The 230,686-nt window shown below is 41.4% G+C and carries 186 protein-coding genes, 1 pseudogene and 1 riboswitch (2 of these 188 cut by a window edge); of the genes and pseudogenes, 25 read left to right on the forward strand and 162 right to left on the reverse strand.

Annotated elements, in window-relative coordinates:
* The 8 genes from RZO55_RS24080 to RZO55_RS24115 form a co-directional block, all read right to left on the reverse strand.
* A protein-coding gene (locus tag RZO55_RS24080) for a hypothetical protein (RefSeq protein WP_318066791.1) crosses the window boundary here: on the reverse strand, positions 1–345 show its 5' portion. The gene continues 357 nt to the left of window position 1, outside the view; 345 of the gene's 702 nt are visible here — the first part of the coding sequence; the start codon lies at positions 343–345; its stop codon lies off the left edge, out of view.
* A 363-nt stretch (positions 346–708) separates the two neighbouring features.
* Positions 709–852: a hypothetical protein gene (locus tag RZO55_RS24085; RefSeq protein WP_318066792.1), complete on the reverse strand. Its 144-nt coding sequence runs from the start codon at positions 850–852 to the stop codon at positions 709–711.
* 38 nt (positions 853–890) lie between these two features.
* The gene (locus tag RZO55_RS24090; protein ID WP_318066793.1) at positions 891–1,229 is read right to left on the reverse strand and encodes a hypothetical protein; all 339 of its coding nucleotides are present in this window, start codon (positions 1,227–1,229) and stop codon (positions 891–893) included.
* Positions 1,219–1,785, reverse strand: a complete 567-nt coding sequence (locus RZO55_RS24095; protein ID WP_318067104.1) for a glycosyl hydrolase 115 family protein — start codon at positions 1,783–1,785, stop codon at positions 1,219–1,221. The genes RZO55_RS24090 and RZO55_RS24095 overlap by 11 nt, the downstream gene beginning before the upstream one ends.
* Positions 1,786–1,894: 109 nt before the next feature.
* Complete coding sequence (locus RZO55_RS24100; protein ID WP_318066794.1) at positions 1,895–2,947, reverse strand: Gfo/Idh/MocA family protein; 1,053 nt, start codon at positions 2,945–2,947, stop codon at positions 1,895–1,897.
* Positions 2,948–2,968: 21 nt separating this feature from the next.
* Positions 2,969–3,934: a sugar phosphate isomerase/epimerase family protein gene (locus RZO55_RS24105; protein WP_318066795.1), complete on the reverse strand. Its 966-nt coding sequence runs from the start codon at positions 3,932–3,934 to the stop codon at positions 2,969–2,971.
* Between the two features lie 21 nt (positions 3,935–3,955).
* Positions 3,956–4,702, reverse strand: coding sequence for a sugar phosphate isomerase/epimerase family protein (locus RZO55_RS24110; protein WP_318066796.1), 747 nt, complete (start codon positions 4,700–4,702; stop codon positions 3,956–3,958).
* A gap of 19 nt (positions 4,703–4,721) precedes the next feature.
* The gene (locus RZO55_RS24115) at positions 4,722–5,795 is read right to left on the reverse strand and encodes a Gfo/Idh/MocA family protein (RefSeq protein WP_318066797.1); all 1,074 of its coding nucleotides are present in this window, start codon (positions 5,793–5,795) and stop codon (positions 4,722–4,724) included.
* Positions 5,796–5,951: 156 nt separating this feature from the next.
* On the opposite strand from RZO55_RS24115, the gene RZO55_RS24120 reads away from it, so the two are divergent.
* Positions 5,952–6,833, forward strand: coding sequence for a helix-turn-helix domain-containing protein (locus RZO55_RS24120; RefSeq protein ID WP_318066798.1), 882 nt, complete (start codon positions 5,952–5,954; stop codon positions 6,831–6,833).
* Between the two features lie 97 nt (positions 6,834–6,930).
* Here RZO55_RS24120 and RZO55_RS24125 read toward each other — a convergent pair whose 3' ends face one another.
* The 12 genes from RZO55_RS24125 to RZO55_RS24180 form a co-directional block, all read right to left on the reverse strand.
* Complete coding sequence (locus RZO55_RS24125; protein ID WP_318066799.1) at positions 6,931–8,496, reverse strand: nitrite/sulfite reductase; 1,566 nt, start codon at positions 8,494–8,496, stop codon at positions 6,931–6,933.
* 116 nt (positions 8,497–8,612) lie between these two features.
* Positions 8,613–8,915 (reverse strand): hypothetical protein, encoded by a 303-nt coding sequence (locus tag RZO55_RS24130; RefSeq protein ID WP_336624361.1) that lies wholly within the window; start codon positions 8,913–8,915, stop codon positions 8,613–8,615.
* 59 nt (positions 8,916–8,974) lie between these two features.
* Complete coding sequence (locus RZO55_RS24135) at positions 8,975–9,865, reverse strand: hypothetical protein (RefSeq protein ID WP_318066800.1); 891 nt, start codon at positions 9,863–9,865, stop codon at positions 8,975–8,977.
* Between the two features lie 27 nt (positions 9,866–9,892).
* Entirely contained in the window at positions 9,893–10,438 is a 546-nt protein-coding gene (locus tag RZO55_RS24140) for a GNAT family N-acetyltransferase (RefSeq protein ID WP_318066801.1), read from the reverse strand.
* A 115-nt stretch (positions 10,439–10,553) separates the two neighbouring features.
* Positions 10,554–11,309, reverse strand: coding sequence for a class I SAM-dependent methyltransferase (locus RZO55_RS24145; RefSeq protein WP_318066802.1), 756 nt, complete (start codon positions 11,307–11,309; stop codon positions 10,554–10,556).
* A gap of 36 nt (positions 11,310–11,345) precedes the next feature.
* Positions 11,346–11,840 carry a hypothetical protein gene (locus RZO55_RS24150; protein WP_318066803.1) on the reverse strand — a complete coding sequence of 165 codons (495 nt, stop codon included), beginning with the start codon at positions 11,838–11,840 and terminating at the stop codon, positions 11,346–11,348.
* Positions 11,841–11,854: 14 nt separating this feature from the next.
* Entirely contained in the window at positions 11,855–12,343 is a 489-nt protein-coding gene (locus RZO55_RS24155) for a hypothetical protein (protein ID WP_318066804.1), read from the reverse strand.
* Between the two features lie 41 nt (positions 12,344–12,384).
* Positions 12,385–12,993, reverse strand: a complete 609-nt coding sequence (locus tag RZO55_RS24160) for a CatA-like O-acetyltransferase (RefSeq protein WP_318067106.1) — start codon at positions 12,991–12,993, stop codon at positions 12,385–12,387.
* Positions 12,990–14,168, reverse strand: a complete 1,179-nt coding sequence (locus RZO55_RS24165) for an HAD family hydrolase (RefSeq protein WP_318066805.1) — start codon at positions 14,166–14,168, stop codon at positions 12,990–12,992. The genes RZO55_RS24160 and RZO55_RS24165 overlap by 4 nt, the downstream gene beginning before the upstream one ends.
* Positions 14,169–14,728: 560 nt before the next feature.
* Positions 14,729–15,034 carry a DUF3784 domain-containing protein gene (locus tag RZO55_RS24170; protein ID WP_318066806.1) on the reverse strand — a complete coding sequence of 102 codons (306 nt, stop codon included), beginning with the start codon at positions 15,032–15,034 and terminating at the stop codon, positions 14,729–14,731.
* Positions 15,035–15,411: 377 nt separating this feature from the next.
* The gene (locus tag RZO55_RS24175; protein WP_318067107.1) at positions 15,412–15,888 is read right to left on the reverse strand and encodes a GNAT family N-acetyltransferase; all 477 of its coding nucleotides are present in this window, start codon (positions 15,886–15,888) and stop codon (positions 15,412–15,414) included.
* A 186-nt stretch (positions 15,889–16,074) separates the two neighbouring features.
* Positions 16,075–17,412 (reverse strand): hypothetical protein, encoded by a 1,338-nt coding sequence (locus tag RZO55_RS24180; RefSeq protein WP_318066807.1) that lies wholly within the window; start codon positions 17,410–17,412, stop codon positions 16,075–16,077.
* 288 nt (positions 17,413–17,700) lie between these two features.
* Between RZO55_RS24180 and RZO55_RS24185 the strand changes: the two genes are divergently transcribed.
* Genes RZO55_RS24185 through RZO55_RS24195 form a run of 3 tightly spaced genes read left to right on the forward strand, consistent with a single transcriptional unit; the run spans position 17,701 to position 22,027 of the window.
* Positions 17,701–18,294 carry a TetR/AcrR family transcriptional regulator gene (locus tag RZO55_RS24185; protein WP_318066808.1) on the forward strand — a complete coding sequence of 198 codons (594 nt, stop codon included), beginning with the start codon at positions 17,701–17,703 and terminating at the stop codon, positions 18,292–18,294.
* A gap of 15 nt (positions 18,295–18,309) precedes the next feature.
* Complete coding sequence (locus RZO55_RS24190) at positions 18,310–20,883, forward strand: PEP/pyruvate-binding domain-containing protein (RefSeq protein ID WP_318066810.1); 2,574 nt, start codon at positions 18,310–18,312, stop codon at positions 20,881–20,883.
* Positions 20,873–22,027, forward strand: coding sequence for an MFS transporter (locus RZO55_RS24195; protein WP_318066811.1), 1,155 nt, complete (start codon positions 20,873–20,875; stop codon positions 22,025–22,027). Before RZO55_RS24190 ends, RZO55_RS24195 begins: the two co-directional genes overlap by 11 nt.
* Before the next feature lie 79 nt (positions 22,028–22,106).
* Here RZO55_RS24195 and RZO55_RS24200 read toward each other — a convergent pair whose 3' ends face one another.
* The 28 genes from RZO55_RS24200 to accD all read right to left on the reverse strand — a co-directional run bounded on the left by RZO55_RS24200 (position 22,107) and on the right by accD (position 98,285).
* On the reverse strand, positions 22,107–23,273 hold the full coding sequence (locus RZO55_RS24200; RefSeq protein ID WP_318066812.1) for an SDR family oxidoreductase: 1,167 nt from the start codon (positions 23,271–23,273) through the stop codon (positions 22,107–22,109).
* 41 nt (positions 23,274–23,314) lie between these two features.
* Complete coding sequence (locus RZO55_RS24205; RefSeq protein WP_318066813.1) at positions 23,315–24,283, reverse strand: 3-oxoacyl-[acyl-carrier-protein] synthase III C-terminal domain-containing protein; 969 nt, start codon at positions 24,281–24,283, stop codon at positions 23,315–23,317.
* 16 nt (positions 24,284–24,299) lie between these two features.
* On the reverse strand, positions 24,300–25,295 hold the full coding sequence (locus tag RZO55_RS24210; RefSeq protein WP_318066814.1) for a 3-oxoacyl-ACP synthase III family protein: 996 nt from the start codon (positions 25,293–25,295) through the stop codon (positions 24,300–24,302).
* A 12-nt stretch (positions 25,296–25,307) separates the two neighbouring features.
* On the reverse strand, positions 25,308–26,279 hold the full coding sequence (locus RZO55_RS24215; protein ID WP_318066815.1) for a radical SAM protein: 972 nt from the start codon (positions 26,277–26,279) through the stop codon (positions 25,308–25,310).
* Positions 26,272–26,583 carry an acyl carrier protein gene (locus RZO55_RS24220; RefSeq protein WP_318066816.1) on the reverse strand — a complete coding sequence of 104 codons (312 nt, stop codon included), beginning with the start codon at positions 26,581–26,583 and terminating at the stop codon, positions 26,272–26,274. Before RZO55_RS24220 ends, RZO55_RS24215 begins: the two co-directional genes overlap by 8 nt.
* Before the next feature lie 44 nt (positions 26,584–26,627).
* A complete protein-coding gene (locus tag RZO55_RS24225; protein WP_318066817.1) occupies positions 26,628–27,599 on the reverse strand; it encodes a radical SAM protein in 972 nt (323 codons plus the stop codon).
* Complete coding sequence (locus tag RZO55_RS24230; RefSeq protein ID WP_318066818.1) at positions 27,592–27,903, reverse strand: acyl carrier protein; 312 nt, start codon at positions 27,901–27,903, stop codon at positions 27,592–27,594. Before RZO55_RS24230 ends, RZO55_RS24225 begins: the two co-directional genes overlap by 8 nt.
* Positions 27,904–27,916: 13 nt before the next feature.
* A complete protein-coding gene (locus RZO55_RS24235; RefSeq protein WP_318066819.1) occupies positions 27,917–37,909 on the reverse strand; it encodes an SDR family NAD(P)-dependent oxidoreductase in 9,993 nt (3,330 codons plus the stop codon).
* A gap of 33 nt (positions 37,910–37,942) precedes the next feature.
* Entirely contained in the window at positions 37,943–50,092 is a 12,150-nt protein-coding gene (locus tag RZO55_RS24240) for an SDR family NAD(P)-dependent oxidoreductase (protein ID WP_318066820.1), read from the reverse strand.
* Positions 50,085–60,086, reverse strand: coding sequence for an SDR family NAD(P)-dependent oxidoreductase (locus tag RZO55_RS24245; protein WP_318066821.1), 10,002 nt, complete (start codon positions 60,084–60,086; stop codon positions 50,085–50,087). Before RZO55_RS24245 ends, RZO55_RS24240 begins: the two co-directional genes overlap by 8 nt.
* A 13-nt stretch (positions 60,087–60,099) precedes the next feature.
* A complete protein-coding gene (locus RZO55_RS24250) occupies positions 60,100–79,665 on the reverse strand; it encodes an SDR family NAD(P)-dependent oxidoreductase (protein WP_318066822.1) in 19,566 nt (6,521 codons plus the stop codon).
* Positions 79,666–79,703: 38 nt separating this feature from the next.
* Positions 79,704–81,428: an AMP-binding protein gene (locus RZO55_RS24255; RefSeq protein WP_318066823.1), complete on the reverse strand. Its 1,725-nt coding sequence runs from the start codon at positions 81,426–81,428 to the stop codon at positions 79,704–79,706.
* A gap of 1 nt (position 81,429) precedes the next feature.
* Entirely contained in the window at positions 81,430–82,191 is a 762-nt protein-coding gene (locus tag RZO55_RS24260) for an enoyl-CoA hydratase-related protein (RefSeq protein WP_318066824.1), read from the reverse strand.
* 20 nt (positions 82,192–82,211) lie between these two features.
* Positions 82,212–83,444 (reverse strand): hydroxymethylglutaryl-CoA synthase family protein, encoded by a 1,233-nt coding sequence (locus RZO55_RS24265; protein WP_318066825.1) that lies wholly within the window; start codon positions 83,442–83,444, stop codon positions 82,212–82,214.
* 51 nt (positions 83,445–83,495) lie between these two features.
* Positions 83,496–84,098, reverse strand: coding sequence for a hypothetical protein (locus RZO55_RS24270; RefSeq protein ID WP_318066826.1), 603 nt, complete (start codon positions 84,096–84,098; stop codon positions 83,496–83,498).
* A 23-nt stretch (positions 84,099–84,121) separates the two neighbouring features.
* A complete protein-coding gene (locus RZO55_RS24275) occupies positions 84,122–85,903 on the reverse strand; it encodes a carbamoyltransferase family protein (RefSeq protein WP_318066827.1) in 1,782 nt (593 codons plus the stop codon).
* Between the two features lie 27 nt (positions 85,904–85,930).
* Positions 85,931–87,394, reverse strand: coding sequence for a radical SAM protein (locus tag RZO55_RS24280; protein ID WP_318066828.1), 1,464 nt, complete (start codon positions 87,392–87,394; stop codon positions 85,931–85,933).
* A gap of 175 nt (positions 87,395–87,569) precedes the next feature.
* Positions 87,570–88,331 (reverse strand): polyketide synthase, encoded by a 762-nt coding sequence (locus RZO55_RS24285; RefSeq protein ID WP_318066829.1) that lies wholly within the window; start codon positions 88,329–88,331, stop codon positions 87,570–87,572.
* Positions 88,324–89,610, reverse strand: a complete 1,287-nt coding sequence (locus RZO55_RS24290) for a beta-ketoacyl synthase N-terminal-like domain-containing protein (RefSeq protein ID WP_318066830.1) — start codon at positions 89,608–89,610, stop codon at positions 88,324–88,326. The genes RZO55_RS24285 and RZO55_RS24290 overlap by 8 nt, the downstream gene beginning before the upstream one ends.
* Positions 89,611–89,652: 42 nt before the next feature.
* Positions 89,653–91,905, reverse strand: a complete 2,253-nt coding sequence (gene fabD / locus RZO55_RS24295) for an ACP S-malonyltransferase (protein ID WP_318066831.1) — start codon at positions 91,903–91,905, stop codon at positions 89,653–89,655.
* Positions 91,906–91,935: 30 nt separating this feature from the next.
* Entirely contained in the window at positions 91,936–92,184 is a 249-nt protein-coding gene (locus RZO55_RS24300; protein ID WP_065547230.1) for a phosphopantetheine-binding protein, read from the reverse strand.
* A gap of 76 nt (positions 92,185–92,260) precedes the next feature.
* Entirely contained in the window at positions 92,261–93,205 is a 945-nt protein-coding gene (locus tag RZO55_RS24305; RefSeq protein ID WP_318066832.1) for an acyltransferase domain-containing protein, read from the reverse strand.
* Between the two features lie 171 nt (positions 93,206–93,376).
* The gene (gene loaP, locus RZO55_RS24310) at positions 93,377–93,901 is read right to left on the reverse strand and encodes an antiterminator LoaP (RefSeq protein ID WP_318066834.1); all 525 of its coding nucleotides are present in this window, start codon (positions 93,899–93,901) and stop codon (positions 93,377–93,379) included.
* 52 nt (positions 93,902–93,953) lie between these two features.
* Positions 93,954–94,637 carry a 4'-phosphopantetheinyl transferase family protein gene (locus RZO55_RS24315; protein ID WP_318066835.1) on the reverse strand — a complete coding sequence of 228 codons (684 nt, stop codon included), beginning with the start codon at positions 94,635–94,637 and terminating at the stop codon, positions 93,954–93,956.
* Positions 94,638–94,665: 28 nt separating this feature from the next.
* On the reverse strand, positions 94,666–96,027 hold the full coding sequence (locus RZO55_RS24320) for an acetyl-CoA carboxylase biotin carboxylase subunit (RefSeq protein WP_318066836.1): 1,362 nt from the start codon (positions 96,025–96,027) through the stop codon (positions 94,666–94,668).
* The gene (locus tag RZO55_RS24325) at positions 96,020–96,526 is read right to left on the reverse strand and encodes an acetyl-CoA carboxylase biotin carboxyl carrier protein (protein WP_318066837.1); all 507 of its coding nucleotides are present in this window, start codon (positions 96,524–96,526) and stop codon (positions 96,020–96,022) included. The genes RZO55_RS24320 and RZO55_RS24325 overlap by 8 nt, the downstream gene beginning before the upstream one ends.
* Before the next feature lie 16 nt (positions 96,527–96,542).
* Positions 96,543–97,370, reverse strand: a complete 828-nt coding sequence (gene accA / locus RZO55_RS24330; protein ID WP_439100084.1) for an acetyl-CoA carboxylase carboxyl transferase subunit alpha — start codon at positions 97,368–97,370, stop codon at positions 96,543–96,545.
* Between the two features lie 18 nt (positions 97,371–97,388).
* Entirely contained in the window at positions 97,389–98,285 is an 897-nt protein-coding gene (accD, locus tag RZO55_RS24335; RefSeq protein ID WP_318067109.1) for an acetyl-CoA carboxylase, carboxyltransferase subunit beta, read from the reverse strand.
* Between the two features lie 277 nt (positions 98,286–98,562).
* Here accD and RZO55_RS24340 point away from each other — a divergent pair, with 277 nt between their 5' ends.
* From RZO55_RS24340 to RZO55_RS25995, 5 genes are all read left to right on the forward strand, one after another.
* On the forward strand, positions 98,563–98,901 hold the full coding sequence (locus RZO55_RS24340) for a helix-turn-helix domain-containing protein (protein WP_318066838.1): 339 nt from the start codon (positions 98,563–98,565) through the stop codon (positions 98,899–98,901).
* Positions 98,902–98,934: 33 nt separating this feature from the next.
* Complete coding sequence (locus RZO55_RS24345; protein ID WP_318066839.1) at positions 98,935–99,678, forward strand: LytR/AlgR family response regulator transcription factor; 744 nt, start codon at positions 98,935–98,937, stop codon at positions 99,676–99,678.
* Entirely contained in the window at positions 99,675–100,991 is a 1,317-nt protein-coding gene (locus RZO55_RS24350; RefSeq protein ID WP_318066840.1) for a sensor histidine kinase, read from the forward strand. Before RZO55_RS24345 ends, RZO55_RS24350 begins: the two co-directional genes overlap by 4 nt.
* Before the next feature lie 126 nt (positions 100,992–101,117).
* Positions 101,118–101,717, forward strand: a complete 600-nt coding sequence (locus RZO55_RS24355; protein ID WP_318066841.1) for an accessory gene regulator B family protein — start codon at positions 101,118–101,120, stop codon at positions 101,715–101,717.
* A gap of 4 nt (positions 101,718–101,721) precedes the next feature.
* A complete protein-coding gene (locus RZO55_RS25995; protein WP_369293263.1) occupies positions 101,722–101,841 on the forward strand; it encodes a cyclic lactone autoinducer peptide in 120 nt (39 codons plus the stop codon).
* A 326-nt stretch (positions 101,842–102,167) separates the two neighbouring features.
* On the opposite strand, the gene RZO55_RS24360 is transcribed toward RZO55_RS25995, so the two are convergent.
* The 11 genes from RZO55_RS24360 to RZO55_RS24410 all read right to left on the reverse strand — a co-directional run bounded on the left by RZO55_RS24360 (position 102,168) and on the right by RZO55_RS24410 (position 109,626).
* Positions 102,168–102,473 (reverse strand): YciI family protein, encoded by a 306-nt coding sequence (locus RZO55_RS24360; RefSeq protein WP_318066842.1) that lies wholly within the window; start codon positions 102,471–102,473, stop codon positions 102,168–102,170.
* Between the two features lie 35 nt (positions 102,474–102,508).
* Positions 102,509–103,651: an MFS transporter gene (locus RZO55_RS24365; RefSeq protein ID WP_318066843.1), complete on the reverse strand. Its 1,143-nt coding sequence runs from the start codon at positions 103,649–103,651 to the stop codon at positions 102,509–102,511.
* Positions 103,638–104,093: a MarR family winged helix-turn-helix transcriptional regulator gene (locus RZO55_RS24370; RefSeq protein WP_318066844.1), complete on the reverse strand. Its 456-nt coding sequence runs from the start codon at positions 104,091–104,093 to the stop codon at positions 103,638–103,640. The genes RZO55_RS24365 and RZO55_RS24370 overlap by 14 nt, the downstream gene beginning before the upstream one ends.
* A gap of 239 nt (positions 104,094–104,332) precedes the next feature.
* On the reverse strand, positions 104,333–104,980 hold the full coding sequence (locus tag RZO55_RS24375; protein ID WP_318066845.1) for a GNAT family N-acetyltransferase: 648 nt from the start codon (positions 104,978–104,980) through the stop codon (positions 104,333–104,335).
* Positions 104,970–105,308, reverse strand: coding sequence for a flavodoxin family protein (locus RZO55_RS24380; protein WP_318067110.1), 339 nt, complete (start codon positions 105,306–105,308; stop codon positions 104,970–104,972). The genes RZO55_RS24375 and RZO55_RS24380 overlap by 11 nt, the downstream gene beginning before the upstream one ends.
* A gap of 215 nt (positions 105,309–105,523) precedes the next feature.
* Positions 105,524–106,375, reverse strand: a complete 852-nt coding sequence (locus RZO55_RS24385; protein ID WP_318066846.1) for a CPBP family intramembrane glutamic endopeptidase — start codon at positions 106,373–106,375, stop codon at positions 105,524–105,526.
* The gene (locus RZO55_RS24390; RefSeq protein ID WP_318066847.1) at positions 106,362–107,300 is read right to left on the reverse strand and encodes a damage-control phosphatase ARMT1 family protein; all 939 of its coding nucleotides are present in this window, start codon (positions 107,298–107,300) and stop codon (positions 106,362–106,364) included. The genes RZO55_RS24385 and RZO55_RS24390 overlap by 14 nt, the downstream gene beginning before the upstream one ends.
* A gap of 4 nt (positions 107,301–107,304) precedes the next feature.
* Entirely contained in the window at positions 107,305–107,841 is a 537-nt protein-coding gene (locus RZO55_RS24395; protein ID WP_318066848.1) for a GNAT family N-acetyltransferase, read from the reverse strand.
* A gap of 124 nt (positions 107,842–107,965) precedes the next feature.
* Positions 107,966–108,382, reverse strand: coding sequence for a VOC family protein (locus RZO55_RS24400; protein ID WP_318066849.1), 417 nt, complete (start codon positions 108,380–108,382; stop codon positions 107,966–107,968).
* Positions 108,383–108,419: 37 nt separating this feature from the next.
* Positions 108,420–109,250 carry an aminoglycoside phosphotransferase family protein gene (locus tag RZO55_RS24405; RefSeq protein WP_318066850.1) on the reverse strand — a complete coding sequence of 277 codons (831 nt, stop codon included), beginning with the start codon at positions 109,248–109,250 and terminating at the stop codon, positions 108,420–108,422.
* A 94-nt stretch (positions 109,251–109,344) separates the two neighbouring features.
* On the reverse strand, positions 109,345–109,626 hold the full coding sequence (locus RZO55_RS24410; RefSeq protein ID WP_318066851.1) for a hypothetical protein: 282 nt from the start codon (positions 109,624–109,626) through the stop codon (positions 109,345–109,347).
* Positions 109,627–109,805: 179 nt separating this feature from the next.
* Here RZO55_RS24410 and RZO55_RS24415 point away from each other — a divergent pair, with 179 nt between their 5' ends.
* Complete coding sequence (locus RZO55_RS24415; RefSeq protein WP_318066852.1) at positions 109,806–110,825, forward strand: ComEC/Rec2 family competence protein; 1,020 nt, start codon at positions 109,806–109,808, stop codon at positions 110,823–110,825.
* Positions 110,826–110,875: 50 nt separating this feature from the next.
* Here RZO55_RS24415 and RZO55_RS24420 read toward each other — a convergent pair whose 3' ends face one another.
* The 13 genes and pseudogenes from RZO55_RS24420 to RZO55_RS24480 all read right to left on the reverse strand — a co-directional run bounded on the left by RZO55_RS24420 (position 110,876) and on the right by RZO55_RS24480 (position 121,028).
* Positions 110,876–111,376 carry a GNAT family N-acetyltransferase gene (locus RZO55_RS24420; protein WP_318066853.1) on the reverse strand — a complete coding sequence of 167 codons (501 nt, stop codon included), beginning with the start codon at positions 111,374–111,376 and terminating at the stop codon, positions 110,876–110,878.
* 43 nt (positions 111,377–111,419) lie between these two features.
* Positions 111,420–112,094: an HAD family hydrolase gene (locus RZO55_RS24425; protein ID WP_318066854.1), complete on the reverse strand. Its 675-nt coding sequence runs from the start codon at positions 112,092–112,094 to the stop codon at positions 111,420–111,422.
* Between the two features lie 83 nt (positions 112,095–112,177).
* Positions 112,178–112,699: an adenylate kinase gene (locus RZO55_RS24430; RefSeq protein WP_318066855.1), complete on the reverse strand. Its 522-nt coding sequence runs from the start codon at positions 112,697–112,699 to the stop codon at positions 112,178–112,180.
* A gap of 15 nt (positions 112,700–112,714) precedes the next feature.
* The gene (locus tag RZO55_RS24435; protein WP_318066856.1) at positions 112,715–113,494 is read right to left on the reverse strand and encodes a sugar phosphate isomerase/epimerase family protein; all 780 of its coding nucleotides are present in this window, start codon (positions 113,492–113,494) and stop codon (positions 112,715–112,717) included.
* Positions 113,495–113,544: 50 nt separating this feature from the next.
* Entirely contained in the window at positions 113,545–114,243 is a 699-nt protein-coding gene (locus tag RZO55_RS24440) for a DUF1963 domain-containing protein (protein WP_318066857.1), read from the reverse strand.
* Positions 114,244–114,319: 76 nt separating this feature from the next.
* Positions 114,320–114,472 (reverse strand): hypothetical protein, encoded by a 153-nt coding sequence (locus RZO55_RS24445; RefSeq protein ID WP_318066858.1) that lies wholly within the window; start codon positions 114,470–114,472, stop codon positions 114,320–114,322.
* A gap of 92 nt (positions 114,473–114,564) precedes the next feature.
* On the reverse strand, positions 114,565–115,122 hold the full coding sequence (locus RZO55_RS24450; protein ID WP_318066859.1) for a YcxB family protein: 558 nt from the start codon (positions 115,120–115,122) through the stop codon (positions 114,565–114,567).
* Positions 115,123–115,242: 120 nt separating this feature from the next.
* Positions 115,243–115,989 (reverse strand): annotated as a pseudogene (locus RZO55_RS24455) (Y-family DNA polymerase); the annotation flags it as partial.
* A gap of 318 nt (positions 115,990–116,307) precedes the next feature.
* Positions 116,308–117,459 (reverse strand): IS91 family transposase, encoded by a 1,152-nt coding sequence (locus RZO55_RS24460; protein WP_318066860.1) that lies wholly within the window; start codon positions 117,457–117,459, stop codon positions 116,308–116,310.
* Entirely contained in the window at positions 117,452–118,303 is an 852-nt protein-coding gene (locus RZO55_RS24465; protein ID WP_318066861.1) for a tyrosine-type recombinase/integrase, read from the reverse strand. Before RZO55_RS24465 ends, RZO55_RS24460 begins: the two co-directional genes overlap by 8 nt.
* Positions 118,304–118,667: 364 nt before the next feature.
* Positions 118,668–119,465 carry a cytochrome c oxidase assembly factor Coa1 family protein gene (locus RZO55_RS24470; RefSeq protein WP_318066862.1) on the reverse strand — a complete coding sequence of 266 codons (798 nt, stop codon included), beginning with the start codon at positions 119,463–119,465 and terminating at the stop codon, positions 118,668–118,670.
* 119 nt (positions 119,466–119,584) lie between these two features.
* The gene (locus tag RZO55_RS24475) at positions 119,585–120,172 is read right to left on the reverse strand and encodes an AAA family ATPase (RefSeq protein WP_318066863.1); all 588 of its coding nucleotides are present in this window, start codon (positions 120,170–120,172) and stop codon (positions 119,585–119,587) included.
* Between the two features lie 136 nt (positions 120,173–120,308).
* Positions 120,309–121,028, reverse strand: a complete 720-nt coding sequence (locus RZO55_RS24480) for an alpha/beta fold hydrolase (RefSeq protein ID WP_318066864.1) — start codon at positions 121,026–121,028, stop codon at positions 120,309–120,311.
* 582 nt (positions 121,029–121,610) lie between these two features.
* Between RZO55_RS24480 and RZO55_RS24485 the strand changes: the two genes are divergently transcribed.
* On the forward strand, positions 121,611–122,324 hold the full coding sequence (locus RZO55_RS24485) for a hypothetical protein (protein WP_318066865.1): 714 nt from the start codon (positions 121,611–121,613) through the stop codon (positions 122,322–122,324).
* Here the strand turns inward: RZO55_RS24485 and RZO55_RS24490 are convergent.
* Together RZO55_RS24490 and RZO55_RS24495 are read right to left on the reverse strand one after the other, a co-directional pair.
* Positions 122,299–123,390, reverse strand: coding sequence for a hypothetical protein (locus RZO55_RS24490; RefSeq protein ID WP_318066866.1), 1,092 nt, complete (start codon positions 123,388–123,390; stop codon positions 122,299–122,301). The two genes, RZO55_RS24485 and RZO55_RS24490, sit on opposite strands and share 26 nt — an antisense overlap.
* A gap of 121 nt (positions 123,391–123,511) precedes the next feature.
* A complete protein-coding gene (locus RZO55_RS24495) occupies positions 123,512–123,775 on the reverse strand; it encodes a CD3324 family protein (RefSeq protein ID WP_318066867.1) in 264 nt (87 codons plus the stop codon).
* Between the two features lie 347 nt (positions 123,776–124,122).
* Here RZO55_RS24495 and RZO55_RS24500 point away from each other — a divergent pair, with 347 nt between their 5' ends.
* A complete protein-coding gene (locus RZO55_RS24500; RefSeq protein WP_318066868.1) occupies positions 124,123–124,821 on the forward strand; it encodes a GntR family transcriptional regulator in 699 nt (232 codons plus the stop codon).
* Positions 124,822–124,888: 67 nt separating this feature from the next.
* On the opposite strand, the gene RZO55_RS24505 is transcribed toward RZO55_RS24500, so the two are convergent.
* The 26 genes from RZO55_RS24505 to RZO55_RS24630 form a co-directional block, all read right to left on the reverse strand.
* Positions 124,889–127,534 (reverse strand): NYN domain-containing protein, encoded by a 2,646-nt coding sequence (locus tag RZO55_RS24505; RefSeq protein ID WP_318067111.1) that lies wholly within the window; start codon positions 127,532–127,534, stop codon positions 124,889–124,891.
* Between the two features lie 100 nt (positions 127,535–127,634).
* Positions 127,635–128,060 carry an N-acetyltransferase gene (locus tag RZO55_RS24510; protein WP_318066869.1) on the reverse strand — a complete coding sequence of 142 codons (426 nt, stop codon included), beginning with the start codon at positions 128,058–128,060 and terminating at the stop codon, positions 127,635–127,637.
* A gap of 97 nt (positions 128,061–128,157) precedes the next feature.
* Positions 128,158–128,781: a DUF4397 domain-containing protein gene (locus RZO55_RS24515; RefSeq protein WP_318066870.1), complete on the reverse strand. Its 624-nt coding sequence runs from the start codon at positions 128,779–128,781 to the stop codon at positions 128,158–128,160.
* Between the two features lie 74 nt (positions 128,782–128,855).
* Entirely contained in the window at positions 128,856–129,794 is a 939-nt protein-coding gene (locus tag RZO55_RS24520; protein ID WP_318066871.1) for a sensor domain-containing diguanylate cyclase, read from the reverse strand.
* A complete protein-coding gene (locus RZO55_RS24525) occupies positions 129,787–130,419 on the reverse strand; it encodes a chemotaxis protein CheC (RefSeq protein ID WP_318066872.1) in 633 nt (210 codons plus the stop codon). Before RZO55_RS24525 ends, RZO55_RS24520 begins: the two co-directional genes overlap by 8 nt.
* Positions 130,406–130,786, reverse strand: a complete 381-nt coding sequence (locus RZO55_RS24530; protein WP_318066873.1) for a response regulator transcription factor — start codon at positions 130,784–130,786, stop codon at positions 130,406–130,408. The genes RZO55_RS24525 and RZO55_RS24530 overlap by 14 nt, the downstream gene beginning before the upstream one ends.
* Before the next feature lie 245 nt (positions 130,787–131,031).
* Positions 131,032–131,862 (reverse strand): undecaprenyl-diphosphate phosphatase, encoded by an 831-nt coding sequence (locus tag RZO55_RS24535; RefSeq protein WP_318066874.1) that lies wholly within the window; start codon positions 131,860–131,862, stop codon positions 131,032–131,034.
* 143 nt (positions 131,863–132,005) lie between these two features.
* Positions 132,006–133,967: a methyl-accepting chemotaxis protein gene (locus tag RZO55_RS24540; RefSeq protein WP_318066875.1), complete on the reverse strand. Its 1,962-nt coding sequence runs from the start codon at positions 133,965–133,967 to the stop codon at positions 132,006–132,008.
* Between the two features lie 98 nt (positions 133,968–134,065).
* The gene (thiD, locus tag RZO55_RS24545) at positions 134,066–134,866 is read right to left on the reverse strand and encodes a bifunctional hydroxymethylpyrimidine kinase/phosphomethylpyrimidine kinase (RefSeq protein ID WP_318066876.1); all 801 of its coding nucleotides are present in this window, start codon (positions 134,864–134,866) and stop codon (positions 134,066–134,068) included.
* Entirely contained in the window at positions 134,863–135,501 is a 639-nt protein-coding gene (thiE, locus tag RZO55_RS24550) for a thiamine phosphate synthase (RefSeq protein ID WP_318066877.1), read from the reverse strand. The genes thiD and thiE overlap by 4 nt, the downstream gene beginning before the upstream one ends.
* Positions 135,482–136,312, reverse strand: a complete 831-nt coding sequence (thiM, locus tag RZO55_RS24555; RefSeq protein ID WP_318066878.1) for a hydroxyethylthiazole kinase — start codon at positions 136,310–136,312, stop codon at positions 135,482–135,484. The genes thiE and thiM overlap by 20 nt, the downstream gene beginning before the upstream one ends.
* A 66-nt stretch (positions 136,313–136,378) precedes the next feature.
* A riboswitch (TPP riboswitch) is annotated at positions 136,379–136,485 on the reverse strand.
* Between the two features lie 42 nt (positions 136,486–136,527).
* The gene (locus RZO55_RS24560; RefSeq protein WP_318066879.1) at positions 136,528–139,017 is read right to left on the reverse strand and encodes an HD domain-containing phosphohydrolase; all 2,490 of its coding nucleotides are present in this window, start codon (positions 139,015–139,017) and stop codon (positions 136,528–136,530) included.
* A gap of 177 nt (positions 139,018–139,194) precedes the next feature.
* Complete coding sequence (locus tag RZO55_RS24565) at positions 139,195–140,364, reverse strand: aldo/keto reductase (protein WP_318066880.1); 1,170 nt, start codon at positions 140,362–140,364, stop codon at positions 139,195–139,197.
* Positions 140,365–140,439: 75 nt separating this feature from the next.
* The gene (locus tag RZO55_RS24570; RefSeq protein ID WP_318066881.1) at positions 140,440–140,877 is read right to left on the reverse strand and encodes an RbsD/FucU family protein; all 438 of its coding nucleotides are present in this window, start codon (positions 140,875–140,877) and stop codon (positions 140,440–140,442) included.
* Between the two features lie 54 nt (positions 140,878–140,931).
* Complete coding sequence (locus tag RZO55_RS24575) at positions 140,932–142,059, reverse strand: substrate-binding domain-containing protein (protein WP_318066882.1); 1,128 nt, start codon at positions 142,057–142,059, stop codon at positions 140,932–140,934.
* Between the two features lie 53 nt (positions 142,060–142,112).
* Positions 142,113–143,099 (reverse strand): ABC transporter permease, encoded by a 987-nt coding sequence (locus RZO55_RS24580; protein ID WP_318066883.1) that lies wholly within the window; start codon positions 143,097–143,099, stop codon positions 142,113–142,115.
* On the reverse strand, positions 143,080–144,591 hold the full coding sequence (locus tag RZO55_RS24585; protein ID WP_439100086.1) for a sugar ABC transporter ATP-binding protein: 1,512 nt from the start codon (positions 144,589–144,591) through the stop codon (positions 143,080–143,082). Before RZO55_RS24585 ends, RZO55_RS24580 begins: the two co-directional genes overlap by 20 nt.
* A 135-nt stretch (positions 144,592–144,726) precedes the next feature.
* Positions 144,727–145,701 carry a substrate-binding domain-containing protein gene (locus RZO55_RS24590; protein ID WP_318066886.1) on the reverse strand — a complete coding sequence of 325 codons (975 nt, stop codon included), beginning with the start codon at positions 145,699–145,701 and terminating at the stop codon, positions 144,727–144,729.
* Complete coding sequence (locus tag RZO55_RS24595; RefSeq protein ID WP_318066887.1) at positions 145,688–147,454, reverse strand: sensor histidine kinase; 1,767 nt, start codon at positions 147,452–147,454, stop codon at positions 145,688–145,690. The genes RZO55_RS24590 and RZO55_RS24595 overlap by 14 nt, the downstream gene beginning before the upstream one ends.
* A complete protein-coding gene (locus tag RZO55_RS24600) occupies positions 147,444–149,036 on the reverse strand; it encodes a response regulator transcription factor (protein WP_318066888.1) in 1,593 nt (530 codons plus the stop codon). The genes RZO55_RS24595 and RZO55_RS24600 overlap by 11 nt, the downstream gene beginning before the upstream one ends.
* Positions 149,037–149,172: 136 nt before the next feature.
* The gene (locus tag RZO55_RS24605) at positions 149,173–150,180 is read right to left on the reverse strand and encodes an aldo/keto reductase (protein ID WP_318066889.1); all 1,008 of its coding nucleotides are present in this window, start codon (positions 150,178–150,180) and stop codon (positions 149,173–149,175) included.
* 20 nt (positions 150,181–150,200) lie between these two features.
* A complete protein-coding gene (locus tag RZO55_RS24610) occupies positions 150,201–151,082 on the reverse strand; it encodes an aldose 1-epimerase family protein (RefSeq protein ID WP_318066890.1) in 882 nt (293 codons plus the stop codon).
* Between the two features lie 2 nt (positions 151,083–151,084).
* Complete coding sequence (pfkB, locus tag RZO55_RS24615) at positions 151,085–152,020, reverse strand: 1-phosphofructokinase (RefSeq protein ID WP_318066891.1); 936 nt, start codon at positions 152,018–152,020, stop codon at positions 151,085–151,087.
* Positions 152,021–152,029: 9 nt separating this feature from the next.
* The gene (locus RZO55_RS24620; protein WP_318066892.1) at positions 152,030–153,076 is read right to left on the reverse strand and encodes a galactitol-1-phosphate 5-dehydrogenase; all 1,047 of its coding nucleotides are present in this window, start codon (positions 153,074–153,076) and stop codon (positions 152,030–152,032) included.
* Entirely contained in the window at positions 153,073–154,599 is a 1,527-nt protein-coding gene (locus RZO55_RS24625; RefSeq protein ID WP_318066893.1) for a xylulokinase, read from the reverse strand. The genes RZO55_RS24620 and RZO55_RS24625 overlap by 4 nt, the downstream gene beginning before the upstream one ends.
* 18 nt (positions 154,600–154,617) lie before the next feature.
* Positions 154,618–155,469 carry a class II fructose-bisphosphate aldolase gene (locus RZO55_RS24630; protein WP_318066894.1) on the reverse strand — a complete coding sequence of 284 codons (852 nt, stop codon included), beginning with the start codon at positions 155,467–155,469 and terminating at the stop codon, positions 154,618–154,620.
* 191 nt (positions 155,470–155,660) lie between these two features.
* On the opposite strand from RZO55_RS24630, the gene RZO55_RS24635 reads away from it, so the two are divergent.
* Positions 155,661–156,533 (forward strand): AraC family transcriptional regulator, encoded by an 873-nt coding sequence (locus tag RZO55_RS24635; protein ID WP_318066895.1) that lies wholly within the window; start codon positions 155,661–155,663, stop codon positions 156,531–156,533.
* A gap of 168 nt (positions 156,534–156,701) precedes the next feature.
* Positions 156,702–158,168, forward strand: coding sequence for an ISLre2 family transposase (locus RZO55_RS24640; protein WP_318066896.1), 1,467 nt, complete (start codon positions 156,702–156,704; stop codon positions 158,166–158,168).
* Positions 158,169–158,769: 601 nt separating this feature from the next.
* Here RZO55_RS24640 and RZO55_RS24645 read toward each other — a convergent pair.
* The 3 genes from RZO55_RS24645 to RZO55_RS24655 form a co-directional block, all read right to left on the reverse strand.
* The gene (locus tag RZO55_RS24645) at positions 158,770–159,597 is read right to left on the reverse strand and encodes an alpha/beta hydrolase (RefSeq protein WP_318066897.1); all 828 of its coding nucleotides are present in this window, start codon (positions 159,595–159,597) and stop codon (positions 158,770–158,772) included.
* A 64-nt stretch (positions 159,598–159,661) separates the two neighbouring features.
* Positions 159,662–161,125 carry a sensor histidine kinase gene (locus RZO55_RS24650; protein WP_318066898.1) on the reverse strand — a complete coding sequence of 488 codons (1,464 nt, stop codon included), beginning with the start codon at positions 161,123–161,125 and terminating at the stop codon, positions 159,662–159,664.
* A complete protein-coding gene (locus tag RZO55_RS24655; protein ID WP_318066899.1) occupies positions 161,122–161,808 on the reverse strand; it encodes a response regulator transcription factor in 687 nt (228 codons plus the stop codon). The genes RZO55_RS24650 and RZO55_RS24655 overlap by 4 nt, the downstream gene beginning before the upstream one ends.
* Positions 161,809–161,984: 176 nt before the next feature.
* On the opposite strand from RZO55_RS24655, the gene RZO55_RS24660 reads away from it, so the two are divergent.
* Positions 161,985–162,425 carry a hypothetical protein gene (locus RZO55_RS24660; protein WP_318066900.1) on the forward strand — a complete coding sequence of 147 codons (441 nt, stop codon included), beginning with the start codon at positions 161,985–161,987 and terminating at the stop codon, positions 162,423–162,425.
* A gap of 73 nt (positions 162,426–162,498) precedes the next feature.
* Here the strand turns inward: RZO55_RS24660 and RZO55_RS24665 are convergent, their stop codons facing one another.
* The 7 genes from RZO55_RS24665 to RZO55_RS24695 all read right to left on the reverse strand — a co-directional run bounded on the left by RZO55_RS24665 (position 162,499) and on the right by RZO55_RS24695 (position 172,254).
* Positions 162,499–164,418, reverse strand: coding sequence for a glycoside hydrolase family 127 protein (locus RZO55_RS24665; protein WP_318066901.1), 1,920 nt, complete (start codon positions 164,416–164,418; stop codon positions 162,499–162,501).
* Between the two features lie 78 nt (positions 164,419–164,496).
* Complete coding sequence (locus RZO55_RS24670; protein WP_318066903.1) at positions 164,497–165,795, reverse strand: sugar ABC transporter substrate-binding protein; 1,299 nt, start codon at positions 165,793–165,795, stop codon at positions 164,497–164,499.
* Between the two features lie 96 nt (positions 165,796–165,891).
* The gene (locus RZO55_RS24675; RefSeq protein ID WP_318066904.1) at positions 165,892–167,673 is read right to left on the reverse strand and encodes a cache domain-containing sensor histidine kinase; all 1,782 of its coding nucleotides are present in this window, start codon (positions 167,671–167,673) and stop codon (positions 165,892–165,894) included.
* A gap of 25 nt (positions 167,674–167,698) precedes the next feature.
* Complete coding sequence (locus tag RZO55_RS24680) at positions 167,699–168,544, reverse strand: carbohydrate ABC transporter permease (protein ID WP_318066905.1); 846 nt, start codon at positions 168,542–168,544, stop codon at positions 167,699–167,701.
* Positions 168,544–169,434, reverse strand: coding sequence for a carbohydrate ABC transporter permease (locus RZO55_RS24685; protein WP_318067112.1), 891 nt, complete (start codon positions 169,432–169,434; stop codon positions 168,544–168,546). Before RZO55_RS24685 ends, RZO55_RS24680 begins: the two co-directional genes overlap by 1 nt.
* A gap of 120 nt (positions 169,435–169,554) precedes the next feature.
* Positions 169,555–171,078, reverse strand: a complete 1,524-nt coding sequence (locus RZO55_RS24690) for a response regulator (RefSeq protein WP_318066906.1) — start codon at positions 171,076–171,078, stop codon at positions 169,555–169,557.
* 81 nt (positions 171,079–171,159) lie between these two features.
* Positions 171,160–172,254: a DUF2974 domain-containing protein gene (locus tag RZO55_RS24695; RefSeq protein ID WP_318066907.1), complete on the reverse strand. Its 1,095-nt coding sequence runs from the start codon at positions 172,252–172,254 to the stop codon at positions 171,160–171,162.
* Between the two features lie 167 nt (positions 172,255–172,421).
* Between RZO55_RS24695 and RZO55_RS24700 the strand changes: the two genes are divergently transcribed.
* Both RZO55_RS24700 and RZO55_RS24705 read left to right on the forward strand, forming a co-directional pair.
* Entirely contained in the window at positions 172,422–172,763 is a 342-nt protein-coding gene (locus RZO55_RS24700) for a GIY-YIG nuclease family protein (RefSeq protein WP_318066908.1), read from the forward strand.
* A 2-nt stretch (positions 172,764–172,765) separates the two neighbouring features.
* Entirely contained in the window at positions 172,766–173,038 is a 273-nt protein-coding gene (locus RZO55_RS24705; RefSeq protein ID WP_318066909.1) for a DUF2087 domain-containing protein, read from the forward strand.
* Positions 173,039–173,055: 17 nt separating this feature from the next.
* Here the strand turns inward: RZO55_RS24705 and RZO55_RS24710 are convergent, their stop codons facing one another.
* From RZO55_RS24710 to RZO55_RS24725, 4 genes are all read right to left on the reverse strand, one after another.
* Complete coding sequence (locus RZO55_RS24710) at positions 173,056–174,030, reverse strand: SGNH/GDSL hydrolase family protein (protein WP_318066910.1); 975 nt, start codon at positions 174,028–174,030, stop codon at positions 173,056–173,058.
* Positions 174,031–174,112: 82 nt separating this feature from the next.
* Entirely contained in the window at positions 174,113–174,430 is a 318-nt protein-coding gene (locus RZO55_RS24715; RefSeq protein ID WP_318066911.1) for a hypothetical protein, read from the reverse strand.
* A 167-nt stretch (positions 174,431–174,597) separates the two neighbouring features.
* Positions 174,598–175,935 carry a HAMP domain-containing sensor histidine kinase gene (locus RZO55_RS24720; RefSeq protein WP_318066912.1) on the reverse strand — a complete coding sequence of 446 codons (1,338 nt, stop codon included), beginning with the start codon at positions 175,933–175,935 and terminating at the stop codon, positions 174,598–174,600.
* On the reverse strand, positions 175,928–176,629 hold the full coding sequence (locus tag RZO55_RS24725; RefSeq protein WP_318066913.1) for a response regulator transcription factor: 702 nt from the start codon (positions 176,627–176,629) through the stop codon (positions 175,928–175,930). Before RZO55_RS24725 ends, RZO55_RS24720 begins: the two co-directional genes overlap by 8 nt.
* Before the next feature lie 191 nt (positions 176,630–176,820).
* Between RZO55_RS24725 and RZO55_RS24730 the strand changes: the two genes are divergently transcribed.
* From RZO55_RS24730 to RZO55_RS24740, 3 genes are read left to right on the forward strand one after another with little or no spacing between them, the layout of a single operon-like run.
* The gene (locus tag RZO55_RS24730) at positions 176,821–177,408 is read left to right on the forward strand and encodes a TVP38/TMEM64 family protein (RefSeq protein WP_318066914.1); all 588 of its coding nucleotides are present in this window, start codon (positions 176,821–176,823) and stop codon (positions 177,406–177,408) included.
* Positions 177,409–177,429: 21 nt separating this feature from the next.
* The gene (locus RZO55_RS24735; protein ID WP_318066915.1) at positions 177,430–177,582 is read left to right on the forward strand and encodes a hypothetical protein; all 153 of its coding nucleotides are present in this window, start codon (positions 177,430–177,432) and stop codon (positions 177,580–177,582) included.
* On the forward strand, positions 177,549–177,998 hold the full coding sequence (locus RZO55_RS24740; RefSeq protein WP_318067113.1) for a phosphatidylserine decarboxylase: 450 nt from the start codon (positions 177,549–177,551) through the stop codon (positions 177,996–177,998). Before RZO55_RS24735 ends, RZO55_RS24740 begins: the two co-directional genes overlap by 34 nt.
* 39 nt (positions 177,999–178,037) lie before the next feature.
* Here the strand turns inward: RZO55_RS24740 and RZO55_RS24745 are convergent, their stop codons facing one another.
* The 25 genes from RZO55_RS24745 to RZO55_RS24865 form a co-directional block, all read right to left on the reverse strand.
* Positions 178,038–178,718 (reverse strand): hypothetical protein, encoded by a 681-nt coding sequence (locus RZO55_RS24745; RefSeq protein ID WP_318066916.1) that lies wholly within the window; start codon positions 178,716–178,718, stop codon positions 178,038–178,040.
* A gap of 161 nt (positions 178,719–178,879) precedes the next feature.
* Complete coding sequence (locus RZO55_RS24750; RefSeq protein ID WP_318066917.1) at positions 178,880–180,265, reverse strand: family 43 glycosylhydrolase; 1,386 nt, start codon at positions 180,263–180,265, stop codon at positions 178,880–178,882.
* Positions 180,266–180,298: 33 nt separating this feature from the next.
* Complete coding sequence (locus tag RZO55_RS24755) at positions 180,299–181,810, reverse strand: carboxylesterase/lipase family protein (protein ID WP_318066918.1); 1,512 nt, start codon at positions 181,808–181,810, stop codon at positions 180,299–180,301.
* Between the two features lie 20 nt (positions 181,811–181,830).
* Positions 181,831–183,528, reverse strand: a complete 1,698-nt coding sequence (locus RZO55_RS24760; RefSeq protein ID WP_318066919.1) for a right-handed parallel beta-helix repeat-containing protein — start codon at positions 183,526–183,528, stop codon at positions 181,831–181,833.
* Positions 183,525–183,716, reverse strand: coding sequence for a hypothetical protein (locus RZO55_RS24765; protein ID WP_318066920.1), 192 nt, complete (start codon positions 183,714–183,716; stop codon positions 183,525–183,527). The genes RZO55_RS24760 and RZO55_RS24765 overlap by 4 nt, the downstream gene beginning before the upstream one ends.
* 23 nt (positions 183,717–183,739) lie before the next feature.
* Entirely contained in the window at positions 183,740–185,488 is a 1,749-nt protein-coding gene (locus tag RZO55_RS24770; protein ID WP_318066921.1) for a type 2 periplasmic-binding domain-containing protein, read from the reverse strand.
* A gap of 30 nt (positions 185,489–185,518) precedes the next feature.
* The gene (locus tag RZO55_RS24775; protein WP_336624363.1) at positions 185,519–186,463 is read right to left on the reverse strand and encodes a carbohydrate ABC transporter permease; all 945 of its coding nucleotides are present in this window, start codon (positions 186,461–186,463) and stop codon (positions 185,519–185,521) included.
* Positions 186,463–187,377, reverse strand: coding sequence for an ABC transporter permease subunit (locus RZO55_RS24780; protein ID WP_336624364.1), 915 nt, complete (start codon positions 187,375–187,377; stop codon positions 186,463–186,465). Before RZO55_RS24780 ends, RZO55_RS24775 begins: the two co-directional genes overlap by 1 nt.
* Before the next feature lie 325 nt (positions 187,378–187,702).
* The gene (locus tag RZO55_RS24785; RefSeq protein WP_318066923.1) at positions 187,703–188,749 is read right to left on the reverse strand and encodes a LacI family DNA-binding transcriptional regulator; all 1,047 of its coding nucleotides are present in this window, start codon (positions 188,747–188,749) and stop codon (positions 187,703–187,705) included.
* Positions 188,750–188,794: 45 nt separating this feature from the next.
* A complete protein-coding gene (locus tag RZO55_RS24790; protein WP_318066924.1) occupies positions 188,795–189,292 on the reverse strand; it encodes a YehS family protein in 498 nt (165 codons plus the stop codon).
* A gap of 53 nt (positions 189,293–189,345) precedes the next feature.
* Positions 189,346–190,821, reverse strand: a complete 1,476-nt coding sequence (locus tag RZO55_RS24795) for a DEAD/DEAH box helicase (protein ID WP_318066925.1) — start codon at positions 190,819–190,821, stop codon at positions 189,346–189,348.
* Between the two features lie 141 nt (positions 190,822–190,962).
* Positions 190,963–192,699, reverse strand: coding sequence for an RICIN domain-containing protein (locus tag RZO55_RS24800; RefSeq protein ID WP_318066926.1), 1,737 nt, complete (start codon positions 192,697–192,699; stop codon positions 190,963–190,965).
* Positions 192,700–192,784: 85 nt separating this feature from the next.
* Positions 192,785–193,189: a metal-dependent transcriptional regulator gene (locus RZO55_RS24805; protein ID WP_318066927.1), complete on the reverse strand. Its 405-nt coding sequence runs from the start codon at positions 193,187–193,189 to the stop codon at positions 192,785–192,787.
* Positions 193,190–193,523: 334 nt separating this feature from the next.
* Positions 193,524–193,997, reverse strand: coding sequence for a MarR family winged helix-turn-helix transcriptional regulator (locus tag RZO55_RS24810; RefSeq protein WP_318066928.1), 474 nt, complete (start codon positions 193,995–193,997; stop codon positions 193,524–193,526).
* 72 nt (positions 193,998–194,069) lie between these two features.
* Positions 194,070–194,216, reverse strand: a complete 147-nt coding sequence (locus RZO55_RS24815; RefSeq protein ID WP_318066929.1) for a hypothetical protein — start codon at positions 194,214–194,216, stop codon at positions 194,070–194,072.
* Between the two features lie 196 nt (positions 194,217–194,412).
* Positions 194,413–195,336, reverse strand: coding sequence for a Nal1-like putative serine protease (locus RZO55_RS24820; protein ID WP_318066930.1), 924 nt, complete (start codon positions 195,334–195,336; stop codon positions 194,413–194,415).
* Entirely contained in the window at positions 195,333–196,961 is a 1,629-nt protein-coding gene (locus RZO55_RS24825) for a Hint domain-containing protein (protein WP_318066932.1), read from the reverse strand. The genes RZO55_RS24820 and RZO55_RS24825 overlap by 4 nt, the downstream gene beginning before the upstream one ends.
* A 149-nt stretch (positions 196,962–197,110) precedes the next feature.
* Positions 197,111–199,732 (reverse strand): winged helix-turn-helix domain-containing protein, encoded by a 2,622-nt coding sequence (locus tag RZO55_RS24830; RefSeq protein ID WP_318066933.1) that lies wholly within the window; start codon positions 199,730–199,732, stop codon positions 197,111–197,113.
* A 76-nt stretch (positions 199,733–199,808) separates the two neighbouring features.
* The gene (locus RZO55_RS24835; protein ID WP_318066934.1) at positions 199,809–200,789 is read right to left on the reverse strand and encodes an ABC transporter permease; all 981 of its coding nucleotides are present in this window, start codon (positions 200,787–200,789) and stop codon (positions 199,809–199,811) included.
* A complete protein-coding gene (locus RZO55_RS24840) occupies positions 200,786–201,526 on the reverse strand; it encodes an ABC transporter permease (protein ID WP_318066935.1) in 741 nt (246 codons plus the stop codon). Before RZO55_RS24840 ends, RZO55_RS24835 begins: the two co-directional genes overlap by 4 nt.
* A 16-nt stretch (positions 201,527–201,542) precedes the next feature.
* Positions 201,543–202,481 carry an ABC transporter ATP-binding protein gene (locus tag RZO55_RS24845; RefSeq protein WP_318066936.1) on the reverse strand — a complete coding sequence of 313 codons (939 nt, stop codon included), beginning with the start codon at positions 202,479–202,481 and terminating at the stop codon, positions 201,543–201,545.
* Between the two features lie 149 nt (positions 202,482–202,630).
* Positions 202,631–202,906, reverse strand: coding sequence for a hypothetical protein (locus tag RZO55_RS24850; RefSeq protein WP_318066937.1), 276 nt, complete (start codon positions 202,904–202,906; stop codon positions 202,631–202,633).
* A 27-nt stretch (positions 202,907–202,933) separates the two neighbouring features.
* Complete coding sequence (locus tag RZO55_RS24855) at positions 202,934–203,227, reverse strand: phosphotriesterase family protein (RefSeq protein WP_318066938.1); 294 nt, start codon at positions 203,225–203,227, stop codon at positions 202,934–202,936.
* Between the two features lie 23 nt (positions 203,228–203,250).
* Positions 203,251–204,213 (reverse strand): alpha/beta hydrolase, encoded by a 963-nt coding sequence (locus RZO55_RS24860; protein WP_318066939.1) that lies wholly within the window; start codon positions 204,211–204,213, stop codon positions 203,251–203,253.
* The gene (locus RZO55_RS24865) at positions 204,197–204,673 is read right to left on the reverse strand and encodes a helix-turn-helix transcriptional regulator (protein WP_318066940.1); all 477 of its coding nucleotides are present in this window, start codon (positions 204,671–204,673) and stop codon (positions 204,197–204,199) included. The genes RZO55_RS24860 and RZO55_RS24865 overlap by 17 nt, the downstream gene beginning before the upstream one ends.
* A gap of 196 nt (positions 204,674–204,869) precedes the next feature.
* On the opposite strand from RZO55_RS24865, the gene RZO55_RS24870 reads away from it, so the two are divergent.
* Both RZO55_RS24870 and RZO55_RS24875 read left to right on the forward strand, forming a co-directional pair.
* On the forward strand, positions 204,870–206,609 hold the full coding sequence (locus RZO55_RS24870; RefSeq protein ID WP_318066941.1) for an ABC-F family ATP-binding cassette domain-containing protein: 1,740 nt from the start codon (positions 204,870–204,872) through the stop codon (positions 206,607–206,609).
* Positions 206,610–206,730: 121 nt separating this feature from the next.
* Positions 206,731–207,426: a flavodoxin family protein gene (locus RZO55_RS24875; RefSeq protein ID WP_318066942.1), complete on the forward strand. Its 696-nt coding sequence runs from the start codon at positions 206,731–206,733 to the stop codon at positions 207,424–207,426.
* Positions 207,427–207,801: 375 nt separating this feature from the next.
* Here the strand turns inward: RZO55_RS24875 and RZO55_RS24880 are convergent, their stop codons facing one another.
* The 17 genes from RZO55_RS24880 to RZO55_RS24960 all read right to left on the reverse strand — a co-directional run bounded on the left by RZO55_RS24880 (position 207,802) and on the right by RZO55_RS24960 (position 221,841).
* Positions 207,802–208,254 carry a YaiI/YqxD family protein gene (locus tag RZO55_RS24880; protein WP_318066943.1) on the reverse strand — a complete coding sequence of 151 codons (453 nt, stop codon included), beginning with the start codon at positions 208,252–208,254 and terminating at the stop codon, positions 207,802–207,804.
* A 266-nt stretch (positions 208,255–208,520) separates the two neighbouring features.
* Positions 208,521–209,414 (reverse strand): phosphotransferase, encoded by an 894-nt coding sequence (locus tag RZO55_RS24885; RefSeq protein WP_318066944.1) that lies wholly within the window; start codon positions 209,412–209,414, stop codon positions 208,521–208,523.
* Between the two features lie 19 nt (positions 209,415–209,433).
* Positions 209,434–210,078, reverse strand: coding sequence for a hypothetical protein (locus RZO55_RS24890; protein ID WP_318066945.1), 645 nt, complete (start codon positions 210,076–210,078; stop codon positions 209,434–209,436).
* 45 nt (positions 210,079–210,123) lie between these two features.
* Complete coding sequence (locus tag RZO55_RS24895; protein WP_318066946.1) at positions 210,124–210,627, reverse strand: hypothetical protein; 504 nt, start codon at positions 210,625–210,627, stop codon at positions 210,124–210,126.
* Between the two features lie 171 nt (positions 210,628–210,798).
* Positions 210,799–212,106, reverse strand: a complete 1,308-nt coding sequence (locus tag RZO55_RS24900; RefSeq protein WP_318066947.1) for an alkaline phosphatase family protein — start codon at positions 212,104–212,106, stop codon at positions 210,799–210,801.
* A gap of 8 nt (positions 212,107–212,114) precedes the next feature.
* A complete protein-coding gene (locus tag RZO55_RS24905; RefSeq protein WP_318066948.1) occupies positions 212,115–213,344 on the reverse strand; it encodes an MFS transporter in 1,230 nt (409 codons plus the stop codon).
* A 12-nt stretch (positions 213,345–213,356) separates the two neighbouring features.
* Positions 213,357–213,557 carry a YwbE family protein gene (locus tag RZO55_RS24910; protein WP_318066949.1) on the reverse strand — a complete coding sequence of 67 codons (201 nt, stop codon included), beginning with the start codon at positions 213,555–213,557 and terminating at the stop codon, positions 213,357–213,359.
* A gap of 42 nt (positions 213,558–213,599) precedes the next feature.
* Positions 213,600–215,027, reverse strand: a complete 1,428-nt coding sequence (locus tag RZO55_RS24915) for a serine hydrolase domain-containing protein (RefSeq protein ID WP_318066950.1) — start codon at positions 215,025–215,027, stop codon at positions 213,600–213,602.
* Positions 215,028–215,111: 84 nt separating this feature from the next.
* Complete coding sequence (locus RZO55_RS24920; RefSeq protein WP_318066951.1) at positions 215,112–215,603, reverse strand: flavodoxin domain-containing protein; 492 nt, start codon at positions 215,601–215,603, stop codon at positions 215,112–215,114.
* A 40-nt stretch (positions 215,604–215,643) separates the two neighbouring features.
* Entirely contained in the window at positions 215,644–216,252 is a 609-nt protein-coding gene (locus RZO55_RS24925) for a TetR/AcrR family transcriptional regulator (protein ID WP_318066952.1), read from the reverse strand.
* A gap of 45 nt (positions 216,253–216,297) precedes the next feature.
* Entirely contained in the window at positions 216,298–217,068 is a 771-nt protein-coding gene (locus tag RZO55_RS24930) for a flavodoxin family protein (protein WP_318066953.1), read from the reverse strand.
* A 143-nt stretch (positions 217,069–217,211) separates the two neighbouring features.
* Positions 217,212–217,613, reverse strand: a complete 402-nt coding sequence (locus tag RZO55_RS24935; protein WP_318066954.1) for an iron chaperone — start codon at positions 217,611–217,613, stop codon at positions 217,212–217,214.
* Positions 217,614–217,651: 38 nt separating this feature from the next.
* On the reverse strand, positions 217,652–218,422 hold the full coding sequence (gene ygiD / locus RZO55_RS24940; RefSeq protein WP_318066955.1) for a 4,5-DOPA-extradiol-dioxygenase: 771 nt from the start codon (positions 218,420–218,422) through the stop codon (positions 217,652–217,654).
* A gap of 164 nt (positions 218,423–218,586) precedes the next feature.
* Positions 218,587–219,144 (reverse strand): bifunctional transcriptional activator/DNA repair enzyme AdaA, encoded by a 558-nt coding sequence (locus tag RZO55_RS24945; protein ID WP_318066956.1) that lies wholly within the window; start codon positions 219,142–219,144, stop codon positions 218,587–218,589.
* Positions 219,145–219,148: 4 nt separating this feature from the next.
* Entirely contained in the window at positions 219,149–219,781 is a 633-nt protein-coding gene (locus tag RZO55_RS24950) for a DNA-3-methyladenine glycosylase family protein (RefSeq protein ID WP_318066957.1), read from the reverse strand.
* Complete coding sequence (locus tag RZO55_RS24955; protein ID WP_318066958.1) at positions 219,762–220,238, reverse strand: methylated-DNA--[protein]-cysteine S-methyltransferase; 477 nt, start codon at positions 220,236–220,238, stop codon at positions 219,762–219,764. The genes RZO55_RS24950 and RZO55_RS24955 overlap by 20 nt, the downstream gene beginning before the upstream one ends.
* Positions 220,239–220,434: 196 nt before the next feature.
* Positions 220,435–221,841: a hypothetical protein gene (locus RZO55_RS24960; protein WP_318066959.1), complete on the reverse strand. Its 1,407-nt coding sequence runs from the start codon at positions 221,839–221,841 to the stop codon at positions 220,435–220,437.
* Between the two features lie 235 nt (positions 221,842–222,076).
* Here RZO55_RS24960 and RZO55_RS24965 point away from each other — a divergent pair, with 235 nt between their 5' ends.
* Entirely contained in the window at positions 222,077–222,676 is a 600-nt protein-coding gene (locus RZO55_RS24965; protein WP_318066960.1) for a DUF421 domain-containing protein, read from the forward strand.
* On the opposite strand, the gene RZO55_RS24970 is transcribed toward RZO55_RS24965, so the two are convergent.
* The 3 genes from RZO55_RS24970 to RZO55_RS24980 are packed head-to-tail and all read right to left on the reverse strand — an operon-like array spanning position 222,673 to position 225,198.
* Positions 222,673–223,257 carry a dihydrofolate reductase family protein gene (locus tag RZO55_RS24970; protein WP_318066961.1) on the reverse strand — a complete coding sequence of 195 codons (585 nt, stop codon included), beginning with the start codon at positions 223,255–223,257 and terminating at the stop codon, positions 222,673–222,675. The two genes, RZO55_RS24965 and RZO55_RS24970, sit on opposite strands and share 4 nt — an antisense overlap.
* A 1-nt stretch (position 223,258) precedes the next feature.
* Positions 223,259–224,140 carry a PhzF family phenazine biosynthesis protein gene (locus tag RZO55_RS24975; protein ID WP_318066962.1) on the reverse strand — a complete coding sequence of 294 codons (882 nt, stop codon included), beginning with the start codon at positions 224,138–224,140 and terminating at the stop codon, positions 223,259–223,261.
* Between the two features lie 11 nt (positions 224,141–224,151).
* Positions 224,152–225,198 (reverse strand): ornithine cyclodeaminase family protein, encoded by a 1,047-nt coding sequence (locus RZO55_RS24980; RefSeq protein WP_318066963.1) that lies wholly within the window; start codon positions 225,196–225,198, stop codon positions 224,152–224,154.
* A 144-nt stretch (positions 225,199–225,342) separates the two neighbouring features.
* Between RZO55_RS24980 and RZO55_RS24985 the strand changes: the two genes are divergently transcribed.
* Positions 225,343–226,788, forward strand: coding sequence for an aminotransferase-like domain-containing protein (locus RZO55_RS24985; RefSeq protein ID WP_318066964.1), 1,446 nt, complete (start codon positions 225,343–225,345; stop codon positions 226,786–226,788).
* 187 nt (positions 226,789–226,975) lie between these two features.
* Positions 226,976–228,052 (forward strand): alpha-amylase family glycosyl hydrolase, encoded by a 1,077-nt coding sequence (locus RZO55_RS24990; RefSeq protein ID WP_318066965.1) that lies wholly within the window; start codon positions 226,976–226,978, stop codon positions 228,050–228,052.
* Between the two features lie 37 nt (positions 228,053–228,089).
* Here RZO55_RS24990 and RZO55_RS24995 read toward each other — a convergent pair whose 3' ends face one another.
* The 3 genes from RZO55_RS24995 to RZO55_RS25005 all read right to left on the reverse strand — a co-directional run.
* A complete protein-coding gene (locus tag RZO55_RS24995; RefSeq protein ID WP_318066966.1) occupies positions 228,090–228,545 on the reverse strand; it encodes a hypothetical protein in 456 nt (151 codons plus the stop codon).
* 80 nt (positions 228,546–228,625) lie between these two features.
* Positions 228,626–230,425 carry an ABC transporter ATP-binding protein gene (locus RZO55_RS25000; protein ID WP_318066967.1) on the reverse strand — a complete coding sequence of 600 codons (1,800 nt, stop codon included), beginning with the start codon at positions 230,423–230,425 and terminating at the stop codon, positions 228,626–228,628.
* A protein-coding gene (locus RZO55_RS25005) for an ABC transporter ATP-binding protein (protein ID WP_318066968.1) crosses the window boundary here: on the reverse strand, positions 230,422–230,686 show its final stretch. It continues 1,517 nt past the right edge of the window; the window shows 265 of its 1,782 coding nt (coding positions 1,518–1,782); its start codon lies off the right edge, out of view — the gene reads right to left on this strand; it ends in the stop codon at positions 230,422–230,424. Before RZO55_RS25005 ends, RZO55_RS25000 begins: the two co-directional genes overlap by 4 nt.

Consider the following 230,686-nt stretch of genomic DNA (forward strand, 5'->3'; position numbering starts at 1 on the left):
GCGTGGAGCAGATAGATATGTTTTTACAATTGCCTCATTATATCCTGATGGGATGGTTACATAATTAGATGAAGGTACTCCCGCCCCCCTTGTCGTTCTAGCGTAAAATGCAGATGCATCGACAAGACCATTTTCATTTACTTGATCCTTTCTTATTGGAACCCCTTCCATGTAACAAACAATTGTATCATTGGGAGCATTATAGAACTTTTCTGTTAAGTTAGAATTTTCATTAATTTGTGTAGTTTGTTCCGGAGCCGCTTCCGCAGCGAAAGCACTAATCGTTAAATTTCCAATCATACAAACACTCAAAGTTAAAACAGCAATTATTTTACTAATCTTCATAAAGTACCTCCTCGTTCTAAATTGGTTAAGATGATTTGTTATAATACCAGGTATATAAAGCATATGTATACCCATACTTTCAATTGCTAGTTAATCAAAACCTAGTTATACCAATGGACTCAACTCCTCTCAGATAATTTTAGTTATAAACCTCCCTATATTAAATAAACGTTTTAACTCTATAATTAGTAACACTTTTTCCATATTTTAATTTTTTAGCCTCTTTAACTAAGTTTATACCCACATAAACCTCCCTATGATATCCAAAAGCTACCAACAGCTTACCCAAATCCTTTATAATTGCATGATCAGTATTCACTGGGAGTTAACCAAATGTAGATGGTGCTTTGGTTATTACCAGATTCATATGCCGCCATAACCGCCATAATCTGATGACTGATAACTTGATTCCTTGTACGGATATGCCTCCACAAAGTCAAATCTCTCCTGAGCCGCATCCTTACAGACACGTTCCAACATCCGCGTGGCTATCCCCTGTGTTCTCATGTCAGGGGCAATTACAAAACAGAATATGTATTTTATCTTTATGTCCGAATTGAGTTCCTCCAGCGGAACGTATGACATAAATCTCTGCCATCTGACGCATTCAGACAATCTGATTTCGTATTGGCGTTACACCATCCAACGATTTTATCATCACTATAAGCAAGATAACCCTGAATGTTATTGCCTTTCACATATTGATAGGCATATTTTCTTCTATTCTCTGCGATTGAAAAATCTTTGCCCGCATAGTCATCATTACACCAACACGCACAATAGCACTTATTATCACCCACATTATCATCGTGGGGTGTAATATCAAAAAAATGTATATAATCTTCTGCAAAGTCTGATGTCAGCCTGCGTATCTCAATAGCCATTCAATTCCCCCTGCCTTTCTTTCATTGCAGCATACAATTCTTCATCTGTCATATGGTTTTCTTCATTTAATAATAGAAGAATTTTTCTGTCCTTCTCTGGATAAATAATCAGCCGCTGCCACTGATAGAAATAAGGTCCGTCTCCCACATTTCTCACATAACCCATGAACTGCCTTAAAAGATAAGCTGTCGGAGTATCGTAGAAAGGATCCTGTTCCCAGAAGGGAGTATCTCCCTGTCCACGAAAGCCCAGATTCCAGATAATCCGTTCCTTTTTCTGCCTTTCAATCCCCTCTTTCCAGAGATGACGAAACAGATCCGGATGCTCTTTAAAAGAGGGATTTTTATCTGGATAGGCTCGCAGGAACATTTCTGCACCCAGAGGCTCTGCATGATGGTGGGTAATCCAAAGCCCCATGGCTGATGCTAAAGATGCATATCGTTTCGAATTGGAATCTGTACCCGGGATTACAACATTGCTTCCACAGCGAAGGAGTGCTTCAAATGCCATTTCCCAGGGATATTCTTTATTCTTCCCTCCATCCCAGTGGCTGATAGTAAATACATTGTTAACCGTTTAAATTTTTTCTTACACATAACAGGACTGGCAGAAACAATCTTTTCTTCTGCCAGCCACTCCATTTAACGCTTATCTATTAAGTTTCCTATAAGTACACTACACAGTTCTGCTCTGCCGAACGGAAAACAGCCTCCATGATATGCATGACTTCCATAACCTCTTCCAGTTGAATAAGCGGCTTTGCCCCTTCATGAATGCAGGCATTCACATTGCGGTAAAAATCCCGGATATCGGAATGTACTTCCGGCAGCGGATATTTCTTCACTGTTTCATCCGTGCGGGGAGCCATGGTTTTTGTCAAACCTGCTGCCGTTACGACCGGTACCGCATCACGTTTTTCCCAATCCGAGACCATAACAATTTCGCCGTTTAGCTTCCAGTCATGGATAACGGCGGTACCGTTTTCTCCCTGGATGTACCATCGGGGCATGGAAATAAAATTACTGGTGCCTACTTCCACTAAAAAAGTCAGCTGGTCATCAAATTGAAATAATGCGCGGAAGCCATCATCTACCGCTTCGTTGGTAACATTCGTCAACTGTGCAAAAACACTGAGGGGTTTGCGGCCGCCAAGCATCCTATTCATCTGATCCAGAAGATGCACACCCCAGTCCAATACCATGCCGCCGCCATGCTCTTTCTGGTTTCGCCAGTCTCCCGGTATTCCGCGGGAGCCATGTACGCGGCTCTCAATATTAAAAATCCTGCCCAGCGACTGCCGGTCATACAGCTGTTTTATGATCAGATAATCCTCATCCCAGCGGCGGTTTTGATGTACCGTGAACAATACCCCCATCTTTCTTGAATAATCAGTCATCTGTGCCAGTTCTTCCCTGTTTAGTGCCACAGGTTTTTCACAGACTACATGCTTTCCCGCACTCATGACCGCGAGTGCAACAGGTAAATGGGTATCATTTGGAGTCGCAATGGTTACTGCTTCCACTGTTATGTCATTCAGCAATTCCTGCTGCGACTCATAGACATGTATTCCGTCCGCAGCCGCAGCTTCCCTGCGGACAGGATCAATGTCCCAGATACCGCACAGACTGGTTTCAGTTATTTCGTTAAGCATACGGGCATGCCAGCTTCCCATGCCGCCGTATCCAATCAAGGCAATATGTAGTTTTTTCTTTTCCATAATCGAATGTTCTCCTGACTTTTAGTTCCACCACGCCTTTGCAGGACGGTCGTGAATAATGATGTCCTTTAAGAAGTCAATGGCTTTTTCAAGTCCCTCCTCAACGGACATGAAAGCATCTTCATGTTCAATACTGATGGCCCCGTCATAACCGATCAGCCGCAAAGCAGAGATGATCTCCTTCCATTCATCCGCATCATGGCCCCAGCCAACGGAGCGGAATGACCAGCTGCGTTCTGATAAATCACCATAGTTTCCTGTATCCAGTACACCATTGACCTGTGTATTAGCCGTATCAATTTTAGTATCCTTTGCATGAAAATGGTAGATTGCGCCCTTGAGTGCCTTAATGGCCTCAGCCGGGCGAATTCCCTGCCAGAACAGGTGGCTGGGATCTAAGTTGGCACCGATTGCATCACCAACTGCTCTTCTTAACCGCAGCAATGTAGCAGTATTGTATACACAAAAGCCGGGATGCAGCTCCAATGCGATCTTTTTGACACCGTAATTGGCGGCCTCAGAGGCAGCTCCCTGCCAGAAAGGAATCAATACCTCATTCCATTGATAATCCAGGACATGCTGATAATCCGTCGGCCAGGAACACGTCACCCAGTTAGGATATTTTGCACCTTCATAGTCACCGGGACACCCTGAAAAACTCACCACTGTATCGACTCCCAGTTTCTCTGCCAGGCGCAGGGTCCGGGTATAATCTTCGGCAGCCAGTGCACGGATATCTGCATTGGGATGTACATGGTTGGAATGGCAGCTCAAAGCACTGATTTCCAAATTATATTTTTTCAGCATATCCTTATAAGCCGACAATCTGCTCTCACTTGAAAGCAATTCCTCTGGATTGGAATGTTTACTGCCCGGTGAGCCGCCGGTGCCAATCTCCACTGTCTGCACCCCCAGACTGCTCAGATAACGGAATGCCTCCTCTGCACTCCGGTCATATAACGGAACTGTTAATACTCCTAATTTCATACGAATTCTCCTTTCAGAAATCTACAGATTCATAATGTGTTTATAACCTTTTTCTATGCTTTGGTACGGAGATACAGCAAAATCCTCCTGCTCCAAAATACAGTGCTGTACTCCGATTTCCAATCCTTTGCATATAATCGCATTGAAATCCAGAACACCTTCGTCCAGATCCACACACTTCCTGCTTTCAAAATCCGTCATTTGCTTTAAGTGCAGCAGCCGGATACGCTTCCGCTGTTTTTCCATGTATTCCAGCACATCTACACCTGCATAAGCTGCCCAATATACATCTAATTCCAATACCACATCCTGCGGATCAGTCAATTGCATCAGTAGATCCAGAAGAAATGTACCGTCTTCCGTTTTTACAAATTCATGGGCATGGTTATGATAACCAAACGTAAAACCTGCACTGCGCACAGCCTTAGCAATCGGTGCAAGCTGTTCTGCCAGAATTTCCACATCATGGATCGTTTTAAGGGGATGATAGGGCACAATGATCGTTTTTGTCCCGATCTCCCGGTTATAGCTCAGCTCCTCATCCAAATCATTGATCAGCCGTTCCAGCGGTACATGACTGCTAATGGACTTTAAACCGTTTTCTTCCAGCAAACTGCGCATCTGGCTGGCACTCAGATCTCCATAACCCGCAAATTCCACACCGGTATAGCCAATCTCAGCAACCCTTTTTAAAACACCAGGAAAATCTACTATGGTCAGTTCACGCAATGAATAAAGCTGAATACTGAACTCCTCAATCAGACTCATAGGATACCTCCTCTTAATTTTATAATATAATCTGCCGTCCTTCTCTGGCAGATTGATAAACAGCATCTAAAATCTGTGTAACTACTGCAGCCTGCTCCGGCATTACCACCAGCTCTCCCTTACCAAGAATCGCATCAAAAAAAGTTTGTTGTTCCTTCACCTCAGGAGTTATTACATTACCCTCATAAAAAGCAGCTCCTCCTGCTTCCAGGTTTGGCTTCAGCTCATATAAACGGTCATTTTTGGTACCGTTGATTGTCAGCCCATTGAGCATATCCGCACCTGCTTTGGTACCGCACAGAACGGTTTTGGCCTCATGGACATCCAGTGAGTTAAGTGCCCAGCTTGCTTCCAGGGTAATTGTGGCTCCATCCTCCATAATGACAAACCCAAAAGCACTGTCTTCCACTGTGAAATTGTCAGGTTCCCATGGTCCCCATGCATTGGCAGGCTGTCTCTCACCATTGAGTTTATGATATATGGTACCTACCACACTTTTGGGCTTATAATTGTTCATCATCCATAATGTCAGGTCAAGTGCATGGGTGCCAATGTCGATCAGCGGTCCGCCTCCCTGCTCATATTCGTTTAAAAATACACCCCATGTCGGAACTGCCCGACGGCGGATGGCTTTCGCTTTCGCATAATATATTTCACCAAGTTCCCCGTTGGCGCATTCCTGTTTGAGGTAAATGCTGTCGGCGCGATAACGGTTCTGATAACCAATGTTCAGCAGTTTACCAGTTTTCCTGGCTGCTTCTACCATTTCCATTGCCTGGTTATAATTGATAGCCATGGGTTTTTCACACATGACATGCCTGCCGGCATTCAGTGCTGCTACCGTAATTTCACAATGGGAACGGTTGGGCGTACAAACATAAACTGCATCCAGATCCAGCTTGATCAGTTCCCTGTAATCCGTAAATACCTTAGCATCTTTTGTGCCATATTTTTTTGCAGCTTCACAGGCACGTTCTTCAACAATGTCGCAGAAAGCCACAACTTCAGCTCTGCCTTCCTGCTTAACAGACGGCAGGTGCTTACCGTTTGCAATGCCCCCACACCCTATAATTCCTAGCTTTAATGATTCCATATACCCCTTCCTTTCATTGCTCAATGTTGATTAATCCGTTACTTGTAATTTTTTACAATTAGATTATAATATAATAAAACAGTATTAGCTTGCCGTAAAAAGCATAATTTGTGCCAAAATTGGCTGCATTTCTTTTATACAAAAAGGAGACTTCCAATGATTGATTCAAAATATAATTATGAAATATCCCGGGATAGTCAGGCTAACTCTTCTGCCTGGTATTCCATCAATAACAACTGCACTCCCCATTTTCACAGTGCATTGGAACTGGTATATATACGCAGCGGCACCATGGAAGCAATACTAAACGGGAAATCTTACTGTATTCAGACCAGGGAACTGCTGTTGGTACCAAGCTACACCGTGCACCGTTATTTAACCCCTGAATACTCAGATACCATAGTGATGACGATCCCCCTTTCCTATATACCTGTCTTTCAAAAGAAACTGAAGGGAAAGACCTTTTCCTTATGTCATATATCCAACAAAATTCTGACCCAGGAGGTGGCCCGCTGCATGCGGTGCTGCTGTGACCTGCAGCGAAAAACACCAGAATCCATGGCTGCCAGAGGGTATATTCATGTAATTCTGGCTTTGCTGACAGAAAACATTCCGATGGAAAATACACATACAAAGGATGACGATGCTTTGGTACGCAATGTTCTCACTTATCTTCACAATAATTACAAAAATACATTGACCCTGAAAACCATTGCGGAGGAATTTGGCTACAGTACCAGCCGGTTTTCTCACATATTCAACAAACATGTAGGATGCAGTATCAGTGAATATATTAACTCACTCCGCTGCCGGCATGTGGCAGGTATCTTGTTAGACAGTGAGGAATCCACGATTACAGAGGCGGCCATGAGCGCCGGATTTAACAGCATGCGCACGTTCTACCGAGCCTTTATGTGCATATTTGGCGTCAGTCCCAGCAAATATACTGATGTATATAAAGAAAACGATACACTGAAACATTGCCAGCAGGAATGTCTTCCATGGAATAACAACAAATGTCCAGGATTACTTAAGTAAACTTGCTTTAAACAAAGAAAATCAGGATTGATGACATGTTTTCTGCCTTCAATCCTGACTTTTTTAGTTCCAGCTCTTCAAACTGCCGGAAGCTCATTTATGGAATCAGATATGGTTTCACCAAATCCTCAAACTCTTCCCGGTATCCCTTTAAATAATCCATAAAATACATTCCTTTGGTATTTAATGCCTGTGAAAGCTTCATCACAAAATTCGGAATATCCTCCTTTTTTACTGCACCCATGCATTTCCCCAAATGAGTGTTATCGCTCCCTGCCGCTCCCCCTATATGAAGTTCAAAGGCATCTGCCGGAGCATCTGAGATACGTTTTTTACAGCCATCAAAGCCAATTTCACTTATCTGGTGCCTGGAACAGGAATTAAAGCATCCTGATATGGAGACTCCCGGCAGATATTCCGTCTTTATCCTGTTTTCCATCAATACCCTGTTTATTTCTTTTAATAAAGTCTGGCTCTCTAAAACTCCTATCTGGCAGGTTGGAACTCCCACACAGCTGACACTCATGCCAATTCTGGTTACCTGATTGATCTCTTCCATTAATGCAAGGAGCTTTTCTCCTTCTTCTCTGGACAGATTGCGGATATACATGCTTTCCGTCATACTGAGACGAATGTCCTGCTGTTTATCCACCAGAAATGTAATTATTTCTTCAAGGGCTTTTACAGGCAGCTGTCCGCATTGGGGATGAATGACTGCGGTATAGAATCCCTCTTGTTTTTGAGCGATCAGATTACCGCTGTCTGTATGGATATAAGAAGACTGCATCTTATCTGCAGATTCATATATCCCGTCTGCAGCCACATTTATATTCAGTTCCATGGATTCTGTCACCTGGGCGAGATGCTTTTTGTAACACTCCATAAATGCTTCTTCTCCCATCCTTTTGGGAATGTACCTCATTCTCGCTTTTGCCTTATTCTGATAATCCCCTTCCGCCACAAATATTCTGGTAACAGCTTCCACATGGTACAGGACCTGGTCAGGAAGGATCAGTTCATCATACGGTAAAGCTACTGCCGGATTATTACCTAATCCGCCTGCAAGAAACATTTTAAAAAAAGGTTTCCCCTGATCCATGACTGACATAAATCCCAGATCATTAATGGTACAGTTTGCAGTATCCGCTTCATTGTTAGAAAATGCTATTTTCAGTTTATGGGGCAGATGGTATTCCCTGATCCGTTCCATGACATACCGGTTCACCTGCATCGCATAGGGCGTAGGATCAAAGGCTTCTGTTTTATCCACACCAGACAGGGGGGAGAGGGCGACATTACGGGGATAATTGCCGCCGCCTCCTCTGCTATACAAACCATGGTCAATTGCAGTTTCCATGATATCACAGACAGAATCAATATCCAGATCATGAAGCTGAATAGCCTGCCTGGTGGTAAGATGAATTCGTTGTAAACCATATTGCACGGCAAATTTATGGATCAATTTCAAATGGGCAAATGATACGATACCACAGGGTATCCTTAAGCGAATCATAAAAGCTTCGCCGCCTCTTTGTGCATAAACTCCCATACCTCCGGATTTTCCCTTAAATTCAGCGGTCGTAATTTCCTTATTTACAAACTTATGGCCGGCTTCTCTGAATTCCGCGATTTCCTCTTTTAGTATTTTATTATATTCATTCACTGTTTTTTCTCCTATTTAACCTATATGATTTAATAACTTTATTTTACCATAAAATATAGAAAGAATAAAATAAAATTATTTATCAGGGTGTTTCAATAGGCTCAGTGATTATTTTTTCAGCAATTTTCTCCCAGTTTACGTGCCTCCACAAGTGCGGGATTACCTAAAATATCACCTTTTTCAGCCACACCATGAACTGTGATCATTCCTCCGTCTCTAAGGGAGAAATAGCTCAGTACCGCATGATACATGGTAGTCAGAGAGTCAAAAACGGTGGGTAGGTATCGATTTAATCCTTTGTTTCTATACTCAGGCAGAGTCATAACAGTGCTGATTTGTACATATCTCTTTCGTTGATCTTGCCAGCTTATATCATTAATACACACTCCAACACTTGAAACAGCTGTATCTTCGTACATAATAATATATGGTTTATAACGGTTATCCATATAACCGGATTGATACCACTTTTCATACTTTAACTTATAAATTTCTTTTGCAAGCTATCTGATTTATCGGTTACTGTCCTTACCTCACAAGTAACTCCGATTAACGTGGATAACTTATCCAATTCATAAGGAGGTATGAATAACTCATAATTCTCATCCTGCCATGTAATGCAAAGGGCATAATAAGGTTTAAAAAATAGTAATCCTATACCATTTTTTCTGATTTTATATTTTTTATAGATCCCTTTATTATAAGGAATTTCCTTTAACCATTCAGGAACAAAGATTAATTTATTTATTTTTTTAAACCCGGTAATGGAAGCAAGCGGTATAGACCATTCATTACCAAGATCTGCCATATGTAAAACAGCGTCTTTAACATTAACATAAACATTAGAATTTATTATATAATGAAAATCTGATACATCAATGCCTTTTCTTTTTTTATTCTTATAATATATGAATATAACTTCCATTATTTCTGCATCTTCCGGTATATGAAGTAATTCTTTTGCATAGTTTTGAATATTTTGAATATAGTTCCTATCGTAATCATTTTTGTCGCTATGTTGACTTTTTCTTCTTTTTTCTACTAAAAATAAAATTAACCAAACAGTAAAAAAAATTGCTGAGATAAAAAACAACTCAGGAGCATCAGCATATTTTTCTTTAAGAGATCCGTCAGATGAATCCAAGATAAGACACTCAAGCATCAATAAAGTTGTTAAGAAGGAAAGTAATTTAATAACTCTCAGCCAGAATGGCAGAGATGTTTGTTTTAAATAGTTTTTATATAGACTATCACATTTTTCAAAAGCTTCTGCCAATACAGGGACTGAAGAATTAGAAATGAATATCTCACCATCCAACCTGGTGTTATTTTTGTCATCTGTTATGTTTATTCCAAAAATATATTTCATTAGAGCATGTTTTTTCCCTTCATATTCCTAAACCCTTATATTCATAGCACTAAACTGCGATCTGGTAATGGAATATACACTTGTCTTTATATTTTTCTCGTCTGAATATTCCCCACGCAATGACATCTCCATTTTCTCGGCAACTTTTCTTGATGGGATATTCATCGCCTTTTGATATGAAAAAACCTCTTCAGAATCAGTATTCTCAAAAACATACCTCAAACAGGCTTTAGCTGCCTGTGAAGCATACCCTTTATTCCAAAACTTCTTATCAATATGATAGCCTATTTCAGGAAACAAATTGCCATCACCATAGATATTTTGCATGGTAATACCACAATCTCCAATGAACTCATTTGATTCTTTTAAAATAACAGCCCACAATCCAAAGCCATATTTGCCATAGTTGTCAATATTCCAGTTGATCCAGCTCTTTGTCTTATCCTTATCAAACGCCCTTGGGTAGTATTGCATTGTTTCCTGATCCGATAATATCTGATGCCATGCCCCATAATCATCCATTGTCAGCTCTCTTAATGCAAGCTGTTCTGTTTCTATTATATAATTTGTCATTGTTTCTTCCTTTTACAACTTCAAAATAATCAGTTTAAAAAACGGCCTTTATATAAAATTCCACGGATATGAGATACCTTTATTACCCACAAAGGAAATAGCAGGTTTCCATATTTTAAGTTTTCCTGGCTACTAGTGTAAATTCTCCTGGGACATTTTCATTTTTCCAGGCTGGATGTTCATCAAATTGTGTCAGACTGAATCCATTAAATATAACTGCATTGATTATTTCACTAATCGTGTATTTTCTATAACTGCATAAAGGCATCTGTTTACGAATATCGTCACTAAAAAATCTTGCATGGGCCATTTCACCTTCAAACACATCCGTTGAGAAATAACTCATTGTTGGCTGCTCAATCTCTAACATATCCGATATCTTTTGAAATGGATGAAAATCACTACAAATTAACCTGCCATTGGGTTTGAGAAGTTGACACATTACTCTCATGAATTGATCAATTTCATGAAAGTAGTGAAGGATTCCTCCCTCCATTAATACCACATCAAAAAACTTCTCGTATTTATTCATGTCTATTTCCAAAACATCACCAACTACAAAATCAATTTTTACGTTTGCAGCATCCGCTACCTCAAGTGCGTATTTTTTATTGTCTTCTGATATATCAAAAATAGTAACTTCTGAACCAAGAATTGCAAGAGGTATTACTTTCTTACCACATGAGCCAAATATATTAGCCACCTTTATGTCTCTATAAGTCTCAAAGTAATTCGCATATCGTTTCAGCATTCCGATTGGATCTTCCAAATCTTTCTTTGCCCTGTCTTTTGGTTCTCCCGAATTATTTATCCAAAAGTCATATGCATTATATTCCCATGCTCTTTTATTTTGTTGACAATAATCTTCCATATAATCCTTTCGCACCTTTAAATTAAATCAGCTTGCTCATACTGCGTATTTCATAAAATATGTGTGCTGTTCGTCTATAAGCCTTTTAATTTCATCAATATCATCTGTCGTAACATCAGGTATATCCAACACAAACGCGCCACACGCAGCTTTCATTTCGCCATTGGGGAACGTGTATCTATAAACAAATTTATCACCTTTACAGAAGGCACAATCACCGCACTTTGCCAAACGATTGTTGCTCGATAAAATCCTGTCGCGTACAACTTGGCCAAATTTATCCGAGTAATTGGTACAAGATGAAAAACGCAGTCCAAAAAAAGCATTTCCGCTACCCTCTCGAACACCAAACCGAGCTATGACCCTGTTATGGGAAAGGTTCGAAAAGGATAGTATATATCCCTTTGTCTGCTTCCTCATCGGGGTGTAACCCAGTTCAACCAACATGTTAATTATCGGCTGATAGACCAGTTTCTGTTCCCCGCTTATCATCAAGTAAAACGCGTCGATATGTTTTTCCCATGCTTTCATGCAGATGTCTCCCTTCAACATGTGATATATTTACTTTTTAGTCTGATTGGAATAAATGTTTCCATCTGAGCCCAACCTTGAGCTTTAATAATTTCAGCAGGCGTTATGATATGTCCCATGGCATAATGATTTGGGCGAATATCTAATTCAAAAAACTCTGAGCTATCAATATATACCAGCGCTTCTTTGTACAGCTTTCCGTTGGTTTCCTCATCTCCATCTTTGTAAGCATAAGTTAAATAGTAACCGCCATCAAAATGAATCACTTCATTTCCACCGTCATCCATGTCTTCACTCAACGCCCATATCCATACCATTCCTTTCTGTTGTTCATCATAATAAAGAAAATCCCTTGGTAAAAAATTGTCTCTGTCCGATACCTGGATAGCAGAAAAATACTTGTCAAATTTGCCTAATACGCCTTCGGAAGAAAAATCAAAATACTTATCTATTCCGGATGATGCTGCCTTAAATGGGGGTAAAGAGATTATTCTAAATTCCAATTATAATACCTCCTGCCATTAATAATGTTTGATGTTCAAAATCAGAAGTTTGAGTCGTATAACCCGTTCAAATAATTTTGTAACGAATCCACCAGTTTTCCAATATGTATTCCATCTACAAAAGAGTGATGAACCTGAACTGTAAACGGAAATATTTTCTTCCCATCTCTGTCAAAATATTTTCCCCAATCAAACAAAGGAGTTGCATTATCTTTTTTACCGGAGTTTGTATGTGAAATATGAGTATACGATACCCATGGCATTGGTGAAAACTGAAATACATCATTCCCAAGCGGTCCGGTGAAATAGTCCTTTTGATTTTCAGCTTTCCGGGCTGCTGCCGAATTATATTGTTCCAGTGTATCCTGCATCTCAACATTAATAACTTTAAACAACTCAGTGTCTTTATCCAGATAGGTAAAAGCAGTGTTAATCCTGTCATAGAGCACAATCCGATCATCGAGGAAGCGATAGCGGAATTCCTCAATGTTATTTGCACATTTTGAAACGATAAAGATAAGGGAAAAAGTAAAGGGAAATTTTTCTGCCCGGACTTTTGCCAGGAAATTTGTAATATCCAATTCAAAGGTAACACAATAAGATGGTTCTATACTGTTTCTGAATATTTGGCAGTGAACAGATACGTTCAGTCATATTTTTCAATTTCGTCCTTTACTCTTTTTGCATATTCCGAAAGTTTTCGGATATCCTTAAGCACATTTTGATAAAAAAGTTTTACATCCAAATCGCCCAATAAGCAAAATACCTGACTATTCTCAACAGCAATTTTACATAGCAGCTCTTTTTCGTCTGATGACCAATTTTCAAAGATATTAAGTTCTTTTATTATGGAATGTGTCGTTGCAAAATTCCCACTGCCTTCCAATGCAATTAATAAATCAGTTTTTTTACGGCCTTCTTCACTGTTTTGTTTCTCAGCTTCGAATTTTTCTTTTTTACATTGGTAGAAAATTTCTTCCAAAGCCTCATTGGCAGCCGTTCGGTTAATAATTGATTTCACCAAATTATCCAATTCCGTTCCTTCTGAATAATCAGCCGGTACATAGTATTTTATCCTGCCATCGTGCATCATTTTATAAACTTTAGATTTATCATTTGTTGCAGCATTATATACACCAATTGAATGTCCGCCATATGAATTCACAAGTTTCATACAAGGAATATCTGTATCGCTGTCTCCGATATATACCATATTGCGAAATGGTACACGCATTTCTTCGGGAGCGAACGAATCATTAACCCCCTGATCGTTGATGTCCAGAACTCCTTTTTCTATCCGGAACAAGAATTGCGTCTTATTTGTATAGTTTACGACCTGTGCCGGCCATTTTGCAACACCGGTTCTGGGATCGTAGTAAAAGGAACTTGCGTATATTTTTTTGAAAGCGCCCTTCCTGGCGACAGATGTTCCTTCGATCATCTCTTTGAGTCCGGAAGAAATTATGTAATGTTCCACAATAACGCCCTGGAAAGTCCCATATTCACATATTCTTTCAAACCAGTCTCCCACACCAGGGAACAAATTAACCTTTGCACCATAGTCTTCTAATGTCTTTTTGTTGAAGATTAAGTTTCCCTCTGCCTCCTGAACCATTTTATACATATACGCCAGATTCTGATCCATCTCGTTGTTTTCTGCCAATTCATTGGATTCAGTCCAAAAGTCTCCCACGTCATAGCCTACTGATTGAATATAGCCTTGCGCCTGCATATCATTCGGCGATAAAGTTTTGTCAAAATCGTAGCAGATGGCCAGTACAGGTTTCTTTTCTTTGCTTTCCCGTTTAAACTCTTTTTTGCTCATAATTAATACCTCACTTAAGGAGTTTTAATTGCTAAACTATATTCTAAATAATCCGCTTGCCACCAAACGCATGATTACCTTGTTTAAATTTCTTTTCATAAAATCCGGGGAATTGTCCATACGATATCTGCTCCTTTCATTTTCTATTTACCTGTACCTGATATAAATAATATGCATTGGGCAAATACTTACAGTGCTGTACCAAGAAATCCTTCTAGTCTTTTTTTATGAGCATATATATTTTTTTCACTATTCCACAAAATAACTGCTTATAACAAATTTAACACCATGCATTCATTTGAATCTATAAAACCTTGTTTTTTATATAATTCTCTACCTAAATCAGTAGCGTCTAAACTTATTTCCGTAACTATTCTGCTAAGTTATTTACTGCTTTTAACATCTCCAGTCTGCTTTGCATAAGTAATTCTATATCATCGTCTGTCGCTTTAATATATGAAATCATTCATGTCATCCCCCGGTAAGTTTAATTTGCAATGTATAATATAAATTAACTTCGCTGCTGCCTCCGTAAAATAAGGATTCAGCGATATAATTTTTCAACCTTCCAATTGATACCTTTTTATTACTAAAAGAACAAACAAAATAATCCATACTATCCATGCAAATGTACACCCTGCTCCACCTTTATAAAAATCAATTACTGCACCTATTATGAATGGAACCCCCATTATCATCATTCGTATTCCATAGTTTTTGCACATATTCACTTCTTCATCATGAGTTTTTCTATCTTTTTCCGACCTCATATTATATCCTGTTAGAAACATTGATGCTTTTCCATTAGATATGTAGAAACCCCAGCCCATTAGGAACATAATAATTGCCGTACTAATATCAACCAAAATCAAAAAAATAGTCATCGTCATATTTCTCACCACTAAAGTTATAAACTTTTATCAGCATCTGATTGCTTTCTCTTGCTTATGATACTTACCATTGAAACATTTTTAATAATTAAATTCAATCACGCCATTCAACAATATCATCTAACCTTTTTCTGGGTCTCGCAAGAGGATCTTCATCTGCATATCCTATTGCCATTGCAGCAAAAAGCTCTCCTTCAACATGTAACCAATCGCTTAATTCCCTATATGCAAAATATGTATCGCAAATCCATAACAAGGATCCCTGACTGTAAAATTTCCTCTATCATGTGTCTGGAGACATCTACTTTTTTATAATTCCGTATACTACGTCTGTTTATGATGGCTGATAACATTTATCGTTCCCTCCTCAGATAAACCATATCAACCAGTTGATTTCCATCTTCAAATATTGGATGATCGTAGTTATCTACAAAAAAGTTTATTATTCGGTGTGATTCTGTAAAACCACATTTTTTATAAAAAGTAAGTGAAGAGGGAACATCTCCTGTCCCAACAAACATAGTGTTGCAATCAGTGTAAGCGGAAAACAGAAACTCTATCAGGCTTTTTCCATAGCCTTTTCGTTGACAATCAGGCGAAACAGCAATGTTTTTAAGTTCATACACACCATTGCCTTCTTTTGTAATCACACATTCAGCTTTTATACCATTATCATCCAAAACAAACATTTCACCTCGCTCAAGATACTGATCTACCATATTTTCCTGCTCGTCGGCCAACAATAGCAAGTCTATAAATTCCTTTTTGTTGTCTGTAATTTTTATTATATTTCTATTATCAGAATAGACTCTACCATTTGCTTTTGTCATCTTTGATAATTCTGGATAATCTCCTGCCATTTTATATTCCTCCTCAATTTCTACTTCATTTTTTTATAAGCATGACACTTCTTTATCAAACTATGTATGTCGTTTGTATGTAATATCGTTAAGCGCATATTTTTCCCCACAATGTTCTCATCATATTGGAATATGACTCTCTGTTTTATTAACTAATTATGAGAGGGTTTCCATTATCTCCTTAACTCTCTCATAAATACCCAAAGCTTTCGTCTTTGTTGAAATATCTGTACAATTATTTTTTATATATAGACAGTAGTCTATTTTATCGTAAATCATATTTATTTTACTAAACTCGACTAAATCATACCGAAAGTTAATATCTTCTTCATTCTTTAAGTATTCTAAATGTTCCTCAAGTATTTTAAAATATCTGTAGCAAAGGGGTGTTATTAAATCGATTTCTTCCAATTGAAACGCCGGATAATCAGTTCTGAAAATTTTTCCCTCCCAATAATACTCTAAGGCACAAGTTGAGATGTTTTTAAAATATTTTAACAATTCTTGTTTTATATATTTTATTGTAGTTGCAGTGCCTGTATTATCATCTAACAATAAAATTTTTGTACTTTCTGGATATTGAGCACTTAATAAACGCACCTGGTCCGGCAAGGACAATTTACAATAGTGAGTATTATCATATTTTGAAAACCTAACATATTCATACCCTGCCAAACCAGAACACCGCTTCATACGACTGGTATATTTTTGCATAGATATAAAAAATGGCGGTATTAGTGCAGCCCCTTGTAAAGGTGAAATGATAATATCGTGCTCCCCAATATAATCACACAATGCAAAATAAGTAATAAACATAATAAGAATATGATCCATCTCCGAATATTCACGGACATGTGAAATATTAAGTTCCTTCATATCCGATAATATCCTATCAACTAAGCCAAAAGATAACGGTGGAAATTGTTTTAATTCTTCATCAAAAATAATTTGAGTTAAATAATCAGTCAAATCTATCAGGTATTCTTTAAGCGCTTTATAATAATTAAAATCCAAAGACGTATAAGAGAATATGACACCAATTAATTTTGCTATACAGGACAACATATATTCCGTGAGTGAAAATATAATATATCTCTTATTATCATATGATAATTCTGATTTTAAGATTATCGGTGCATCTAGAGCTATATTTTTCACCAGGTCTGCTGTTTCAATTAAATCCGTCGAATAATAAGCAGAATTTCTGTTACAGTAAAACGGTTTTTTCAGACTGAAATACCTCTCTAAAATCGGAAGATATTGGTTGTATTCTTCTTCAAACCTATCTGTCTCAATGTATACCTCCCCCGCAAAACCGAACTCATATGTGGTTAATATAGTTTGATTTAAGAACGGCTTAATCATTTCATATAAATTATTCAAACTAACACCTCTCAAGTTAATACTTTTTATAACCATTTGTGCATGATGTTTATTCTCCTGCACTACCTCATATAATCCCGTATAATTTATTTTATTATAATCACGTTGCATTAGAGTCAGCTCACGCCATCCCAATAAGTGTAAAGATTAAGTACTTATATATTCATCAATGTTAAATTATCATCTCCATCAGTATAACACATCTGCCACAGGATTCCCACACAGAAACCGTTTGGTTAAAGAAAAAAATAAACATGTCCCTGACTGTGAATTCCTTATTTATAGGGGATTATCGTCACACCGAAGCTAATTTCAGAATATACTTCTATTGACAACCGACCGATGGTCGCTTATAATCAAATCAAGAATCGAACACCGGTCGCTACAGGAGGTGCCATTATGCCAAAAGGGTTTACACTAACACCAGAGCAACAAACGGAACGCCGCCTTGACATCATGATAGCAGCGCTGAATCTCTTTCAGGTCAAGGGTATCGAGAAAACGTCAATGAGAGAAATTGCTGATCTGGCAGGATTGGGGAAATCAAGTCTTTATGATTTCTTTCAGTCAAAAGATGAAATTATCGTATATGCGATTGAGTCTCAGGTTAATAATGCAATCACAACGGTACAAAAGATTATCAATACAGATCTTCCTCCGGAGCAATCCCTAATGGAAATTATGAAGATTAATCTTGCTTATTCAAAAGAATATAACATCTTATTTATGTGGCTGGCGACAAAAGCTTATTTTCTGGATGAGGAATACGAGGAGCGGATTAAAAAAATACGGCATACTTATCAGGATATTGTACAGTCGGTGATTGAACAGGGGATTAAGGATGGATTATTTCGGGTGACAGATGCGCAACTGGCATCACGGCTGCTGATTAATTCAATGCTTTCTATCACATATACATCCCGTCCATCTCATAGTATGGAAGATATGCTCAATGAAGCAGTTAATATCTTTTTACACGGAATCACTCTTTAAAAGGAGGTATATGATATGACTTATATTTTATCAATGAAGCATCAACAGGCAACACTTGAAACCGTAGGCGGCAAGGGTATGTCCCTGTCGAAGATGCTGACAGCCGGATTACCGGTTCCGGATGGCTTTCATGTTACTACTGAGGCCTACCGGCTCTTTGTTAATACAAATGAAATCCAGCCACAGATTATCGACGCATTAGATGGACTTGACCCGGGTAATACGGCAAAGCTGGAGGCAGCATCCCTGCAGATCAGCAGCATATTTACAAAAGGTGAAATAACTGACGAACTAAAAAAGGAAATTACCGCCGCCTATCAAAAGCTGGGCAATGTACCGGTTGCCGTCCGGTCATCGGCTACTGCCGAAGATTTACCCGGCGCTTCCTTTGCCGGACAGCAGGATACTTATTTAAATATTCAGGGCGAAAGTGAAGTTCTTAATGCCGTTAAGCGTTGCTGGGCCTCTTTATGGACGGCCCGTGCGATTTCCTATCGTTTGATCAACCATATTGATCAGTCTACGGTAGCACTTGCCGTCACCGTTCAAAAACTGATTTTTTCTGATGCTGCAGGAGTTTTATTTACTGTCAATCCAGTAAACGGAGATCGGGATGAGATGCTCATTAATGCCGCCTGGGGACTTGGCGAAGCGGTAGTATCAAGCCTGGTCACCCCTGATACCATTGTTATTTCCAAGACTTCAGAGAAAATCTCCTCATATGAGACCGCCGACAAACAACTTATGACAATCCGTACCGCAAAAGGGACAGAGGAGGTGCCAGTTTCCGATCCGATGCGTCAGAAACCGGCTCTCACCGATAATCAGGTCGAGGTGTTGACAAAACTTGGAAAAACAATCGAACAATACTATCAGATGCCAATGGATGTGGAATGGGCTTTGGAAAAGAATCAGATGTATATCGTTCAGGCCCGTCCCATCACAGTTCTGCCTCCCCAGTGGAAACCTCTCGAAAAAGGAGTAATCTATACCAAAGGCAGTCTGGCGGAACATCTGCCCAGTCCCGTTACTCCTTTATTTGCAACTCTGGGAATGGATCTGATTAATCAGGCGACACATATTCTATGGAACCATATGTTTGAAGATGGCGTTCAAAAGTTGTGGCCCGAACATGGCGCATATACCACGATTAATGGATATACCTATATGTCCTGCAGATTTAAGCCATTTCTTCTGATTACAAAATCTTTTTCACCAAAATCCATTCGCCGTACCTATCAAAAGAGTGTAGAAAGATCTAATATAGCACAAAAGGAATTCGCTGCAGTTGTTACGGAATGGGAAAGCAAATCTATGGAATCAATGAGCGCAGAACAACTTCTCAATGGAGTCCGAACCGTATTTGGAACGGCCTGTACCTACTTTACAAAAATTCAGCTCTGCCTGCCTGCGGCACTTACAAGTGAGACCCTGTTAACAAAATTATTTAAAGGTACTGCCGCCAAAGCTGGCGTACCGGATATTTCAGTACTTTTACTGGGAATGGACACAATTGCTTTGCAGTCAGAGAAATCGTTATATAAAATTGGCAAGTGGGTCTCCCAATACCCGGATTTGAGCAACTATCTCAGAATTACTTCGGCTGCTGATATCAGCAGGCAGTTCACATCCGCGGTCCCGCCTCCAATGATCTCCGATGAACTGTGGACGCAATGGAAAAAACAAATTCAGCTTCATTTTGTAAATTATGGCCGTACCGCCTATGAATTTGATTTTTCCAATCCCACACCTCAGGAAGTTCTTACTCCGACCTTCGAATCAATTAAATCCTTCACAACCGGTCAGGGAGAAAGTCCGTTAACGCGTCAGGCTGAGTCTAAAAAAAGACGGATTGAGGCTGCAAAAGCAATATCCAATCAGCTTAACGGTCCCAGAAGAAAGCTGTTCTTAAAACTGCTTGGTTGGGCACAGAAAACTGCACCTATGAGAGAGGACGTTATTTTCTCAATGGGAATGGGGCATCCGGTGATTCGCTTAATGCTGAATGAGGTTGCACAGCGGCTTATTAAAAAAGGAGCGCTTTCACAGCCTGATGAAATATACTGGCTCAAAGAGACGGAATTGTCAGATCTGGTTAATCGGCTTGACCGGGGGGAGACACTTCAGGATATGACCGGAACAATTCCCGGATGCCGTGAAGAATGGAAAAAGAACCAGAGTTATACTTCTCCACCAGAGATCCCGGAAAAGAAAAAGAAAAATGCTCACAGTAACCCGGAAAAACCAGAAATAATTAATGGCAATACGGTTCTTTACGGAATCGGCACCAGTTTCGGGACAGTGACGGCTCCGGCCTGCGTTCTGTACGGTCCGGCCGATTTTGAGAAGTTCAATACCGGAGATATTTTGATTGCAGTAACTACCACTCCCGCATGGACGCCGTTATTTGCTTCAGCCAGTGCTGTTGTAACCGATATTGGAGGTCCACTTAGCCACTCCAGTATTGTCGCCCGGGAGTATGGCATACCGGCGGTTATGGCAACTCACTCCGCAACCAGGAAGATTCAGACCGGACAAATCATTACCGTAGATGGTAAAACAGGGACGGTGATGATTCATGAAAAATAAATCCATCCTCATCCTTTATCTGGTATGCTTTGTCGTATCGCTTGGCTATAGCCTGGTTCTGCCAGTCATGCCTTACTATATGGAAAGTTTTGGTGCCGGTGGCAGGGAGCTGGGATGGCTGACAGCCATTTACGCGCTGATGCAGACAATCTGCGCCCCGTTCTGGGGCGCTCTATCAGATCGAATCGGCAGAAAGCCGGTTTTAAGCATCGGTATGCTGGGATACGCAGTCAGTTTGTTTTTATTTGGTTTAGCCTCTTCAATCGAAACACTTTTTATCGCCCGTGGGCTGTCTGGAATTCTTTCCTCCGCATCAGCAGCATCAGCGATGGCATATGTGGGAGATTCTGTTTCAAATGAAGAACGGAGCAGGAATATGGGTCAGCTGGGTGCGGCAATGAGTGTCGGAGCCGTGATTGGGCCGGTTCTTGGGGGTACTCTGGCGAATTATACAATTACTCTGCCTTTTTTTACCGGTGCAGCTATTTCTTTCGTTGCTTTTATTTTAATCCTTACAATTCTTCCCGAATCTTTGACCCGTTCAAATACTACCAGAAGCATAAAATTCTCCTTTATGCCGAATACACTCCTCGGACCTGCAAAAACAATATTGATACTAATCTTTCTATCACGTTTGTGCCAAACTGGTTTCCAAGGTATCATTGGCTTATATTTGGTTGATAAATTCAGATTGAGCACACAGCAAATCGGATTTGTCTGGATGGTACTGGCTGTCTCCTTAGTTTTATCACAGGGAATTTTAACCGGTTTTCTGGCAAAAATATTTAAAGACAGTAAACTGATCTTAATCGGGTTGACAGGGGGTGGCGTATTCATCCTTGCAATGATGCTGTCGACAGGATTTTTCAGTACAATTTTTATTTTAGTCATGTTGGCCGTTTCAATCGCACTAACCGTGCCAACGCTAAATGCCAGTCTTTCCACAAAAGCGGAAAAAAACAAAGGAACGATCATGGGAATAGGAACTACCGTCGGAAATCTGAGTAAAGTAGTCGGTCCGCTGCTTTTTGGATATTTATATGAAGTTAATATAGAGTTGCCTTATGCAATCGGTGGATCTATCTTTTTCTTAGCTGCTGTAATATGTTTTTTATCAATTAGAAAAGGGGCTGAAATACACTGATTTAAGTATCATACCTTTGGACAAAAAAAAGGGCTGATCACACTTTTAAATCTCCAGTGTGGCAGCCCCTTTTATTGTTTTAAATTAAATGGTTCCGGTCAATATATTGCTTAAATGAGTGGACCAGAATTTGCAGGCTAAAGTCAATCTCATGCGGTGATACTAATGCGGAACGGAAATTTTTATTGTCAAATGATGAGGATTTAAGCGGCTTTGGGTGCAGCAACATCATTTTCAGCGGGATCATACTGCGATCCTGCCGATTACTCAAATAATCAATTGCATGCTTTTGCCACTGAGAAATTTCTAAATAGTTCAATTCATAGCCTTCTTTCCGAAACGCTTCGAAAATATCCCTCCAGGTTATTTTTTGCAGACCAGTTGTCGCATAGTAGTGACATCCATCAGTTTTTTCCTGTAGCGAAATGGAAACAATCGACCGTGCTAAACAGTCGACCGGAATTATTGGAAATTCCGTGTCAATATCAGGAGCAAATCCCATTTGAAGGCAGATTTTTAAAATATACCAGAAAAAATCTTTTTGCCTCACATAGCCGGTATCAGAACTTCCGCAAACGTACGGGAGGCGGTATAATTCTACTGCAAACCCTCTGTCTCCGGCGGCCTGCAATAATTTATCAGCCACCCATTTTGTCTTTCCATAACCGTTAACTTTATCAATTTTGTTCGCTGTATAATCTTCAGGAATGACCATGTCCGGGTCCGTTTCCGACAGGTAGAAAACATTTATGACCGAAGAATAAATCAACCGTTTCTTTTTCTGAGAGGATGCAAGCTTCAACAATTCTATGACTGGAGCCACATTATGTGGATACAATACGTGATAGGGCAAAAGAAAGTTAACATAAGTTCCAATGTGATAGATATAGTCCACACTTTCTTCTAACATCCTCCAGCAGTCTTCTGACAACCCCAACCTCTCTTTACAGAGATCGCCGGTCAGAGGGGTGATTCTGCTGCAATAGCATTCACTCCACAAGTGAAACTTTTTCATTTGATTTTTTACTCTCTCCCAAGCAATAATTTCATCTTTAGCCCGAACAAGTACCATTATATCCGCTTTGGTACGGTCCAGCAATTCCTTCAGAAGATAACAGCCGATAAACCCTGTTACTCCAGTTACAAATATTTTATCTGGCGGATTACGATAATCTGATAAATTTTGCGGCATCACTATCTGTGGGTCAAGTACACAGTCGTTATACCATGGTTTTGATGTTTGCATAATGTTTTTACCTCCTTTATAAGGGTGAAAGGGTTAGCTATTTAATATTGAAGCAATATCCCGCCAACGCAAAAACCATCTCCGGTGCCGGCCAGCAGCACATAATCACCGCGGTGAATTTTTGCATCGGTGACTGCATCGTAAAGTGCCATTGGAAAAGAGGCCGCCCCACACAAACCGGATGAGGTTATAGTGTTGATCACCGTAGTGCGGCTGAGCAGAGAGTCTTTGCTGTTGGGAAGGTATTGTAAAATTGCTGCCCCAAGCTGTTCTTTGGAAAAATTTTCTAATAGCTGTTCGATCACCTGACTGGTATAATCAGTGCTGCATTCACGGTATCTTTTAAGATCCATCTGGATTGCAATATCTTTTGCATTTTTTACCTTATTCTGAATTCCAGTGAAACCAAGTTTAGAACTAATTGAAAATTCGCTGTCAAAAAAAGTTTTTTGCACCATTTTTAATACATGGCTCTGGTCGTTCTCTTTACAGGCTGATAAAACTATTGCTCCCGCTCCATCACCCAACAGACAATAAGCTTCAGAATTAGAGGGATCCACCATTGATGAAAGAATTTCCGAGCAGCAAATTAAAATATTGCGGTAACGCCCAGCAGCAATTAATCCAACTGACACGAACAACGCTGAAATAAAGCTTTGAAATCCTGACTGAATAGTCAGGCTGGGAATACCGGTATGTTCGTATCCCAACTCTTTTTGCAGCAGCGGTCCCCCATCAGGTACTTTTTTTTCAAAACCAGACGAGGCATTAATGATCAAATCTAAGTCCAGCTCAGTGAGCCCTGCCTGGGCAATCGCCTCATTGGCAGCAGCTCCGGCCATTTCTGACTGCGTCAACTTGTCCGCCCATCTTCTGGACCTTACCCCAATCTCCCGCTCACACCAGCCGGCCGCCAGTCCTGCCTCCGTTTCCACTGTATTGTTATTTACGATCTGTTCAGGCAAATATTTGCCCAGCCCGGTGATTTTTACTGAATAAGAATCTGCCATGTTCAGCTCCCTCCTTCTAATATTTTAACAGAACACCATAGATCGACAATCCCGCTCCCATACCGTGCAGCAGCACTAAGTCTCCTCTTTTTATCAGATTGTTTTCCACTGCATGATATAAGGCCATAATATGACCAGCGGCACCGATATTGCCGTATTGGTCAATGACAGTAAAAACTTTACGGGATGGAAACATCAGTTTCATCATATCCGAAGCGATCCTGGTGGACTGGTTGGGGATAATCATCTGCAGACATTTTTTATCAACCGGAAATAATCGGGAAACGAAATTCTTATTATATTTCATTCCTTCCTGCTGCATCGTCTGAGAATCAAATTCAAAGGTTAAATCATCAAATAAGATATCTTTACTAAAAAGTGTTTCGTGTTCTTTCATCCCTTTGAATCCTTTAATCCCATGAGCGCCGCTGTAAGTTTCCATTCTGGCTCCATACAAACATGAGTCTTCCTGTGGTTTCGCGGCACCGAGTATCAGCGCCGCAGCGCCATCTCCCAATGCCGCACTTTCCTGAATATTTTTTTCGTTAAAACCAGGAGAGGAAATCAGACTGGCGACAATCAGGATCTGCTTCGCAACTCCGGAGGCAATCAGCGCCCCTCCCAGATCCAGTGCCGCCAGAGCACTTAAACAGCCGCAGTTGACGCTGATGCAGCCAATTTGGGGGTCAGTCAGGTTCAGTTTATCTTTAATCTGAATGCTTTGATCAGGCAGAATTCGGTCAAAGGTGTTAGACGCATTTAAAATCAGATCAATTTCACCGGGATCAATGTCCGCCTTTTGAAATGCTTCCGCAGATGCCTGTGCACATAACTCTGCGGCAGATTCTTTGGTAACCCAGTATCTGCCTGAGATACCCAGTTTGCGGCTGCACCACCCGGCTTCTAATTTATATTTACGTTCCAGCTCATCGCTGGTAACGAGTTTTTTTGGAACACTGTGCCCAATTCCCTTGATTTTTATAGCAATCGGGTATCTTCCCGCAGCCTCCATATTGTATCCTCCCTATTTTAAATGTTCTGTCTCCAACACATAGCCGGGATTTTCCTTCATCATCTTTTCTCTCATCTGCCGGTTAAACGGATGACAGATCCATTCAAAATCAGTTTGTTTCAGGCGTACGTCTTTACAGCCGCAGCAAGCCATTTTTATTCCCACTTCTTTGCATAACTGCTCAACTCTGGTCAGTCTTTCCAATTTATCATCAAATGGAAGTGAAAATAATTGCTGGCCGGAGATGGTTGGCGTTACTTCTGACAATGCCTCGGCACAAGGACGTAAAAACTCATTTTTCATCCATGCCTGCTTCACTGTGCCTGTTACCAGAACATAACCGGCAATCACTTCCGTTGCTCCCAGCCGCAGCGCATCACCTGCTACTTTTTTAATGTTCTCCGGCTGGTCATCAATATTGGGAAGCATGGGATCAATGCGCACATTTAAATTTCCCAGACCTTTTATGGAAGCAAGTTTCTTAACATTGTTCATCCGTTCTTCGTAGCTGGCTGCATAAGGTTCCACAATTGAATTTCTATACTGGTCAGCACTTGTCACGTCCACCTGAACATGTATGTATTCCGGCTTTTTGGCAAATACCTCCAAAATCCCGTCCGTAAATATTCCTTTTGATACAAAAAGAATATTCACATTATGTTCCAGAAGCCTGTTCACAACAGTAATGGTCGAATTAATAATATCCTCATTTCCCAACGGATCTGATGAATAACTTAAATAAACACAGGGAGGAAAATCCTCCCGTTCCAGAAAGCGGTCCAGTTTCAGCAATACCGTTTCTTCCTTATAATCAGGATTTTGCAGCTGGTATGCTTTCATTTCCAGAGGCGAGAAGATGCAGTAAAGACAATGATGAGGGCAGCCTAAGGACATATCCATGACATAATTTTTACATGCATTCGGTTCGTAGCGGATATCCGCCTGTAAATCTTTTGTTATTCCCCAGTTAATTTTATTATCCATTTTGTACCTCCATATGATTCAGAAAATATTTTTTTATCAGCTTACAAATGGTTCCCACAGTCATTCCGGCGTTATTTTCATCTTCAAAAATGTCTGAGATAAAGCTTTCCATATCTAAGTCAGCCGATTCACTTAAAAAAGTCTGCTGAATTTTCAGCATGGTATCCATGATATCAATGGAATCAAACGCAAAGTCATGAATCAGAGAACTATCGGGAGTAACTTCTCCCAGCACTTTTTGAGGATTTACCTCTTTTAAAATTGTTTCGGTTTTTTCAAAAACCATTTGATCTGTCCACTTCATTAATGAAACCTCCTTTTATCATTTAGCAGCACTCATTGTATCTTTTATTTTAAATGTTCTGTCTCCAACACATAGCCGGGATTTTCCTTCATCATCTTTTCTCTCATCTGCCGGTTAAACGGATGACAGATCCATTCAAAATCAGTTTGTTTCAGGCGCACGTCTTTACAGCCGCAGCAAGCCATTTTTATTCCCACTTCTTTGCATAACTGCTCAACTCTGGTCAGTCTTTCCAATTTATCATCAAATGGAAGTGAAAATAATTGCTGGCCGGAGATGGTTGGCGTTACTTCTGACAATGCCTCGGCACAAGGACGTAAAAACTCATTTTTCATCCATGCCTGCTTCACTGTGCCTGTTACCAGAACATAACCGGCAATCACTTCCGTTGCTCCCAGCCGCAGCGCATCACCTGCTACTTTTTTAATGTTCTCCGGCTGGTCATCAATATTGGGAAGCATGGGATCAATGCGCACATTTAAATTTCCAAGACCTTTTATGGAAGCAAGTTTCTTAACATTATTCATCCGTTCCTCATAGCTGGCTGCATAAGGTTCCACAATTGAATTTCTATACTGGTCAGCACTTGTCACGTCCACCTGAACATGTATGTACTCCGGCTTTTTGGCAAATGCCTCCAGAATCCCGTCCGTAAATATTCCTTTTGATACAAAAAGAATATTCACATTATGTTCCAAAAGCCTGTTCACAACAGTAATGGTCGATTTAATAATATCCTCATTTCCCAACGGATCTGACGAATAGCTCAAATAAACACAGGGAGGAAAATCCTCCCGTTCCAGAAAGCGGTCCAGTTTCAGCAATACCGTTTCTTCCTTATAATCAGGATTTTGCAGCTGGTATGCTTTCATTTCCAGAGGCGAGAAGATGCAGTAAAGACAATGATGAGGGCAGCCTAAGGACATATCCATGACATAATTTTTACATGCATTCGGTTCGTAGCGGATATCCGCCTGTAAATCTTTTGTTATTCCCCAGTTAATTTTATTATCCATTTTGTACCTCCATATGATTCAGAAAATATTTTTTTATCAGCTTACAAATAGTTCCTACAGTCATTCCGGCGTTATTTTCATCTTCAAAAATGTCTGAGATAAAGCTTTCCATATCTAAGTTTGCCGATTCACTTAAAAAAGTCTGCTGAATTTTCAGCATGGTATCCATGATATCGATGGAATCAAACGCAAAGTCATGAATCAGAGAACTATCGGGAGTAACTTCTCCCAGCACTTTTTGAGGATTAACCTCTTTTAAAATTGTTTCAGTTTTTTCAAAAACCATTTGATCTGTCCACTTCATTTTGAATCCTCCTTTAATCATTTAACATATTGCAAAAAATGCCTGCATTATCCTGAACTAATTTTTTAATGAATGCTGAGAATGAAGAACTGGCGGTTACGTCTTCGGGAACTGCCTGGATATTATATTTTAAAGCAATCCGCTGCACCAATGTGCGGACAGCCTCAGAATTATAGCCATTTTGATCGGTCATTGGCAAATCACTGGCCATCTGAAGAATTGTTTCTTCTGCTTTATGATAAATCTGCATCAGATCTGCACCCTGTACGGATTCCCCGCCGGCCAGTGGTTTTAAATGTCTCTCTAAACTCCGGCAAATGGTATTAATACTGACCATATCCTCGTCAAAAAACATCTCCGTAGAAGTATTAATTCCGAACTCCCGGTTGACTGTTTCAATAAACCCGATCATGCTAATCGAAGTGAATCCATAATTCAGCAATTCTTCATTGGGATCAATTTCATCCTGGCTGATTTTTAACAGACTGGAGATAATTCGGGTAACATCCTCAGCATTAACACATTTTTCTTCTATTTGAACCGGTTTCCGTGTTTCTGCATTCAAGTGATTTTCTTCCATGGGCTGCTTGATACAGAAATTAATCAGCCGAACTAATATATTGCCATCATCATCAATCATATTAATATTAAAATGGCGCATTGGTTTATCCAGATCGTTGGTTTTGCTTAGAGATGCATGGACATAGCAGTGTGCGGCTAATGGTTTCAGTATTTCCAGCCGCTCCAGTGAAAAAGTCAGATAAGGGCGGCCGATGGAATCCCTGTCAGAATTCACCTGCAGACCGGTAATCGTCTGCAGTGCAGCATCCATAAGCGCCGGATGCAGATCAAACGCCTTCAGCTCATAACCGTTCAAGGGCAGGGAAAGCTCTGACAACGCTTCCGTATCGTTATAATACATATGCTTCATCGCCTGCATACTGGGGCCTACAAAAAATTGTCTTCTCCGGAAGCTCTCATAGCATTCCAATCCGCTTGTCTGATTGATGCAGCGTTTTTTGATTGCGGCAATATCCTGAATTACAGCAGTTGCAGATACCGGTTCTTTCGAAATACTTCCCTTCATGTTTAAAATTCTTGCTTCATCCTGGCTGACAGTGTACAGACGGAATAAACTGGTTTTATCACCATCTGAAAATTCTATTTCCAAACGGATCAAACTGCCGTCCGGTTGAATTGGCGCAAGCCAGTAGACATCGGTTATGACAGCAACAGAAAGCTTTAACATTTCCTGTGCAGCTGCCCGTATCATTTCAAGGTAGGCAACTCCCGGAAGGATGGGTTTATCATAGACAACATTATCTTCAAAAAAGAATTCCCGGCCAGTCAGATTCACTCTGCAGCAGCAGTCATTTAGTTTCTGAAAACCGGAATGCAGAAGATTATCCATATGGGAACCGGAGTTATTTGGTTTTTCCGGTACAGCTGGCTGTTCATACCAGTACCGGTCTTTCTTAAAAGCATAGGTGATAACAGGAATTACCTGATAATCACGCGCTCCATAAAGTTCTTCCCAGTTGAGTTCTGCTCCTGCTCCATAAAATTCTGCCAATGCCTGCAATAACTCGCGATATTCACTGGAATCGGTCTCAAGCTGGTGGATACGCTGAAAAATATACTGGATCGTCTGTTTCGATAAATGTTTCGGGATGCTGTCAGCCTTTTTCGTAAAAATCAGCTCTGAAACCGGCTTACGACCAGACAGATACCCCCCTATCAATTCGGTCAAATCCTCTTCCCCCGATGCCAGAACAGCAAACCGGTAATCGAAAACGGTGCGTCTGGTATTCAGGGTATAAGCCAGGTCACCAATCCAGAACTTACCCTTATTGTGATTCAGCCAGCTGTATAGCTTTTGAATCTGCCCAGTTAATGACTCAGGCGATTTTGCCGAAAGTGTAATGGCATAAAGCGGTAAAGTTTTCTGGCAGTCCGATGCCGTCCGTACCGGAGCTTCTTCTAATACAAGGTGGGCATTGGTTCCACTGAAGCCAAAGGAGCTTACTGCTGCCCGCCTTAATCCAGTTCCTTCGCGTGTCCATGGGGTCAGTGTGTGATTTACAATAAATGGACTATCATCCAATTGAATATGTTCATTTAATTTGTTGAAATGGAGCGACGGCGGAAGCAGATTATTTTTTAGTGATAATAATACTTTTATGATTCCAGCCACACCGGAGGCTGCAGATGTATGTCCAATATTGGATTTTACTGATCCAATCCGGCAGAAGGATTTTTTATCAGTAAATGTACGGAAAGAGTCAATCAATGCTTCTACTTCTATCGGATCACCCAGTTTGGTACCGGTGCCATGACACTCCACATAGGAGATTGTTTCCGGATTAATTCCCGATTTCAGATATACTTCCTTCTCCAGTGCGGTCTGAGCCTGAGCACTTGGAGCAGTAATACCATTTGTCTTTCCATCCTGATTGATTCCGGTCCCTTTGATTACACCATAGATGTGGTCCTGATCCGCAAGTGCTTTGTCCAGACGTTTCAATACCAGAACTCCTGCACCTTCTCCCGGAACAAAGCCATCCGCCTGATCATCAAACGTTCTGCACCTCCCTGTGCCGGACAGCATACCACTTTTTGACATTCCCAGATAAGATTCCTGGGTCATATAAAGAGCCACGCCTCCGGCCAGCATCAGATCCACTTCATTGTTTTGCAGCGCCTTGCAGGCCAGGTCAACAGCTACTAAAGAGGATGAACAGGCAGTGTTTATTGAAACAGCCGGTCCTTTCAGATTTAAGAAATATGCAATTCTTGCCGCAAGCATCGACGAGTCATTAAAAATACTGCCTGGATAATCCCTGCTGTTCATGACTCCTGCATAAACACCGCATTTCATTGCATTTAACCTGGATGCCGGATATCCGGCATCTTCTAATGCGTGCCAGGCTTCCTGTAAGAAAATCCTGTGATGAGGATCTAACAACTGTGCATCTGCGGGGGATAAGTTAAAAAACAGCGGATCAAATTTATCGTAATCACGAATGAATCCACCCCATTTACTAATTGATTTTCCAGGCTGATTAAGATTGGGATCGTAATAAGCCGCGATATCCCAGCGTTCTTTCGGGATTTCTGTGATACAATCCTTTCCAGCAATTAAATTTTCCCAGAACTCATCCATATCATCCGCTTCCGGATAACGCATCCCGATACCAATAACAGCTATATCAGTAAATCCAGGCTGTTCGATATGTGTCACCGGTTCTGGTTCAATCCTCATGGCTGTCCCTGATTTCATCAGTGATACAGACTCAGATTCCCGCTCTGGATGCGGCATTTCCTTTTTCCTCATTATACTGTCTGAAGTCTGTTCCTGAAGATAGGCGGCCAGATCCTGAAGAGATGGATAATTATATAAACTGGAGGCTCTTAAGCCAATCTGATAGCGGTCTTTTAAAAGCTTTACAAATTCCACTCCCAAAATAGAATCCAGTCCCTGTTCCATAAAAGGCTTAACCGGATCAATGTCTGACGATTCCCGGTATAACACGTCAGCCAGCATTTGTTTAAGTTCATTGATCATATCCGTACTCGGCCTTTGATTCGTTTGTCTCTCTTGAATCGGGACCGGAAGGTTGTCCGCCCCGCTTATTTCTGTTATGACAGGCTTATCAGTAGGTTTAAGTAATACATGGCTGTTTCGATGATCATCATCAAAACAATACCTTTGTTTTGTAAAAGAGTATCCAGGCGCATGCATTCTGCCCGGACAGCCGTAGGGATAAAGTGCCGGTATGTCCGGTGCTTCTCCTGCCAGATAATTCCTGGCATGCTCCACAAGGCTGCTTCCATCGGTTTTTGTCTGCAGTATTTCCGTCTGCCGGTCGGTCCACGTATCCATACTGCCATCAAGAAACTGTTCTAATTTTTGCAGCAGTTCCGCTGGATCTGCTGCGATGACCGCTAACCGTTCCTGCATATGCTCACGTCCGGCTGCCAGCGTATATGACAGCCGGGCAAGCCGTAAAACCGGTTGATCCGGGGAACGGATATAACAGGCGAGAGCCGCAGCAGATTCCCGCAGCTGTGGTCTGGTCCGGGAAGACAGCAAAATTAACTGCGGCTTCCGGTTTTCCCCCTGCTCCTGTTTTATTTCATATTCCTCAATAACCGCATGGGCATTCGCCCCGCCGTACCCAAAAGAGCTGATCCCGGCCCGCCGCGGAATCTCATTCCCCTGCTCATCGATTAACCTTACCCATGGAATTGTTTTATTAACAATATAAAAAGGGCTGTCCTCCAGATCAATAAATGGATTCAGCCTTTTCATATGCAGAGATGCAGGAAGCTTGTTATTTTTAATGCTTAATATTATTTTCAGCAAACCGGCAATACCAGATGCTGCCTCCAAATGACCGATATTTGTTTTTACTGACCCCACCCCGCAACAGGGTTGGCCGTTGAATTCTTTTCCGCTTTCCTGGTAAAGTTTTTGAAATGCTTTTTTCAGGCCTTTTATTTCCACCGGATCACCTAAATTGGTGCCGGTTCCATGTGCTTCTATGTAAGTAACTGTAGCAGGATCTACACCTGATTTTATGATTGAATCAAAAATAAGGTCTGCCTGGGCATTGGTATTTGGTGAAGTCAGAGATTTTGCTCTGCCGCCGTGATTTACTGAGGTAGACCGGATAACGCCATATATATCATCTTTATCAGCCTGGGCTTTGGACAGTGATTTTAAGTATACTGCTCCGGCCCCCTCCCCCCTGACATAGCCGTCTGCATCTGCATCAAAAGTTTTACACTTTCCATCCTTGCAAAGCATTCCGGAAGCATCAAAGATGTTAAACAGAGTGGCCGTTAAGATCACATTAATACCACCGACAATGGCGGTATCACAAAGCCCTGCATGGATAGCTTCCACAGCGTGATGCAGAGCTACCAGGGAACTGGAACAGGCAGTGTCAATGGATTCACTGGGACCATGAAAATCATATAAAAACGAAATCCGGTTGGCAAAAATAGAGGTCAGGGTACCCATGGAAGAGGAGGCATCCATTTGAAACTGGTTTCTCATCATTAAATCAAAATAATCACTGCCGGATACTGCGATAAACACTCCGGTTTTTGTCCCTGCCAGCTGTTTCGGATTGTAGCCTGCATCTTCAATGACTTTCCAGGTCATTTCCAGCATAATTCGCTGTTGGGGATCCATATAGTTTGCTTCACGCGGAGAAATATTAAAAAATTCAGCGTCAAATGTATCGATCGTTTTCATAAATCCGCCATATCCGGCTGCTTTAAGATCAGGCATTGACTTCCTTCGGTCCTGGGGTATTTCTGTAATCAGATCTTTTCCCTTCTCCAGATTGTTCCAGAATTCTTCAACAGAATCCGATTGCGGCATGGTTCCGGCAATACCGATAATCGCAATGTCGTCCCTGGTGCCGCTGACCTTCTGGTCAGTTTCAGCAACAGGGACATTGAGCGATTGATTTTGCTGGCTGGGAGGGCTTTGATATACCGCCTCTTTCATCCGAAGTTTATAATATTCCTGAATTGGTTCACTGTATTCTTTTAACAAATATTGCTGCAGTGCCCGAATCGTGGGCTGCTCAAGTTCAAAAAAAGCAAGAGGAGTCAGCTTTATCGATAATTGCTGATTTAATTCGTTACAAAAAGCAGTAATTGCGATGGAATCAAAGCCACATTCTTCAATATCGTCATCGGGGCTCATATCGCCTTCTGTACCTTTTATCAGTTTTCCCGCAATCTTCATCAGATCTTCTAATAAAACACCTTCATGACTCCCATTTTTCTGTGCCATCTGCATATCATCTACCTCTTCTTGAGAAATAAAACTGCCTTCATCGTTTTCCTCACATATGTTCAGAATCTGCTCAATTTTTTCGATCCGCCCATATGTCAGGATCACCCTTTTCTGTTCTGATCTATTTACTGAATATTCAAACGCTACCAACGCTTTCTGAACCGGTATCGGTATCATTCCGTAAAGATTTTCGGTTAATTTTACCGACTCATCGTCGGCCTGCATTCCGCCTTCTTCCCACATCGGCCAGTTGACAGAAATGATTTTCAGTTGTTTCTCTGCCACAGCCAGCTCAGTAAAACTGTCCATAAACGCATTGCCATAGGCATAGTCACATTGCCCGGCATTGCCGAAAACTGCAGCAATGGAAGAAAACATCATAAAAAGCTCCGCTTCCGTTTTTAGCAATTCCTGATATAAGACCAACGTTCCAAGTATCTTTGGTCTTACTATCTGCTGGATCTGAGGAGTTTGTTTCTTATAAAAATAATCATCATTAATGATTCCGGCACAGTGGAAAAGGCCGTCAATCTTTTTAAACTGCTGCAATGTACCGGAAATCAGCTGAGACACATCCTCCTGACTGCAGACGTCTCCGGATAAGTAAATCCCCTCCCCGCCCAGTGCTCTGATCTTCTCCAACTGCCGGTCGGCTCGATCGGAACTTGTTGATCGTCCAAATAAGACCAGTTTGCAGCCATAGCGGGAAGCCAGATGTTCGGATAAAATTTCTCCAATTCCTCCTGTACCGCCGGTGATAATATAGACACCGTTTTTCCTGATTTTTCTATGCTCATTTTTAGGCGGACCCGCTCTTCTTAATGACAGTATCTTCCTGATATCCTGTTGATATTTAACAGCAAAGCCATCATGCTGTGTCAATTCCGTTGTAACCTGATTGATCCGGTCCTGCCAGTTGCCTTCCAGGATAACCGTCTTAAGTATAATTTTTCTGTTTTCCTGAAATAATGCCGCCCCTAATCCCCGCAGTGCATCAAATAATGGATTTCCAGCCTGTTTTGCCAGAGCCAGGACTGTAACAGAACTCTCCCACTTCATCCCTGACAGCATTCTTATTAAATCAAAAAACGGATAAATATAGCAGTCCAGCTGTTTGTCTGTGCTGACCGGATCCAGTCGGTATTTTTCTTCCGTAAAACCATACAGGACGGCCTCCAACCGCCAGCCTGCTGCACTTTGCCGGTTCAAAAAGTCTTTCCAGAATGATTCCTGATTCTGTTCAGGTAAATTTATAACAATGTCCGACAACTGTGCATTCTCTTTTGTGTACCGGAACACACAGCTTTGGCCTGTCCCCCCCACGTCAGCAGCCAGCCACCGGGACAGTGTGTCTGTAGGTATCCCTCCTGGTACTGCTGCCGGTGCTGAGAGCCAGATTGAATCCAGATACATATTTTCAGCCGGTTTCTGATCAGTCTTAAGATGCTTTGGTAAGCCTGTTTGTTTTAGTTCTTTTACAATAAAGTTGTTTAAGACAACCAGTATTTTTCCGGTCAGGTCGGTAATGGTCATTCTATATTTGTTTAATTTCGCTGCGCCTTTATTTTGATCCGACAGCAGCTGTGCGTATACATAACATTCTTTGACAAGGGGATGGTAAATCTCCACATCTTCCAGAATAAATGGAACATTTGAATGATTTTCTGCATTGTCAGCGAACCCCAGAGCGGTTTGAAATGCTCCATCAATCAAAGTTGGATGCAGCTTTAAACGGCCTAAGTCATCGGGTACGCAATCAGGTAACTTTAAGCGGGACAATACTTCCCGGCTGTTTATATATAGCTCCTGAATGGGCTGAAACCCTTTGCCATATTTAAAGTTATATTTACTCGTTATCTGATAACATTCCGTTCCGGTTAACTTATGCTGGCTTCTGGCGATAATATCGTGAATGCTTATCTGTTCTTTGCCGGTAATCAGAGGTGTCTTATGAGAACCATAGAGCCACCCCTGGGAATAAACTGCCAAAGGATTGGCAGAATCACTTTCAATTCGATATTTAAAACCATCATCTTCCTGTTCCACAGCGATTGACAGAAACAGTTCCGACTCCGCAACAATTGGCTGCTGCCACACGATATTACTGATTCTGCATACGTCAAAATCCAGCTGCTCCCCTGCTGCTCTCGCCATTTCAATCTGAGCTGCACCAGGCAGAATATGTAAATCATCCACCACGTGATCCGTTACAAAAAATTCCTTTCCGGTTAACGATACAATTAAATGAGAAGTGCCTTCCTTTGATAAACGCCGGTAAGACATTTCACAAATGCTTTTATCTTTCACGCTGGCAGGTGCAGCGCTGTGCCAGTATGATTTCCGGCTAAAGGGATACGGCGGCAATGAAATGGTATTGGCATCCTGCTGGAACACAAGCCCCCACTCCCCTGATTCACCGTTGACATAATGGGTCCCAATTCTTTCAAGAAGCTCCCTGCGATCCACGTTCTGCTCAGATTGCGAAGAAAACTGGCGTAACAGCTCTGCAAGGCTTTCATCAGTGGCTTTCAGTCTCTGATCTCCCGGACTGCCCGCCTCAATAAATAATGAAAGTTCTGTCTGCAGTTCTGCAATCGTGGATGCAGTACAATACCACCGGTATTTAAAATGGCTTCTCCGCACACATAAAGTATAAGATAAGTCCTGTATGCGGCACTCCGGCCTTTTTTCCAGCCATCGGATTAAATCAGCTGCTTTGTTCTTCAGGGCTGTTTTCGTTTTACCAGATAAAAAAATCAGCTGGTCCCGGACAGCTTCCTGCCTGTCCCCGCTTCGGCAGGGATACTCCTCAATAATCATATGACAATTGGTTCCGCTGAATCCAAAGGAACTGACAGCGGCCCTGCGAATTCCTGATTCCACATTCCAGTCTTTAGCCTCCGTTAAAATATAAAAAGGACTCTGCGCCAAATCGATATTTGAGTTGATGGTATGGTAGTTTATCAGAGGCGGCAGTTTTTTATGAGTCAGTGCACAAAGGACTTTGATAACGGATGCAATTCCGGCAGCCGGCATCGAATGCCCGATGTTGGGCTTAATGCTGCCAATCGCACAAAAGTTTTTCCTGTCCGTCCATTGCTGGAAAGCCTCTGTCAGAGCCTGCAGCTCAATGGGATCACCAAGCCTTGTTCCGGTTCCATGACTTTCTACATAAGTGATGGACTGTGGGCTGATATTCGCTTTCTGATACGTTTTTATTTCCAGTTCTTTCTGGGACAGAGCATTGGGAGCGGTGATTCCGTTCGTCTTTCCATCCTGATTTAGTTCAATAGCTTTTATTACGCCATAGATCTGATCCCGGTCAGAAACAGCCCTGTCCAGTCTTTTTAAAACAATCACACCTGCTGCTTCGCCGATTACCGTACCGTCGGCAGCATTGTCAAAGGCTCGGCAGGTTCCTGTAGGCGAAAACATGCCCAGGCTGTTCAGACCTTCAAACATTGCCTTGGTGGATAATACCTGGACACCGCCGGCAAGTGCAATTTCACAACTATTATTCAGAAGGCCTGAATAAGCCATATAAATTGCGCTGAGTGCCGAAGAACATGCAGTATCAACAGCAATTGCCGGTCCTTTTAAATTGAGATAATACGCCATCCGGGATGCCAGGATGGAATTACTTATTCCGGTCGGCAGATAGGGATTCAATGTACCGTCATAATTTTTGAAATAGTCCCCCTCCTGACAGCCCACAAAGATCCCGCAGCCCGCTCCGTCCAGCCTGCTTTCTGTGTATCCTGCATCTTCCAGAGCTTTCCAGGCCTCCTCCATAAATAACCGCTGCCGTGGATCCATCATTTCTGCTTCTTTCTCCGAGATGGAAAAAAACTCAGCATCAAAAGCTGATATATCCGATAAAAACCCGCCCCGCCCGCTGTTTATTTCTTCACTTCCGTTCAGACGCCATCTCCGGGCCGGAACCTGGTCTATAAAGCTATGTCCGGCCTGTAAATGTTCCCATAACTCATCTGCATTATCAGATCCGGGAAAAATGCCTGAAATTCCAATTACTGCAATGTCATTTTCTGTTGACTGCCCTGGACAGATATCAAAACTACTTTCGGGGATACCAGAATGTTTTAACTGTTTAATCCTGCTTAGTCCTTCTTCCGGAGTAATCTCCCTGTTTTTTATTTGTTCGAGAATTACTTTTTTCTGATCTAGTTCCATTTATATAATTTCTCCCCTCTCCGGATCGTTTTTTCAGCCGTCCCAGCCGTCCAGCGTTGAAAGAGCCTGCTCCACATCGATGTCACCTGACCTGAGTCCGTCAAAAAGGCTTAACATCTGTGAATCGCTTTGGTTATTTAACTGTACGGAAGATTGTTTTGCCATACTCTCATTCAGATAATTTGTTAATAACCGGACAGTTGGATAATTAAACAGATCCGTATTTCGCAGTGTGGCGGCGAGCGTTGAATTAAGCTTATGGACAATCTCAATGGCCAGGACTGAATCCACTCCCATATCATCAAAAGTATCCGATGAACACACTTCATCTTTGGTCAGCTTAAGAACATCACAAAGACAGGTGATGACCTGTTCTTCGATCAGTCTGGCATCAGGTACCGGAACAACCGGTGGCACAGCCGAGGATTCTTCGGCATTTTTATTTGGGACAGTGCCGCCAGTTACAACTATTTGCTGTCTCTCCGATTTTAAAATTCTTTCCAGCCCCATCATTCCCTCATCAACACCAATGGGTTTAATTCTGGCTGTCCGGAATAATAAGCTGAGCTTTTCATCTGCCGCCATCCCGGTTCCATCCCAATTGCCCCAGTTAATGACTTTTACCGGATAAGCTGCCAATTGCCCCAGATATTCTCCACAAGCATCCTGGAAGGTATTTGCCGCAGTGTAGGCGGCCCGTCCCGCTCTTCCGGTAAAAGAAGCTGCTGATGAAAAGAGCAATAAAAAGTCTGGTCTGCACGCTTGTAAGGCTTTGCCAAAATGAATCGATCCCTGCAACTTGGGTTTTAAAACATCAATCAGTTCCTGATCTGTTAATCCGGCAATAATTCTATCGTGCAGTACAGCTGCGGAGTGAATGGCACCATGAATTACACCGTATTTTGCAATCGTCTGGTTTACCGCCTGATCCATATCCTGCTGGGATGACGCATCTGCCTGCAGATAACTAACCGTGCCGCCTTTTTGTGAAATGTTTCTCAGTTTTTCTTCAATTGCCGGAGATACAGCCCTTCTTCCCAGAAGTACGAGTTTAGCATGGTAATGCCCGGCCAGATACATGGCAAGCTGATAACCGATCCCACCTGTGCCTCCTAAAATCAGATATACACCCTGTTCACGAAAACCGACCGGCTCCGCCTCAGTCAGCTGCAATGCAGCAACATTTCGTTCATACAGACAGCCATCTCTGACTGCTGCCGGATTCGGCCATCTTCCCACAGAAGTGGCTACTGCTTTTAATAAAACGGGCACATCCTGTTGTTCAAATCTCCAGGACTGAAATAATGACAGATCATAATACCTGATATCTGCCTGCGGATATTCCCGCCCGGCAACACCTGCAAAGCCAAAGACTGCTGCCGAACCAGGGTAACAGATATCCTGGCGGTTAACAATCCATGTACCGGCTGTCACAATGATCAATTTTACCGGTCTGTATATAACTTTCAGTCCATCCAGCATACCAACCAGATGCTTAAACAATAAAACTTCCTTTTCGGCAATACCGGACAGTGCTTCGGCATCATCGGTCTGTTGTGGTTTCTGCAGATTTCCGATCAGATAAATTTCTTTGGCAGATTTTATGTAAGGTTCTGCGCCAGCACTATTTACAGAGCTGAGACCGGCTGCATCTATTATTTTTTTACACCGCCCTCCCAACTTTCTTTGAAGCATTTCTGCCGCTTCTCTGGAATTTCCTGAAAAGATAATGATGGCTTCGGCTGATTGATCAGTACATACTTCCTGATCAGAAAAATCCACCGTATGCCACTCTGGTGATCCGTAATTTAAGGACCGGGCATCCGAATGGTCAGAGGGGCAGGCAGTAATCCAATAGTGGTCTTTTTCAAATGGATAGGTCGGCACCGGAACCCGCTCCGGATGCTGATCGCCATAAATCGTCTGGAAGGGAATGTTCATTCCGGTGCACCATATTTGTGCAATCTTGTCGTAATTTTTACTATTCCATTCTAATTTGAGCTCCTCCTCCGATACATTTATTACTTTCTCTCCTTCTTTTACTTCCCCATATAAAAAGCAGTCGGTCCAGGCTGCTTCATGATCTGTGAATCGTTTCAGGCTGTCAGCCAGCTGATCGATATTGCTGAAAATAATCGCCAGCCGATGGTTCAAATGCACTCTTTCAGCCGCAAATGTATAACAAATACCTGACAAAAACCGGGTATCACTGCTGCCATAACGCTTTATATAACTGCACAATATGTTGCTGTAGCGCTTCAGGGTTCTTAGATTTTTCGCTGAAAGCAGCATCAGATATTTATCTTGTGAGACCGCTTGTGCACACTCGTTCTCCTGGTACTCTTCTAAAATGACATGGGCATTGGTACCTCCCATCCCAAAGGAACTGATCCCTGCTCTGCGCGGAGTCTCACTGGTTTCCCACCGGCTGCTCTCCCGGGCAATGTAGAAAGGGCTGCCATCCAGGTTAATATACGGATTCAGCTGCTTAAATCCGGCGTTTCCGGGAATCACCTGATGCTTCATTGCCAGCACGACTTTCAGCAGACCGGCAATACCGGATGCAGCTTCCAGATGTCCGATATTCGTCTTTACAGACCCTAGTCCGCAGCTTTTTCTGGTGTGGTTTTCCTGTCCCCATTGTCGCTGCAGCTGATCAAACGCTTTCTTTAGAGCATTAATCTCAACCGGATCCCCTAATTTGGTTCCGGTACCGTGGCACTCAATATAGGAGATGGTTTCAGGATTGATCCCGGCTTTCTGATACGTTTCTGTAAGCAGCCTGATCTGCCCCTGTGGATTAGGCGCGGTAAGAGAGGATGAATGGCCGCCATGATTGACTCCGGTTTCCCGAATGATGGCATATATATGATCACCGTCCCGGCGTGCATCGGATAACTTCTTTAAAAGAACAGCCCCGGCCCCTTCGCCCCTGACGATACCATCAGCATCACAGTCAAATGTCCGGCACTTACCTGTTTTACTCAACACCCCTACTTTACCAAAACCGATCTGTGAAACCGGACTCAGGATTACATTGACTCCGCCTGCCACTGCCATCTCACATTCACCGCAGCGGATCGCCCGTACCGCATTATGGACTGCCACCAGGGAACTGGAGCAAGAGGTATTGATTGCTTCACAGGGTCCTTGAAAATCAAACAGATAAGAGATTCTGTTTGCTGTCATCGCATGTGATAAACCAGTCGCCGCCTGGGCTTTGATTCCGTCTTGGGACTGACTCACCAGCTGGCTGTAATCCGAGCCTGCGATGCCAAGGTATAAACCGGTTTTAAGATCTTTAAACCGATTCGGGTGATAGCCTGCATTTTCCAACAGCGACCAGACAACTTCCAGCATGATTCTTTGCTGCGGATCCATAAGCTCTGCTTCCCGCCTGGATATATTAAAAAATTTTGCATCAAAGGTATCTACATCATTTAAAAACGCCCCCCATTTACAATCTGTTTTCCCATCTTCATCCAGCGGATTCCCATAATACTCCTGCCAATCCCAGCGGTCTTTTGGAATTTCAGTAACCAGACTGTTTCCGGCCTGTAAATTATTCCAGAACTCTTCTAAGTCATCCGATCCCGGCATTCTCCCACTGATCCCGATAATTGCGATGCTCTGATTGCCCGGATCATCTGGTATCGTCTTAACCTCATTGACAGTCCTGACCGGTATATCATCTGCTATGCCTCCCATTGGGCAAAAGTAATCTTTTAACAGTTCTGACAGAGAATGGACCGTAAGCTCATCTGCCTCAAAAAACAACGCCGGCGTAATCTCTAAACCATACTTTCTGTTGATTAAATTTGCCAGCACGGTAAGGTTGATCGAGTCATATCCATATTCCCGTAAGTCTTTGTGTAAATCTACAACACCCGGAGAAATCTGCAGATGCTCTTCAATTACTGCAAGCAGTTTCTTATCAATCTGCCCGATATCTGCCTCTGCTTCTTCCGGACGGGGGGTGGTATGGTGTTGTTTTACCTCAGCTGCGCCTCCGGCAAATACCGCAACGTTTGTTTTACCGCTTTTTATGATGGTCTCCAGGGCCGAAATACCAGCTGCGCTTTCCAAAGGAATTGTTTTCGTTTGCTCAAGTAAACAGGAAAGCCGCTCATCTAATCTCATTCCGCCCTCTTTCCAAAGCGGCCAGTTAATTGAAATAGTTGTTAAAACGTGGCTCTGCCACTCCTGATCCCGGGATAACAGAGACAAATATTCATCCATAAAACGGTTTGCGTAAGCGTAATCACATTGACCCGCATTTCCGGTTACTGCCGCTATTGCAGAAAAACCAATAAATAAGTCTAATGGCTGATGTTTCAAAGCATTGACTAAATGAATGGTTCCCCTTATTTTGGGATTGATGATGGTACTGACTGAATCAATTTCTTTTTTAATAATATAACCATCATCAATAATCCCTGCTGCATGAATGACCCCATCAGGATTTCCATAATCGGCTTTTATCCGATCCAATAATTTGGAAACCTGTTCCTGGCTGTTTAAATCACAAGTTAAAAATACAGTATTTTTCTGCTGCTGGTCAAACGCGCGTATTTTTTGCCGCCTGGACTGATCAGGCTCTGTTCTTCCGCACAGAATAACAAAAGCATCATAGCTGCGTACCAGATATTCTGCAAAAATCAACCCCAGTCCGCCGCTACCGCCGGTAATCAGATAAATACCGTGCTCTTTAAAACCCTGGCGGATTGCCGGTACTGACCGGACAGGATTAAAATCTGCCGGCACTCTTTCACTGCGGCAGGAACTGTCATATCGGATTTCTGCTGTTCCGCCGCTTTGAAGTTCATCTAAAAGTACCGCTGTACCTGGATAATTTAAGCCTTCACTGCTCTGTTCGATTGTTTTAATCTGAATACCGGGAAGCTCTTTGATAACAGATTTTGCAAACGCCCCTGCTGCTCTGCACAACGCCTGAGTAACCGATTGTGATGTCTGATATAAAAACAGAATATTTGCCGGTTGGCGGAGCCTGGCAAGCGTCTTTACAAGAGTAAACAACGGATAAAACAAATCCCCCGGCTGGATTTCACAGTCTGTTTTGAAATAATCCGGCGGACATCGGTAGATGATATAAAATTTATCTGCCCGATCGGTTAGTTCATCTACCGTATTAACCTCTGCCAATCCGTTCCGCAACAAAGCAATTTCCGGGTAATCCCGGCTAATCTGCAACTCCAGACCGGTATCATCATCAAACAACATAATCTGGCTGATCTCATGATTATCAGATACAGAGGATAATGGCAGCGGCCGTTCGATCCATTGATAATACCTCAGCCCGCGACTGTCATTCAACGTGTCCGCTGACACCGGACTTTCATGGGGGGGACCATCTTTTCTACCGGTGGCCCGCACGGAAAGATTTTTAAGCTGCAGCAAAATGACACCGTCTTTATCCAGCAGCATTATGTCAAATTTCATTAGTTCCTTATCGTTTTTCGTTATTTTATTTTTTATTACATAACCGTAAACGGCCCGGTTATAATCCCCATAGCTGATTACTTTTTCAATCACATAAGGCAGATAATTGCATTGCTGCGCTTCTTTCGCTTCCAGACCGATTCCCAGTGTGGTTTGCAGCAAGCCGTCAACCAGTACTGGATGAAGTTTAAATTCAGGGTCCAAAGGAAAAATCTCTTCGTTGAACCGGGAAAGTGCTTCGTCCTGATCATAGCAAATTTCATTCAGGGAACAGAACGTCCCGCTGTATTCCACTCCAATAGTCTGATAAAGGTGATAGATCTGATCTCTCTTTAAGTTTTTTCCGCATTTATTGATCACTTCTGAAACGTTGACCGGAACCATCTTTTGCTGTCCGGCTGGTGATGCCTCTTCAATCAGATAGCCTTGTGAATGAATCTGCGGGTTGCCGTTATCATTGTTGGCATTAATCTGAAATAGAATGCGGGTTTGTTGTCTGCACAGCTTAATCTGTATGGTCACTGGTGCTTTACCCACGATTAGAGGCGCTGCAAAAACAATATTCTGAATACTCAGATGTTCAGAACTGCTGAATCGTTCTCCTGCCCGGATTGCCAGCTCCAAAAAGGCAACTGCCGGAAATACTTTATTCCCATCAATTACATGTTCTCTTAAATAAAATTCGCTGCCATCGACAACGAGCTGATAAATCTGTTCTGTTTCATCCGCCGTAACCATTGATTTCTTCATATGGCAGTTGATCGCGCCGCTGCCCCGCCCGGCGTTTTTTCTGTCCGCCCAGCACCGCTGCGGGTCGAATGGATAAGCAGGCAGTTCTACCGTTCTGGTGCGGTGCTGCCGGAAAAAATTATTCAGATCCAGATCACCGCCAGCCGTATAATGACGAGCCAGCCGGTCAAATATCTTCCTGACCGGTTCATCCTCAGACGACTCGTTCAATTGGGTAATCAGTTGACTGATCTCCGTTCGTATACCGGTGCTGTCTACGTTCTGAACTGCATTACTCCCGAAATAACATGGCCATTCCTCAGGACGACCGCTGCTGACAGCCTCCAGGCACTGTACCAAAGACGCGGTGGTATCAACGACAGCTGCAAAGCGGAAATTGTAATGACTCCGCCCTTCTGACAAGGTATAACTGATATCCGCTAACGACAGTCCTGGATTACTTAACAAATACTGTTTTAAATCCGAAATCCTGGCTGCCAGAGCAGATTTACTTTTCGCAGACAGCATTATCAGGCAATAAGGCAGTGAATATATATTTTTATCGGGCTCAGGAGGTTCCTCCAGGATGATATGGCAGTTGGTTCCGCTTAATCCAAACCCGCTGACAGCCGCTCTTCGTTTGTCAGTAAGGACAGGCTCCCATCCGGTTAACCGGGTATTTACATAGAACGGACTGTTTTCAAAATCAATATGTTCATTTGGGGTGTAATAATTGAGAGAAGGCACAAGCTGCCGATGGCGCATTGACAGCAGCACTTTGATAACTGCACTGATTCCGGCAGCAGCAGCACCATGACCAATGTTTGTTTTGACTGAGCCAATACCACAAAACTGTTTCCTGCTGGTGTACTGTCCAAAAGCCTGAGAAAGCGCATGAACCTCAATCGGGTCTCCCAGTTTGGTCCCTGTTCCATGTGCTTCCACATAAGAGATGGTATCAGGATTAATCCCGGTCTGTCTGTAAAGCTCCAGTTCCAGCTCCCGCTGTGATGCTGCACTTGGCGCAGTAATTCCATTTGTCATACCGTCCTGGTTCACACAGCTTCCTTTAATAATGCCCAGAATGTTATCCCTGTCTTCCACCGCCCTGCCAAGTCTTTTTAAAACCACCGCTCCGGCTCCTTCTCCGGGCACATAACCATCTGCCTGGTTGTCAAAAGTCCGGCATTTGCCGGTCGGCGATAACGCACCCGACTTGCTGGTCAGCAAGAATCTTTTAGGCCCGATCTGAAGCATGACACCACCGGCCAGCGCAAGGTCGATTTCCTGATTCAACAGTGCTTTGCAAGCCAGATGGATTGCCACATGAGAGGAGGAACATGCCGTATCAATCGCCATGGCCGGTCCCCTCAGATTCAAAAAATAAGAAATCCGTGATGCAAGGATCGCGTTGGAACTGCCCAGCATTGCATGTCCCAGATCATCATCATAATCAGTACCTTCAAGCAGTTTTCCGTATTCATTATAATTTACGACACCAACATAAACTCCGCACTTACTGCCGTCCAGCCTTTCCCTGGCATAACCGGCATCTTCCAGCGCCCTGTAACACTCCTCCAGGAATATCCGCTGTTGTGGATCAATAACCTGTGCTTCTGTTGGTGATATCCGGAAAAATAACGGATCAAATTTGTCGATGCCGCTGATAAAACCGCCCCAGCGGCAATTTGTTTTGCCGTTTTTTTGTGGATCCTCATCGTAAAATTCACGGATATCCCAGCGGTCTTTGGGAATTTCACAGATACCATCGCCTCCCGCTTTCAGCATCGACCAGAACTGATCAGTATTTTCGGCACCAGGAAAACGGCCGGACATCCCGATCACAGCGATATCGTCATCCCCGATGTCTGCAGCCATAACGTTTTGAACAGGCACGGTGCCATTGCACTGTACCAGATAATATGACAGTTTATTGACGGTAGGATATTCATAAATCAAATCCGCTTTATATTGGGTATTTAATTTACCACTTATTTTTTTTGCCAGTTCTACCGAAGCGATGGAATCCAGGCCGTACTCATTCATGGGGATTTCCGGATCAATTTCGTCAACAGACAGATGCAGGATTTCGGATATCAGCTCTTTAATCATTCCCGTCATTCCAGGCACCTCCATACTAACTTCCGCCGGTCTGATTTTTCCGGCTGGAATTGCTGCAGTCCCGTAAGAGTTACCGGATTCCGGATCATGGTGGAGACGCAGCCGGATCCTTTCCGGCTCTTTATCCTGACACTGTTCTTCTGCTTTTTCCGGTATGACCTGATGTTCTTTTAACGGAAGCCAGAATTCCTTTTTTTCAAACGGGTAGACAGGAAGAGAAATTTTAAATGGACGATGTGCGTCATACAGGGCATACCAGTCCACTGCGTCCGCCTCCAGCCAATGGAGTGCCAGTTCTTCTGCTTTAGAATCTTCCGGAACCGAGCCGCCCTTAATCGGCTTATGATATTGCTGACTACCGGACAGCACCTGCTCCAGAAGCGCCGGCAATTCCATTATCTCCCGGACAATAAATACCGCACGAACCGGCATTGGTTCCCGCCCGGTCTGGAATGTATAAGCAAGATCATTTAAATTGACCGGAGCTGCAGAGGCAGTATTTAAAAAATCTTTTAATGCTTTCAGATAACACTTTAAGCTATCTTCACTCTTTGCCGAAACAGGAATTGCCTGGGCAGGAAGAGCAAACTCCGGCTCCCTGTTTTTCTTATATTCCCTGATTACAAGATGAGCATTTGACCCACCAAAGCCAAATGAACTGACTCCGGCAACCCTGGACAGCTCTTCCCCGTGTTCATTGACACCGGTATCCCAGGAGGCTTCCGATTCAACAATAAAAAACGGCGTGTCCTTCAGGCAGATCATCGGATTTAACTTCTGATAATGCTTCAGCCCGGGAAGCCGTCTGTGCTGCATGGCAAGCAGGACTTTAATAAGCCCGGCAATCCCGGAAGCGCCTTCCAGATGCCCGATATTGGCTTTCACAGATCCAAGGCCGCAGACGTGTTGTTTGGAAAGCGGCATATTTTCCCTTTTATAAAGGGCTTCAAATGCTTTCTTTAAGCCGTTGATTTCCACCGGGTCACCCAGCCTGGTTCCGGTTCCATGAGTTTCAATATAGCTCACAGACGAAGGAGCTATACCCGCGTTTTCATACGCCTGTTCCACAAGCTTTGCCTGCGCCAGCGCATTGGGAGCTGTCAGTGAATTGGCCCTGCCCCCATGATTCATTGCTGTGCCCTCGATAATTCCATAGATGTGATCGTGGTCCCGGACTGCATCTGTCAGCGGTTTTAAGATCACCACACCGCAACCTTCGCCTCTTGTATAACCATTGGCTTTTTCATCAAATGGCCTGCATTTTCCATCCGAGTTGAGCATTCCCGCCGCCCCAAAGGCCTGAAATGAAGAAGAGGAAAGGAGCAGGTTAATGCCTCCCGCAACAGCAATGCGGCAACGTTTTGCCCTTATATTGTCCACTGCATGACAGATAGCAGTTAACGCACTGGAACAGGCGGTATCAACGGTTACACTGGGTCCATGAAAATTGAATAAATAGGAAATCCGGTTGGCTAACAGAGAAGATGACATGCCGGTTGCTGCGTAAGGATCAACTTCGGTCCGGTTTTCTTTCCATAGTTCAAAATATTCAACAGATGCGGCACCAATAAATACACCGGTGTCTGAATCAGAGAACTTTGGAACAGCATACCCGGCATCCTCAAAAGCATGCCAGATCTCCTCCAGTAAAATGCGCTGCTGCGGGTCCATATATTTGGCCTCCCGTGGTGAAATTCCAAAGAATTTATTGTCAAACATGGCCACATCTTCAATAAAACCAGCCTGAATCTGCTCAGGGTCCAGTTCAGAGAAAGCACCTTTCCTTAACCGTTCTGCAGGTATTCTTCTGATCAGTTCTTTATCCCCAATCAGATTCGTCCAGAATTCCTGGGCATTTCCAGATCCCGGCATCACACAACTGATGCCGATAATAGCGATTTTCTCTTCCCCCATACTTGGTTGATCCGAACTTTTCCCTTCCTTCACCGTTTTTTGCCTAGGCAGGCTTATGACTTGTTCAGTCTGCTCAGCGGATAGCCGGTAATATTGTGCGATTGCAGCATGCTGCTCTTTGTACAGATATGTAACCAGACACTCAAGGGTAGGTTCCTCCAATTCGTAAAATACCGCCGGAGTGTATTCAAAATTATAAACTGCATTGATCTCATTAATAAACCTGGTCTGAGTTACCGAGTCAAAACCATAATCCTGCATATCGTCGGTAAAATCGATCTGATTCTTCTCTATTTTTAACAGGTTATGAATCACATCGCTGATTTGATCTTTCATTTTATTAATAAGTTCCTGTTCGGGCAGATCAGGTGACACCTTGTCAGGTGCTGGTCCGGGAACAGGCACTGCCTCCTGATCCGCAAACCTTTTTGCTGCTAATTGCTTTATTTTTCCAATGTCTCCGTCAAAAACCACCAGCTGTTTCAGGTTACTGCTGAGTGCGGTTATAAATACATTGAGACATTTAGAATGAGAAAGGGGGATGATCCCAGCTGTCTTCTCAAGTAAAGCTTTTGTTTCTTTTCCAACATCCATCCTTCCGCCAGCCAGCAGAGGCCAATTTACTGAGATGGTTTTGCCGCAGCACAATCCTTTGACGGATTTAACCTCACGTAATTCCGTATAAAAGTCCATAAAGCTATTGGCGTAGGCGTAATCGCTTTGTCCGATGTTCCCTAAAACAGCTGTCGATGAAGAGGCAAACATGACAAAGTCCAGCGGCAGACGTTCAGACGCCTGATCCAGCAGCATAGTTCCTTTCACTTTTGGTCCTATGACCTGCTTAAATTGTTCTAAACTTTTATCAGGAAAAAGGGAATCTTTCAGGATACCGGCACAGTGAATGATTCCATTTAACCGGCCTAAGAGGTCAGCAGTTTTCTCCATCATGTTGTCAACGGCAGCCTTTACTGTTATATCTGTCTTCAGATGATGGATTGTCTGACCCGTTTTCTGAAGTTTTCTGATCATCTCCTGCTGTTCAGGACCCGGATCTGACCGGGATACCAGGATAATATCAGCCTGATAATTGTTAATCAGAAATTCAGCAATACTCATTCCAAGCGAACCGATTCCTCCGGTGATCAGATAAGCTCCGCCATTTTTCAGAAGAGATGGCTGGATGTCATTGGCGCAATCATATTCAGCCAGTTTTTTCACATACCGTTTGTCATTCTGGTATAGGATTGTATCTGCTCCGGTAAATCTGGCGGCGCTTTCGCAGCAGACTGCAGCAAAGAAATCGGCCCCGGAATTTTCTTTACAGCCTATTGTTTTTCCTTTGAATTTTAAAAATTCTAATTGCAGCGATTTTAAAAAAGCTGACACTGCTGTAAAAGCAGGCTGTGGCTTTCCATCCGTAGGATAAACATATAAAAAATTAACATCACCATTTCTGCGGCATGTCAGAAAAGCTTTTACCGTCATAAAAACAGAATATATTCCACTTTCCAGCTCTTGACCAGAACCAGGCGCCGATGCCGAATGGATAATCAGATCAGGTATCAGCCCATCATTTTGTAAATGGATAAATAACTGCTGATAATCTTCCTGCTGATTCAGATTAATCCGGTATTGACGTGGTCCATATTCTTCAAAACCACCTCCCGGAGTTACAGAAATAACGGTATTATCTTCATCCTGACCGCCCCTTTCTCTCAATTTGGCGGCCAGTTCTTCTGTTTGGGAAATTACCAGCACGATTCCCTGAACAAGCTGGTCTGCTGGTGGATCTTTTGTCTCTGTCCAGTTATAACTAAAACTGGCGGCTGGCTTAGCTGCTTCAATTTCAGCCAGTGCGCAGCCTGGAGAAGCTTTAATCAGCCGGTACCCGTCCCGGGCACTAAGTTCCTTATTTTTTACTTTCTCTAAAATATCAGACAGCGTTAATTGCTTATCCATTATACTCTTCCTCCATAAACTGCTTAGCCTGATTCAAACTGATTTCCTCATTGGCAAGACGATTAAGGATACTGATCAGCGGTTCATCCGTAAGTTCGTCAACCGGCTTCAAAGCGGTATCTTCCGTGAGTGGTGCAAGCCAGTATTTTTGTTTAAGGAAAGGATAAACAGGGGCTTCAATTTTATGCGGAGTTTCATTCTGATATAGAAGTTTCCAATTGATTTCAGCTCCCTGTGCCCATAATTGCAGCAATCCCTGATAGTCATGGCTGATCATGAATCTTTCTATCATTTCCTCAATTTCCTGGATATTAAAATCACTATTTTTATTCTTTTTTCGGTTCCCGTGGCAGATTCCCTCCGGCAAAGTTTCCGGTGCCAGCAAATACGAAGATAACAACCTACTTACATCAGCAGCTGTCTCAGCTGCAAAGCCCAGCCGTTCATCCATCGCTTCTCTTCCCGTTTGCATGGTATAGATAAAGTCGTAAAAATTAACGTCCGGATGCTTTTTTAAATAAGCAATTGTACTTGCAGCGTACTCCTTCAGCCGTTGCTGATTCTTCGCTGATAAAATGAAAATTCCGTTTTCCGTTCCACTTCTTTTTGGGGGCTGGCTGCCAGAATATTCCTCAATGATCATATGGGCATTTGAACCTCCGGCACCAAATGAACTTATTCCCGCTCTTCTTGGTACATAATCCGGCTCCCATGGCGACAGCGTCTGCTGCAGATAAAGGGGGGTAGAACTAAAATCAATCTTTTGATTGACTGGATTACTATTGATTGACGGTACCAGTTTTTTATATTTCATCTGCAATAATATTTTTGTCAAACCTGCAATTCCGGCCGCCCCCTCCAAATGCCCGATATTGGATTTGACCGATCCTACTGCACAACTCCCCGGCTTTCCTTTTTTTCGTCCAAAAGCCTTTAACAGACCTGCTATTTCAATGGGATCCCCTAAAGCAGTTCCGGTTCCATGAGCTTCAATGTAGCTGATGGTGGACGGCTCACACCCTGACTGTTCAACTGCCTGGGCAATTACCTCCGCCTGCTTTCCTGCATTCGGCACGGTATAGCCGTTCGTTTTACCGCCGTGATTAACAGCACTGGATTTTATAATTCCATAAATGTTGTCTCCGTCCCCGATTGCTTTATCAAGAGGTTTTAACAGAACTGCTCCCACTCCTTCACCTGGGACATAACCATCCCCGCCTTCTCCAAAGCTGCGGCATCTGCCGTCAGTTGATAAAAACTCACCCTGACTTAACTGGAGATATTTATTGGGATGAAGATTTAAATTCACCCCTCCGGCCAGGGCCGCTTCACACTCTCCCGACCGGATACTCTGACAGGCGAGATGAATGGCCGTTAATGAAGAGGAGCACATGGTGTCGACGGCAATGCTCGGCCCGGTAAAATTAAGCAGGTAAGAAACTCTATTGGCAATGGATGAATAGGAAGAGGAGACTGCCTGTTTCATCCTGCCCGACCACTTCTCAGCATTTAACAACTGATACTCGCCATAGCTTACGCCCACAAAAACACCGGTCTTCAGACTGGACAGCTGATTTCTGGTATAACCGGCATTTTCAATGGTGTGCCAGGCAGTTTTAAGAAACAGCCGTTCCTGTGGGTCGGTGAGTTCTGCATCTTTTGGTGAGATCTGGAAAAAGGACGGATCAAAATCTCCGACGCCGTTAATAAAACCTCCCCACTTACTATAATATTTTCCTTCCCTCCCTTTTTGGGGATCAAAATAAATACTATTATCCCACCGGTCCGGCGGTATTTCACTGATACAGTCTTTGCCTGCCGCCAGATTATCCCAGAATTCATCCAGATTCTCTGCCATCGGGTAAGTTCCGGCTATACCGATTATTGCGATCTCTTTCTCTTCTTTTGACAGGCGATGGCAGATGGGAATGCTGTTTTCTACAGCCTGATCAGGCATACCTGAGAAAAGCTGCTGCTTTGGAGGCTGATCCTCCATATTGAGTAATCCCTTCAGTTGAGAACTATAATTTTCTGCCAGATAGAAAGACAGCGCCTCTAAATTTTCATATTCGTATAAGAGTGTGACTGGTATTTTCCCCAATACTTTCGCCATTTTTTCTGTCATTTCAACAATCATCAGCGAATTTAATCCGTAACTTTCAAAGGACATGTCTTCTTTCATCCGCTCTGCCGGAGTTTTGGTTATAGCCGATAAAATATCTTTTAAGTATTTCATTGCCTGTTTCTGCAGTCGTCCCAAATCAGGCTCCAGTACTTCTAAAACCGGACCATTATCCCTATTATTTAGTGGTTGATTGTTATCGGCCTTGAGCATGCCTTCCAGCTTGTCATGATCTCCCCAGACCAGCCCGATATTACAGTCTCTGCTGTTGAGCGCATGCACAAAAAATGCTTTTCCGCTTTCACTGTCCAGCGGATCTATTCCGGTTTTATTTCGGACCATCTGAAGTTCCCGGTCAGAAATTTTCATTCCCCCGTCTTTCCACAACGGCCACTGAACAGACAGACTTTTGCCACTGCGCCCTAAAGCTTCTCTCAGATATGCGAAGGAATCCATAAAGCGATTAGCATATGCATAATCACTCTGTCCGGGATTACCCCAGATACCGGCAGTTGACGAAAACATGACAAAGAAATCCAGCTCATCCTGTCGTGTTGCCTGATCTAACCATATCGTTCCGTTTATTTTAGCTGCGAAGACAGTCTCCGCATCAGAAAAATCTTTCTTTAATATATAAGAATCCCGGTTGCAGCCGGCACAATGCAGGATACCGTTGATTTTTCCAAATTTAACACGGATCTGCCTGATCAGATCAAAGACCTGCTCTTTTCGTGACAGGTCTGCCTTAATATAGGTAACCGAGCTGTCAGGATCTTTTTTCATCGTATCCAGTTTTTTTAAGTCAGCCTGGATTAAATCTGCACGCCCGGATAAAATCAGATGAAGCGGTTTTTGACTCACAAACCACTGCCCAAATATCCGGCCCAGTCCACCTAATCCACCGGTAATCAGATAAACCCCCTGCTCTTTCAGATCTTCAAAGTCAAACCCGTTCTGGTCAAAATCATAAAAGGTCAGTTTTTTTACATATCGCTGCCCGTTTTTGTATTGAATTTCATCACCGCAGCCATGATCGGCAGATATTTCCCGGATAAGCTGCAGACCAGAATTAGTTCCATGCTCGGTAATGACGGAAATTAACGCAATATCGGGATGTTCTTGTTTCAATGTTTTTGCAAAACCCGATATTGCTTCATGAAACGGTGAAATTTCAGAATTCGTTTCATAATGATAAATAATTTTTATTTGATGTTTTTTCCTGGCCTGCATTAATATCTGGGTCAATTGTAAAAGCAGGAAGAAACTATTATTTAAAATATCCGATATACCTGTTTCCGATTGTGGTAAATCAAATGATCTGGCATTAATTACAATATAATCCGGCAGGGTCTCCGATTGTTTAAGCCAACTAAAAAAATCATCCGGCCGGGAATCCATAAACGTTACATCGTTATTCGCCGATAATATCTTTTGTGTCATTTCATCAGCAAATCCAAAATAACCGATTTTTCTGCCAGTCAGCGGCGCTTCATCCAGCACTTCACCTATATCTTTTTGCCAGAAATTTTTAAACACAATCCCTCTCTTTAATTGGGGTTCAACTGCAGTACTGGCGGATTCCTGTGGTTCGTCGGCAGTAATCCAGCAACGTTCCCGTTCAAACGGACACGCCGGTAGTGGAATGACATGCGGTGTATGAAGGCCGTATAATTCTTCCCAGCGAATTTTCCCCCCTGCCGCCCATTGGGCCGCTAAACAGTCCAAGTCAGCATTGTTCTCCAGGGAACAGGCCAAAACAGCAGAAGCGGCTTTTCGTTTGATCACCCCATCACTCTGATAAAATCCGGGTATTTTTTTCTTTCCCTCACAATATTGTTTTAACTTATCGCATACTTCGTCAATGTTATTTGCAGTGAATGAAATTCTCTCTGCCAATTCATTCCTGCCGGTCTGCAGTGTATATGCCAGAGAATCAAGACTTACTGCCAATGTTCTTTTCTGATCATCAGCATTACCAAATATCTTCCTCATAATCTGTCTGATGGTTTTTTGCCGGAGCAGAACTTCCAGCGTCACATCCACACCTGATTTTGCCGCTGCTTTAGCGGCAATTTCCGACAGTTCCGTCAACTCCAGCCCGTATTCACTCAAATCCTCATCGTAATCCGGCGTTTCATCAATACCAAGCGTTTCCCCGATGATTTCTGCCAGCATGCTGGTAAACTGCTGCCGGCTGTTTTGCTCAGTTTCTTTTGTTAAATAAGTGAGCAGCCGGCCGGCATAACGCTTTAATACATTCTCATTGTCGGCAGACAATACCACTACATTCGGATGCTCTGACAAAGACATGGCGTTTTGCTGCTCCGGGTATTCCTGCAGAATCATATGCGCATTCGATCCACCGGCACCAAAGGAACTAATAGCCGCAGCCCTTAACGGCGATTTCAAAGAATTCCAGTTTTGATATTTTTTCTGTACATAAAATGGCGTCTGCGAAAAACTGATATCAGGATTTTCAACTTCTGCGTATAGGGACGGCACCAGCTTTTTATGCTGAAACTGCAGCAATATCTTAGTCACCCCGGCAATTCCGGCTGCCGCTTCCAAGTGCCCGATATTTGATTTGACCGATCCGATGGCACAAAACTGCCGCTGACCCGTGTATTTGCGATAGGCATTTGTAAGTCCGGCCACTTCGATGGGATCACCCAGTGAGGTACCAGTCGCATGAGCCTCCACATATCCGATCGATTCAGGATCAATTCGACTCTCTTTCATTACCTGCTCAATCAGATCACTTTGTGCCGCCGGATTGGGAACGGTATAACCGCTTGTCCGTCCGCCGTGTCCGATGGCACTTCCCTTGATTACACCATAGATATAATCCTTATTTTCAACTGCATCCTTTAACCGTTTGAGCACGATTACTCCTACCCCTTCTCCCGGTACGGTACCGTCACTGCCAGCACCAAAGCTTCTGGTTTTTCCAGTCGGTGAAAGAATTCTCGCCTGTGACATCTGGATAAATTTTGATGGATGCAGGTATAAATTTACACCTCCTGCCAGAGCTGCATCACAGCTTCCTTTCTTTAAGCTCTCACAGGCTAAATGCACTGCTGTCAGGGAAGAAGAACAGGCCGTATCAACCGGCATGCTGGGACCCTGGAAATCCATCAGATAAGATACCCGGTTGGCAACCGACCAGGCCGAGGAATCGGGCCACAGCTTTTCGTCAGCCGTATCTTTACCCAGGTACTGATAAGTATGAGACGTTACCCCGGCAAAAACTCCCACACGGCGTTTTAATTGTTTTAAGCGCTGTCCGCTGCATCCAGCATTGACAAGCGCTTCCCAGGCAGTTTCTAAAAATAATCGTTCCTGGGGATCCATCTGTTCTGCTTCACGGTGAGAAAGCCGGAAAAAAAGAGGATCAAACTGATCCACTCCCTTTAAAAAACCTCCCCATTTTGAGTAAATTTTTCCTTCCCCGGAAAGAGTTGGATCAGGATCATAATAACGTGTATGATCCCAGCGGGTAAGCGGTATCTCTTCAATACAGTCGCTGCCGTTCTTTAGGTTATTCCAGAATTCATCCAGATCATCTGCCTGAGGATACCTTCCGGCCATGCCGATTACGGCAATATCATTGTCCTCCGCCACCCCCCTGTCATGATCACTTACCTGCGGGACATGATGCTGATACTGTTTGATCAGATAATCCTTTAAATCAGATAACGTGAAATGTTCAAACAGCAGCGTTGCCGGAAGCGGTCCGAAATCCTTTTCCAGGCAGCTGATAATCTCTTTGCTGACTAACGAATGGATGCCATGATTATCAAAAGGTTCATGAATATCAATCTTCTCCATGTCAAATCCAGTTACCTTCTGAAACGTATCCTTTAAATAAGAAAGCAGCTGATCCTCCTTATCTTCCTGAGGCTGCTGCGGTAAAAAAGATGTATCTTCTGATTTACCATCATACTCTGTTACCACCACATGTGCATTGGTACCGCTGAAGCCGAATGAACTCACCCCGGCGATTCTTGGCTGGCCTGCCTGTGTCTGCCAGTCCTGGCAGCAGGTATTGACATAGAAAGGCGACTCTTCAAAATTAATAAATTCATTGGGCTGTTCAAAATGCAGCGAAGGAACCAGCTTTTTATGGTAAATGCAGAGAATCGTCTTTATCAGCCCGGCCATCCCCGCTGACGTCAGGCTATGGCCAATATTTGTTTTAACTGAGCCGATCGCACAGCTTTTTGTGCCTTTTCTCTGGCTATGAAATACTTCCGCCAATGCATTAATTTCAATCGGATCACCCAGCCTGGTCCCGGTTCCGTGGGCTTCTATATATCCGACTTGCTGCGGATCCAAACCGATCCTCTGATATAATCCTGAAATCAAATCATACTGTGCCTTACCGTTTGGCGCAGTGATACCATTTGTCTGTCCATCCTGATTAACGGCAGTTCCTTTTATCACACCATAAATATGATCACCGTCTTTCACCGCCCGCTCCAATGATTTAATGATAATTACTCCTGCTCCTTCACTCGGCACAAAACCATTGGCATTTTGATCAAAAGCACGCAGTTTCCCATCAGCAGACAGCATCCCCGCATGTTCTGTCATCACATGCATAGCCTGAGTCGACAGAATACAGACTCCGCCGATAATGGCAGCCGTACTTTCACCTGTATGAATGCTGTTGACAGCCTGGTGCAGTGCGGTCAATGAAGAGGAACAGGCGGTATCAATTGTCAGACAGGGACCATGCAGATCATAAAAATAAGAGATTCTGCCGGCTGTGACCGCATTACTTTCTCCAAGCATAGTAAAAGCGTCTAATTCATGACTGGGCCGATATCTGTTAAAATCACCGCTGCCTGCACCGATAAAAACGCCCCAGTTGCTGCCGGAAATATCTGATGCCGTATATCCGGCATGATCCAATGCATGCCTGGTCTGTTCCAGTATGAACTTTTGCTGGGGATCCATTTTGTCTGATTCAGATTTAGGAATGCCGAAGTATTGTACGTCAAAATTATTCGGATCTGCCAGGAATCCGCCCCACTGATACAAAGACCGGTCGCTGCCATGCTGCCAGCCGGGACGGTTATCCGGTATTTTCGTTATGCTGTCTCTGCCCTGCATCAGGTTTTGCCAGAATTCTTCCAGATTTTCTGCTCCCGGAAAGCAGCATGACATTCCGATTACAGCAACCGCCTCATCACTCTTACCATGGTTTCCAGAGCATTTTTCTACAGAATCGGAGAACCGGCTGATATTTTCCTGGTTTCCAATATGAACTGGTTCACCCGCCAGATGACCGGTCAGCTTTTCCACCGTAGGATAATTGAAAATGGCCACCGGATTAACGTAAATCCCCAGTTTCCGATCCAGATGCTCTGCAAATTCAGTTGCTAAAACAGAGTTCAGTCCCAAATCCCGAAACTTTTTCCGGTGTGATATCTGCCCGGAGTCCACCTCCAGCAAATCGGCTAAGGTATTTACAATTATTTCTTCTAATTTATCAGACTGCGGCTCTGTTGATACGACAGATTCTTGTCTTACATTTTCTGACTTTGGGACAGCAAGGGGAATTTCCTTAGTCTCCACTTCCAGCCAGTACCTCTTTCTGCAAAACGGACTGGACGGCAATGAGATCTTATACGGCTGTCTGGTGTAGAGTGCAGTCCAATCAACCTTTGCACCTCCGGTCCATAGTTCCATAATTTTTATATAGTCTTTCTCTCTTACAGCAATTGCCGCGGCCTGATCCAGTGAATCTGCCGGCTGTTCTCCCTCCTCCTCCGGTATCTGTCCCGTGCACCACCCTGCTCCGCCAGCTTCCGTCTCACTTAAAAAAGCCTTAAGGTGACGTTTCAGCTCCTGTTCATCACTGCATAACATTGCCAGTCGGGATTCCATCGCCTCTCTGCCAATCTGCAACGTGTAAGCCAGACCTTCAATATCCGTACATTTAGGTAAAAAGCTTAACAATCCGGCGGCCTGCTGCTTTAAACATTCCTTACTGTGTCCCGATAGAATGACGAGCATTTGACGATCCTTGGCACCGGTTTCAGGCGTACTGTATTCCCCACCGCTGCGCCTGGATACTGGTTCATATTCTTCAAGTAACAGGCATGCATTTGCGCCGCCTGCTCCAAACGAATTAATCATTGCCCTGAGCGGAACATTTACAGCTGTTTTCTGCCATTTTTCAGCTTGTTTCGCAAAGAAAAAAGGGGAGTTTTCCGCTGTGATTTTATCGTATGCCCCTTCTGTATTAATTACCGGTACTAAAGTTTTATGTTTTAACTGCAGCAGTACTTTGGTCAACTGAGAAATACCGGAGGCTGCTTCTAAATGCCCTGTATTTGCCTTAACACATCCCACCGCACAAGTCTTCTGTTTATTCCGGAAAACCTCAAGCAGGGTATCTAATTCTTGTTTATCGGCTTCCGGCAGACCAACGGTAGAAGTTTCAATATAGCTTATTGTTTCAGGCAGAACATGTGCCTTCTTAAGCGTCTGTTCCATTAACTCCTGCTGTGCCGTTCCATTGGGCACGGTAAAACCATCTGTCGTTCCGCCATGGTTGATGGAGCTGGATTTGATAATTCCATAAATATGGTCCTGATCCCGGATGGCCGTTTCAAGGGGCTTTAATAGCACAGTGCCAACCCCTTCTCCTGGAACGTAGCCATTGCCGTTCCCCCATGTACAGCTGCGTTCCTCCCCTGAAAGCATTTGAAATTGTTTCAATGCAATATATTTTTGCGGATGCAGGCTCAAATTAACTCCGCCAGCGACGGCCGCACTGCATTCTCCCCGCCTGATGCTTTCACAGGCCATATGAATGGCCGTCATAGAAGAAGAGCATGCCGTGTCAACCGCGACGCTGGGACCCTGAAAATTAAAAAAGTGAGAACAGCGGTTAACCAGTGACCAGTATGAATCCGTAAAAAGCTGGTTGGCACAGCGGGCTCTGTTAAGCAGATGGTAATGCTGGTAGATACATCCCACAAAGAGCCCGGTACGACCGTTCTTTTTTAAACCCTCTCTGGTATTCCCGGAGTCTTCAAGAGTCTCCCAGATTGTTTCCAGCAGCAGACGGATCTGGGGATCCATCTGCACTGCTTCACGCGGTGAAATATGAAAAAAAAGCGGATCGAACTGATCGATGTTTTTAATAAAACCGCCCCATTTGCTGCCGGATTCCGCCTCATATTCTTTCCAGTCCCATCGTTCCGGGGGGATTTCACTGATCAGGCTGTCTCCTTGCAGCAGATGATTCCAAAAAGAATCTAAGTGTTCCGATTGGGGATACCTGCCGCTGATTCCTACCACCGCAATATCCTGGCTTGTTTCTAAATGTTCTTCTCTAAATATATGGTTTTTTTTTAAAACCACCTTTTTTTCAATAAATTTGTCCGCTGCCTGAGGCTCCGGATAAGTTTCATTCCGTCCCGACAAATAATCAGCTAAATCCGACAAATTCGAAAACCGCATCAAAATGTCATCTGGTACAGATCCAAAGATTTTCGTAATTGCTTCCATCACTTTAGACCACTCCGGACTGTTCTGACCTTTTTCTTTCAACTGTTGAAAATAACCATCATCCGACAGAGCCTTAAGCGGCTCAGCGGAATCTGAAGAAATGCTGTGATTTATCTGGCTTTCGATGAATTTAACCAGCTTATTGATGGTCGGATATTCATAAATGACGTTTTTTTCCAGATGACAGCCAAAAAAGCGGTTGAGCCGAACGATTAATTCCACTCCAATGATCGAATCCATTCCCAGCTCCGGAAGCCGTTTATCATTGTTAATGTCCTGCTCATTCATGCATAATACTTCGGCCGCACTCTGCCTGGTTTTTTGATATATTTCCTGATAAGAATACATGATAACCTCCTGTTCATACATTCCCGGTTGCTTTTTCCTGAAAAATGCCTGACAGCAATTTCAGTGCCTGTTCCGATGTCATTTTAGTCTCTTTTTCTTTTGCCAGTACGGTCCGGGTTTCAGCCGCCTGAGCAGATTCCTTAACCGGCTGCCCTTTTACAGCATCTTTAAGCCAATATGATTTGCCTTCAAAATGATACATTGGCAGCGGCACTCTCCTTACCATTCCTTTTTCAAATAGCTGTTCCCAGTCCAAATCTATGCCGGTCATGTACAATTCCGCCAGGGTCATTAGTCTCGTATGATACTCCGCATCAGATTTGACGGTATTATAATTCACCTGCTCCATAATACTGGTTCCAAACTCTTTTAACATGGTCAGAAACTGCACGGATTTGTAGTAGCTGTCTGACGGTTCCTGCTGATTACCAATCGTCAGCTGTTCAAGCTGGCGGATCAGATCCTGCTTATCTTTCACAATCAAAGCCTTTCTGACATCAAAATGCTGACGGCCAGTGAAGAGAGTATAGGATATATCAGATAGTCGGGTATCAGCCTGGTCCTGTTTGATCCACTGCACAAAATCTATACAAAAACCAGCCAGTGACTGCTGTGTTTTCGCTGATAACGGAATCAAATAATACGGCTGCTGATTTTCCGTTTCCCTCTGGCCTGTAAAATTCTTTTCCGCTGATTCAAGCACCATATGAGCGTTTGTCCCGCTGAATCCGAATGAGCTGACACAGGCTCTCAGCGGTGTGCGGCCATCTCCCCACGTTTTTAACTTGTCATTGATATAAAATGGACTATTGTCAACATCGATTAAGTGATTAGGTGTTTTAAAATTGAGCAGAGGAGGTATTTTTTTATTCATCATTGACAGAATCACTTTAACCACTCCGGCTGCCCCGGATGCTGCTGACGTATGTCCTATGTTTGTTTTAACCGAACCCAGTGCACAGAAATTCTGTTGATCTGTAAACGTCCGGAAGGCTTCGCTTAAAGCTTCAAATTCAATCGGATCACCAAGGCTGGTTCCGGTACCGTGAGCTTCGGCATAAGTAATTGTTGCAGGATCAATATTGCCCTTTCTGTAAACATCAATTAACAGCTCCCGCTGCGCTGCGCCACTGGGTGCAGTGATCCCATTGGTACGGCCATCCTGGTTGATTGCCGAACTTTTAATTGCTGCATAGATATAATCACCATCGTTTACTGCATCCTGATAGCGTTTAAGAATCAGCACCACACAGCCTTCCGATGGTACAAACCCGTTTGCTGCCTCATCAAAGCTGCGGCAGACTCCATCCGGTGAAATCATCTGGGCAGCGTCCAGCTGGTTATAAATATTGCTGTTCAAATACAGACTGATACCCCCGGTGATCATCATATCGGTTTCTTTATTAAGCAGTGACTGCGAAGCCAGGTGGAGTGCCACCAATGAAGAAGAACAGGCCGTATCTATGGATACGACAGGCCCCTTTAAGTTGAGAAAAAAGGCTGCTCTCGCCGACAATAGGGAAGAGGCATTAAACATATATCTGGAATTGTATTCATTGATGCTTCCTGCTCCCAGATAAATACCACACCTTTTCTGACTTAAGGATTCAGGGGGATAGCCGGCATTTTCCAGGGCCCTCCAGACTTCCTGCAGCACGATCCGGTGCTGGGGATCCATCTGCGCTGCTTCCCACGGAGATATTCCAAAAAATTCCGGTTCAAACTTATCCACATCGTTTAAGAACCCGCCATGACGGCTCCTCTTTTGCTGCCTTCCACTTTCCGCTTGTGATTCCTCAGGTTCAATGACCCACCGGTTTTCCGGTATCTCAGTGATGGTAGTGCCCCCTTTTTCAATCAGCTTCCAAAACTCCCAGATATCATTTACGCCAGGCAGCCGCACTGATATACCAACCACTGCTACATCACCGGTTTCAGCTACCTGCTGATCGTCAGTTTTCTGCAGTTTCGGTTTTTCAATAATACCGGCTGATGATACCGGCGCTTTTGTTTTAAATGCCAGAGTCTGTGCCTGACGAACCGGTACGATGTCCGGTGTTTTCGGCCTGCATTCAGGCTCGTTTACCGGCGGCTCAGTTTTCTGAATCATACCGGCCAGAAAATCGGAGAATTCAGATATAGTTGTGAACTCATATAGTTTCGTTGCCTTCACTGACAGTTTTAACTGCTTATTTATTATGCTGACCAGCTCAACTCCCAAAATCGAATCTAATCCCAGATCAATAAACTGTGTATCCTCATCAATCTCATCTGATTCCAGATAGAGCACCTCTGCAACAGCCTTTTTTAGCGTTGTAATCAGGTCATTCCGAATTGTTTGCTGCTCCGTTTTATAATATGTATCCAAAATTTTCACCTCGATATCTGTATTTGATTGTTCCGTTGTGCCAAATAGTTGTTTAAGCGGAAACTTTTTTGTGTTCAAAGAGGGAAATGGCAGTGATATTTTCATGGGTGTCCCGGCACCATATAACGCAGGCCAGGATATCTCTGCTCCTGCCACCCACAGTTTTGCGATCTTTTGCAGGTCCGGTGACACGTGCTCTTGATCACCGTTTTGGTCCTCAGGATAGCTGACTGGTTTGCGCAGGCGGCTTTGTTTGACAAACCCATGGTATACCTCCGGCGCCTGTTCCCCTTCCCTGCTGATATTGTCCAAATGCTCTAACAGCACGTCGGCAGAATCTACCACGAAAGCACATCGGCAGTTTAAGCTGCTGCGCCCTGTCTGCAATGTATACGCAATTTCCGCCAGGCTGGGCGGTTCATCCGACATTCGGATGCTGCTGGCAAGCCTGGCAGCATAATTCTTTAATTCATTCTGGTCATAAGCTGAAAGAATAATTAATGATTTGCTGTCACCGATTACATTGCCGGTATTTTCAATCCTTTCATATTCTTCCAGAACAATGTGTACGTTAGTCCCTCCGGCTCCAAAGGAACTAATCCCTGCCCGGCGGGGAATGGGAGCCATTTTATTCTTCCAGAAAGCACTCTCTTTTTGAATGTAAAAAGGCGTTTCTGCAAAAGCGATATTTGGATTTAAAACTTCCGAATGCAGAGATGGAACCAGCATCCGGTGCTTCATCTGAAGCAGTACTTTGGTAATTCCTGCAATTCCTGCTGCTGCTTCAAGATGTCCGATATTTGACTTTAGTGAACCCACGGAGCAGAATTGCCGTTCTCTGGTATATTGCCTGAATACCCGTGTCAGACCTTCAATTTCAATGGGATCGCCCAGTTCAGTGCCGGTCCCGTGAGCTTCGATATAGCTGATTGTTGAAGGATCAATCCGGGCGTTTTCACAGGCATGCAAAATCACTTCTGCCTGACTGGCCGGACTTGGGACTGTAAGTCCGTTTGTGCTGCCGCCGTGATTAAGGCTGCTGCCTTTAATTACTCCATAAATATGATCATGATCCTTTATTGCCTGGGACAACGGCTTTAATAATATGGCACCAGCCCCTTCTCCCGGCACAAACCCATCTCCTCCAGATCCGAAGCTATTGCATCGTCCGGTTTTTGACAGCATTCCGGAGGTACTCATCTGCAGATATTTCGCCGGACTCAGGTAAAGATTGACTCCTCCTGCCACTGCCATTGAACATTCTCCCCTGTGTATACTCTGGCACGCAAGATGAATTGCAGTTAAAGAAGAAGAGCATGCCGTATCGACAGTCAGGCTGGGACCGGTAAACCGGAACAAAAATGAAACCCGGTTTGGAATCGACCAAAAATTCGCATTCGGGTAAATACTTTTATCCTGCTGTCTGGCAATTCCTAAATATGGTAATGTATTAGTTGTAACTCCGGCAAAAACTCCTACATCAAAGGGACCCTTCCGATCTGCGAAAGTGCCGCCATAACCTGAATCCTGCAGCGTTTCCCAGACAACTTGTAAAAACAGCCGTTCCTGAGGATCTATCAGCTGGGCCTCGCGGGGAGATATTTTAAAAAACTGACAGTCAAAAGAATCAATATCACTTAAAAATCCGCCCCAATGACAATCCAGACTTCCGTTTTGCTGCTTATCGGTCCAATCCCATCGCTGCCTGGGAATTTCATCAATACAGTCTTTGCCCTGCTTAAGATTTTCCCAGAATTCATCAAGCGTTTCTGCCATCGGATAAACTCCGCCCATACCAATAACGGCAATATCGTTGTTTTCCTGCGCCGTAACCGATTCCCGGACGGTCTGCTTTTCATCTGAATGACCTCCAGCCCTGGCCTGACCGTTTTCGTGTTCTAAGTATTGTGACAGCTTTGCAATGTTGTCATATTCAAATAACAACGTTTTTGCCACATTGGGAAATCTCTTTTCGATCCGGCTGTTAAATTTATTAACAACAATTGAATCTACTCCATACTCTTCAAACGAAATCTCAGGATCCAGCTGATCTGCTTCAATATCCAGCAAATCTGAAAACATCTCAGTGAGCCAGACGCTTATCGGTCTTTCATCAGCTTGACGCTGCTGTACTGATTGATTGCGGTTTTTATTCCCCATACTTTGTTCAATCAGCTCGCTGACACCATACAGCGGGATGATATGAGAAGCGGGATGGGTCAGAATGAAATAAAACAATTCCAGCCCTTTTTCAGCAGTCAGCGGGATCAGTCCGGCAGCTTCACAAATTTGCTCGGCCTGGTTCGTCATGATCTGCATTCCGGCTGATAACCAATAAGGCCAGCTAATAGAAACCCATTTTATATTCTGGCCTGCCTGGTACAAAGAAAAAGCGTCCATAAAGGCATTCGCATAAGCGTAGTCACCCTGGCCGATATTGCCTGTTACGGCGGCCATTGAAGAAAAGGTTACGACAAAATCAACTTGCCGGCCAGATATGCTTTTTTGCAGATTTAAAACCCCACTGATTTTAGGTGACAATACCTCATCAATCTGAGGCTCTTCTTTTTTTACCAGAAACTGATCCCGTATGGATCCTGCCAAATGGAATATACCAGTTATTTTGCCAAAGCGGTCGATTATTTTTTGCACTAACGTTTCTACCTGTCCATAATCAGACAGATCACAGTTATAATAATCAATGATTGCACCAGTTACAGCATTTTCCCTGATTTGGGATATATTCTCTTTAACCGCTGTTTTCCTTCCGGCAATGACCAGATTTATCTGATATCTGCTAACCAGATCCTTTGCAATAATCTGCCCCAGCCCCCCACTTCCTCCGGTTATTAAATAAGTTCCCCCTGGCACTATTACCAGCGGCTGTTGATCATACTGTCCCGCCGGCAGTGGGCAATATTCTTTTACTTCTCTCTGATGATTTAAATATCTCACTTCACGATCGGTCTGATCCACTTCATCTAAAAGTAACTGACAGGCTGGTTCATCGAGCTCTGAAATTCCTGCTGTAACAAACTGCAGCTTAGGATATTCCAGTGCTGCTGTCTTTAAGAATGCTCCCACAGCCTGTCCAAGGCAGCACTCGGGACTGTCGTCCCATTGATAGGCATAAATCAGTTTGATTGTGCCTGACTGATACCGGGTCATGAGATTTCGGCACATATACAATAATGGTCTCAGCCGCTGGCTTGAATCTTCTGCTCCGGGCATCCTGGCCAAATCACATAAATAGATGACCTGCTCCGGAAGAGACCCCTTCAGTTCCAATTGATCAAACAGGCAGTTCCAGTCTGTCTCCGTATGATGATCAATCAGGTAGTTCCCAGGACTGTATTCATTGAACTTCTGTCCGGCTGCCGCATGTATGATCCTGGCATCTGGATTGCGTTTGTGAATCAGGTCTGAAATCTTTAAACAATCCTCATCCGAACCTGTCACCAGAGTACATCCGGGTTCATAATATTGATCCGGCATTTCCTGAATTTTAGTCTGCTTCCAGACCGGGTAATAATAGTGTGCATGATTGAGAACTGCCTCGCTGATACTTTTGGCAGGCACCCCAGCATTTAATCTTTTTTCTAACCAATACCTTATAGGAGAAAAAGGATAGGTCGGCAGATGAATTTTTTTTCTGCCGGAAGCTGCAGGCATCTTACTCCACGGGATATCAAAACCATCAATCCACAATCTTGCAATTTCCATTGGTTTCATTTCCCCCAGCCGGCTGCTGTTTATTGTCTTTTTAACACTTTCACAGCTGTCTTTGAAAAGGCTGGCACCATCTGGTTTTCCCTCATTGCAGAAATAATCAAGTTTCATCATTAATTGATCGAAATCATTAACCACACAGGCAAACCGGGAAGCCATTGCCTCTCTGCCGGTTTGTAATGTAAAGATCATATCGTCAAAACGTATCCCGCTGCTCTGATTGCTGATACAGTCCCGGATTGCAGCCGCATATTGTATCACACGATCCTTATTTTTTGCGGACAATACAAATAACTGCGGCTCATTTGAAGCATCTGACTGCTGCTTTACCGTATCTTCATCGTATTCTTCTAAAATCAGATGCGCATTGGTACCTCCAAATCCAAAAGAACTGATTCCCGCTCTTCTTTTCGTCAGGTTTTCCGGAATGATCCAGGGCTGCTTTGTTTTGACAAAGTAAAACGGGCTGTCCTCACTCTGTACATAGGGATTTATCGTATGCAGCTGCGGATTAGGCGGCAGGGTTTTGTGCTTCATGGACAGCAGAACTTTGATCACACCCGCCACACCCGCAGCGGACTCCAGATGCCCAATCGATGCTTTAACCGAACCGATACCGATATAAGGAACCGGGGGCGTATTGGTGTTAAATTCACGGCATAATTCTGAACATGCCATTTTAACCCCCTCTATTTCAATGGGATCGCCCAGTTTTGTACCGGTTCCGTGTGCCTCGAGATAGCTGATAGAAGCAGGTGTTATACCGGCCTCCCGATAAGTGCGGACTAAAAGCTCCGCCTGGGAATTCGCACTGGGGGCAGTGAGCGACGTAGTTCTGCCGCTGTGTCCCACACCGCAGCCAAGAATTACGCCATAAATCTGGTCGCCGTCTCTCTCAGCCTGCTCCAGACTTTTTAAAATCAGGACTCCGCAGCCTTCCCCCCTTACGTAACCATCCGCTGCCTGATCAAAAGGCCTGCAGCGACCCTGTGGAGAAAGCATTCCGGCATCTGATACGGAAACAAAGTAAGAACGGCTGGAAAGAAGATTGACTCCACCGGCAATTGCCAGTTCACAGCGTCCTTCCCGAATCGCCCTGACTGCATGGTCTATTGCTACCAAAGAACTGGAACATGCCGTATTTAATGCTTCACTGGGACCATGCAGGTTTAACAGGTAAGAAACACGGTTCGCCAGAATTGAATGCTCTTTGCCTGTTACAACGTAAGCATCCATACCAGTCTGTGCATCCAGGACTACATCATAGTAATCCGAATTTGCAACACCTGCGTAGACACCGGTCTGTGTTCCCGAAAGATCGCAGGCCCTGTATCCGGCATCTTCAATTGCAGCCCACACAGTTTCCAGAAAGATCCGCTGCTGCGGATCCATAAATTTTGCTTCTTTGTTGGAGATACCAAAAAAAGGTGCATCAAAATGGTCGATATGAGTCAGATAACCGCCCTTTGCAGCACAAATGTCATTAAGGCTTTTATCGGCTTCCTGTTGATAACCAAAGTCTTTTAACCGTCCGGCAGGCAATTCGGTAATGCAGTCAACTCCTTCAGAAATATTCTCCCAGAATTCATCTACTGTACTTGATCCCGGAAACACTCCAGCCATGCCCACCACCGCAATCTTTTGAATGTTCTGATTATGGGGCTGCGTTTGATGAGAACCGGTAAAGGCATCTTCAGGCTGGCGGTCACTTGGCACCGGGGCCGGTTCAGAACAGATACTCTTGTTCTGATACCATTGCTGCAGCTCATCAGAATATTTTTTTAACAGATAGGCGGCAGCATCTTCAGGGCTGTTGAATTCAAAAAATGCGGAGGGCAGAACATCAAGCTTAAAGCGCTCGTGAATCTCATCTGAAAATTCCATAAATAACAGTGAATTCATGCCAATCTGGTCAAAATAGTCAGATGGCTTTAACTTACCTTCCGGCAGCTGCAATAATCTGGCAATCATTTGATAAAACTCCATTTGGAATTGAGCCTGCCATTGGGTATCAGCAGTTCCGGTGCTGTTTTCAAAAACACTGAGCCGATCCTTAGATTTCTGTTTAACAGCATGTTCCAGCCAGTTCAGGAGTTTATCTTTGTAACCAAATAAAAATCCGATATAGTGTTCATTACTTACAACCGCATGTTCTAACATGCTAAGGCAAAGTTCGTTTTCTGCCGGAAGCAGTCCCCCATCCCGGGCCAGCCATTTAATTGCCGTTTCCGGCATCGCCATCCCTCCGTCTTTCCAGTAAGGTGAGCCTAACGCAATCGTTTTACCGCTTCTTTTACCAGCCGCCCGCAGACGTTCGCGGACTACTGCAAATTCATCAAGAAAGCGGTTTGCAAAGGCGTAACTGGTCTGTCCGGCATTTCCGGAAATGGCTGAGACAGAGGAATACATCAAAAAGAAGTCTAAATCCATCTCCTGTGACATCAGATCCAGATTGATGGTACCTTGAATTTTAGGATCAATCACTTCCGCACAGCTGGCTGTCTCCATATAAATTAACTGCTGATCGGATAAATTCCCGGCACAGTTTAAAATGCCGTTTATTTGAAACCCATTCTGATTTATGATATCCTTTATTTTCTCCATATCGGCAGCACTGGCTAAATTGCCCTGAATATAGATGTCTCTGCCTCCATACTGACCAAGCCGGGCTAAAAACTGCTGCTGTTCCGGTCCCTCGGGGCTGCGTCCGATCAAAATCAGACTGGCCTGATAATTCCGGGCCAGATAGGTTGCAACTGTCTTTCCTACACCACCCATGCCGCCTGCAATGAGATAAGTGCCATTGATCCGGAAACCGCCGGTTTGTACCAGTTCATTTTCTTTAAAGTTCTCAACCGGCTCAGTCAGATTGGCAAAACGCAGCTCATTTTCATACTTAATTTCACAATAATCCATCAGCGGCAGCTCATTTAACAGGATTTCTTCCAGTTTGCCACGGCTGACCTGCCGGCTGATTTTAACTGATTTAAAATAGAAATTGCTTTTCTCCCATTCCACACTTCGGGCAAACCCATTTAATGCTGAGACTGCCGCCTCCTCCAGCATTGCACTAAAGATGAGACTTTCTTCCAGCGGACACAGTATGATATTGGTGATAGTTTTTATCGGCCTGTTTAAAAGTAATTCCCGCGTTACGGAAAAAACAGTCCGGGCAAAGATGATTGGCCATTGAAAGTTGAGCTCCTGAGGTTCTTTCGGCGGCGCAATGAAATCATAGATCACAACATCGGGCAGAGCTGTTTCCTGTACTTTGAGATCCTTTAAATCCGCAATGATATCCACCGTCTTCCACCTTCTGCTTCCGTTATCAAAAAAACCAGAAGCATGCCAGAATTCCGGTCTCGAACTAACCATCAGAAGAGACTGCTGCGCTTCAGTATCAGACGGACTTTCTGTCTCCACATCGAGTTTCGCCTGTTTCCATTTTCTCGTACAGCTAATTACTCCGGCAGACTCTGGAGAGACCTTCATGGAGCTGGTATTATCAGAAAAATTTAAAGACCTGGCACAATATTCATCGATTTCAGCCAAAATGAAACCATCCGGGTCGGTGATAACGATATCACAAACAAAATAATCCTGTCCGTTACCAGGACGATCATCACAAAGTCTTGCATAGACATAGCACTCGCTTGAAAAAGACTGATAAACTCTTATTTCACGCACAGTAAATGGCAGATAAGGGGCCTTTGCTGACCAGGTCCTGCCGTCAATCAGACCGAAAGCTGTCTGCAGTGCTCCATCCATAATTGAAGGATGCAGCAGATAATCATCAAAAGTATCCCTAATTTTTTCAGGGAGACGGATTAAAGATAACGCTTCCGCCCCTTTATGCCACATCCGTTCCACTGGACGCATACCGCCAAAATATCCGGTACCGTCAATTTCAAATGCATTATAAAATACCTCTTTATTAACCTGGTCAAACCCACTGCCGGTCATTCTGTCCAGATCAGACTTTCGGTTTACAGCCGGCTGATTCAACGTCTCTGCAGATAAAATTCCCTGACAGCAGAGAAGATTCTGAGACAGGTGCTGATCCTTTAAGATCTTATAAGTTATCTGACCGCTTTGCTCTTTGAGCACAGTCCGAATCTTAAATGACTGATCTGAGCTGCTTAACATCTGGGACCAGATGATATTGCGAATCACATTATATTTTTTACCATAAGCAGTTTTCGCCGTCTGCAGCGCAGTCTCAATATACATAACTCCCGGCAGCACCTTATGATTATGAATAATATGTCCGGTCAAATAGAATTCCTCACCAGTAAAAGAACGGTCGGCAATTACCTCAGCCTGCTGTGGCAGCCAATGCCTGATTTTTTTAAATGGATATGCTGGCAGGGATATTTTTTTTGCCGCTAAACCCTGATGAAGCTCGTTCCATGAAACCTGGTTTCCCTCCAGCCATCTGGCAGCATATTGCTGCAGCTTTATCTTCCACTCCGAATCCGGTTCATTAAATGGTTCATTTTCCTTTGTTTTATTATCATAGAATCCGCAGCAATCCTCACCAGAAGAAAGTTTTTTCAAAGCAGCCAGCAATTCCTCCTGACTTCCGGCAATAAAGGCAACTTTCTTTTCCATTGTTTTACGTCCTGTCTGCAAAGTGTATGCAATGTTTTCTAATGTGAATTCCGTTAAAGCTCCGGCATCTTGCTGTTTATCCTGAAATCTTCGGTTGAGATATGAATAAATCTGTTTCACAGATTCAATCAGCCTTTCTTTGTCTTTTGCTGAAATAACAAACAACTGTGGCTTCTCCCCAGAGAGATACCCGGTATCCATGACCTCAGGAATGTAATCTTCTAAAATCAGGTGGACATTGGTTCCGCCAAAACCAAATGAACTGACTCCTGATCGCCTCGGTATATTATCTTTATGCGGCCATAATCTTGGCTGATCTACGATATAAAAAGGAGAACCTTCTAAATGAATATGGGAATTCAGCTGTTTAAAATGAATACTGGCAGGAATTACTTCATGCTTCATCGACAGAAGTACCTTAATTACACCGGCTGCTCCGGAAGCAGCTTCCAAATGACCAATATTTGTTTTTACCGAGCCGATGCCGCACCACGGTGTTTTAACAGCAGGTTGTGCCGCATCCGCTGTCAGGGCACGAAAGCTTTCTTTCAGTCCATTAATTTCGATAGGGTCTCCTAACCTGGTCCCGGTACCATGGGCCTCCAGATAATCGATGGAATTTACTGATATCTGTGATAATGTATAGGCATCTTTAATTAACTGTGCCTGTGCGGTGGGATTTGGGGCCGTTAACGATTGTGCACGGCCGCCATGGTTTTCCGCCACACTTTTAATGACTCCATATATCTGATCCCGATCCTGTACCGCCCGCGACAGCGGCTTTAACAACAGCACCCCCACTCCTTCGCTTCTTACATATCCATCTGCCTGCTGGTCGAAGGTACTGCATTTTCCGCTGCTGCTTAACATTCCGGTTTTTTCAAATATCTGGTGGAATTTCGGTGTAAGAATAATATTAATACCACCTGCGATAGCCAGTTCAGATTCTCCGCTTTCAATGCTCGCTGCCGCATGTTTGATAGCTGCCAGTGAACTGGAACATGCGGTGTCAATCACTTCACTGGGTCCATGTAAGTCCAGCACATAAGAAATCCGGTTAGCAAGGATAGAATTATTAACTCCGCCGGCCATAAAAGGATCAGCCTCTATCTTTGACTGAATTATCAGCTCATCGTAATCTTTTAATGATGCACCGATAAATACTCCGGTTTTGCTGCCGGCCAGATCATCAGGATTACATCCTGCATCTTCTAAAGTGCTCCAAACCGTTTCAAGTAAAATTCGCTGCTGCGGATCCATATAAGCAGCCTCCCGCGGTGAAACACCAAAAAACTCCGCATCAAACTTATCTACATCGGTTAAGAAACCACCCCATTGGGGACGATATTGATTTAAGCGTTCTGCTGGAACTGCAGTGATCATACTATCTCCGTTTTTCAGATGATTCCAAAATTCTTCCGGGTTTTTTGAGCCTGGAAAAATACAGCCGATGCCGATGACTGCGGCATAATTTTTTTTGGATTCTGCCATTGGACCCGCTGTTACAAAATCGTCATACCCGGAATAACTATCAGGTTCCGGCTGGGACTGGCAGCTTTCGTGGTCCTCATAAAATGAGATCAGATTCTGGCTGTGCTCATCCCATAAAAACATTGACAATTGCTTTAAGTTTTTATATTCATAGAAATCAGCCGGTGACAGGTCAATATGATATTTTTTATTGAGGCAGTCGGCCAACTGTGTAAATGTAATTGAATCAAATCCAAACTGACTGAAATTAATCTGCTCATCAATCTGCTCCGAAGGAAGCTTAAGAATTGTACTGATCATTGCACTGATGTCATTAATCAGGCACATTTGTATATCGCTGCTGCCGGAACCTGAGGAAACTGACTCTTCTTTGAGCGGTGAATTTCCTGTCAGATACATTTGAAGCAGCGAGGCATCTGCGATAAACAGACCTATGTTAGCTTTATCCGACGTCAGAGCATACTCGAACAGACTGAAACCAGTCTGATTTGACATACCTGAAAAACCATACTGTTTTTTTAATCTGTTCACTGAAGCATCATTAAGCCCCATTCCGCCGTCTTCCCACCACGGCCAGTTTATTGATATGGTATTCCCATAACGTTCACCATTACGGCATAACTGCTCCCGATACAAGGCGAAATCATCCAAAAATCGATTGGCATAGGAATAATCACATTGGCCCAGGTGCCCTGCCAGTGATGAAGTTGAAGAAAAAAGAACAAAAAAGTCCAGTTCTTCTTTGCTGAGTGCCTGATCCAGACAGATGGTTCCCATTATCTTAGGTCCAATAACAGATTTAAAATCATCCAGCCGTTTGTTAATCAACAAAGCATCTTTGATTATTCCGGCGGCATGGATCACCCCGTTTATTTTTTGATACCGTTGTTTTACATCGGCAATCAGCCTGGCCGTCTCTGTTGGTGATGATATATCGGCGGATATGTATACTGCCTCGGAACCCAGAGCTTTTAACTTAACAATTCTCTCGCGTATACTATCGCTGAATGCCGTCCTTCCGGTGAGAATAATGGTAGTCGGCTGCTTTTTAGCAAAATACTCGGCAAACAGCCATCCCAGTCTGCCGCTGCCGCCGGTAATGAGAACGACCATTCGGTCATCAGAACCATGGATCTTTTTTACTTCTGTCAAAGGGATAAATGGCTGGAGCAGAATCTCTTTTTGGTATCGCACCCCTTTTTTATAAAAAACCTCAGACAGATTCAATTCAGGTACCCCAGTTAATTCCGCTGACAGAATTGCCAGACGTTTTTGCTGATCTTCGTACTGCAATCCGCAGTCAATGGTTTTAAAAGACATCCGGTTCTGCTCTCTGAGAATGGTTTTGAGCATTCCGGCAACAGCTGAATACTGTGGCTGGCTGCCATCTTCTTCACTGCCATAAAAATAGAGAAACCGAACATCTTTTGGCTCCCTTTTGATGGATAACTTCTGGCATAGTGATAATACTGAATAGACACTAAACGAAAGCTGATCACCTAACAGCTCAGATGCCAGACGATGATATTTGCCTGACCAGAAGTGGAGTACCACTTCCGGTTCAAAATCCTGCATCTCCATGGCATTGACCAGCAAATCATAATCTGTCGGATGATCAGGATTAATCTGATAACAGCAGCTGTCTTTTTCTGAAAACTGAGATCCCGGCAGCACCAGAACAATATTAAGATTACGATATTTATTTTTTAATAGTGCGGTAAATGTTTCATCCAGATCAAAAACCAGATAGTTTTTTGATTCCGGCACTGTTTGTGCACACGGCAGTTCTTTTTGCTTTAATATCGTGCTGACCAGCATTTTATCAGAATGGTCTGATGATTTTTGCTGATATAATTCCCGGGGATAATATTCTCTGATTGAGACCAGCTTCCGGCCTGATTCATCCACCAGCTCTAAGTCGTATTTTTCCAGATCCTGACCGTCAGCCGATCTTGTTGCAATTACATAGCATCGACTGGGCAATGGCCTGAAAACAGATACCTGCCTTACGGTATAAGGAACCCTTGGATATTTTCTGATTCCGTTTACCTTAGCATCCCACACCGTCACAGCCTGCAGTGCTCCGTCTAAAAGTGCCGGCTGAAGCAGTATATCCTTTTGAACTGCCGTATTTAAGCATAGTGCAGCCATGACCTGCTGACTGTTATAGGAAAGTTGTTCAATCACCTGGTATGATGCCCCATATTCATAACCGGAAGTGCTCAGAATGCGGTAACACTCATCTTTTAAAACAACTCCGGTATGATTCTGGCGCAAACCGGATATGTCCCGTGCTGCAGTGACCGGAACCGCTTCCCCAGTCCAGCTGATCTTACATTTTACATATTCCGTATGATCCTGCGGATCAAAAAGCAGACTTTCCAGCAGATGATCATTTTCCCCTTTCGGAGTCAGCTTTAAATAAACATCCCTTTTATCACTGACAATAAGTGGATGGATCCAGACAATATTATGGTACTCAATTTGTGGCTGCAATTTCACCGAAGTCATTAGGGCCGCTCTGATAAATTCAAAAAATGACATTCCAGGTAAGATTGTACTTCCATCGATGATATGATCTCTGAAAAATTCTTCATCCGGATATAAGGATTTTTTAAAGCAAAGACCGCTGATTGGTGAAATATTTACATCCAGCATGGGATGAATCACACTGGCTTCAGGAATTGCTGTTGAAATCCAATATCGTGATCCGGTGAACTCATATCCCGGCAACGATATTTTCTGATCATGCCAGTCCGGATAAAGAAAGGCCCAGTCAATTTTTGCTCCATTTACCCACAGCGATCCCAGGGCTTCCAGGTTTTTTTCCGCCATCATATTTTGTATAAACCGCTCATCCGGCTGGCTTGTCTCTTTATTGCCGTCAACTGTAAATACCCCAGATATTCCTGTCACTCCATTCAGCACACAAGTCAGCTTACTGATCAGTTCTGCAGTCGATTTAGCCACAACTGCCAGCCGCTTCTGCAGCGCAGTCCGGCCAATCTGCAAGGTATAGGCAATCTGACCAGGATCAGCAGGATGTGCATCAATCCACTTAATAAATCTCCGCAGATACCGCTCTAATTTACATTTCTCTGTGGAAGAAAAAATAAACAGGTAATTGGTCTGGATATTTTCATCTTTCACATCTGTGTTACCGGTATATTCCTCCAGGATAAAATGAGCGTTAACTCCGCCGGCTCCAAAGGAACTGACTGCGGCACGCCGGGGCAGAGATAACCGGCCACCATCATCCGCCGGTAAACGATTCCATTCTTTTAGCTGCTGCTGTACAACGAATGGAGTATCCTTAAATGAAATATAAGGATTAAGCACCTTAGAATTTAATGAAGGCACCAGATATCCATATTTCATCTGAAGCACCACTTTAATGATTGAGGCTGCCGCCGCACAGGATTCCAAATGACCGATATTTGCTTTTAAAGAACCAATCGCACATTCCTGCTGGCGATTCTTCCACGCATTGTTATTGGCACTAAAACCATCGGTCAGACCCTGAATTTCGATAGGATCGCCCAGCGCGGTGCCGGTTCCATGCGTTTCTACATAAGTGATACTGCGGGAATCTATATGGCTTTTTTCCAGCACTTCTGAAATCAGCTGACCCTGATAGACAGGATTCGGAACCGTAAATCCATTGGTTTTTCCACCTGAATTGATGCCTGATCCTTTGATCACGGCATAAATGTGGTCCTTGTCTGCCATTGCCCTCTGATAAGTTTTTAACAATATAACAGCTGCGCCTTCTCCGTAGACAGTTCCTTTTGCACCATCTCCGAAAGGCCGGCAGCATCCGTCCGGGGACAGTACCTGCATCTGTGAGTACTGGATATACCTTCCAGGATGCAGAAACAGATTAATTCCCCCGGCTACTGCAGCAGTTGTTTCTCCGCTGATCAGACTCTTACAAGCCAGATGAATTGCTGTACCAGATGAGGAACAGGCGGTGTCAACGGCTATACTGGGACCGTGAAAATCAAAAAAGTAAGAAATCCGGTTCGGTACCTGGTAATGGTCAGCATTCCGGTACCCCTCCCCTCCCTGCAGAATATTCTGATCTGTCAGGCTGGCGTAATCACTGGCGATCATTCCAAGAAAAACTCCGGTATTGCGGTCCGCATTCTGTGGAGTATAGCCGGCATCCTCCAATAATCCCCACACCAATTCCAGCATTATACGCTGCTGTGGGTCCATCGTTTCGGCTTCTTTAGGAGAAATCTGAAAAAAAGAGGCCTCAAACCGGTCTACTTCTTTAAAAAAACCTCCCCATTTTGAATAGGTCTTACCAACTCCGCCCCGGGAATCAAAATAGCGCTCTAAATTCCAGCGCTGGGGAGATATTTCATCTATTGAACAGATCCCCTTTTCCAGATTACTCCAGAATGTATCTAAGTCATCGGCTCCTGGAAATCTTCCGTTTATTCCAACGATTGCAATGTCAGTATCGGCATAATCGTCTATGCAGTCGGGTTCAGTCCTCATTTGTGCTGCGGGTAAAACGACCGTATCAATTGATTTTATATAGGTTTCAATTTCTTTTATTGTACGAAATTCAAATAATATAGTCGGCCTGATATTTGGATATGTCTGATGCAGAATCGAGGTTATTTCAACAATCTTCAAGGAATCCGCCTGCAGATATTGATTAATTTCTGCATTTTCATCTAATTGTTTTATGGAATATCCTAAAGCTTTTGAAAAAGCTGCTTTAATGCAGTCCTGGTAATCAGCTGACTGTACCGCAGATCCAACCGCCTGCGTCATTTCCATTGTCTGGTTGGTGCGCAGCCGTGACTTTTCAATTTCCCGGGAAATTTTCTCAGCCGTACACAAACGCAGGAACAGTTGTTCCAGCATCTGTTCTCTGCTGTTTAAGTGATCTGCAGTAATAACAGCAGATTTAACAGCAGGCTTTACTTCGGAATGGACCATTTCCTGTTCCTGATAATGATCACATAATGTCAAAAGCTGTCCGGGCGAAAAACGATATCCACCATCAGTCCGGTAACTGCTCCCTATTTTTTCCAAAAAGTCATGTGCAGGGGCATTTTTTCCACTATCTGAGAAATGGATAAAAACTGACTCTGATTGCAGTTGGACCGCCAGCCCGGCGATCTGTTTCATAATCTGATTCTCAATTCCCCGCCCCATCGCCCGGCAGCTCAGCAGGAAATCTATCACTTCAAAGTCCGGCAATGTCCTGACCGCTGCAAAACCGATCAGCCCATAATCGCCAAAGCGGTCTGAAGCACTGACACAAAATGTGGCAGCCTGTTCGTCAGTCATCAGGGCGGTCAATTGTTCTATTGAATAGCGATTGGTATTGAAATTAAATTGATTGGTTCTCATGCATAGCTGGTGTATGCGGGGTCTGTTAGTTTCAGCCAAAGGCTCAGTCTTTACCTGTAAATTAAGCCCTTCTAAAAACTCCTGAAAACTGTAACTGGTTTTTCTAAGCTTCTCCCGTTGTGCGTTATCCTGATAGAATTGCTGTCTGATCTGATCCCCTTCGGTTACTTCAAAATGATCCAGATACCAGTTATGGGCGAAAAATGATACCGCATCCACGAGCGGGTCCCAGACTTCCGTCAATACTTCCGGACAGCTGGTTTTTACCTCGGCACATTCTAATGGACTGTCATCAAGAAACAGGAAGGAATCCAGACCTAAGTTTAATCGTCTGCTTAAAGCTGTTATATTTTCAGACTTTGGATTCCAATTGATCTCATAATCAGTAATATCTGATCTCTTTAAAAGCATATCCGGCCTGTTATCAAAGACTTTCCACACATCTTCCTCATTATTTTTACTGCACAATACCACCAGAAAACCCAATTCAATTTGTTTCTTTAAATATTCCTGAAGCTGCTTTGCGGCTCCGGTGACGTTTACATGTTCTGCCCCGTCTTCACTGCAGATCCCGTTCCATAGAGTATTGTCGCAGTCAACGGCAATTACTTTAAGCGGTTTGATGCAGGCCGAATAAATTCGTCTGAAAATCAGCGTAGCAAGGAAATGATAATAAGAAAAAGTGTAAGGAATATGTCCTATCTCATTGCTGACCGGATCAAAAACATTGGTAATCTGGTAATCTTCGTGATAATCCCGGGCATTGATTAAGGACACTGTTTTTAACTGCTTCACTGCATTTACAATCATTTCTTCCGCCTGCCGGCACAATTCTTTTTCTGAAGCAGACGGACAAAGTACTAAAAATGTATTAATCGGGCAATTGTCATGATAGGTATTCAGCGCTCTGATAAAATCATTGATTTTTTCCAGATTGTCGGTGCCGTTTACCCATTCATCCAGTTTAATGAGTATAACATTCGTGCCGTCCTGATTTAACAAAAGCGGCCCTTCTCTGTTCAGGAGATCCTGAAAAACCTGATTATATCCACAGCATTTTGCCTGCACAGCAAAATCCAGTTTTACTTTCCAGAAATTTAATCCTTCCAAAACAGGTTCTGTGGTAAAATTTCCGGATATCTGGATTGTTCTTGCCCCGGCTGTCTCCACGGACTGTTTTTTTTCTGCATAAACATTAACAATATTTGTGGATTTTAGATCTTCTTCCTGTACCATCGTTACCTGAAATCCGTGTTGAGTCAGTAAATCGTTAATAAAATCAGCTTCTTTTGAATCGTGAAGCTCCATAACCAGCTGTTTGATTTTCTCCCAGTCAGGATCTTCAATTCCTTTTAATATATCGATTTCACATTTTTCAGCATCGATCTTTAACAGATCGATCTGAACTATCCCCTGTTCCTTTATAACTCTGGATAAAGTCTTTAGTTCACAATATTCCTCTGTTTTTTGTTCCAGCTTTTTAGCGGCAATCGTATCAACCATCTGTTTTTCGAATTCAGACTCAGCATTTTTAAACTGCTCCGATCCTGAAGCACCTGATTTCAACGTCTTCAGATCTTCATCTAAATCAGCTTTAAATCCTGATAAGATTGAATAGTCGGGATAAAAAGTAAAAACGGCCTTTCTATTTTCATCAGAAAGGCCATAGGGAAGTATGGTTATGTTGTTTTGGTATTCACCAGTATTAAATGCTATTTTTTCACATAGTTGTTTTGATGGCTCAAATGCATATATACTCACATCAGGGTTATTTTTTAAAACAAAAAGGGAGAACAGACCGATATTTGCTCCGACATCAAAAATACAATCACCTGGCTTAATCGAAATACCATGCTGTAAATATACATTATTCTGGTATAACTCATGATACAAAAAGTCAGTTTCATATTTATTATTGCACTGAATGACGGTACCGTCTGGAAGTGTATACAGAGCTTCACAGTCCTCCGGTTTTGTGCCGATTCCATTGTTATTCAATATATCCATCCTTTCTGCTGCCTGTCAGTTTAATGATAAACCATTCATTAACGTGAGATTTTTTTACGCAGCCGGTTCATTTCGGCGATAACAGGATCAAATTTTCCATTGACATAGGCCTCTTTTAACTGATATCTCTGAACCTTTCCGCTGACCGTCCGTTGAATCTCATCAACTGGAATAATCTGAGCTACGCCCACTCCGGCATTGTCAACAATATGGCTGGCCAGCCGGTCAGCCATGGGGATAAACCCTTGCAGTCCGCCGGCATATTTAACAAAACAGAGAATTTCCTCTTTTTGCAGCTCTTGATTAAAAGCTCCGCAAACAACAATATTGGAATCCTCTTTTTCCAGACCAGCGCACAGATTTTCGATATCATGAGGAAAATATGAGTTACCGTTAATAAAAATTACATCTTTTTTCCTCCCCGTAATAACTAATGCCCCATTGTTAAAAAAACCCAGATCACCGGTTTTCAACCACCCATCTGCAGTGAATGTCTCGTTTGTCATGTCCGGCCTTTGATAATATCCGGAAGTTACATTGTCTCCGCTGATCTCAATATGACCGATAATTCCTTCCGGAATCATATTGCCCTGATCATCGGTAATTCTAACAGAGCAATGAGTCATCGGAAAACCGGCTTCCATAAATGCAACTGCACAATCGTCATCCGGTGATATCGGACGAACGCGCTGACCGACATTAATCAGCCGGCGATCAATATAAACCGGACGATACCTTTTGCCCAGCTCATGAAAAGATACGATGGAACTGGATTCGGTTAGTCCATATATGGGGTATATCGCAGTATCTGCCAAACCATATGTTCTCATCTTTTCAGTAAATTCATCGCAGACTGCTACCGAAATAGGCTCAGAACCATTTAGCAATGCTTTTACGGATGACAGGTCAATATCATTAAGCTCCCTGGAATTAAGCGCTCTTAAAATATATTGAATACTAAAATTCGGGGAACCGATAAAATTTGGTCTGTATTCGGTTATTTTTTTCAGCCAGAAGACAGGATTTCTGATGAATAGTTCCGGAACCATCATATAACTATTGCAATCACCATAGACTGCATTTAAGTGCAGAACAACTAATCCCATAACGTGAGCCAGCGTCTGCCAATTTAAAAACCCCTGATTGTTTTGTTCTACCTTTAATGCCTCCGTCATATCACAGATATCTGTAAGCAGATTTTTATGAGTCAGAACGACACCCTTGGGATCTCCGGTTGAGCCGGATGAAAATTGGATCAGAGCAATGTCCTGTTCCTTTGCATGATGTACCTTCCCGTTCACGCCGCTGTTGCAGACAGACTCCTTTAAAATCATTCCGGCAGCAAGGTCTGGTAAAGGCTGTTTACATTCTTCCATTTCTTTTTGCAGCCGTTTCGCATCCCTTTGACAAGTCAGGATATGGGGTTCTTCCAGAGTCTCATAGACACTGCTGACTTTTGCCAGGTCCCGCTTAGTGTTCCCCATCCTGAGCGGTATCAGAATATAACCGCCTAAAACACAGGCCCAAAAGGAGATAATAAAATCCAGGTTATTGCTGAATTGAAAAATCATTACACACCCCGGCTTTAAAGAGAGCGCCTGCAATCCGCCAAGTAATATCAAAGCCTTCTCATAAACTTCTCCATAAGTCATTTTTATATCTTGTCTGTCTTCAATAAAGACAATACCCTTTTCTGAATGACGTCTGCCGGTAAATAAATCCGTAAGGGTTTTAAACGATACACTCTGGCCTGACAAATTCATATTATTCCTCCTTCTGCCATGGGAATTTCTCATATGTTACGTAGTTATAAATATTTTCAATCACGCGCGGCTCTGACGAAAGGCGGTCTGTCTCCGCAGAAGCTCTCTCTTCCATCTGCTGGGTGATAATCCAGATACTTTTAAAATAACGCTTAATATCATCAATTGTTTGTTCTTCCAGCCTCGACAGTCTGCGTAAATATAATCTCAGAGTCTCCTCAGGAGTTTCGCTGACCACATCTGCCAGGTGAAGCTGTCTGGCCTCTTCTGCATACACTGGCATGGTCGTGAGCGTCATCCGATAGGCACTCTGAAAACCGATCCGTCGTATCAGATAAGGCAGTACCACGGAAGGCAGCAGTCCCCAGATTGCTTCTGATAAACTGAATTGTGCCCTTGATGTAGCAATGACTAAATCACTTGCAGCCGCGAAGCCCACACCGCCTGCCATAACTTTGCCGTCCACGATGGAGACGATTATTTTGGGAATTGCAGCGAGGCGCCGGAGGGTTTTCATATAAGTCTGGGAGCCGGATTCTGTTTGTTTCCTTACCGCTTCATCAAAATCCATTCCGGTGCAGAACACTCCGTTCTGTCCTTTCAAAACCACTACCTTACATCTCGGTTTTGCCTGGGCCATGTCCAGCGCCATATTTAACTCCTGCAGCAACGCCATATTAATGCTGTTTTGATGTTCCACCCTGTTAAACGTAATCACAAATGTATCTTCTTTTTCTTCTATATATAATGTTGTAAAGCCCACGATCTTTCCCCCCCTTCTGATCAGCTCCAGGTGTATTCCCGATGATAGTCTTTAACCCTGCTGAGTCTTAACAAGCCGCGCCCTTTCATAGAATGCTCGTAAATGGGATAAAACTCTTCCAGATCAATTTCTTTATTTTCAATGCCGAACATCCATTCCATATTCAGATCAATAATGCGGTCATATTCAGCAAAATTTAAATGGTATCTTCTTTTTAACTGTTCATCAATTTTCATACTTTTTAATGTCTGCGCGGACTGTTCTGAAATAAGTCCGCTGTAAAATTCCGAAGAACAGCCGGATCCATAGCTGAAAATACCAATCCGTTTCCAGCCGGGTTCGCTGATTCTGCTGATCGCACCGCACAATGCGGCATAAACAGTAGCGGAATAGATATTCCCAATCTGAACACAGTATGTTAACGAAGGAGCTACCCGAATCTGGAAATCAGTTTCAATCTCTGGCATACTAATTCCTTTGATCTGACGCATCATTTTTCTGTGAGCACCTTTTACCATACCGGCAAATGGTGTATGGAATGCCAGATAATCAAAAGTAGAACGAAAATCTGCCCCTTCTACTTTTGTTGCATAGTGGCGGAAACTGTTTTCAAAACAGTCCAGATAAGACAACAGAGATAAATCTGCATCCCCAAGCTCCAGCTCAGGCAGAGGCCGGCAGGTATCCATTACTTCATAGCTATAATGTCCGGTTGCACCTAAATCCATCTCCATAACTTTTGGATTGCTGCTAACCAGCATAGCCACTGCACCTACCGCCTGAGTGGGTTCTGCATATGTTTTTTTTGCTGCCGCACGTGCCGTATCCGTGGCGATCACCAGCGCCCTGGTCCCCGGTGAGACATTAGATGCAACATAAGTGACTGCTGTCTGAAGTGCCGCGGTTCCTCCGAAACAGGCCTGTTTAACTTCAAATATCCGGCAGTTTCTGCTCAGACCCAGATAATCGTGAACATATGTACCAATTGCTTTACCAAAGTCAAGACCTGATTCGCTGGCCGTAATAAGCAGGGCAATGCTGTTTCGCTCCGCATCACTTAATTTGTCAATGATGGGTTTTGCTGCATTAACAGCGTTGGTAACAGGATCCTCACAGGGAAGCCCAACCGATTTTTTCTCCATCATTAAATTCTCAAACCGCTCCATATCGAGTCCCCGGTTTTTAAAAATCTGGTCCACATCGATATACGCCGGGCCTCCATAAATATTAATTTCCTCAATTCCTACATTCATAATTTTCCTCCTGTAAGATAATTATTCTGCAGCTGCATCACAAACCTGCAATTATTTAATAATTTTGGAATATACAAGAACAGCCTCACTTGGAAATCCCGAACTGTCCAGTTTGATCGTATAGTATGTTAACAGGGTATTCCTTAAATCTGCACCCAGATTGCTTAGCAATGCCTGAAAACGCATTGCCTGCTGCACTGTGGGTTGATAATGTCCTGAAAGGTTATCGATCTTTTTAATTTTCCCGCATCCATCCAGTTCCAGCTGACCCGCTGCTAAAACAGGCTGTCTATTGGCAAGAAAAAGATGTCTTTTTCCAACCCTTAAATCCCCGGTACTTGTGATAATAAAATCCAATTGTTCCAGTCCGTTGATGCCTTTTATTCTTCCATTTTCAAGATAGTAATCAATAATTTCACCATCCGCAGGCATAGGTGCATCAGGATATTTATTTTCAATCAGGTGATCAGCCTCACTCCGGCAGGAGCGATTATCATACACCCCACGTTGTATGGTAACAGCTTGTTTTGAAACTTCTGCTCTGGCAGGCAATGTTGCAGATGTAAACGCGATTACAAATCCCAAAATCCAGGCAAAGGCTTTTGAAACAAACCGTCTTGTTTGATTTTTGTTCACTGCATTTTCTTTTACCATTATAGTTCTCCTTCTCTCTTTAATTAATCATACGTTGGATCTGGTTTCTCAATAATCAGATCATTAATAATCAGTGCATCCAGCCCAGAGGTAAAAAATACACTCAAAACATCTTCAAGCGAGTGACTAATCGGCTTACCCATGACGTTAAAACTGGTGTTTAAGATTACCGGAACCCCTGTTAATTGGTAAAATGCTTCAATCAGGTTGTAGTATTTTTCATTCCATTCTTTTTTGACTGTCTGCAGCCTTCCCGACTGATTTACATGAACCACCCCCGGAACTTTCAAAGCAGCATCCTGGTGGTACTTTAAAGTCCGTTCCATGTAAGGAGATTCCTCATATCCGATAAAATACTCCCCAGCATACTGATGCAGCACCGATGGAGCAAAGGGCCTGAATTCTTCTCTGAATTTAACCCGCTGGTTGATTTTTTCCTGACAGTCAGCCCGGCGTGGATCAGCTAAAATCGACCGGTTGCCAAGTGCTCTCGGCCCGAACTCAGCACGACCCTGAATCCATCCGATTATTTTCCCCTGAGCTAAAAGCTCCGCTGCCTTTTTATGGATAGTTCCGGGATATTCTCTGGTATATTGATTAAGGCCGCCAAATTTCTTAAATTTTTCAATTGAACTGATGGATATCGCAGACCCCAGATAAGGGCTTTGAAAACTGTTTTCAGGCCTTTTATCAGGATGATCCTCATAAAACGCTAAAAGTGCCGCACCCAATGAATTGCCGTCATCCCCTGGGGCACTGAATATATATGACTTCCGGAAGGGAGTGTGTCTGGTTATTTCCCCATTTGCCCAGGAATTTAAAAAGCTGCCCCCACCAAGTATTACCTGATCGGAAGGAGCGGCCTTATATAAATTATTTAAATATTCAAACAGTACTTCACTGTAAACATATTGACCTGTATATGCAAGGTCAGCCATCTCAAGAGCACTTTGCCCGGGTTTCCGTTTCAGACTATACAGCTTTCTGAGCCGTTGATTATATTTAAGCGGACTGCAGGCGGTTATCGTTAATCCCTGTACCTCCATCATTGGTCTCATAATATCATAATAATGCTGGTTAAATTTACCATATGCCGCCAATCCCATTACTTTCCATTCCTCACCTCTAAAGTAACCAAATCCGCATACATCACAGATAATCATATAAAACGTGCCTAAACTTGCCGACAAAAAGCCTTGTCCATCCGCTTTTGTAAGGCTGTTGATCCGTCCGTTTTCATAACGGAAGCATTGCGAAGAACAGCCTTCTCCGTACCCGTCAACGATAGCACATACTCCTGAGGCAAAGGGGGCAGTAAAACACGCCGTTGCAGCATGAGTCAGATGGTGATCATAGCATCTGACTTCAAAGTCAGTATTGCCCCGCCATCGATCTAACTGACTCAATTCATAACGAAGAGTTATGTTTGCCAATTGAGCGGCATTAATCTGAGACCGAATCGCAAACTTTCTAAATGCAAGCTTATCAAAGATCAGTTCCAGGATTCGGCCATTTTCATCCCGCCAGGCATCCTCTTCCTGATTAACCAGTCTTGTGGCTTGTTCCCCCATTGCTCCGGCATAGGAACTCCAGGTATTGGCGACAATCAGTTCTGCGCCAGGTTCACAATACTTTTCCACTAATCTGCCGATATTAATGAATTGATCTGCCGGCGCATGAATTGCCCGTTTATTTTGTAAATATCTTTCCGTCGCTTCGGCAAAAACCACTTTGCCCTCTGAATTTACAATGGCCACAGAACTGTCATGAAACGTGTTTGCAATTCCAATATAATTCTTTTTCATTGATTCACTCCTTTTCTTATAGTCAATTTATAAACTGCACTTTGCAGCTGCCATTAACTGCTCCCACAAGTGATCACTGATTCCTTTTTTATGACATTTTTTAAAGGTTTCTTTAATTCCCTGATTAAAGAAATACATCAGACTTTTAATCTGCTCCTGGTTCATGCCCAGATCATAAAGATAAAACAAATCATAATCAAAAACGGGAATATGAATAGAATCCTCAATTTTTAAGTACAGCTCTAAATATTTATCTAAAGCGGTCCTGGCATCCATTGTATTGTGCTTCCAGGCCATTTTATCTCCTTTAAGACCATACTGCTCTCTATTCTGATAAATTGGGGCATCATGAATATACTTCCATAAATTAAGCTGATAAAAAGTAGGTTTGCATTCATCAATCAATTGAAAAGTCTCATTTACCGTCTCCTCCGTCTCACCAGGAAATCCAATGATAAATGAACAGCAGACATAGATACCGTATTTTTTAAGAAGATTAAGGGCTCTTTTGTAATCTTCAACTTTTGCTTTTTTATTCATATTATCCAAAATTTTTTGACTGCCCGATTCTATGCCCAGAAAAACCTGCTGACAACCGCTTTTTTTCATTAGGTCGACCGCTTCCTCATCGAGGTATTGACAACGTAAGAAGGAGTCCCATTCAAAATTATATTGATTCCGGATTATCATCCGCAGGATTTCCTTAAATCTATCTACCGGAACATTAAAGGTATCATCAGTAAAAAAAATGTGCTGTGCTTTATTGGTCTGTTTTAGTGCATTTAACTCTTGTTCTATTGCATCCACACTAATGTGATAATATTTACCTGCATATATATGATAAGTACAATATGCGCATGAAAACGGACACGATATGCAGCTTCTGATAAACACCATCCGTGTAATGTCTTTTTTAAACAGTGACCAGTCCACAAGATTTTCTTCCAGGCTGTTATTTTCTTCCTGTATATTGGTAACATAATACTGTTTGCCATCTTTATAGACGATGTTATTTACATCTTTTAAACTGTTATTTGTTTTATAAGCACGAATGACCTCTGACAATGCCATTTCTCCTTGTTTATCGACAATATAAACGTCTGCACCAATTTTATCGGCCATTCTCAAAAAAGTTTCTTTATCATCAAAACGATATCGATTTGCGATAAATGTTCCTCCAATAATGATTTTTATCTGTTTATTTCTTTTTCTTATAAATGTAACCAAATCAGCGATGGCGTGAGCACTTAAATAGTAGGTGGTGGAAATTGCCACTGTCATTACCTGCCCTGAGACCAATCCTTTTATCAAGTCTTCCCTCTGATGATCCAGTGCATTAATAATGTGGCAGGTATAACCCTTGCGGTGTAAAAAAGTCCCTAAATAAGCTGCTGTAGGACTTAACATCATTTTTTTATGCTGAAAATCCTGATTGTTGCAGTTGGCTTCATAGATGACATCTTTTACAGTACACGGATTGTTCTTATACATCAGCCAACTGCCTTTCGTAAGCGAATAACTAACATATGGTTCACCTCGCTTGATGTACTTTAAAGCCGCGCTAAAATTCAATTTGCTCCAAAACTTCAACATCTTTTTGTACCACTTCATATCAGTTTGACCATTTACAATTAACATGCAATCAGTTATATTTTCCATATTTACCTCACTCGCGATACCTGCCCTCAATTCGTTCAATTACTTCTGCCTGCTTAAATGAAATCCGGTGCATTTCAAGTTCCCTGTCAACGGCGATTCTTATATCTTCCGCCATGTGAGACGTCAGCGCCTTTTTTAATTCGATCAGAGAAATTAATGGTTTATCGGCGATATCTCTGGCCATATCTGAAGCAAAACCAATCACTTCTTCTTTTTTTATAATGATGGCGTTGATTCCCCGCTCCTTTAATTCTGTGCCAAAATAATTCCTCGCTGTAAACAGCATTTCATTTCCCAGCAGCGCTCCAAATCTTTTCGGAATGATATAAGTAGCCCCCATCCCTGGTGTAAACCCATATTTCATAAAACTGGCGTTATAAACACACTGTTCTCCCATAATAACAATGTCTGCAAAACACCCCAGTGCCAGCCCTCCGCCTAAAGCATGTCCCTGCATGGCTGCAATCACCGGTACCCGGCAGCGGAACATAATATCATGAAAGTCCATATCGGTAAATTGAACTCCGCCCCCTTTCATAACTCCGTCATACAGGCCATGCAGCCCTTCTTTGGTCCCGCCGCAGCAGAAATAATTATCATACCCATGGACCACCACCACTTTAATTTCAGGATCTTTCTCAATTTCCTCGAAAGCCCACTTAAGACCTTGAATGAAGCGTATGGTCAGAGTGTTTTTATACTCTTTTTCTTCCAGAATAACATAAGCCACGTGACCTTCCTTTTTTAATCTTACCACTCCATCACTCATCAATATTCGCTCCTTTTTTCAACACAATACTGCTGTTGATGCCCCCAAAAGCAAAGGAATTGCTAACCGCGTATGTGATATTTTTTTCCATTGAACAGTTTTCGGTGAAATTTATTTTATGGCTAATAGGATCATCCAGATTAAGGTTGGGGTGCAGAAAGTTTTCTTTCATCTGCAGTATGACAGCAACAGCTTCCACAACTCCTGCCGAACTCAGGCAATGACCGGTCAGCCCCTTCGTGGAATTGACCCATAAGTGTTCCAGGTGACCCTGAAAAACTTCTTCAATTGCCTGTGCCTCGGTTTCATCGCCAACAATTGACGCAGTTCCATGAGCATTAATATAATCAATCTGATCAACGGTCACACCAGCTCGCGCAAGTGCCAGCGTAATGGCATTTTTCTCTCCGTTGACATTGGGATTCGCCAAATGATTGCCATCCAGCACCACTGCCCCGCCAAGAATCTGTCCATATTCTGCTGCTCCCCGTTTTCTGGCGTTTTCACTGTTTTCGATTATTAAACATGCTGCTGCCTGACCATAAATAAATCCTTCATGGCGGCGGTCAAAAGGGCGGCATGCCAGCTGGGGAGAATGATAATATTCTTTCCCTCCCATCGCACCGGCCTGGCAAAATGCCTGCAGTTCCAGTAATGATAAATCAGTTGCTGCTCCCACCACCAGGCAAATATCAATCAAACCCAGCTGAAGCATCTGATACCCTTTTATAATTCCTATATTTCCACTCGCTGAAGTAGCTCCGGCGCAAAAACTCTCTCCATGGATCTGTAAGGTTTCGCTGATCATCCCTATGAGATTGGTATCTAAATAGTTAAGAGCATATCGGGCGGGGATAAACTCAGGCGCCTGATGACATTTTTCGTATAACTGGTAGGATAATTTCGGCATCAGGTTATTACCGGCAACGACAATGCCAATCCGATCAGGAGGAACCCCGGTAATCTTTGCCTGATCCCATGCCTGCAGTGCTGCAATAACCCCCCAGGCAGAAGGTTCCGGCCCCCGCCGAAGCATTTGATATAAATTTTTATCGATTTGTCTGGGGCAAATGCCGTCCTTTGCCATCTGATCCAGAGTTTTTTTAACCCCATTCCATTTGACTGGTGCGCCCACCATAACGGGCATAGCGCCGTCGCTGGTATCTTCAAGATAACCTATATTAGAAATTCCTTTCTTTAATGCTGCGTTAAATTCTCTGATATTGTGACCAATTGAAGATACAATACCCATACCTGTTATACTAATAGTTTCGTTCATCCACATACATCCTCTTTTCTAAATCAGGGTGAAATCATCTTCCTACAGCAATTGACCGAACCTTTTTAAAAGAAAGGCTGCCGCCTCATCCATCAATTGCATTCCAATCTGACCGACATGTCTGTTTCTCCAGTCTTCCAGAGAACTTTTGCCAGCCCATTCATTAAAGGCTCCCATTGCCGGGCCGCACTGAACCTGAAAATTAACACGCTGATCTGCCCGTCCTTCCAGGGCTATTCGCGTCGAATAGCCAAAATACCATTTAAAAACCAATGTCATTTTATATTTGGGGCTGCTTTCTGCTTTTTGAATATCGGCTGCCGGATAATATGCTTTGACATCCTCAAACACTTCATTAAAACTTTTTCCAAAATATTTATTCTGCAGCTGCTCTGCAGTTTTTTCATCCAGTTCTTCAAGCCCGCCATAGCGCTTGTACAACTCCAGCAGCTTGTTGGCCCTGGCAGGAAAAAACACACCTTTCCTCATTACCTGTACTTTTGATCCCATCTCAAAAAGGTCCCCTGCAGGAGCATATTCTGTATCATGTATTCCTACCTTTTGCAGCATGTCTTTCACACAGTCGCTGGTCCGTGCTTCAACCGTACATTGATTAATCGAACCTGTTGTGACAAAATCGGCTCCCAGCAAAAATGCTGCCGCAACAGCCTGGGGAGTTCCCAGACCGCCCGCTGCTCCGACCCTTACTTTTTTCTCATAATTAAACTCCTGACAAATCTGGTCTCTGAGCATCTGAACGGATGGAAGCAGTACATTTAAGTTTCCGTGATCGGTATGACCACCTGAATCAGCTTCAACACAAATGTCCCCAGCTACCGGGAGACACTTTGATAAGCGATACTCCAGTTCCGTTATTTCACCATTTTCAAAAAGGAGACGACTGACCGCTTCCGGGACAGGTTTCATAAACTGTTCTGCAATGCTGGCCCGGGAAACCTTTGCAATAATATGATTGGCCGGCTGTGGACTGCCATTTTTCTGCTGTTTTAGCCCCTTTAATCTGAACAGAGCCAGTGCTGGGGTAACCTGAGTATAAGCTGCCGCTTCAAGTATATGTACATTTCTCGCCAATATCAGATTTATCACGGAACGTTCCTTATCCGGATCAAATGGATTAAAGACAATATTTACACCATATGACTGGCCTTCATTTAATTGTTGCTGAATCTCCCCCAAAGCCTGATCAATCTGCGCCGGAGACAAGCCGCCGCTGCCGAGAAAACCCATCATTCCGGCCTGTCCCATCTTCACTACCAGCTCTCTGGATGCAATCTCCCGATACATACCACCGGCAAAGTAGGCATATTTTAAGTTGTATTCGGATTTTAATTCACTGCTGCCCAGTGATTGTCCGGAGAAATCATTTCTATCCGGTAAGCTGTGTTCATCATCCTGCTTTTGAATCGGCTGCGGATCAGGTAATTCAAGAGGTGATGAATTTCTTATGATTGATTTCACTAAGTTGGTGATTACACTTCCTGGTCCTACCTGCTCCATTTCCCCTTTTCCCATCAGACAACGGACTGTGTCACACCATCTGACTGGAGAAATCAAATGCCTTCCCAGCAGCCATTTCACATTGGATTGGTTATATTTCGTTAGATCCACGTTAGAGATAACCGGAATTTCAGGTTCCTGAAATCCTAATGTATCTAAAAATTCCTCAAACTCTCTGCGAACTCCATCCATATATCTGGAATGGAATGCCCCGCTGACATTTAAAACCATATAATCCAGTGCTCCGGCAGCCATGATTGATTCTCTGGCTGACTGTATATCTTCCGCTTTACCTGAAATAACAATTTGATTTGTGGAATTATAGTTGGCAATATCAATTCCCAGATATCCGGACTTTTTCAGTGCTTCTGTTAAACCTTCCTGCCCCAGTCCAATGACAGCCGCCATTGCACCGCCCGAGACTTTTGACATAAGTTCCGCCCGTTTTTTTACCATCTGGAGCCCCTGTTTAAAATCAAAAACTCCCGCTGCAAGCAATGCGTTATATTCTCCCAGGCTATGTCCCGCCAGATAATCAGGATAAATTCCGGTTTCTTTTATTTTTTTTAAATACATCAGTGCATTGACAGTAAAAAGTGCCGGCTGGGTGTATAACGTCTGATTCAGCATTCCATATTTATCAAACAGACAAAGTTCTCTGATCGAATATCCCAGTACTTCGTCCGCCAGTCTGGTTATATTCTCAAACTCATTAAATAAATCCCCACCCATTCCGACTTTTTGCGCCCCTTGACCAGGAAACAAATATGAGATCATACTTTACTCCTTCCATTATTCGTTTTAATACTATAATTGGTCATTTAGTATTTTTTCGAGAACGGCTATAATTCCATTGATATTTTTAACACCGGCGAAATTCATCATGCCAGCTTTACAATTTAATAATTCCATTGAACGGACAACTATATCAGTCCGGTCAATGGAATTTGCGCCATAATCCTTTAAACTTAAGTTATAATCCAGATCATTCACTTGAATATCAGGTAAAATCTCTGCAATACTGGTTTTCACTGCTTTTACAACTTTCTCATTCATTCTCTTTCATCTCCTGACTAATTAGTTATTTTATAATTTTTTACAGACATCTCAACGCTTATCAGAATCCAGAAGCTTAGCAATCCCCCAGGCTTCTCATATTCATTTTTGAAAGATCTGTCCGAAACATAGTTATTGGTGCCAGCACAATAGAGTTACTATCCTTTCTGAAATTAGTTTTTGCCATATTTACCATAGTGCCGGAAAACCCCAGATCAACATATAGTGCATTTGGCATTTTATTCTCCAACTGCCAGACTGCCTGTCTGAAATCCATCTTGTTTCGTATGATATTCCAACAATGCTTCGGCATACTGAAGGAATCATCCGAATAATTGACGCATGATAAAACAGGGATCTTCGGATAAGTTCTTTTAATGAAACCTGCATGTTCCTGAAAAGGCTTTTTTGCATCCTCAATTGCAGAAGAATGGAATCCATATTCTACCGGCAATCGATAATAAGTTTTATTATAATTCTTTAAATATTTCTCCGTGTTGCTGACCTGAGCGGAATTTCCTGACAGTACGATATGATTGGCACCATTTATCACCGCGACTTCTATGTGATCTTCATTTTCAAACACCGGCAGATTTCCAAAAACAGAAAGCATTCCTCCATTAAGTCTGCTGCTTTTAAAAATTGAAGGCTGTTTTAAAATAAATCGAAAAATATCACCTGTGTCTACCTGTCCGGATACCGCCATCGCAGTATATTCTCCTAAACTGACACCATATAGCAGGTCTGGTTTTATCCCTTGTGCCATAAGAGTTTTTGCAAGAGCATATCCTGTCATAAAAATTGCCGGATGAGAATAAATCGTCTCAAAGAAAGGAATATTTTTCTTTTTCGTAGGATCGTAAAGATAATTTATTAAGGAATACCCTTCTTCATTTTGAACAATCTGATCCAACTGCTCCATTTCAGTTCTAAACACCTTTGATTGTGTGAAAATCTCTTTTCCCATTTGTAAATATTGTGATCCCTGTCCAGGGAACAAAAAAATAATCGGTCTCTCCATTTATTCTCCTTTCATTTGTAATTTAGGCCAGGCTTCGCCATGAAGCCTTTTCAGGCCCCGGGAAATCATTATGATTGAATTAAAATCATTAACTAGCCGAAACATAGATTAATCATTCTTAATTCATTATATTAAAAAACAAATAATAACTGAACGGCAGCCTATGTCGGGCTACTCCTTTATAATGCTTAAGCACTTAATAGCGATGTCGATTTTACATTCTCGTCCTAAAAAGTTTAAAATTATCTTCGCTCTTCCTTTTCTTGCATTAATCTTTCTGATAAGACCAGTATAATTTAATAATGGCCCTTCTTTTATGATCACTTTATCATTCTCCAAAAATAAAGTAGATGAAGTAATAGTACCGTCTTTATTTATTAAATTTATAATTGGTACAATTTCGGCTGCTGGAATTTCCTGAAAAAAACCACCTGATTTTAACAGAGCATAAATATTAGAATGCCATCTGCTGGATAAAAAAGCGTACATCTGCTCAATACTATCTGTTTTGAGCAATATATATCCTGGAAACATGGTTCTTTTAACAAGCCGTTTTACTCCTTCATAATATTCCACCAGTTCTCTTTTTGGTACCAGTAATTGAATTTGTACTTTACTTTTTTCAAAAATCTGTTTGATATACAAACACAACTCATCTTCTTTTCCTGTTTTGACAAAAATCGCATACCAACTCATAAATCTCCGCCCCCCCAAGGACATAGTTTTTAATAAGTTTTATCCGTTTACACTATTTCATATTTAGTAATTTTATAATCTCATCCAGCTTAATACTCTGGATGCAGAACTCATCTTCCATACTGCACATAGACAGATAATAATCTGTATCAAATTGAAGACTTCTTACTTTAATATCCTTTCTTACCTCACCATCATTACTGGTTATCACTCCTTCCAAAGCATTTATAGAAAATGAATCCAGATTAGTCGAAAATCCTGTCCCAAGAAATTTTATATAACTCTCTTTCATTGTCCATAATTTTGTAAATTGTTTTATCTTTTCATTTTTATCAGCCTTATTATAAATAAACAGCTTTTCCTCTTCTGAAAAGCAAAAATCAGCTATCTCTTCTCTCCCTTCCTGTATTCTCTCAATATCTATTCCAGCATCTGTATTTCCGTATACGATTGCCACCCACTTTCCGGAATGCGTTATGTTATATTTAAAATCTTTCATGTTCTTAATGAATGGCTTTCCAAACTCATTGTATGTAATATCAATATCTCCAACCTGACCAATTTTCTGATAAAGTCCATATCGAAGTAATAAGTCTGCACAAATGCACCTTTTTGAATCATCAAGATTATGAAAACGTTCTGCCTTTACCCTTCTTTCTTCTGAAACCATATGTCTAACCTCTTCGTAAAGTTCATTACTGCATTCGGTTATATCCATACAATTTACAACTAACATACCAACCTCCTGGTTCATAATATGTAAATTAATCCTTTTTATAATTTTTTAAAGTATCTAAAAAAGTGGTTGTATAATCACCCGTTAAGAACCTGGGATTATTCAGAATACTTATCAATATCTCTTTATTGGTCAAAACACCTTCCAGCTGCATTTCCTCTAAACATCTTAACATTTTATTGACCGCCTGCACCTTATCCTTGTCATGACAGCATATCTTACAAAGGAGGGAATCATAATAGGTTGTTACTATATTATTTACTTCATAGGAAGAATCTACCCTTACACCAAATCCACCTGGCATATCATATCTGGAGATCTTCCCATAATCAGGTATAAATGCACCATTATAATACTCCGCCAATATTCTGCATTGAATTGCATAACCCTGAAACATTATCTCTTCCTGCATTAATTTAAGTGGTTCTCCCTGGGCAACCCGAATCTGTTCTTTCACTAAATCAATGCCTGTTATCATTTCAGTTATTGTATGCTCAACCTGCAGCCTGGTATTCATCTCCATAAAGTAGAACGATTTATCGTCCTTCAATAAATATTCTATTGTGCCTACGCCAACATAGCCAATATGCCTGCAAAGATCAATTGCCCCCTGATACATTCTGTTTCTTGTCTCTTCGCTAAGCGTAGTACATCTGGATTCTTCTATGAGTTTTTGATTCTTTCTCTGAATTGTACACTCTCTGTCCCCCAAATGTATTACATTTCCATATTGATCTGCCAATACCTGAACTTCTATATGCTTGGCATGACTTATATAGCTTTCCACTAAGATACTGCCGGAGCCAAATACCTTCTCTGCTTCTTTCAGACATTGCTCAACCGCCTGTAATAACTCCTCTTCCCTGTAAACGAGACGAATCCCCTTACCGCCTCCGCCATTTACGGCTTTCAGTATAATAGGATAGCCGATTTTTCCTGCATACTGAAGGCACTCTTCATAGTTATTAATTTCAACACTATCATCTCCAATGACAGGAATATCACATTCTTTCGCTACTTTTTTAGCCTTAGCCTTATTACCCATCAGTGATATGTTTGAACTGCCCGGACCAATATAATCAATATCGCAGTGTTTGCATAATTCACTAAAATCTGCATTTTCAGCGAAATATCCGATACCTGGATGGATTGCATCCACTTTATAATTTGTAGCTGCAGTTAATATATTGTATGCGTTTAAATAAGAGTCCTTACACTGAACATCTCCAATGCACACAGAATAATCGGCAAGCCTTGCATGAAAGCTGCCTTTGTCACATTTTGAATAAACACTTACTGTCTCTATTCCCATTTCCTTGCAGGCACGAATGACACGTACTGCACTATCGCCACGATTTGCGATCAATATCCTCTTATATTTTTTATTCATTTTTATCCACTCTAATCGTTAACAGGGGCTGATCATATTCTACCAAACTGCAATCCATCACAAGCAATTCAACAATAGTTCCTGAACATGGTGCCATAATATCATTATATATTTTCATTGCCTCAACAGAGCAAATTACCTCACCCTTATTTACGTGAATCCCACTGTCTTTCAGCTTAAGCTGATCAATGAACTCAATCGTTCCTACAAAAGGAGATTTCATTGTAACAATATCCCCCTCTTCCTCCTGACCGACCTGGGAAATATCTGAAATTGAAAGCTCATCAAATCCATTTTCGAGATTGCATTTCTTTAATTCAGGAGCATTTTCCACAATTAACTTTCGTATTACGTTTGTACTATAACCTGTCCCCGCCTCCGCCTTACTAAAACTAATTGAAAATATTGCGTCCTGATAGGCAAACGAAATCAATTTTGACTCTTCACACTGTTTCATTAATTTATCAATAACATCTGATTTACAATTTAGTTCATCCATTTTTCATCTTTCCTTCTTATATTTTTGAAAAAATTATATCGCTTCCTATATTTCTATATTTTTCTACTCTCTCCTTCTTCAACTCATTGCCATCTAACTGACTGCAACGAAGCAGTTCACGTTCAATACTCTGCTTAATCCTGCAAAACAACTCCTTTTTATCCCCTTCTTCGCTTATAATTTCTTCTATGATTCCATAGTTTTTCATATCTCCTGCAGTGATCTTTAAATTAGCTGCAACTTCTGGAGCTTTTTTTGAATCCTTTAATAAAATACTTGCACAACCTTCTGGTGAAACAACAGAATAAATGGCATTTTCCAGCATAATAACTCTGTTAGCAACGCCTAATGCCAGCGCGCCTCCACTGCCTCCCTCTCCAACAATAACAGAGATGATAGGGACTTTATAATTAGCCATTTCATATAAATTTCTTGCTATAGCCTCTGCCTGTCCGTTTTCTTCTGCCGAGACACCCGGATATGCTCCCGGTGTTTCGATAAAACAAATTATGGGCCGTCTGAATTTGTCAGCCTGTCTCATTAAACGCAGGGACTTTCTATAACCCTCCGGCTTGGTCATTCCATATCGGCGATATTCCATCTCACTTAGTGTATTCCCCTTCTGCTGTCCAATTATGGTAACCGCCTGGTGATTTAACAATCCTATTCCACCAACAATAGACTTATCATCTCCGATTCCACGATCTCCATGAAATTCAATGAAAGAGTCGAATATGTAATTGATAATATCCAAAGACCTAAATCTGGAAATTTTCCTTGCTAATAGTACTTTATTCCATGCATTATTATTCTTTTTTCCCCCAGCACTACTGTTTTTCATCATAACACCTGCCCTTACATCTTATTCTTCAGACCTCATGGAAGCATTCTCAGCCGCAGGCCTCTGCCTGAATTTTTTGTTATTTTCCTTACTATGAATTTTAAGTATATTGCCAAGTACCTCTTTTAATCTTTTTCTTTCTACAATCAAATCAATATACCCATGCTCAAAAAGGAATTCAGATGTCTGAAAGTTATCCGGAAGTTTTTCATTAATTGTCTGTTCAATTACACGTTTTCCGGCAAATCCAATTAAAGCCCGGGGCTCTGCTATTATAATATCTCCCAGAAAGGCAAAACTTGCACTGACTCCTCCTGTTGTGGGGTTTGTCAGCACACTAATAAACAAACCTCCTGCCTCACTGAAGTCTGAGACAGCTGCAGCTGTTTTGGCCATCTGCATTAATGAAAAAATTCCCTCCTGCATTCTGGCACCACCGGAAGCAACAAACATTACAACGGGCAATTTCTCTTTCTCTGCATCTTCAAACATTCTGGTTACTTTTTCACCGACAATTACGCCCATGCTCCCCATCATAAATCTGATATCCATAACTCCGACCATGACCTTCTGACCGCTGATACAGCCGCTTCCTGTTACAATGGCTTCATTTAGGTCAATTTTGCTTACTATGCTCTCATGCTTTTCCCGATATCCAGGAAATTTAATAGGATCACAGAAATCAGTATAAACATTAGTTTCTTCAAACGTATCAGGGTCAATTATCATAGCAAGTCTTTTTTTATAATCCAATACTTCATAATTGCCACATAATTTACAAACATAAAAATTTTCGATAATTTTTTTTCTTTCAATTATTCCACCACACGCTTTACACTTAACGAATAAATTCTGACTCATTAATCCCTTCACCCCCCCATTTATCTGGTTTCGATTAAAGCCTTTTATTTTCTTTATTTCAAATTTGCAACACTATTTACTGATAGATTAGCACATATAAAATTAAAGTAAACTGATTCAAACTCAGTGGTATCTTTATTCTACCGAATGGTTATTTTGATTGTAATATTCTGTCTCATACATTATAATTAAAAAATAATACTATATTCTTTTAAATTTTATTAATATACTCTATTTGCGTATATAATATATATAAATAAACTCTGATAGTAACTTCATGCATTCTTTTAAATGAGTTAGAATTAGAAAAAAAAGGAAGGATATAGGTACTGATATGAAATCTAAATATACTTCTACCTCTGATTTTCTACTGGAGATTGGTGAAAGACTTCGCGAACGTAGATATGAGTTGCACATGACTCAGGCAGAAGCCGCTGAATTATTAGAATTATCCCTTAGTTTTTACGGTCAGATAGAACGCGGTAATCGTCGACTGTCTCTTGAAAATGTTATAATGTGCCGCAATAAACTAATGATAGACCCAACATATCTTCTTACCGGAATTCGTCCATTGGAAATAGGGATAAGCAACTACCTGAAAGATTGTCCAAAAGAAAAGCGTTATGATTTTGAACAGCTTATCAAGTATGCGGCAAATTTATACAAGAATTAAGAAAAACGGAATAGGATAAGGAGGTAGCTCTCGATGCTTAATCTTGCTTTTTGTGACGATGATAAAGATTTTCTGGCACAGATTGCACCTGAAGTGGAAAAAATATTCAGACATTTAAAAGTTGAGACCCGCAGTTTTTCATTCAAAAAGGGGGAGGACTTAATTGCCGCCTTTTCAAAATACCAGCCTTATTATGATGTCATCTTTTTGGATATAGATATGCCCCAGAAAGACGGAAAGGAAGTGGCAAAGGAATTACGACTACTCGATAAGAAATTCAAACTAATCTTTATCACAGCGTACCCTCAGGAGGCTTTGAACACATTTCAATATGATGTCATAGGATTTCTTCCCAAATCGCTCATCCATGAGCGATTAACTGATGTTATTACACAGGTTATTGACAGGATAAATGAGGACAACCCCAAGACACAGATATTTAAAGTTGTTAAAAATCCAAATGGCAGCATGGATATTAAAGTACCACTTGATGATATTATATATTTTGAATGCATCAATCGAAAAGTGTTCTTATACACAAAACGCGAAGCATTTATCCTTCATAACTGCCAATTTTCCGAAATTGTTCAAAAATATTTACCTTTAGAATTTGTGGATATACATAGAAGTTGTATTGTAAATATAAAATATATATTTTCTCTCGATGAAACAGAAATCAGTCTAGACAACGGGATTCGTTTGCCGTTAAGCAGAAGAAAAAGGCAGAATATTTTTGATAAATTCTCAGAAATAATATCTGGAGACAATATCATATGAATAATACTATTTTTAGTTTCATTTTTTCATTAACTGAGTCTGTTTTACTTTACTGTCTGATCAGCTGCAGCATACCCTGCAGATTTCACGGAAGAAAAAAGCTATATTCTATTTTTTTAGCTACGGTAGTTAATACTTTATTTGTTTTTTGTCTGCCTGACTTTCTCGATACAATCAGATTTATTTTATTTTTTTTAATTACAATGATTCTGACATCCATTGTTTATCTGGAAAAAACATATATTCTTGCATTTTTTATTCTGGTAGCGAATTATGTGTTTTTAATAAGTGATATTTTAGTTGGTAATTTTTCCTCATATATAATCAAGATAGACATTCCAAAGATGTTGTATCTTACGAATACGTCGTTCGGATTTTCAATCCTTGCTAAATTACTAAATATAATCCTTATTATAATATTTATTAACTATTTTGGAAAAAATAAATTTGGCATACCACCTAAATATTGGATTACAATGGATATTATAGTATTACTCTTTTCCGTGATTTTACAGTTTATTATGATAGTAAGCCCCGTACTTCAAAGAGAATCTAACAAATATTCCATTTACATATCGATCATCTCTATTGGTTTCCTGATAATAAGTGGTCTGATAATATTTTTCTTTGGTAAAATTTTCTTATATCACGAACAAGAGAAAGAAAATTATATATTAAGTATAAGGAATCTTTCTTTAGTTCAACAATTATCTTATCATGAATCTGCTACCACAGATTTAAAGAGAATAAGGCACGACATCAATAAGAATCTTACAAATATATCTTATCTATTGAAGCAAAATAATATCGATGGGGCAGTTGCTTATATTGAGGAAATAACAAATGCTTTAGAAAGAACTAAAACTATAGTGAGTTGTGGCAATGATATTATTGATGCAATTTTAAACTATAAAATTGCCGTTTGCAGACAACACAATATTGATATTCAAATAGATATTGACCAGGTACCTCATTTATCAATAACCCCCATTGATTTAACGGCAATCCTGTCCAATATATTAGACAATTCAATTGAAGCTGTAGATATTATGGATACTGAAAAGCGATATATATCAGGAAAAATATTTTGTTATAAAAATTACCTTTCAATTGTTGTGAAAAATCCTTATTCAAAACAGCTAATTATAGAAAATAATAAAATAAAAACCCGCAAAACCAATACCATATATCACGGATATGGTTTAGCTTCAATTAAATTATCTGTCGAAAAATACAGTGGATTATTCAAAGTTTATACAGAAAACAGAGTTTTTAAAGTGGTTGTCATGCTTCCCATAAAAATAAATCCTTAATTCCTCAATTGTAGACGATTATCGAAACCACTCAGTAACATATAACTACCATTCAGTAAAACGCTATTGTTTTTTTAGATAAACAAGGTTATACTTTATAAGTGTTTATTAAGGAGTGAACCTAAAATGTTACAGACTATTGCGGAAGAAATAAGTCTCAGATTAGTTACCAATAAGGTTATTTCAATTGAAAACCGAAAATACTATACCTATGGTATTGAGTTAGTATTAAATAATATTGTTATATTTTTATCTATTGGCTTGATAGGATTTTTAACAAAACGGGTCTTTATTAGTTTAATATATGTTGTAACCTATTGCTCAATACGAAATTATGTGGGTGGCTATCATTGTAAAACACATATAAATTGCTATTGCACCACCTTATTTTTATACCTTTTAATGCTTTTTCTTAATTACTATTTATCAAATAACCGATTGATTGTTTCTTACGGTTTAATTGCTGTCGCAATTCCTGTTATATATATTTTCACCCCTGTGGATTATGGAATTGGCTCAATCCTGGATAATGACAGGAAGAAGTATCGTGTAAAAAGTTTTATGTTAATTGCCATCGCTCTGGCTATATATATACTTGCTAATGTATTACATCAGACAGAAGTATCATTTGCGGTTGCATGGGCTATATTTATAGTGTTTTCATTGATGTTGCTTTCCTTATTTATAAATTTATCAGAAACGAGGCGAAAAAAAAATGAAGAATAAACCTATGCTTAGGTTAGTTTCCCATCTGGCAGAACACGCTATTAAAAAAGCGAATAGTTCATACTGTTTATACTGGTCTTATCAGCCAAAAGTTCCAACTGGTATTAAAGAATTTAAAAGGTAATCTTACACAGTAGTACCGTACCATAGTAGTAACCCAAACACTATAAACCTATACAATTCAAATGAAACCTATTACTATAAATCATACGAAGAAAGCCCATGTTTACATGGGCTATTTTCGTATGAATACGAATAAAAAACCTTGACACCTGAATCGTTTACAATGTGTGAAAATCCTGTCAGCTATACTATTTTGCAAATCCCTAAGACTCCAGAATTCAAAAAAATTCTAAGCAAATTGATGATTGGTGACAATGTTCAAAGGTTACCGTCAGAATATGTTTTTGCATATAGAATCGGAGGTTTTTGGAACATTGTGAAAGCATTTCAGTCAAACCATTCCTTTAACATGGGTTGACATTTGTGTAGTTTAAATTCTACTATTTTATAATCTTGAATTCCTTTCACCTTCAAAGGATCCTTCGATAAATAGTTTTCGATTTCTTCCAAAGATTGTCCTTTGATTATAATAATCCCCCCTCTCTCACTGGCTTTAGGTCCTGAAGTGAGAATGAATTTTTCCTCAAATCCCTTATCCAGATATGCAAGATGATCTGCAATTGCTATCTGCACTTCACTTTTATTAATGGAAATCGTATCTTTAAATGTTCCTTCTACAACAAAATATTTCATAATGGACCTTCCTATCAAAAAAGCTTTACTATTTTTTATTCATAGTTGTTGTCTGCTATTGATACTTTTTTTAAGCATATAAGAATAATTATTGCGATAAATCCAGATAAATAAAAAGGTGCTCTAATATTATTTAATTTTAAAATATTCATGAAAAGTCCCATAATCATGGGAGAAAGAAATTGTCCTGAATATAGCATAAAACTCATTAATGCCATGGCAGAGGGTGCTTTTTCTTTCTCAATATTTAATGAAATTTGAGCATTAAGCAATGGTATAATGACTCCAAGTCCAATTCCTAATAATACCAGCCCCAATGCGATTATTATTACATTGGAGGAAAATCCCAAGCAAAAGAAACCCAATACCAGCATCAATACAGCTACATATTTGGTATAATGCCTGAATCGTCTTGTAAAAGTACTTAGTCGCATTCCTACAAAGAATGCAGCTATATTCTGTAATAACATCAGTAAGCCAATAGATGCGGTTGGCACGATTGATTCTTTTGTCATGATCATCGAAAAATTAGTTACTACTGTATAAAAAATAACCATTATAACAAACATTATTCCAATATAGGGCAAAACTTTCCAAGCGCTTACTTTATCAATCCGGTTATCTGTTTTTTTCAAATTTACACTTGGCAAAAACAGAACAACTAATATTAATTCTAATAGTCCAAGCAGATATACAGCAAAGCTAAAACGCCAATTTATGGAGGCCAGGATTCCCGAAACTCCCAGGGCAATAATTCCACCCAGATTATTCATTGCTGAAGAATACCCCATTAATTCAGATTGTTCATTTTTTTCAAAGAAATAAGGAATTAGCCCTGTGGAAAGAGGCATAATCAATCCTACTCCTATACCTAAAAACATTCTAAATAATAATAATAAATATATATTATCAGCAAATGCAGCTCCACATCCACCAACTACATATAAGATTAATCCAACTTCAGCAATGGTCTTAGCTGTCACTTTATTTACAATCTTACCAAATAGCAGTGACGTAAAAATAATAAATAAGGCTGGAATTGTTACTATGAGCTTGATCATGATCGGGGAAACATCTCTAAAATATTCTGCAATCGATCCTAATGCTGGAGACGTGGCAGCACCTGACATAACGGTCATTAATGAAAGCGACAGAATAACAATCTTAATTTTCTTCATGTGGCTCACCTCTATTCATGATTTTTGCGTTATTAGCCATTAACATCAGATTATAAATAATAAAATCCACCTTCTCTTTATCCATACCAATGGATAATATCTCTGTCCAGTGTTTCAGCTTATCTATTATAATTGGCTGCAATTCTTTCCCTTTTTCTGTCAATCTTACATCGTATGCTCTTTTATCTACTGTGCTCTTTTCTCTTAATACTAACCCCTTATTTTCCAAACTTCTTATTACCCTTGTGGTTAAAGCCTCATCCGTACATAATAAATCGGATAAATATTTCTGATTAACTCCTTTATCGATTGCAAGGTTTACTAAATAAATATATTCCGATGAATTGATGTCATATTGTTTTAATTCATTATTGATATAAATTTGAGATTGCCTGTGTATTATAGAGATCCATTTACCAATACTGCTATTTTCCTTCTTCAATGTTAATTCCCTCCTCACGTTATATATGCTTGATAAGTCAATTATATTGTAAACGTATATGCTTGACTTGTCAAGTTATATTTAATGTTAGTGTTAGCAAAATAGGAACTAAGGATATTTCCAGAATGAGTGGCTGTGGTCTTAAAGAAATATATCTAATATGAGAAGGATTATTATGAATCCAGTTATAAGAAGAAATCAACCATTAAAATGGCTGACTATGATACTCTAAAATGGCGTTATACGCAAGCATGTCCGCTACACTCATTTGCAGTTTCTTCGGTATTTCCTTTTACCCGGCATAACTGCTTCCTCATAACAAGCCCCTGTTGTGTATCAAGCAGCACATGAAACCCCGCTTTTTTATACATCTCAAAATGTCCGCCAAAATCTGAGGATTGATAGCTTGATTCCTTATAGGGATATGCCTCCACAAATTCGAATCCATCTTGTGCTGCATCTTTACAGACATGTTCCAACAAGCGCGTGGCAATGCCCTGTCTTTTCATTTCCGGAGCAATTACGAAACAGAATATAGATTTTATCCTTATGTCGGAATCAGGTTCCTCCAGCGGTACGTATGACATAAATCTCTGCCAGCTGATGCATTTTTGACAATCTGATTTCGTGTTGGCGTTACACCAGCCAACGATATTTCGACCATAATAGGCAAGATATCCCTGAATATTATTGCCTTTCACATACTGCAAAGCATATTTTCTACGATTTTCTTCAATTGAAAAATCTTTTCCTGCATAATCATCATTACTCCAACATGCACAATAACACTTATTACCAGCCTCATTATCGTCGTGAGGCGTAATATCAAAGAAATGTATATAGTCTTCAGCAAGGTCTGGTGTCAGTCTGCATATTTTAATCTCCATTTAATTTCCCTCCCAGTTTACGTGCCTCAAGGAGCGCATCATTCCCCAGGATATCTCCCTTTTGGGCTACGCCTGGAACCGTGATCACACCCCCGTCTTTAAGTAAAAAATAGCTTAGTACAGAATGATACATGGTGATCAGAGAGTCAAAAACAGTTGGTATTGTATCAGCACAAACCGCTAACAATACAAGTTCTTTCACTTTGAACGTATTTCGTATGGGATTATGCAGTCGGTCAATAATGGATTTCAATTGGGAACTAACTCCATAAAAATAAACAGGAGTCGCTATTACGAAAACATCTGCATCGGCAAGTTTCTCATATATTTCCTACATATCGTCTTTTTGTGCACAGTTATGGCTACTGTCTTTATAACAAAAATCACAGCCAGTGCAGCCATTAACCCGTTTACCCTTTACAGAAATTACTTCCACTGTATTTTCCTGTTGATTAATTCCATCAATAAATGCATTTGTCTGATACTTCCTATTAAAACTGCAATTTTTGACATATTATTAACTCCTTCTTTATGCCTGACACACTATACTAACGTCAGCTTTTTGTATGCTCTACTTTTAAAGTAAATTAAAATTACAATTAAAAATGAGATTGTCTGAGCAACTGAAATGCGAATTATCTGCAGTTCATCTGCGCCTGATGTTGATGTAATATGTAAAAGATTAATGATGGTATTATTAAAGAAGTGATCAGCCATGGACATCCAGAGCGATCCGGTGATTTTAGTCAGCAGGCAGAATTTTAGACCCGCAATCCCTGACGTTAAAACAAGAATGATAATAGCCGCGATCGCTCCCACGGGACTTATCTCTCCATCCAGTAAGCTCCGCACTGGTGCTGCTATATGCCAGATACCAAAAAGAACAGAGGAAAAAAATGCCGCTTTCATAAAAGAATATTTCATTTCCAGGAGTCTGACAAATAGTCCCCGGAATATACCTTCCTCCATAACCACGTTAATAATATTTCCAAGCACGCAAAACAGGAAAAACAAAATACCGGTCTGCATGACCTGATTTCCACTAACTGAGTAACTGGTCACATATAGTTTGACTGCGGGACTGCCGTTCCCCCATATTTGCAGAAGAAACTCCATACTATAGGCAATCAGATACACCGATGCTCCAAACAGCAAACCGTAGAATATATTTCTCACAGCCAACCTATGCTTAAAACCTATGTCAGTCCATTTGAGTGATAAATATTGTAATGCTGACGACAGTATAAGTATTCCTGCCAGTTTATGTATAAAAGCCTCTCCAAAGATTGATTGGTCTGTACGGATAAACATGTACTCAATTACTCTTAACACAAAGCATATGAAATAAATGGTTAAAACGCTTATTACAGGCTGATAATATCTATGTTTCCTCATTTAGACCCCCTCCATATATTTTTCCTTTAATCATTCCTGTTGATCTTTCTAATATAGGTGCCTGATTTGTTTTCATACAAATCATTTTCATTTCTGAAACTCCAATATCATTTGCGATCACACTGCATTTTGTCATTAGCAGAAAATAGATGTTCTTATCTTCATTGCTTAGACATTCATAGTTTGCCTGACCTTTTGCAATTACGATATCTGCATTCTGATAAATCTCCTGAAACTGCTTTGAGGTTTTATATAAAACAGTACCAAGAGAGGAATCCCCATTACTTATCACCGTTGCATATTTATCAATACCAACGAAGTAAGCATCTTCTTCCACTGAGTCATTTACAACTGCTTCACCTCTCGTACCAAAGTATAAGTGACATGAAGGGTTTAACTCTTTCATTTTCTTGAGTAGTATCTTATCAAGACAGATTTCACCACAATTGTCTCCTAAATAAAGAATGCTGTCCGCATTAACAATTTCCTGCTTCAGCAGATTTGAATTGTTAATTCCCAGCGGTTCTTCTTTTAAACGCAAAAAGCAGGCATCGATATCTGAAAGCGACAGATTATGTATGGGATTAAAATCAATAATATTACCTATAATTGCATATTTAACAGCTTCTAAAAAGGGATCAACAGCGCAATTAATCTCTGCTTCAAAATCAGGAATCTGTTCCAGAAACATTTTATTATAATGCCTTCTGGTTTCTTTGTACGGGTCTTCGTTCCCTGTTTCCTTTTTTAACATGGTAAAAATCTCACCAATCAGTTCTGGCGTTGAAGAAGAATTAAAATCCACCTGGCTTAGATATGAAAAAACGTTTCTTAACAATTCATTTTTATCTTCCAGCCCCACCATATCAGCAACCTTGATTGCCTGGTTTACGACGCATGGTATGCATTTTTCTTGTATTTTCATATGTTTATCCTTTGTAAATAGAATCATATTCTGCTCTGGTAATGGAATGTACACTCGTCTTTGTATTTTTCTCGTCCGCATATTCCTTCCGCAATGACATCCCCATTTTCTCAGCTACTTTTCTTGATGGAATATTGGTCCACATTTGATATGAGAAAACCTCATTAAAATCAGTTTGCTCAAAAATATATCTCAAACAAGCTTTTGCCGCCTGAGATGCATATCCATTATTCCAGAATCGTTTATTGATATGATAGCCTATTTCAGGCAACAAATTTCCATCACCGTAGATATTCTGCATGGTGATACCGCAATCTCCAATAAACTCATCTGACTTCTTTAAAATAACTGCCCACAATCCAAAGCCATATTTGTTATAGTTAGCAAGACTCCAATCAATCCATTTTCTGGTTTGATTCTTGTCAAATGCACTTGTATAGTATTGCATGGTTTCCTGATCGGATAATATCTGATACCATGCCTCCAAATCATCCATAGTCAGTTCTCTTAATATTAACTGCTCTGTTTCAATTATATTCATCGTTCCATCCCCTTCTGGCAACTAACGTAAATTCCCTTCAATTAGTTAGACAATGCATACTTAAGCATATCATCCCTTCGCTATACCAATATCATGCAAAATCAAAAATATAAATATTGTCATATTATATATCACCAGCCTTCTCATCCCAGTAATCATAATTCTCAGGTGGACGATGAGAGTCTGAATACAAATACCAGCATACACCAAATCTATCAACTATTGAAGCCGCACAGGAGCTCCATGGCAGTTCCCCTATTGGCACATCAATTCTTCCGCCCTCTTTAAGCAAATCATAAGCACGTTTTACTTCCTCTTTACTATTAAATTCGTGACCTAACTGTACGATACCCCCATCTGCATTATCCTTTGATGTTTCTACTACAGATAAAAAGCATTCCCCATTTTTACAAAGCTCGGAATGATAAAAAGAACCATCTGGATTTTTGACATGATACCCCAATTCTAATCCAAATACCTGTTGATACAGTTCAACCGCCTCTGCGCTGTTTTTCACATACACTCCAATACCAAATCCCATGTTTTCTCCCCCTAAGTTCACTGTTTTCCACGTCGGTTTATAAATCATTTACCAGTTCTGTTGCTATTTTTATTTGATGCATATCAGGCTTCTCTCCGTCCTCGATACACCAAACATTCCCCAACATTACTTCCATAAAAAACAGCTTTATTATATCAGTAAATGGATACTTTGTCTCATGACTTATCATTTCTGCAACCTGAAAGATATGTTTTTTACTTTCTTCATCCGATACAAAATCCATTTCATTTAGAATATATCTGGGAATGTCAAATATCTCTGGACCAATAACACCTTTAGGATCTATTATACAATATATTCCTTCATCATTCAGAATTATATTATCATGATGTAAATCACCATGCAGCAATACTCTGTCATTATATTTGTAAAACAACTCTTCTCCCATACCATATGCTTTATGCATATTATTTATTATTGATTCATCTGGTTTATGACTCATACAGAAGGCATCAGCATTCTTGAACCAATCTAAATATGTTATGGGACTATAAACATGATCTATGATTTTATGGATTTTTGAAAATAATCCAAAAAACTGATTCACACGAACCACCATATTTTCTTCACATCTGAGTGTAGTGCCTGGTATAATACGTTCCTCAATTAATACTCCTTGCTTCGCATCATATCCATACACTTTACAGCATCTATTACCATGCATCTCTTTCAACATATTAAATTCGCCGGTCAGTTCAGCCTCGTCCGTATTCACTTTCAGTATCACACTTCCCCATTCAACCGACTCAGACGCATATACCGCTTTATTATTTCTCTCATATATGACAATAGTGTTTTTCAAATTCCACTGCTTAATGGCCCATTGAACCTTTTCCTGTATTGTCATGATACCTCCTGATTATATCTGATAAACAATTTTTAAGCACGGGACAGCATGGGAAATATCACCTTATTATCTTTAATAATATTTTCCTTCCCCTTTAGTACAAATAAGTGAGTATTCTCTTCCTGTGTACATATCTCTTTTGTTTACCGTTCCAGCAAATATCATTAATACATACCGCCACACTAGATACTGCAATATCATCATGCTCAATCAAATATGGGATAAAATGGTCATCCCAATAACCAGATTGATACCATTTATCAAATTTCAATCCATAAATTTGTTTTGCAAGCTGAAAATAATTTTTTCTTGTATCTTCATTTTTGAGAGCATTATTGACATAGTTATATGCTTGACCATCAATTAAAAATTGCATTTTCAAACCTCCTTATTTGATACGTTAAACTGCAACTATTCATCATCCCCAAAATATAGCATATAATAATCATGTTACTAAATAGAAGATGTCCATTTAACAAATTTCTAATTAACAAAACCACAGCCGGCAGACTTTATAGCAATATTAGATTGGCTGATTTATATAGGAGTAAAATTATGATATCATCATTAAATGTCTATGTTACTGATACCGCATCTTTTTTTGCCCATTTTATCAAAGTGGGGGATGCGGATAGTATTATTTTGGAACAAAACGGAAAATACATCCTGGTGGATACAGGCAGATATTCTGATGCCGGTACAGTAAAAGCTGTAATTCAGGAAAAACAGATATCTCATTTGGACTCTGTTATCATCACTCATTATGACAGCGACCATATGGGCGGAATTAATGAAATAATTCAAAGTATTGACTATAATGTGGATACTGTTTATGCACGCTTTTATGATTTAACAGTTTTAGAAAGGTTAAAAAGGTATCAGGATGATACGAATACCCAGAAGACCAGTGTATACAGAAATTATGTGAATTTTGTCAATACAATGATCAGCTTAAAGAACGGCACAAAAACTTTTAATTTCACCTCCACCGATAGCCCTAATACCATATATGCTGCAGCCACCGATATTTATCAGAATGGAGGTAACTGGATTTCTCCAAACCGTTCCCGTGGAAATACAAAATTCTATTTCGGAAATACCAATTTAGTTTTTAAAAACAGAGTCGGTTCTTATCTTAATTCCTCAACCGCCAATGATAAGATAAATGGAAATGTGAATAATGATTCTTTAGTGTTCAGATTAACAACAGCATCTGATATTAAAATGCTTTTTCTTGGCGATCTGGGTACAACCGGAGGGAAAAACCTGGCTTCCGAAGCAGGTACCTATCCAATCAACTCTGATATTGTAAAAATTGCTCATCATGGATACAAAGGCAGTACACCTGAAAATTTACTAGCAGAAATAGCGCCCAGATATTCTGTTATCACATGTGCCACATCTGTAGCTACAGAAAGAATTGAAGCTTTACTTAAAGTTCCCGGAAAGTTTGGGCGTATTTATTTTACAGGAAGCAGTGATTTTACCGGGGATTTCTGCACATTAAAAATAGATGGCAGCGGCAAAATTGATTTTGACAACAATTTTAATTATTATTGGAATGATACGAAATAGTTTAAATGGGGTGATATGCTTTTCTGGCATAATCACCCTTTACTATTTAATTATAAACATTTTCCATATATACACATATCATATATATTATCATTTTTATAGACAGCATTTCTCATAATGCCCTCCAAAATAAAATCATTTTTTTCCAGCACTCTTTGGGAAGCTATATTAGGCTTATAGACGAGTCCGGTGATTCTTATAATATTTAATTCCTTAAATGCAATTAAGCAAATTTGTCTTACAGCCTCTGTCATGATACCCTGTGACCACTTGTTTGTTAATAATAAATATCCGATCTCTGCATCCTTACACTGCACATCATTCTTTTTTTCAACTGTTATATTACCTACGCATTCCCCATTCATAATGATGGCTCTGAATATCCCATCTTTTCCTTCTTTTTCTTGGACCATATTAAGCCACCATTGAGCATCACTTTCCGTATATGGAAATGGTAATCTGTTTGATATGTATTGTCTGTCTGCTTCATTACATATTTTAATTAGAGCATTTTTATCGGCTATGTCCCATTTTTTTAATATTAAATTCAAAAGAATCCCTCCTCAATTTCTGATTTATTATATTATATCTGTTCTACATATCCACATAGTTCAATATATCAAGCGGTGTTTCCAAATGCAGAAAGTCTTGTTTACGCTTTGCAGGCTGTCTTGTTCCTTCCTGCAAATACCAAACTGCCTGAACTGCTTTCATCCCTAGTTTTCTGGCGGTTTCCAACTCTTCGCTGCCTCCGTCTCCCACATATATACATTCCTCGGGCTTCACAGTTAAGTCAGCCATACATCTTTTAAAAATCTCCTCATCTGGTTTTTGAATCCCCTGCTCGTAAGAAAGATAAACCGCATTAAAATATGAAAATAATTCACTTCTTCGTATGACCCAGGCTTCTTCAGAAAAACAATTACTTATTAGTCCAATTAAAAATCCCTCTTTTTTCAGCGCTGAAAGCATTGGTATGATCTCAGAATGCAAATGTTTGAAACACGCTTCCTTTGCCGCTATGCGTTTCTCCACAATTCTCTTTAGTAGTACTTCGGAATAACATTGATTTTCTCTAAGTATTTTTTCCAATACCTCCTCCAATGTTAACTTTCCTATCGTTCGTTCCTCTTCCGAAGGACGCCAGATTGACTGAAGTTTATCTTCTGGAATTCCTGCATCCTCCGCCATATGCGCTCCAAAATACAGAGGGCTGTTATAGTGCGTAATTAACGTTTCAAACATATCAAAAATAACTGCTCGTATCATTATTTTCTCTCCTGAAGTTCCTGTAATTTAACAAATAAATAATTTCACTTTCCTGTTTTGCAGACTGGGACTTTTCCATCTACTTATATTATATCGAAATTAATATCAATTCTATATTCATCATCAATTAAGATATATTCACAATCATATTTTTTGCACATATCTAAACTGATTTGATTGTCCCTTAATAATAATTCTTTTTTGCAATAACTATCTTCTTTCCGTTCTTCAATTATACCAGCATATTTTTTTATATTATCAAAATGTTCATTAATATATTTTAAAGACATTACTAAACATATGAATTTAATATGTTTTAAATACTCCAGTTCAAAATAGGTTTTCCAATCATATGGGAAATAGCAACCTTCGATTATCATATTCTGGCTATTCTCTATTGCAGTTTTAACCATTTCTTTTACTATTGGCCACAGCAAACCAGTCAATTTATCGTCGTCATCTGGCGTAAGATCTGTTAGACCACTTCGAATCAGTCCCATTTTCAGATGATCAAGGGACATACATGGATAATGATATTTCTCAATTAATTTCTGTGCTAATAACGTTTTTCCAGTATGTGTGCTCCCACCAATTAGTATAATCATACTTTTACCCCTCAGCTAATTATATAAACCATCACGCCAGTTATCCAATTCTTTCGCCTTATTATATGCACTGTTAAGAAATTCCTGAATTGATAAATTTTCATATCCCCAATTCATCGGTTCTAATGTGGTTGCACCTTTATAACCTGTAAGTACTATTTTTTGCATGACCATTAACCAGTTTACATTCCCGCTAAAAGGTAATTGATGTTGATTTCTCTGCCCGCCATTATCATGCAAATGCATTGCCATTAAACGTCCACCATATTTTCCTAATAGATCATCTGCAATAGCATAATTTGCATGATGACAGCAGTCGTAGCAAAAGCCTATTTTCTTAGAATTGGCATGGTTTAAAACAAGAGTCAGATTATGAATATTTTCCAGATTTTCAAAGGCAACATTCACATTGAACTCTTCTGCCTGATTTGTTATTCTTTCAATTCGTTTCATACCTAATTTATTTATTGGATACTTATCATTTGGTAAATGTATAACCATTGTGGGTATATTGAATTCTGAACAGTCTTTAATACATTGTAGATAACACTGAATTACACGTTCTCCATCCTGATTATCCAATGAAAAATTATTCTGATCCTGTACTGGTGTATGTATATTTTCTATAAATAATCCTGCATCTAAAGCATATTGCACGCTGTTTTTATAATCCTTCCCTCTATTGAACCCCTCGCTCCACCATAGCATTACAGTGTCAAAACCAGCCTCTTTTATAAGTTTGTATCTGTCTTTAATAGATACGTCATATCCGAACCAATCATATATTCCTACCATTATTTAATACCTCTGCAAATTCAAACTTTTTTCATCTATTACCCCAAACTTCAATAGAAATCACAATATACTTTCCAATCAGACTTCTGAGAGTTGTAGAAGAAATAAAAATTTCCACTATCTACAATATTAAACAAAGCTTTCTCATCTGACGAGATTTGCATAACAAATTCATACTCATTCCCAAAGGAAAAACCAGACTGGCAAAATGCAGGGTAACCACCAACTTTGTGCCTAGCATATATTTCTTCGCATATATCGTCAAAATAATCAATTCCTTCGGCTGCCTCTAATTGAAGTATTATATCTTCAATTTCTTCAGGAATACCACCACCATCCCAGCATGGAAAATCATTTTCCACCAAATGAGGCGTAAGTGGAAACGGTTTTATCATATCAGTTTGATAATTACAATGAACTAACTTATCTAATGAACGATATGTACGAATGCAAAACCATGGACTCAAATCTTCTGATATAAGGTTATCCCAAACATCTTCTGACATAAAGATTGTGACAAGCTCGATCCCAGCTAATTCTACCGGTAATAAAGGCAAGTTCTTTAAAAAAATAGTTGCAATGGGAATCATATTGTTTTCTCTATTATCTGTGGGCAAACTTTCATTTTTATGCTGCCAACGTACACTGCCAATCCAGCTTTCAAGTAATTCATTAGTTGGTCTTTTCCCTCCAGTTTTAAAAATGATAGCTTTTTTTGAGAGCTTTTCTTTTACATCATTAACTGTCATAGTTGTCATACCTCTTATAATTTAAATGTTATCTAAATTTTTTATAATAAGACTGTAGCGGCATATAACCAGATTATTATTTAACAGCACTTTCTAAATAAATTATTTCTTTTCCTTTTTGCTTAGCATATTCTATTTCCTTTTTTACACTATCTCCGATATAACCATCTACGTTTATAACAAAAATTGCATCTGTTATTTCATTTCTTAAATTTACTATGTTACTCACCTCGCTTAATATAAGTAATCAGCAGATAAAGACTACCAATAAATTCAAAGTTGTGTACTGGGTTCATCTCATAAATATAATGGGAAGCTACATTAACCATCAGTTTGTTTTTTTGTATCTCTTAAAATATCAACCTTCATATTGATAAATTCCAAGAATTTTAGTTTTTCTATTTCTGCTGAAAAAGCGGTTACTGGAAGAATATATGCCTGTACAGAACTAATATAAATATAAATAGCTTTTTCTGTTACAGCAATTTTTTCAATCAATGAATACTTCGTTATATTTTCAGTATTTGGTGCAATTTCATGTATCTTCTCATCATCAAACTTTAAGATGGCCTCGTTGCTATAAGGGAGCCTACCTTCTTTTTTCATTTTTATAATTCTTTTATTCATGGATTTTAGAATCTTTTTTTTGCTGTAGCCAATCCATAAAATAGAAATAATCGCCATCACTATAGCTTCAATCAAAATTAGTTCGAAATCAGAGCCCGCAATACAAAATATAACAATGACCATAAAACAAAAGAATGGAATAATAAATCTAAAGGACATCAAAGTTTTTTTACCAGAAGGACTATTTAATAAATGATATTGATTAAATAGTAAATAATCCTCATCATCTAAAGTAATTTTAAACTCAAACATAATTTTCACCTCTTATTCTACAAATATTATGCGTTTTAAATTTATATTTATCGTTATTCATCACACATAGTTTCGAATATCTGCCCATCTATGCTAATTATTTCATCAATGGGGATTGATGATTGTAAAGAGACCATGTGTCTCCAGTTTCTTGGTATATCCTTTTCCGACGCGCCAAAAGTCTGTTAGAGGCCGATGTGACCACAGGGAGCGACGGTAGCTCATTTCGTCCAGCTCGGCGATCCGCATACCGTTGTTATCAGCAGCTATGTGCTTTGCCTGAATATCCATAGCGATCTTGCTAAGGTACAGATTTGTACCAATTCCCGCCGTTGCTGTAATGCCGGTTGTTTTAAATACATCCAGAATCATTTTCGTGGTAAGCTCACGGGCTGAAAGATTGTAGGTGTTCAGATAATCGGTGGCGTCAAGGAATACCTCGTCGATGGAGTAGACATGAATATCTTCGGGCGCGATGTACTTCAAATAGATATTATAAATCTGTGTGCTGTAGTCTATATAATACGCCATCTTCGGTGGAGCAGCAATGTAGTCTAATGAGAGACCCGGCGAGGATTTCAATTCAGTATCGTTGTAGGAAACGCCAGAAAAGGCTCGTCCTGGCGCTTTACGCAGCCGTTCCTCATTTGCTTCCCTGACCTTCTGCACGACCTCAAAAAGCCTTGCCCTACCGGAAATACCGTATGCCTTGAGAGAGGGAGAGACGGCTAGACAAATGGTTTTTTCGGTGCGGCTTGCGTCAGCGACTACAAGGTTAGTAGTCAGCGGATCAAGTCCTCGTTCAATACATTCGACCGAAGCGTAGAAAGATTTTAAGTCGATTGAGATATAGATTCTGTTCTTCATGTTTATTCTACGGTCGCCTCCTTCAAAAATTATCTGCTTGGCAAATTCTTTAGGTTAGAATCGATGATGGGGTAAACGAAAAAGCAGTTTTGGCTTTCCAGTGAACTGCCCCTTCGTTTACACCATTTTCGATTTGGCCTAATTGAACAAAGTGAGCGTCCCTTTAGCCGGTATCTATGGACTTTCAATCTTTGTTCTTTTCTCTTATAGTAGCATAGTTTATCTTGTTTTCAAAGACTTTCTTCTTGCTGTAACTTTTTTTAGCATGACAAATAAGCCTCTTGGAAAGAAGCTAAAAAAGGTATTCAATTATGCTATTTAATTCCGCATCGGCAGGATACGTTGATGAGGAATCACATGACCACCGCATGATTTACAAAGGCAGACATCCACTTTCCAAAGGTATTTCAGCATTTCAGGTCCGGTCATATCTCTGAGAACAGATATGTATTTCTGACATCCCAATAGATTACGGCACAAAGTGATATTCTTCCCTTTGTTACGGGAGGAAAGTAAACCATAGTGACGAATTCTTACAAAACGTTTTGGTGGCACATGCATCAAGAAACGTCGAATAAATTCGATGCCTGGTAAAGTAAGCGTTTTCCACTTTCCCTCATCGTGATAATCCTTCACGGAGAAAGTGACAGTGTTCTCATCCATACTTACAATCCGATGGTTACTGATAGCAATGCGGTGTGTGTACTTACCAAGATATTTAATGACTGACTGTGCTCCGTTGAACGTTTTTTTACAATGAGGAATCCATTCCTTTGCATAGCAGCTATTTACCAGTTTCTGAAAAACGTAATTATTACGATATTTCTCAGAACTTCCATGAAATTTGAGCTTGTTATTCTTCCAGAGATTTTTAAGTTGGTCCATGTACTTTCCACGGAACTTTTTGGAAATGACCTGTACAGGAAGGAAAAAACTGTCACCCTTATCTTTCCAATGGTTCTTAGCATCAAGTCCACCACCGAGCACGATTGTATGGATGTGTGGATGGTAATTCATTTCAGAGCCCCAGGTATGAAGAATACAGATGTATCCGATTTTTGCACCGAGATGTTTTGAATCCATAGAAAGCTCATCCAGAGTTTCGGATGCAGCATGATAAAGTGCATCATAAAGCAACTTCTGATTACTGTAGATAAGCGGATTGAGTTCATCCGGAACCGTAAATACTACATGGAAGTAAGGTGCATCCAGAACATCCTCCCGACGCAGATCCATCCACTTTTCTTTAGGAAGAGCCTGACACATGGGACAACACCGATTACGGCAGGAATTATAATGAACCTGAATACAACCGCAGTCTTCACAGACATTTGCGTTGACACCATATGCTCCAGTTTTGCAGTTCATGATACAGGTAGCTGTTTTTGATTGCATGGTAGAAGGTGTATATTTTTCAAGGTATCTCGGATAAAATCGATAGAAGATATCTTGTACAGTAACATCACTCATCCGCTTCATCCTCCTTCCTGTCGAAAGGACTCTGAATGCCCATAAGAGATTTGTTGCTGGTGTGAAGATATACTTCTGTAGACTTTGGATCCCTGTGTCCAAGAAGTACCTGGATATTTCTGGTATCAACACCTGCTTCCATCAGATGTGTTGCGAAACTGTGACGAAGACAATGAGGTGTCGTACCAGCAGAAAGTTCTGCTTTTTTAGCCGAACGGCGAATAACCTGTTCCAGTGTACTGACCGTAAGATACTCTCCTGTGAACTTATTAGGAAACAAAATCCCTCTAGGCTTTCCCTTTCTAAACCAGTATTCAGTTAGAATCTCCAGGTTTCTTTTAGACAGAATGGTATAACGATCCATGCGGTTTTTTGTATCACGGACATGAATCTGCATGTTTGTCCGTGAAATATCGTCATAATGAAGATGAATTACCTCAGAAACACGCATTCCGGAAGAATACATAGTAGCAAACATTGCTTTGTATTTTAGATTATCTGTAGCATCAAGTAACTGGTCAACCTCTTCGCGGGTGAGCACAGTCGGGAGTTTATGGTCAATAATCATACGGGGAACTGTAGTATCATCCCAGAGGATATGCAGTACATTTCGATAAAAGAAACGGATGGCTGAATTATAAAGATTCAGAGTGGTAGACTTTAAGCCTTCTTTTTTCTTGGCAAGAAGAAACTCTCTGACATCTTGACAGATAAGTTCCTCCGGATTCTTCTTTACATAGTTGAGGAAATAAGAAACATAGTTCTTGTAGCAATTGATTGAACGTTCTTTGAGGTTGCGGATTTCACCAGCTTCCTCCAATTTTAATAAATATTCATTATACACAAAAGACCTCCATAAAAGTTGAACTATAGTTACATAGAAACAACCTTTTATGGAGGTGCATTTGCAAGATAAAAGTGCTTGTCACTAAAGCACAAGGATGGTATTCTTTTCATATGCAGTGGGAAGGTCGATCCTGTTTGATTGTTATTTTGTGGTGATTTAACAATACTACTATTAGGACTTGCTTTCCACTGTTTTTCTATTTAGAGATAAAAGAATCGCTGCACCATAGCCTTGGGCAGCCATCGCGCAGCGATTTTGTTCAATTGGAATTTGCTTATGTGCTAGGCTTTACTTCATAAATATAATGGGTAGTTCAAAATCTCTACAAACCGGAATCCTTTGAGTCAATCTCCATATATTATTAACTATTCTTTTTAAAATAACATCGACCTATTTCCCAATCTTCATTAACTTTCTTTTCCATTTCTATATGAACATGAGCAGTCTTCTTACTGCCTATAACTTTAATCGAGTAAAACGCTTTCCCGTAGCCACCGGAATAATTAAGACTTCCATTCGGCATATAGCCATAACCTTCAATGTCTCCGACTATATTAGTAACTTCTGGGCTTGCTTCGATGTGGTTTATTGCCATTTTATAAGATTCGTCATTTTTAATTATTGATGATATTCCAAAGAAAAGCGAAGTCACAAAAGTTGCAATTACCAAAATCCCTGAGACAATAATAATAACTATTGGGGGGTTCTTAGACACCCTGTAAACATTTGTACCCATCATTTGGTCGCCTAGTTTCGTTTTATTCGCACCGCATATAAGAACGAGAAATTCAATCGGCCATACAAACGTAAGTATATTCCTTAAAAGAAGCTTTGAAACAGATGGTACTTTGGATGTATCCAAACTGCTCCTTACTGTCAATCCCAATGCGCGCTTTCCCAGGCTTGCCCCATTAATAATATCTTTTAGAAAATAAACTAAAAATGCCATCAACATTAATACAGGAGACATAGTCCATGCTTTGCCAGGGTCACTTTGAATGTGGCTTAACAAAAATAATATTGATGGACACATTAAAGCCGCAACTATAATAACATGGTCAATTATAAATGCGCAAATCCTCATTCCAATACCTGCTATTTCAAGCTCTTCTTGACTAGCTCCATCACTGTTTGTCGCTATATTGTCTAAATTTTCCATAAACATTTCCCCCTTAATTCATCAAATAAACATTTAATCTATGCCTAATATAATTTAAAACTTTTTTCTTTTAATCACCAGACAAGCTTAATCTCCATTATCACTGTCCTTTCTGGTATTTAAATAATCTCAATGATTTTCTCAAGATTGTGTATTACAGATAATGATCCATCAATTACAATGAAAGGACAACTAAGTTTCATTGCACTTTCTTCAACTACTTTTGAATCGCGATTTTTTATTACTTTAAGGAATTCCATCTGTTGTGCAAACATATCACCACTATCAAGAACTCTTGCTCCGAACCTTTTTTCTTCCCTTGTTTGAATTCTCTTCAATCTTTCTTCAAGAGGTGTTTGAACCCAAAAAGCAATGTCAATACGAGAAAGAATTTCATCACACCAATTCAGCATAACTCCAGAAAAAATAAACCTGGGATGAGTCTTTATATCCTCCATAATTGCAGTTTGTACCTCACTCTTTGTTCTAGGGTTAGAAAAAGGAAGTTTGCCTGAATGCTCAGTATTAATTACACTGTTATTTTCTAAAGCCCATTTTCTTGATTCTCTTTGCTCAGGAAAATAATAATCTTCCACATCCATCTCAAAATAACCTATTTGTTTTGCTAACGCATGCGTCAGAGTCGACTTCCCGCCTCCATTCAATCCGAAAATAGCAATCCCTTGGATCATTTTTACACCCCACATACTGGGAAGTTATATTAACTTTCCATTTACTCATTATACAACGCATAAATTATTCTGCATCTGACATCGATACAGAACCTGTCCGGTTCTTCAAACAGCGGGCTGTGGGCAGAATGTTCAAATGTATAAAATCCCTTCAACGGCGCTTTGATCTGGTTATAATACTCTTCATGGCATAATCACGTACCGGTGCTGCAAACCAGCTCCGCAACCATGCCGTATCCGCTATATCGGTCTGGTAGTTCTCCAGCTTTTGCACCATTGTCTGATTGCCCTGTATGGCATATTTCGTCTTAATGGTGTTGTATGCTGCCAGCTCAGACTGTGGCTGATTGGCAATTTGGCTCATGGCAATGTAGGCATGATATTTTTCTGGTGCGGTTTGCACGGTCAGCAGACCAATATAAGTACCGAAGGAATGTCCCATCAGATAGATTTTTTCCTGCCCAAAGCGCTCACGCAAGTAGTCCGTTACGGCAACAGCATCCTGCACAAACTGCCCGGTAGTGCAGTCCCTCTCTTTGCATTCAGACGAATAAGATAGCGCAGTTGCACGATAATCCCAATAGCATACAGTGAAAATATCCTCCAGTCCAGTGTCTGTTCCCGTGGTCAGAAAGTAGTCCGGAATACCCGGTCCCCCGGATAAAAACAGCAGTACGGGATTTGTGGTGTGTTTTCCTTTCAGAATCATCCCCTGCTGAAAACCATTTATATCAACCCATGTTTTTTCGGAGATACTTCCTGCAACAGGAGTCTCGTCATCATCTGGATACGGTTTGGGCTTTCCACTTCCCGGAGGAAGTATCAGCATTATAACCGCAGTCATGGCAAGAACCAATAGAATAACCCACACTTTTTATTTCCTCCTTAGTTCGGATTTCAATCGTTTCATTCAAATACCTCTTAGCATTTCATTAGAATATTTCAAACGATTATGGAATTCAGTTATGCGGCATTCAATTGTGACGTGAAGCAGTATAAAAATGTAACATCATAGCATCAAAGTTATTTCCAGATAAACTGTTAAAAAACTTATTACTATTTTATGACAAATTGAAAAATAATACAATTAAATAATGTTAATTTATGATTCGAATTTCCAATAATCATATATCTTTTTTTATTTTGTACATCTTTCAATCTTAAAATTTATCTATTAAATTTTCCATAAATTTGATCACACACGCCGCTTATCATCTATCCACTGCATCTATAAATCTACCAATAAAATAACCACATCATGAATCTTACTTCCCCTAAAAGCAAATAATTATCATTAACTCCCCCCAACCAAAACTTTGAGAAAAAAACGCCACAAAGCAATCTTGACTCCCTAACATTTTTTATGATATAGTTCGTGATGGTTAGCTTAGCCTAACATTTGTACAACATTCTGTATCCAACTACTAACAAGAAAGGTTAAAAGGCACATTACATGATTTTCTTAATTGCATTACTGGAAGCCATATTATTTGTATTCTTTTTCAAAAATGCTATCCGTAAACACCCCGCTGTATTTTACATACTATCCATAGCAGTCATCGGTTTTATCGTATGTTACACAAAACTAAATCTATACGAGGTCTTTCCTGTATGGACCTATCAATATATCATTTCCGTTTTTTACAGAGGTGCCTTCTCCACTGCATTATTTGTGATTGTAATGTATATTGGTGCCTTAAATCCAAAAGGAAAAATAGTTCGGGCGCTGATGCCCATCAGAGGGTATCTGTCCATCATTGCCTGCCTGATCACATTAGCACATTCCTTTGCTTATGGCATCTATTACATAGCAGCTATTTTCCACACACCAGACAAGCTGGATCTTCGGCAGATCCTGGCATTAATCCTGACGATACCGCTCTTTTCCATTATGATAATTTTAATGGTTACCTCTTTTAAAGCAGTTCGAAAAAAAATGAAACCCAGGGTTTGGAAAAATGTACAGCGGCTTTCCTACCCCTGGTTTGCTATCCTTTACGTATACTTGATGGTGCTTTTGGTTCCCAGTATGCTGGAAGCCCTGAACCCTTCTTCCGATATAGCGATGCTTTATCGGGTAAATTATATTTTATCTGTTATTTTATATACACTTGTGTTTGGGGTTTATTTTGTCTTAAGAGTCAGAAAATATCGGAAGTCCCAATAACCTGATACTCTTTCCATATCTTTGCCACTTCGTCCTCAAGGCGCTCTGCCGAATCCCGGTTGAGAGCCATGACACGGCCATGATACTGGTAGTAAAGAAGATTGGACCAGAGAACTTCATAACCGCCTCTGTCATATTCGGCAGCAGTCGGGAGATAGCTGGTACAGCCATTTGTATAACCATTGAAAAACACCATAGGATTACTGGTCTTTTTCCAGATTTCAACTGCAATATCTGACATGATTTCACTTGGTACACCACTTAGGCAGCCGTCATTGACTGTGAGAAACTGTATTTCAATTTCGGCTGTCTGTCTGCTTTCATTATTTATAGAAAGTCTCTCCACTTCCTGCAGCCAGCCTGTTCCATCAATTCTCCCCATCTTCCATGCTTCATCTGCGATTTCACGTGCACGGTTCCATTCCGGCACATCGGCGTAAAAGGTGGATTTAATGGAAAACATAGAGATCCTTGAGACAGGTTTTAGAATAATGCGGTCTATCACTGGCTGCAGGGATTCACAGATATCTTCTGCCATATCCTTTAATGCCTTTTGGCTCTGAGCGGCATACGTCTCTTTCATTGCAGCGCTGATATCCATTAAATGCTCCTCTGCTGGGTGAATTTCCAGATAATCGGCATTTTCCTGGCGGTATCTGGGTCTCACATCTCCGGAGGCTCCCTGCACCAGCATTACCTTACAGCCATATCTGCGTTCCAGAGCTTCCCTTGCCTCTCCGAAATAATCCGGAGAAATCTGGTAATTATCAGGCATCAGTACATTGCAGTGAGCGCTTAGCCGGACAATTAATACCCTTAGTTCTCCCCTGTCTTCGCATATTTTTAAAACCCCGATCCGGGGATCAATGGGAAGGCCCACTCCTCTTCTGTTAATTCCTACCGTATTTTCAGCAATTCCCCACCCGGCGCAAACAGGTACCAGGGATTCCCACGCCTTCTTAACCCCTTTAAGAACTGTCTGACAGACCTTTTCATAATAATCCTGTTCAACAGCGGCATTAGGGGCGGCGTGTGTATGGGAAAAACAGATCATGACCTGTTCCATACTTATTTCCTCCCGCAAAGCTTTTGAGTCTATTGTATCGCCTGCGGCAAAAACTTCAATGTCACAGAATCGTTCTGTATTATACTGTATAAAACGGAGCTGCCACTGCAGCTCCGTCCGGTTATGACTGATATATGATTTTTCTGATTGCAGAAAGGGAAAGGCAATATTGATCTGCCAGGACATCCATGGAACTTCCATTATAATACTGGACTCTGATGCGGTTATTTCTCTGTTTTAATTCCTCCCGGTATCCGCTCTTTTCTCCCCACTGCTTTCTCTGTTCATTAAGAGCGGGTATATAAACATACTCACCCTGAATATATTGCTGCAATTCTCTGACCAGCTTGTCTGGCAGAATTGTCTTCGCATTTACATATTTCATGCTGGCTTCCTCGTGTTTTATTGGATCAGAAGGCAAAACCGGCATCAATTCAGTGACTGAACTTACTCCATGCAATTGTCACTGAGACCGCCGGCTTTGCATGGAGCCAGTCATCATTTTTTCTTTTCTCATTGATACACATGAATTCTCCTTAAAATTATTATTTAATACTTACTATTCAATAAATATAAATTAATAAGCTATATTTTTTACATTTATTTGCTATAAAAGAAACTTATGATATAATGATTGTCAGTTAATGAATATGTAATAAGAAAGGAGGATGAAAATCAATCACTATCCATTGATTTTCATAATAATTAACAATGGGGAAAGTTCCTGCTTATATGGTCGTTCATGATTCAATAAAAATGAAAATTAAAGACGGAACCTATCCTGTTTCAGAATTCCTTCCAACAGAACCGGAGCTTGAAAAGTTATATAAAGTAAGCCGTACCACAGTCCGAACTGCTATGGAACTTCTGAAGGAAGAAGGTCTTGTTGAAATCAGGCAGGGAAGAGGTACGATTGTACTGGATTCCAGAGCTACTCAATCGTTAAACAAAGTCACCTCAGTTACAGAATGTCTCCGCAAGAAGGGATTTGATGTCCGTACCAAAAGCATGTATATTGACATTATTTACGCCACCGAAAAGTTGGGAAAAGAACTTAATCAGCCCCTGGGAAACCCCATCGCCCGAATACAGAGGATCCAACTGATTAATGAAAAACCCATATGCATCATAAAAGATTACATCCCCTATGCTCTGGTTCCCAATATTGAGCAGTTTACAAACAAATTCAACGGTCTGTATGCATTTCTGGAGGAGCAATATCACCTGGAGATCGAGTCAGCCGCTGATAAGATCTTCGCTAAATCTGCTGATTTTGCCGAATCTGAGATGCTGGCGGTACAGCCTGGAACTGCTCTTTTGTGTATTCAGCGGATCTGCTACAGGGATGACAAACCCATCTTTTCCGATGATATATGCATCCTGGGAGATCAATACGAATTATCCATTTCATCCAGCGGGCGATACAAGTAACATGCTTCGGTCCTTCCTGCGTTTTCATTAAAATCCGCAGAAAGGACCGCTCCTGTCTATAATCTTATCATTCTTTACTGTTCACGTCTTTTAACTGTTCCTTTGCCTCATCTGACAGAGAATCCAGAAGAAAATTACGGTTTTTTGGTCTGGAATCCTGAAATTCTCCAGTCACCCTTTTGTTTGCTGCTTCCATCTCTATCTTTAACTCTCTGGCAGATAACAAAGCGCATCCCGCTCCTCTTACGATCATCTGCTGCAAGCCATCGGAGGTAGCAACGGTAATCCGGTATTTTCTATTGTTATCATGGGCAAATCTCTCGATATAATGGTCTGCTGTCTGTGCCTCTCTGGTATATACCAGATGAATATTATGATAGGCGATGAATTCTTCCCGATGCTCCTTTACCCGGTATGCGTCAAATACCGCAATGATCTTACATTTACGGATTGCCTGATAATTGCATAGCTGATCCAGAAGTTTCATTCTGGCACCATCCATATTATCCTGTGCCAGTTCAGCCAGCTCTGGCCAGGCAAATACGATGTTATAACCGTCCACAAGAAGATATTCTTCCCTTTGTTCTGCCTGATTTATATCATGGTAAACGGGATCCCGGCGAACTTCGTAAACAGGCTTTTTTCTTTTCCATTCTGTCCTTTTACCTCTGTTGGCATAAAAGGTACTCTCAATAATCCGGTCGATTTCTTCCAGACTCATAAGGGGGGCTTCCAGGCCGGTATATCCACCCACCACTGTCTCCTCATCAGTTCCTGACTGGGGACTTTTTAAGAAAGGCTCCACATGCATGTGTTTTTTCACCTGATCCCAGGGAACCACAAACCCGGCACCGTGTGAACAGAATACGGATCCTGCAGGATTGTCCAGATCACTTTCCGAATCGTAGCCGGACTCCCGAATTACAAATTCCGGATTATGGCATGGCTCATAACCTTTTAAGGTACAAAACAGCCTTCCCATACCTTTAGAATATGCGGATACCTCTTTCTGGTAATTTCTCATGGCGGACACCGGCGCACTGCCGGTAAGAACTGCAGCCGCTCCGTCTGTATGGGATATCTCGCAGGTTCCCCACATCTTTTCAATATCTGTCATTGCTCTTCCAACCAGATTTTCAGGCAGTTCAAGTGTAAAACCATAATAGGGCTCCAATAATACCGACTGTGCCTCTTTTAAGCCCTGACGCACCGCCCGGTATGTTGCTTCCCGGAAATCCCCGCCTTCTGTATGCTTCTGGTGGGCTTTCCCAGACACAAGGGTGATTCTCATATCTGTAATTGCAGATCCGGTCAGCACTCCTTTGTGACTTTTCTCCTCCAGATGGGTCAGTACAAGCCTCTGATAATTTTTACCCAGAAGTTCCTCACTGCAGGCAGAGCAAAATTCCAGACCGCTGCCTGGCTCCCCTGGTTCTAATAAAAGATGTACCTCTGCATAGTGCCTCAACGGTTCAAAATGCCCCACGCCTTCCGCCGGACTGTCAATGGTCTCTTTGTACACAATTCTTCCCGTATCAAAAGATACCTCCACTCCAAACCGGTCTGAGATCAGGCTCTTTAAGATCTCAATCTGTATCTCACCCATGATCTGCGCCTGAATCTCCTGCAAGTGCTCATCCCATACAATATGAAGCTCCGGCTCCTCTTCTTCCAGCTGGCGAAGCCTGGGAATCATCTGCCTTGGATTGCAGCCTTCTGGCAGGGCAATCTGATAAGACAGGACCGGCTCTAATACCGGCGACTCATAAACTTCTTCAAATCCAAGTCCCTCCCCCGGTCTTGTCTGGCTAAGACCGGTCACTGCGCAGATACAGCCTGGAGAAATCTCATTCACTGTCTCGTATTTTTCCCCGGAATAAATACGGATCTGGTTGACTTTTTCCTCCCAGGTTCCATTGGTCAGGGTGTTTTTCACACTGAGAGTTCCACCAGTGAGTTTTAAGTGGGTCAGCCGGTTTCCCTGATCATCTCTGGTTATTTTAAAGATCTTTGCACCAAATTCACCGGAATACTCTGGTATAATGGCGTATTGGCTGATTCCTGCAAGAAGCGCTTCTATCCCTTGTAATTTAAGCGCAGAGCCCAAAAAGCAGGGAAAGACGGTTCGGTTTTTAATTCCCTGCCTGATCTGGTCCCCGCTAACTGCACCGGTCTCCAGATACTCATCCATCATGCTTTCACTGCACATGGCAAGCTGATCATAAAAACTATCTGTACCAGCCAGGGAAAAATCAATACAGCTGTCATGAAGCTGTTTTTTAACCTCGCTCATCAACCTGTCCTTATCGGCAGCCGGCTGATCCATTTTATTAATAAAAACGTAAACAGGGATCTGGTACATGGACAATAGACGCCATAAGGTTCTGGTATGTCCCTGTACCCCGTCCGCACCGCTGATTACCAATATGGCATAGTCAAGAACACGGAGTGTCCGTTCCATCTCCGCACTGAAATCCACATGTCCGGGAGTATCTAAAAGGGTGGTTTTAATTCCTCCCATATCAAATACTGCCTGCTTGGAAAATATGGTGATTCCTCTCGCTTTTTCCAGCTCGTAGGTATCTAAAAATGTATTTTTATTATCAACTCTTCCTGGCTTACCGATCTTTCCGCTTACATAAAGGATACCTTCTGACAGCGTGGTCTTACCTGCATCTACATGAGCCAGTATTCCTATGGTTAATTGCTTCATAATCTTTTTCGAATCCTTTGTGCCATTCATTTCGTGTCTGATTTGTCTTTATTATCATACCAGTTTCCCTTAGTTTTGTATACGGGAAGATCATTCTAGCTCACTTCCGGCTCCATGCCATCTCGTATTCCACTTCTCCGGTTTCCTTATCCTCCTGTTTATCAGTCACAAGAAACCCTTCTCTCAGATAGAAATCCACCGCCCGCTTGTTCTTTTCATAGACCTTTAAGGATAATTGTCTGTGATTTTTTTTCACATGATTCAGAAGCTGGCTTCCGATTCCTCTGGACTGCTGGTCTTTTGAAATAAAAATTCCGGCAATGTAACTGTCCATCAAACCAATAAATCCCTGTATGACTCCATTGTCTTCATATACGGAAACAATAGCACCCGGCAGTATCTCCTTTACTTCCTGGAAATGGTCCTGCCAATAGCTTTTATAAATGAAATCATGCGCCTGTATATTGGTATCCAGCCATAGCTCCATAATCCGGTTTAAATCGTTTTCCTTAAATTCTCTAATCATTTTATCATCTCCTGGTTCTTCATTCCTATTTTAAAAAAACAGATAACTCCTTTATAAAGAGCTATCTGTTTTTCTCCTGCTAATATTATGTTATACCCTAAACTTCATCCGTTGTCAAGAGAACCTCCAGCGGTGGATTTCCCTGCAGAAGTCCTACTGCATAAATCGTATTGAAATAATCCTCACTTAAGGGAACATCGGGTATTTCTAATACAACGTCTGTTGACCCGGCCGGCCTGACCTGCAAGGTTAAATTTGTGGGATCTGCTGCGATATAGGGGGTAATCTGGTTAAATGCAACATTGGGGAATATAACAGTTCCGTCAGAAAGTGTTATATCAACTGCGGGTGCATCCGGAGAGAGATGGATAAAACGAACCATAGCTTTTCCCTGGATCATATCTCCATTGGCATCGGTAATGGATAGCAGTCCGATGTTATCAGGGGTTCCCACTGCCGCTACTGTGAGCATCTCGTTTTGTTCTACCGGCAGCATGTTTTCAACGACAGGAGTGTCCTGGGATCCGGATACATAGACAGAAACCTTATAGGTTCCTTCCTGCACCGGTAAGTAATCAGTAAAATCCCCGTAGGCAAGATTTTCGATAATCATCTCATCATCCACGTATATGTCAACATTTGGTGCATTAGGTACTGTGTGCATGACGCGCACATAACCTACCTGTACTTCATCCGATGGTCTAGCTGTGTACTGATCCATATTATACCTCACGATTAAATATATACGGTATAATATATGCTGGCAAGATGAGATGTGACCGGATAATCCAGCTTTTAATCCATACGGTAAAAATAAGTTTCCATTCCCTTCATCTGTTTTGCAGCATACATGGCAGCATCCGCTTTTGCAATCAGCTGGTCGATGGCGTCTGCGTCGATTGGATAAAAACTGATTCCTCCGCTTATGGACAGGGGAATTGTAATATTCTGGATCCTGGCTGGTTCCCTGGTCAGTTCCTCGATTCTGGAAGCCACAATATCATAATTGTCAACCTCTTTTATATCCGGCAGAAGAATGAGAAACTCATCTCCTCCATACCTGCATACCATATCGTTTTCCCGTGCTGCCTTTTCTAACAGCTTCGCAACATGAATCAGCACTTTATCACCAAACTCATGGCCATAGGTATCATTGATGGACTTAAATTTATTCACATCACAAAACATCAGACCCAGCAGGCTTTTATTTCTTTTTGCCTGTGCCAGTAAACTGGCGGAGACTTCATAGAATAAGCTGCGGTTTGCGACACCCGTTAATTTGTCATAGTATGCCAGCTTGTGAATTGTCTTCTCCTTCTCCTTTAGATTCCTGTTGGTGTCCCATAATTGATTCACATAGGATTTCAGCTGTTTAATCTGATTAAACTGGCTGGTAACATTGATAAATTCCAGCTGAATAAAATGTTTCCCCTCATTTTCAATTCTGGTTACCTTCAGGTTAAAATAATCAGAATTATTCAACATCCGCTTATGGAACGCACCGGAAAAGAACCGGATTATACCCTCTTCCTTCACATCACGAAAAGCATCCTGATAGCATTTCATATTTAAGCTGGGCAAAACATCATTGATTGACTGGCTCAGAATATGGTATCGATTTAAGCTGGTCACCTCCTCCATATAATAATTCCAGTACATGACTTGCAGATATTCATTTAATATGACAATCCCCTCATTGAGATTATCCAGTACCTGATATAATAATCTATTCATACAGAGCTTCCTCTAACTGGTTAACCTTCGTCATTAAATCATTCAGGGAATTCAGCGATAAATCAACAATAATCGCCCCTTCGATTTCCGTATCACCAATCACAAATGTAATATATAGTATTAAAATATGAGAATTACCTGTATTCTGATAATCAAACTTAAATTCAGACAGATTAAAAAGTCTGACCTCCGGCAACGTGTATTTAAATCTGATGTTTAAAAGATTCCCTGTTTCTCCCAGGATACAGTTCAATAAAATGTTGCCGATTTCTTTTATAATATCAAAATCCACGTCATTAAAATCCATCTCTTCACTGTCTTGCTGTTCTTCCTGCAGACAAAGATTGATAAATTTCTTCATTTTCTCTGCTGAAAATATCAGACTGGCTTTTCCAGTATAATTTTCCTTAAACGACAGGGTGGATACCATAAGGGTTCCGTTTTTCTTCATTGAGATATACTCATCGATGGCATAGGTTTCTGAAGAGACATCCAGAATTCTCACATTTGGCACAGTTAAATGTATTCTTTGCTGTACAATATCCGATAAGATTCCTGCTGCACGCCCTACACTGATATTGAACAGTTCCTTTAAGATGTCCTGCGTCATATCACGGTTTTCCATTATCCTTCTCCTTCATCATATTACAGATTATTTGTGCCTTCTCCTCAGTAAAAGGTTTATTAATAAATGTTATAATATGATGCTTTTCCGTCTCTTCTCTGACATGATTCTGAACATCGGCGGAAACCACAATGATATTTGCAGACGGATCATATTCCTTAATAAGTTTAATTAACCCATGTCCATCCAGTCCTGGCATCAGCAGATCCACAAATATGTAATCCGGCTTCTCTTCCTTATACTTTTTTAATCCCTCCCAACCGTCACCAGCAAAGTAAATCTCTGATTGAACAAGACATTTTTTCAAAACATTAGAAGTCATCTTTTGCGAAAAAACAGAGTCGTCCACAATTAGTATTTTTATCATTCAAGTTCTCCCTTTCATGTAAATCCTTAGATTTCCATGTCCTCTGTATAAATGCTGAGCCTTTTGTCTGTTTCTATTTTAATAAATGTGCGTTCTAATTACAATAAAATATTTTAGAAATAACTGGAAATATAGATTAATGCAGTAATAGGGACACATTATCCCTGATGAGCTCAAAAAAAAGGACATACCTACGCTTGTTTGTACGTCCTTTTGATTGATCCAATATGTTGATTTAACTACCATCATGAAAATGGCCATAGCAATACCAAAATACCAAGAATGATGCGGTACCAGCCAAATACCTTAAAATCATGTTTCTTTATATATCTCATGAGAAACTTTATAACCAGTATGGAAACGGCAAATGCAACAGTCATACCAGTCACCAGAATAAAGAGTTCCTCTCCTGTGAAGAACAAACCAAATTTTAATACCTTTATGGCACTCAAACCAAACATCACAGGTACTGCCATGAAAAACGTAAATTCAGCAGCAGCCGTACGGGATACTCCGATTAATAAAGCTCCAATTATGGTTGCACCGGAGCGTGAGGTGCCTGGGACAATGGATAGAACCTGAAATAACCCAATAATAAATGCCGTCCGGTAACTGATATCCTGAAGTTTCCTTACAGAAGGTATGCGTTCTTTATTCCAGTTTTCTATGATGATAAAGGCCGCCCCATAAAAAATCAAGGCTGCTGCAATAACACCTGGAGTATGAAAACGGGCCTCAATATAATCGTCGAAAAGAATTGTTACAATTGCTCCCGGAACACAGGAAATCACTACCTTTATCCAGATCAGAAACGTTTCTTTTATAAGGAATGGCCTGTTGCTGTCACTCCACTGGAAAGGAAACATCTTATCCCAAAATAAAAGCACAACAGCTAAAATTGCACCCAGCTGAATCATCACAAAAAACATTTCCTTAAAGCCTTCACTTGCATTTAACTGTAAAAACTGATCCACAAGGAGCATATGACCAGTACTGCTGATGGGAAGCCATTCTGTAATTCCTTCTACAATTCCTAAAAACAGCACCTTAAAAAATTCTGTTACAATGGAATTCATTCTTATTATTCCTCCTGCCTTAATAATATTATCACTATCCCCATTATCCACTATTATGCTTAAATGAGCAAGACACTTACCGTAACACCGTAAAAAAGCCAGTGACACGAATCGTGTCACCAGCTTAATACCACAATTAATTCTTATTTATTCTCCTCTGTCAGATCAAATCTGGAAACCAGATTTGTCATGATTAAGGATTGTCCGGACAACTCCTGCGCATATGCAGCACTTTCCTCTGCAGTGGCTGCATTGGACTGTACTACTCCTGAAACCTGTTCAATTCCGGTCTTTAATTGTGAAACGGCCTCTGACTGCTCCGAGGATCTGCCTGATATCTGGTTTACCAATTCTGAGACCTCACGGGTACTCGTTACTATCTGTTCCAGAGATTGGGATGTTTCTAAGGCAATTTCATTTCCATTTTTCACTGCTTCAATGGATTTTTCTATTAACGCCGTTGTATCCCTGGCTGCATCTGCACTTTTGCCTGCCAGATTCCTGACTTCATCTGCCACTACAGCAAAACCTTTTCCGGCCTCCCCCACTCTGGCTGCTTCCACAGCTGCATTCAGCGCCAGAATGTTGGTTTGAAATGCAATGTCTTCCACCACTTTGATAATTTTCCCGATTTCAGTGGAAGTCTCACTGATCTCATTCATTGCACATACCAGTTTCTCCATTTCCCGCTGACCGCCGCTAACCTGTTCCACCGCATGCAGTGACATGGTTCCGGCCTTTTTCGCATTCTCAGCATTGGATCTGATGTGATGGGAAATATCAGAAATTGTAGCAGCGATTTCTTCCACGGAGCTTGCCTGCCTTGTGGCTCCCTGAGATAACTGCTGGGAAGATTCCGCTACCTGCTCTGAGCTGCTGCTCACCTGCCTGGCCGAAACAATGATCTCTCCGAATGCTTTGTTTAACTGTTCCGTGATCTGGTTTAATGATGTCTGAATTTCAATAAATTCCCCTTTGTATTCTACATTTGAAGATACCTTTAAATTACCGGCAGACACCTGCTGTAAAATATAGGCAATCTCCTGAATGTACGATTTAAGGGAGCTTATCATATCAGCAATGCTTCTTGTCAATACACCAATCTCATCCTTACTGTTATGTATATAGACTTCACTTTCCAAATCTCCGTTAGCCAAAAGTTCCATACGGCCGGTTATCTTCTTTATTGGGTTTGAAAGTCTGTTGGCCAGGACAAAACTTGCGATAATTCCTGCAATGATCATAATAACGGATGAAGCCAATAACAGGAAAACTGTATAAATGATAGAAGAAGTCATTTCTTTAATCGGTGCTACCACGCCGTAAGACCAGCCATCGGAATTAGTTACAGGACCATATGCGCATATTCTGGCTCCTGTTTCATATTCGTATTTGTCTACTCCCTTTTCCCCTTTTATCATTTTGCCATAAACCTTTGATGCGTTTGCCAGAGAGGAATCTGTTTTTGCCTTTTCAATAAAATTCTGCCGTTCCTCAACCAGATTAGGGCGTTTATTGGCAATGAAGGTACCTGCTTTGTCAAGCATAAATACATTGCCGGTCTTCCCAATTACAATATTTTCAATGATCCTGCTGAAATAAAGACCGTCTAATACGCCAACCACTACACCGGAACCGGCAGGCAGGGGGGAACACACATAAAATACCTGCTTATTATCCAGAGTTTCCGTAGAAGAGATGGTGGTTTTTCCACTGATACTGTCTGCGAAACAGCTTTTTTGTGAGAAATCCTGACCATCCAGGGTCTTATCAGTGCTTAATATTTTTCCATCCGGACCAGCAATCCCCAATGCCTGAAACTTTGTATTCTTCAGGGCTGAATCCATAGAGTTCAGTTTCTTACTCCAGTCACCCTGTGATACTGTTCCAATCTGGATTGCAAGATTTTCTGCCTGTTCTTTTAACAGGTTAATCTCTGCAGCCAATGCAGTATCAGCAATTTCTCCCATGGCATTCATGTCATTTTTCGTATTTTCCGTAATACTGAAATAGCTGGCACTGATTCCTGTAATCACATTCACTGCTGAGGTCGCAAATAACAAAAGTACAATAACAAAAAACAATTTCCCTTTTATCGTCTTCAAGTGCGTCAATCCCCCTTATCGTAATATTTATATACATTATACATGGGATTGTGTTATTTAGAAATATAAATCTTACAAAAATCGACTAAATATTACATTTATAACCATTTACCGCTCGTGTCAATCCCCCACATATGGTTCAGCGGACCGCTGCCTTTGCCCAGATCTAACTGTGCATTTAAAGCGCCGGTAATATATGCTTTGGCGTTTCTGATACTCTGTTCCATGGAAAATCCTTTGGCCAGACTGCAGGCAATGGCAGAAGATAATGTGCAGCCTGTCCCATGCGTGTTTGGATTATCAATATGTTTGCCCCGAATCCAGACCATTTTCTCTCTTGTACAAAGAAGATCGTCAGAAGTCTCTGTTAAATGACCTCCCTTGATAAGAACTGCACTGTTTAACTGCTTAAAAAGTGCCTCTGCCGCTTTTTCCATATCATTTTTATTTGTAATTTTCACATTACAGAGTGCTTCTGCTTCCGGAATATTAGGCGTAATAAGACAAGCGGCAGGAAGCAGTCTGCTGACAAGCGTATCCATGGCCTCCTCGGATAACAGCTTTGAGCCGCTGGTTGATATCATAACCGGATCCACCACCAGATTTCTGGCGTTGTATTTCTCCAGTTTCTCTGCAATCACCCTGATAATTCCGCTGTTTGAAACCATGCCTATTTTTACCGCATCCGGAATAATATCTGTAAAAATACAATCCATCTGCTGCCCTGCAAATTCAGGTGTCACGTCCATAATTGATGTGACACCTGTGGTGTTCTGGGCCGTCAGAGCAGTAATGACACTCATCCCATATACCTTGTGGGCAGTCATTGTCTTTAAATCTGCCTGAATGCCTGCACCTCCGCTGCAGTCAGAGCCGGCGATCGTAAGTACTTTTTTCATATCACAGCCTCCTTTACCAGAGATAACAGGGTTTTCACCGCTTTTTTCTTATCCCTGGCAGCAAATACTGCAGATATCACTGCGACTCCGTCAATATGGCTCCCTTTCAGTTTTTGAATATTATCTTCATTAATTCCACCTATTGCAATCACCGGAATGGATACAGAGCTGCAGATTTCTTTTAATGTATCAAAGGAAACAGGATTTGCATCGGTTTTGGTGGAAGTCTCAAAAACAGCTCCCACTCCGATATAATCTGCACCGCTTTCCTCAGCCAGAAGTGCCTGTTCTTTTGTCTGGGCTGATACTCCCAGGATCTTATCTTCTCCGATCAGCTCCCTGCATTTTCTGGCATCTAAATCCTTTTGTCCTACATGAACCCCATCTGCACCCACTGCCAGGGCGACTTCAATATTATCATTGATCACAAAAGGAATGTTGTACTTAGACGTAATTGTTCGAATGGCTCTCCCTTCGGCTGCAAAACTATCATAATCAAGATTTTTTTCACGAAGCTGGATAAATGTGGCACCTGATTGTACAATTTCCTCCACCTGCTCACAAAGCCTGCTGTTGCCCAGCCAGGTCCGGTCAGTAACTACATATAAAAGCATATTATCTTTCGATACATTCATAGTTTGCACCTTCTTCCAGTATTTTCTCATTCAATTTGCTCATTTCATCAATCAGAAGCATGCGGTACATGCCGGTACCGCCCTGAAGCTCACACAGTCTCTTATGCGCCAGCTCCCCGCACAGCCCCATTCCACATACTGCAGCTGCCGCTGCACGTAAAATATCACCGGGATTCGCTCCAATATAGCTGCCGGTTACCATAGAAAGCATACAGCCCGTCCCCGTGATTTTGCTCATCATGGGGTGGCCGTTTCGGATAGCATATACATGCTCGTGGTCCGCCACAAGATCAATGGCACCGGTAATAGCAATGACGGAACCTGTTTTTTTAGAAAATGATTTCGCAAAATCTGCCACGCTGCCTAAATTTACCTCTGTTACTTTATCCGCCTCACAGGCATCAACTCCTGATGTCCTTCCTTCTCCTGCAGCCAGAAATTTAATTTCAGAAATATTGCCTTTTATTACGGAAAACCGGACCTCTTTCAAAAGCTGCAATACTGTTTTATTCCGAAATGCCGATGCCCCTGCTCCCACCGGATCCAAAACAACAGGTATACCGCACTGATTTGCTGTTGTTCCTGCTGCAAGCATAGATGCAATCGTCCGCTCATTGAGCGTTCCCATATTTAAAACCAAAGCAGAGGATATAGCAGCGATATCACGAACCTCGTTAATATCATCTGCCATAATAGGCGACCCGCCGCTTGCCAGTATGATGTTGGCACAGTCATTTACAGTCACATAGTTTGTGATTGCATGTACCAGCGGAACATTGTTTCTTACATTTGTAATCATTTGTTCAAACATTTTCCTGCTCCTTTTCTTTGTTTTGAGAGAAAAAAATGAGACATGCCTGTAAAGACACATCTCATGATGGTTAAAGATCAGCTGTCCCTACGTTGGCATTACCCATATCAGGTTAAACGGGTCGAAGTTCTTACTTCCTCTCAGCCAGGTCACCAGCTCCCCAAAACGATATTAATTTTTCTCGATTTTAACACAACCGGCTGACACTGTCAATTCTATCCCATTACCTGTTTCACAAAAAAATCAACCAGCTGCGGATCAAACTGCGTTCCTGCACCCTGAATCAGTTCCTCTCGTGCATGGGAGGCCGACAATGCCTTTCGGTAACTTCTGTCACTTGTCATAGCATCATAAGAGTCCACAATTGCTATGATTCTGGCAAAAAGCGGTATATCAGTTTTACTTCTTCCCTTGGGATATCCTTTACCATCCCAACGCTCATGATGGCATAAAACTATCTCCGCGATCTCCGACATATTGGGGGCAGTATTTAATATACGGTATCCGATTTCTGAATGCCTGCGGATCTCCTGAAACTCATCCTCTGTTAATGCTCCCGGCTTATTCAGCAGTTCTTCCTTAATTCCTATTTTACCAATATCATGCAGCAGACCGGCAGCTCTGATTTTCTTAATGTCACTGTCAGACATCTCCAGGTTCTTTGCCATTAATTCACAGATTTCTGCTACTCTCTGGGAATGCTGCTCCTCTCTTGGATTTTTTTCATGAAGGGTATTTAAGATAATCTCAAGAGTTTTACTTCTTCTGCTGTATGACTCATATAATTTGTTCTGATACATTTCATCTTCTGCCAGCTTAACAGCATTCTGAACGGATAAACTGGCATCCTTTATAATACAATATCCAAAAGAAACTGACAGTTCGATTCCATTGATAGTCTCTCCTTTGCACTTCTCTTTTAATTCCCGGATATACTGCTCTGTATCTTGCTGATCCGACCTTTTTAAGATAATTGCAAACTCATCTCCTCCAACACGGCTGATCAGATCAGCAGCTTTGCCTGAATTCATTAATATCCCGGCATAACGTTTCAGCATGCTGTCTCCGTATTCATGGCCAAAGGAGTCATTTACAAGCTTTAAGCCATTGAGATCTGAAAAAATAACACTCATGGGATAATTTGCTGTCTGGTTTAATTCCTTCTCTTTTTTGTCAAAAAACCTTCTGTTATGCAGGCCGGTTACCTGGTCATAATAACTGATCTCTTCGATTTCCTTTATGTAATTATGGGTATCTGTTATGTTTCTGGCAATTGCAATGACTTTATCATCAAACCATTTTACAACCCGCAGTTCATGGTATTCTGTAGTCTGCCCGTTGATCCACTCATATTCAATCTTCTGGTTTTCTCCAGTAAGAAACACCTGATTGATGACCTCTTTGCTCTTATTTGCTATATAAGCAGGTATCACATCTGAGATATGTTTTCCAATAAACTCCTCTTTTGTAAAAAACAGATGCTCCCGGTCTCCGATACAGTCAAGAAAAGTCCCATCCTTAGAGATGACAAACACCGTATCCGGGATGGCTTCCATCAGGGAACTGGTATATTTAAGACTGTGGTACATCTGGGTTTCCCGCTCTGTTAAGATCTGATTTTGCTGGATTAATTGTTTCTGGGAAGCAACATTTTCTTTCAGGGACTGCTCCAGTTTTTCACTGCTCTGCTTTAGCTCACCTAACATAGCTTTAACTGGACGATCAATAATATGTTCTGTAAGAAAAAAAATAGTAAGGGACATAAACAGGAGGGAAAGTCCGAAAATTAATATGAATGTGTCTGACAGCTCGTGCAGGGGCATATGTATGGAACTCTCCGGAATTTCAAAAATGATCTTCCAGCCCAGATCATTGAGTGTCTTATAATACAGGCTTATCTTTTGATTATCCCTGTAATAGACAGCATTTCCCTCTTCATTCGACATGATCCTGGCAACAGCCTCCAGAAATGAAGAATTGGCAGAATCATAGACACTGACTTTCTGCTTTACCAGATCTTCATTTTCCGCCGCAAGATATGTTCCGTCTTTGCTGATTATGCAGGTTGTTCCGTCATAACTGGCAATATAATCCGATACAAATTTCTGCATGGAAGACAATCCCACGTCCACCGTCACACAGCCGATATAATTCCCGCTCTGGTCTAAGACCGGCTGGGAACATGTGATCATATACAGACTGCTGGTCTGATCATAATACATATCGGTCCAGACGGTCTTCTTAGTCTTTTTAGCAAGAGAATAGTAATCCTGGGAAAAATAATCGTAATCAGAATTGCTGTAATCGAACGTTGGGAGGATGCGGTCTCCTTTTTTGTATACATAAGGTCCCATATATTTCCGTGACGGATTGTAAAGATATGGTTCATACCAGATCCCTGCCCCTAAAATGAACTGGTTGTCCCTGACAACAGGTTCCAGAATATGAATGAAATAATCGGGAGAGTATTCTTTATACCCAGTCCCCGCAAAGACAGCAAGCACCCGTGATATTTCAGCCGCAGCATTCATATTCTTCTCGATGATATTTTTCTGTATTTCTTTTTCGGCAGATATTCTTTCGCTGGTTTCTTGATCGACGATCCTTTTTGCAGTTCTTACGCTGGCGTTATAACTCAGCATAATGACAACACATAATACCGGAATAACAATCAGAAGCATTTTTATTCGAATATGGCTAAACATACCATCACCTCTATCATATGTATTCTTGTATATCTATTTTAACTGTCAATCCATTCCAGCGTCCTTTCAGATATTTTAAATAAACTACTGTCTGCTTGTCAAGCTGAATTACTGTTTTAAGTAAATAAAAAATACCAAATGCAATTGATGCATCCGGTATTTTACGGTATTTTTCTGTTATTTATCTAATCTCATAACCTTTTTAATCAGGAACCTCAATGGTTTATATGTAACGCCTTCCATTGCTTTTGTTACCTTTGTCATTTCCTCGCTGATTTTAATATTCTGCGGACAATGGGATTCGCATTTTTTACATTTCACACATAGAGAAGCATTGTGGGGCTTGTTCTTAATGCTGGTCTGCATTATGTATTTACCTCTGGAAGCTAATTTCCCCTCTATTTCCATGTCATTATAGCAGGAAAAACAGGTTGGGATATCCACTCCCATGGGACAGGGCATACAGTAATTGCATCCGGTACAGGGGACCTTAATTTTCTTATCCAGAATTTCCTTTACCTGTTTAAACAGATTAAAATCAGCATCGGTAAAGGCATTTATCTCCGTCTCAGATGCCACTCTGATGTTTTCCTTTATCATCTCCATGGAATTCATCCCGGAAAGCACAACCGTAACTTCCGGCTGGTTCCACAGCCATTTAAATGCCCATTCTGCAGGCGAGCGTTTCACATGAGCATTATTCCAGACAGATTCCACCTCTTTTGGGAGATTCGTCACCAGCTTTCCGCCCCGCAGCGGCTCCATAACCATTACAGGAAGCCCTTTACCTGCGGCATATTTAATTCCTTCCACACCCGCCTGCCTGTTCTCATCCAGATAGTTATACTGCAGCAGACAAAATTCCCAGGGATAGGCATCCACCAGCTGGATAAATTCATCTCTTCCTCCGTGATAGGAAAAGCCGATATTCCGGATCTGGCCTTTTTTCTTCTTTTCTTTGATCCAATCATGGATCCCCAGTCTGATCAGCCGGTTCCATACGGTTGTATCAGGAAGCATATGGATTAAGTAATAATCAATATAGTCTGTTTGAAGCCGCTTTAATTCCGTGAAAAAGATGCGGTCAAAGTCCTCGTATTTTTTAATGGAGTACGGAGGCATCTTGGTGGCAATTTTTACCCGTTCCCTGTATCCCTTAGAAAGTACCCTTCCTAAAACCACTTCGCTGTTCGGATAGATATATGCAGTATCAAAATAATTAACGCCCTGCTCAATAGCATAAATGATCTGCTTTTCCACTTCCTTTTCATCCCGGCTAAACCTCATACATCCAAAACCAAGTACGGAAAGCTCATCCTGATTTTGGGGATTGATCCGATACTTCATGGCATATCCTCCTGATCCGTTTTTTTATTCCTATTATAATCCTTTTTACGGACATGGCAAGTATTAAAATAACTGCTACCCAGTAACCACCCCTTTTTTCAAAATGATATTTGCATATAATTCACGTTCGCCTGTCATAATGACAACGGATGAGTGATTTTTCGTTCTGTCGTAGAACTCCCACTTGTCAATTTCTTCAAAGCAGGCAGCGCCCCTCTCATCATGCTTTGCCACAATTTCCTTATATTTGTCCCAGATCGGTGTCTTCACTTCATCTCCTTTAACCACTCCCATCAGTGTAACCGGGTGTTCCACATAAGTATCAAGGGGAAACAGCTGTAAAATCGCATCCAGAATTTCCGGTACTCCGTGCCCATCCATACGGATCACTTTTTTTCCGTACGTATGACCTGGGAAGTTTCCGTCACCGATGGTAAGCTCATCGGTATGGCCCATTTCGCATAAAACCTTTAATAATTCCGGACTGATCATTGATGGTATTCCTTTTAACATAATAATCTCCTTTTCTCAAAGAGCGCTCCCCTTTAAACGGAGAGCGCTTTAGAATTAATCGTATAAGTTTTGTGATATCTCACTGGTGTCCATATTGTCTTTGTTGTACCACTGGCTTCCTGTATCAACATCTGCAACAGCTTCCCCTTTTGCAGCTGCAACAGACAGTTTTACGGTCTGGTAACCGATTTCCACTGGTGCCTGGGTTACGGCTCCTGCCAGCTTTCCTTCTTTGATTGCTTCTTTAATCATGGTACCTGAGTCAAAGGCAACGCCTATTACATCTTTTCCTAATCTACCTAAATTCTCATCACCGGTGATCAGTCCTTCGCCAGTCTTTTGGTTGGAGGCAAAGATGCAGATGGTATCTTCTTTATTTAATATGGTCTGGGCATCGGTTGTCATAAGGGAAGCCTCTACCTTCGCCGGAACAGCCACATCAAGTATTACGTCAGCTGAATTGCCTTTGTCTGTTTTGGAATCCGTTACAAACTTGTCATTTCCTGTGATGCATACGGTTTTTCCGTCTGCCTTAATTAACTCTGTTATTTTGTCAATAAAGCCAAGACCACGGCTGATAATGGACTCTGAGGTTGCATCCTGGTTCAGTACACCGATACGGACGCTTGCTGATGACTTTGCAATTAAGTCCTTAACGAGGGGATAGGTGTTTTCTGCAGCAACTTCTCCTGCTTTGTAATTATCAGTGGCTGCATTGGCAACAACCGCCCCGTCTGGTGCATCCGGTACACCGGAGTCAAATCCGATAATCGGAATTTTTGCATCCTGGGAAGCTTTAATGCTGTCGTTAAGTGCAGAAACATCAAGCGCTGCCAGTCCAATGGCTGCAGGCTTCATCTGAACTGCATTATTCATCATCTGAACCTGCTGTGCAATATCTGATTCGGAATCAGGTCCCTGAAATTCCAGATGAACTCCCAGTTCACCTGCCGCCTTCTGCGCTCCCTTGTATACTGCCTGCCAGTACTGGGACTGAAATCCCTTTGCCACCATGTAAACCGTCATATCTCCACTTTCTTTTGCGTCCGCGGCTGTCGTACCTTTTGCATCGGCTGCTGTGGTACCTTTCGCATCATTGGCTGAAGATTTGCTTGCGCAGCCGGCAGTCAGTGATGCCATCATAGCTGCTGTGAATAAAACGCCCCATACATTTTTTTTCATTATTGCTTCCTCCTGATTTTTTTCTATGTAATTTCTTACGAATTACACTTCTCTCAGCTCTTTCTCCTGTTGCGGTAAACATCGGCAAATACGGCAACGATGATTACCAGTCCGGTGGCAACCTGCTGATAGTGGGTCTGAAGTCCCACAAATGGAAGCCCGGTCTTTAATACGGAAATAATAAATACACCAATCATGGTTCCTGCTATGGTTCCGATACCGCCTGACATGGAAGTTCCGCCGATAACAACTCCTGCTATGGCATCCATCTCAAATCCGGCTCCGCCTCCAGGCAGCAGTGTGGAATAGATTGTGGAATAGGCAAGACCTGCAATTCCTGCAAAAGTACCGCTGATGACATAAGCGATGATTAAATATTTATCCACATTCACTCCTGATAACCGGGTCGCTTCTTTGTTGCTTCCAAGTGATAAGATATAGCGGCCGGTTTTGGTTTTGTTCATTACCACTGCCATGACAACCGCAGCAGCCATCAGAAACAAAAATCCGGTTGGAATTAAGAGTCCGCTTTCTGTTTTAATTTTAAATATGGCGCGGTACCAGCCTTCAGGATCAGAACCTGATTTCCAGGTGATCGATTGGGCGCTTGTAATGATGGAACCGATTCCTTTAGACAGCATCATGGTTCCAAGCGTTGCGATGAAGGGCGGCAACCCCAGCTTGGCAACTAAGAAACCGTTTATAATTCCAAATGCCGTTCCGATCAGAATACAGATAATGATCACCAGCCATATGGGAAATCCCTTATTTACACTTAAGTATCCTGCCACCAGACCGGACATGGTTAACACGGTTCCGATGGACAAGTCAATGCCTCCTGTGGCGATTACAAAGCAGATGCCAATTGCCATGAAGCCAATATAATAGGACGCATCAAAGATATTCACCATGGTGTTATAGGTTGCAAATCTGGGATTCATGACTCCGAATACCAGGTAGATTACGATTAAAGCCAGCAGAGCCACAAGCCTCTGGGTTCCTATTGCCTTAATAAGCGGGTTATTTTTCAGTTTTTCCATTGCTGCCCTCCTGATTTCTCATGGTCGCTGCAGCCATGATCCGCTCCTGCGACACCTCTTCTATTGGGATTTCATCGGTGATGCGTCCTTCGCACATTACCATGACCCTGTCACTCATACGAAGAATTTCTGTCATCTCCGACGAGATCATAATAATTGATTTCCCCTGTTTTACCAGGTCATTCATCAGGTGATATATCTCACTTTTTGCACCTACGTCAATTCCTCTTGTAGGTTCGTCAAAAATCAGGATATCGCAGTTTCTGATCAGCCATTTGGCAATTACCACCTTTTGCTGGTTTCCTCCTGATAAATTCACCACCAGCTGGTCCACACCCGGAGTCCTGGTATTTAAAAGATGAACGTAATGCTCTGCCTGCCGGTTCTCCTTCTTCTTGTCAATGAAGATTCCCTTCATAAAGGAAGAAAGGGAAGCCATGGTGGAGTTTTCCGCAACAGACTTAAAAACTACAATTCCAAAACGTTTCCGGTCCTCTGATAAATATCCGATTCCCTGATTTACAGCATCCTCCGTGGACTTTATATCCACTTTTCTTCCATTGATGAAGATCTCACCACCGTCTTTTTTATCCGCCCCGAATATTGCTCTGGCCGCTTCTGTTCTTCCAGCTCCCATTAATCCGGAAAAGCCCAGGATCTCTCCCTTTCTCAGCTCAAAGCTCACATCCTTTACCATTTTCCCGGCACTTAAGTGCTCCACCTTTAAAACAACAGGGGCATCCCCTTTCACACTGGACTCCTGCTTTGGATCTTCGTAAATCACCCGGCCTACCATCATATTGATGATGTCATCCTTTGTGCAATCTTTTGTTGTCAATGTACCCACATACGTACCATCACGCATAACCGTTACCCGGTCCGTGATTACCTTAATTTCATCCATCCGGTGGGATATGTAGATGATCCCCATTCCTTTGGAACGCAGATCCCGGATAATTTTAAACAGTTCTTCGATCTCTGTCTCCGTAAGCGCTGCAGACGGCTCATCAAATACAATCAGCCTGGCTTCTCTGGAAATTGCTTTCGCTATTTCACACATCTGCTGCCGCCCCACGGTTAAATTGCCCATCACCTCTGAAGGATTGATCTCAATATTCAGCCGCGCAAACAGCTTTCCAGCTTCTTTATTCATCATGGAGTCACTGATGAATCCTCCCCTCATCATTTCCCGGCCAATAAACAGATTCTGGGCCACTGTTAAGTGATTCATCATATTAAGCTCCTGATGGACAATGGCAATTCCAGCTTCCTGGGCCTTTTTTGGTGTGGCAAAATCCACTTCCTGCCCCTCGAATTCTATGGTACCGGAATCCCTGGAATAGATGCCTGTAAGAATTTTCATCAGAGTGGATTTTCCTGCCCCGTTTTCCCCCATCAGCGCATGGACCTCTCCTGCCTTTACCTCCAGATCTACGTGATCCAAAGCATGTACACCAGGAAAGGACTTGTCAATTCCCTTCATTCTCAGCATAACCCTGCCCACATTCTCACTCTCCGCTTCTTTTTTTGTTTTGATCCATATGTTTTGTTCTCATGATTCCATTATATCGGAATTGAAATTTTCTAATATAGAGGATCTTACAAAAAAAGAAGAAGATTTTACTTTTTAAAAGGGGAAGAGAAGCTTTTGATTCTCATCTGTATAAATATTATCTGCAGTAATCACCTCCGTATCGCAATAGATATTTTGAGGGGACTTTTTCCCCCGCACTGCTTCCACCGCAGTCTGAATCCCGATATACCCCATATTAAAAGGCTTCTGTACAATCAGGGTATCAATGATTCCTTCTTCTAAATACTGAATTCCTTCAATGTCATTATCAAAACCCACCACATGAACCTTATGGCTTAGATTCATCTCTTTAATGGCTCTTGCAACCCCTACTGTGGAATATAGATTCAGGCCGGCGATCAGGGTGATATCGGGATGTGTTTTCATAAGCTCTATGGTTTTTTCGTATGCCTGGTTATAATCGGAATTGCTGTAAAGAACTGCCTGAATCCTGTTTTGATCCTCGCCCAGACCTTCCCGCAGCCCTTCCTCCCTCTCTATGGCAGTGGAAGAGCCTTTCACATGGGAGACCACGGCAATCTTCGTATCCTTATTCACGTATTCTTTCATCTTCTGCCCCATCTGCAGCCCTGCGTTTCTGTTATCCGTACCAATGTAAGTTTCCTCCAGATCTTTATCCAGCTTGGAATCTATGAGTATGAGCTTAATTCCCGCATCAGTTATCTTCTTTACACAGTCCGTCATTTCTGAGTAGCGTATGGGTGCAAGTGCGATGACATCCGGCTTCATTTTCACAGCTTCTTCAATATATTTTTCCTGTGTTTCATAATCATTTTCCTCTTCCGGAGCCAGAATCACCAGATTCGCCTGATATTCCTTTCCAGCACTTTTGGCTCCGGATATCATGGACATCCAGAAGTCATTTGTCTTATCCTGAACCTTGGGTATAAAAACGACTTTCACCGTTTTTTTCTCCCCCAGTTCATCAAACAGAAAAACAGCAGACAAAAACAAAACCGCCATGGCAGAAAAAAGAATCAATAATATTCCGTTTTTATGTTTCTTCATTCAGGTCCTCCATCAACCGGTAAGGTATGGTTATGGTAACTGTAGTCCCCTTCCCTTCCTTACTTTCCACACTTAAGCCGCAGCCAGGTCCATAATACATCTTAAGGCGGTCCTGAATATTCTTCATTCCCACTCCGTTATGCTTCTGATCGTTTTTTTTCTGGAAAATCGTGTTCAGAGCCTCCTGGGTCATCCCAGCGCCATCATCCATTACCTTTAGTATCACAGTTTCTCCCTGCCTGTACCCGCAGATAAGAATATTGCCCTGCTCTGTTTTGTACTTCAGTCCATGATACAGAGCGTTTTCCACCAGAGGCTGTAATACCAGTTTTACAATGGCACACTCCATAACTTCCGAATCAACTCTGATATCAAACGCCACCTTGTCTTTATATCTCATCTGCTGGATCAGCAGATAATTTCTGGTATATTCCAGTTCCTGCCACACAGTCACATAGATATTGGAATTGCCGATTGCCTGGCGGAAAAATCTGGCCAGTACAGAGGTCATCTTTATGGCCTGGTCTGAATCCTCCGTTTCAATCAGCCAGATAATGGAATCCAGGGTATTGTAAAGAAAATGAGGATTGATCTGGGACTGCAGCGCTTTTAATTCACTCTTTCTTTTTTCCGCCTGCTCCTTGCTGTTTTTCTTCATCAGCTCGTCAATCCGTTCAGTCATGCGGTTAAAGGAACGTGTCAGACTGGAGATCTCGTCCTCACCTGCTGCTTCAATGCTGACCGGCTGAAACTTCCCCTCCTGTACTTCCTTCATGGCAGCCTGAAGCTGCTTAATCGGCTCCGTAATTTTCGCCGACAGAAACACTGCAAACAGACTTGCCAGCAGTATCAGAACGAACGCTGCTGCACTGTACGTGTTTTTCATGGCAGATTCGTTGCCAGCCAGCTCTGAGGTATAAATCACCCCCACAATCGTCCAGCCGGTTTTTTTTGAATGAAAGGGTGTATAGATCTTATTTTCATTATTTTCATCAGTGTAGGAAAGACTGGTTTTGCTGTTTGATACTTCTTTTAAAAGCTCCTTTTTTACCCCGCTTAAGATCAGCTGCTGCTGGGGGTGATAGACGATTTCTCCCTTCGCGTCAAGGATATAAACATACCCCTTATTTCCCAGACTGATGGATTCACACAGATCATTGATAACGTCATAATTTAAGTCAATAACAAGGAGCCCCTCCACACGGCCGGTAGCCGGATTTGGGATTCCCCTGCTTAGAGTTACCACCCATTTATAATCGTCTTTTACCAGATTCTGTACGTGTGAGGAGGAAATAAGAATTTTGCTTTCCGCCATTTTCGCATCCTGATACCATTCCTTGTCCTTAAGCCGTGCCCGTATATTCAGGCTGTCGCTTCCATTATTAATAAAATATCTCCCATTATCTCCCAGGACAGCAATGTTATAGATATCCGTCCTTGCGTGAAGAATGGTCTGAAATGCTTCCTTTAAGTTCTCTCCCGTTTCCTTTTTATCATCAAACAGATATCCGGTTATATCCCGGTTATTCATAATGACCTGGGAGATATTTTCCATGTAGTCAATGTAATTTTCAATGTTGAAATTGACTTGTTCGATCAGCTGCCTGCTGTTTTTCTCCGAATTATTCATGAGATTGCTTTTGGTAAACCGTATGGAAAAAAACAGGAACACAATTACGGTTAAAAGAACCAGGAGAGAAAAATATATGATCATGTTGGTCCGTATACTTTTAAACCTGACTTCAATTTTCATAGGTGCCTTTCCGGTTCTTTCTTAAGCCTGCATATTCTTTTGGAGTCTTTTCCGTCGTTTTTTTAAAAATCGCGCTGAAATAGTTGGCATCGTTGTATCCGCACTTTTCTGCAACCTGGTAGGTCTTTAAATTCGTATTTTCCAGAAGCTCCATGGCTTTTTCCATCCGCTTTTTCGTTAATGCTTCCACAAAAGTCATACCCGTATAATTTTTAAAGGCAGAGCTGAAATAACTGACGCTGATTGCCAGCTTTGTACAGATTTCCTGAAGGGACAGACTGCAGTCGGAATAATGGGTGTTAATGTATTCCAGTGCAGCGACTGCCTGATGCTCTCCATAACTTCCTCTGTTGCTGTTTACCAGTTCCAGTGCAGTATGAAAGAAATCCAGCACCTTTTCCTCCATCTGTGAAAGGTAGGAGCAGCCAAAAAGTCCTGAAATGATCTCCTGTTCTTTTAAGAAGAATCCGTCTTCTACAAGATTCAGCCGCTCCAGGAAATTCATTACTGCAAGAATCAGACTCTGATAAATCACCACAACCTTGTTTTTTGTAACCCAGTTAGCTCTGCATTCTTCCCTGATATGAAAAAGCTCCGTTTTTATCTCCTCTTCCAGATTGCTTCTGACTGCCAGGACAACCCGTTTCTCCCGTTCTCCTTCATTTACTACCCCCTGGGCACCCAGCCTGTACTTTTGAAATCTGTCCCACTCATAGATTCCCGGTTCCCTCTCCAGATAAAGATATTCCTTCATCTCCATGGCTTTTTCATAGGAAAAACTGAGCCCGTTTAAATTAAATACACAGGTGCCAATCAGACAGTACATGGTTTTGCCTGTCTTTTGAAGGATTGTGTGTGCTGACTCATTGCAGATCACTGCCATCTCCTTCTTAATCTGGGAGCTGTTTTTCTTCTTCACATAAAGAAGGATCTGACCGTCATCATCTTCCGTCACAAGAACATCTTCTGTCCATTGTTTCCGGATTAAATCCGCCATCAAGGACAATTCCTTTTTTTCAGTCTGTTCCCGAGGGCACAGTATTGCTGCACAATAGCATTCCCCTGTAAAATCAATGTGAAATTCCTTTAGTTTATCCTCGATCTGGTCTTCATGGACCCGCCCCTGTCCCAGCTGAAGCAGAAACTGGTTTTTTAATAAGGGATAGCTTCCTTCGTAATACGACCTGACTTTTAAGTTTTCCGCTTCCCCATCCAGGATTTTTTTTGCGTCCTTCAGCTTTTCGATCAGTTCCACCGCAGTTACCGGTTTTAATACATAAGAAAGCACACGGTATTCCACCGCTCTTTTTGCATATTCAAATTCATCGTATCCCGTTATAATTACCGCTTTTGTTCGTATCCTGTTTTCATATAAATACTTTGCAAGTTCAAGACCATCGACATAAGGCATGCAAATATCTGTAAGCACAAGATCTACCGGCTCCTTCTCCATAAAACCGATAGCTTCCTTCCCGTTTTCACATGTCCCTGCCAGTTCATACCCCAGTGATCCCCATGGTATCCTTTGAGAAATCCTCTCACGTATGAGAATTTCATCATCAACCAACAATACCTTATACATAATATAATCCCCTCAAATCTCATTAAGTGTTACAGTAAGTATGCTCAGTTTACAGAAAAGAAAATATCAATAAGGCCGGAATTTCTGAAGTAATCTGCTGTGCTCCAAAAATTCCGGCTGTTTCGTTAGTATCTGGTTATTTTACAATTACGCCGTCCTCATCCCAGAGGTCATGCCAGTCACCTGCACCTTCCCAAAGGAATACCTGCCCTTTCACCAGACGGTTGTTCCTTTCTAAGGTTGCGATCAGGCTCATCTCCTCTGCCGTAAGCGGATCTTCTGTCATTGCTTTTAAGTTGCTTACGTATTCCATCTCATGAATAGAGAAAGGAATCGGAATCTGTCCTCTCTGGCGGGCCCATTTAAGAGCGATAACCGCTGGATGAACGCCATGAGCAGCTGCAATTTTCTTCATTTCCGGTGTCTGTAAATCTGCCACATCCTCCGGACACATATCTCTTTCCGGTCTCTGGGGAGAGCCTAATGGCATGAAACCAATGGGCTGGATCTTATGAGCAACCAGATAATCGAACAGCTTCTGCTGCTGGAAACAGGGGTGAAGCTCCATCTCACACGCTGCAGGCATAATGTTCATGTGGGGCAGAACCGCTTCCAGCTTTGGAATGGTCATATTGGAAATACCGATGTTGCGGATCAGTCCTTTTTTAACCAGTTCCTCACATCGACGATAGGTTCTTAAAAATTCATCCGGAGAAAATGGTCTGGAATCCGGATTGCGGGAATCTACGTCGCAGTGAGGTGCATGATAATTTGGAAATGGCCAGTGTATAAAGAACATATCCATATATTCACACTGTAAGTCTGCAATACTCTTTCTACATGATTCCTCTACTCTCTCATGCATGTCGTTCCATACCTTTGTCATAATGAAGAGGTCTTTTCGTTCCACTACTCCCTCTGCAAATGCCTGCTGGAATACTTCACCGATCTGATCTTCATTTCCATAACATGCCGCACAGTCAAACAAGCGGTATCCACAGCGGATCGCACCCCCAACAGCTGCAGATACTTCATCTGGAGTAAAACGGTCGGAACCGAAGGTTCCCATACCTACACAGGGGATTTCCTCTCCTGTGTATAACTTCACTTTTGGCACCAATGCCGGATTTACAGATTCTTTCATTGTCATATTCTCCTTCTCTTTTATAGGATTGTGATCATATAGCTCAGCCGTTTTTCTTCCCCTGGCTTTACTATTGCTGCATTTCGTTTTTCTTCAAACACATCATTTTCATCGCTGCAGGTGGACAGCCCGGTCCATGGTTCTAATGCAAGAAACGGTCCGTCATTGGCAGCTGACCAGATGACCAGATAGGGAAATGACCCCATCTCAAGCTCCACTCCATGTCCGGTTTCTTTGTGACAGAGTGTTACTTTTTTCGATTTCAGCTTGTCAAATATAATGCCGTCTTCATAGAAAAGGGAATGGGCGAGAGGAAGAACGGTACCGTCAAAGGCAATCTCTTTCCTGTGTCCCATATCAACCAGCCCTGTCTTTAAGTCTGGTGCAGGTGCAGTCTTTTCTTCATTGGCATCAAAGATAACCTGATAATCCTCATAATTTTCTGCTGGTAAAAGAGGGCACCGAAACGCCGGATGACCTCCAATAAAGAAAGGCATATCCTCTGTCCCTGTATTTGTTACTCCGTATGTCACATGAATGCTGTTCCCTTCCAGCCTGTATTCCATGGTAAGGGTAAATGGATAAGGATATTTTCCCATCATCTCTTCATTTTCTGAAATGGAAAAACAAATGCTGTTCTCTTTTTCTGACTCCAGCTTAAATTCTTCCCTGCGGACTATTCCATGCCTTGGCATCTGGATTACTTTCCCATCTTTTGTGACTGCCCTGTTGTCTCTTAAGCTGCCGCAGATGGGGAACAGGACCGGAGCCTGCCCGCTCCAAAACTGGGGATCTCCCTGCCATAAGTACTCCACACCAGCTTCGTTCTTAATAGATGTAAGTGCACCTCCCAGGGAGGTGAATCCCACTTCCAGCCGTTCATTTTTTAATGAGTATTTCATTTTCAACCCCCGATTCTTGTGATTTCTATCTGCGGCAGCAACTGTTCCATGTCTTCCATCAGGAAAAAGCCTGTTTCCTCTCTTAATGCAGAGGCTGCTGAAACAGCACTTGCATTTCTTAAAATCTCTTCCATAGGAAGCTGTCTGGAAAGTCCAAGAGCAAAACCTGCAATCATGGAGTCACCGCATCCCACCGTGTTTACTGCATCTATTTTAGGCACTCTGGCTCTGTAAATACCGGAGCTGCATACCACGAAGGAACCTTTTGAGCCAAGGGAAACAGCTACAATCTCCACACCGCGTTGATGAATGTCCTTTGCAGCTTCGATCATCTCTTCCAGGCTGTCGCAGCTTTTTCCTGTCAGCATACGGATCTCATCTAAATTAGGCTTAATCATGGAAGGTGCAGCTTCAATGCCCATTTTGAGCAGATTTCCGCTGGTGTCTAAAATCACCTTTTTTCCTGCTTCTTTTCCTATCTTAACCATTCTCTGGTAAGCTGTGCCGTCAAGTCCCCGGGGTACACTTCCTGATATTGCTATAACTTCAGCCTCTTTCGCAAGCTTTTTGAAATGTTCCAGGAACGAAAGAAAATCTTCCTCCTCCACTGCAAAACCAGGTTCCAGAAATTCTGTCTGGATCTTGTTTTTTTCATCCCAGATATTAATGCAGGAACGACTCTCTCCTTTGAGATGGTAAAATGCACTGGTGATTCCAAAGGAGCTTAACGCTTCTTCAATATAATCACCTGCATGACCACCTACAAAACCGGTTGCCACAACGCTGCCTCCTGCAATAACCGCCGGCTTTGATACATTTAAGCCTTTGCCTCCCGGTGTATAGGAACAGGATTTTACACGGTTTACTTCCCCCTGTGAAAAACCATCAATTACATACCGTTTGTCAATGGCGGCATTTAATGTTACGGTCAGTATCATACCTTCCTCCTATTCGTTTACCAAAAGAATCTTTCCCTTTACCAGACCCGGTGTCTTAAAGAGCTGGAATGCCTCCTGCGCCTGATTCATGGGCATCTTTTTATAAACAAAGCCAGGATCAAATTTCAGCTGTCCTGTGGCAAAATAATGAGCTGTCAGCTTCCATTCTTTTCCAGGGAAGGGGGAGCTGTAAGACATCCAGGATCCGGTCAGTTTAAATTCTTTCCGGTTCATGTTTTCCCACATGGAAGGAGTAAAGGATAAATCCACATGGGGAGTTCCGATGAAACAGACATTTGCTTTATTAGCTGCCAGTTCAAATGCCATCTGCATGGTTGGCACCTGTCCCGCCGTCTCAAATACATAGGAAAAGCCTTTTCCTTCTGTAAGAGCCATTGCCATTTCTTTAAATCCCTCTTTTGTGGTATTAATTGCTTCATCTGCGCCCAGACGTTTTGCAAGCTCCAGACGTTCTTCACTGATATCAAATACCACCACTTTTTTGGCTCCGAAGATCTTCGCCCACTGCATGGTGAACATACCGATGGTTCCGCCTCCTAAAACTGCGGTATACTCGCCGCCCCGGTAGTCATTCTGGAACAGACCGTGAAGGGCAACGGTAGAAGGTTCGAACATCGCTCCCTGCTCATAGGAGATGCTTTTATCAAATGCAACTGCATTCTGTTCCGGAATTACTACATAGTCTGCGTTGCTTCCCTGCTGCCTGGAACCGATAAAGCTATAATGTCTGCAAAGAGAGAAGTTTCCGTTCTGGCAGTCATCGCATTTCATACAGGGGATTAAGGGTGCTCCTGAAACCCGGTCTCCCGGTTTTACTGATGTAACTCCTTCTCCGACTTCCACTACATCTCCGGAAAATTCATGTCCCAGAACAATGGGATAAAAATGTACTCCGTTATGCAGCACTCTGGGAATATCAGATCCGCAGATACCAGATGCCTTTACCCTGATCTTTACCAGTCCGGGACCTGCCTGAGGCTCCTCATAATCCATATATCTTACGTCTTCATTTGCACAAACAACTGCTGCTTTCATGACTCATTTTCTCCTTCCTGAACCATCATATCCTTTAAATGTTCATATAAGCTTAAATACTTCCGGTAATTCCGGTCATATGTTTTACTGTCAGCCTGATTGGGAACATGATACCGTTTATTCTCCACAGTCAGCTTTACTGCCTCTTCAAAATCTTCATAAATTCCAACTCCGACCCCGGCCAGGATTGCCGCTCCCAAAGTCGTAGCTGTATCAGAAGAGGGAACGATCACAGGCTTGCCTGTCACATCGGACTTAATCTGAGTCCATAAAAGAGAATTTGCTGATCCTCCCATGGCTCTTAATACATCAACCGATGCTCCTGCCTCTGTTGCCACTTCCAGGTTATGTCTTAAGGACATGGCCACTCCCTCCATGGCAGCTCGTATGAAATGACCTTTAGTCTTTCCAAAATCCATTCCGTAATAAACGCCTTTCGCATATGGGTTCCATAAGGGAGAACGTTCCCCTGCCATATAGGGAAGGAAGATCAGTCCGTCACTGCCTGGAGGGACGTTTCTGGCTGCTTCGTTGAAAAGATCCAGAGAACTTTTTCCAGTTCTTCTGCCTTCTTCTCTTTCAAATGCGCCAAACTCTTTCTCCAGCCACCGCATGGCTCCGCCGCCTCCGGTTGTGCCGCCCTGTAACAGCCATTTACCAGGCACAACATGAACGCTTAAAATCAGCCTCGGATCAGCTTTGTAGCTGTCGATGCAGATGCTCATTCCTCCTGCCTGACCTCCCTGCTCCTGGGTTTCCCCGGCATGGATCACTCCGGCTCCAAGGGTTCCGCAGGCTGCGTCAAGACCACCAGCTACTACAGGCGTTCCCTCTGCCAGCCCTGACTGAGCAGCAGCTGCATTCGTTACCGTGCCAATCACTTCATGGCAGGGGTGGATATCCGGAAGAATATGCACCGGAATACCAAGTGCTTCGCACATCCCCTCATCCCAGGTTCCGGTATGCATATCAAAGCAGTGAAACCCATATCCCTGAGAAATATCCTGGGTCATCTGACCGGTGAGTTTATATGCAATGTAGCTATTGGACTGGAGTACCTTATGGATCTTTTCATACACCTGGGGCATATTTCTCTGGTACCAGATAATTTTAGCAGTGCTGTAGGATGGCTGCAGGGAATTGCCGGCTACTTCAAATATCCGCTGTTCTCCCACTTTCTCACTCAGTTCCCGGCAGATATCATCGGCCCTGGTATCCATCCAGATGGGCGTATTGGTTAAAACGCTGCCTTCTTTGTCTACTGCTATGGCTGACCAGCTCTGCCCGTCAATTCCGATTCCTGCGATTTCTTCCGGCTTTATCTGTGATTTGGAAAATATGTATTTCATGGTGCTGCAGATCACCCGCCACCATTCATCCGGGTCCTGCTCTGCCCAGCCTGTCTGGGGATAATAAACCTCATACTCCCCGGTTGCGGCTTCCAGAACGGTACCATTTCTATCGAAAACGGCAATCTTACAGGCACTGGTGCCTATGTCTATCCCCAATAAATAAGGTTTCATGTTTTCCTCCTGATAAAATCAGTCCGCTTTATGGTCACATCCGCAGACCAGAATACGGTTCTTAACGAATTGCTTTACTGCTTCCATTCCTGCTGTGCCTAATTTCTTTGGATCAAAGGTGTCCGGATTTTCTTTTAAAAGCTTCTTGCCTGCATCGGTATAGGCCACTCTTAACTCAGTAGCGAAATTTACCTTACACATTCCTCTGCTGACACATTCTCTTACATCTTCGTCGCTTAAACCAGAGGCGCCGTGAAGTACCAGCGGCACAGACACCAGCTTTTTGACTTCACTGATGCGCTCTTTGTCTAAAACCGGGGTGGTTGCATAAAATCCGTGTGCGGTTCCGATTCCAATTGCAAGAGAATGAACTCCTGTCCGTTCTACGAATTCCTTTGCCTGCATGGGATCTGTGTTGTTGTCTGCTTCTGCTTCCAGATCATCCTCCTTGCCGCCAACTTTCCCAAGCTCGCCCTCTACTGTGATATTGCAGGCTCTGGCAGCATCTGCGGCCCGTTTGGTCATAGCGATGTTGCTCTCAAAATCTTCGTGGGAGCCATCGATCATGACTGATGTATATCCTGCACGGATTGCCTTAAGAACCAGCTCGTAGCTGCTGCCATGATCTAAGTGAAGACATACCGGTACAGTTGCCTTCTCAGCCTCTGCTGCTGCCATGGCATAATATGTTTCCAGTGATCCGTATTTTACCGTTGACGGAGTGGTCTGAAGCATAACCGGAGCCCGTAGTTCCTCTGCTGCAGCCACCACCGCCTTCAGCATTTCCATATTCTCAACATTAAAAGCACCTACGGCGTACCCGCCTTTTTGAGCATCCAAAAGCATTTGTTCCGATGTAACCAGTGACATAATATTTTCCTCCTAACAATTTTACGATCATTTGGTTCTTTACATTTATAATTATACCGTTTCTGTTTGGGAAAATTAGAGGGGAACCAGACAGAAGACTGGCCTGTATGTCGTGTTGTCGAACATTCCTTGACTTGAATAATTAATGCTGTTAAAGTAAGATAGAGAGAAGGATATTGGAGGGGATAATTATGAGGACGGGATATAAAGATTTAAATATAAAAATAGTGATCAATGAAACCACATTTCTTGTCTTAAACATTGTATTTGAGCGTTTTCTCCGTTCTATGCCACGACACAGCCATGGGAATAACAGTTTTGAAATCCACTATATCCCCTATGGGCATGGCAAAGTGAATATTGATGATCAGATCTATAATATTACTCCAAATACCCTTTACATGACGGGTCCTCACGTGGAGCATGAACAGATTCCTTTAAAGAATGATCCCATGGCGGAGTACTGTATCTATTTTAAACTGCAGAAAAACAACACCCACGCACAGCCTGAGGCAGATACGGTGGCTTTTAAATTCGAGATAACCCATTTCTGGTTCGGACAGGATACCCAGGAGCTGTATCCGCTGATGCAGCAGATCTTTTTTGAACTGGAGCACAGGTATACGGGATACATGATTTTAGTGGAGGCCCTCCTCCAGCAATGCGTTGTTAAAATCGTACGAAATTATGAATATAAGGCTCAGTCGAAGGTTCATTTTTCTCCGTCCAATCTGGTAGACAGCAAATACATCATTGTGGAAGAAAGCTTTCTTTATGAATATGAAACCATTACCATGGAACATCTGGCGGAACGGCTTGGCTTAAGTGTGCGTCAGACCGAACGGTTTTTAAAGGATTATTATGGGAAAACATTTCAGCAGAAAAAAACAGAAGCAAAGATGTCTATGGCAAAGATCTATTTAAATGATGCTGCCATTACAATATCGGAAATTTCCGACCGGTTGAATTACTCTTCCATTCAGCACTTTTCCTATGCATTTAAGCAATATTACGGGATCTCGCCAAGCAATTACAGGAAGAAGAATATGATACCGGATAAATAGGCAGTAGGGAGAATTAATTGATTCTACGGACATTCCACTCCGACTGTTAAATTCTACGCTAGCGTAAAGTTTTATTCGGATAATGGAAAATAAATAAAAAAGAGAACACCACTTTGTGATAAAGTATTTAGCGACTAACTAATACAAAACAAAGGATTGGTGTTCTCTATGATTAACAGTATACGATATTTTGAGGAAGAATGCATCAACAGATTTGAAAAACTCGAAGATAATTTTATGAAAAACCCGCTGCAAATGGCAGAGTACGTAATCAGTATGACTGCAGAGCTCCATAACCTGGGGCTACGAATGATACAGGATTCTTTAGAAGCAATGGATCAGATGCTTCAGGACAGCCCTATCCGATTAAAGCATTGGATTGTAGAGTCTCACACAACAAAGCAGCTGGTGACTTCTTTGGGAACTGTCACATTCCGTAAAACATTATTCACCAATAAAGAGACAGGAACCAGTGAATATCTGCTGGATAGAATCCTTGGCCTGGAGCGGAATGAAAGACTCACACAAGATGCAGAAGCAAGACTGTTACGTGAGGCAGTACAAACCTCTTACCGGCGGGGAGGGGAAGAAACCAGCCTTACAAGTGAAGTGAGCAAGCAGACGGTAAAAAACAAACTTCATCAGTTGAATTTTCCAGTGCCTGAGGGGAAGGCAGAAAAGAAGAAAGTGGACTATCTCTATATCGATGCCGATGAGGATCATGTATCTCTGCAGTGGCGCGAGAAGAAAGGTGATCTGCGGGAAAATGAGAACCATCAGAAAAATAACAACCTGATTACAAAACTGGTCTATGTTTACGAAGGAATAGAAAACGAATCACCGAAGAGTAAACGTCATCGCCTGGTTAATCCGTATTACTTTTGCAGAGTGAATACAGGAGAGGATAATCTAAAGTTTTGGGATGAAATAAATGACTATATCACAAACCACTATGAACTGGAAACAGTCAAAAAAATATATTTAAATGCAGATGGTGGAGGCTGGATTAAAGCCGGAATGAATCGTCTGGAAGGAGTCACCTATGTACTTGATGAATTTCATCTTGAGAAATACCTGACAAAACTTACGAGTCATATGAAAGACAGCCGTGATGATGCAGCAGATAAACTCAGGAGAGTGATCAGAAGTAAAACAAAGAAGGAATTCATAAGGCTGGTGGACCGTTTGGAAGAATATCTGGAGGACGAAACAGGAGTAAAAAGAATCAGAGAAGCCAGGGAATATATTCTGTCTAACTGGACAGCAGCAAAGTTGAGGTTAAGCCATCAGGACGGAGTAAACGGAAGCAGTACAGAAGGTCATGTGAGCCATGTACTTTCAAGCCGTATGAGTTCAAGACCAATGGGCTGGAGCCGGAAGGGAGCGGGAAATATGGCACAGCTGCGGGCGTATTATCTGAATGGAGGCGATATGCTGGAATTAGTGAGATACCAAAAGAAGGAGCAGCCTAAGGCAGTAGGTGCCGAATACGATGTACTGAGTGGAGATGCGATCCAAAGGTCAGAGAGAAACCGGCACGGAGAATTGGGAAAATATACCGACCAAATATCCCATAGTATCTCGCTGCAGAATAAGAAAATCGTATACTTTAATTCTCATATTTGGGGATTATGATACAAAGCCAGGGAAAGATCAGGAAGTTACTCCGCTTGTCATCATTGCTCTGCAAGCCAGTTCAGGGCTTGTTTCGAATGCAAAAATGATGTATATTAAAGCCACAAGTCATTGCCTGATACGTTATCAGAGCATCGTGGGTAAACTCTACACCATTAAATCCGAAGATAAATTTACGCAATCTAAATTCTACCTAAGTCTTGACAGGAACTAATAGTAATGCTATTCTAGAATTATAAAAGGAACAACCGTCCACAAGGTGGTTGACCATTACATGAGTAGCATATCCACCCCCGTAACTGCCAAGTTTAACCAGGGTGGTTTTTGCTATGTATTGCTACTTACAAAACGTAAAAACGAATGTAAGTAACGCCAGAAGAAAAAGACCAAAGGTCATTAGATCCTTAAAGTCAAACTTCATAAGCATCACCCCCATTCCAATAGAGAATGAGGTCAAAGCACCCTGTAACACGATTATTCCATAACATTATGGTAGCATATACCATTTCAATGTGCAATTACTTTATACCACATACTATAACACCCTGCTTACATACAATGTTAGCAGGGTGCCTTTTTTATAATTGTATATTCAACTCCATCATATATGTTTACCAAGCCACAGTAAGATATCCGCAATAATCTCATCTCTGCACGGCTCATTTAAGATCTCATGAAACAGATTTGCATAGACATGCAGACTCTTATCCTTAGAACTTATCTCTTCAAATAGATCCAGGGAATCTTTTGCAGCAACCAGGCCGTCATCCGCTCCATGGAGAATCAAAACCGGATCGGAAAAACTTTTTATATTAGCCTTCAGCCACTGAACTCCCTCATAAATCTGATTAATCAGACCGGTACTGATCTCCTTTTCCACCAGAGGATCTAAAGCATATGCTTCAATCACCTTTTTATCGCTGCACACACCATCACCAAGCTCGTTGGGCAGATAGGTATCATCCGGCGCCTCAATGGGAAACTGATCTCCCATAACCGGGTGGTTATAATGTGTCAGCGCACCAGAGGTAATAATTCCATCTGCCATTCCCGGATTCTTTGCGCCAAACAGTGTTACTGTCTCCCCGCCCATGCTGTGTCCGAAGAGAAAAACCTTATTCCCGCCGCTTTCCTTTCTGGCAAGCGCAAGAATCTGTCCCAGATCATCTGGCATCTCATTAAAATCTTTAAAATAAACCTTTTTCCCCTCTGATTTTCCATGTCCCCTCTGGTCATAGCGGTAAACGCTGTAGCCATTATCGTTCAGCTTTTCCGTAAAGTAATCGTACCGGTTTAAATGCTCGCACAAGCCATGGGCAATGACAATCAGTGCTTTTGGATTCTCCACCTCATTTTTTCTGAATCTTAAGTTTGTTCCATCGAAGGACGAAATCATCCTTTCCTCCATTATTTTGTTTTCCCCATTCATAATACCTTCTCCTTCCTTGTTTTAAATTCATCATACTACAGAAATCACTTTGTAGCAATTATGTTTAAAATCTAACAAAGAAACTGGTTTTACCCTTGCTGCTCTCCACACGGATCTGTGCATGATGCCTGTCTGCAATCTGCTTTGCAATGGCAAGCCCCAGCCCCGTTCCAGAACGGTTTTGAAGGCTGTTGGTTTTATAGAACCGGTCAAACAGAAAGGGGATTGTTTCGGCTGGAATCTCTTCTCCGCTGTTAGTCACAGTAATCAGGCATCCTTGTGCTTCCTTTGAAACAGTCAGACCCACTTTCCCCTGCTGAGGTGAAAATTTAACCGCATTGTCCAGAAGAATTAAAACAAGCTGGCGAAGACGGCCATAATCCCCAGCCACTACACATTCGACTTCCGGGCTTTCTACCAGAAGCTGAAGCTTTTTTTCCTCTGCCTTACGACGGATTGCCCTCTGAGAATCCCGAATTACATCGCAGAGATTTACCTCACCTATATCAAGGGAAAACTGGTCATCCTGAAGACGCGATAAATCCAGCAGGTCGTTCACCAGTCTCTCCAGATGCCGGCTCTCTGCTAACATCTGATCATAGTAATCCCTGATCTCCTCCGGTGTATTTACAGTCCCGTCCCAGAGCACCTCCAGGGAACCGCGCAGAACTGCCACCGGTGTACGAAGCTCATGAGAGACATTGGCTGCAAAATCCTGTTTCATCTGATCCAGAGCAGCCTGCTGCTTTTTTGCTTCAGTCAGACGTATGGAAAGCAAATCAATGGTCTGAGCCAGCTGACCGATCTCATCTTCCTGGACAACACCTGTTTTAGCCGTATAATCCCCTTCTGCCAGACACCTTGCCGCATCCTTCATGCGCCGAAGGGGATTGGTAAACCGGTAAGACAGCCACACCGCTGCCATACCTGCAAGTACAAGCGCTATGAAAGCTCCTGCTGCCAGCGCAGACAATCCCTGAAGTACAGCTTCATTGACCCCGCTGACCGGGGAGTGAAGAAGAACCGCACCGGAAATACCGTCAGCAGTACGGATTGGCACACCTACCGTCAGCGTCGGCGCATTTAACAGTCCGGAAAATTCTTCTCCATAAGTAATTTCCCCTTCCAGGACCCGGCTGATAATTTTGTCCGCATTCTCAGGAAGTTCTTGTCTGGAAGAAATCCCGTCATGACTGGCAGAGATGAGATTTCGGTCGTTATCCACGATCCACACCGTTGCCATGGCAATCTGATCTATAAAATGAAGATAGGAACCATATCCTCCCATGCCATGGCGCCCCATGCCCATGCCCATTCCCATTCCTGTTTCAGGCCCCTGCCCCTCTCCATTCTCATAAAGTGCCAGCGTTTCAGCAATGGAAACAGCCCGTTTTTCCATGGAAGAACGGGTGATTGCAATGGTATGCTGCCGGAACATGGACACAAACACCGTTCCTAATATAGCAGTAAACAAAAGGAGCACTGCAGCAAAAGAAGCTACCAGTCTCCAGATTATTTTCTTATTCATGGCAGCACCTCAAATTTATAGCCTACATTTCGTATAGTACGGATCTCCCACATAGGATGTGGGGCCTCTTCCAGCTTGGCCCTTAGCCGTTTCATATGAGAATCAACCGTGCGGGGATCGCCATAATAATCATATCCCCATAAAAGATCCAGAAGCATCTCACGGGTATAGGCCCGGTTCTTTCCGCTTGCAAGGGTCCAGAGCATGTCTGTTTCCCGCTTTGTTAAAAGTATAGGTCTGTTATCGATTGTGACGCTGTAATTTTCCAGATTTATCATAAGATCCTCAATCTTAAGGATCTTCTCCGGTTCCCCGGCGCCCTTCTCTATACGCCGCAGTACAGCTCTCACCCGCGCCATAACTTCACCTGGCGAAAATGGTTTCACAATATAATCGTCTGCACCAATGTCCAGCCCCATGATCTTTTCAAAATCTTCCCCTCTGGCAGTTACCATGATAACCGGAACATCGGACTGCCTGCGGATTTCCCGGCATACCTGGAAACCGTCCAGTTTCGGCATCATCACATCAAGCAGGATAACCTGAGGCTTTCTTGCATAAAATTCATCCAGTGCCTCCTGCCCATCCTGAGCAAGTACTGTTTCAAAGCCCTCTTTCCTTGCAGCACTGTTTAAAATATTTAGTAACTGGGGACTGTCGTCCGCGATCAGCATTATTGACATATCGTATCCCTCCTGTCATTTCATTATAAATATATCATCGAAATAAGGCAACTTTGTGGCACAAAAAATAAAATGACAAAGAAAAAAACCATTTCTGACACATTCATGCCATATACAAACGTTATTATGAACGTACCGAAAGGAAAATAACACAAATCGAAAGGAGTTTACAAACTATGAAAAACAACAAAAAAATGATGACAGGATTTGCACTTGCACTTGCGCTTTCAGCCGCAACCATGACCTCATTTGCAGCTGCCGCTTACAAAACACCTGCCGAGGCAATAACAGGTATTACTGGTAAAACATCGGATGAGGTAACCGCAGAACGCAGATCTGGAAAAACCTATGGATCAATGGCCGCTGAGGCAGGTAAATCAGATGAATTCCAGCAGGCAGTTGCTGATATCCACGAAGACAGACTCAATCAGGCAGTTGCTGACGGCACGCTGACCCAGGAACAGGCAGATGCACAGCTCGCCGCAATCCGCGAAAGACAGGCGGTCTGTGACGGAAACGGCACCGGCGCAGGTAATGGTTATGGTGCAGGCGGCTGTAACGGCACCGGTATGGGCTATCACCGCAGAGGAAATGGATTTGGATACCGGAATAATTAAGAGAATCATTTAAGATACTGACACAGCCGCCTCCTTCCGGTCAAAACCCGGCTGGGGGCGGCTGCAGTTTCTTCTAACGCTGATTTTCTTCTCTGATCCATACACGCATTTCATTCTCGCCTCTGTTGGCCCAGCTGTAATAAGGAATCCATCGGATCTTTGTTCTGACTTTCTTTTCTGCTGCATTGCCCTGTCTGTAAAGCCTTAAATCTTCCCTGTCCGCTTCTGTCTTCCATCCGGAAGCAGTGAGAACGCCCACGCCCCCTAACAGAGCTTCCTTAAATTCATATTCCAATGGTTCCTGCTTTTCCACGGACATGAGGTGCAGATTCTTACCATTATCCACTTCTTCCGCACAATAAACGAGAGGGCCTCTGGAAACTGCAAATTTCCCTAAATCATTTTCAACCAATGGATTGGCATACCAGCGCTTTGGTTCCATATCCAATTCCAGTCGTATGGTATCCTCTTTGAAAACCTGATTGATATAGACAAAACCATGTTCTGCATCAGAATCTGTGCTTTTCCCGTTGATCTCCAGGCCAGTGGTGTCAGACCAGGACGGTACCCGGATTCCCAGGCAGACACAGGCAGTTCCGCTGTAATTCACCTTGATTTCCAAAGATCCGGTCCATGGATATCCGGTCTTTAGTTCTATGTCCAGAATGCCATCCTCTATTTCAAAGCTCCCCTTACATTCCACAAAGAGATTGACCAGGAGCCTGTTTTTCTTTTGGACAAATACATACTGCTCCACTGAGGCTACAAGCCTTGCAAGATTGGGAGGACAGCACGCACAGCCAAGCCACTGGGGACGTACGCATTTTACATGACTCTTCCCCGGATCCTTCCTCGATTTTCCCGGAACTACTTCCAGAGGGTTTACATAAAAGAAATGTTTTCCGTCAAGTGCCACTCCTCCCAGTACTGTGTTGTAGAGAGCACGCTCCATCACATCTCCATATTCCCCATTCTCCTCTGATAAAAGCATACGGTATGCAAAGAACACCAGACCCACAGAGGCACAGGTCTCACAGTACATGGTATCATTGGGTAAATCGTAATCCAGAGTAAATGCTTCTCCTGATACGGTGGAGCCGATTCCTCCGGTGATATACATACGGCGGTTTACAATGCTTTTCCATAACCGCCTGCACGCATCAAGAAGCTTCTCATCCCCTGTCTCTGCCGCCGCATCTGCCATGGCTGTGCAAAGATAAACCAGCCTTACGGCGTGTCCCTCGGCGTTTTCCTGCAAAAGGACCGGAAGATGGGCCTGATAATAGGTCAGAGGAAGATGCTTAGAACCCATAACTGCCTGGTCTGTCCCCCGTATCAGTAAAAAGTACCGGGCCAGGTTTAAATATCTGTCATTCTGCGTCAGACGGTATAACCGCATTAAACCGATTTCAACCTCTTCATGACCGTCATAGCCACGGTTCTTTCCTTCCTCTTGTCCAAATACAAAGTCAATGTGGTCAGCCAGCTTACATGCAGTATCCAGAACCTTCTGATTGCCTGTTGCTTCATAATAAGCCGCTGCTGCCTCAAAAAAGTGTCCTGCACAGTATAGTTCGTGACTCTGCCACAGGCGATTGTATTTCTCATCAGGTTCTTCAATGGTGAAATATGTATTCAGATATCCGTCGTCTTCCTGGGCTTCACTGATTAAGTCTACAACATGATCCGCCAGACTCTTTAATTCCTCATCCATCTGCTCCCGTAAGGTATAGGCCACCGCTTCCAGCCATTTATAAAGGTCACTGTCCTGAAACACCCAGCCATAATGATGTCCTTTTTTTCTTCCGGCTGCAATCCGGAAATTCTCAATTACATGGCTTTTTTCGTTTGGGATGGAATCGTCGTTGCGCTCCCGCTCAATGGTGATATTGATTTCATCATTTAATACCTTCCATTGATACGGAATCATCTCCGTTCTGATTAACTCTTTGTACCTGCTGAAAAATCTGTCACGTATTTCTACTTTGTTCATGCTGCACCTCCTGATTGACTCTGCAAAGTGACGTCTGCATAAACTGCCGGCGCCACTTCTTTTTAATTGTATGTATTTCTATTTCTTAATAATACCATCAATAACGGCCTGTGCTTTCGCTGCAGCCTCCTCCGGTGTACTGGAATCTGTCATCACCTCATTAAAGGCTAACGATATGGCATCGGAAATATCCGGCCATTCCGGTAATGGCCCTCTTGCATTAGCATACTGCATTTCTTCCACAAATGCATCATAAACCGGATCTCCCTTAAATTGTTTTTTTGCAATGACAGAATCAGAAGAGATATATCCCATTGCATTCATCATATAGAGACAGGTTTCCTCACTGGTGGCATATTTAAGGAATTGAACGGCACCTTCCTCATTGCCTCCCTTTATTACTGCATAGTTTTCTCCGCCAAGACCGGAGGCCTGTTTCTTATCCATGGGAATCGGGGCAACGTTCCATTTTAAATCAGGAGCTTCCTCACGCATGGTTGGCACCTGCCATGTCCCGTTAATCATCATGGCTAAGTTTCCGGAGATAAACTGATTCATGGTATCCCCCTGTGTCCAGTTAATTGCCTCTTTTGTCATGGCACCGGAATCAACCAGCTTTTTCACCATTGTCAGCGCTTTAATACCGCCTTCAGAATTCATTTCATACGCAGTGGCACCAGTTGACCATACCCATGGCAGGAAATTAAAGGTACCTTCCTCATTTTGAAGGCTGCAGTGTGCAAATCCAGATACCTGGCCAGTTGTACAGGCTTTCGCTGTTGTCAGCAGTTCATCCCATGTGGTGGGAACCTCACAGCCTGCTGCCTTTAGCATATCTTCGTTATAGAAAAGGAGTAGACAATTGCTTCCAAACGGCACCCCATATAATTTACCGTCTAAAGTACAGGAGTTGACAGGTCCGGGATAATAAGTGCTGACATCGAATCTTCCGGTTAAATCCGCAAAGATTCCCATGGCTGCATAGGAAGCGTGATCCGGATTGTCAAGAATGACCAGATCCGGAAGTTCATCTGCAGATGCCCCAATGGATAGCTGTTTCTTAAAATCGGCAAATGGAACGTACTTTGCCTGTACTTTCACATCACTTTGTGATCCGTTAAATTCCTCAATGATATGGTTCAGTGCTTTCTGATGACCTTCCGTCTCCCAGTAGTACCAGATTGTCACGTCACCAGCAGGTTTGCTCTTCTCCGTCTCCGAAGCTTTTTCACTTCCGGTTTCAGCTGCATTCTCACTGTTTTTAGCAGTTTGTGTCCCACTCTCCGTCGCTGACACAGCTCCGCTCCCGGAGCTGCAGCCTGTAACCGCTCCCCCAAGCAACGCTGCAAAAAGTAAGGCTGTCATTAACTTTTTCATGTTTTTCCTCCTTAAATTTTCTTATTTCAACGACTTTATTATAACGGTTATGCAGCCAGGAAAAAACTCAACAAATCTTAGAAAGGGTTACTTTTCTTAAGTGGGAATATGTAAAATTACCTCCGTTCCCATTCCTTCGGCGCTGTTTATCTCAATATTTACCTCTTCTCCGTAATACATACGAAGTCTGTTAATGGCATTTTCCATTCCAATATGAGATGCAGCATCTGACTCCCCGAAGATTCCTTTTCTGATTAATTCCAGCTTTTCACGTTTCATTCCTTTTCCATTATCCCTTATAAGAATCCGTAATTCTTTACCTTCCCTGCTCACCCCTACTTCCAGAACATGATTGGTCCTGGTCCCTTCAAACCCGTGAAGGATGGAATTTTCCACAAATGGCTGAAGCAGCAGTTTGTGTATCCTGCACTCCATCAGATCCGGGTCCACATTGATGCTGCAGGTGAAATTGTTCTTCAGCCGGAACTGCTGCAAATAAATGTACTTTTTCAGCCAGTCTATCTCCTCCTTCACACAAACCTCTCCACTGCTGTCTGCAATGGCATAACGGAGTATGGTCGCCAGGGAGTTAATCGCATTGCTGATATCAAATTCATCCTTATCAATGGCCATCCAGTTAATGGTATCCAGTGTATTATAGAGAAAATGGGGATTAATCTGTGCTTCCATTGCCTTTAACTCTGCCTGCCGCTGCATCTGCCCTGCCCTCTTTTCTTTTTTCAGAGCAGTCTCTAGCTTCTCTAACATGTCATTGAACTGGACAGCAATGGTCTCTATTTCCACAGGCATTTTTTTATCCGTACGGACGCGGACCTTTAAATTACCTTCTCTTGCTGTCTGCATGGATGCCACCACCATTTTTACAGAATCCACAAGGCGTTCAAGTACTCCATACGTCAGCAATACCGTGATCATAAGAAGGATAATACTTAAAGCGACAATCAGATAAATCTGGCTGTTTAAATTCTTCATCAAACCGCCCTGGTCCATCACGTTCACCAGATCCCAGCCCAGAGTGTCATCATGATAAAGCCAGACAGAGGTGTAGCGCTCCTCATATAATCCCTCCTCCCTGATGAACTTTTTGCAGGCTTCCACCCTTGCCTCTAAAGGCGCTCCCTGACGGTAAAGTACTTTCCCGATTTTTTCCGGTTTACGGTAGGCTATGATACGGCCTGCCTCATCAATAATAAAGTTAAAACTTTTGTCCTTGTCCTGGCCGTGAACCTTGCATACACTCTGAAGAAATTCCTTGTCGAGGCTGACAATCACAATTCCATTTTCTTTATTTAGATTTCTGTAGTCTATAATCCGGTGCGCCAGATGCAGCAGATAGTAATCCTCATTTGCAAATCTGGTTCCGTATTCCGTAGGAAAAATATGTGTCTCATTATCCGTGGACACCTCCCCGTACAGTTGTTCCTGGGACAGACTGAAGCTGTTCATCCATGAATTTTCATAGGTAGACGCAGACAGCTGGTTATAAGTAATACTTAATCCCTCCGGCGTAATTACCGTTATGGACCTGATGTATTCTTTTGTATTTAAAAGTCCTCTTAAATATCTTCGAAGCTGATTCTTTGCAACAGAGGCATTTTGCTTCTGATCCAGCCGGTCCACCCATACTACCACATCATCATTGGTATAAATCTGAAACAAAAGATCCTCATATGCTTTCAGGCGAATCGTTAAATTATTATCCATCTGCATCAGGCTTACACTGGTCAGTTCCTGGGTGTTCTTTTTTAATGTAACTGAAATGTTATAAAAATAATAAAAGCTTAATACAAGAATCGGTATTGTAGAAGTCGCCCAGAAAAGACGGATTAATTTTTTCTTTAAACTCACTTTTTTCATAAGGCTCCCTCTCAATAGAAATCCCTTACCCCTTCACTGCACCGCTTGTCATTCCAGATATAATATATTTTTGCATAAATAAAAAGATCAGTGCAACCGGAATAATGGTTACAATGGCAAAGGCAGTTAAATAACTCCACTTTGTTCCGTACTGCCCCATAAAATTAAAGATACCCGCTGTAATCGGCCTCTTTTGCTGATCCAGAATAAATGTCATGCCATACGCCAGATCACCCCAGCCATACAAAAAGGAAAAGATAGCACACACGACCACTCCTGGTTTGGCAACCGGAAGAAGAATTCGGATAAATGCCAGAAACCGGGTGCACCCGTCAATATAGGCTGCCTCCTCAAGCTCCCTGGGCACAGATGCGAAATAATTTTTCAGAATCAGCACCGAAAATGGAATGCCAAGCGTCGCATCGGATAATATGGCAGCCAGCCAGGTGTTGTAAATATGCATCCCCTTAAACATAATAAACATGGGTGTCAACAGGACAGAAACCGGAAGCATCTGAGTTACCAGAAAACAAAGCAGCATACCGTTTCTCCCCTTGAAATGATATCTTGCCACTGCATAGGAAGCCGGAACTGCCAGGATGACTGCAATTGCCATGGCACCAGAGGATATGATCAGGCTGTTTGCGAAGGAACGAAACATATTAAAATCTCCGTTATCAACCTGGACCGCATAAGACTTCGTATTTAAAACATGGGGATAAAAGGTGGGCGGAATCTGGAAGATTTCCTTCTCTGTCTTCAATGAAGTGACAAATATCCAAAACAGAGGAAACAACAGCAAGCATAAGATTACCACCGAAATGACGCATAAAAAGAGTTCTTTTTTTCCTGTTTTCCTTTCCTTTACCATTACTGTTCCTCCCCTTTCATTGTAATTTTCAAATAGACTACGCCGACCAGCAGCAAAATTACAAGCAGTACATTGGCTGCTGAGGAGCCGAGACTGTACTGGAACATCTCAAAGGATAGTTTGTAAGAATAGGTGGACAGCAGATGAGTGGAATTAACAGGTCCTCCCCCAGTCATTACATAGACCATATCATAAACCTTGAACGTATAAATAAATCCCAGCACCAGAAGGGATTCGATTGTTGTTCTCATCAGAGGAAGGGTTATTTTAAAGAATTTCTGTCTTCCATTTGCTCCATCGATGGCTGCACTCTCATACAATTCCATGGGGATTGTGGTAAGTCCGGTTGATATAAGTATTGTATTAAAGGGAATTCCGATCCAGATATTGGCTGTAATGACGGCAGTCATGGCAGTTGACGGGCTGGTGAGCCACTGTATATTTTCTGAGATCAGCCCTGCGCTTTTTAAGAAATAATTGATAATACCCACATCAGTGGAAAACATAAATTTAAAAATCAAAGCCGTAACTGTCATGGGAATCATCCATGGTATCATAAGAAGACCTCTGATGGGTCTGGCAAATGGAAAATCTTTCTGGAACAGAAGTGCCAGCGCAAAGCCGATTAAAAACTGTATCACCAGACAGCTGACGGTAAACAGCAGCGTGTTAAAAACCGCCCTTAAAAAAACTGCATCCTGCATCAGTTTTATGTAATTATCAAAGCCGATAAATTCCCTGGATCCATGGACTAAGTTGCGGACCGTCACATTCTGAAGGCTTAAGATAAGGTTGCTGACAATGGGATAACCGGCAAAATACAACATATAAAGAAACGCCGGAAGCGCATACAAAAACCCGACATTCTCATATCGGAAAAAACGTTTCATTTGTTTCACTGAATAAAATCCTCCTTTTCATTTATTTCTCCTGAAATCATCTTACACTGTACGACTCTTTCCATAAATGAGTGAAACCTTGAAAAGGAGGAAAAACCTAAACGCTTTGCTCTATTTTAACGTTTTTCTGTAATCTGCAGGAAGCTGTCCTGTCATCTCCTTAAATACCTTGCTGAAGTATTTGGGATCGGAATAGCCTACCTTTGCGGCAATTTCATACAGCTTAAGATGGGTTGTGCACAGCAGTTCCTTGGCTTTGCTGATCCTGAAATTTTTCATGTATGTACTGAAGGTAACTCCCATTTCCTTATGAAATTGTGTCCCCAGGTATTCGGGAGTAAGATTCAGTTTTGAGGCGATCTCGTCCAGTGTGATACCGCTCTGATAAAATTCCCGGATCATGCTTCTGACCCGTTTTACAGTCAGATGGGTAATCTCCCTGTCCTCCGGCCGTGGTCTTATATAATGAAACAGGTAATCTGCCGCATACGCCAGTTCTTCCCTCCGCTTAGCCTCCATAATCATCTCCAGAAGCTTCTGCTGCTTTAAAGATTCAAAATTGATACAGCCCAGTTCCTTGGCCATCCCCATAACCGCCCATAAAAAGCGAACATAACATTCCTTAATCTCCCTGGGTGCATAGATTCTGCCATCTACAAAGCTGTCGTGAAATTCCTTCATAAGTGCCTTTGCCTTCTCCCAATTGTCCGAGCAGATGGACACTTTCATTCTGGTTTCCAGTTCAATGGGATAGATACAGGGCACCGTCTGAACGTGTATTATCTTAGGATAGGAGATTAAAATTTCCTCATCAAACGATATATTCCAGTCCATACAGGGGCTGAGACAGTCAAGCCCTCTCTTCAGTTCCTCTGGGCCTGTAACCTCCATCCAGCCAAAGGTCATACTCCTGGGTCTGTATGTCAAGATCTGCTGCTGCAGCCATCGCTCCAGATCATGGGCATCCGGATAATGGTAAAGAACCACAGCCAGGGACTTTTTATATACAGGATCCAGAATGCAAAAAGAAAGACCCGGATACGTGGAAAACATATGACGTAAATGTTTCACTGCTCTATCACGTTCTTCCTCGTAGCGACTTCCCAGATATACAGAAATAAATACTAATTTCTCAGCCCGTTCTATCTGATAACTGTGATGTAGATAAGCACTGATATCCTCGTCCATCTCCAGGCGTCCATTCATAAAATCATTAAGAATTTGCTCCAGAGTTCCGATTTTTTCAGGCTTTTCCTGCCTGTCTTTTTCTACCTGCAGCTCCACATGCTCCAGTGCCTTGGAAAACTCATTGAGGGAAATCGGCTTCAGCAGATATTCCGTCACTCCAAGCTTCATTGCCTTGCGGGCATATTCAAATTCTGAATAGGCACTTAAAACGATGGCTTTCGCAGTTATTCCGTCTTTTACTGCATTGGTCATCATCTCCAGGCCATTCATCTTCGGCATACGAATATCAGTGATCACGATATCGGGCTTTAATTCCCTGAGCATTACCAGCCCGTCTTCTCCATTCTCCGCTTCCCCAACTATCATGTAATCCTGCCTCATTTTGCCTAAAAGCTTCTGGATCCCTTCTCTGATCCGTATCTCGTCTTCTACAATCAGCAACCTCATGATTCATTCCCCTTTTATAGAATTGCTCTCCGTTCTTCCCCATATAACCTGTTTTCATATTACTTGAATCTAATTAAGCTGTCAATCTTTTCCATTTTCAGTTATGCTTTTAAGAGCGGTAACAGCCATGGTTTTCAACATTTTATGAATTAAGAATCTGGAATCATCATCAAGATTTCTTACCCGTCCCATCATGAGGGGAATGCTTTTCTGCCACTCAGCTCCGATCTGTTTGATGTTTTGTGTATTTCCTGTATCCAGTACAGAGTACAGTGCATTGACAAAACGTCCCCGTTCCTCATCAGAGACTGCTTCCAGCCAGTTATGCAGTGATCGATCCATGTATTTTGCATTTTTAGTCAGTCGTTCAACAAAAACAAAATGATCCCCTTCAATAATCCAGGAAAAGGGATCGTGCTGTAAAATGCCGGTTCTGTTGCTTTTTACAATCGAATATTGCTCCTGGTTCTCCAATAGCATACCAATCACAGAAGACTGGGGAATCGTCTTCTCTACGATTGTATCACTACCTTCCAATTCAAGGAGGTCTATGGCATTCTCTTTAAACCCCGGACCATCATGAGAATAAACCTTCACAATCCGATTCTTTAACTGGCTGTTTAACTTTGCATAAACATAAATAGCCAGATTCCCTCCTTTGGAATGGCCCCCTAATATTAGCTTTCCTTTAAACTTTACGCCCACTTCAGCTACATAACGAACCGCCTCTTCCTGCGAGGGAACCGGATATTTAAATGCCATGTTAAAATCTTCCTTCCACCCCACCAAAGTGGCATCCGTACCGCGAAATGCAATATAAGCCGTATCATCATCCAGAAAAACAGTAACTGCACAGAACTGTTTTTCCAATATACAATCCATATCTTCCCGGTAAAAACCAAGTGTCAGATTCCGGTAACGAGGGCTGGCAGCCATGGCAAACAAAAGCCTTAAGCTGTTTTCCTCATCCCAGACATGGCAAAACATCTCTCTAAAATGCTCTGCTTTTAGCAGGGAGCCTATGGTGGGGAGCGTTTTACCCTGCACAAATCCCGGCACAAACGAAGAAAGACCAATGTAGGAAAACTTGGAAAAAATAAGACTATCTACAGAGTGAAATGGTTTTCTGTTAAAATCTGATAATTCGCGTTCTGCATAATTAATGATATTTGCCATTTAAAAAATCTCCTTATTCTGTCATCGCCAGATTATTTCATTAGTATTTGTTTCAGTTTCCTTTTTATGCTTATGACTCTACGAAGCGTTTATTGAAAAGATTATAATCAGGAGCTACAATCATGTTGAAAGACCGTAAACAGATTTTTTCAGAAAGGTGGTGGAAAATGGGTAATCCAACAAAAAAAGAGTTAAAGGAACAGTACAAAAACAGAGTTCTTACCGGGGGAATATACCGCATTCAATGCAGTGGTGATAAATCATATTGGTTACGTGCCAGTTTAGACATCCAGGGATCCCATAATCGGTTTGCGTTTTCAAAAAAAACGGATTCCTGTCCTGAAATATGCATGCTAAAAGCCTGGAAACAATACGGGGCAGATGCCTTTTCGCTTGAGACTTTAGAGGAATTAGAAAAAAAGGAAACACAGACACAACGACAGTTTTCAGATGATATAAACACACTACTTGAACTATGGGAAGAAAAATTTATGGAAGGGGGACAATAACCATGGAACGTACCATTGATATCAGTAATTTTCTTGATGATACCGGAAAGATTACACAATTATCGCAAAAGAACCGTTTAAGAATAGAAATACTATGTTATCTGGCTGAAAAATTCCAGCCAGACCGCAGTTATACTGAAAAAGAGGTAAACTCTATCTGTGATGAGTGGCATACATTCGGAGATTACTTCCTGCTCAGGAGAGAACTGATTGATAACGGTCTTCTGTGCCGCGAGACGGATGGCTCGCGGTACTGGAAGCCTGCGTCTGAATAATAGAAAGGAGAACACAATTAGCTGGTAGTTTCCTTACCTGAACTATTGATCATATATTGCCCCAGTTCTTTGTTCCACTCACTATACTTCAAATCACTGCGGTGATCCGTCAGGCGATAATATTCAGCCAGATAACCGCCCAGATACCGGCTTACCTTATTGGCTCCGCTGGTATTTAAGTGGTCCCCTTCATCTCTGCTGTCTTTGCTCCAGTCCATCTTTAACTCCTTCGTAATAAGATTTAAATCCAGATAGGGAACTTTATTTTTAAGTGCATAATCATTCACTGTATTATGCCGGCTGTAGTCCCAGTTTTTAGGTGCTGTGACTCCAACTAACAAAAGATTAATGTGCTTATCCCTGCACAACCTTACAATCTTGTCTGTCCAGAAGGTCACTGTCTGGTCAAGGGGCTCTCTTCCATCTGATTTGTTCATGTATTCGCCGCCTTTATAGGCCGCAATCTTTTTACTGGGAAGAAATCCTTTCATAAAATCCGTCTGGCTGAAGTCCCACTCCTGTTTCCAGTCACGGGAAGTCAGATTTTTCCACCTGTCATGATAGCGGAAAACCGGCAGATAGTACTGGGAGGCTTTTTCCAGTGAACGGGATAATTCTGTCTGTAAATCTCTGTGATGATAGAATAAATCCGTTTCAAGAATTATCAGTTTAGGATTCTGCCGTTTCAACACCATTTTAAGCATATAATATGCTTCCACTGCATGCTGGCCCGACTGGCTGCACACGAACGATGTAATACCGTGGTCTTTCCACATAACCATGGGGGAAATGGAAGAAAATCCTTCACTATCCCCCACGACAACCACATCCAGGGAATCAGAGGGTTCTGCCAACACTCCATTTGCATGTATATCTCTGTCTGCCATTCCGTCTTCCACCGTATTCTTTTTAGGCATGAACAAATAAGAACACTGAATTAACAACAGGAGAAAACTTCCCCAAAATCCAATTATTTTTGCAAATTTTCTCATTTTGGCTCCACTTCTCTTAAACGGCTTAAACAGGCAGCTTCCTCTATCAGAATTCTGCCTGCTTAAACTTCTAATTGTTTTTTTATTTCTTTTTAGTAGTGCTCTCCTGGCTTTTACTTTTTGTCGTTTTATTATCTGTCTTTTTATTATCTGTGCTTTTTGCCGGCTCTGTTGTTTTTTCAGCCTGTGTTGTTTCCTTCTCTGCATTCTTTACAGCGGCACTGGTTTCTTTCTTCTGTTTAGGAGCCTTTTTCTTCTCTTTTGTGACCTTTGAAGAAATGGTTGTCTCTGGCTGTTGTTTTCCATCCGCTTTCTTATCCTGATTACCACATGCTGCTACCGATACAGATATTGCAGCTGCCATCATAAAAACTGCCATTTTCGTTAATAATTGTTTCATTGTTATCCTCCTGCTTTATGCATTTTCAAAGTTCTTTTGCTTTGATAGTTCACATTCTAACAGTCTTTCCTTAATTATTTGTGATTCATATCTTAACAATTCTGAACTTATCTCCGGAACAAAAATGTGCATGTTTTTAAACAGATAAACTGCTCTTTATTACTCTCCTATTCCTGGTTTGGAAACAGGAGCCGAAGCCTGTATATTTCTTCATCTATTTCTTCCAGGCATTCTCCATTCATTGATTCCATCATATAACGTACATTTTCCATGCCGATTTTTGAAGTTTCCATAGGTAGATCCTGATGCCATATCCTGTTACAAATTTCTATTCCAGTTGCATTATCCTCATAAACAGTGCAAATCCTGATCATTTCTTCACGACTGGCATACCGTACAAGATTCATGCTTAAATTATCTATAATCCGTGCTATATAATCCATTCTGACTACAACAGCAACTTTCTTCCAATCCAACTCAGTCACTATATGTAATCCCTGGCTTTCCAGAAACAATACCATCTCAGATAAATAATCACTGAATACACTTTGAAATATCCTGGTTTCTTCCATATTTTCTACTTTGCTTTTATCCATAACCTGACAGTATTCAAACAGGCGGTCTGATAATTCCTTCATCTGCACTGCTTTCAGCATAACTTTATCCAGATAATACTGATTCATATTTTTATCCTTACAGACCTCAGACATAAGAATCTGCACATACATGGTCAACGCAGTAAGCGGAGTTCTCAAATCATGGGCAATACCTATAATCAGATTCTGATTCGCCTGCCGAAGTTCATTCTCTCTCTCAAAATTATATATAAGTGAACGACGAAGCTGATTTAAATCATTTGCGAGTCCTGCTAATTCATCATCTCCTGTCACAGTAACCGGATGTTCCAGACAACCGCCCTGCATAATACTAACCTCATTCTGAAGGCTTTGGATATATTGAATCCGCTTTCTGACTCCCCAAATAAATAATATCATAAATACAAGAAAACTGATTAAAAGTTCCACGACAAGTGCATACATATGGTAACGATAAGCAAACGCCCCCTGCAAAAACACCTCTGCTTTTCCATCTGCAAAGAAGAGTTGATAATAACTATCTCTGTAATATGGAACTTCCATTTCATTATAATCATCTTCGTCGCCTAACAGATCTGATACATATAACAAAGTATCGTTCCGATATATTTCCAGATATATCACCGATTGATTTTTTACCCATTTCGACAATTTACGGCTGTCAGAAGGAGTAAGATTATTTTGTATCACATAATCCTGCAATTTCTGAACTGTTTTTACTTCTACTTTTTCCAGATAAGATGTAGTAGTAAAAAAATAATTAATACCTGCTCCCACAACTATATTCAGTATAAAAAAAAGGAGGCATGCAGCAGCCGCGCTTGCAAAAAGCAGAAGAATCAGTTCTCCAACCAGGCTTTTTACAAAACAACTCATTTTTTCTTTTGCAGATATCCAAATTTTACCCAATCCGATACCCCTTTCCCCATACAGTACAAATCCGTTTCGGTTCCTGAGGATTTTTCTCGATTTTCAGTCTCAGTTTTCGTATATGCACCATAATGGTATTGTTAGAACCATAAAAATACGGTTCCTTCCACACGCTTTCATATATATTCTCGGCTGAAAATATTTTGTTGGGATACTGCACCAGCAGTTTTAAAATCTGATATTCAATCTCTGACAGTTCCACATTCTGCCCTTCAATTAATACTTCATTATAAGCAATGGAAACACGTATTCCCTTCCATTCCACAAAAGCTGCTTCTTCTGTTTTTTCATGGTTTTTTCCCTGATATACATGATACCTGCGCAGCAATGCCTTAACTCTTCCCAAAAGTTCTGCATAAGAAAATGGTTTGGGCAGATAATCGTCCCCACCTGCCATTAATCCCAACAATTTATCCGACTCTCTGGCTTTTGCTGTTAAAAAAAGGATAGGAACATTCGAAACTTTTCGTATTTCCTCGCATGTCCGGATTCCGGATATTCCCGGCATCATAATATCCAGAATAATCAGGTCATACTCCTCATTGAGCATATCCAATGCTCTGTTTCCTGATTCCGCCTCCGTAATCGTATATCCTTCACTGCCCAGTAATACTCTTACGCCTTCCCTGATATCTGAGTCATCTTCCACCATTAAAATATTTCCACTATTCATATTATCACCACCACTTTCATTATACTTTTTTTATCATAAAAATCTGCTAAATAATTCTTAAATTTTCTGAAGATCTTAATTTCACTTTCCATCTTTTTGATATGCTTCAGAATTGTTAAGAATTATTTCAGGATGGATTAATATTTCCATGCAACAATAGTTGCACAGGAAAGGAGGAAGCAACTTCAAACATGATAAATAACATTAAATTTACAATAAAAAGAAAAAAGGTAGTAACTGTGGGATTTCTACTGTTACTGACCGTTGTTTTACTGTTCTTTATAAATGCATATTCACAGGGACAATTTCATTCCCTTGATTCTCTCAGGAATTATATAAAAGGATTTGGGATAATGGCTCCTGCTGTACTTATCTTATTGCAGGCAGCTCAGGTAGTGATTCCTGTTCTTCCAGGTTTTTTCGGTTGTGCAGTCGGCGCAATCCTCTTTGGCTCCTTGGGCGGTTTTTGGTATAACTACATCGGAATCAGCATTGGCTCTATTATTGCCTTTTTTCTGGCACGACAATTCGGCATCGGTCTGGTCAAAGCCTTATTCACAAATAAACAATATGAAATCTGGTCAGCAAGGCTTGGTGACAGCAAGCGTTTTTCCATTCTATTATTTGCCTCAATCCTCCTTCCGCTGTTTCCAGATGATTTTCTCTGCTATTTTTCCGGACTGACCAATATAAGTTCAAAAAAATTTATCTGGATAATTATTTTAGCCAAACCCTGGTGCATTCTGGCCTATAGCTTGATTTTTGCTGAAATCTTATAAATGAAATGGAGAAGAGATCTTATGAACAAACATCTGTTAGGATTTTATAACTATACTGTTATATTGACGTATTCAGGAATGCTGATTGCATTCCTTGGGATATATGCTATTCCATCGAACAATTACTTCAAAATCAGAAACTGGCTGCTGAATATCAGAATGGCACCTGTCTGATTTTTCGTCTGGCTCCTCAAAATTATCATAGATACTGCTATATAGATAATGGTCTGGCAGTAAAACAGGTATCCATACCCGGTATTCTTCACTGCGTGCGGCCCACAGCTTTAAACACTTACCCTGTATACATTCAAAATTCCAGAGAGTATACAATTATTAATACGAAAAATTTTGATACTGTTATACAAATGGAAATTGGAGCGCTCATTGTCGGAAAAATTCACAATCACAATAACCATATCTATACAGAACGCGGCGCTGAAAAAGGATATTTTGAATTTGGAGGATCAACAATTATTCTTCTTCTTAAAAGGGGAATCCTTCAAATGGATGAACGTATCATTGAAAATATGAAAAAAGGAATAGAAACAACTGTAAAATACGGTGAGTGTATTGCATTGAAGCAACAATGAATCTATTACGCAGTTCTCATATACCTGTTCGATAATGGACTAATCAATAAGAGAATAGATCTGGATACTTACTACTTTCCTATTCTTTATGTGAAAGTTCATTACATTTGTATAATCTTTTTCCTCAAAGCGGAAATCGTCTTCCCCGTCACTTATTTCTCCCCCCAGTAAATTGCCTTCCGGATAAGCTTCTTTCAGCGTTTCAAAGCTGTCTCCCACCTTAATGTTTCTCACAGACGTATATTGGGGGCTGGTTATTTCAATCTGATAAATATAGAACTTGTTATCTTCCGCTGCATCAATTGTTTTAATAACAAGTCCGGGAAAAAAGTACTGTTTTTCTGTCTTTCCTGTCAGCTGGTCCATATTTAATCCATCAGAAGAAGAATACGTATGAGTTTTAATGTTTTCCGCTTTACCAAGCATGCCCTCAATTTTTTGGTCATCTGTTGTGTCTAAAAGAGCAATTGTATTTTCCTTATAAATGAACCCCAGCTCCTTTAAAGATTCCTCTGTTGTATTTTGTGAATCGCTCTTAGCAGTGGTCTCTGCTGCTGCAGAGGAAGCTGCTGTTGTTACGGCTTCGGTACTAACTGACACATTCGTGGGAGCAGTTGTCTGATCCGGTGATTTTATACTGTTTTTCCCACAGCCAACAGATGCACCTACACATAATACCAGAGCCCCAGCTACAATCGATATTTTTTTAAATGCTTTCATCGCTACTCCTTTCAATCAGTCTCTTTATTCCTCTTATTGTACCCGATATTCCTGTTAATTAGCAAATGTTTTTGTATAAATGGCTTTTCAGCAGAAAAACTGCTGCAGTTGAATAATCCCCGACTGCAGCAGCTTTTAATAATTTAACTTATGAAATTTATTTACTCCAACGAGAAGGATAATAAACTTGCATTTCCATTTCCCCGGTAAGTCAGATAAATGGCCTGCTTCCCATTTTCCATTTCCAAATCAGCTGAGTACTTCTCCCACACATTGGTATACTGTATCTGGATTTTAGCAAGCACTTTGCCGTCCCATGCATTTTTTACTTCAAAATACCCGGCTGCATATCCTCTGGTGGTAATCGTAATACGCCTGATATCCTCACATTCAAAATATTTAAATCCGACAGTAACCCCATCTGTTATACAGGCAATATAACCCGGCTCTTCGTCTCCATCTCGGCCATCCTGGGTGATCTTTGGGATGTTAACTTCTGATTTTTGTCCTGTCTGAAATAAATTACACGCCATATAAGCGCCATATTCCCCTTTTCCAGGAAGAACACCTCCCATTCCGCCGGTTGTAATTTCCGCCTGCAGAATCTTCCCATTTTCCAAAATAGTAACAGGCTCTGCACAGCCCTGACGGCTGTACCAGGTTCCATTGGTATGCCTGTGATAGAAAATATACCATTTTCCCAGAATCTCTACCAGACTTCCGTGATTATTGGCTGCGAATGCTGTATGCATTCCGGCTGGCTTATACGTATCAATTCCCTCATCACAATTGCTGACAATGACTCCTCCATAGGTAAATCCACCTGACGGACTGTCACTGACTGCATAGCACAGTTCATGCATTGCTACTGAGGAATAGATAAAATAATAGGTACTGCCTTTTTTTCTGATGGAAGGTGCTTCAAAAAACTCGTGACCTTCAAAGCCAGTTCCTGCGCTATATGGCTTACTGGGCGCAATCACGACAGGTTCCTCTAAAACGGTTACCATATCATCCGCCAGCACCGTCATAACAGCACCCTTTCTTAAAGCCTCCTCAGGACCACAGAAACCGCAGTAGAGATAGACTTTGTTCCCCTCTCTTAATACACCCGGATCAAACTGGGGCGGATCTCCTGGCCGTTCTCCCAGGCGTCCTCCTTCCTGATCCCTGACATATCCATAAAACTCATAGTTTCCTGCCGGGGTATCACAAACAGCAACCGATACCACCGGTACCTTGTCAAGAACATAGTAAAGATAATATCTTCCGTCTGACCCCACTACTACATCCGGTGCATACAGACACATCTTTCCCTCTTTGTTCATGGGGTCACTGGTTTTCGGATAAATCACTCCTTCATACCGCCAGTTTCCAAGATCATCAACCGGTGCAGACCAGCAGACATAATCTCCCAGGCAGAAAACATAACCATTAAAAAAATCATGGGAGCCATAGACATAAACTCTGTCCCCAAACACATAAGGTTCCCCGTCAGGAATATATTCCCAGGACGGGAGATATGGATTCATTGCATATTTTTTCATCTTATCTCCATTCTGACAGCCGCCTGCTGTAATTTAATATTTCTCTTTCAGCCTGTTTAACAGAAATTCCATGAGAGGCTGTACCTTTTGTTCCTGCATACCTGTTTTTTCTGTGGAAAATAACATTCCCCATGGGGTTTCCTTTGTAAACGTCAGCCACTCAGGCATTGGCTTACCATTTGCATCTTCTCCGTTGGGATCGCCTTTTTTTACGAAATTCACCCAGTAATCAGCCATATATCTTGCCAGATCATAGTGCTTACCTTCAAACGGACGCCAGCATTTTGCAAGTGTCTCAAAAAAGAACCATAAATCTACTGAATGGAAGTTCCCCGGATTATCCCAGCCAGGAATATCTGCATCAAAGGTATAATAATAGCAGGGAACCGGGCTGTTCTGCTGTAAATTCCGATGAAACAGTCCTCTTACAGCATACTCGATGCTGCTCACTGAGCCTGCATTTCCCTCCGAATCCCGCGGGTTATCTCCCAGCAGCCGAAGAAACTCCTCCTCCTGTCCGGGGAACAGCATTTTAACCTTATCCTTCAGTTCTCCATCGGAGTCCGCATGAATGGAATCAAAAAATTCGTCGGAGGTATTACCCGCCATAACCGGAACCATTGCTCTTTTATTCTCCATAAAGCGCTGGTAGGAATTGCCAAAGCAGAACTGCCCGTCAATAACCGTTCCCATAAACCCGCCAAATTCAACATACTTTTCATACAATTCTTTCCCATTCATGGCTCTGGCCTGAGCCAGGTCTTTTGCACCGATAAATTTAAAGAACTCTTCTCCTGTTTTTTCTGCATCAGCCAGTGTATGACTGAACGGATCGGGATTTTTGTCATATGGACGGCAGAAAACTCCGCTTAACACGATTGCTTTTTGAAACAGACCTTCACTTCTGGGTGTGGTTAAATGTGTCATTACACTGCCACCCCCTGCCGATTGTCCTGCTATAGTTATATTTTGCGGGTCTCCGCCAAATGCCTCAATGTTTCTGATTACCCATTTTAAACCTTCCAGCTGGTCCAGATGGCCAAAATTGGCGGGAGCCTCCGGCTGGCTGGCAGTCAGCTCCGGATGAGATAGAAATCCAAACAAATTCACCCGGTAATTGACAGACACCACAATAATCCCTCTCCGTGCCAGTCTTTCTCCATCAAATTCCATTTCAGCAGTATATCCGCATTGCAGTCCGCCTCCAAAATACCATACCAGAACCGGGAGCTTTTCATCGGCTTTCTTTGCTCCAGTCCAGACATTCAGATAAAGGCAGTCCTCGCCCATTGCTATATCCGGATCCACATGCCATTCCCTGTCATAGATATTATCACTAAGCCCTGGAACTCCCTGCATGGATATTGGGGCAAACCGGAAACAGTCCCGGACTCCCTCCCAGTTTTCACATGGTTTCGGCTCACGCCATCTGTTTTCACCCACAGGCGGTGCTGCGAATGGAATTCCCTTAAACGATGTAATCCTGGGATCAGCAGCTTCGATTCCTCTTACCAGCCCATTTTCTGTTTTTACTACACGTATCATGATAGCCTCCTATTCCTGCCTCACAGTTTTCTTGGATCAACAGGAAAGACCCTGCCGGATACCAGCTCTTTAAAGGGACCAGGCCTGCAGGTATCACTTACCAGAGTCGTCCCAAAGAAATCATTGGAAACCAGCACATCTTTTCTGACTGTTTTAATATCTTCTATTTTCATTATGTACTGATGATGTTCTCTTCCCCTCATGGTATCCCACGGGGTTTGATCCACACTGCGGAATACAAGCGTATAATTATCGGTATCCAGCTCTATAGAAAAGACTCCCTCCTGTCCCTCTTTATCAAATCCATAAAATTCCTGCCATGCAGGAAGATCCAGACAGCAGGGAGGTGCAGGATATAAAACCCTTAAATATCCACCCTTCATGGTAACGTAGAGATTCCCTTCAGCCTGATTCTTCTCCGTTGGCATTTTAATGGCTGCTTCTTCACATTCATAAAATATATTATTAATGAAATGAGCATCTCTTGAAGTCCCGCCTCTTAAATTCCCATGCATACGGAAGGCAACCGGTTTTGCAAAATATCCGGCACTGCGGCATTTGCCGATTAAATTATTGGCAATATATAAGTGGTCGGTACCTTCGCCGTAAATTGCATATCCATTTACAATTCCATCCTCTTCCATCTTATACCACCCCGAAGAACCCGTCTCCTTAGGGACTTTTGCCGCATCAAATCTGCCTTCCACATTCCAGAATATATTATTATCAATTAAATTGACTCCGTCCCTGGTACATTCAATGAAAACCGCTTCCCTCTGCTCTAAACCATCTAAAAACAGATTTTGCGTAATCCGGTTATTTTCATTGTTACAGTCCAGCCACAAATGATCTGCCCGGAACGTTTTTGTAAAAATGTTTCTTCTGATCAGACTGTTCCTGCAATTATGTATTTTCATACCTCCGGCTTCCCAGGACAGTTCCATCCTCTGCCAGCCTGTGCCCTCGATCAGATTGTCTTCTATCAGAAGATTCTGCGCAAATAAACCGGCGATCCCGCATACCCCTGCATTCTTAATCCGGCAGCGGCGAATTATGGTATTGCCTATAATCTGGTCCTCCGGTACGCAGTGATGCCAGCACTCATTCCCGATATCGATTCCTACGCCATTGGCCCAGTCCACTTCACAGTCTTCAATGATCCAGTGATGCCCCCTGAAACAGGAGATAGAACCTCTCTGGGGAACCGGGGCTCCTGTCGCTGCATGTGCACAGGTAAGTCCTTTTACCTTTATATAAGATAAGAAGGGAATCTCCGGAGCAAAGCATTGCTCTCTGCATGTAATCTCTATCAGATGTTTTCCCGGGTCATCATCATTGCTTAATCGAAAATGGACCGTCTGGCCATTGGCCTCCACCCAATACGTATTCTCCTGTGTACCCATCTGTTGGTAAAGCGACACCTGCTTAAGAGGCTTTCCGTCGCAGAATACCATTCCCCGTCTGTTTAAATACGTGGTCATATCGGTTTTGTCATATTCCAGGAATAATCTGTCATGAAGGATATTCACTGCACAAAATGGATTATATCCTTTAAAATCCTCCGGGTTCAGCTTTATCTCCCATATGGAAACACCTTCCTCCAGCGCATCTGTGGAAAAGTGATTCAGTCTCCAGCCCTGGCTTGGTGTAAAATTTCTTATCTCCTGGGAAGCTTTAATATATACCGGCTCATTCTGCCATGCCTCATAGCAGATCATACGGTCCGGACCGGATCCGCCGCTGCCGCTGCTTCATTGATGGTCGGAAAGGGGGTTTCAATACTTCCGTCATGCTCCTTTGACGTTCCAGCCTGATTGCAGTCCACATGCAGTTCCTGCTCATATCTTTGTTCCTGTTCCCAGAACGCGAAACTTGTGCCTTCCGGAAGTATTGATGTCAGATCCATAAAATCTCCTCTTATATGTGTGCTTATTTTTTATTGACAGCCAGCTTGGCTTCTAACTCAATCTGATATTTATCCTTATCAAACTTAACCAGATCATCAAATCCCATTCCCTGCATCTGTGTACACATCTCATCCCAAAGGGAATCAAATTCTGCGTCATCCTTGGCATAGATCATTCTCCATGAATAATCACAGAACAGATCGTTGCACTGCTTGCGGATTATGGATATATCTGCCGGATCACTTGGCAGAGATACGCTTACGTTCGGGCTGATTAACAGAATCTTATTATCCTTCATGTAATCAACCGGCTCCGCAGCTCCGAATTTAGCTGCCCAGTCCTTTTTCATCTGTGTCATAGTAGCTGCTTTATACGTGCTCCAATAATCTTTGTTATATGGCTCCCCTGTACCAGGGTCTGTGCTGATGGCATCCACCATCCATTGGTTGATTGCATTCATGCCATCGTTATATCCGCCACCGCCCAGCTCTTCCGGTACCGGTATATTATCCATGAGCGCATTATCATTAATTAATGTATATTTTCCGTCACTTCCCACGGTATAGTTAAAATCTTTTAATCCATCGTGCTGGTAGGTAAGACCTTCGGGGCCTGCATACCAATCCAGGAAATCCATAATTCTCTGATATTTTGCACCATCAACCTGAGAACCTACGGCAAAAACACGGCCGCTGCCATAATACGTATCTGCATCTGCATAATAGGTCTGATCCTTTATTGGTGTATAAATAAATGCCGTTCCATTCTTTAACCGGTCCTGTGTATTCCAGAAGCCTACCTGCCAGTTGTACCACATTAAGTACACTCTGCCTGTTTTCATCTTATCACAGGCTGTATTCCAGTCCTGTGTACCGGAATCGGGATCTACGATTCCTCTTCTGTTGGCTTCATTTAAGAAATGCAGCATCGTATAGTACGTACCGTCTTTACTGTTTACCGGTATAAAAGTATTATCCGGTTTTAAAAGAAGAGACCCTTTGATTTTTTCCCCATACCAGGTTGTTAACTGTGTGACATTGGCAATTCCCAGCATACCGTCTCCGCCATCCCAGTCAGACCATAATGATAATGGATAAGCCGGATCTCCGGCGTCATTAGTAGGATGTGCCTTCATCATTTTTTCCATTATATCTAAGAGATCATCCATATTCTTAATTTCCGGTCGTCCCAGTTCCGTATACAGATCCCATCTTAAAAGCGGACTGGAGGCAATCACATCCTGAGAATAGGAGGTCGGTGATGTATTGGTCATCTGGCATGGAATTCCGTAAGTTTTTCCATCTTTATTTTCCGGAATCGCTTTATTTAACACATCAATCTGATCCTGATATGACATTAAATTGGGATAATTTTTGATATCTGCCGTAATATCCTTAATTAAACCTGCCTTTACACAATCCGTAAAATCGGTGCGTTCCAGCACAACGATATCTCCCAGATTCCCTGTACTGCAGCGGGTCTGGTAGATCCCATCCCCTGCTACCTGGGGGGATATCATATTCAGCTCAATGTTGAACTTATCCTTTACCACCTTTGCAAACCACCCTGACTGTGTCCCCTGATAATTCGCTGCAACATCGTAGATATCAAAGGTCATCGGTTCATCATAGCTGCCAGTTCCTGTTCCAGTACCTGTGCCGGCAGCGGCGGCTGTTGTCTGTCTGGTTGCTGCAGGACTGCCGCACCCTGCAACCATAACTGCTGCCATGGCTGCTGAAAGCACTTGTAAAACTCTCTTTTTCATTTTCATATACTGCTCCCTTCTTTAATTTGCAATTTATTATCCTTTCACAGCACCGATCATAATCCCTTTTACAAAGAACCTCTGGAAAACCGGATAAACCAGTATAATCGGCGCTACTACTACAATGGTAACGGTCATACGGATGGAGGTTGCGGTCTGGGCGTGAGCCAGACTTGCCGACATCTGTGCTGAGGAGGCGTTGTTATTAGCAAGAGCTTTTAAAGAGCTTGCCTGGTTGATATACTGATAAAGTGTAAACTGCAGAGTATACAGCCGTTTATCCGTTACCAGAAGCAGCGTATCCTGAAAGGCATTCCACTGTGTCACAGCTGTGAAGATTGCAACGGTGGCAAGGATGGGTTTTATTAAAGGGGTGATAATCTGAAAAAATATTTTCAGCGTGCCCGCTCCGTCAATTTCCGCCGCATCCTGCAATTCCCTGGGAATGGACTCTACAAACGTCTTGCACAGGACAATATAAAACGGTGATACTGCAACTGGTAATATGTAGCCCCAGAAATTATTGGTTAAATGAAGATTCATCATGGTGATGTACCATGGAATAATACCGGCATTAAAATACATGGTCGCAACAACAAAACGATACCAGAATTTTCTCTTCCACATGGATTCCCTGGTAAACATATAACCAAGAAAAGCAGCGATAAATACAGTGACAACTGTCCCTACCAGCGTCCTGGCTACAGAAACCTTAAGTGCTGAAAACAGTCCCTGAATCTTAAGGACAGAAGCATAATTATTAAAATGGATTCCAACCGGCCAGAAAAGAACCTTTCCTCTTTCGCTTAGATCGTTAGCGCTGATGGTATTAATGAATATGTAGTAGAACGGATAAACACATATAAATGTAAAAAACAAATAGACAATACAGGTAATTGTATCAATCATAATATCTTCAAAGCTTTGCTTTTTTTTATGCTTTTCAATCTTTTCTCTCATTGCTGCTCCTTTCCGCCTCATTAAACAAAACCTTCTCCTCTGACCATTTTGGAAATCTGGTTTGTTGCGCACAACAGTAATACGCTTACGATGCTCTTAAAGATGCTGATGGCAGTGGACAGGGAATACCCCCCGCTTCCCATTGCGATATTGTAAACGTACAAATCCAGTACCTGTATGTAATCTTTATTGAAGGCGTTCTGAAAAACAAAATACTGTTCCATTCCATTTGTCAGGAAATTAGCGAGATTTAACATAACCAGCACAAAAAATGTAGGAATTAATCCCGGAATGGTAATATGCCAGATTACCTGCATTCTTGAGGCCCCATCTACTCTGGCAGCTTCCTTTAGCTGTTCGTCGATTCCGGATATGGCCGCTATATACATTATTGCAGCCCACCCCGCATTCTTCCAGGTAAGCCACAGCCACATTTTAAACCAGATATGATCTGCAGACTGAAGATAAAGCTGGGGCGTAGAAATAATTCCCAAATTCGTCAGTAAGCTGTTTATTACACCCGTACTGGAAAAAACGCAGTATGCAATGGAATACACCAGAACCCAGCTGATAAAATTAGGTAATGTGGTAGCTGTCTGGACAAATACTTTAAATGGCTTCCATTTAATTTCATTGAGAAATACTGCAAAAATCATGGGAAACCAGGAAAAGAGAAGGCTCAGCCCGCTGATTGCAAAGGTATTCCTTAAAACAGCCAGCAGCTGCCTTACCTTTACATCGTTGGTAAACAGGGATACAAACCATTTGAATCCAACAAACTGCTCCATACGAAGGGGAAACGGGGGCTTATAGTCAAAAAACGCATAAACCCAGCCGTAGAGCGGATAATACGAAAAAACAGCTACTAAAAGCAGAAACGGTAACACATACATAAACTCTCTGAATGCCCTTGCCTTTTTTCTGTCAGAAAACATTCTCATGAAAACCATCCTTTCCTGTTCTTACAGTTTCATAACAATTTAAAGGATCCGTATCCTCTTTTGTAAATCGTTTAACCTATTAATTGGAATTATATTCCACTATGTGGATGTAGTCAACAAATATCGTAATTCAATTGTTTCTTTTGTATATTTTTAACAAGTATTTTTCTTAATTATTATACTTAATTACTATGTTTTTTCCTGGCTTTTATGTATGAATCGTTTTACGTCTCACCGGCTGTGCTCAGATGAACAAGAAAAAAACAGATGCGTTTTGTATCTTTTGCATCTGCTTCCGTATTGATTCTGTTATTATATATTATAGCAATTTTCTCACCGATTTTCTGAATATCAGGGTACATGGTACAGCAATTTCGTTAATTCCCGGTTCCTTTTCCTCTCCTTCCTGGTCCAAAGACTGGATTAACAGCTCTGCTGCCTTTTTCCCAATCTCTTTTAGGGGAAGAGCTGCCGTTGTCAGGGATGGCCGGAAATATTCAGCAATTATCTGATCGTCAAATCCTACCACAGAGATATCCTCGGGTGCTTCCAGTCCATTCTCTTCCAGATAGTCATAAACTCCCCCTGCAATAATATCACAAAAACAGAAAATTGCAGTAACGTTCTTTTTTAGCAGTGATTTTGCGCCTTCATATCCGCATTCCCGGTCCCAGTTCCCATAACATACCAGATCCGGATTATAAAAAATCTGGCGGTCGTACAAAGCTCTCTGATATCCGGTCAGACGCTTATCCATATGTATGTTATCTTTTCTTCCTCCGATAATCCCGATTCTGGTGTGCCCCATATTAAGAAGATATTCTGTCATATCATACCCCCCTTTTTCGTCATCAATTACGACAGAAGGGAATAAGGGTGTATGCGTATATCCGTATGTCATGACAGCCGGTATCTCCAGATCTTTATGAAAACATCTCATATTTCTTGCATGGCCGGGTACATAAATAATCCCATCCACTTGAATGGACAACAGCTCCTGGAGCGCCGGATTCAAAACTGAATTATACTCCTCCTCATCTTGATACCATTGTTCATTCCATCTTGCATACAGACGCAGGTTTACCATAATCGTCCTGTAATTTTTCGATTCACAATAAGACATAATGCTCTCAATAATTATGGGCGTGGAAAACAACGAGATATCTTCTGCGATGATCCCGATTAACTTTGTCTTTTTTTTACGCAGACCCTGGGCTATATAGTTCGGCTGATATCCGGTTTCCTTTATTACTTGTAATACCCTCTTCTTTGTCTCCTCGCTTACCTTTGGTATCCCATTTAAAATGTTTGATACCGTGGATACGGATACGTCACATCTCTTTGCGATCTCTTTTAATGTTACCATGGCACTTTACCCCTTCAAACTGTAGCTGACATTGGAATAGAGCTGTTATTTTTTCCTGTAACGTTCTGAAAGACCCTTTAAGAAAACCTTGATATAGCGGTCCCCGCACACCTTGTAATTGCGCTGTCCTTCTCTCCTCAGCAGAGCACTTAGTTCCCCGTTTGACAGTTCTGCTCCTCCTGCCTTAAAAGCCGCCAGCATGTCCTCTCCGGTAAACGCCAGTGCTATCTTAACCTTTTTTAAAAAAACGTTGTTGACATTCCGGTCATCTTCGATTAGAAAATTTGGTTTTACAGATTCCCCTGGTTTTGCTTCCTTTCTTCCACGTTTAAATGTAATAAAACCATTTAAAAAGGATTCCAGCATATGATTATTACAAATGTTTTTTAATGAATCTGTATCACTGTCGGCTTTAAATGCTAACAGCTCCTGCACCTGCGCTTTCGTCTGCATAACGCCGCCCAGTTTAAAAATTTCTGCCATGTCACTGTCTTTGATATCCAATGCATATCTTAATCTCTTTAATATATCAATGTTTTCCATAGGAACCTCTTTTACACTTTAAATTTATATTCATGCTTTACTATAACATGCCTCTAATATTTATCCAATGCTTTTGTGACCTTTAATTGTTTTCCATTAATGGTAGTATGGCTCATCGCTTCCATCACCATTGGTCCTTTACCGTTCAATATTTCCACATAGGTAAGCGTGTCCTGAATTGTTATGATTCCGATATCTTCCGCTGACATGCCTTCTAAATTAGACAGTACCCCTACAAAGTTTGTCGCTCTCAGTTTCTTTTTCTTACCGCCGTTAAACCGCAGTTTCATGATCCCTTTGTTTAACTGATCGCTTTTTAACTGTTTGATCTCAGGTGCAGCTTTTATTTTCTTATCAAAGATAAGTCTGGCCTTTGATACCTCCGTTTTCTCGTATACTGCCCGTTCCTTAATCTGAAATCCGATGAATGCTTCAATCTGCCTGATGAATCGGTCCTGGGAGGGAGTTGCCAGCAAAAACGCCTTTCCTTTGTGACCTGCCCGTCCGGTTCTTCCAGTCCGGTGTACATAGGTTTCCGCCTCCATAGGAATATCATAGTTAATAACAAGGGATATATGATCAACGTCAATGCCTCTTGCCGCCACATCTGTGGCAACCAGATACCGGTACTGCCCTCTTTTAAACCGGCGTATGGCAGAATTCCGATCGGTCTGTTCCATGCCCCCGTGCAGCTTTTCCGGGCGGTAATTCATCTTTTTCAGCTGTTCCCATACCAGATCCACCCGGTCCTTTGTGCTGCAGAAGATAATACAGCTGTCCGGATTTTCCATAATCGTAATATCTGTAAGCAGATCAAACTTGTCTTCCTCTGACGTAATAAAAAGAGAATGTTCGATATCCGCTGTCAGACTGCCTTCCTCATGAATATCGATCTGGGTTGGTATCCTGTGCTCATTCAATGATAAATCTTTTATTTCCTGAGGCATTGTGGCAGAAAACAGCAGGGTAACCCTGTCATCTGGAAGCTCTTTTATAATTTCCTCTACCTGATCAATGAATCCCATATCAAGCATCCGGTCGGCTTCATCTATGACAAGGCAGCTAATCATGCTTAAAGGCAGAGTGCCTTTTCTTATATGATCCATCACACGCCCGGGAGTGCCCACTGCCACATGTGTCTTTTGCTTTAATTCTGTCTTCTCAATGGAAAATGGATGACCGCCGTAAATTGCTGCAGCCTTTATCCGTTTGAATCGCCCGATATTGGTAAAATCCTCCTTCACCTGAATCGCCAGTTCTCTTGTGGGTGTGAGAACCAGAGCCTGGGGTTTATTCTCCAGCCAGTTGACTGTCTCACAGATAGGAATTGCATAGGCAGCGGTTTTCCCGCTGCCTGTTTTTGCTTTCACAATAAGGTCTTTTTTTTCTAATGCCAGTGGAATGACACGCTCCTGAACTTCCGTGGGTATTTCGTAATCCAAAACATGAAGTGCTTTTTTTATTTCGTCGCTCAAAGAAAAACTGTCGAATTTTTTATAAATCATATTTGTTCCTCTCATTCCGTTCATACGGTGCAGCCACCTGATTTTAAAACTGCATGTGAACATTCTATCATCTCATTGAGCAACTAACAACCGCAACTTGATTCTATTGCCATTTTTTATACTTTATTATTATAAAATCTTTCCTTCAGTTTCCTCCCATTCCTATTATGGCGCAGTAATCTGCCACTGCTGATTATACCCATTGTTGCTGCTCCACTGAATTACATTTCCGCCATCAGCCGCAGAACCCTCTTCTACATCAAGAAGCTTTCCGCTGTTTACATTTACAAGATTGTAATAGCCATTCCCCAGATCAATTAAGTTCCATCTCTGGTTATTCTGTCCGTTGTCTGTCCACTGGATTACGTCCGCTCCGTCTGCTGTGGAACTCTTATAAACATCAAGAACCTTACCGCTGTTTGTATTGTTCAGTTTATACCCATTACCTGTATCAGTCAGGATCCATTTCTGATTACTCTGACCGCTATAGCCCCACTGAATCACATCAGCGCCGTCTGCGGTAGATCCGTTGGTAACATCCAGAGCTTTGCCGCTGTTCCTGTTAATCAGTCTATAAGTTTCTCCTGAAACAATCCCCGTATTCCCCCCTGTACCGGGAGTAATATAAATGCGGTAACCTGAACTGTTATTGCATCCGGATAAATTCACTGAAATCTGCCCATTTATAACAGGATAATTGGAAGAGGACAGAACAACCGGCCCTCTGGATACGGTATCTTTGCTCACCCAGTCTATCTTTTCCACTTTTACAGATGCAGTGGAACCGATAAAGGAAGGGATATTTTTGAAGGTTGTACTGACAGTCCCGTCATTTGGTCCTCCAAAAATAAAACTTACGTATTTTGCACTGGAATCAACGCAGGCTGCGCCATCCACCAGATCGCTGTCATCATTAGGCGGAGTAACAAATACCATGTTTCCGGTCATATCTCCATACCATTTATAAAAATACCAGCCTGCACCTTTTTCTGTATTAGTTGCAAGAAGACTGCCAAGTCTTCCGGGAGTTGGTACAAACCACCAGGTGATACAGGCACTTTCCACCTTATGACGCTCGAATTTTGCGATAAAACGTGCGGAAGAACCTGGCTGGCCTTCCAGATTATGATCCGGGTCACAGTATTCATTAATACTGATCGGCAGAGGAGCGATACCAAGGGAAGACTCTAAAGCCCGGTACGTTCTAAGATTGGGTGCGATTGTCTTCGGTCCCCCAGACAGCTCATGCCAGCTCATGATATCGGGCATGCATTGATTGGCTTTACAAAAAGTCAGAAAATCCCTCATGCGGGAATTATTGTAATAGCTTTCACATGGTCCTATGATTTTAACACCGGGATCATTGGCGCGGATCACATCATAGGTCTGTTTCCACATGTCATTAAAACTGCCGTTGGACGAATTCCAGGTTCCTCCTGGCTCATTCCAGATCTCATAACCATAATAATTATTACGGCCTGATGCTTTCTTATCATTAATAAAAGACCTTACCTGATTCAGCCAGCTGGTCATTCCAGGCCAGCGGTACGGCCAGCCCGGCAGCATATCTGCCAGATCAACGGATACCCTTGCACTGGGAACAGACGCTAACTTCTGGGAAACCAGAATAGCCGCTCCGTACGGATGCTGGTTTCCATTTTGGCCTCTGGCCGGATTCCTCATGACATAGGGCTTTAAGGGTGCTACAAGTCCATTTACATCAGCCGGGATACTCTCTGTCATTCCATACAGGGAGCCACTGGCACAATGGGTCACTTCTCTGACTACATTGGCACAATCAACTGTCATCGTATTTGCTGCCAGTGCCGGAATCTCCGGAACCATGGATATCACCAGCATAATGCTCAGCAGAAATGCCAACATTCTTTTCACTTTCAACATACATATTCCTCCTGCTATTTTTATTGAATGCATTCATTTAATAAAAAGTAAAATGGTCTGAATATGTAAACCGATACTGAAAAAATTATTCTATCTCACTGCAATATTTTTCTAAAGCCACAATAGCCTCGTCACTGATAAAATGTTCTATTTTACAAGCATCTTTACTGGCTGTCTCCTCATTAACCTTACAGCAGACAGCCAAAAATTGTTTCAGCAGCTGATACTTGGCAGTAATTCTTTTCCCCTGCTTACGTCCTTCATCAGTGAGACAGATTTCACCGCCTAATGGCTTTACTACCAACCCTTTTTTCTGCAAGATCATTATGGCGTTATTTACACTTGGCTTGGATACTCCTAAATAAGCAGCAAGATCTATGGAACGCACTGCATGCTCCTTTTCTGATAACAGGAATATAGCCTTTAAATATTCCTCTTTTGATGGGCTGAGTTTTTTCCCTGAACTACTATGCATATTTTGATACATCATAAATCCTCCATAGTGTAAAATGAGTATGGTTACCATACACTTTATTATAAATTTTCATCTTGTTCATTCATTTCATCAACTGATAAATTCTCTGGAAAGGAAAATGGGAATTCATATGGATTAATGTATAAAAAAGGGCTGTACGAAGTAAATGCATGATAAATCGTTTGTATCGCTCTTTCATTTGCTGCGGATTTTTGTTTATAATCCCTCTCATTTAATTCAATGGATCCAGGTATTCTATGTGATTTTGATAACTTTTTCCGTTTAATGTTAGTTCCTCCTAACCGAATGGTGCAAAACATGTATGGTTACCATACACATTGCTAAAATTTTATTCCTCTAACTTATCGTTGAAAACTTTGACCTTGCCGATCAGGGCTGATAAAAAGTCTGATAAAAATTTCAGTTCGTGCTCTGAAGCATCTTCCAATTGTTCTTCAACCATACTGTTTATGACCATATGATAATGCATATGATTACTATGAGCCTTTTTACCCTTTTCAGTCAGATACAGCGAATATCTGGACAAGTTAAGTTCATCAACTTCCTTTATAATCAGAGCCTTTCTCTCCAACTTTTTAAGAATCTCAGAAACAGCTCCTTTCGTCACTCCCAGGATATCGGCTAATCCTCCTACATGGATGCCGGGGTGCTCAGCAATAGCCATTATTACATGTATCTCAGAATGAAAAATAGGCACATCTGTTCCGTAGTAACGAGTTTTCTTATCCAGTTCAATTAATGCAGAAGCAAAATGAAGTGAATCATATGCAATTTGATGTTTGTTTGCTATTATTTTATCCATATCAAAAGTATATGGCTACTATACACTTTTGTCAAGCTGAAATCTGCTCACCGTCACTGTTATTAATTCCCTTCATACTTCAATCAGTTCCAAAACTACTTTATCCAGAAAAGAAGATATCTTAACCCGGTCATTCTCTGAGCCAAGAAGGTTGACACTCAGTACAGGTTTATTATCAAAGGTAGAGACCGCCAGTTGAAAATAAGGGCTGTATTTCACGGAACCTTATCATAAAAGAACCGTAATAAATCATCTTATGCTGAAGTAATTACGGCTCTTTTATTCTCTATGCATAAATTCCATAGTCTGTTTGCATCCAAAAAATTGTTTATAATTGATGATCGTGAAAATATTAATAAGTTATTCTTATTTGAGAATTGCTACTGTATTATTATACCATGTAAGCAACTAATATTTAATCACTATCCGGTAATTTAATGTTGAGATTTCTAAATACATTGTCTATTTTACAAAAACTTGATGTCCCTCCTAGAACTTTATTTCCAGCAAAGTGTAATCCAACCAATTTATTTTCATCTTTAAGAATTACTGGAGACCCTGAATCGCCTGAATCGGAAAATAATTTACCATCATCAGCCCTCACTCGCACGCAATCATATCGAAATGTGTCATCCACTAAATGTACTGTTACGTTGATGGCTTCAATAGTTCCTTCTGTCAAACCTGTGGTACGTCCTCTTTTAATTACCCTTTTATTCAAATCAGCATCTGAAAGTATTTGAGTTTTGCTTACTTTGCCTATACCTTCAATAGTATTTACTTCTATTTCTGCAGAATCATTAGATTCCGCTAAGGCAGCATCGCTATTCGGAAAATCCTTGTTCTCTAAAGTTATCGCAATAATATTCTTTGCTCCTTTTAATGGTTGTAGAACTGCAAGTCCACTTGAGTTCAAAACATGGAGATTGGAAAGCAAATATAAATTTTTATCGGAATCATCCTGTGATTTTACAAATGTTCCTAATGTTCCTATCCAAGAGCCACTAAAATTTGTAAGATAAATCTGTATCCCACCAATTAAAGGGCGGTAACGGCCTTGATCGGTATTAATAATATCTTTATTATTAATAAATAAAATATCATACGATAACTGAGGTTCATAAATAATATCTATAGGAATATTTGAGGGTATTATATCTGACTTTGAAAGCTCCTCAACCATTATAGGACTGTCAACATAAATTAAAAGTGCAAGTTGACCGTTGTTTTTTCCATCTGCCTTTTTATACCCAATACCGACGGAATGAACACCTTTTTGGGAAAAAAGCTTATTCTCATACTCTTCTTTTGCTAATAAAAGATCATTAAATCCCGTCATACACTTACCTCCGTTTGAAGCTGTTTGTTCTTAAGAAATACCCATTTTTTGAGTTCTTCAACTAACTCTGGGTTCAAAGGGTGGGGCTCAACATCAGTTTCATCGTCTTTTTTTACAGGAGTGAGATAATCTCCTACCATAATTCCATTTGCCGATATTAATGCGGATTCTTCAAGTTCGGGACAGTATACCTTATCATTATACTCCTTCACTTCTAGGTAAAAAATATCTTTAAAAGTTCCGTCCTCAACCATCAGTTTATCTGTGGCAGCAAGATCAATAGCTCGAATAATACCACGATCTGTCTTAATAGGATGATTTTTGGTGATAAACAATGTTTTTTCTTCTGATACACCAACAGCTACAATCTTTTCTTCTATACCCACCACCATGTTTTTTAGCCTTATATACCCTTTATCAGTAAAAATTTTATCACCTTTACTAATATCGTAAATCTTTTTATAGCCATTTTCCGTTCGGATAAGCGTATCTTTTCCTAAGCAGCCCCATAAAATACGACTTTGCTTTATACGTCTCAAATTATCAGAATCAGGTAATTGTTCGCTGGTGACAATTATTGCAGTTTTTTTATATTTCTGGGTTCCTTTTAATCTATAATTCACCGTAAAATTAAGATGAAAGTTAAAATATCCTTCCGCCTGTTTTGCGGTCAGAGGCATATCAACCCCCCAATAATTATATTGCGTGTCATTGGAGTAAGGAAAATCAAATTTCAAAATATTGCCTTCTACCTTTGTACTTATATTTTTTGTATATGCTGTATTAAAGTGTACTTCACCACCTTCTATAACATCACTTGCTATAGACAGATTAAAGGCTGAATCAAAACTTACAGGTTCTGTTGTATTTATTTCAAAAAGTTCATCAAATTCCACATAGATAGAAAATGGATAATAAACGTTAACAAAACGAGTATCTCCTATATACGAATCTTTTGCCTTTATAAAATTATAGGCAGCATCATTATCAGTCCTTCCATTATAGACAACTCGTATATAAGTGGCAGAATCAGTTTTCGGCCTAGGAGCGTTCACGGTTATATTCTTTACTATTTTATTTAAATTTGAAATATCCATATCACAGACTTTGTCTATATCTACATAAACAACATTTTTTCCTTCCACATTATCAATTACTTGGAAATTTGTTTTAGTTTCAACAGATGGCTCCTTTGAATAATTCAGATAAGATGAATCAACTAATTGATTGTTACCAAATTTATTTACCCCTTCATTGTTATATACTGCGTATCCACCAAAAATCTTTCCATGTTTAGGGTCACTAATATCGCTTGCCAACATTAAAAAAGGATGTGATTTCACCATTGTCATAAATGAATTCGCATAAATAGCTGTTTGTATTTTATTTTCTATTTGATTTAACTCCTGCATAGGCAATTCTGTAATACGAAAAGTATCCACATATCCTACTTGTTTACCATTTCTCTCTTCGTATTCCTTGGATTTATGCAACTCTCGGGTGTCATATATCATTTGCAGTATATGCGGAAAATTCTTTTTCAAATAATTTTCCCCACCATATCTATCAAGTACCGAATTAAAATGTTCATCATTAGCATAATCCATTAATGTTCCATAAATCATATTTACCTTCTTTCCTGTGGCTAATACAGTAGCTCATAATTTAATTTAAATCGATTATATTATGAGTAACCAGATAGAAATTATGCAATCTATTTTTTATGATGAACCTTTTGTTATAAAAAACATATTTCAAATGCTAATTAGCACTTTTATATTAACCCTTCTTTTCTCGCTTTTTCCACAGCCAGCATCCTGGATGAAACCCCCAGTTTACTAAAAATACTGAGCACATGGGTTTTCACCGTAGCCTGTGATATGCAAAGATTTTCTGCAATCTCCCGGTTGGTAATACCAAGAGCCAGCTGGTTTAAAACCTCATACTCACGGGCTGACAGTAGCTCCGGCTTACTCTCTTTAACAGTCTGACCTCCGCAAATTACAATACACTCTCCTAAGAAAGCCGTTTCCGCACCACTCAGTAACTGGTTTCCAGCTGATTTTTGATACATTTCATTCAGCATAGGCAGCAATGTATCGCGGTCAAGATAAAATGGCATCAGAATTCGATCTTCCTGAGCATAATGAACCGCTTCAACCAACAAATTGTTTATTTCCCGCTGGCTGGTAGCTTTCACCGGCATATGTAAAAACATATATATTTTCAAAATATCGGCTTCTACAAGGCGAAGCTTATTATGCTTCAAGCGGGATGAAGTCAGTATTTCTTCGGTTTCTTTCAATGCCTCTGCCGTGTTGCCAAACTTAAACAGAATCCGTCCTCGCAGCAGTTTCATAAGCGGCTGCTGACTATATTTGTTTGTTGCATCCAGCTCTTTTAAGATCTTATCAGAAAGGCTTTCCGGGAGTCTGTCAATACAGGCAAGTTCATAAAGCAGACGTCCCAGAGTAAGAACGCTATAATTAGGATACTCAGACAAAATACCATCAACATAAGAAACTGCTGTGTCGTTATCACCGTGCAGAAATTTCATCTCAGCAAGATGGTAAGCCAGCGTCATATCAGTGATATCCACATGAATATGACGTTCTTCCAACAGCCGTTTGGAATACTCCAGCTCTATTTCTGCCTGCTCCAGCTCCATTCTTCGCATATATACTCCAGCCAGACCAAAGTAATAATTAGTTTCTATCCCCATTAATCCACTGATTGGTTTCAGTACTTCTTTTGATTTGGCATAACAGGAAAAGCTGTCATTTAACCGTCCCATCTCTTCGTAAACCTGACCCAGCTGATTATAAGCAAAAAAACCAATAAAAGGATTTAAACCGGCGGCAATTTTAATACCCTTAATGATACAGTTTTCCGCTTCCTCATATAGCATTTTTTCCAATAATGCTCCGGCATTTTCAATCAGCAGTACGGCTTTCACCACAGGTCCATAAGGAACCTGTTCAATCTGTTTGTCCGTCAGTGCCGGATATTGAGGCAAAATCCCATTTTCATTGGTAAAATAGATCTGCGCAAAGTCTACAATACTAAACAAATCAGAATCTTCATACAGTTCCTTAAACTTTTCATATATAACATGGCAGCGTTCCATATTCAGATTTCCCAAATTATAAATAAAACACTGGGCAGCAAGATCCGTATCCTGAAATAAAAGCTCAATGGGAACCTGATCAAGATAATTCCATGCTTCTATCCTGCCTTCCATTGATTTTGCCAGACGCAGAACCTCCTTATAATTACCAGCCTCACAATACTCTCGTAAAGCTTCCTCATAATCCCCCTTTTCTTCAAAAGCTCCTGCCGTTATTCGATAGCATTCTGCCTTTTGTTCTTCAGAAAGGCAGAGAAACTGCTGTTTTAAATATTCCGATAAAATATTGTGATAGCGATATATTCCGTTTTGTTCGTCCAGGCAGATGAGAAACAGATTTTTTTCCATAAACCGTTCCATCATCTGATCGAAATCCGGTTTTGTAAATCCCATAAACAGCCTATTACAAATATCTGCATCAAAATAAGACAGATATCCGGTTTTTATCAGAAAATCCTGTTCTTTTTCCGTGAGAGCATCTATAATTTCTCGGGTCAGATATTGGGAAGCAATCCCTCCCCCTGCACGCAGCAGCTGACCAGAGTACTTTCCCGCTGCTTTGGCTGCCGCCGCAAGCTGAAGCCCTCCAATCCACCCCTCAGCATAGTGGTTCAATTGGTTTAATTCTTCATCACTGTCTGCCAGCTTCATCGTATCTTTAAGAAATGCTATCCCCTCTTCTTTCGTCAGCTGCAACTGTTTTCCGTCAATGAACAATAAACGGCCGGACACCGCCATGGGGCCTAAATATACAGGTGGGTCCTCCCTGGAAAGCATAAAGAAATGGAAGTTGGAAGGCATGGACTCAATAAAAAAATCAAAGGTTCTGATGAGGGCCTCATCACAAATGTAATGAACGTCATCTAACACCATGTAATATTCTTCTTCTCCCCACAGCCGGTTAATCAGCGTAATCAGCAAATTCTCCATATATTTGGTGTCCGGATTCGTTCTCATCAGATCCAGTAGTTTTCCTTCATCCTGTAAAAATGGGCTGACTGACGCAGTGAAATAGTGCCAGAAAGAATAAACATTGGTATTAGCTAAATCCAGTGACAACCAACAAACATTCTTAAGTTTCTTCTCATGAATAAAGGATGAAAGAAGCGTTGTTTTTCCAGTGCCGGCCCCTCCGCTTAGAAAGATAATTCCCATATCCCTGCATTTGGATAGCTGTTCAAATAATCCGTGACGCACAATATAATTCTTGCGGGGTGCCGGTATTTTTAATTTTGTAGTAAGAAGTAATATATCTGAAGAATGCTCCATTGTCTATTCACCTGTCGTTTATTTGTTACTATCATTGTAATGCAGGCGGCCTGCTTTGACAAGAAATGTCTCGTCTTCATACCCTTTTAATATATTTCATTCGTAATGCAAAGCAGGAAACCATAAACATGACAACAGAAACCGCAATCACATAAATAATACTGAAGCCGTGATGCCATGCCTCTCCCCGTTCCATATACTCAACAAAAATCATTAACTGCTTTTGCGGCAGTACCTTAATAATCAGATCCAGTAAAATCTTTTTTTTACTGAACAAATAAAAGCTGCCTGCAAGCATTGATGTTAAAACAACAATGGATCTGCCAAGCATGGAAGCATTATCCGGTTTGTCAATCAGTGTATATAATAATAGTGCGAAGGAAATTCCAAACAATCCCAGTACAGCTAACAGACCAGCATACTGTAAAAGCGTGAAGCCTATATCAAATCCGCAGGATTTTAATACAATCAGCAGGATATATTCCGGCACAAACATAGACAGGCAATACGTACAATGTGCTGTAAGATAACCCCAAAAAGAAACCGGTGCTGTTGTAATCCGCCTTAATTGTCCCTGTTCCTTATCATCTGCAAATGCAAACAGATTTGCGAAAACCTGCATAAGTACAAACATCATCATGAAACCTATGATATTTGCGCCTGCACCCCGTGGTATTTTACTATCCTTAAGAACGGCGTCTGAATTTTTCAGCAGAGTAAGCACCATATTTTTATAGTCGTCATCCCGAAGTGTCTCAATCTGATAATCACCGTTTGCTCCGATTGTTACATAAGCATCATACTTTTGTTCTACCAGTGCAGAATAAGGCGGTTTTTCTGGGGATACTACGATGTTAAGTCTTGCCGAGCTTTGAGGTAATGTTTCAGCAGATTTATCCGTCACCAGAACAATCCGTCCTTTCACCTGCTGAACGCCCGTCAAATGAACTGCCAGCACCATGGAGGCAAGGGTGAATACGGTTAGTAAAATCATGGAAACAAGGCGGGGAATGGTCCGTTCATAAATGTTAGTAAGTGTGGTTATAAAAGTTCTCATATATAATCCTCCGTTCTGAAAAATAAGCTGCACCCCATTGTCAGCAGCACAGAAAGAACCGCCGCAGTAATAAATACCGGCCAGAAATATTGAAGACTGTTGTCGCAGGATAGCGTAAAGAATGCTTCATTCAGCCATCTTACAGGTGATATCTTCGTAGCAAAGGCCATCACACTGCCCATACCATCAAGAGAGAAGAAGGTTCCACCCAATGCGCATAGCAGACTGATTACAGTACTAAGCAGCGTACTGGTGGTTTCTTCGCAGTGGAATATACAACAGAAGAATATTCCAAGAGCCGATGTGGCAAATTCTACCGGTGCCATTAAAAGAATAAAAAAGACCGGATTGGCTCCCAGACTGACATGAAGCAGAGGGCACAAAATTACCAGCAGCAGTGAATGCAAAATGTAATTAAAAAGAAAAGACGCAGTTATTTTTGAAAAATAAACAGAATAACTTCCGGCCGGGGAATAAATAATCCGAAGATTTGCCCGTTTAATATCCCTCTCCATAAAACAGTTAGAAGCAGTCATAGCCCCGTTTAACACCCCATAAATAATAAGAGATACTGTATAATACTGATATGAAGTGTTACTATCGGCATAATCCCCTCCGCACAAATAACCCAGGATCAGTATTAGCAAACCTGCAAAAGCAGTATTATATCCAACAAGAACCGGATTTTTAAATAAATTACTAAAATCCATTTTAAATATTGTCATAAAACGGCGCATAATTAACTCTCCTTTCTCAGTCCCGCAGCTTGCGTCCCGTCAGCTTTAAGAAAACCCTCTCAAGACTTGCAGCCTCACTTGTAATATTTCGTATTTTTTCTCCGTGATCACTTAACAGGGAAATGATACGGTCAAGATTTTCTATGCCTTTCAGAGATGTAATTTCAAGGGTATTCCCTTCTATTTTTACGGATTTGACACCTTCCACCGCAAAAAATTCATCGTGTCCGATAGTTCCATTTTCCTCGACCTCTATGATATATCTCTTTTCATTCTGTATATCCTCTTTTAAACTTTCCTTTGTTCCTTCTGCAAGGACAGCACCGTGATCCATTATAATAATCCGGGATGAAATCACTTCAACCTCTTCCATGTAATGAGTGGTATAAATAACCGTCATTCCCTGACTTTGAAGTTTTTTAATAGAAGAAAGAATATGATTCCGGCTCTGGGGATCGATTCCCACTGTAGGTTCATCCATGATGACCAGTTCTGGCTTGTGGGCTATGGCACATGCAATATTAAGACGTCTCTTCATTCCCCCAGAAAAGGTTTTCACCTTATCCGTTCTGCGGTCTTTTAAGCCGGCAAACGTAAGAGCCTCTTCCACAGCTTCCTTTAGCCTGCTGCCGTAAAGGCCGTATAGAGATGCGAAAAACTTTAAGTTTTGCTCTGCGCTTAACTCTTCATATAGTGCTATATCCTGAGGGACAATGCCTATTGACTGTTTATAAGAGCGGAGTATTTTACTGATTTTTGTGCCTTTGAAACAGATATCACCCTCATCACTTCCCAGTACAGCAGTTAGTATATTAATGGTGGTACTCTTTCCTGCACCGTTTGGTCCCAGAATACAAAGCACTTCCCCCCGGCGTATCTCAAAGCTGATTCCTTTCAGAACTATATTTTCTTTAAAACTCTTTTTTAAATTACTGACTGTCATTAGATTATCCATAGCATTTGTCTCCTTTTTGTTTACTATGGATATCATAGGGCATTTCAGAAATAAAAAAATCAACCGTTTGGCTGATTGTAACGGTTGATTTTTTATGGTTGTACAAATCTTATATGGCTCATCCATGATGAACCTCCTGACTTATCATTTCATATCGCATCCACATCATAGAAATTTGCAGGATTCTCTGTCATAATGCGAATTATTTCCTGTCTGTTGGTTCCGTTGGCGATACAACAGGGAATAAATTCGTCAAAAATTGATGTACAGGGGTGATGACCCAGAGATTCTTTCCCTTCTGAATAAAAGTCATAATTCTGGGAAAGCAGCACCTTATGGCTGTAATTAAGTGAACTAATATAGTTTAACAGTTCATACTTTTGGGCACTTGTTCCCTTTCTGATATTATCTATACCAATCCACAATCCACATCCCCTTTTTTACCGCCAGCTTCATCGTTTCCCTGTTGGCTTCGTGATCCGCATGCGCCCAAAGAAATTTGCCGCAATCAGCATAGCCTTATCTGCGCCAGGCAGTTCGCCCTTATCAAGCAGCAGTTTGATATGGCCCGGACGAATCACAATGCCATCTATTGTGTCCAGACCTTCTTTAAAATCCTTTATCCAGCGGTCCGCCAGCTGTTCTTCAAAATAATCGGGAAATACGCTGTAAAGCTGTTTTGTCATGTTCCAGCCAGTGCACGCAATGATATGCATATCCGTCCGTTCAGATAACGTTTTTAACAAGCTGACGTTTAATTTTGTCTTTTTTATTTTGTTAAATTAGCAGATATAAATTCCTTTGAAAGTTCAGCGATTCTACCGGCATTGGTCCAGTGCAGATAATGCTCTCCCGGAAGCGTTTCAATTTTTTGTATTGAAGGGCTGGTTATTAACTGTTGATGAAGCGGGAGCCAGTTTTTATCCGTATCTACTGTTTCCTTAGCTAAAATTGCAAGAACCGGGAGATGATCCGGGTATTTTACATCATATAATTCTTCTGTATTTTTATTCACCATGTTAAATTCATTTATTATAGATTCATTTAGACTGTTCCATGCTGTCGCCATTTTTTTTATCTTAATCTGCTCTTGTGTATAATCATTATTTTTATTACTACCATCTTCAGCCTCCGGCAAAAGATATGTGATGTCCCTTATGATCCCAAAAGTATTAAGCAAAGTTAAGCTGTGAGACATATCGGGATCTTTACTAATTTTTGTTTGATTGGGCACCGACTCATCAATTCCAATGATCGCTTCCACTTCATCAGGGTATTTAATCGCATAATACATAGAATATACCCCAGATATTGAGTGAGGCATTAAAATATATGGTCCCTTTATTTCTAATTGGTTAAGCGCGGTTCGTATTTCATTTACTATATTTTCATTGGAACGCTCTGCTTTTGTCGAATCACTGAAACCATAACCAAAGTATTCAAGAATAACAACTTTATAATCCGTACCTAATCGATCTGCCAGGGGCATAAAATCTGCAATCGGTGATGCAGTTCCCAATCCGCTCAATAAAACGATGGTTTTTTCTCCCTGACCAGTCACATATGCCTGCATATGCTTTCCATCTATATCAATGGTTTTTCCGATTTTATATTTGTGTTTTTCCATTGACTTAAGAATATTGTGAGATAATGCTGAGATTAGTAAAAGACCAATGATTGTCACAAAGATCCAAAGTATTATTTTCCCGGTTATTCTAATTGCTTTCTTCATTTGACATGCTCCTTTGTGATACACTATGATACTTCGCGGATAACGCATTACTTAACTGTTCAGCCACACATGTAATTGAAACGATTCGGTCAAGCCGGAACGTCCGCTTTTCTTCTCTCAAATGACAGTAGCCGTTAATATACCAGCCTCCATCACCAAACTGCAGCTCCATGGGTGAAAAACGCCTGGATTCTGTGGTATTCCGCTCTGGATGGTAATAACTAAGCTGCAGATCGCAGGATTTCCACAGCGCCTCTAATATGGGGTTTAAAACATCATCTGCGTAACCTTTTGGTATTATCCGCAATATGTCGAAATTTATGTGTGATATAGCCTGGGAAGCCTTTTTCCTTTCTTCATCCGGCAAAACATTAAGCAGCTTGCCGCTTAGCAGGTTGTAATCAGCTGCCATGTTGGGGATACGAAATTCTTCTCCTGCCTTTAATACCATCAAAAGCATTAATATTTCCTGCTCACTAAGTTTTATACTTGGCAGAAAATTTGATATACAATCATTATCATACCATTCCAATGAAATAATTGAAATAATTATTAAAAAATGGTATGCTACCAGAGGTAATCCCGAAAACTGTTATTAATAGAAAAAATATTAACCATACAGTAATGGGATGCCGCATATTACATGGAGGACTTACATGATAAAATTTGATAACCTGTCTTACTCATTTCCACAGAAGGATTTGTATGATAACATTTCGTTCTCTTTAGAAGAAGGTCAGCATTGTGCCTTTATCGGTACAAGCGGCAGCGGTAAAAGTACGCTGGTCGATATCCTTATGGATCCTGAAAAATATATGTTTGATGGAAAACTGGAGATATCTCCCAATTGCAGAATTGGATATGTAAGCCAGTTTTCACAGCTGGACGATACAAAGGAAATAACCGTATCCGAATATATCGGTGAGGAATTTGTGAAACTGCAAAATGAAATCACATCCATCTGTACAGAAATGGAAACTTCATCAGACATCGATACTCTTCTGGAAAAATATCAGCAGGCCCTGGATGCCTTTCAGGCAATTGACGGAGATAATTTTGAAAGCAACATGAATAAGCAGTTAAGTCTGGCAGACTTAGGCAAACAGGAGAATCTGCCTGTCTCCCAGCTCAGCGGCGGAGAATTCAAGCTGGTTCAGGTAATAAAGGAAATGCTGACTCAGCCTGACCTGATTATTATGGACGAACCTGATGTATTCCTGGATTTTGAGAATCTCAATTCTCTTAAAAATCTAATCAATTCACACAAAGGCACCATGCTTGTTATTACTCACAACCGTTATTTATTAAACCATTGTTTTAACAAGATCATCCACCTGGAAAATAAACTGCTTCAGGAGTTTGACGGCCGCTACATTGATTATAACTTCACTTTGCTTCAAAAGAAAATTGAATTACAGGAACTGGCTGTGGCTGACACAGAAGAAATTAAAAGAAATGAAATTATAATTAATAATTTAAGATCACTGGCTACCACACATACGGAAGCAGCCAGAGGAAAATCCTTAAAAGCAAGAAAGAAAATCCAGGAGCGGTTAATAGCACGAAGAATTCAGGCTCCATTTGTGGATATTAAACAGCCGGAAATCCATTTTACAACTGCCAGTGAGCTGGATGATGAAACTGTATTAAAAGTCAGCGATTACAGTGTGTCATTTGATGAAATACTTTTGGAAAACGTTAACTTTGAGATCAAATCCAAAGATAAAGTAGCCCTGATCGGTCCAAACGGAACGGGAAAAACCACATTGCTCCGGGAAATTTTTAAAAATAACCAGAACTCAATTGAGATAAATGAAACCGTTAAGACAGCCTTTTTATCCCAGATTCAGGGTGAAATGCTAAACGAGTCTGAGACAGTATTGGATGATTTTTTTGGTCTGGGCTTTAAAACATATGATGAAATCAGCTCCTATCTCTCAACTTTTGCATTTGATGAATCTGTCCTTCATCAAAAAATAGGTGCTTTGTCCGGCGGCGAAAAAAATATACTCCAATTAGCAAAAATTTGTGCAGGCAAAGCAGATTTACTGCTCCTTGATGAACCAACCAGCCATTTAGATACCTATTCACAGCTGGCACTGGAAAAAGCAATTGGGGATTACAAGGGTTCCGTTTTGATGATATCCCACGATTTCTATTCCATCGTTAACTGTGCAGATTATGTGTTAATTATTGATGATAAGACAATCCGGAAAATGAGTATGCGTAAATTCAGGCAAATGACTTACGCCCGACATTTTGATAAAGACTATTTAGAATTAGAACAAAAGAAAAAGGCAGTGGAGACCAAAATCGAACTGGCTTTAAAAAATACTGATTTTGAACTGGCTAAAGTTTTATCTGAAGAATTGGAAACGATTATTGGGCTCCTTTAAATACATGACATACTCCTGCCTGCTAACCAAAAAGTTAGTAACTAACTATAATGTGCATACTTTTCTATTTGAGTATAAGGATATATAATTTATCTATAAAGCCAAGTAGGAGGATGTAACTATGAAAGTGATCGCAATCAACGGAAGTCCCCGGAAAAACCACAACACCGCTGCTCTTCTTAAGAAAGCACTGGAGGGAGCGCAGGCAAATGGGGCCAAAACAGAGCTTATTCATTTGTATGATTTAAACTATAAGGGCTGTACCAGCTGTTTTGCCTGTAAAAGAAAGAATGGACCAAGCTATGGAATATGTGCCTGGAAAGATGAATTGAGTCCCGTTCTAAATAAAATCAAAGAAGCCGATGCCATTATCCTTGGTTCCCCTATTTATCTTTTTGATGTAACGGGACAGATGCATGCTTTTTTGGAGCGTCTGGTTTTCCCTTATTTAACATATACAGAAGGTTATAAAAGTCTGTTTGAACGAAAAATTAAGACCGGACTTATTTATACCATGAACGTGACTGCCGGGCAAATGGAAGGAAAGGGGCTCCGCCCGGCATTAGATGGTATTGAGGGCTTCATGAAAAGGACCTTCGGCTATAGTGAATCACTGTTTTCTCATGATACCTACCAGTTTGATGACTATGATAAATACGTTGCGACGATTTTCGATGAGCACCATAAAGCACTGGTCAGAGAAAAACAGTTCCCAGAGGACTGTCTCAAGGCTTATGATATGGGGCTGCGTTTTGCCGGTGTAGAACTTGATGGACTCGAAGAGAATGTAAATGTTCCAAACGCATTTAGCGATTAGGAGATAAAAACTGCAATAGACAGATTCTCCCACAGAAAAAATACTCGTTAATTGTCCCTGTTTCATAATTTCAGGCATGTCCATTTATATCATCGAAACACAGGAACAGGCCGATGCTCTTGGTCCGGTTCCTGCAAATCTGGATAAATTCGCCGAAGAAGTACAGCAAGATTAAAATAAGCTCTCCTGATTCCACATCATGGAGAGTTTATTTACTTATCAAGATCCTTGTTTCTCTTCTTAATCTGTGAAGCCACCACACATACTGCAAGACCACCCCCCATTACGGTATAGTCAAAAATCCTTTTGTTCCATTGAATACGGAGATATCATTCAAATTGTTTACTCCTGTTAATAACGATATGCAATATTTATCTATACCCTTTCGCTGGCGTAAGTAATCAGCTTACAAAACGATTCTTCAAAATGTCTGTCATCTTCTTTTGTTCTCTTTGAAGGTCCGCTAAGATGATTTTTCGTCTTTGCTCTCCTTGCTTCTTTTGCAATATGCCGTTCCATCAGAAGCTGATCAATATTATCATTGGTATACCAATTTCCTGACTGATGAATTCCATAAGCCCCTTTAGAAAGTGCCATAGCCGCTACTCCGTAATCCTGTGTTACCACAATATCACCGGCTTTGCACAGGTTTATTAACGCGAAGTCCACAGCATCTGCTCCTGCACCAATAATCCTGATTTCACTGTATTCAGTCTGTAATACATGATTGGTGTCACATAGGAGACAGACATGTATTTTGTTTTCTTTTGCTGTTTTTTCCACAATACGAACTACAGGGCATGCATCTGCATCTACATAAATCGTCATCTTTTTCTACCTCATTTTTTGATAGATATTTAGTAACTCATGGTTTATTATATATGCCTTGCCATCTGCAGTCAAATTAAAATCTTCGTCTAATATTCTTGCCCGACAGGTCCAGCCGTCAGGAAGTTCCAGTTTATCACCTAACGTTTCCAGGTCATCAATGGTTGAGTTTTGATATGCCGCCTTATTATGGATTAACCTCTACATCCATTTTTGGTATAAAGATAAAATATAAAATCCCATGTCTGAGTTCATCTGTTATGATTTCAGATATTCTGAGTGTGCTTTAATTCCTGTTTACACACACGCTCTACAAACCTAAAAATTCGTACTGCGTCTGCCGCTGCTTCCTGATTTTTCTGCTGCTGCCAAAATGCTACAAATAAAAGCTCAATACACTGTATCATAAGTGGCAGAGCTTTCTTCTCATTATTTTCTAAAACAATAACCGATTCATAACCAATTAGAAACTGACTGATAAACTCAATCCATTTATCTTTTATAGCCATCAGGTCTTTCTGATCTGATAATTGTCCTGACAGAAAATAAGCAATATCAAATATGCGGGCATCCTGTTTACCTAAATCAAAGTCCAGAACCCCCATCAATGTTGTCCCTTGAAACAGTAAATTACCATAATGCAGATCCCGGTGAATCTGCTGCTTCGGTAACTGGGGGTACAGACTGCATAATGCTTCTATTGGCTCTAACCATTCTTCTTTTGTCAGCAAACTGCTGCCGGAAAGTTCCTTACTGATCCAGCCCTTAAGTTCCTCATGAAAAGGAGTAATTCCAGTACTTTTATCGGACACCGTCATAAGTGCACAGTGAATTTTTCCAATGACAATGCCTGTTTCATAAGCAATGACTGCATAATCCTGCTCAAACGCCTCTTTTATATGGCTGCCGGAAAGCTTTTCCATCAACAGATAACAGCCCTCTTCTGTATTTATAAAATCTCTGCCATCGTTTGCTTTTATAATATGGGGCACTGGAACTTTATGGGAGAGAAGTGCTGCAGTCAGTCTTATATTATTAAATGCAGCATGTTCTGTGCTCACCAATTTTAAAATATACTTCCCCGCTACGTCCCAGGTTGTCGGCGTAGCGGCAACCGGCTTCTCACTAATTCCCCAATATTCAGTTATACCTGCTGCCATACATACACCCCTATCATTTTTAACCTAAAATATCAATGGAAGCCGCCGAGTTCCCATTTACCGCCCCCTGATTTCCCCTGCCTGCTCTCGCTGCGCTGTTCCATGCCTGATTATAGATTCCCCACAGCTGGGATTCTCTGGCATCTTCCGCTTTTGTTCCATAGGAAATCCATCTGCCATTGGAAAAAGAGGCTACCATCTCTCCATTACTGTCGTAAAATTCTGCATAAGACACATCATCTGCTTCCTTGCTGTACTTCACAGAACCAAACATATAATCCAACAAATTAAAGGTTTTCGGTTCCTGCCTTATATTTTTATATATTGCTCTTAAGCCCTGTGAAATAATATTTTTTCGATCAGGAGAAACCGCAGAAACATAACTTTTTACAAGATTTCTAAATCCGGCGGAATCTGACTGGAATTTTCCAGCCGCCTGATCTTTTTTTGCCTGTTCAATAATAGCTGTTTTATACTTATCATCGCTCATGGCCGGTGCTGTTTTTATATTAAAATGAAAATCGGTATAATCCGGGGAAGAAACACTTCCCTTTTTTTCTGTACCAGTATGGGGACGGCTTTGCGTCAGCAATTTATCATTTCCTATGCGCATTTTATCTGCTCCTTTTCTTTTTAATGAAAGACTTTCATATGGGCTGGTCATATGAAAATCTCTCCTGTCATTATTATTAAAATATTACGTTATAAATTAAAAGGAGTCATCCCAGTAAATTGTTATATAGGGATTGGAATATGACTTAGAGCCAATGTCTAATATCATACCATGGGAAATTGCGCCGCTGATGCAGGTAGCGTTAAAGGAAATTGTATACGTTCCATTAGCTTTGGAAGCTAAAAAACCGTTTGTTCTCAAAGTTGTATTTTCCTTACCGTTCCAAGTTACTTTCTCCGCTGAACTCCTGTTACTGCTGGCCACTGTCAGATAATTGGTAAGTACAGCTCCTGAATATTTCAGCGAACCAGGATTTACCTCAAGCTTTGTAATAACAGCATTTGCCGGAAGACCGGAAACACGGAATGTAACTTCACTTGAATTGCCGCTTTGTCCCTTTTTTAAGGCGAGACTCATGGTTCCGGAAGAAGTCACCTTCTTGGTTCCGGTTGCAGCGTATGTTGAAGTGGTCGTTGTAAATGCCATTGTAACGATTAATAAAGCGCTGAAAAGTAATTTCAAAAACTTATTTCTGCTCATAAAAATGCCCCCTGTTCTAATTTAGTAAAAGAATATCAGCAACCAGCCTGCTGTATCTCTTATTATGAATATCGGGTTTATTGAGACATTTCTAAGATTTTTTGCGTTATTTGATATTCCATTTCATCATAACGGTCAATTGATTGTTAAAGGTTACAGTATCATGTTCCATTAATTATTGAGAAACACCTCTTCCAACACTCTGCCGTCACAAGATCCAAACTCAACGCCAAGAATGGAAGCAATGGTTGGGGCGATATCCACCATATGAATCTCCCCTAACTGGTATCCTTTTCTGATTCCCTTTCCTGATACAACAAAACAGCAGTTATATTCCGACTTCTCAGGAGAGTATCCATGAGTGGCATAGGTTTTGTTTTCTTCTTTTAAATCTGTTACAAGAGGACCTGTAAGGCTGTCATCAAAACTAAATCCCATTTTTGCTTCCAACATGCAGCCAGATACCGGGAATGCATGAAACGCTTTCAACTCTTCTTCAGTATAGATTTTCTCTATGCCAAGCCGTTCCTCTTCTGCAGCTGTTTGTATAATCCGCAGTGCACGCCCCTTCGCTTCCTCATCATCTTCCTTTACGTGCAGATAGGCAGATCCGCCTGTAGACTGTAAATACGCCCTCCAGTGCAATTTACCATTCTTTTCGAAAATAAGGCCGTCTTCTTTTAACAGTTGATTCAGCCTCACCTTATATCTGACATTTTTCTGACCATGATCACCCAGCACCATAAATACAGTTTCTTCTGAAATACCCGCTTCCAAAACTGCAGCCATCATCTTACCGATTCTCTCATCCATGCGGAGGAGAACCTGATCAATCTCAGCGCTGTCTGTCCCATAATGATGTTTTGCATCGTCCAGATCAATGAAATGGATCATCAAAAGTTCCGGTTTCTTTTCCAATATGGTATCCGTACCGCACATAACCGTAAAATCATCCAGGTAGGGCTGTTCAATTCCTTTTCTTATCTTTCCAAACTTTCTTTCCAGCCTCATACAATAAAAAGGATTTCCGTTTTTCAAAATTTTAAGTGCCTGATTTTCACGGCCAATTGCCTTTATCTCAGGCATATTATAACGAATGGACGCCTTTCCTGTAACAGGCCATAATATTGCGGCTGATTTCATCCTGTGTTTTTTCAATGCTTCATACACAGTGGGCACCTTGATGTCTTTTCTAAACCAGAACCACGCCTGATCTTCTTCTCTGACAAAAGGCTGAAGCGGGTTATTATGATAAATTCCGTGTTTATCCGGATATACACCGGTCATCATAGTGGTATGGACAACATAGGTAAGCGTGGGATAAACGCTTTTTAATTTAGTACTGGAAACCCCGTTTTCTATTAACCGGGACAGATTGGGAAGCCGGCTTGCTTTTTCCCAGTTATCTTCAGAAAATGCATCATAAGAGATTACGATCAGATGCTTTGCTTTTCCATTGTTCATTTTTACTCTTCCCATCCTTCCTCTTATTTTCCTTCCAACGGAAGCCTTATAAATATAATAAATCCCACTAAAAAGAGAGGTATAATTCCAATAATACTCCATCTGGCATTACCTGTAACTGCTGTTGTTAGAGACATCAGCGTTGGCCCCATAATAGCTGAAAATTTACCAAAAATATTATAAAACCCAAAGAATTCGTTGGATTTTTCCTTTGGAATAATCTTTGCAAAATAAGACCTGCTAAGCGCCTGAATCCCGCCTTGCGCAGAACCGATCATGGCACCAAGAATGAAGATATGCCACACGGAAGATATAAAAAATGCAGCAACGCAGGATATAATATAAGTAAATATTCCTATGATAATCATGGTTCTGGCAGAAAATCGTTTTGCCATATTTCCGTAAAACACCGCACATGGAAAGGCAATAATCTGAATGATCAGTAAGATCGCCAGCAGGGAAAAGGTATCCAGTGCATCATTTCCCATAACTGCAGTGGCATAAGGAATTACCATCTTAATAATGGTATCCACACCATCAATATAAAAGAAATAAGCGCCAAGGAAGAGAAATACAGTATGATACTGTTTCATCTGTCTGAATGTTTCTGCCAGCCTTATAAAACTATTCTTTATCATATCCTTTTCGGGTTCCACATAATGAATCTGTTTTACATCTCTTATCATAGGAATGGTTAAAAGTCCCCACCATAAAGCTGTGATAATAAATCCAATCTGATATCCAATGGATTTTTCCATTCCCAGAAGAAAGATAAACACCAGACTAATACCAAAAGGGATGACGCTTGATATGTAACCAAATGCAAAACCAAGAGAGGATATCTTATCCATTCTTTCATCACTGGTGACATCAACAATAAATGCATCGTAAAAAATATTGGATCCTGCAAAACCAATTGCTGATAAGATAAAAAACAGAATTAAAAGCTGCCACTGCCCGCTGGAAGGAGGGATAAACGCCAGCGATGCCGTTGAAAGGACTCCCAGGCAGGTGAAGAATACAAAAAAACGCTTCTTTTTGTCCTTATAATCGGCTGCAGCACCCAATATGGGACTTAAAGCCGCCACCAGGATACTGGCAATGGAATTAAAATATCCCAGGTCCATGCTTCGTTTCACATTGTCAAACATTCCAAACATTATCGGCAGTAATGCGGTTGTGACAGCCATGGAATAAGCTGAATTACCGCAGTCAACCAGAATCCATGATTTCTCTTCCCTGCTTAATTTCACGCTTGGCCCCTCCTATTTCTGGTCCACGCCTCCCTGCACTCTCCCGACAATTCCGCCTTCCAGCATCACTTTAATGCCTCGTGGATGATTGGGAGAATTGGTTAATATTCTCTGGACCACACCTTCTGTCAGTTTACCTGTTCTTTGATCCTGTTTCTGTACTACCATAACGCGGTCACCAATTTTAATATTTTTTCTTACTGTTCCGTCCATTTTATTCCCTTCATTCTCTAAAATAGGCAAGGCCTTAGTTTCTTATAGTTTCACATAATTAAGTGTGATTTCCTTGTCTGCTGTAAATTGCAAAACCAGCCTTTTCCTCTCCTCACTGAACGAAAACGTCAGTTTTGTATTCAATGGTGTCTCATAATGCCAAATGCAGGCTGTAAACTCTTCCTGCTTCCATTCTCCGTAGCAGACAGCTCTGTAAAAGGATTGGGCTTCCCAGAATGGCTTTGCAGTCTCCATCCATTTTTTCTCTATAAAACGGATCACATATAGGGGTTGTGGGTTCTCCCCGTTAAATATTGCAAGGAGACACTCACCATTTTCAAAATCAAATCTTATCTTCTTTATATTATATTCTTTCTCCACTGCCACATCAGAAGAAAGCTGGTAGGCTGCCCGGAATACAGGATAGGGATCTGCATTTTCGTTCACCTTCAGATGTGTCTGACAAGCTCCGAACTCAACCAGTTTATTGTGAACGTCACTTTCAGGCAGGGGCACTTTTCCTCCAAGCACTGGAAGAAGACTGCTCCAGATCAGCTTCATAAATTTACCCATGTCTGCGTTGCTTGTTACAGCAATAACACAGTTATACTCAGGCATAACGATACAGTATTGCCCATACATACCATCTCCCCGATACACTCCTTCGGGTACACATCTCCAAAACTGGTATCCATACCCCTGTGCCCAATCGTTATCCGCCTCATCTCCGTTGTTAATCTGTTTGGATGTTGCTTCTTCTATCCATGCTGCGGGTACCAGCTGCCGTCCATTGAAATTCCCTTTCTGCAGAAGCATTTGCCCGAATACGGCTATATCCTCTGTTTTGATATTCAGTCCAAAACCGCCAAAGCTGATGCCCAAATTATCTTCATCCCAAATGGGGTCAATTCCCAGGGGCTCAAACAGCCTGGGCATAAGATAATCCACAAGTTTCTGACCGGTCAATCTTGTGATAATTGCAGAACACATATAGGTAGCCATGGTATTGTAAAAAAAGGCGCTGCCCGGTTCATTTTTCACATGAGAGCTTAAAAATCCCAGAATATGATTAAAATTATCATCACCCCAGTTCCAATTCTCATAAGTCATTCCAGTTCCCATGGTAAGAAGATTGCGCACGGTCATTTTCTTTATTTTCTCGTCGACTTTTTCCCCCAGTTCTTCCATCTCAGATGTAAAAATATCAACGATCCGCGTATCTGTTGTCAGCAGACCTTCCTCCACTGCCAGTCCGATTGCCATGGATGTAAAGCTTTTGCTTAAAGAAAACAACTGATGCCTGTACTGGGGCGAATATGGCTTCCACCAGCAGTCAGCAATATTTTTCCCGTTCTTAAGCAGCATAAATGAATGAAGTTCTAAACCCTGTTCGTTCACTTTGTTTAAAAATTCCAGAATCGCCCCGGAAGAGACTCCCTGTGATTCTGGTGTCGCTTTTTCAAGTCTCATACACTACCTCCCAAATTATAATCAGATCTTTTGCATTTAACATCATTGTATGACAAATTGTCAAATAATACAATTAAATCATTGCTAAGAAGATTCAATTACAGGTTCTCTCATCAGACCGGCAAAGCGTGTTATATTATCCTCAGCAATGTGCGACTGACTCTGATCAGAGCCAGTTATCTTTTTCATAATAAATCTCTCCATGAAATTCATTTTGTCATAATTGCACTCCCCGCCAAAGAATTCCTTTGCAGCAGCAACCGCCAATAGTTCTTTTGGAAAAGAGGATTCAAGCTGCTTTTGCGCGTCATCTTCCTTTGCCATTCCGCAGATAAAGAACCCTGTTTTTTTATCTTTAAGAGTGTTTAAATTGTCTGAGCAAAAACTCATAACCGGCTTTCTGATTTTCCCAGCATAAATTGAACCGCCGATGATGACTCTATCATATTTCGTCAGATCAGGATGACTGCTCCTTAAGTCACAGATATCCACCTTTTCCTCAAGCTTTTTAGCAAGAATCTCAGCGCAAGTTTTAGTAAATCCATATTTAGTTGTATATGCAATTAATGTACTCATGTTAATGCCTCCTAAAAATTAATTTCGTTATCATGTTCAATTACTTTAATTCATCTCTGCCTGCAGCAACTTCGGATACCGCCGCCAGGCCTTTCATTGTAAACTCGGTGAGATAATCCAATAACTTTGGAAAATACTGAAGGCCAATTTCCTCTTTATGGGTCTCAACAGTAACGATTGCTGTGAAAATAGCCATGATCATTCGACTGTCAATATCGTTCCTTATTTTTCCGTCTTCCTGCCATTTTTTAATAATGTTAAAAAGATCGTGATACATGAATTCAAGACGATCCAACCCATTCTGTTCACGGAAATACTGCTCTATTTTGTAAGCCACGTCCTTATTATACCACTCTATCAGGATGGGATTTGACTTCATGCCTTTTAGATTTGATAACATCAGTTCTTTAACCAGACTTCCCGGTTCCTGATTCATGTCCATTGATTTCAGTATTTTTTTCTTCAGCTTTTCGTTTTCTTCCAGGTATACTGCCATGAAAAGCTCCTCTTTTGAGGAATAGTAATTATAAAATGTACCTGTTCCTATATTTGCGGCTTTCGTAATATCTGATACATTGGTATCCTTAAACCCCTTCCGGCTGAACAGTTCCTTTCCGCAATTAAATAACAATGTTTTTGTATCTTTCAATCTATATTCCTCCAACATATTAAATCTTCAGACATCGGCAAATTCTTAATTCTGCTTTGCCAGCCTATGCCCTGCTAAATCAAAAATCCAGCCCATCAGCTTTTTAAACGGTTTTAAGGTAACATCGTAATAATAATCCGATTCAAACCAGCCCTTTGCCTTGTAATGCCGATAGTCATAATATTCTTCACTAAGCATCTCCTTCATTCTTGTTCTTGAAATTCGAAACATCATCAGCCTGAACAAAGACGGGGTTGGAGCTGCTTGACGCACAAGCACACGGTAAAACCTTGCAGCGGCCTTTTTTATTTCCAATGAGTTCTTCTCTTGTGCTGATTTTGCAGTCGGCTCCAGGGTATTTAATACACAGCCTTTTGTAACACGATATCCTAAATTTTCTCCCATATTACCGAGATACTTTATAATGGAGTTTCCCCCGAAAATACCCTGAGTAACAATGGATGTAAACACCTTGCCAAAAAAACATGGCCGATGTAATAAAAACGCGATCCGATCCAATAAATTTTTCATGGGTGCTGAAACATGAAATGAATAATTAGGGGTGGCAAATATAACACCGTCAGAATCTTCCATCTTTTCAATCAGCAAATCACGATCGTCCCGTAAGGGGCAGTGGTCTTCTCCTTTATTGAAACAAAGCTTGCAGCCCCTGCAAAACTCAATTCGATAATCCTTTAAGAAAACATATTCAAACTCAATGTCCGTATATGATTTCAAATTTTGCTCAAATTCACGAACCGCCTCGTATGTAGCCTTCTTTCTCGCGCTTCCTATAAATGCAGTAATCTTTTTCATTTAATGCCTTTCTGCAAAAGTGCCAGTATATGAACGAATTAATTTTTATTCATTCACATACTAGCACTTTTTGGTTTACACGTCAAGTTTAAAGTAGTTTTGCCTAATAATACATTTTTTCTTACTATTTATAAGAAAGATTATTACTCTGATTCATAACACCATCTCGCAATTTCTGCGATTAAAGTCAGCGGAAGCTGCTTTTCATAAGGCAGCTGTATTGCGCCTTTACTTGTTTTGTATTCTGTCAGCCGGTTTGCGAAATACACCATTGCAGCCTCACCAGGATACACCCCTATATGTTTTTTAAATGCGGCAAAATGAATGATGTTATGTCCGCTCCAGTAAGTCGGCATCTTCCATGAGATACGTTCCTCTGCGCCGGGCAATGCAGTCCTAAGCGTATTACGAACCTGATGTAAGAGCGGCTGAACCTCCTTATCCTGAGCTTCAATATAGGCATCAATTGTATTTGGCGCCTCACTGCAAAAATGATTTTGATCCAGATTTTTAAATTCCCGGCCACACTTTGGGCATTTCCACATATCAGATACACCTTTCCCTTTCCAAATTCACCCGAATCTCATTCAAATAAATAGCTTGTCATAGATAAGGAACCCAGCATACAGCTGTTGTTATATACAGTTATCTTATCTTCTTCATCCGATGCCCCAAGCAAATATAAGATTGGATTAAAATGATCCGGCGCAGGTACGGATAATTTAGCCGCCTCACCCTGACGCATGTAGTGAATGATATTTTCGTGATTTTTACTTTCAATATTTGACTTTACATAATCGTCAAATCTATATGCCCATTCAAAACCATCGTCTTCCATTCCCCAATCCAGCATTCTTAAATTGTGAACAATATTTCCGGTGCCAAATAAAAGTACGCCTTGATTTCTTAAGGATTTCAATTCCCTGCCTATCTGATAATGTACCTGGGGAGGTGCAAATGCATCGATGCTGATCTGAAAAACAGGAATATCCCGCTGGGGGTACATATGAGTCAGAACAGACCACGTACCGTGGTCAATGCCCCAGGTATTATCATATACGCTTGGTTTGGTGATTAGATCTTTTACAGTACCTGCAAGCTTTGGATTACCAGGGGCATTATATATCATCTTATATAACTCATCTGGAAATCCATACATATCATAAACTGTATTCGGATTTTCCTCATTCATAATCTTTGTACCTTCTGTATACCAGTGTGCCGAGATTGATACGATTGATTCAGGTCTGGGGATTTTCTGTGACATTTCTCTCCAGCCTCTGGTATAACGGTTATCTTCTATTGCATTCATTGGTGAACCGTGGCCTGCAAATATCATGGGCATTTTAGACATATCATTTACTCCTTTCCCTCTTATATGTATCAGTCAACTACCATTGAGATATATTCTCTGTTATCCAAGTCTGATATATTGGAATTATCCATATTCTTCCTATTGTTTTAATATATCCAGTCCTCTTCATATAGTCAAGCATTTTTGCTTCCACCTCCCAGTTATCAGTGTTTTTCGCGGTATTCTTTTGGCGAAATACCTGTCAACTTCCTAAACTGTGCATAAAATGTGGAAAGGCTCTCAAAACCGCTTTGCAGGGAAATTTGTAAAATGCTATTGTTTGTGTGGGCAAGCAGATCTTTGGCACTGTTAATGCGAAGCTGGTTTAAATACTCCGATGGTGTTTTCTGATATTGATCTTGAAACAGCTGTATCATACGATTCCTGCTCAGACCGAGTTGTGCAAGTTCCTCTTTCAGACGGCTGCGATCTGTAAAATATTGGTCACATACTTTCTTGATTTTATCGGCAGAATCCTTTAGCGGCTGAAATTCCAGCAAATCCGGGCGGCAGCGCTTACAGGGACGCAGCCCACTTTCTGCAGCCTGCTCTGCTGTGTCAAAAAAGAGGACATTTTCACGCTTTGGACTTTTTGACTTGCAGGAGGGACGGCAGAAAATCCCTGTTGTTTTTACACCATAAAAAAATTTACCGTCATAAGCGGGATTACAGGTCAGAGATGCCTGCCATTTTTCTTCATCCGTTAAATTCATATTGGACATTTTATTACCTCCTTTGTTCCATTGGCATTGAGGAAAGTTCCCATAAATAAATGGAAGCTACCGACCCGTAGGGTGAATATTTATTTCTATATGATTCAAATTGATCCTTTGTCAATTTGGGATTGCCGTAAAGCTTTTCCATTCCACGGCGGATTCCAATATCCCCCCAGCTGACTACATCAGGTCGTTCCATATTAATGAGCAGCATTTGTGCAGTCCATGGTCCTATTCCCTTATAAGCCATCAGGGTACGAATGACTTCGTTATCCGGCTGCTTTTGCAGACTATCCAGACAAAGATTTCCTCCCACGATCTCTTTTGCCAGATCCCAGATACAGACAGCTTTTTTCATTGTCATGCCACATTCTCTTACATCGACCGGGGTAAAGCAAGACAGATTCTCCGGAGTGATTTCACCCACAAGTTCCTGCATTCGTTCCCACACTGTTTTGGCGGAGCGAGTTGAGATCAATTGACCAATAATCGCATATACCAGCGCTGCGAATGGATCGGGAATTACCTCACGCTCCACTCGCCCAAGTCTGACCATTGCTTCACCAAGCACAGGATCTGCCGCGGCAAGATGTGCTATTTCTTTCATACCATAATTGAAATGCTTATACGTAACTGCTGACATGATTATTTTCCATTTCTAACAGGTTTTTCTTTATTTCCAGACCCCCGGCATACCCCACTAATTTACCATCCGAACCTATTATGCGGTGACAGGGTGTAATAATAAGTATGGGGTTTTTGCTGTTGGCCATACCTACAGCACGGGAGGCCTCTGGCCGGCCAATCATTTCAGCAACTTGTTTATAACTGCGGGTTTCTCCATACTCAATCTCCTGCAGCGTGTTCCAGACCGTCTTCTGGAACTCCGTTCCTTTGGCTGCAAGCTTTAAATCAAATGTTCTGCGGGTTCCTGAAAAATATTCCAAAAGCTGCTTCTCGGCTTCTTTTAGCAAGGGTGTGATCCGATTATTACCGATGTATTGTGTATCCTTAGCAAAGAAAAGTTCCGTAATAGCACCATCTTGTTCTGATATTACAACCTTGCCAAGGATTGTCTGAAACATAGCTGTATTTTTCATAAAGTCAACCTCCTTCGTTCTGATTGATTCAGTTTACTCTATTTTTTCCAGTATATCATCCGATTTTGCACCATGCAATTTTTAGGATACTATACGAAAAAACAGCGCTTTTAAAATTACGCTGTTTTCCATATCCCTTTATAATTGTATTTTAGCATAAACTATTTCTGCAAGTTACTCGTTCTAAAGTCAGAACTCACCATGTCCTTCCATAAAGGAATAAATACCCATCGGATTTTCCAAGCTGTTTTTGGGGCGTTTTATCCACAATGATTGTTGCCTTTAGAAGTGATTTTACCTGTTCTCTCATTAAGCTGACGCTGAACTTGTCCATCTCTCTGGTCTTGTTATTTACCATAAGATAATCCGGCATCTGAATCAGCCCGATGACCGGAATCCCTTCTTCAAACAGAGGCTGGCTTTCTCCAAATTCAAACTTGTTGTGGCCTCTGAGCGTGACAGTTCGGGTCCGGCTTCTGTCCCTGATCACCTTTTCCCAAATTCGTCCCATACGGGCATTTCCCACATAAGTGTATTCTGTCTGAATGTTGCCAGTGGCCTTGTATTGTCCGGATTCATATTCTTTCCACTCCATGCTTCCAAGGTGCTCCACCGTAATACCTGCAACGGCTTTTTTATTGCCTTTTTTTCCATCCCAAAGTTCCGGATGATCCTTTAACCAGGTTGAGGCAGCCTGTGAGGTCCCTTTAAATACCGGTAAACGAAAATGTCCGGTTACGAAGGAAAATACCATGGTGCGGCTGAGCTGTTTGTTTTGTAAATATCGTATCATGGAAAGCATTCCGATGGCTCCGTTCTCCTCTACCACATTAATACCATCTGTATGTGTATTGATAAGAATGGTCTGATCCTCATTCCTGCCTCTAATTATCACATGGAAACTTTCTGTTTTAGCATTGGTCTGTTTTTCTGCTTCTAAAATTACAGTTCCCTGCTCCTGCTTCTTAGCTGCCGCAATCACCTTTTTCCCTTCCGTCTCATTCACCCATACAGCCGGAATTCCCATATATTCGTCGGTAAATGGAAGATACTGATCTTCCACTTTTTCATCTGCCACTCCCTTCCAGATTAAAACAACTGCTTTTACTCCCTTCTCCCTTGCCTTCTTTAGATCAGGATTTCTTAACACAGAAGTGAGTACCAGATCACCGTCACCTGCTGCAATTCTGGTGCCGCCTGGATATGCCGCCCGTTTGTTCATGATTAGTCCAATGGGAAGTTTTTTTACCTTTTTGATTTCTACAACGGCAATTTTACCTTTTGCTTTGCTATAATTACCGCTTTTTACATGAATCAATTCTCCTGTTATTCCATTTTCATCTGTTTCGCCAGAATATGGATAGGCTGATGACACATGGATATCTTCTTGGTTTACTGTTAAAGCACTTCTCTTTTCTTCCCATCGTTCAAACGTATAGGTGTCGCTATAAACCGGAAGCCCCATATCATTCAGCTGCTGCTTTAACCATGCAATAAACATTTGATGACCTTTTGAGCCGGTTGTCCTGCTGCCAAACCCATTCATTATTTCTATTTTCTTCCTCATGGACTCTTCTGAATCTAATTTGCTCTTTTGTATCATGGCTTCCTTCTCCTTATTTAAGAATCCTCCCCATATGATAGCATCTCTTTTTCATAGTTTACCAAGACTTGTACAACATATGGCGGCCAATTCCACTAATTATGCCAGTTTAATGATATATAGTAGCCAAAGTTAGGCGATACTCCATACCCCTTAATATAATAACAGTTACATAATAATTTCCAAATAGATTAATAATAACTAAAACTCAAAAATTTGGAAAGGAGATTTTGTAATGGATTATAGTTTAATCTGGAAAACAATTGTTATATTTTTTGCAGGAAAACTTATACTGCGATTGGGAGGGCGTAAATCAATTTCACAGATGACTATCACTCAGACTATTGTTATGGTCGGGATCGGTTCTCTTTTAATACAACCTATCTCTGAAGATAACATATGGAGCACATTACTAATTGCTTTTATATTCACTATGCTTATGGTTTTTTCGGAATATCTTGAAATTAAGTTTGACATTTTCGAATCTCTCTTTTCAGGTAAAGCTGTCATTGTTATAGAAAATGGCGAAATTATTATGAAAAATCTAAAAAAATTACGTCTTACTGTGGATAGACTTGAAACGCGCCTGCGCCAAAACGGTGTCAGTTCTATAAAAGATGTAAAGGCAGCTACTATAGAGGTGAGCGGTCAAATAGGCTATGAGCTAAAAGATGATAAAAAACCACTGACAAAGGAAGATTTTATTACCATTATGTCAGAACTATCACAGCGAAACCAATTAATGGCAGGCTACCAGAAAACACAAAAAAGTAATTCCGACAGTATCTTCCGAGAGGTTACGGAAAAAGACAATGAGGGAAAAAATGAACCTTAACTTTTTTCAAAAAACAGCTTTGTAGTCTCCGCCCACTTACCTCCGGACCGCATTTTCCAGCTACCTGATATATATTTGGAATAAACTAATTCTGCAAATTGCCCGTATTGCTTCACTTCTTTCAAGAAAAACCTCTTTAATGCTTCCTTTTGAGCAAACAATGGAATCCCCGCACCCAATAGTACAGGTGCAATCTGTATTATTATATTGTCTATCATATCATGATCTAACAATGGAGCCATAATTGTGCTGCCCCCTACGATCCAGATATTTTTATCCTTATCTATCTGTTTAACAAATTCTATGATATCACTATTGACAGGAATAAAACCCTGGATTGATAAATTTTTCGCATGTGTAATCACATAGTTTTCAGTAGTTGGATAAATAGTTTCTGTATTATCCATCTTTTCAATTTCATTAAATGTCCTTTTCCCCATAATAGTAATATCCATGCTATTATAGAAACTTTCATAATCCGTTTCTTCTGCATCTCCTGTCTGATAAAGCCAGTCCAGGTTATGGTTTTTATCAGCCAGATAGCCATCCAAAGTTATGCAGCCATAAAAAAAAACACTCATATTAATCCCTCTCATATAACTCGATTTCTGATAAAGTAAGATTCTTTGCACTGCCCCCAACCCTGACTTCCTGAATTTCGTTTTGATTTACCGATAAGGATACCAGAATTTCAGATGGTTTTTTCATGGAATACCCCTGCTCAAATACAATATTCGATTCCTGCCCGCTTTTAATTTTGCCATAGTGGTAAAGATAGCAGCCCAGTGCTCCGTTTGAGGTTCCTGTTGCCGATTCTTCCGGGATTTCATATAATGGAGCAAAATTTCTGCAATTAGCATTGGCACCATGCAGGGATTCCAGGGTAAAAACATGATAACCAACTGCATTATATTTTTGGCTGATGATCTTGATCTTTTCCATATCCGGCCTCATTTCATTTAAAATCTCAATGCTTTTTACAGGAATCATAATATCCCTAAGTCCTGTAGATACGATCTGGGCCGGTAAATCTCCCGGCATCTGCGAGGTATCGATATTTAGTGAATCCGCAAGTTCATCTTTCTCTATTATTTCTGAAAATACGGGAACCGGTTGGTTCATCATAACGGAATGGTCTTCTTTAATTTCAATTCCCAGAATTCCGGCTTTTGTCTCCTGTTTATACTTATCTGGTTTTAACAATCCCAGATGTGCCATTGTATGAAAGGCAGCAATTGTTGCATGACCGCATAAATCAACCTCTTCCTTTGGTGTAAAGAATCTCACTCTAAAATCCGCTGCGTCTGATGGCAATAAAAAAGCAGTTTCGCTGAATCCCAGAATCGCAGCAATTTTTCCCATTTCCTTTTCCGATAATGAATCTGCGTCAATTACAACACCAGCTGCATTACCGCCTTCTTTCGTTTTAGCAAATGAATTTAATTTATATACTTTTACTTTCATGTCAATTCTCCCTATATCGTTACACTCGTTCCAATGTTCTTTTCTTCTGCTGTTCTTATTATGTAATCTGCAACAGCAAGATCCTGCAGCGCAATCCCTGTGCTGTCAAATACAGTAATATCGTTATTTGATAAACGGCCATTTTCATTTCCGTTTATAACATATCCTATTTCTCTTATCGACTCTATTGGTAATATTCCTAAACTGACAGCTGTTTGTATCTCTCCCACACTGGAGGCCTGATCTATATCATCTGCAAATATTCTTGCAGTTCTAAATAAGGTTTCATCCAGCTCCTGTTTGCCTGGCAAGTCTGCACCAATACAGCTGATATGTGTACCCGGCTTCACCCATTCTTTTTTAATCAATGCCTGACTGGAAGGAGTTATAGTTATAACTGCATCGGTTTCTTCCAGCGCTGATTGAATATTATTTACTGCATAAAATTCTACGGTTTTGATTCTTTGAATCCAATTTTCATTTTTAAAATCGTTACTGCTATTATTAATTCCGCTTAATTTTGTACGTATGGATTGTTGAAGTAAATGTGCCTTTTTTTCATTTCTCGGATTATAAATATTAACTTTTCGTATTGTTGGTACAGCGGTTAATGCTGCTGCGATTTGAAAGGCCGCCTGATTACCCGTTCCCACTAATGTGAGAACCTCTGCATTCTGATTCGCAAGATATTTTATACCAACTGCCCCCGCTGCCCCAGTACGCATGGCTGTTAAATACCCTGCATTAATCAGTGCTATGGGGAATCCATTTTTCAAATCAAACACCATTGCCATTGCTGTTAAATTCGGAAGTCCCTGTATTTTATTATCGCCAAACCATGTAACGAGCTTTAATCCAAATAAATTCCCAGTCTGATAAATTCCGGATTTTATATCCATATCCGCTTTTCCCTCAACCAGATCAGCAGAAACAAGGGGCAATAACGTTGCCCGTTTATCCGCTTTCTGTCTATATGCATTTTCCACACATAAAATAGTATTCTCCAGATCTAATATACTCTTTACGTCATCGTCACTTATGATTTTAATTGTATTCATGATTCATTCCTTCCTTTTTGATCAGTCTGCGGTTCCATGTATGATTCATTATACTGAAAAAAAGTACATATGTCTCCGACCATCAATGGTTGATTTTTAGCCATCCAAATGATATATTAGATTTCAGTGACAGGAGGTTTTTATATGTACAAAATCAATTGGAGACCAGATAAAACCCATCCAATGCCTTTGCATCTGCAAATTGTCGGCTATATAAAAGAAAAGATAACGAGTAACGAATGGTCCGTTGGCGCAAAATTACCCAGCCAGAGAGCTCTTGCGGGATTGTTTGCAGTAAATCGCAGTACGATTATTGCAGCAATGGATGAACTTGCGGCAGAAGGGATTATTGAGGGCAATACCGGCGGCGGAACGAAAATTATAAACAATACCTGGAATTTGATGAATCAGACTTACAATTGGAACGGTTATATCTCATCAGGAAACCATCAGCCTAACCAAATGATTGTTCAGCAGATTAATGAAGCTGAGAGCGATCCTGGCATGATACGAATGGGTTCGTGTGAACCAGCCTCAGAACTGATTCCACAGGAAAAGATACAGAGTATATTAAAGAAATTATCTGTTGCATCACAGCCATTAGGATATGAAGAACCAAGAGGATCTCTTTTTTTAAGGGAAGAAATCTGTAAATACTTAGAAACCATTGGAATTACGGCAAATCCGTCTTCTGTCTTAATAACATCCGGTGCTTTGCAAGGTCTGCAGCTAATTTCTCTCGGCCTTTTACATCCCAATTCCACTGTCTATCTGGAAAAACCATCCTATCTGTATTCGCTTCGGACTTTCCAGTCCTTTGGAATGCAGTTATCCGGAATACCTTCTGAGGAAACTGGAATGAATATTAAGAAATTAGCAGAAAAGAATAAAAATAAAAAGGGTTCTATCGTATTTACCATACCCACGTTCCATAATCCAACAGGAACTGTTATGCCGTTGGAAAAGAGAAAAGAATTGATCCATTTTTGTGAGAAAGAAGGTCTTCCCATCATCGAAGACGATGTATATCGTGAAATCTGGTTTGAAGATCCCCCGCCTCCTCCATTAAAATCACTAGATTCCAGTGGTCTTGTTTTATATGTTGGAGGCATTTCTAAAAACTTAAGTCCAGGTCTTAGAATTGGCTGGGTTGTTGGACCTGAACCGATTATAACAAGATTATCAGATATTAAAATGCAGTCGGATTATGGTTCAAGTTCACTTTCCCAGAATGTGGCTGCCGAACTATTTGCCAGTGGTTTATATGAGGCACATAATCATAATCTCAGAAAAAAAGTCAAAATAAGAAGAGATACTGCACTGGCTGCATTAAATGAGTATTTTCAAAAAACAGCCACATGGAACATTCCTACAGGCGGATATTTCATATGGCTGAAACTGAATCGTCCTATTTCCATGTACCAGCTTTTTGTAAAAGCTTTAAGCCGTAAAGTACTCATCCATCCTGGAGACTTATACGAATACCGCTCAAATCAGCATATACGCATCTCCTATTCCAATGCATCACTGGATGACATCAGACAGGGAATCCGAATACTTTCCGAATTAGTGGAGGAACAGCTTACATGACTTTTATATCACTCTGCTATCCAATATGCTTTTCACACCCATTTCATAAAAGGGAGACATATCCTCCTCTCTCATAATGTGGGTCTGAAGAGGCATGTTTTTATCATTTCTTTACTTTTGGAGTTTGCAATGCTCCATTTAAAAATCCATATGGTTCTGTCTGTTTCCGAATGACTGAATTTGAGAAATGGCTGCCTACGGTTTCCGTGTTGTTTTGGATGGAGTATTTAATCACTGCGGACGGGATTTTTTTGCCTATCAGGATGTCTTGGCAAATGGCAGAAACTCAGAATATTGCAGCTGGTTTTCAGGAATTGATTTTAATCTGGAAAGTCCTTTGGGGGATCCCTTCTGTTACGATACCTGGGGTGGATATTTTGAATTGCCTAAGTTTAACTTAAATAACTCCCAGGTAGTGGATTACTTATTAAAGGCTGTTCTATATTGGATCGACTATTTTGATATTGATGGATTACGGCTGGATGCAGCAGATTGTCTTAATCCTGACTTTATGAAAGTGCTGCGAAAGAAAACCATTGAACGAAAAGATGATTTCTGGCTTATGGGTGAAGTGGTTCATGGAGATTACAGAGAGTGGATAAGTGAGGAGCAGCTGGATGCCGTCACCAACTATGAAATATTTAAAGGTTTATACTCCAGTCACAATGACCAGAACCTTTTCGAAATTGCACATTCCCTGAACCGGGAATTCGATTCTGAATCTGGCATTTACCGGAACTTCATGCTCTATAATTTTGTAGATAATCACGATCAGAACCGCTTGGCAAGCCTGGTGGCTCAGACCTCTTATTTATATACCATTTATATCCTGCTATTTACAATTCCAGGTATTCCCTCTATCTATTACGGGAGTGAGTGGGGTTTAAAAGGAGTAAAGGAGAATGGTTCTGATTCAGCCATCCGGCCTTATATTGATATAGAACAGGTGATTCCCGATGAACCAGACTTAGAAGGTGTAATAAAAAAACTGATTCAGATACGAAAAAAGATTCCTGCTTTAAAGACAGGAACCTATAAACAAATATCCATTGAATATCAAAAGCCATTCATTTTCCAACGAGATCTGGGAGATGATCATGTACTCGTTATGATCAACGCAACTCCCAATGAACACATCGTAAATCTGGAGCAATACAGCAGCACCGGGTGTCTCGATATTCTGAATAATGAGCAGCTTTTGAATGATTTAATAGACATAAAGATCACCCCTTATTGGGGAAGAATTATATATTTTAAAAGCTGACGGCACCTGCTGCTGCCGCGGCTCAGACAATCACTTGCTACTCTGTAGTGCCAGTAATCATTATATTTCCGCTCTCAAAAAATCCGGTGGCATTATAAGCCCAGGTGCCTTCAGATAATTCAAATGTTTTTGTTATATCAGAACTGCTAAAAGTTAGTCTCTCTTCCTTACCAGACGGTGAGAATAAAAATAAATCTACGGTACCGCCCTTTATATCTGCGGCTGCTACTATGGTCAGTTTCTGACCGTCTGCTGACTGGAAGCTCCCTGACTGAACTACCGCCGTGCTGCCATCGTTGCTGATTTTAAAAACCTGAGTTCCATTCTGAGAACATATTGAATCTGCCTCTGATTCTTGCAAAGGCTCCTGTGATACACCAGGACCAGCATCAGCAAAGGATACCATATTCGTATGAATCAAGGTGCAAACCACAATCAGACAAAGTGCAATTATTCCCAGAAGCTTTTTTCTTCCAAGTTGTAATGTAATCATAAAATCCCCCTTTTTAACTGCAAACGCATTATATTAATATTCTATACTTGCAGTTAAAGTCCGTCAAGTGCAGATTCTATTTATCTCACAAGCTTTTCTTCTTCCCTTTCATACCACTGTGCCTGTGCCACCCACATATCAGCGTATTTCCCTGGACGGGAAAGCAGCTCGTCATGTGTCCCCATGTCAACGATCTCTCCAGAATCCAGCACTACAATACGGTCTGCCAGCTTTGCAGAGCCCAGACGGTGAGTCACCACAACAGCGCATTTTCCTTCTGCCAGCCGTTGAAACTGTTTATATATCCTGGTTTCCTCAATTGGATCAATGGCAGATGTGGGTTCATCCAGAACGATAAAGCCATTCACCCGGTATAACCCTCTGGCAATGGCAATCCGCTGCCATTGCCCACCGGACAAATCAATTCCGCCAAATTCTGGCGAAAGCATATCATCCATTCGGATTTTTCCTTTTTCAAAACCTGCCTCACGAAGGGCAGATTCCGCCTGATGAGAACCAGCTTTGGTGGGACTGCCACTGATAGCCACATTCTCTTCAAGCGTCATTTTGTACCGCTGAAATTTCTGGAATACACCAGATATGCCCTTATATAAAGAGGAAGGGGCAATCTCCCCAGTGTCAAGGCCACCGATTGTTACCCTGCCTTTTAACGGGCGGTAAATACCAGTCAGCAAACGCACAAGTGTACTCTTCCCCGCTCCATTTTCTCCTACTATGGCAATAGTCTCCCCCTCTGCCAGGTTCAGTGACAAGTTCTTCACCGCAGGTTTCTCCCGGCCTGGATATGTATAACTGATTCCATGAGCAGCAACACCTTTTGTGAAATCCGGTATTCCGTCTAAGCCGGTGCGTTCGTGCATGTCAAGCAGATGAAGGAAGTTGTTAACCTTTCCGATATCCTTATTCATACTGCTGACGTGCTTTCCGACAATTTCATCCATAATAGCGAAGATCTGTCCCAGCGCAGCAAACACAGCGGCAAACATCCCGATTGTAATTTCACCATTCATGGTTGCAGTAAAGAGCAGATAAGCCGACGCACCCATACCTGCAAATGTGGTAATGTTCAACATCAGCTTTAGCAGTGCAGTTTTCATTTCTGCCTTCCATATTTTACAGGTAAGTAATTCCATTGTGCCTGTAAACAGCTGATTAAAAAATGAAAACGCTCCTAATATTCGGGTTTCTTTAAAATACTCTCTGTCACAAATCGTCTTTTGGTAATATTCATTCTCCCTGCGCAGTGGCGCGCTCTGTTCTTCCAGTCTTGTAAACACCCTGACTTGAATCGTCTGGGCCAGTATGGCAGGAATAAAAGCCAATAGTAAAGTAATTAACAGCATGGGCTTTAACGTAAACAGATAGACCCCGATCGACAGGAAATATACTCCATAAAAAGAGATACAAAGATATAAAATCATACAAAATAAAGGTATTGCCCGGATTCCCTCCCTGGCTTTGTTCAGATCATCTAAAAAATCTGTGTTCTCAAATTGGGCGGGATCGATACTTTTAAGTTTCCGGTGAAGCAAAACAGTCAGTTTTCCCATTGATTTAGGAAAAAGAATGCCGGTTCCATGAAAGTTATGAACACCATTTAAAATCTGCTGTCCAAATGTTACTCCAGATAATAGTAACAGGGAAACCAGACAATCCTGGAATCCCGCTTCATTGACAGCTGCTTTGGCAATCGTATCAAAAAGATGCTGCGTTGCCACGACTGTCAGTGAAAATGACAGCCCATGTATAACAGCCAGCAGATTTTCAAGGATGCAATTAAACGGTGCTGACTGAAACTGTATTGGTATAATCCGGGCAATGACTTCAAAGAACGTGTAATTCTTCTTCTCTTCGTTCATAGATACCACCCCCTCTGAGCCTCAAACATCCCGGCATACGCTCCGTTTGCTGCCATCAATGCATCATGAGTTCCCCGTTCTATAATCCTCCCGCTGTCGATAACCAGTATCTCGTCAGCCAGCTTGGTGGATCCGAGACGGTGACTGACAAAAACCGTTGTCTTACCTCGCATCAGCTTTTCAAAATCTCTGTATAGCAGACTCTCGCTGATGGGATCCAGAGCAGAGGTGGGCTCGTCAAGCATTTTAACAGGAGCTCTG

It is taken from the genome of Clostridium boliviensis (assembly GCF_033342255.1).
Lineage (GTDB): Bacteria > Bacillota > Clostridia > Lachnospirales > Lachnospiraceae > Lacrimispora > Lacrimispora boliviensis.

Bases quoted from the DNA above. Each gene is read 5' to 3' on its own strand.
- RZO55_RS24500 (WP_318066868.1), top strand. From the start codon at position 124,123: ATGGTCGTTCATGATTCAATAAAAATGAAAATTAAAGACGGAACCTAT.
- RZO55_RS24785 (WP_318066923.1), bottom strand. From the start codon at position 188,749: ATGGTAACATTAAAAGAGATCGCAAAGAGATGTGACGTATCCGTATCC.
- RZO55_RS24245 (WP_318066821.1), bottom strand. From the start codon at position 60,086: ATGTATTCTTATCAGGAAATATATCAAAAAACCAGGCAGAGTGCGGCC.
- RZO55_RS24205 (WP_318066813.1), bottom strand. From the start codon at position 24,283: ATGGCAGATTCTTATTCAGTAAAAATCACCGGGCTGGGCAAATATTTG.
- RZO55_RS24920 (WP_318066951.1), bottom strand. From the start codon at position 215,603: ATGAGTACATTAATTGCATATACAACTAAATATGGATTTACTAAAACT.
- RZO55_RS24670 (WP_318066903.1), bottom strand. From the start codon at position 165,795: ATGAAAAAGTTAATGACAGCCTTACTTTTTGCAGCGTTGCTTGGGGGA.
- RZO55_RS24700 (WP_318066908.1), top strand. From the start codon at position 172,422: ATGGGTAATCCAACAAAAAAAGAGTTAAAGGAACAGTACAAAAACAGA.
- ygiD (WP_318066955.1), bottom strand. From the start codon at position 218,422: ATGTCTAAAATGCCCATGATATTTGCAGGCCACGGTTCACCAATGAAT.
- thiD (WP_318066876.1), bottom strand. From the start codon at position 134,866: ATGAAAAAAGTACTTACGATCGCCGGCTCTGACTGCAGCGGAGGTGCA.
- RZO55_RS24965 (WP_318066960.1), top strand. From the start codon at position 222,077: ATGGATTATAGTTTAATCTGGAAAACAATTGTTATATTTTTTGCAGGA.
- RZO55_RS24090 (WP_318066793.1), bottom strand. From the start codon at position 1,229: ATGGCTATTGAGATACGCAGGCTGACATCAGACTTTGCAGAAGATTAT.
- RZO55_RS24955 (WP_318066958.1), bottom strand. From the start codon at position 220,238: ATGAAAAATACAGCTATGTTTCAGACAATCCTTGGCAAGGTTGTAATA.
- RZO55_RS24235 (WP_318066819.1), bottom strand. From the start codon at position 37,909: ATGGAACTAGATCAGAAAAAAGTAATTCTCGAACAAATAAAAAACAGG.
- RZO55_RS24485 (WP_318066865.1), top strand. From the start codon at position 121,611: ATGATTTTCTTAATTGCATTACTGGAAGCCATATTATTTGTATTCTTT.
- RZO55_RS24145 (WP_318066802.1), bottom strand. From the start codon at position 11,309: ATGGAAGATTATTGTCAACAAAATAAAAGAGCATGGGAATATAATGCA.
- RZO55_RS24270 (WP_318066826.1), bottom strand. From the start codon at position 84,098: ATGGTAAAAGAAAATGCAGTGAACAAAAATCAAACAAGACGGTTTGTT.
- RZO55_RS24410 (WP_318066851.1), bottom strand. From the start codon at position 109,626: ATGCAATTTTTAATTGATGGTCAAGCATATAACTATGTCAATAATGCT.
- RZO55_RS24580 (WP_318066883.1), bottom strand. From the start codon at position 143,099: ATGGAAAAACTGAAAAATAACCCGCTTATTAAGGCAATAGGAACCCAG.
- RZO55_RS24140 (WP_318066801.1), bottom strand. From the start codon at position 10,438: ATGACAAATTATATAATAGAAACAGAACAGCTTGCATTAAGAGAGCTG.
- RZO55_RS24810 (WP_318066928.1), bottom strand. From the start codon at position 193,997: ATGGATAAAATAATAGCAAACAAACATCAAATTGCATATGATTCACTT.
- RZO55_RS24750 (WP_318066917.1), bottom strand. From the start codon at position 180,265: ATGAAAAAATATGCAATGAATCCATATCTCCCGTCCTGGGAATATATT.
- RZO55_RS24990 (WP_318066965.1), top strand. From the start codon at position 226,976: ATGGCTGCCTACGGTTTCCGTGTTGTTTTGGATGGAGTATTTAATCAC.
- RZO55_RS24475 (WP_318066863.1), bottom strand. From the start codon at position 120,172: ATGTGGGGTGTAAAAATGATCCAAGGGATTGCTATTTTCGGATTGAAT.
- RZO55_RS24495 (WP_318066867.1), bottom strand. From the start codon at position 123,775: ATGAAATATGTAAATGCGAAGACAATTCTGCCAGACAAGCTGGTCAGA.
- RZO55_RS24460 (WP_318066860.1), bottom strand. From the start codon at position 117,459: ATGAGTGATGTTACTGTACAAGATATCTTCTATCGATTTTATCCGAGA.
- RZO55_RS24190 (WP_318066810.1), top strand. From the start codon at position 18,310: ATGACTTATATTTTATCAATGAAGCATCAACAGGCAACACTTGAAACC.
- RZO55_RS24405 (WP_318066850.1), bottom strand. From the start codon at position 109,250: ATGACAATACAGGAAAAGGTTCAATGGGCCATTAAGCAGTGGAATTTG.
- RZO55_RS24175 (WP_318067107.1), bottom strand. From the start codon at position 15,888: ATGACAAAAGCAAATGGTAGAGTCTATTCTGATAATAGAAATATAATA.
- RZO55_RS24725 (WP_318066913.1), bottom strand. From the start codon at position 176,629: ATGAATAGTGGAAATATTTTAATGGTGGAAGATGACTCAGATATCAGG.
- RZO55_RS24900 (WP_318066947.1), bottom strand. From the start codon at position 212,106: ATGGGAAGAGTAAAAATGAACAATGGAAAAGCAAAGCATCTGATCGTA.
- thiE (WP_318066877.1), bottom strand. From the start codon at position 135,501: ATGAATGTATCGAAAGATAATATGCTTTTATATGTAGTTACTGACCGG.
- RZO55_RS24825 (WP_318066932.1), bottom strand. From the start codon at position 196,961: ATGATTTATGGAACATTAATGGATTATGCTAATGATGAACATTTTAAT.
- RZO55_RS24085 (WP_318066792.1), bottom strand. From the start codon at position 852: ATGAGAACACAGGGGATAGCCACGCGGATGTTGGAACGTGTCTGTAAG.
- RZO55_RS24665 (WP_318066901.1), bottom strand. From the start codon at position 164,418: ATGAACAAAGTAGAAATACGTGACAGATTTTTCAGCAGGTACAAAGAG.
- RZO55_RS24910 (WP_318066949.1), bottom strand. From the start codon at position 213,557: ATGGACGGAACAGTAAGAAAAAATATTAAAATTGGTGACCGCGTTATG.
- RZO55_RS24645 (WP_318066897.1), bottom strand. From the start codon at position 159,597: ATGAATGGGGAAAACAAAATAATGGAGGAAAGGATGATTTCGTCCTTC.
- RZO55_RS24620 (WP_318066892.1), bottom strand. From the start codon at position 153,076: ATGAAAGCAGCAGTTGTTTGTGCAAATGAAGACGTAAGATATATGGAT.
- RZO55_RS24705 (WP_318066909.1), top strand. From the start codon at position 172,766: ATGGAACGTACCATTGATATCAGTAATTTTCTTGATGATACCGGAAAG.
- RZO55_RS24960 (WP_318066959.1), bottom strand. From the start codon at position 221,841: ATGATACAAAAGAGCAAATTAGATTCAGAAGAGTCCATGAGGAAGAAA.
- RZO55_RS24860 (WP_318066939.1), bottom strand. From the start codon at position 204,213: ATGAAGAAAGCAATTAGAATAACCGGGAAAATAATACTTTGGATCTTT.
- pfkB (WP_318066891.1), bottom strand. From the start codon at position 152,020: ATGATACTGACCGTAACATTAAATGCCGCCATTGACAAACGGTATGTA.
- RZO55_RS24285 (WP_318066829.1), bottom strand. From the start codon at position 88,331: ATGAGTGATGGAGTGGTAAGATTAAAAAAGGAAGGTCACGTGGCTTAT.
- RZO55_RS24290 (WP_318066830.1), bottom strand. From the start codon at position 89,610: ATGAACGAAACTATTAGTATAACAGGTATGGGTATTGTATCTTCAATT.
- RZO55_RS24760 (WP_318066919.1), bottom strand. From the start codon at position 183,528: ATGATCTGCTATGAGGCATGGCAGAATGAGCCGGTATATATTAAAGCT.
- RZO55_RS24875 (WP_318066942.1), top strand. From the start codon at position 206,731: ATGAAAGTGATCGCAATCAACGGAAGTCCCCGGAAAAACCACAACACC.
- RZO55_RS25995 (WP_369293263.1), top strand. From the start codon at position 101,722: ATGCTTAGGTTAGTTTCCCATCTGGCAGAACACGCTATTAAAAAAGCG.
- RZO55_RS24365 (WP_318066843.1), bottom strand. From the start codon at position 103,651: ATGAAGAAAATTAAGATTGTTATTCTGTCGCTTTCATTAATGACCGTT.
- RZO55_RS24675 (WP_318066904.1), bottom strand. From the start codon at position 167,673: ATGAAAAAAGTGAGTTTAAAGAAAAAATTAATCCGTCTTTTCTGGGCG.
- RZO55_RS24745 (WP_318066916.1), bottom strand. From the start codon at position 178,718: ATGAAAGCATTTAAAAAAATATCGATTGTAGCTGGGGCTCTGGTATTA.
- RZO55_RS24185 (WP_318066808.1), top strand. From the start codon at position 17,701: ATGCCAAAAGGGTTTACACTAACACCAGAGCAACAAACGGAACGCCGC.
- RZO55_RS24655 (WP_318066899.1), bottom strand. From the start codon at position 161,808: ATGTCAATAATGCTGATCGCGGACGACAGTCCCCAGTTACTAAATATT.
- RZO55_RS24710 (WP_318066910.1), bottom strand. From the start codon at position 174,030: ATGAGAAAATTTGCAAAAATAATTGGATTTTGGGGAAGTTTTCTCCTG.
- RZO55_RS24450 (WP_318066859.1), bottom strand. From the start codon at position 115,122: ATGTTTGAGTTTAAAATTACTTTAGATGATGAGGATTATTTACTATTT.
- RZO55_RS24915 (WP_318066950.1), bottom strand. From the start codon at position 215,027: ATGAGACTTGAAAAAGCGACACCAGAATCACAGGGAGTCTCTTCCGGG.
- RZO55_RS24570 (WP_318066881.1), bottom strand. From the start codon at position 140,877: ATGTTAAAAGGAATACCATCAATGATCAGTCCGGAATTATTAAAGGTT.
- RZO55_RS24345 (WP_318066839.1), top strand. From the start codon at position 98,935: ATGCTTAATCTTGCTTTTTGTGACGATGATAAAGATTTTCTGGCACAG.
- RZO55_RS24530 (WP_318066873.1), bottom strand. From the start codon at position 130,786: ATGATAAAAATACTAATTGTGGACGACTCTGTTTTTTCGCAAAAGATG.
- RZO55_RS24695 (WP_318066907.1), bottom strand. From the start codon at position 172,254: ATGGCAAATATCATTAATTATGCAGAACGCGAATTATCAGATTTTAAC.
- RZO55_RS24870 (WP_318066941.1), top strand. From the start codon at position 204,870: ATGATAAAATTTGATAACCTGTCTTACTCATTTCCACAGAAGGATTTG.
- RZO55_RS24230 (WP_318066818.1), bottom strand. From the start codon at position 27,903: ATGAAGTGGACAGATCAAATGGTTTTTGAAAAAACTGAAACAATTTTA.
- RZO55_RS24840 (WP_318066935.1), bottom strand. From the start codon at position 201,526: ATGCGCCGTTTTATGACAATATTTAAAATGGATTTTAGTAATTTATTT.
- RZO55_RS24110 (WP_318066796.1), bottom strand. From the start codon at position 4,702: ATGAGTCTGATTGAGGAGTTCAGTATTCAGCTTTATTCATTGCGTGAA.
- RZO55_RS24835 (WP_318066934.1), bottom strand. From the start codon at position 200,789: ATGAGAACTTTTATAACCACACTTACTAACATTTATGAACGGACCATT.
- RZO55_RS24565 (WP_318066880.1), bottom strand. From the start codon at position 140,364: ATGAAGTATCGGATCAATCCCCAAAATCAGGATGAGCTTTCCGTACTT.
- RZO55_RS24255 (WP_318066823.1), bottom strand. From the start codon at position 81,428: ATGAATTTGTCAGGCCAGAGTGTATCGTTTAAAACCCTTACGGATTTA.
- RZO55_RS24195 (WP_318066811.1), top strand. From the start codon at position 20,873: ATGAAAAATAAATCCATCCTCATCCTTTATCTGGTATGCTTTGTCGTA.
- RZO55_RS24865 (WP_318066940.1), bottom strand. From the start codon at position 204,673: ATGCTTTTGATGGTATTAAAGGCAGGAGAAGAATTTCGTATCCCCAAC.
- accA (WP_439100084.1), bottom strand. From the start codon at position 97,370: ATGATGAAAAACAGTAGTGCTGGGGGAAAAAAGAATAATAATGCATGG.
- RZO55_RS24385 (WP_318066846.1), bottom strand. From the start codon at position 106,375: ATGAGGAAACATAGATATTATCAGCCTGTAATAAGCGTTTTAACCATT.
- RZO55_RS24610 (WP_318066890.1), bottom strand. From the start codon at position 151,082: ATGAAATACTCATTAAAAAATGAACGGCTGGAAGTGGGATTCACCTCC.
- RZO55_RS24180 (WP_318066807.1), bottom strand. From the start codon at position 17,412: ATGCAACGTGATTATAATAAAATAAATTATACGGGATTATATGAGGTA.
- RZO55_RS24425 (WP_318066854.1), bottom strand. From the start codon at position 112,094: ATGATACGAGCAGTTATTTTTGATATGTTTGAAACGTTAATTACGCAC.
- RZO55_RS24130 (WP_336624361.1), bottom strand. From the start codon at position 8,915: ATGTACGAAGATACAGCTGTTTCAAGTGTTGGAGTGTGTATTAATGAT.
- RZO55_RS24505 (WP_318067111.1), bottom strand. From the start codon at position 127,534: ATGAAGCAATTAACCATAGGAATACTGGCTCATGTAGATGCAGGTAAG.
- RZO55_RS24280 (WP_318066828.1), bottom strand. From the start codon at position 87,394: ATGTATAAGAACAATCCGTGTACTGTAAAAGATGTCATCTATGAAGCC.
- RZO55_RS24625 (WP_318066893.1), bottom strand. From the start codon at position 154,599: ATGAAACCTTATTTATTGGGGATAGACATAGGCACCAGTGCCTGTAAG.
- RZO55_RS24605 (WP_318066889.1), bottom strand. From the start codon at position 150,180: ATGAAAGAATCTGTAAATCCGGCATTGGTGCCAAAAGTGAAGTTATAC.
- RZO55_RS24780 (WP_336624364.1), bottom strand. From the start codon at position 187,377: ATGTTTTCTGACAGAAAAAAGGCAAGGGCATTCAGAGAGTTTATGTAT.
- RZO55_RS24215 (WP_318066815.1), bottom strand. From the start codon at position 26,279: ATGGATAATAAAATTAACTGGGGAATAACAAAAGATTTACAGGCGGAT.
- RZO55_RS24880 (WP_318066943.1), bottom strand. From the start codon at position 208,254: ATGACGATTTATGTAGATGCAGATGCATGCCCTGTAGTTCGTATTGTG.
- RZO55_RS24525 (WP_318066872.1), bottom strand. From the start codon at position 130,419: ATGGAAAACCGTGATATGACGCAGGACATCTTAAAGGAACTGTTCAAT.
- RZO55_RS24220 (WP_318066816.1), bottom strand. From the start codon at position 26,583: ATGAAGTGGACAGATCAAATGGTTTTTGAAAAAACCGAAACAATTTTA.
- RZO55_RS24755 (WP_318066918.1), bottom strand. From the start codon at position 181,810: ATGATACGTGTAGTAAAAACAGAAAATGGGCTGGTAAGAGGAATCGAA.
- RZO55_RS24275 (WP_318066827.1), bottom strand. From the start codon at position 85,903: ATGAAAAAGAATTATATTGGAATTGCAAACACGTTTCATGACAGTTCT.
- RZO55_RS24800 (WP_318066926.1), bottom strand. From the start codon at position 192,699: ATGTTGAAAGTGAAAAGAATGTTGGCATTTCTGCTGAGCATTATGCTG.
- RZO55_RS24240 (WP_318066820.1), bottom strand. From the start codon at position 50,092: ATGGATAAGCAATTAACGCTGTCTGATATTTTAGAGAAAGTAAAAAAT.
- RZO55_RS24320 (WP_318066836.1), bottom strand. From the start codon at position 96,027: ATGAATAAAAAATATAAGAGGATATTGATCGCAAATCGTGGCGATAGT.
- RZO55_RS24820 (WP_318066930.1), bottom strand. From the start codon at position 195,336: ATGACGGGATTTAATGATCTTTTATTAGCAAAAGAAGAGTATGAGAAT.
- RZO55_RS24210 (WP_318066814.1), bottom strand. From the start codon at position 25,295: ATGGAGGCTGCGGGAAGATACCCGATTGCTATAAAAATCAAGGGAATT.
- RZO55_RS24885 (WP_318066944.1), bottom strand. From the start codon at position 209,414: ATGGCAGCAGGTATAACTGAATATTGGGGAATTAGTGAGAAGCCGGTT.
- RZO55_RS24305 (WP_318066832.1), bottom strand. From the start codon at position 93,205: ATGGAGAGACCGATTATTTTTTTGTTCCCTGGACAGGGATCACAATAT.
- RZO55_RS24390 (WP_318066847.1), bottom strand. From the start codon at position 107,300: ATGAAAATACAAGAAAAATGCATACCATGCGTCGTAAACCAGGCAATC.
- RZO55_RS24355 (WP_318066841.1), top strand. From the start codon at position 101,118: ATGTTACAGACTATTGCGGAAGAAATAAGTCTCAGATTAGTTACCAAT.
- RZO55_RS24970 (WP_318066961.1), bottom strand. From the start codon at position 223,257: ATGAGTGTTTTTTTTTATGGCTGCATAACTTTGGATGGCTATCTGGCT.
- RZO55_RS24635 (WP_318066895.1), top strand. From the start codon at position 155,661: ATGAGGACGGGATATAAAGATTTAAATATAAAAATAGTGATCAATGAA.
- thiM (WP_318066878.1), bottom strand. From the start codon at position 136,312: ATGTTTGAACAAATGATTACAAATGTAAGAAACAATGTTCCGCTGGTA.
- RZO55_RS24895 (WP_318066946.1), bottom strand. From the start codon at position 210,627: ATGAGCAGAAATAAGTTTTTGAAATTACTTTTCAGCGCTTTATTAATC.
- RZO55_RS24730 (WP_318066914.1), top strand. From the start codon at position 176,821: ATGATAAATAACATTAAATTTACAATAAAAAGAAAAAAGGTAGTAACT.
- RZO55_RS24945 (WP_318066956.1), bottom strand. From the start codon at position 219,144: ATGTCCAATATGAATTTAACGGATGAAGAAAAATGGCAGGCATCTCTG.
- RZO55_RS25000 (WP_318066967.1), bottom strand. From the start codon at position 230,425: ATGAACGAAGAGAAGAAGAATTACACGTTCTTTGAAGTCATTGCCCGG.
- loaP (WP_318066834.1), bottom strand. From the start codon at position 93,901: ATGAGTTGGTATGCGATTTTTGTCAAAACAGGAAAAGAAGATGAGTTG.
- RZO55_RS24265 (WP_318066825.1), bottom strand. From the start codon at position 83,444: ATGAATGTAGGAATTGAGGAAATTAATATTTATGGAGGCCCGGCGTAT.
- fabD (WP_318066831.1), bottom strand. From the start codon at position 91,905: ATGATCTCATATTTGTTTCCTGGTCAAGGGGCGCAAAAAGTCGGAATG.
- RZO55_RS24105 (WP_318066795.1), bottom strand. From the start codon at position 3,934: ATGAAATTAGGAGTATTAACAGTTCCGTTATATGACCGGAGTGCAGAG.
- RZO55_RS24935 (WP_318066954.1), bottom strand. From the start codon at position 217,613: ATGTGGAAATGCCCAAAGTGTGGCCGGGAATTTAAAAATCTGGATCAA.
- RZO55_RS24660 (WP_318066900.1), top strand. From the start codon at position 161,985: ATGAAAAACAACAAAAAAATGATGACAGGATTTGCACTTGCACTTGCG.
- RZO55_RS24100 (WP_318066794.1), bottom strand. From the start codon at position 2,947: ATGGAAAAGAAAAAACTACATATTGCCTTGATTGGATACGGCGGCATG.
- RZO55_RS24775 (WP_336624363.1), bottom strand. From the start codon at position 186,463: ATGAGGCGGAAAGGAGCAGCAATGAGAGAAAAGATTGAAAAGCATAAA.
- RZO55_RS24165 (WP_318066805.1), bottom strand. From the start codon at position 14,168: ATGAGCAAAAAAGAGTTTAAACGGGAAAGCAAAGAAAAGAAACCTGTA.
- RZO55_RS24765 (WP_318066920.1), bottom strand. From the start codon at position 183,716: ATGGATCTGACATCAATACTTCCGGAAGGCACAAGTTTCGCGTTCTGG.
- RZO55_RS24680 (WP_318066905.1), bottom strand. From the start codon at position 168,544: ATGGTAAAGGAAAGGAAAACAGGAAAAAAAGAACTCTTTTTATGCGTC.
- RZO55_RS24395 (WP_318066848.1), bottom strand. From the start codon at position 107,841: ATGAATATAATTGAAACAGAGCAGTTAATATTAAGAGAACTGACTATG.
- RZO55_RS24640 (WP_318066896.1), top strand. From the start codon at position 156,702: ATGATTAACAGTATACGATATTTTGAGGAAGAATGCATCAACAGATTT.
- RZO55_RS24400 (WP_318066849.1), bottom strand. From the start codon at position 108,382: ATGGGATTTGGTATTGGAGTGTATGTGAAAAACAGCGCAGAGGCGGTT.
- RZO55_RS24535 (WP_318066874.1), bottom strand. From the start codon at position 131,862: ATGAATTCCATTGTAACAGAATTTTTTAAGGTGCTGTTTTTAGGAATT.
- RZO55_RS24325 (WP_318066837.1), bottom strand. From the start codon at position 96,526: ATGGATGAACTAAATTGTAAATCAGATGTTATTGATAAATTAATGAAA.
- RZO55_RS24340 (WP_318066838.1), top strand. From the start codon at position 98,563: ATGAAATCTAAATATACTTCTACCTCTGATTTTCTACTGGAGATTGGT.
- RZO55_RS24200 (WP_318066812.1), bottom strand. From the start codon at position 23,273: ATGCAAACATCAAAACCATGGTATAACGACTGTGTACTTGACCCACAG.
- RZO55_RS24630 (WP_318066894.1), bottom strand. From the start codon at position 155,469: ATGTCACTGGTTACATCGGAACAAATGCTTTTGGATGCTCAAAAAGGC.
- RZO55_RS24795 (WP_318066925.1), bottom strand. From the start codon at position 190,821: ATGAACGGAATGAGAGGAACAAATATGATTTATAAAAAATTCGACAGT.
- RZO55_RS24115 (WP_318066797.1), bottom strand. From the start codon at position 5,795: ATGGAATCATTAAAGCTAGGAATTATAGGGTGTGGGGGCATTGCAAAC.
- RZO55_RS24980 (WP_318066963.1), bottom strand. From the start codon at position 225,198: ATGAATACAATTAAAATCATAAGTGACGATGACGTAAAGAGTATATTA.
- RZO55_RS24790 (WP_318066924.1), bottom strand. From the start codon at position 189,292: ATGGAAAACATTGATATATTAAAGAGATTAAGATATGCATTGGATATC.
- RZO55_RS24985 (WP_318066964.1), top strand. From the start codon at position 225,343: ATGTACAAAATCAATTGGAGACCAGATAAAACCCATCCAATGCCTTTG.
- RZO55_RS24575 (WP_318066882.1), bottom strand. From the start codon at position 142,059: ATGAAAAAAAATGTATGGGGCGTTTTATTCACAGCAGCTATGATGGCA.
- RZO55_RS24300 (WP_065547230.1), bottom strand. From the start codon at position 92,184: ATGAATGAGAAAGTTGTAAAAGCAGTGAAAACCAGTATTGCAGAGATT.
- RZO55_RS24120 (WP_318066798.1), top strand. From the start codon at position 5,952: ATGATTGATTCAAAATATAATTATGAAATATCCCGGGATAGTCAGGCT.
- RZO55_RS24360 (WP_318066842.1), bottom strand. From the start codon at position 102,473: ATGAAATATTTTGTTGTAGAAGGAACATTTAAAGATACGATTTCCATT.
- RZO55_RS24845 (WP_318066936.1), bottom strand. From the start codon at position 202,481: ATGGATAATCTAATGACAGTCAGTAATTTAAAAAAGAGTTTTAAAGAA.
- RZO55_RS24930 (WP_318066953.1), bottom strand. From the start codon at position 217,068: ATGAAAAAGATTACTGCATTTATAGGAAGCGCGAGAAAGAAGGCTACA.
- RZO55_RS24490 (WP_318066866.1), bottom strand. From the start codon at position 123,390: ATGGAACAGGTCATGATCTGTTTTTCCCATACACACGCCGCCCCTAAT.
- RZO55_RS24430 (WP_318066855.1), bottom strand. From the start codon at position 112,699: ATGATTATACTAATTGGTGGGAGCACACATACTGGAAAAACGTTATTA.
- RZO55_RS24690 (WP_318066906.1), bottom strand. From the start codon at position 171,078: ATGAGGTTGCTGATTGTAGAAGACGAGATACGGATCAGAGAAGGGATC.
- RZO55_RS24600 (WP_318066888.1), bottom strand. From the start codon at position 149,036: ATGTATAAGGTATTGTTGGTTGATGATGAAATTCTCATACGTGAGAGG.
- RZO55_RS24375 (WP_318066845.1), bottom strand. From the start codon at position 104,980: ATGGAGATTAAAATATGCAGACTGACACCAGACCTTGCTGAAGACTAT.
- RZO55_RS24650 (WP_318066898.1), bottom strand. From the start codon at position 161,125: ATGAATAAGAAAATAATCTGGAGACTGGTAGCTTCTTTTGCTGCAGTG.
- RZO55_RS24415 (WP_318066852.1), top strand. From the start codon at position 109,806: ATGATATCATCATTAAATGTCTATGTTACTGATACCGCATCTTTTTTT.
- RZO55_RS24685 (WP_318067112.1), bottom strand. From the start codon at position 169,434: ATGAAACGTTTTTTCCGATATGAGAATGTCGGGTTTTTGTATGCGCTT.
- RZO55_RS24950 (WP_318066957.1), bottom strand. From the start codon at position 219,781: ATGTCAGCAGTTACGTATAAGCATTTCAATTATGGTATGAAAGAAATA.
- RZO55_RS24150 (WP_318066803.1), bottom strand. From the start codon at position 11,840: ATGAAAGCATGGGAAAAACATATCGACGCGTTTTACTTGATGATAAGC.
- RZO55_RS24435 (WP_318066856.1), bottom strand. From the start codon at position 113,494: ATGGTAGGAATATATGATTGGTTCGGATATGACGTATCTATTAAAGAC.
- RZO55_RS24805 (WP_318066927.1), bottom strand. From the start codon at position 193,189: ATGATGTATCAAAATATGCATAGTAGTTCAGGGAAAAAACTCAGCCCA.
- RZO55_RS24510 (WP_318066869.1), bottom strand. From the start codon at position 128,060: ATGATTAGAGAATTTAAGGAAAACGATTTAAACCGGATTATGGAGCTA.
- RZO55_RS24470 (WP_318066862.1), bottom strand. From the start codon at position 119,465: ATGGAAAATTTAGACAATATAGCGACAAACAGTGATGGAGCTAGTCAA.
- RZO55_RS24735 (WP_318066915.1), top strand. From the start codon at position 177,430: ATGAACAAACATCTGTTAGGATTTTATAACTATACTGTTATATTGACG.
- RZO55_RS24590 (WP_318066886.1), bottom strand. From the start codon at position 145,701: ATGAAGAAACATAAAAACGGAATATTATTGATTCTTTTTTCTGCCATG.
- RZO55_RS24975 (WP_318066962.1), bottom strand. From the start codon at position 224,140: ATGAAAGTAAAAGTATATAAATTAAATTCATTTGCTAAAACGAAAGAA.
- RZO55_RS24830 (WP_318066933.1), bottom strand. From the start codon at position 199,732: ATGGAGCATTCTTCAGATATATTACTTCTTACTACAAAATTAAAAATA.
- RZO55_RS24520 (WP_318066871.1), bottom strand. From the start codon at position 129,794: ATGAATAGATTATTATATCAGGTACTGGATAATCTCAATGAGGGGATT.
- RZO55_RS24315 (WP_318066835.1), bottom strand. From the start codon at position 94,637: ATGTTAGTTGTAAATTGTATGGATATAACCGAATGCAGTAATGAACTT.
- RZO55_RS24995 (WP_318066966.1), bottom strand. From the start codon at position 228,545: ATGATTACATTACAACTTGGAAGAAAAAAGCTTCTGGGAATAATTGCA.
- RZO55_RS24585 (WP_439100086.1), bottom strand. From the start codon at position 144,591: ATGCTGAGAATGAAGGGAATTGACAAGTCCTTTCCTGGTGTACATGCT.
- RZO55_RS24225 (WP_318066817.1), bottom strand. From the start codon at position 27,599: ATGGATAATAAAATTAACTGGGGAATAACAAAAGATTTACAGGCGGAT.
- RZO55_RS24250 (WP_318066822.1), bottom strand. From the start codon at position 79,665: ATGGATATATTGAATAACAATGGAATCGGCACAAAACCGGAGGACTGT.
- RZO55_RS24440 (WP_318066857.1), bottom strand. From the start codon at position 114,243: ATGACAGTTAATGATGTAAAAGAAAAGCTCTCAAAAAAAGCTATCATT.
- RZO55_RS24715 (WP_318066911.1), bottom strand. From the start codon at position 174,430: ATGAAACAATTATTAACGAAAATGGCAGTTTTTATGATGGCAGCTGCA.
- RZO55_RS24515 (WP_318066870.1), bottom strand. From the start codon at position 128,781: ATGGATCAGTACACAGCTAGACCATCGGATGAAGTACAGGTAGGTTAT.
- RZO55_RS24890 (WP_318066945.1), bottom strand. From the start codon at position 210,078: ATGACCAGCCCATATGAAAGTCTTTCATTAAAAAGAAAAGGAGCAGAT.
- RZO55_RS24770 (WP_318066921.1), bottom strand. From the start codon at position 185,488: ATGAAAATGAAAAAGAGAGTTTTACAAGTGCTTTCAGCAGCCATGGCA.
- RZO55_RS24135 (WP_318066800.1), bottom strand. From the start codon at position 9,865: ATGAAATATATTTTTGGAATAAACATAACAGATGACAAAAATAACACC.
- RZO55_RS24350 (WP_318066840.1), top strand. From the start codon at position 99,675: ATGAATAATACTATTTTTAGTTTCATTTTTTCATTAACTGAGTCTGTT.
- RZO55_RS24595 (WP_318066887.1), bottom strand. From the start codon at position 147,454: ATGAAAATTGAAGTCAGGTTTAAAAGTATACGGACCAACATGATCATA.
- RZO55_RS24560 (WP_318066879.1), bottom strand. From the start codon at position 139,017: ATGTTTAGCCATATTCGAATAAAAATGCTTCTGATTGTTATTCCGGTA.